General features: G+C 65.4%; 184 protein-coding genes, 2 tRNA genes, 2 pseudogenes and 1 riboswitch (1 of these 189 cut by a window edge). Of the genes and pseudogenes, 84 read left to right on the top strand and 104 right to left on the bottom strand.

Features of this window, described 5'->3' with window-relative positions:
- Nucleotides 1–258 precede the first annotated feature (258 nt).
- Nucleotides 259–429 carry a hypothetical protein gene (locus EV283_RS19420; protein ID WP_242615903.1) on the top strand — a complete coding sequence of 57 codons (171 nt, stop codon included), beginning with the start codon at nt 259–261 and terminating at the stop codon, nt 427–429.
- 403 nt (nt 430–832) lie between these two features.
- On the opposite strand, the gene EV283_RS10415 is transcribed toward EV283_RS19420, so the two are convergent.
- Nucleotides 833–2,530 carry a hypothetical protein gene (locus EV283_RS10415; RefSeq protein ID WP_130325133.1) on the bottom strand — a complete coding sequence of 566 codons (1,698 nt, stop codon included), beginning with the start codon at nt 2,528–2,530 and terminating at the stop codon, nt 833–835.
- Nucleotides 2,531–2,634: 104 nt separating this feature from the next.
- The gene (locus EV283_RS10420) at nt 2,635–4,350 is read right to left on the bottom strand and encodes a molecular chaperone HscC (RefSeq protein ID WP_347400215.1); all 1,716 of its coding nucleotides are present in this window, start codon (nt 4,348–4,350) and stop codon (nt 2,635–2,637) included.
- Nucleotides 4,351–4,508: 158 nt separating this feature from the next.
- On the opposite strand from EV283_RS10420, the gene EV283_RS10425 reads away from it, so the two are divergent.
- The 6 genes from EV283_RS10425 to EV283_RS10450 all read left to right on the top strand — a co-directional run bounded on the left by EV283_RS10425 (nt 4,509) and on the right by EV283_RS10450 (nt 10,474).
- Nucleotides 4,509–4,727: a hypothetical protein gene (locus EV283_RS10425; protein ID WP_130325137.1), complete on the top strand. Its 219-nt coding sequence runs from the start codon at nt 4,509–4,511 to the stop codon at nt 4,725–4,727.
- 84 nt (nt 4,728–4,811) lie between these two features.
- Entirely contained in the window at nt 4,812–5,390 is a 579-nt protein-coding gene (locus tag EV283_RS10430) for a hypothetical protein (protein ID WP_130325139.1), read from the top strand.
- A gap of 60 nt (nt 5,391–5,450) precedes the next feature.
- Complete coding sequence (locus EV283_RS10435) at nt 5,451–6,008, top strand: GDSL-type esterase/lipase family protein (protein WP_130325141.1); 558 nt, start codon at nt 5,451–5,453, stop codon at nt 6,006–6,008.
- Between the two features lie 265 nt (nt 6,009–6,273).
- Entirely contained in the window at nt 6,274–8,748 is a 2,475-nt protein-coding gene (locus EV283_RS10440; protein WP_130325144.1) for a TonB-dependent receptor, read from the top strand.
- Between the two features lie 34 nt (nt 8,749–8,782).
- Nucleotides 8,783–9,730, top strand: coding sequence for a Na+/H+ antiporter NhaA (locus EV283_RS10445; protein WP_130325146.1), 948 nt, complete (start codon nt 8,783–8,785; stop codon nt 9,728–9,730).
- Between the two features lie 195 nt (nt 9,731–9,925).
- Nucleotides 9,926–10,474, top strand: coding sequence for a DUF4142 domain-containing protein (locus tag EV283_RS10450; protein ID WP_130325148.1), 549 nt, complete (start codon nt 9,926–9,928; stop codon nt 10,472–10,474).
- Between the two features lie 16 nt (nt 10,475–10,490).
- On the opposite strand, the gene EV283_RS19145 is transcribed toward EV283_RS10450, so the two are convergent.
- From EV283_RS19145 to EV283_RS10475, 6 genes are all read right to left on the bottom strand, one after another.
- Entirely contained in the window at nt 10,491–10,640 is a 150-nt protein-coding gene (locus EV283_RS19145) for a hypothetical protein (protein WP_165391751.1), read from the bottom strand.
- Nucleotides 10,641–11,102: 462 nt separating this feature from the next.
- Nucleotides 11,103–11,702: a DNA-3-methyladenine glycosylase I gene (locus EV283_RS10455; protein WP_130325150.1), complete on the bottom strand. Its 600-nt coding sequence runs from the start codon at nt 11,700–11,702 to the stop codon at nt 11,103–11,105.
- Nucleotides 11,703–12,089: 387 nt separating this feature from the next.
- Complete coding sequence (locus EV283_RS10460) at nt 12,090–12,344, bottom strand: hypothetical protein (RefSeq protein ID WP_130325152.1); 255 nt, start codon at nt 12,342–12,344, stop codon at nt 12,090–12,092.
- A 381-nt stretch (nt 12,345–12,725) separates the two neighbouring features.
- Entirely contained in the window at nt 12,726–14,879 is a 2,154-nt protein-coding gene (locus EV283_RS10465) for a xanthine dehydrogenase family protein molybdopterin-binding subunit (protein ID WP_130325154.1), read from the bottom strand.
- Nucleotides 14,876–15,895: a xanthine dehydrogenase family protein subunit M gene (locus EV283_RS10470; RefSeq protein ID WP_130325156.1), complete on the bottom strand. Its 1,020-nt coding sequence runs from the start codon at nt 15,893–15,895 to the stop codon at nt 14,876–14,878. The genes EV283_RS10465 and EV283_RS10470 overlap by 4 nt, the downstream gene beginning before the upstream one ends.
- The gene (locus EV283_RS10475) at nt 15,895–16,506 is read right to left on the bottom strand and encodes a (2Fe-2S)-binding protein (RefSeq protein ID WP_242615904.1); all 612 of its coding nucleotides are present in this window, start codon (nt 16,504–16,506) and stop codon (nt 15,895–15,897) included. The genes EV283_RS10470 and EV283_RS10475 overlap by 1 nt, the downstream gene beginning before the upstream one ends.
- 716 nt (nt 16,507–17,222) lie before the next feature.
- Between EV283_RS10475 and EV283_RS10480 the strand changes: the two genes are divergently transcribed.
- Nucleotides 17,223–18,236, top strand: coding sequence for an acetamidase/formamidase family protein (locus tag EV283_RS10480; RefSeq protein ID WP_130325158.1), 1,014 nt, complete (start codon nt 17,223–17,225; stop codon nt 18,234–18,236).
- A 63-nt stretch (nt 18,237–18,299) separates the two neighbouring features.
- Here the strand turns inward: EV283_RS10480 and EV283_RS10485 are convergent, their stop codons facing one another.
- The 6 genes and pseudogenes from EV283_RS10485 to EV283_RS19560 all read right to left on the bottom strand — a co-directional run.
- Nucleotides 18,300–19,655, bottom strand: a complete 1,356-nt coding sequence (locus EV283_RS10485; RefSeq protein WP_130325160.1) for a serine hydrolase — start codon at nt 19,653–19,655, stop codon at nt 18,300–18,302.
- 169 nt (nt 19,656–19,824) lie between these two features.
- Nucleotides 19,825–20,658 carry an SDR family NAD(P)-dependent oxidoreductase gene (locus tag EV283_RS10490; protein WP_130325162.1) on the bottom strand — a complete coding sequence of 278 codons (834 nt, stop codon included), beginning with the start codon at nt 20,656–20,658 and terminating at the stop codon, nt 19,825–19,827.
- The gene (locus EV283_RS10495; RefSeq protein WP_130325164.1) at nt 20,655–21,641 is read right to left on the bottom strand and encodes an aldo/keto reductase; all 987 of its coding nucleotides are present in this window, start codon (nt 21,639–21,641) and stop codon (nt 20,655–20,657) included. Before EV283_RS10495 ends, EV283_RS10490 begins: the two co-directional genes overlap by 4 nt.
- A 70-nt stretch (nt 21,642–21,711) precedes the next feature.
- Nucleotides 21,712–22,002 carry a DUF1488 family protein gene (locus EV283_RS10500; RefSeq protein WP_130325166.1) on the bottom strand — a complete coding sequence of 97 codons (291 nt, stop codon included), beginning with the start codon at nt 22,000–22,002 and terminating at the stop codon, nt 21,712–21,714.
- A 3-nt stretch (nt 22,003–22,005) separates the two neighbouring features.
- Nucleotides 22,006–22,290 (bottom strand): hypothetical protein, encoded by a 285-nt coding sequence (locus tag EV283_RS10505; protein WP_130325168.1) that lies wholly within the window; start codon nt 22,288–22,290, stop codon nt 22,006–22,008.
- Between the two features lie 192 nt (nt 22,291–22,482).
- Nucleotides 22,483–22,614: pseudogene (locus tag EV283_RS19560) on the bottom strand (ArsB/NhaD family transporter); the annotation flags it as partial.
- Between the two features lie 93 nt (nt 22,615–22,707).
- Between EV283_RS19560 and EV283_RS10515 the strand changes: the two are divergent.
- Together EV283_RS10515 and EV283_RS10520 are read left to right on the top strand one after the other, a co-directional pair.
- Nucleotides 22,708–23,676, top strand: coding sequence for a glycoside hydrolase family 43 protein (locus EV283_RS10515; protein ID WP_130326033.1), 969 nt, complete (start codon nt 22,708–22,710; stop codon nt 23,674–23,676).
- 357 nt (nt 23,677–24,033) lie between these two features.
- Entirely contained in the window at nt 24,034–25,260 is a 1,227-nt protein-coding gene (locus EV283_RS10520) for a DUF5690 family protein (RefSeq protein ID WP_130325170.1), read from the top strand.
- A 6-nt stretch (nt 25,261–25,266) separates the two neighbouring features.
- On the opposite strand, the gene EV283_RS10525 is transcribed toward EV283_RS10520, so the two are convergent.
- Nucleotides 25,267–26,025: a DeoR/GlpR family DNA-binding transcription regulator gene (locus EV283_RS10525; RefSeq protein ID WP_242615905.1), complete on the bottom strand. Its 759-nt coding sequence runs from the start codon at nt 26,023–26,025 to the stop codon at nt 25,267–25,269.
- A 164-nt stretch (nt 26,026–26,189) separates the two neighbouring features.
- Here EV283_RS10525 and EV283_RS10530 point away from each other — a divergent pair, with 164 nt between their 5' ends.
- The 5 genes from EV283_RS10530 (at nt 26,190) to EV283_RS10550 (ending at nt 33,853) form a co-directional block, all read left to right on the top strand.
- Nucleotides 26,190–28,565, top strand: a complete 2,376-nt coding sequence (locus EV283_RS10530) for a TonB-dependent receptor (RefSeq protein WP_165391752.1) — start codon at nt 26,190–26,192, stop codon at nt 28,563–28,565.
- A gap of 62 nt (nt 28,566–28,627) precedes the next feature.
- Complete coding sequence (locus EV283_RS10535) at nt 28,628–30,727, top strand: phospholipase C, phosphocholine-specific (RefSeq protein ID WP_130325174.1); 2,100 nt, start codon at nt 28,628–28,630, stop codon at nt 30,725–30,727.
- Between the two features lie 248 nt (nt 30,728–30,975).
- Nucleotides 30,976–32,502, top strand: a complete 1,527-nt coding sequence (locus EV283_RS10540; RefSeq protein WP_130325176.1) for a serine/threonine-protein kinase — start codon at nt 30,976–30,978, stop codon at nt 32,500–32,502.
- A 42-nt stretch (nt 32,503–32,544) separates the two neighbouring features.
- On the top strand, nt 32,545–33,006 hold the full coding sequence (locus tag EV283_RS10545; RefSeq protein WP_130325179.1) for a hypothetical protein: 462 nt from the start codon (nt 32,545–32,547) through the stop codon (nt 33,004–33,006).
- A 76-nt stretch (nt 33,007–33,082) separates the two neighbouring features.
- A complete protein-coding gene (locus EV283_RS10550) occupies nt 33,083–33,853 on the top strand; it encodes a glucosaminidase domain-containing protein (protein ID WP_165391753.1) in 771 nt (256 codons plus the stop codon).
- A gap of 1 nt (nt 33,854) precedes the next feature.
- Here the strand turns inward: EV283_RS10550 and EV283_RS10555 are convergent, their stop codons facing one another.
- Nucleotides 33,855–34,343 carry a hypothetical protein gene (locus EV283_RS10555; protein ID WP_130325183.1) on the bottom strand — a complete coding sequence of 163 codons (489 nt, stop codon included), beginning with the start codon at nt 34,341–34,343 and terminating at the stop codon, nt 33,855–33,857.
- 284 nt (nt 34,344–34,627) lie between these two features.
- On the opposite strand from EV283_RS10555, the gene EV283_RS10560 reads away from it, so the two are divergent.
- Nucleotides 34,628–35,986: a hypothetical protein gene (locus EV283_RS10560; protein WP_130325185.1), complete on the top strand. Its 1,359-nt coding sequence runs from the start codon at nt 34,628–34,630 to the stop codon at nt 35,984–35,986.
- 221 nt (nt 35,987–36,207) lie between these two features.
- Here EV283_RS10560 and EV283_RS10565 read toward each other — a convergent pair whose 3' ends face one another.
- Nucleotides 36,208–36,447, bottom strand: a complete 240-nt coding sequence (locus EV283_RS10565; RefSeq protein WP_130325187.1) for a hypothetical protein — start codon at nt 36,445–36,447, stop codon at nt 36,208–36,210.
- Between the two features lie 238 nt (nt 36,448–36,685).
- Here EV283_RS10565 and EV283_RS10570 point away from each other — a divergent pair, with 238 nt between their 5' ends.
- Together EV283_RS10570 and EV283_RS10575 are read left to right on the top strand one after the other, a co-directional pair.
- A complete protein-coding gene (locus tag EV283_RS10570) occupies nt 36,686–36,961 on the top strand; it encodes a hypothetical protein (protein ID WP_130325189.1) in 276 nt (91 codons plus the stop codon).
- A 203-nt stretch (nt 36,962–37,164) separates the two neighbouring features.
- The gene (locus EV283_RS10575; RefSeq protein WP_207223099.1) at nt 37,165–37,497 is read left to right on the top strand and encodes a hypothetical protein; all 333 of its coding nucleotides are present in this window, start codon (nt 37,165–37,167) and stop codon (nt 37,495–37,497) included.
- A 126-nt stretch (nt 37,498–37,623) separates the two neighbouring features.
- On the opposite strand, the gene EV283_RS10580 is transcribed toward EV283_RS10575, so the two are convergent.
- Nucleotides 37,624–38,268, bottom strand: a complete 645-nt coding sequence (locus EV283_RS10580; RefSeq protein WP_130325193.1) for a TetR/AcrR family transcriptional regulator — start codon at nt 38,266–38,268, stop codon at nt 37,624–37,626.
- 142 nt (nt 38,269–38,410) lie between these two features.
- Between EV283_RS10580 and EV283_RS10585 the strand changes: the two genes are divergently transcribed.
- Together EV283_RS10585 and EV283_RS10590 are read left to right on the top strand one after the other, a co-directional pair.
- Nucleotides 38,411–40,768, top strand: coding sequence for a TonB-dependent receptor (locus EV283_RS10585; protein ID WP_242615906.1), 2,358 nt, complete (start codon nt 38,411–38,413; stop codon nt 40,766–40,768).
- A 114-nt stretch (nt 40,769–40,882) separates the two neighbouring features.
- The gene (locus EV283_RS10590; RefSeq protein WP_242615960.1) at nt 40,883–42,091 is read left to right on the top strand and encodes an MFS transporter; all 1,209 of its coding nucleotides are present in this window, start codon (nt 40,883–40,885) and stop codon (nt 42,089–42,091) included.
- Between the two features lie 267 nt (nt 42,092–42,358).
- On the opposite strand, the gene EV283_RS10595 is transcribed toward EV283_RS10590, so the two are convergent.
- On the bottom strand, nt 42,359–42,907 hold the full coding sequence (locus EV283_RS10595) for a TetR/AcrR family transcriptional regulator (RefSeq protein WP_130325197.1): 549 nt from the start codon (nt 42,905–42,907) through the stop codon (nt 42,359–42,361).
- 57 nt (nt 42,908–42,964) lie between these two features.
- Between EV283_RS10595 and EV283_RS10600 the strand changes: the two genes are divergently transcribed.
- Nucleotides 42,965–43,492 (top strand): DUF4188 domain-containing protein, encoded by a 528-nt coding sequence (locus tag EV283_RS10600; protein ID WP_130325199.1) that lies wholly within the window; start codon nt 42,965–42,967, stop codon nt 43,490–43,492.
- A 90-nt stretch (nt 43,493–43,582) separates the two neighbouring features.
- Here EV283_RS10600 and EV283_RS10605 read toward each other — a convergent pair whose 3' ends face one another.
- A complete protein-coding gene (locus EV283_RS10605) occupies nt 43,583–44,317 on the bottom strand; it encodes a hypothetical protein (protein ID WP_130325201.1) in 735 nt (244 codons plus the stop codon).
- 11 nt (nt 44,318–44,328) lie between these two features.
- On the opposite strand from EV283_RS10605, the gene EV283_RS10610 reads away from it, so the two are divergent.
- The 5 genes from EV283_RS10610 to EV283_RS19150 all read left to right on the top strand — a co-directional run bounded on the left by EV283_RS10610 (nt 44,329) and on the right by EV283_RS19150 (nt 49,196).
- The gene (locus EV283_RS10610) at nt 44,329–46,521 is read left to right on the top strand and encodes a DUF3857 domain-containing protein (RefSeq protein WP_242615908.1); all 2,193 of its coding nucleotides are present in this window, start codon (nt 44,329–44,331) and stop codon (nt 46,519–46,521) included.
- A gap of 100 nt (nt 46,522–46,621) precedes the next feature.
- Nucleotides 46,622–47,248, top strand: a complete 627-nt coding sequence (locus EV283_RS19425; RefSeq protein WP_242615909.1) for a tetratricopeptide repeat protein — start codon at nt 46,622–46,624, stop codon at nt 47,246–47,248.
- Nucleotides 47,249–47,966: 718 nt separating this feature from the next.
- Complete coding sequence (locus EV283_RS19430; RefSeq protein ID WP_242615910.1) at nt 47,967–48,578, top strand: hypothetical protein; 612 nt, start codon at nt 47,967–47,969, stop codon at nt 48,576–48,578.
- Between the two features lie 112 nt (nt 48,579–48,690).
- Nucleotides 48,691–48,987 (top strand): hypothetical protein, encoded by a 297-nt coding sequence (locus EV283_RS10620; RefSeq protein ID WP_130325203.1) that lies wholly within the window; start codon nt 48,691–48,693, stop codon nt 48,985–48,987.
- A gap of 71 nt (nt 48,988–49,058) precedes the next feature.
- Nucleotides 49,059–49,196, top strand: coding sequence for a hypothetical protein (locus EV283_RS19150; protein WP_165391755.1), 138 nt, complete (start codon nt 49,059–49,061; stop codon nt 49,194–49,196).
- Nucleotides 49,197–49,253: 57 nt separating this feature from the next.
- Here EV283_RS19150 and EV283_RS10625 read toward each other — a convergent pair whose 3' ends face one another.
- On the bottom strand, nt 49,254–49,877 hold the full coding sequence (locus EV283_RS10625) for a TetR/AcrR family transcriptional regulator (RefSeq protein ID WP_130325205.1): 624 nt from the start codon (nt 49,875–49,877) through the stop codon (nt 49,254–49,256).
- 105 nt (nt 49,878–49,982) lie between these two features.
- Between EV283_RS10625 and EV283_RS10630 the strand changes: the two genes are divergently transcribed.
- The 6 genes from EV283_RS10630 (at nt 49,983) to EV283_RS10650 (ending at nt 58,369) form a co-directional block, all read left to right on the top strand.
- Nucleotides 49,983–51,185: an MFS transporter gene (locus tag EV283_RS10630; protein ID WP_242615911.1), complete on the top strand. Its 1,203-nt coding sequence runs from the start codon at nt 49,983–49,985 to the stop codon at nt 51,183–51,185.
- A gap of 67 nt (nt 51,186–51,252) precedes the next feature.
- Nucleotides 51,253–52,266, top strand: coding sequence for an NAD(P)-dependent alcohol dehydrogenase (locus EV283_RS10635; protein ID WP_130325207.1), 1,014 nt, complete (start codon nt 51,253–51,255; stop codon nt 52,264–52,266).
- A gap of 486 nt (nt 52,267–52,752) precedes the next feature.
- Nucleotides 52,753–56,067: a TonB-dependent receptor gene (locus tag EV283_RS10640; RefSeq protein ID WP_130325209.1), complete on the top strand. Its 3,315-nt coding sequence runs from the start codon at nt 52,753–52,755 to the stop codon at nt 56,065–56,067.
- Between the two features lie 21 nt (nt 56,068–56,088).
- A complete protein-coding gene (locus tag EV283_RS10645) occupies nt 56,089–56,877 on the top strand; it encodes a S1/P1 nuclease (RefSeq protein WP_130325211.1) in 789 nt (262 codons plus the stop codon).
- A gap of 778 nt (nt 56,878–57,655) precedes the next feature.
- Entirely contained in the window at nt 57,656–57,877 is a 222-nt protein-coding gene (locus EV283_RS19320) for a hypothetical protein (protein ID WP_207223101.1), read from the top strand.
- A gap of 168 nt (nt 57,878–58,045) precedes the next feature.
- Complete coding sequence (locus EV283_RS10650) at nt 58,046–58,369, top strand: hypothetical protein (protein WP_130325213.1); 324 nt, start codon at nt 58,046–58,048, stop codon at nt 58,367–58,369.
- A gap of 85 nt (nt 58,370–58,454) precedes the next feature.
- Here EV283_RS10650 and EV283_RS10655 read toward each other — a convergent pair whose 3' ends face one another.
- Together EV283_RS10655 and EV283_RS10660 are read right to left on the bottom strand one after the other, a co-directional pair.
- A complete protein-coding gene (locus EV283_RS10655; RefSeq protein ID WP_130326039.1) occupies nt 58,455–61,634 on the bottom strand; it encodes a CusA/CzcA family heavy metal efflux RND transporter in 3,180 nt (1,059 codons plus the stop codon).
- Between the two features lie 14 nt (nt 61,635–61,648).
- Nucleotides 61,649–62,926, bottom strand: a complete 1,278-nt coding sequence (locus EV283_RS10660) for a TolC family protein (RefSeq protein ID WP_130325215.1) — start codon at nt 62,924–62,926, stop codon at nt 61,649–61,651.
- Between the two features lie 134 nt (nt 62,927–63,060).
- On the opposite strand from EV283_RS10660, the gene EV283_RS10665 reads away from it, so the two are divergent.
- The 5 genes from EV283_RS10665 to EV283_RS10685 all read left to right on the top strand — a co-directional run bounded on the left by EV283_RS10665 (nt 63,061) and on the right by EV283_RS10685 (nt 70,640).
- Nucleotides 63,061–63,738, top strand: a complete 678-nt coding sequence (locus tag EV283_RS10665) for a response regulator transcription factor (RefSeq protein WP_130325217.1) — start codon at nt 63,061–63,063, stop codon at nt 63,736–63,738.
- The gene (locus tag EV283_RS10670) at nt 63,725–65,080 is read left to right on the top strand and encodes a HAMP domain-containing sensor histidine kinase (protein ID WP_242615912.1); all 1,356 of its coding nucleotides are present in this window, start codon (nt 63,725–63,727) and stop codon (nt 65,078–65,080) included. The genes EV283_RS10665 and EV283_RS10670 overlap by 14 nt, the downstream gene beginning before the upstream one ends.
- A 118-nt stretch (nt 65,081–65,198) precedes the next feature.
- Nucleotides 65,199–65,855: a DNA starvation/stationary phase protection protein gene (locus EV283_RS10675; protein WP_165391756.1), complete on the top strand. Its 657-nt coding sequence runs from the start codon at nt 65,199–65,201 to the stop codon at nt 65,853–65,855.
- Nucleotides 65,856–66,281: 426 nt separating this feature from the next.
- Nucleotides 66,282–68,627: a GH92 family glycosyl hydrolase gene (locus EV283_RS10680; protein WP_242615913.1), complete on the top strand. Its 2,346-nt coding sequence runs from the start codon at nt 66,282–66,284 to the stop codon at nt 68,625–68,627.
- Nucleotides 68,628–68,699: 72 nt separating this feature from the next.
- Nucleotides 68,700–70,640 (top strand): CocE/NonD family hydrolase, encoded by a 1,941-nt coding sequence (locus EV283_RS10685; protein ID WP_130325223.1) that lies wholly within the window; start codon nt 68,700–68,702, stop codon nt 70,638–70,640.
- A gap of 290 nt (nt 70,641–70,930) precedes the next feature.
- Here the strand turns inward: EV283_RS10685 and EV283_RS10690 are convergent, their stop codons facing one another.
- Nucleotides 70,931–71,317, bottom strand: a complete 387-nt coding sequence (locus tag EV283_RS10690; protein ID WP_130325225.1) for a hypothetical protein — start codon at nt 71,315–71,317, stop codon at nt 70,931–70,933.
- Nucleotides 71,314–73,911 carry a PAS domain-containing sensor histidine kinase gene (locus tag EV283_RS10695; RefSeq protein WP_165391757.1) on the bottom strand — a complete coding sequence of 866 codons (2,598 nt, stop codon included), beginning with the start codon at nt 73,909–73,911 and terminating at the stop codon, nt 71,314–71,316. The genes EV283_RS10690 and EV283_RS10695 overlap by 4 nt, the downstream gene beginning before the upstream one ends.
- 928 nt (nt 73,912–74,839) lie before the next feature.
- Between EV283_RS10695 and EV283_RS10700 the strand changes: the two genes are divergently transcribed.
- On the top strand, nt 74,840–76,750 hold the full coding sequence (locus EV283_RS10700; protein WP_165391758.1) for an EAL domain-containing protein: 1,911 nt from the start codon (nt 74,840–74,842) through the stop codon (nt 76,748–76,750).
- 93 nt (nt 76,751–76,843) lie between these two features.
- Here the strand turns inward: EV283_RS10700 and EV283_RS10705 are convergent, their stop codons facing one another.
- The 3 genes from EV283_RS10705 to EV283_RS10715 form a co-directional block, all read right to left on the bottom strand.
- The gene (locus tag EV283_RS10705; RefSeq protein ID WP_165391759.1) at nt 76,844–78,883 is read right to left on the bottom strand and encodes a TonB-dependent receptor; all 2,040 of its coding nucleotides are present in this window, start codon (nt 78,881–78,883) and stop codon (nt 76,844–76,846) included.
- A gap of 2 nt (nt 78,884–78,885) precedes the next feature.
- A complete protein-coding gene (locus tag EV283_RS10710; protein WP_130325233.1) occupies nt 78,886–79,389 on the bottom strand; it encodes a YfiR/HmsC family protein in 504 nt (167 codons plus the stop codon).
- Nucleotides 79,390–80,025: 636 nt separating this feature from the next.
- Nucleotides 80,026–83,145, bottom strand: coding sequence for a TonB-dependent receptor (locus EV283_RS10715; protein ID WP_242615914.1), 3,120 nt, complete (start codon nt 83,143–83,145; stop codon nt 80,026–80,028).
- A gap of 287 nt (nt 83,146–83,432) precedes the next feature.
- Between EV283_RS10715 and EV283_RS10720 the strand changes: the two genes are divergently transcribed.
- Nucleotides 83,433–83,960 carry a hypothetical protein gene (locus EV283_RS10720; protein WP_242615915.1) on the top strand — a complete coding sequence of 176 codons (528 nt, stop codon included), beginning with the start codon at nt 83,433–83,435 and terminating at the stop codon, nt 83,958–83,960.
- A gap of 93 nt (nt 83,961–84,053) precedes the next feature.
- Here EV283_RS10720 and EV283_RS10725 read toward each other — a convergent pair whose 3' ends face one another.
- The 11 genes from EV283_RS10725 to EV283_RS10770 form a co-directional block, all read right to left on the bottom strand.
- Nucleotides 84,054–84,332, bottom strand: a complete 279-nt coding sequence (locus EV283_RS10725; protein ID WP_130325237.1) for a hypothetical protein — start codon at nt 84,330–84,332, stop codon at nt 84,054–84,056.
- Between the two features lie 237 nt (nt 84,333–84,569).
- Nucleotides 84,570–85,631: a PepSY-associated TM helix domain-containing protein gene (locus EV283_RS10730; RefSeq protein WP_130325239.1), complete on the bottom strand. Its 1,062-nt coding sequence runs from the start codon at nt 85,629–85,631 to the stop codon at nt 84,570–84,572.
- Complete coding sequence (locus EV283_RS10735; RefSeq protein ID WP_130325241.1) at nt 85,631–87,763, bottom strand: TonB-dependent receptor; 2,133 nt, start codon at nt 87,761–87,763, stop codon at nt 85,631–85,633. The genes EV283_RS10730 and EV283_RS10735 overlap by 1 nt, the downstream gene beginning before the upstream one ends.
- Before the next feature lie 481 nt (nt 87,764–88,244).
- Nucleotides 88,245–89,504, bottom strand: a complete 1,260-nt coding sequence (locus EV283_RS19435) for a TonB-dependent receptor (protein ID WP_242615916.1) — start codon at nt 89,502–89,504, stop codon at nt 88,245–88,247.
- A 15-nt stretch (nt 89,505–89,519) separates the two neighbouring features.
- Nucleotides 89,520–91,310, bottom strand: coding sequence for a TonB-dependent receptor plug domain-containing protein (locus EV283_RS19440; RefSeq protein ID WP_242615917.1), 1,791 nt, complete (start codon nt 91,308–91,310; stop codon nt 89,520–89,522).
- Nucleotides 91,311–91,853: 543 nt separating this feature from the next.
- Nucleotides 91,854–93,911 carry a M13-type metalloendopeptidase gene (locus EV283_RS10745; protein ID WP_130325243.1) on the bottom strand — a complete coding sequence of 686 codons (2,058 nt, stop codon included), beginning with the start codon at nt 93,909–93,911 and terminating at the stop codon, nt 91,854–91,856.
- An 874-nt stretch (nt 93,912–94,785) separates the two neighbouring features.
- Complete coding sequence (gene katG, locus EV283_RS10750; protein ID WP_242615961.1) at nt 94,786–96,972, bottom strand: catalase/peroxidase HPI; 2,187 nt, start codon at nt 96,970–96,972, stop codon at nt 94,786–94,788.
- A 275-nt stretch (nt 96,973–97,247) separates the two neighbouring features.
- The gene (locus tag EV283_RS10755; RefSeq protein WP_130325247.1) at nt 97,248–98,429 is read right to left on the bottom strand and encodes a TonB family protein; all 1,182 of its coding nucleotides are present in this window, start codon (nt 98,427–98,429) and stop codon (nt 97,248–97,250) included.
- Nucleotides 98,430–98,633: 204 nt separating this feature from the next.
- The gene (locus EV283_RS10760) at nt 98,634–99,128 is read right to left on the bottom strand and encodes a nucleoside deaminase (protein WP_130325249.1); all 495 of its coding nucleotides are present in this window, start codon (nt 99,126–99,128) and stop codon (nt 98,634–98,636) included.
- Nucleotides 99,129–99,186: 58 nt separating this feature from the next.
- Nucleotides 99,187–100,647, bottom strand: a complete 1,461-nt coding sequence (locus EV283_RS10765; RefSeq protein ID WP_130325251.1) for an aminotransferase class V-fold PLP-dependent enzyme — start codon at nt 100,645–100,647, stop codon at nt 99,187–99,189.
- 338 nt (nt 100,648–100,985) lie between these two features.
- Nucleotides 100,986–103,274: a TonB-dependent receptor gene (locus EV283_RS10770; protein WP_130325253.1), complete on the bottom strand. Its 2,289-nt coding sequence runs from the start codon at nt 103,272–103,274 to the stop codon at nt 100,986–100,988.
- 169 nt (nt 103,275–103,443) lie between these two features.
- Between EV283_RS10770 and EV283_RS10775 the strand changes: the two genes are divergently transcribed.
- A complete protein-coding gene (locus tag EV283_RS10775) occupies nt 103,444–104,967 on the top strand; it encodes an alkaline phosphatase D family protein (protein ID WP_130325255.1) in 1,524 nt (507 codons plus the stop codon).
- 404 nt (nt 104,968–105,371) lie between these two features.
- On the opposite strand, the gene EV283_RS10780 is transcribed toward EV283_RS10775, so the two are convergent.
- The 13 genes from EV283_RS10780 to EV283_RS10840 all read right to left on the bottom strand — a co-directional run bounded on the left by EV283_RS10780 (nt 105,372) and on the right by EV283_RS10840 (nt 117,832).
- Entirely contained in the window at nt 105,372–105,656 is a 285-nt protein-coding gene (locus tag EV283_RS10780) for an HNH endonuclease (RefSeq protein ID WP_130326045.1), read from the bottom strand.
- A gap of 102 nt (nt 105,657–105,758) precedes the next feature.
- Entirely contained in the window at nt 105,759–106,691 is a 933-nt protein-coding gene (locus EV283_RS10785) for a glycosyltransferase family 2 protein (RefSeq protein ID WP_242615918.1), read from the bottom strand.
- Nucleotides 106,688–107,620, bottom strand: coding sequence for a polysaccharide pyruvyl transferase family protein (locus EV283_RS10790; RefSeq protein WP_130325257.1), 933 nt, complete (start codon nt 107,618–107,620; stop codon nt 106,688–106,690). Before EV283_RS10790 ends, EV283_RS10785 begins: the two co-directional genes overlap by 4 nt.
- A gap of 11 nt (nt 107,621–107,631) precedes the next feature.
- The gene (locus EV283_RS10795; RefSeq protein ID WP_130325259.1) at nt 107,632–108,561 is read right to left on the bottom strand and encodes a galactosyltransferase-related protein; all 930 of its coding nucleotides are present in this window, start codon (nt 108,559–108,561) and stop codon (nt 107,632–107,634) included.
- Nucleotides 108,562–108,613: 52 nt separating this feature from the next.
- Nucleotides 108,614–109,309, bottom strand: coding sequence for a PIG-L family deacetylase (locus EV283_RS10800; RefSeq protein WP_130325261.1), 696 nt, complete (start codon nt 109,307–109,309; stop codon nt 108,614–108,616).
- 7 nt (nt 109,310–109,316) lie between these two features.
- Nucleotides 109,317–110,525 (bottom strand): glycosyltransferase family 4 protein, encoded by a 1,209-nt coding sequence (locus tag EV283_RS10805; RefSeq protein ID WP_130325263.1) that lies wholly within the window; start codon nt 110,523–110,525, stop codon nt 109,317–109,319.
- The gene (locus tag EV283_RS10810) at nt 110,525–111,355 is read right to left on the bottom strand and encodes a sugar phosphate isomerase/epimerase family protein (protein WP_130325265.1); all 831 of its coding nucleotides are present in this window, start codon (nt 111,353–111,355) and stop codon (nt 110,525–110,527) included. The genes EV283_RS10805 and EV283_RS10810 overlap by 1 nt, the downstream gene beginning before the upstream one ends.
- Nucleotides 111,352–112,872, bottom strand: a complete 1,521-nt coding sequence (locus EV283_RS10815) for a YcaO-like family protein (protein ID WP_130325267.1) — start codon at nt 112,870–112,872, stop codon at nt 111,352–111,354. The genes EV283_RS10810 and EV283_RS10815 overlap by 4 nt, the downstream gene beginning before the upstream one ends.
- The gene (locus EV283_RS10820; protein WP_130325269.1) at nt 112,869–113,684 is read right to left on the bottom strand and encodes a hypothetical protein; all 816 of its coding nucleotides are present in this window, start codon (nt 113,682–113,684) and stop codon (nt 112,869–112,871) included. Before EV283_RS10820 ends, EV283_RS10815 begins: the two co-directional genes overlap by 4 nt.
- Nucleotides 113,675–114,670, bottom strand: coding sequence for a Gfo/Idh/MocA family oxidoreductase (locus EV283_RS10825; protein WP_207223103.1), 996 nt, complete (start codon nt 114,668–114,670; stop codon nt 113,675–113,677). Before EV283_RS10825 ends, EV283_RS10820 begins: the two co-directional genes overlap by 10 nt.
- 2 nt (nt 114,671–114,672) lie before the next feature.
- A complete protein-coding gene (locus tag EV283_RS10830; RefSeq protein WP_130325273.1) occupies nt 114,673–115,767 on the bottom strand; it encodes a class I SAM-dependent methyltransferase in 1,095 nt (364 codons plus the stop codon).
- On the bottom strand, nt 115,764–116,657 hold the full coding sequence (locus tag EV283_RS10835) for a hypothetical protein (protein ID WP_130325275.1): 894 nt from the start codon (nt 116,655–116,657) through the stop codon (nt 115,764–115,766). The genes EV283_RS10830 and EV283_RS10835 overlap by 4 nt, the downstream gene beginning before the upstream one ends.
- Nucleotides 116,654–117,832, bottom strand: coding sequence for an inositol-3-phosphate synthase (locus EV283_RS10840; RefSeq protein ID WP_130325277.1), 1,179 nt, complete (start codon nt 117,830–117,832; stop codon nt 116,654–116,656). The genes EV283_RS10835 and EV283_RS10840 overlap by 4 nt, the downstream gene beginning before the upstream one ends.
- 286 nt (nt 117,833–118,118) lie before the next feature.
- On the opposite strand from EV283_RS10840, the pseudogene EV283_RS19565 reads away from it, so the two are divergent.
- The 5 genes and pseudogenes from EV283_RS19565 to EV283_RS10860 form a co-directional block, all read left to right on the top strand.
- Nucleotides 118,119–118,322 (top strand): annotated as a pseudogene (locus tag EV283_RS19565) (tryptophan 7-halogenase); the annotation flags it as partial.
- Complete coding sequence (locus EV283_RS10845) at nt 118,280–118,675, top strand: tryptophan 7-halogenase (protein ID WP_278044222.1); 396 nt, start codon at nt 118,280–118,282, stop codon at nt 118,673–118,675. The pseudogene EV283_RS19565 and the gene EV283_RS10845, both read left to right, overlap by 43 nt.
- Nucleotides 118,676–118,677: 2 nt before the next feature.
- Nucleotides 118,678–120,030 (top strand): hypothetical protein, encoded by a 1,353-nt coding sequence (locus tag EV283_RS10850; RefSeq protein WP_130325279.1) that lies wholly within the window; start codon nt 118,678–118,680, stop codon nt 120,028–120,030.
- 458 nt (nt 120,031–120,488) lie between these two features.
- Entirely contained in the window at nt 120,489–122,795 is a 2,307-nt protein-coding gene (locus EV283_RS19325; RefSeq protein ID WP_207223104.1) for a hypothetical protein, read from the top strand.
- Nucleotides 122,796–122,800: 5 nt separating this feature from the next.
- The gene (locus EV283_RS10860) at nt 122,801–123,103 is read left to right on the top strand and encodes a hypothetical protein (protein WP_130325281.1); all 303 of its coding nucleotides are present in this window, start codon (nt 122,801–122,803) and stop codon (nt 123,101–123,103) included.
- Between the two features lie 490 nt (nt 123,104–123,593).
- Here the strand turns inward: EV283_RS10860 and EV283_RS10865 are convergent, their stop codons facing one another.
- From EV283_RS10865 to EV283_RS10915, 11 genes are all read right to left on the bottom strand, one after another.
- A complete protein-coding gene (locus tag EV283_RS10865; protein ID WP_347400219.1) occupies nt 123,594–124,826 on the bottom strand; it encodes a DUF2252 family protein in 1,233 nt (410 codons plus the stop codon).
- Nucleotides 124,827–124,991: 165 nt separating this feature from the next.
- Nucleotides 124,992–125,867 carry an SDR family oxidoreductase gene (locus tag EV283_RS10870; RefSeq protein WP_130325285.1) on the bottom strand — a complete coding sequence of 292 codons (876 nt, stop codon included), beginning with the start codon at nt 125,865–125,867 and terminating at the stop codon, nt 124,992–124,994.
- A gap of 179 nt (nt 125,868–126,046) precedes the next feature.
- Nucleotides 126,047–126,829 (bottom strand): gamma-glutamyl-gamma-aminobutyrate hydrolase family protein, encoded by a 783-nt coding sequence (locus EV283_RS10875; protein ID WP_207223106.1) that lies wholly within the window; start codon nt 126,827–126,829, stop codon nt 126,047–126,049.
- Nucleotides 126,826–127,779, bottom strand: coding sequence for a serine O-acetyltransferase EpsC (gene epsC, locus EV283_RS10880; protein WP_130325287.1), 954 nt, complete (start codon nt 127,777–127,779; stop codon nt 126,826–126,828). The genes EV283_RS10875 and epsC overlap by 4 nt, the downstream gene beginning before the upstream one ends.
- Complete coding sequence (locus EV283_RS10885) at nt 127,776–128,594, bottom strand: PhnD/SsuA/transferrin family substrate-binding protein (RefSeq protein WP_130325289.1); 819 nt, start codon at nt 128,592–128,594, stop codon at nt 127,776–127,778. The genes epsC and EV283_RS10885 overlap by 4 nt, the downstream gene beginning before the upstream one ends.
- Entirely contained in the window at nt 128,591–129,481 is an 891-nt protein-coding gene (locus tag EV283_RS10890; RefSeq protein ID WP_130325291.1) for a fatty acid desaturase, read from the bottom strand. Before EV283_RS10890 ends, EV283_RS10885 begins: the two co-directional genes overlap by 4 nt.
- Nucleotides 129,482–129,672: 191 nt before the next feature.
- The gene (locus tag EV283_RS10895; protein WP_130325293.1) at nt 129,673–131,091 is read right to left on the bottom strand and encodes a TolC family protein; all 1,419 of its coding nucleotides are present in this window, start codon (nt 131,089–131,091) and stop codon (nt 129,673–129,675) included.
- Nucleotides 131,088–132,179 carry an HlyD family efflux transporter periplasmic adaptor subunit gene (locus EV283_RS10900; protein WP_130325295.1) on the bottom strand — a complete coding sequence of 364 codons (1,092 nt, stop codon included), beginning with the start codon at nt 132,177–132,179 and terminating at the stop codon, nt 131,088–131,090. Before EV283_RS10900 ends, EV283_RS10895 begins: the two co-directional genes overlap by 4 nt.
- Nucleotides 132,169–133,854, bottom strand: a complete 1,686-nt coding sequence (locus tag EV283_RS10905; protein WP_130325297.1) for an ABC transporter ATP-binding protein — start codon at nt 133,852–133,854, stop codon at nt 132,169–132,171. The genes EV283_RS10900 and EV283_RS10905 overlap by 11 nt, the downstream gene beginning before the upstream one ends.
- A gap of 88 nt (nt 133,855–133,942) precedes the next feature.
- Nucleotides 133,943–134,842 (bottom strand): hydrogen peroxide-inducible genes activator, encoded by a 900-nt coding sequence (locus EV283_RS10910; RefSeq protein WP_130325300.1) that lies wholly within the window; start codon nt 134,840–134,842, stop codon nt 133,943–133,945.
- Nucleotides 134,843–134,929: 87 nt separating this feature from the next.
- Complete coding sequence (locus tag EV283_RS10915) at nt 134,930–135,772, bottom strand: LytTR family transcriptional regulator DNA-binding domain-containing protein (RefSeq protein ID WP_130325302.1); 843 nt, start codon at nt 135,770–135,772, stop codon at nt 134,930–134,932.
- A 155-nt stretch (nt 135,773–135,927) separates the two neighbouring features.
- Between EV283_RS10915 and EV283_RS10920 the strand changes: the two genes are divergently transcribed.
- From EV283_RS10920 to EV283_RS10940, 5 genes are all read left to right on the top strand, one after another.
- Nucleotides 135,928–137,355, top strand: coding sequence for a hypothetical protein (locus tag EV283_RS10920; RefSeq protein ID WP_130325304.1), 1,428 nt, complete (start codon nt 135,928–135,930; stop codon nt 137,353–137,355).
- A gap of 84 nt (nt 137,356–137,439) precedes the next feature.
- Nucleotides 137,440–138,171 carry an SDR family oxidoreductase gene (locus EV283_RS10925; protein ID WP_130325306.1) on the top strand — a complete coding sequence of 244 codons (732 nt, stop codon included), beginning with the start codon at nt 137,440–137,442 and terminating at the stop codon, nt 138,169–138,171.
- 731 nt (nt 138,172–138,902) lie between these two features.
- Nucleotides 138,903–140,345, top strand: coding sequence for a carbohydrate porin (locus tag EV283_RS10930; RefSeq protein ID WP_130325308.1), 1,443 nt, complete (start codon nt 138,903–138,905; stop codon nt 140,343–140,345).
- A gap of 282 nt (nt 140,346–140,627) precedes the next feature.
- Nucleotides 140,628–142,001, top strand: a complete 1,374-nt coding sequence (locus tag EV283_RS10935; protein ID WP_130325310.1) for an MFS transporter — start codon at nt 140,628–140,630, stop codon at nt 141,999–142,001.
- Between the two features lie 18 nt (nt 142,002–142,019).
- Nucleotides 142,020–143,426: an FAD-dependent oxidoreductase gene (locus tag EV283_RS10940; RefSeq protein ID WP_165391760.1), complete on the top strand. Its 1,407-nt coding sequence runs from the start codon at nt 142,020–142,022 to the stop codon at nt 143,424–143,426.
- 4 nt (nt 143,427–143,430) lie between these two features.
- On the opposite strand, the gene leuD is transcribed toward EV283_RS10940, so the two are convergent.
- Nucleotides 143,431–144,048 (bottom strand): 3-isopropylmalate dehydratase small subunit, encoded by a 618-nt coding sequence (gene leuD / locus EV283_RS10945; protein WP_130325312.1) that lies wholly within the window; start codon nt 144,046–144,048, stop codon nt 143,431–143,433.
- On the bottom strand, nt 144,048–145,454 hold the full coding sequence (locus tag EV283_RS10950) for a 3-isopropylmalate dehydratase large subunit (RefSeq protein ID WP_130325314.1): 1,407 nt from the start codon (nt 145,452–145,454) through the stop codon (nt 144,048–144,050). The genes leuD and EV283_RS10950 overlap by 1 nt, the downstream gene beginning before the upstream one ends.
- Nucleotides 145,455–145,561: 107 nt before the next feature.
- Between EV283_RS10950 and EV283_RS10955 the strand changes: the two genes are divergently transcribed.
- A complete protein-coding gene (locus tag EV283_RS10955; RefSeq protein ID WP_130325316.1) occupies nt 145,562–146,347 on the top strand; it encodes a GntR family transcriptional regulator in 786 nt (261 codons plus the stop codon).
- A 2-nt stretch (nt 146,348–146,349) separates the two neighbouring features.
- Here EV283_RS10955 and EV283_RS10960 read toward each other — a convergent pair whose 3' ends face one another.
- Nucleotides 146,350–147,531 (bottom strand): CoA transferase, encoded by a 1,182-nt coding sequence (locus EV283_RS10960; protein WP_130325318.1) that lies wholly within the window; start codon nt 147,529–147,531, stop codon nt 146,350–146,352.
- Nucleotides 147,532–147,614: 83 nt separating this feature from the next.
- Here EV283_RS10960 and EV283_RS10965 point away from each other — a divergent pair, with 83 nt between their 5' ends.
- The 4 genes from EV283_RS10965 to EV283_RS10980 are packed head-to-tail and all read left to right on the top strand — an operon-like array spanning nt 147,615 to nt 151,109.
- Nucleotides 147,615–148,577: a hydroxymethylglutaryl-CoA lyase gene (locus tag EV283_RS10965; RefSeq protein WP_130325320.1), complete on the top strand. Its 963-nt coding sequence runs from the start codon at nt 147,615–147,617 to the stop codon at nt 148,575–148,577.
- A complete protein-coding gene (locus EV283_RS10970; RefSeq protein ID WP_207223132.1) occupies nt 148,577–149,260 on the top strand; it encodes an isochorismatase family protein in 684 nt (227 codons plus the stop codon). The genes EV283_RS10965 and EV283_RS10970 overlap by 1 nt, the downstream gene beginning before the upstream one ends.
- Entirely contained in the window at nt 149,260–150,186 is a 927-nt protein-coding gene (locus EV283_RS10975; protein ID WP_130325322.1) for a polysaccharide deacetylase family protein, read from the top strand. The genes EV283_RS10970 and EV283_RS10975 overlap by 1 nt, the downstream gene beginning before the upstream one ends.
- Nucleotides 150,183–151,109, top strand: a complete 927-nt coding sequence (locus EV283_RS10980; RefSeq protein ID WP_130325324.1) for a polysaccharide deacetylase family protein — start codon at nt 150,183–150,185, stop codon at nt 151,107–151,109. The genes EV283_RS10975 and EV283_RS10980 overlap by 4 nt, the downstream gene beginning before the upstream one ends.
- 182 nt (nt 151,110–151,291) lie before the next feature.
- Here EV283_RS10980 and EV283_RS10985 read toward each other — a convergent pair.
- From EV283_RS10985 to EV283_RS11010, 5 genes are all read right to left on the bottom strand, one after another.
- Nucleotides 151,292–151,366, bottom strand: a tRNA-Glu gene (locus tag EV283_RS10985).
- An 83-nt stretch (nt 151,367–151,449) separates the two neighbouring features.
- On the bottom strand, nt 151,450–152,823 hold the full coding sequence (locus tag EV283_RS10990; RefSeq protein WP_130325326.1) for a 3-deoxy-7-phosphoheptulonate synthase class II: 1,374 nt from the start codon (nt 152,821–152,823) through the stop codon (nt 151,450–151,452).
- Nucleotides 152,824–153,216: 393 nt separating this feature from the next.
- Nucleotides 153,217–154,155 (bottom strand): D-2-hydroxyacid dehydrogenase, encoded by a 939-nt coding sequence (locus EV283_RS11000; RefSeq protein ID WP_130325330.1) that lies wholly within the window; start codon nt 154,153–154,155, stop codon nt 153,217–153,219.
- 94 nt (nt 154,156–154,249) lie between these two features.
- Complete coding sequence (locus EV283_RS11005) at nt 154,250–157,840, bottom strand: M1 family aminopeptidase (protein ID WP_130325332.1); 3,591 nt, start codon at nt 157,838–157,840, stop codon at nt 154,250–154,252.
- Nucleotides 157,840–158,748 carry an ABC transporter ATP-binding protein gene (locus EV283_RS11010; protein ID WP_130325334.1) on the bottom strand — a complete coding sequence of 303 codons (909 nt, stop codon included), beginning with the start codon at nt 158,746–158,748 and terminating at the stop codon, nt 157,840–157,842. Before EV283_RS11010 ends, EV283_RS11005 begins: the two co-directional genes overlap by 1 nt.
- Before the next feature lie 279 nt (nt 158,749–159,027).
- Here EV283_RS11010 and EV283_RS11015 point away from each other — a divergent pair, with 279 nt between their 5' ends.
- Nucleotides 159,028–161,277 carry an ATP-binding protein gene (locus EV283_RS11015; protein WP_130325336.1) on the top strand — a complete coding sequence of 750 codons (2,250 nt, stop codon included), beginning with the start codon at nt 159,028–159,030 and terminating at the stop codon, nt 161,275–161,277.
- Here EV283_RS11015 and EV283_RS11020 read toward each other — a convergent pair.
- The 3 genes from EV283_RS11020 to EV283_RS11030 all read right to left on the bottom strand — a co-directional run bounded on the left by EV283_RS11020 (nt 161,202) and on the right by EV283_RS11030 (nt 167,474).
- A complete protein-coding gene (locus EV283_RS11020) occupies nt 161,202–162,596 on the bottom strand; it encodes an AarF/ABC1/UbiB kinase family protein (protein WP_130325338.1) in 1,395 nt (464 codons plus the stop codon). The two genes, EV283_RS11015 and EV283_RS11020, sit on opposite strands and share 76 nt — an antisense overlap.
- Before the next feature lie 82 nt (nt 162,597–162,678).
- Nucleotides 162,679–165,798, bottom strand: coding sequence for a PAS domain-containing protein (locus tag EV283_RS11025; RefSeq protein WP_130325340.1), 3,120 nt, complete (start codon nt 165,796–165,798; stop codon nt 162,679–162,681).
- 122 nt (nt 165,799–165,920) lie between these two features.
- Nucleotides 165,921–167,474, bottom strand: coding sequence for an aldehyde dehydrogenase (NADP(+)) (locus tag EV283_RS11030; protein WP_130325342.1), 1,554 nt, complete (start codon nt 167,472–167,474; stop codon nt 165,921–165,923).
- 173 nt (nt 167,475–167,647) lie between these two features.
- On the opposite strand from EV283_RS11030, the gene EV283_RS11035 reads away from it, so the two are divergent.
- Complete coding sequence (locus EV283_RS11035) at nt 167,648–168,448, top strand: transglutaminase-like domain-containing protein (RefSeq protein WP_130325344.1); 801 nt, start codon at nt 167,648–167,650, stop codon at nt 168,446–168,448.
- Nucleotides 168,449–168,473: 25 nt separating this feature from the next.
- On the opposite strand, the gene EV283_RS11040 is transcribed toward EV283_RS11035, so the two are convergent.
- From EV283_RS11040 to EV283_RS11050, 3 genes are all read right to left on the bottom strand, one after another.
- On the bottom strand, nt 168,474–168,695 hold the full coding sequence (locus EV283_RS11040; protein ID WP_130325346.1) for a hypothetical protein: 222 nt from the start codon (nt 168,693–168,695) through the stop codon (nt 168,474–168,476).
- Between the two features lie 97 nt (nt 168,696–168,792).
- The gene (locus EV283_RS11045) at nt 168,793–169,275 is read right to left on the bottom strand and encodes a peptide-methionine (S)-S-oxide reductase (protein ID WP_207223108.1); all 483 of its coding nucleotides are present in this window, start codon (nt 169,273–169,275) and stop codon (nt 168,793–168,795) included.
- A gap of 82 nt (nt 169,276–169,357) precedes the next feature.
- Complete coding sequence (locus tag EV283_RS11050) at nt 169,358–169,921, bottom strand: GNAT family N-acetyltransferase (RefSeq protein ID WP_130325350.1); 564 nt, start codon at nt 169,919–169,921, stop codon at nt 169,358–169,360.
- 171 nt (nt 169,922–170,092) lie between these two features.
- Here EV283_RS11050 and EV283_RS11055 point away from each other — a divergent pair, with 171 nt between their 5' ends.
- Entirely contained in the window at nt 170,093–170,851 is a 759-nt protein-coding gene (locus EV283_RS11055; protein WP_056414604.1) for a FadR/GntR family transcriptional regulator, read from the top strand.
- Nucleotides 170,852–170,860: 9 nt separating this feature from the next.
- Here EV283_RS11055 and EV283_RS11060 read toward each other — a convergent pair whose 3' ends face one another.
- From EV283_RS11060 to EV283_RS11080, 5 genes are all read right to left on the bottom strand, one after another.
- A complete protein-coding gene (locus EV283_RS11060; protein ID WP_130326057.1) occupies nt 170,861–172,414 on the bottom strand; it encodes an alpha-L-fucosidase in 1,554 nt (517 codons plus the stop codon).
- An 80-nt stretch (nt 172,415–172,494) separates the two neighbouring features.
- Nucleotides 172,495–173,283, bottom strand: coding sequence for an SGNH/GDSL hydrolase family protein (locus tag EV283_RS11065; protein WP_130325352.1), 789 nt, complete (start codon nt 173,281–173,283; stop codon nt 172,495–172,497).
- A gap of 8 nt (nt 173,284–173,291) precedes the next feature.
- On the bottom strand, nt 173,292–175,607 hold the full coding sequence (locus tag EV283_RS11070; RefSeq protein ID WP_242615919.1) for a glycoside hydrolase family 31 protein: 2,316 nt from the start codon (nt 175,605–175,607) through the stop codon (nt 173,292–173,294).
- Nucleotides 175,608–175,905: 298 nt separating this feature from the next.
- Nucleotides 175,906–177,981, bottom strand: a complete 2,076-nt coding sequence (locus EV283_RS11075) for a beta-galactosidase (protein ID WP_242615920.1) — start codon at nt 177,979–177,981, stop codon at nt 175,906–175,908.
- A gap of 25 nt (nt 177,982–178,006) precedes the next feature.
- Entirely contained in the window at nt 178,007–179,563 is a 1,557-nt protein-coding gene (locus EV283_RS11080) for an alpha-L-fucosidase (protein WP_242615921.1), read from the bottom strand.
- Between the two features lie 395 nt (nt 179,564–179,958).
- Here EV283_RS11080 and EV283_RS11085 point away from each other — a divergent pair, with 395 nt between their 5' ends.
- The 3 genes from EV283_RS11085 (at nt 179,959) to mqo (ending at nt 186,664) form a co-directional block, all read left to right on the top strand.
- A complete protein-coding gene (locus tag EV283_RS11085; RefSeq protein ID WP_130325358.1) occupies nt 179,959–182,775 on the top strand; it encodes a TonB-dependent receptor in 2,817 nt (938 codons plus the stop codon).
- Between the two features lie 132 nt (nt 182,776–182,907).
- A complete protein-coding gene (locus EV283_RS11090; RefSeq protein WP_130326061.1) occupies nt 182,908–184,560 on the top strand; it encodes a DUF5597 domain-containing protein in 1,653 nt (550 codons plus the stop codon).
- Between the two features lie 376 nt (nt 184,561–184,936).
- Nucleotides 184,937–186,664 (top strand): malate dehydrogenase (quinone), encoded by a 1,728-nt coding sequence (gene mqo, locus EV283_RS11095; RefSeq protein WP_207223109.1) that lies wholly within the window; start codon nt 184,937–184,939, stop codon nt 186,662–186,664.
- 139 nt (nt 186,665–186,803) lie between these two features.
- On the opposite strand, the gene EV283_RS11100 is transcribed toward mqo, so the two are convergent.
- The 6 genes from EV283_RS11100 to EV283_RS11120 form a co-directional block, all read right to left on the bottom strand.
- A complete protein-coding gene (locus tag EV283_RS11100) occupies nt 186,804–187,682 on the bottom strand; it encodes a hypothetical protein (protein WP_130325360.1) in 879 nt (292 codons plus the stop codon).
- A gap of 37 nt (nt 187,683–187,719) precedes the next feature.
- Complete coding sequence (locus tag EV283_RS19330; RefSeq protein ID WP_056414623.1) at nt 187,720–187,944, bottom strand: hypothetical protein; 225 nt, start codon at nt 187,942–187,944, stop codon at nt 187,720–187,722.
- The gene (locus EV283_RS11110; protein ID WP_165391761.1) at nt 187,941–189,413 is read right to left on the bottom strand and encodes a PAS domain S-box protein; all 1,473 of its coding nucleotides are present in this window, start codon (nt 189,411–189,413) and stop codon (nt 187,941–187,943) included. The genes EV283_RS19330 and EV283_RS11110 overlap by 4 nt, the downstream gene beginning before the upstream one ends.
- Nucleotides 189,414–189,465: 52 nt before the next feature.
- On the bottom strand, nt 189,466–189,831 hold the full coding sequence (locus EV283_RS11115; RefSeq protein ID WP_130325364.1) for a CsbD family protein: 366 nt from the start codon (nt 189,829–189,831) through the stop codon (nt 189,466–189,468).
- Nucleotides 189,832–189,995: 164 nt separating this feature from the next.
- Nucleotides 189,996–190,166, bottom strand: a complete 171-nt coding sequence (locus EV283_RS19155; protein ID WP_165391762.1) for a hypothetical protein — start codon at nt 190,164–190,166, stop codon at nt 189,996–189,998.
- A gap of 109 nt (nt 190,167–190,275) precedes the next feature.
- Nucleotides 190,276–190,352 (bottom strand) — tRNA-Arg (locus tag EV283_RS11120).
- 60 nt (nt 190,353–190,412) lie between these two features.
- Here EV283_RS11120 and EV283_RS11125 point away from each other — a divergent pair.
- Nucleotides 190,413–191,168 carry a queuosine precursor transporter gene (locus tag EV283_RS11125; protein WP_130325366.1) on the top strand — a complete coding sequence of 252 codons (756 nt, stop codon included), beginning with the start codon at nt 190,413–190,415 and terminating at the stop codon, nt 191,166–191,168.
- Nucleotides 191,169–191,258: 90 nt separating this feature from the next.
- On the opposite strand, the gene purQ is transcribed toward EV283_RS11125, so the two are convergent.
- Genes purQ through purC form a run of 3 tightly spaced genes read right to left on the bottom strand, consistent with a single transcriptional unit; the run spans nt 191,259 to nt 192,934 of the window.
- Nucleotides 191,259–191,927: a phosphoribosylformylglycinamidine synthase subunit PurQ gene (purQ, locus tag EV283_RS11130; RefSeq protein ID WP_130325368.1), complete on the bottom strand. Its 669-nt coding sequence runs from the start codon at nt 191,925–191,927 to the stop codon at nt 191,259–191,261.
- Nucleotides 191,924–192,154 carry a phosphoribosylformylglycinamidine synthase subunit PurS gene (gene purS, locus EV283_RS11135; protein WP_031439802.1) on the bottom strand — a complete coding sequence of 77 codons (231 nt, stop codon included), beginning with the start codon at nt 192,152–192,154 and terminating at the stop codon, nt 191,924–191,926. The genes purQ and purS overlap by 4 nt, the downstream gene beginning before the upstream one ends.
- Nucleotides 192,155–192,934: a phosphoribosylaminoimidazolesuccinocarboxamide synthase gene (purC, locus tag EV283_RS11140; RefSeq protein WP_055876188.1), complete on the bottom strand. Its 780-nt coding sequence runs from the start codon at nt 192,932–192,934 to the stop codon at nt 192,155–192,157.
- 244 nt (nt 192,935–193,178) lie between these two features.
- Between purC and EV283_RS11145 the strand changes: the two genes are divergently transcribed.
- From EV283_RS11145 to EV283_RS11185, 9 genes are all read left to right on the top strand, one after another.
- A complete protein-coding gene (locus EV283_RS11145; RefSeq protein ID WP_130325370.1) occupies nt 193,179–194,585 on the top strand; it encodes an L-serine ammonia-lyase in 1,407 nt (468 codons plus the stop codon).
- An 11-nt stretch (nt 194,586–194,596) separates the two neighbouring features.
- Nucleotides 194,597–196,618 (top strand): M3 family metallopeptidase, encoded by a 2,022-nt coding sequence (locus EV283_RS11150; protein WP_130325372.1) that lies wholly within the window; start codon nt 194,597–194,599, stop codon nt 196,616–196,618.
- Nucleotides 196,618–197,679: a PLP-dependent cysteine synthase family protein gene (locus EV283_RS11155; protein ID WP_207223111.1), complete on the top strand. Its 1,062-nt coding sequence runs from the start codon at nt 196,618–196,620 to the stop codon at nt 197,677–197,679. The genes EV283_RS11150 and EV283_RS11155 overlap by 1 nt, the downstream gene beginning before the upstream one ends.
- Nucleotides 197,680–197,686: 7 nt before the next feature.
- Nucleotides 197,687–201,229, top strand: a complete 3,543-nt coding sequence (locus EV283_RS11160; protein WP_130325376.1) for a hydantoinase B/oxoprolinase family protein — start codon at nt 197,687–197,689, stop codon at nt 201,227–201,229.
- Nucleotides 201,226–202,209: a DUF2891 domain-containing protein gene (locus EV283_RS11165; protein WP_130325378.1), complete on the top strand. Its 984-nt coding sequence runs from the start codon at nt 201,226–201,228 to the stop codon at nt 202,207–202,209. The genes EV283_RS11160 and EV283_RS11165 overlap by 4 nt, the downstream gene beginning before the upstream one ends.
- A gap of 283 nt (nt 202,210–202,492) precedes the next feature.
- Entirely contained in the window at nt 202,493–202,948 is a 456-nt protein-coding gene (locus EV283_RS11170) for a DUF4126 family protein (protein WP_207223114.1), read from the top strand.
- Nucleotides 202,945–204,327 (top strand): FAD-containing oxidoreductase, encoded by a 1,383-nt coding sequence (locus EV283_RS11175; RefSeq protein ID WP_130325380.1) that lies wholly within the window; start codon nt 202,945–202,947, stop codon nt 204,325–204,327. The genes EV283_RS11170 and EV283_RS11175 overlap by 4 nt, the downstream gene beginning before the upstream one ends.
- The gene (locus EV283_RS11180; RefSeq protein WP_130325382.1) at nt 204,324–205,982 is read left to right on the top strand and encodes an FAD-dependent oxidoreductase; all 1,659 of its coding nucleotides are present in this window, start codon (nt 204,324–204,326) and stop codon (nt 205,980–205,982) included. The genes EV283_RS11175 and EV283_RS11180 overlap by 4 nt, the downstream gene beginning before the upstream one ends.
- A 133-nt stretch (nt 205,983–206,115) precedes the next feature.
- Nucleotides 206,116–206,781 carry a peptidylprolyl isomerase gene (locus EV283_RS11185; protein WP_130325384.1) on the top strand — a complete coding sequence of 222 codons (666 nt, stop codon included), beginning with the start codon at nt 206,116–206,118 and terminating at the stop codon, nt 206,779–206,781.
- A gap of 24 nt (nt 206,782–206,805) precedes the next feature.
- Here the strand turns inward: EV283_RS11185 and EV283_RS11190 are convergent, their stop codons facing one another.
- Nucleotides 206,806–208,422, bottom strand: a complete 1,617-nt coding sequence (locus tag EV283_RS11190; protein WP_130325386.1) for an NAD(P)/FAD-dependent oxidoreductase — start codon at nt 208,420–208,422, stop codon at nt 206,806–206,808.
- Nucleotides 208,423–208,476: 54 nt separating this feature from the next.
- Between EV283_RS11190 and cobO the strand changes: the two genes are divergently transcribed.
- The 5 genes from cobO (at nt 208,477) to cobS (ending at nt 212,331) form a co-directional block, all read left to right on the top strand.
- Nucleotides 208,477–209,082, top strand: a complete 606-nt coding sequence (gene cobO, locus EV283_RS11195) for a cob(I)yrinic acid a,c-diamide adenosyltransferase (protein ID WP_130325388.1) — start codon at nt 208,477–208,479, stop codon at nt 209,080–209,082.
- A gap of 178 nt (nt 209,083–209,260) precedes the next feature.
- A riboswitch (cobalamin riboswitch) is annotated at nt 209,261–209,455 on the top strand.
- Nucleotides 209,456–209,631: 176 nt separating this feature from the next.
- Complete coding sequence (locus tag EV283_RS11200) at nt 209,632–210,039, top strand: DUF1636 domain-containing protein (protein ID WP_130325390.1); 408 nt, start codon at nt 209,632–209,634, stop codon at nt 210,037–210,039.
- On the top strand, nt 210,036–211,049 hold the full coding sequence (gene cobT / locus EV283_RS11205; protein ID WP_130325392.1) for a nicotinate-nucleotide--dimethylbenzimidazole phosphoribosyltransferase: 1,014 nt from the start codon (nt 210,036–210,038) through the stop codon (nt 211,047–211,049). Before EV283_RS11200 ends, cobT begins: the two co-directional genes overlap by 4 nt.
- Complete coding sequence (locus EV283_RS11210; RefSeq protein ID WP_130325394.1) at nt 211,046–211,615, top strand: histidine phosphatase family protein; 570 nt, start codon at nt 211,046–211,048, stop codon at nt 211,613–211,615. The genes cobT and EV283_RS11210 overlap by 4 nt, the downstream gene beginning before the upstream one ends.
- On the top strand, nt 211,612–212,331 hold the full coding sequence (gene cobS / locus EV283_RS11215) for an adenosylcobinamide-GDP ribazoletransferase (RefSeq protein ID WP_130325396.1): 720 nt from the start codon (nt 211,612–211,614) through the stop codon (nt 212,329–212,331). Before EV283_RS11210 ends, cobS begins: the two co-directional genes overlap by 4 nt.
- On the opposite strand, the gene EV283_RS11220 is transcribed toward cobS, so the two are convergent.
- The 3 genes from EV283_RS11220 to EV283_RS11230 are packed head-to-tail and all read right to left on the bottom strand — an operon-like array spanning nt 212,296 to nt 215,655.
- Nucleotides 212,296–213,765, bottom strand: a complete 1,470-nt coding sequence (locus EV283_RS11220; RefSeq protein WP_130325398.1) for a cobyric acid synthase — start codon at nt 213,763–213,765, stop codon at nt 212,296–212,298. The two genes, cobS and EV283_RS11220, sit on opposite strands and share 36 nt — an antisense overlap.
- The gene (gene cbiB / locus EV283_RS11225; protein WP_130325401.1) at nt 213,753–214,688 is read right to left on the bottom strand and encodes an adenosylcobinamide-phosphate synthase CbiB; all 936 of its coding nucleotides are present in this window, start codon (nt 214,686–214,688) and stop codon (nt 213,753–213,755) included. Before cbiB ends, EV283_RS11220 begins: the two co-directional genes overlap by 13 nt.
- Nucleotides 214,681–215,655, bottom strand: a complete 975-nt coding sequence (locus EV283_RS11230; RefSeq protein ID WP_130325403.1) for an aminotransferase class I/II-fold pyridoxal phosphate-dependent enzyme — start codon at nt 215,653–215,655, stop codon at nt 214,681–214,683. The genes cbiB and EV283_RS11230 overlap by 8 nt, the downstream gene beginning before the upstream one ends.
- A gap of 72 nt (nt 215,656–215,727) precedes the next feature.
- On the opposite strand from EV283_RS11230, the gene cobU reads away from it, so the two are divergent.
- From cobU to EV283_RS11245, 3 genes are all read left to right on the top strand, one after another.
- On the top strand, nt 215,728–216,285 hold the full coding sequence (cobU, locus tag EV283_RS11235; protein ID WP_130325405.1) for a bifunctional adenosylcobinamide kinase/adenosylcobinamide-phosphate guanylyltransferase: 558 nt from the start codon (nt 215,728–215,730) through the stop codon (nt 216,283–216,285).
- A gap of 136 nt (nt 216,286–216,421) precedes the next feature.
- The gene (locus EV283_RS11240; protein WP_130325407.1) at nt 216,422–216,607 is read left to right on the top strand and encodes a hypothetical protein; all 186 of its coding nucleotides are present in this window, start codon (nt 216,422–216,424) and stop codon (nt 216,605–216,607) included.
- 377 nt (nt 216,608–216,984) lie between these two features.
- The gene (locus EV283_RS11245) at nt 216,985–217,635 is read left to right on the top strand and encodes a Crp/Fnr family transcriptional regulator (protein ID WP_242615922.1); all 651 of its coding nucleotides are present in this window, start codon (nt 216,985–216,987) and stop codon (nt 217,633–217,635) included.
- Between the two features lie 4 nt (nt 217,636–217,639).
- On the opposite strand, the gene EV283_RS11250 is transcribed toward EV283_RS11245, so the two are convergent.
- From EV283_RS11250 to EV283_RS11280, 7 genes are all read right to left on the bottom strand, one after another.
- Nucleotides 217,640–217,858, bottom strand: a complete 219-nt coding sequence (locus EV283_RS11250; protein WP_056414686.1) for a hypothetical protein — start codon at nt 217,856–217,858, stop codon at nt 217,640–217,642.
- Nucleotides 217,859–218,286: 428 nt separating this feature from the next.
- Nucleotides 218,287–218,541 carry a hypothetical protein gene (locus EV283_RS11255; protein ID WP_130325411.1) on the bottom strand — a complete coding sequence of 85 codons (255 nt, stop codon included), beginning with the start codon at nt 218,539–218,541 and terminating at the stop codon, nt 218,287–218,289.
- 160 nt (nt 218,542–218,701) lie between these two features.
- Nucleotides 218,702–219,955, bottom strand: a complete 1,254-nt coding sequence (locus EV283_RS11260) for an N-succinylarginine dihydrolase (protein ID WP_130325413.1) — start codon at nt 219,953–219,955, stop codon at nt 218,702–218,704.
- Nucleotides 219,952–220,974, bottom strand: a complete 1,023-nt coding sequence (locus tag EV283_RS11265) for an arginine N-succinyltransferase (RefSeq protein WP_130325415.1) — start codon at nt 220,972–220,974, stop codon at nt 219,952–219,954. The genes EV283_RS11260 and EV283_RS11265 overlap by 4 nt, the downstream gene beginning before the upstream one ends.
- Nucleotides 220,971–222,176 carry a hydrolase gene (locus EV283_RS11270; protein WP_130325417.1) on the bottom strand — a complete coding sequence of 402 codons (1,206 nt, stop codon included), beginning with the start codon at nt 222,174–222,176 and terminating at the stop codon, nt 220,971–220,973. The genes EV283_RS11265 and EV283_RS11270 overlap by 4 nt, the downstream gene beginning before the upstream one ends.
- Before the next feature lie 40 nt (nt 222,177–222,216).
- On the bottom strand, nt 222,217–223,131 hold the full coding sequence (locus EV283_RS11275; protein ID WP_347400216.1) for a DUF481 domain-containing protein: 915 nt from the start codon (nt 223,129–223,131) through the stop codon (nt 222,217–222,219).
- Between the two features lie 39 nt (nt 223,132–223,170).
- Nucleotides 223,171–223,665 (bottom strand): RNA pyrophosphohydrolase, encoded by a 495-nt coding sequence (locus EV283_RS11280; protein ID WP_130325419.1) that lies wholly within the window; start codon nt 223,663–223,665, stop codon nt 223,171–223,173.
- 58 nt (nt 223,666–223,723) lie between these two features.
- Between EV283_RS11280 and EV283_RS11285 the strand changes: the two genes are divergently transcribed.
- The 3 genes from EV283_RS11285 to EV283_RS11295 all read left to right on the top strand — a co-directional run bounded on the left by EV283_RS11285 (nt 223,724) and on the right by EV283_RS11295 (nt 227,465).
- Nucleotides 223,724–224,665, top strand: a complete 942-nt coding sequence (locus EV283_RS11285; RefSeq protein WP_130325421.1) for a histone deacetylase — start codon at nt 223,724–223,726, stop codon at nt 224,663–224,665.
- Nucleotides 224,662–226,023: a deoxyribodipyrimidine photo-lyase gene (locus EV283_RS11290; RefSeq protein WP_130325423.1), complete on the top strand. Its 1,362-nt coding sequence runs from the start codon at nt 224,662–224,664 to the stop codon at nt 226,021–226,023. The genes EV283_RS11285 and EV283_RS11290 overlap by 4 nt, the downstream gene beginning before the upstream one ends.
- Before the next feature lie 197 nt (nt 226,024–226,220).
- Nucleotides 226,221–227,465: a cyclopropane-fatty-acyl-phospholipid synthase family protein gene (locus EV283_RS11295; protein ID WP_130325425.1), complete on the top strand. Its 1,245-nt coding sequence runs from the start codon at nt 226,221–226,223 to the stop codon at nt 227,463–227,465.
- 122 nt (nt 227,466–227,587) lie between these two features.
- On the opposite strand, the gene EV283_RS11300 is transcribed toward EV283_RS11295, so the two are convergent.
- Together EV283_RS11300 and purF are read right to left on the bottom strand one after the other, a co-directional pair.
- Nucleotides 227,588–228,298, bottom strand: coding sequence for an SDR family NAD(P)-dependent oxidoreductase (locus EV283_RS11300; RefSeq protein ID WP_120300197.1), 711 nt, complete (start codon nt 228,296–228,298; stop codon nt 227,588–227,590).
- 16 nt (nt 228,299–228,314) lie between these two features.
- Nucleotides 228,315–229,772 (bottom strand): amidophosphoribosyltransferase, encoded by a 1,458-nt coding sequence (purF, locus tag EV283_RS11305; RefSeq protein WP_055876120.1) that lies wholly within the window; start codon nt 229,770–229,772, stop codon nt 228,315–228,317.
- A gap of 133 nt (nt 229,773–229,905) precedes the next feature.
- On the opposite strand from purF, the gene hisI reads away from it, so the two are divergent.
- Together hisI and EV283_RS11315 are read left to right on the top strand one after the other, a co-directional pair.
- A complete protein-coding gene (hisI, locus tag EV283_RS11310) occupies nt 229,906–230,268 on the top strand; it encodes a phosphoribosyl-AMP cyclohydrolase (protein ID WP_056414880.1) in 363 nt (120 codons plus the stop codon).
- Nucleotides 230,265–230,686: the 5' portion of a hypothetical protein gene (locus EV283_RS11315; RefSeq protein WP_242615923.1), read on the top strand. 64 nt of this gene lie beyond the right edge of the window; the window shows 422 of its 486 coding nt (coding positions 1–422); it begins with the start codon at nt 230,265–230,267; the stop codon falls past the right edge of the window. The genes hisI and EV283_RS11315 overlap by 4 nt, the downstream gene beginning before the upstream one ends.

Consider the following 230,686-nt stretch of genomic DNA (forward strand, 5'->3'; position numbering starts at 1 on the left):
TAGCTCGTCAGGCTCATAACCTGAAGGTCACAGGTTCAAATCCTGTCCCCGCAACCAACCTCATACCACGACAACGCCGCCCTCACGGGCGGCGTCGTCGTTTGGGGTTCGAAGCGGCATGAGATGCCCATGACATGGCGGCATTCGCCAAGCTTCTCCATTACTATGCGACATTCGTGAACCGGTAAGACTTATTGGGTTGGCGTTGATCAGATCGTCGCGGGGCACCGCGCGATTCACGGTTCGATCTATCGCGGTTTGTCGCTGTACATCGATCCGGCCGAGATCGATGGAATCGATGACGATGCCGCAATCCTGCATTTCTCGACGCAACTCACCGGCAGCCACGCCTACCCGGCCGCACCGCATCAGGCCGACACCGTGATCCTCGCGATCGCGATCCGCCGCAGCGGCGATTGGTGGGTTTAGCCTGCGCAAAACGTGATGCTTGCCGATCCGCGTAACGGCTGCGCGTTGCTCCGCGTGTTCTGATTCGCGCATGACTGCCGAGAGGCGAGTGACCTAGCGCCCGAACCGTCTGACCTTTTGGGCAATGTGAGACGGCAACTTTAAAGCCGTTTCGAAGACCGCCACGGGACGAGATTGGCAGTCATCGTGCTGAACGGATGCCCGCTTTGGAACGTGCAAATTGGTCACCGGGGCGGCGGACCGTGGACGGGGAGGGGCCCGCCGCTGTTGCAAGCCCCAGATGTTCGAACGCAGCTACCCCGAACGCCCGCGGACTGTTCCCCGGTGTGGCAAGGAACGTGATCGACAATGCCGTCAGCGTGACGGCAGATGGATGTTTAGGACAAAGGAATTTGCCACCAGTCTAGGAATCTCTGGCGAACAGATCGCGGATGAAGTCGAGCTTGACGGCATCGGGTTTAGACGCCGCCTCATCGATCAGCGCGATGTTGGCGTTGCAGATGGCGGCCGGACTGCCGTGAAAGGCAAGAGCAGCTTTGAAGTCGGTATGCGACAGGTGAGCGCGCGATTCGGCTCCGGCGGCGATCGCGCGGGGAACGCGGAGTTCCGCGGGTTTGGGCCGAGGCCTGACGGGCCCTCCCAACAAGGCACGGCCTGACAGTGTGGCTTGATAATTGGCAAAGCTGCGTGAAGGCGGATCCTTGCCGGTGCCCTTCAGGACATCGACGCATTGGGCCATGCTCCCCTGCGCCACCCAGCGGAGTTGGTTGACATAGGCCCTGGCATGATCGGTGATCAGCTTTGCGTCCGGCCCGCGCAACGCGGACGCGAAGACGCTGTTGACGATCGCGTAGGCGCGCGGGACGAACGCCTCGAAGGAGCGGCCGCTCGCCTTTTCGGCCTGCCAAGCGCCGGCCAACTGGGTGTATGCAGGCGGATTTTTCTGCTTAAGATCGGCCACGGTCACGGTGTCCGCCGTTATCCGATCAAGCACCTGTTGCAGGTCGGACGACATATCGACGAACGATGACTGCAGTATGGGAGGAGAGGACGTGATGGGGGCCGACCCTGACGACACCCGCTTGGTCTTGCTCGCGGGACTGAGCAGCGGGACCAGCAAAAGGATCAAGATATAGGCGATGCCCAAGGCGCGCGCCTTCATGCTGTGCTTGGCGCGGAATAGGAACCAGACAAAGACGTACGGAAACAGGAAGATGCCGATATAGAGCAGCGGATTGGCGCTGTGCTGCTGGCTTTCGCCGATCCCGCGTTGCCAGACGGTCCGCCGCCAGCGTTCGCGCAACCAGCGCGAGACCGGGTTACCACGATGCTGGGCGGCGATGCGTCCGTTCCACCATTCGAGGGTTTCTTGGTTCAGGCCAGGAAGCGCGGTCGGGTGAAACGATTGCAGATAGGCGAGCAGATATTCGACAGCCGCGCCATATCGCCACGCGCGCAACCTGGCCCAGCGCGCGGGTGGTGGCGCGCGCAGTCCGGTGAGCAGGTCCGCATAAAACCCGTTCTGATGCGGCAGCTCGATCTCGAAATATCGGTCCTCGCGGCGCTTGAGGATCCAGTCGAAGATCGGGGGGCGCCGTAGTTCGACACCCTCCGCAGCCCATTTGAAATGCGAAATCGCGACGTCGATCATCGGATCGCTGCGTGGCGTTGCACGGTAAATGAGGTCGGCGACCATCGCCTCGACCCTTTGGGCATGATCGATCGCCACCATTGCGGGGTCGGTCAGCACACGCCGGGTCGTCTCGACGATATCGTCCGCAGATACCGCAAGGGCAGGGTCGAACAGCAGCGCGTGCAGGCGGTCGATCTGCGCGGTATCGGGCAGGACGGACGGCATGATGGCGGGCGAGGGCGTGGGGGAGTCCGCCGGATAGCCCGGCTCGACGCGTTCGTCCGCCGTCGCTGCCGGTGTCTGCTCGGACCGCGGCGGATCGGAACTGGGCGGATCAATCGAAACAAACGACGTCGTAAACGCCAGCTCGTTGAACGCACCGCCGCGCACCCAATCCATTGCGGAGTCCCGCGCCGCGCGCAGCGCGATGAAGGCTGCCGGGTCGACCTCGGGATCGATCGCCTTCAATCGCGCGCCGTATGCGCGACGAATCGCGGTCTGGTCATCGGTCGGATCAATGCCAAGGATCGACCATACCGACGATGCTGTGCCGTGCCAGCCACGATCGTCTGTCACAGGTAGCGTTCGCCTTCGAGTTCGTCGAGTTGGTCGCTTACGACCTTGACCGCATCGGCGATAATCCGCGGATCCTGCGAGCTTAGCGCCCCTTCGAAATGACCGATCAGCTGGCCGATCAGATCGCGCTTGGGACCGAGGAACGATTCGTAGCAGCGCTCGGCCCGGCTGAGCAGCGCCTGGTTGACCTGCTGCTCGCGCGGATGGACCTTCAGCCCCGCCAGCATGGTGCGCCGCGCCGCCAGTTCCTCCTCGGTGATCGGATCCTGTTCGTCGCGGATCACTAGCTGTTCGCGCACGCCCGTCTCGGGGACGAGCACGTCGACTTCCAGCAAGCCGCTGACGTCATAGGTGAAGCGGCAATCGATGATGACCTCGCCGGCCGGGCGCGGAGGTACCGGCAGCGATACCGACCCCAGATGGACGTTGGCGCTAACCTGGCGGGACTCGCCTTGGAAAATCCCGAATTCGACCTTGCTCTGGTTGGGCGAAGCCGTCTGGAAGCGGTGGACGCGGCTGGTCGGGAGAACGGTATTGCGGTCGATGATCGGCGCGAAGATGCCGTGGTGCACCGCTCCGGTCGCGGTGCGTTCGGAGACGTCGACGCCCAGCGTGTAGGGGCAGACGTCGGTCAGCCGGACTTCGGTCAGGTCGGCATCGCGTGCCTTCAGACCGGCCTGAACCGCGGCGCCCAGCGCGACCGCATGGTCGGGGTGGACGGCGGTGTTGGGGAAGCGCGAGAACATCCGGGTCACCGTCCGGCGCACGATCGGCATTCGCGTCGCGCCGCCGACCAGCACGATCTCGCTCATCTGGTCCGCCCGGATGTTGCTGTCGCGCATCGCGCGCAACACGGGATCGCGTAGCCGGTCGAGCAACGGCCCTGCGGCCTGTTCGAAATCCGCCGCGGTGATCTCGGTCTGATATTCGGTGTCGTTCCACAGGATCGAGAAGGATGCGCTGTCATGGTCGCTGAGCGTCCGCCGCGTGCGCTCCGCCGCGGCGCGCATGGCTTCGCGAAGTTGAACGTTATTCTGGTAATGCGGCAGCGAGAGGCGCGTACGCGCCAACGCCATCATTACCTCGTTGAAATCCTCGCCGCCAAGTTGGTTGTCGCCGGCCGAGGCGCGCACTTCGATGATGCCATCGAAGATCTCGACGATCGACACGTCGAAGGTGCCGCCGCCCAGATCGAACACCAGAAACGGTTCGCGGTCGGAACGATCGATGATGCCGTAGGACAAGGCAGCGGCAGTCGGTTCGTTGATGAGGCGCTCGACCGTCAATCCCGCAAGCTGTCCGGCGCGGCGCGTTGCCTTGCGCTGGCGATCGTTGAAATAGGCAGGGACGGTAATGACCGCGCCGTCGACGGGCTCGCCAAGTTCGCGTTCGGCATCGCGCTTCAGCTCCGCCAGGACGAGCGAGGACAGGTCCTCTGGCGTGAAGCGCGTCGTGCCGAGCATGACCTGCCTCTGCGTGCCCATCAGCCGCTTAAAGGTAGTCGCGGTCAGCGCCGGATGCGAATGCTGCCGGTCGCGCGCCGCCATGCCGACGAGGATGGTGCCGTCGTCGGTCATGCTGACCGCGGACGGGGTCAGGAAATCGCCGAGCGCATTGGGGATCAGCTGTGGCGCGCCGTCGCGCCAATATGCCACGGCACTGTTCGTAGTCCCCAGGTCTATGCCAACAATCACGCCGCCCCCGCTTTGCATTCCGCCAATCACATCGGCCAGCCTGATCTCCTAAAGCGGGTTAGTCACGAAAGAAAAGAACTTTGCCGACCAGTCCAAGGCATGGCGCAGCTTTCGGGCGCAGGCGGACGTTGTCGGAAGCGTCGCCTAGATTGCGGCACGAATAACAGGAGACAATCATGCGGTTCGTTCAGATCGAGATGCTGCCTGCAGGCAAGGCGCTAGTAGATATCGACAAGCTGACGCACGCGGTACCTGAGGGCGAGGGCACGCGACTGTTCCTCGGGGCGCAGCACATCGACGTGCCGCATTCGCTGGCCGAACTCGAGAATGTCTTGGCCGGTCGTGAGCGGACTGACGATGGCGAGAGCAGTCGAGCAGGGTTTGGCGTCCGGTAGGCGCGCAGCCGGGTAATGGCACCGGTACGGGATCGACGATCGGTGCCAACTTTTATCTCTGCGTACAGTGCGGTATCGAGGGGCATGGCTCGTGCGGAAAAGCTGAAGGTCTACAGGACAGCCGCTGGCTTCAACGATGCATATGTTGCGGCGCCCAGTCAGAAGGCCGCGTTGGCGGCATGGGGAAGCGACAAAGACCTGTTCGCGCGCGGCATCGCAGAGCTTGTAACAGACCCTGCATTGACCGCGGAGCCATTGGCGTCGCCAGGCGTCGTTGTGAAGCATTCCCGCGGCACGACCGTCGAACAAATCAAGGCCATGCCGGACCCCGAACCGCGGCAAGCGCTGCGAAGCGGCACAGGTCGCCCCGCAGCTTCCAAACCGCCGCAGAAATCGAAGCCTGCACCAAAACCTGTACCGAAACCGAAGCCCAGTAGCGCCGAACTCGAGGCTGCGGAGAATGCGCTCGCAACGCTGACGGCCGATTACGACCGCATCATGAAGGCCTTAGCGGATCGGGAGGCAAAACTGGCGCGTGAGCGACGGGACCTCGAAAAGCAGCAGCGCGACAGCGTTGGTGCGGCAGAGGCGGCCGTTAATAAGGCGCGTGATGCCTATGACGGGGCATTGCGACACTGGCGAAAGGCGAAAACGAACACCTAGGTCTTCGCGTTCGATGCCTATCTTACATTCCGTCAACGACGTCCTACTTCGCGACGTTCAATGATAGAATTCCCGCTTATCCTCGCTATCGGCGACAGTCTGGTTGCTGGCTACGGCTTGCCGGTCGACGACAGCTTTCCCGCGCAGCTGCAGGTGTCGTTGCAGTACCGATATCCTGGCGCATCAGTCATCAACGCGGGGATTTCGGGTGACACCAGCGCTGACGTCCTCCGACGCCTCCCACGGCTGCTGTCCAGCCTTGACCGCCGTCCGGCGCTCGCGATCGTCCAAGTAGGCCCGAACGACGTCCTGCAGCAGGCGCCGCCGGCTCGTACACGCGCACAGATAGAGCAGATCCTGCTACATTTGAGCGACTGCGGCATTCCGGTGTTGCTGACGACCGTTGAATCGCCGGCGTTCATACGTGATCGAGCTGCCGCTTACCTGGGTATCCATGCGGAGGTCGCTGCCGAACACGGCGCGACCGTTTGGCCGTTCTTCCCGCCGGGTGTGTTAGGGCATTCTGCCATGGTGCTGGCCGATCGGGTGCATCCGAACTCGAAAGCGATACGTGCGGTGGTGGCGGCAATCGGGCCGGTTGTGGAGCGGATGCTGTAGCACCGGGCGTTAGGTCAAAGCTGCGAGATCCTCGCGCCTCTAAGCAGCAAGAGCCAGCAGCGCTATGACCGGACTGGAATGGGCAAGAGCGGTTTGCATGGTCGCGAATGTCGGATGGAGGAGCAGCGCACGCTTGCGTGCGGCCTATCGCGCCGCATCATTCCAAGCACATAGGGCCGTAGTTTTTGTTCGTTGATCCAGCGCGCTGTCGGGACAACCGGGGGGCATGATCGCCAAAGAGCGATGCACCTAAGGGATCCGTTACATGATCATCTATCGTACCGCGTTGGCTCTCGCCGTCTCGACCATCACGCTAGCCTACTCAAACGTCGCCTATGCGCAGGAGACGCCCGCACCGACGGGCTCCGTCACGGATCCTGCTCCGGTGCCGGCATCGGCTGACGATCAGGACGACATCATCGTCACCGGCACTCGTGCGGTCGGCCGGTCGCGGCTCGACAGCGCGTCGCCGGTCGACGTGCTGAGTGGTGCCAGCCTGCAGCGCCAAGGTACGACCGAACTGGCCACGGCGCTGTCGGCGATCGCGCCCTCGATCGATTTCCCGCGTCCTGCGGCGACCGACGGCACCGATGCGATCCGCCCGGCAACGCTTCGTGGCCTCTCGCCTGACCAGACGCTGGTCCTGATCAACGGCATCCGCGGACATACCTCGTCGCTGCTCAACACAAACGGCAGCGTGGGGCGCGGCTCGGCGGCAGTCGATCTCAACACGGTGCCGACCGTGGCGCTCGACCGGATCGAAGTGCTGCGTGACGGTGCCTCGGCGCAATACGGTTCCGACGCGATCGCTGGCGTCGTCAATTTACGCCTGCGCGAGGCGCGTTCGGGCGGCGGTGCGCAGGTCACCTACGGCTTTTACGACACGCAGGTCGATACCGCGAACAACAGCCGCCACGTCACCGGAGAGAACGCCGTTACCGCGTCCATATGGCAGGGCATCGGCTTTGGTAGCGACGGCTTCCTCACCGTGTCGGGCGAGTACACGAAGCGCCAACCGACCAACCGCGCCGACATCGACACGCGCGTCATCCCCAACCGCGTAACCGGCCGTTACGGCGATCCGGCGGTCGAGCAATATACCGGCTTCGTCAACGCAGGCACCTCGCTGACCGACAGCATCAGCCTATACGCGTTTGGCGGCTATCAGGACCGCGACAGCCGTAGCGCCGCCTTCCCGCGGATCGCGCCGCCAGCGACCACGCCGGCCAACCTTGCGACGCTGGCGACGCTTGATCGCGCTGGCTATCGCGACGGCTTCCGGCCGGTCATCAACACCAAGTCGAAGGACATCAATTCCGCGGTCGGCCTGCGTGGTGAATTGGGCGGATTCAACGTCGACCTATCGCTCAGCTATGGCCGCAACCGGATCGACTATCGCACGCTGGACTCGGCGAACTACGCCTTTGGCAGAGCAACCCCGCACACGTTCGACGACGGTGCGACGATCTACGACCAATATGTCGCTGGGCTCGACGTCTCGCGGAAGTTCGACGTCTTCCAGTCGCTGAACGTCGCGTTTGGCGTCGAGGGGCGCCGCGAGGGGTACAAGATCGTCCCGGGGGAACTGGCCTCCTATGGCTATCCGACGGCGGGCACGGTGACGGGCATTCCCGCAGGCACCACCGCCGCGCCGGGTGCGCAGGGGTTCGGCGGCTTCTCGCCCGCCAACGCGACCGAGCGGAGCCGCCGAAACGGCAGCATCTATCTCGATCTCGAGGCGCAGGTGACGGACAAGCTGCTCGTCGGCCTCGCCGGCCGAGCCGAAGATTATTCCGATTTCGGCAGTACCGCGACGGGCAAGGCCTCGCTGCGCTACGACTTCGCACCCTGGTTCGCACTCCGCGCGACCGCCTCGACAGGCTTCCGCGCACCATCGTTGCAGCAGCAATATTTCACCCAGACCGCCTCGGTCGTTACCAACGGCGTGCCCATTCTGACCGGTACCTTCCCGTCGGTCGACCCCGTTGCGAGGGCGCTCGGTGGTGTGCCGCTTGAGCCCGAGAAGTCGACTAATCTATCAGTCGGCACGGTGATCCGTGCTGGTGGCTTCGACCTGACGATCGACGCTTATCGCATCCACATCCGCGACCAGATCGGCCTGTCGGAGAATATCGCCGCGACGTTCAGTCCGGCCGTGAAGGCGCTGCTCGATCCGTTCAACGTGTCGGCGGCGCGCTTCTTCCTCAACGGGCTCGCGTCGACGACCAAGGGCATCGACGCGGTCGCGCACTACCGGCTGGCGGCAGAGAGCGTTGGCAATTTCGACTTTACGGTCGCGGGCAACATCAACGACGTGAACGTGACGCGAATTCCGGTCACGACATCGACGCTTAATCCCGCGCCGACGCTGTTCGCGCGTAGCCGCATTCTGACGCTCGAGGACGGGACGCCTGGCACGAAGGTGACCGGTACGATTGACTGGTCACTCGACCACGTCGGAGCCCTGGCACGCGTCACCTATTATGGTGACGTCAACCAGCCCGGCACGCTCGTCGGCGCCGACGTGCACACCGGCAAGCACGCGATCACCGATCTCGAACTGCGCTACACCGCCCCCAAGAGCGCGCAGATCGGGCTTGGCGTCAGCAATGTGTTTGACGTCTATCCGGATCGTACGATCGCGGCAAACAACAGCACGGGCGTGCTGGGTTATCCTTCCTACTCGCCATTCGGCTTCAACGGCCGCTACCTCTACGCCCGCGTCGGTCTGAACTGGTAAGCGGGGGCTAACATGATTGTACCGTTGGTCGTTTATGGTTGGGCAGCGACAATTAGATACGACCAACGGTAGAAAAGCCGTTCAATTCATCAAGGTTGCCCATGTCTTTGACACCACGATTATCCGGCAAGGTTGCTGCGGCATTCTGGTGATCGCCGTCGCCTATACCGATGCACTCGACGTGACCGCCTTGATCGTCGCCATCGTAGCTTATGCCGCCATGTTCGGCGCGCTCAAGTTGCGGCTGGTATCGCCCATTCCTTACGTTCTGCTGGGGCTTATCGTGTGGGGTGGGACCTATGTCTCCGGCATTCACGCGACTATCGCGGGGGTCATGCTGGGACTGCTGTCGCCGACGCGGTCGCGATTGTCCGAGCATCGTTTCGCCGACCGCGTTCAGGAACCAATCGATCGGTTCCAGGCGGCCGTGCAGGACGCGCGGCAGGCGGACGACGGTGATGCAGATGCCGAAGAGGCCGAGCGCAGGACACAAAGGCAGCTCGGCTATCTCCAGGAAATGACGCAGGCGACCGACGAACCTGCCGAGCGTCTGGTACAGATGCTCAACCCCTGGGTGTCCTACGTGGTCCTGCCGCTATTTGCCCTCTCGGCCGTCCGCATTCACTTCTCCGCAGATTTGATCACCGACGCTGCCGGCTCTTTGCTCGGATTGGGAGTGTTTGCCGGACTCGCGTTCGGAAAGCCGTTGGGATTCCTTTCGGCGACGTGGCTTGCGGTGACGTTGCGACTTGCGGAACTGCCTGATGCGGTGTCGTGGCGGATGGTTCTCGGGATCGGTGCGCTATCAGGCATTGGCTTCACGATTTCTCTGTTCATCGCCAACCTGGCCTTCCCGGACGTCCAACGTACCGAAATGGCATCCCTTGCCGTTCTTATCGCGTCGGTCGTGTCGGCCGGGTTCGGCTATGCCGCCCTGCTGTGGGCGTCTGGTTCGCCTGACGATCAACCGAGCCACGTCTAACGACCTTTTCGGCCCGCCGTATGGTGCTCAGATATGGACCCGGTTAGCCTAAAAAGGTTGGCAAAGCCCCCCAATATGCCAGCGAATATGAACGACACATCACGCTCATTGACTTGCATCATGTCGATATCCGCAGGATTTATGAGGCCCAAATCTAGCTCGGTCGTTGTAGAACCAATTGCTAGGAGTAAAGTAATGAATATCAAACACATCGCTATGGTGCTTGCCGCGACAGTCAGCACGACCGTATTTGCACAAACGCCGCCGCCACCACCGCCACCCGAGGCGAAGACATCCGCCATGCCCTATGTCATGGCTGCGGGAATGAGCGATCTTTACGAGATCAACTCGAGCCAGGTTGCGCTGCAAAAATCACAGACGCCTGCTGTCCGCAAGTTTGCGACGATGTTGATCAAGCATCATCAACAGACGACTGCAGCGACCGTCAAGGCGGCGACCAAGGCCGGTCTGACGCCGACGCCGCCCGTTCTTGATGCCGGCGCAACTGCGTCGATCAACGAACTTCAGACCGCATCCGCGGCGGATTTTGACCGTCTCTACCTCGGTCAGCAGATCCCGGCGCATCAGGCAGCGCTGGACCTTCATCAAAGCTATTCGACGGGCGGAGATCAGGCGCCGTTGCGCATGTCAGCAAAGGCTGCGGTGCCTATCGTGAAACAGCATCTGAATGCTGCTATGAAGATGAATGCCGGTAAGCCGACTGCGAAGATGTCAGGCATGTAAGAGCGGCGGAGCGCCGTCATCGGCGCTCCGTCTCCGACAGCTTTTCTGCAGCCCCGCGCTGCCAGGTGATTGCGCCCACTTGCTGACCTTCAACCTTGCGGCGCACGAGGATCTCGGGAACACGGTCGAGTGAGCCGCCCTGAATGACGCGGCCATCATCATCCATGACAACGGGACCCTGTCCTACGAGCACGCGCCGACTTCACGAGTCACGACAAATGCCTCAGATTGGGAGAACAACGCCCAGCCTGCCGATAGACGTCGTGCCTCATATGTATTCGTGGAACCACCTCGCTTAATGCTGCTTGCACGCGCAGGCGGACGCTGTTGAACGTCCGCAACCCTTACCCACCACGATGCTGATCAGATGCCAAGATCGGTCGTCGAAGAGATAAACAAGCGCCTGAAGTCGGGAGGCGGGGAAGGGGGTAATGTGACCGCTTGCGGGTCTTGTCAGCGCCGTGCCGCCGGGGAGTTTCGGAGGAAGCGCGACGCTGGTTACCGAGGCATCGATAAAACAAAGCTCAAGGCTAGCATCGTCGCGACGATCGTTCAGCCAGGATAACGAACAGCCGTGGTCCGTGCGAACACCGCATGAGGGCGGCCGCAGACCCCGGCGGTATCTCGCTTACGGTTCGGCTCGACGGAAACAGCACGTCTCGTGGTCGTTCACAAGACCGCAGGCCTGCATCCAGGCGTAGACGATGACTGGGCCGACGAACTTGAATCCGCGCTGCTTGAGCGCTGCGGATAGGGCTTCGGAAGCAGGCGAGCGGGTCAGCGCCTTGGCACCGTCGCCGACCACGGGCGTATCACCAACGAAACTCCAGGCAAAGCTGCCGAAATCCTCGCCGGCGTCGCCCATCGCGAGATAGGCGCGGGCATTGCCGATCGTCGCCGCGATCTTGGCGCGTGAGCGGACGATACCAGCGTTGCCGAGCATCGTCGCAATGTCCGGCTCGCCGAACCGAGCGACGATGTTAGGATCGAATCCAGCGAACGCAGCCCGGAATGCGTCGCGTTTGCGAAGGATCGTGATCCAGGCGAGCCCGGCCTGAAACCCGTCGAGCATCAGCTTTTCCCAGAGCGCGCGCGGATCGCGTTCGGGCACGCCCCATTCGGCGTCGTGATACGCGGCAAGCAACGGATCACCCTGCGCCCATCGGCAGCGAGATAGGTCGGCACGAGTTAGGGCAGGGGCTGCCCGGTCTTTGCTGTCGATCTGCATGCTGGCACCGACGATGCGCGCTCTGGGCTCGCATGTCGATACCGTTAGGCATCGTCGACGCCGAGCAGGTCTCGATGACGTTCAGCCGTCCAGCGTTGCCCCCGTCGAAGCGGACTGATTATCCTTGCCCTTAAAGTCGTCCGGGCAGCGGATCGGACACCAAGCGTCGCCCCCCAATCGGATGAACGAAAGGCCGAAGTTGCGGCGTGAGCTGATTGTCGATCCGGCGCGGAAAGGAATGGAGCACTCAACGGCAGGATGGCGGATCGATCAGCCTGAGATGCTGGCCGTCACCATCGACGGTGTCGCGTATGACTGAAAGCATGGCGTATCGCAGCGGCGTGCTGGTGCGGGTCATCGGTTGACGATCACCGTGTTTATCAGGCCTTACGGAACAGACAGCGGTCCTGGCAACTGTCGAGGGAACCATGTCAGAAGGGCGTCCGACAACGCAGTAGCGACAACAGAGGGGGTGCCCGTTCGTGTGCCGCTAGCGCGCACCGTGGTCGCCTGCCCTGTCCATACGACGTGATTATCGCGGCGCAGCGACACGGTCACTTCGAGACGGGTCACGATCAGACCGTGCAGCTGATCCTTCCCCGAAGGCAAGGTCAGCGACAGGCCGCCAAGCCCGGCCGCCATGGCCGGCCGATCCGACCGGTCGTTGCCCGACCGGACGACGCCGCGCTGAGTCTGGGATACCTCAACCCTTGCGACGTAAAGGCTGTGGTTTGCGTCGGGGAGGGGCAGGAAAGGTGTTCGAAGGAGCGTTCGCTGAACGGCGTCCGTGAAGGTTTTCGTGATAGCGGGAGACGTGGTCGGACTATCGCCAGCCACGATCGCTATCGTGCCGGGCCTGACCGCGGTGGTGGCAACCGGCGATTGCACGACGGCTGCTGCCGCAGCGAGAGAGAGTAAGTACATCAAACAGGTTCCGATGATTTAAAAGGCTGTCCGATGTCGCCCGACACGTCGGAGGTATGCGATCTCTCGTCTCGGCTCCGGCATGCCGCCTTGGCTTGATTACAGAAGATCTTCGATCCTGAACGGCATCTCGCGCAGCCGCTTGCCCGTCGCATGATGAATGGCATTGGCGATGGCGCCCGCACAGCCCGTCATGGCGACTTCACCGAGCCCCTTTGCGCCAAGGGCGTTGATGAGAGGATCTGGCCGATCGATGAAGCCGACGTCGATTGACCCGATATCGGCATTCACTGGGACGACATAGTCGGCAAGATCGTTGTTCAGCCAGCCGCCAAAGCGCGGATCCACCTCGGTCGCCTCGCGAAGCGCAGCACCAATGCCCCAGATCACGCCGCCCCGAACCTGGCTTTCGGCCGTGCGTGGCGAGATCACCCGTCCACAATCGGCAATGCTGACGACCCGTGGCACGCGGACGCGTCGCGTACCGGGTTCGACATGAACTTCAACGAAGTGGGCAATGTAGCTGTAGGTCGTAAAGGTCGAGTAATCCGGCCCGACCAACGCCATGCCGCCCTTGCGCAGCGTCGCCAGATCCGTCGGCCCCTGGTCGACCGCAACATGCTCGACCTCGACCTGGAGCGAGGGACGCCGAACGGTAGCCAGCTGCCGGTGGAGGTTCCCCGCCACCTGACGCCCGGCCAGTAGCGCGGCCATGGCAGCATTCAACTTTGCGGCCGCCTCGGCCGCTGCGGGCACGACGCTGGCGGTGCCCCAGGATCCCGCCGTCGTATGCTGTGGCGCTACGCTGGTGTCGCCGATCGCGATCTCCAGTTTCAAAGGATCGATCGCGAGTTCGCGTACGAGAACCTGCTCGATGGTCGAGCGGATCCCCTGGCCCATTTCATGTCCGGCAGCTGCAAACCGGGTCGTACCGTCGGCATTCACGCGGAGCGTCACGATGTTGGGATGGGCAGAGCCCGGATAGGCACCCGATGCTACGCCCCAGCCGACCTGCGTGCCGTCAGGCAGCGTCATCGAGCCTGGCTGGAGACTGCGCCGTTCCCAACCAAACCGGCGTGCGCCCTCCGTCAGGCATTCCGACAGATAGCAGGACGAGAGTTTATGGCCGTGAATTGGATCGGTCGTCGCGCGGTGGCGTAGTCGAAAGGCGACCGGATCGACGCCGAGCTTGAGGGCAAGTTCGTCCACCGCGCTCTCGAACGCGAAGCACGATGGATGCGGCGTTGGCGACCGCATATAGCCTGGCGCCTGCGTATCGATCCGCAGGTTAGCGGCGGTCCCGTCGTAATTCTCGATCCCGTACAGCATGGGCACGGACTCATGGTAGTCGGGCGGGAACTGGCCTTCGCGCGATTGCTGTTGATCGGCGTCGTAGCGCACCGCGATCATCGTGCCGCTGGCATCCGCACCGATCTCGATTCTGTGACGGTTTTTTGGCCGAAAGGTCGCGTTATGGAAAATCTGCCCGCGTGGCAGGACGAGTTTGACCGGTCGGCCGAGCAGCATTGCGGCGCGGGCGACGAGGGCGGTCTGGCGCTGTGCCCCACCACGCTGGCCGAAGCCCCCGCCGATCTGTGGGCTCTTTACCGTCACCTGCTCGGGCGTAAGGCGCATGTTGCGCATGACAGCACCCTTTGTGTTGCTGCTGCTCTGTGTGCTTTCGTAGATGGTGAGTTGCCCGTTCTCCCATATTGCCGTGGTCGACAGCATCTCGATCGGGTTATGGTGCTGTGGCGGTGAGACATAGTCCGCCTTGTGCCGGGTGACCGCGCGCGCCATCGCCCGCATCGCATCGCCCGCCGTAACCGGCTTGACGGCTTCGCGCACCATCCCCGGCTGGTCGATCAGCGAGGTGAACGCGGGGGCGACGGTGTAGAGCGGACGGATGGCCTCGGCGCCCTCGATCGCAGCCTCGAGTGTCTCGGCGACGACGAGCGCAACCGGCTGCCCGCGATAGGCAATGTCCGTCGTCAGCGTCGCAGGCGGGGGCGGTGCGCCAGGGGTCGCAGGCGGGGGCGGTAGAAAGTCGCTCGAAGTCAGCACGCGGACAACGCCCGGCACCTGCATCGCCGCGTCGATCGACAGCGCGGCAACGCGCCCCTTCGCGATGGTTGCCGGAACCTGCATGGCATACAACAGTCCGGCGACCTGATGGTCGGCGCCATAGCGCGCGGCACCCATCACCTTCTCGCGGGCATCGGCACGGGGACGGTTGGGGAAGGGGGCGGTCATGACCGGTTCCTAGCTGCGGCAATTGTCAGGGCATCGGCAACGGTCCGTGCGCCGAGTTCGATCTTGAAGCCGTTATGCTGACCCGCCTTGGCATCGGCGAAGGCGGCGTGTCCTGCCGCCAGTGCGGTCGCCGGGGTCAGGGGCTTACCCGCCAGCAGCGCTTCTGCCGCGGTCGCCCGCCATGGCTTGGTCGCCACCCCGCCAAGTCCGATCCGGGCGCGCGTCACGGTGTCACCGTCCATGTCCAACGCGACGGCGGCCGAGGCGATAGCGAAGGCATAGCTCTCGCGGTCACGGATTTTGTGATATGTCGAATGCCGGCCTGCCTTCGTCTTTGGTACGACGATAGCCGTGATCATCTCGCCTGGCTGCAAGGTGAACTCAAGGTTCGGCGTGCTGCCCGGTAGGCGATAGAGTTCGGCAATCGGGATGGCGCGGCTACCGCCGGCGCCTAGCACCTCGACATACGCATCGAGCGCGACGAGCGCGACGGGCCAGTCACCTGGCGAGACGGCGGTGCACGACGAACTCTGGCCGAGCACAGCCTGGCCGCGGTCGAGCCCGCCGATCGCCGCGCAGCCCGAACCCGGTTCGCGCTTGTTGCAAGGGTAGGTGTTGCCGACCGACGTTCCGCCCGCACCGTTTCGGAAATAGAGGCAGCGGGTCCGCTGAAGCAGGTTGCCGCCGACTGTCGCCATATTGCGCAACTGTTGCGAGGCAGCCTTCCACAACGCCTCGGCAAGTATGGGATAATCACGCAGCACGACCTTGTCGGTCGCGACGGCGCTCATCGGCGCGAGGGCCTCGAAGCGCAGCCGCTCGCCGTTCGTCTCGATCGCGTCGAGCCCTCGGATCGTCGTGACGTCGATGAGATGCTGGGGCTTCTCGATGTCGAGCTTCATCAGGTCGTAGAGCGAGGTGCCGCCTGCGATATAATGCGCTCCAGCGCCCGCCGCCATAAAGGCTCGGACTGCCGCGGCGGCGCTTTCGGGTCGTGCATAGGTGAAGGGACGCATCAGACCTTCTCCCTTCCCGCAACCTGCTCGATCGCCGCGACGATGCCGACATAGGCGCCGCAGCGGCAGATGTTGCCGCTCATATATTCGCGAATGCGGTCCTTCGATGTGGCGTTGCCTTCGCGCACGCACGCCACCGCCGCCATGATCTGTCCGGGTGTGCAATAGCCGCATTGCAGGGCGTCGTGATCGATGAAGGCCTGCTGCATCGGATGCAGCGTCTCGCCATCGGCAAGCCCTTCGATCGTCGTCACTGCACGTCCGTCGACCTTGGCCGCTAGCGTAAGGCAGGACGCGACACGCCGACCGTCGACGTGAACGGTACACGCGCCACACTGGCCGTGGTCGCAGCCCTTCTTGGCGCCGGTCAGGTGAAATTGCTCCCGCAACAGGTCGAGCAGCGATGTCCGCACATCGATCTCGACCGGTACCACCTTGCCGTTGACCGTCGTCCGGATCGCCATCCGGACGCCCACAGGCTTGGCGAGCGGTGCTGCGATCGCCGGATCGCTCTCGGAGATAACGCTCGACGCTGTCAGCGCGGCGGTACTACCGAGCGCTGTGCGCCGCGTCAGCGGTACGCCCAGCAAGTGCTCCATATCAGGCATCATAAGACCTCCGGACGAGCACTTGCCGTCCCAGGCATTCGTAACGGAAACAGACGCTTAGCTAAAGCGCTTAGTTCGGCCAATAAGCGGTTGCTATCTTCGAAGCGCGCAGACACCGCGACGTTGAAATCGGCATGGGTCCCTGATCGGCAAGCGGAGCCTCTACTCGGTCAGCTAGCATCCCGTACAAGGCCTGAAGCCCTTCACATCGTGGGCTTGCCCAGGTGTCAGGATCAAACATTGCGGTCTTCCTTGGGTATCGCAGCGCGCGTGCAGCTGGACAGTAAGTCCGCCTCGCCAGCGAACGAGCCCCTCGAATCCCTGCCCCTTTAAGTCCGGCGGCGCAACGATACGCCCGGTTCCCGTGTTTCCAGGGGCTGCGTTGGCACCGGGTACGGACGTAAGAGTGGGCATGGCGCAGGAGGCGGCGGCTGACCTGAAGCGCGGTCCCGGATAATGTGGCGGGCTACGCTGGCGTCCCGAGGGCTCGTGCCAGTCGCTGACGCAATATGTGGCCGGCCTGCGGACGCGGTTTGCTGCGGCTGAACCCTTGTGTGCGTGCCACTATTGGGCACTGTCTCGCCAAGATCGGCAAGCCCGATTAAGGTTTTGGACGCTACGAATGCATTGAGCCTGCATTGACGCCGCAACTCGCATTTATGGCGAGGCGAGCGAGACGTGCGCCGAAGGCTGCTTTCTGGCTTATTGAGAGGATGACGATGCGCCACCTGATCCTTGCTGCTCTAGTTGCCATCGCCGCGCCCGCGAGCGCGGCAACCTATGAATTGAAGGCGACGCCACAGACGGTCGCCTGGGGGCATTACGATGCAACCGATAAGCCAGTGCTCACGATCCGGTCGGGCGACACGGTGGTGATCCATACGCTGCTGACCAACAGTCCGGCGGGTCTGGAAAAGGCTGGCGTCGCGCCCGCGCAGATCGAACCGGCGCTGCGGGCCGTCTATGACGGCGTACCGGCCAGCGCACGCGGCCCCGGCGGCCATATCCTGACCGGACCGATCGCGATCGCAGGCGCGGAACCCGGCGACATGCTGGAGGTGCGCATCCGCAAGGTCGATCTGGCGATACCCTATGCCTATAACGCGTTCCGCTATGGGGCGGGGTTCCTGACCGACGACTTCCCGTATGCGCGCATGAAGATCGTGCCGCTGGATGCCAAGCGCATGGTTGGCCTGTTCGCGCCCGGGGTCGAAGTGCCGCTGGCGCCGTTCTTCGGCAGCATGGGTGTCGCGCCGCCACCGGCGTTCGGCCGCTACGACAGCGCGCCGCCGACGATCAACGGCGGCAACATGGACGACAAGGCGCTCGTCGCCGGGACGACCTTGTTCCTGCCCGTCTATGCCCCCGGCGCGCTGTTCCAGGTTGGCGACGGTCATGCCGCGCAGGGCAATGGCGAGGTCGATATCACCGCGCTGGAAACCTCGTTGACGGGCACGTTCGAGTTCGTGTTGCACAAGAAGGCGGCGCTCCCCTATCCGCGTGCCGAGACGCCCAAGGCCTATATCGCGATGGGCTTCGACGACGATCTCAGCCATGCGACCCGCAAGGCACTGCGCAACATGATCGATTTTCTCGTCGCGGAAAAAGGCATGACTCGCGACGATGCCTATATGCTGATCAGCGTCGCGGGCGACGTCGAAATCACCGAGCTCGTCGACCGCAACAAGGGCGTCCACGTCGTCCTGCCCAAGGCGCTGTTCACGAAGCGCTAGACGGCGTGGCTTTCAGTCGTCGATCAGTCCGCGGCCCATGCACCTAGCCGACGTACTGAGATGCTATGGCAATAGCGCGGCAACGTCCGCAGCGAAGCGAGCGATGTCGAACCGCGCGGTGCCGGGATCCTCGCCGCGCCTGACGATCACGAGCTGCCGAGAGGGGATCACCATAACATACTGGCCTCGGTTACCTTGCGCGGCGAAGCTGCCCTCGGGCAAACCCTGCTTGAGACCGAACAGCCACATCGTCGCGCCATAGCCCGGTCCGCTTGCCGGCTGCGGTCCGCTTGGCGTGGTCACGGTGCGCATCCAGCCGGCCGGCAACAGGCGCTTGCCCTGCCAGACGCCGTCCTGCGACCAGAACAGCCCCAGTCTCGCCAAGTCGCGCGCGGTCGACCAGACCTGACTCGAGAGGATGTAGTTGCCGTGCCAGTCCGTCTCGGCGACGGTATGGGACATCCCGAGCGGGCCGAACAGGTTGCCCGGCAATGCGCGGTACCGGGCCTCGCCGATCGCGTGTCGTGTGGCATAGACTGCGAGCAGGATATCGGTGTTGGCGTAGCGGAAGCGTGTGCCGGGCAACGCCTCCAAGGGCCATGACACCGCCTGTTCGTCCACCGTAGTGCCGCCGAAGTAGATAGCATCGGTGCGGTTGCCGGCGGTATCGCTATGCAGGCCGGATGCCATGCGGAGAAGATTGTCGAGCGTGATGGCCTGACGTGGATCGCCGGCCTTCCACTGTGGCACGGCGGCGGGCGCCTGTACCGCGCCTGGATTGGCAAGGCCGATGAGCGTGCCAGCGATCGACTTGCCGACCGACCAGGTCCGATTGGACACGAACGGCCCGAAGCCGCTGCCGTAACGTTCGGCCAGAACTTCGCCGTTTTTCACGACGATCACGCCTACCGTCTTGGTGTCGGCGCCGTAGCCGGCCCCGAACGCCTTGCCGACGACGCCAGCCAGCGTGGGCGACGGGCGCGGCGCGATGCCGGCATCGCCCTGCGGCCAGCGACGAGGATCCGCGGTTGTCATCGACGGCGCCGCTGTCGACTTGCGGCCGGTTGGTGCCGCGCTGCCGATCGGCAGCGTCACGCAGCCCCGCCCGCTGGTCCATACCGCGCATCTCGGCGGTAGCTGGGGGTCGAATGCTACAGAAACGGAATGAAGACTCTGGTCGACGTTCGCCGTCAACGTCGGCACAATCCGCTCATATTCGGGGTAGATGCCGGCCAGTTCGTCAGAATCGATCTGTGCCGGCGTGCGTCCTGCGTTGAAGATGCCGGAGCAGTAGAGCGCCGCCTTGTAACCGGCTGCCACCGCGCGTTGATAGGTGCCTGCCGAGGGCTGAGCGACGATCTGGGCCTTGGCCGGCGCTGACGCGAGGAGGGCGAGGCCGGCCGCTTTGAGTATCCGCATGCCCCATCATTCCATCACGCAACCAGATCGGCAATCCGTTTCTCCGATCAGCAGCGCTGGGAAAGCGCCGCCGTCATACGTTTCATCGATACCGGGTCGGATCTAAATCTCACCCGGTGGAGACCGGTACGGCAGCATTAAGTGGCCGCACAGGTCTCCCGGCGAGCAATCATTTTTGCATGAACTGCGCAAAGGCGTCGCGCCAGTCGGGGTGCCAGCGAGACAGCGCTGGACGGTTCTCGATCAGGTCTCCGGCTGCCCAGGCTATACGCCTGGCATCCTGTTCGGCCGTCGTCTCGTTGTCCGGGCACAGGATGTAGAAGTCGCCCGCTGCCAGCCGGTCCATCATCAGCGCGACAACCTGTTCAGGCGTCCATGCAGCGGGTGGCTTTTCCGTCGGTCGCCCGGCCGTCATGCCGGTCCAGGTGAAGCCAGGCACCAGCAGATGCGCGCTGACCCTGCTTCCGGTTCGTTCGCGCACGCTGTGGGCCAAGCCTTCGGTGAGGGCTTTCACCCCGGCCTTGCTGACATTGTAGGCGGTGTTGCCGGGCGGCTGGGTGATGCCCTGTTTGGAGCCGGTGTTGATGATCAGGGCAGGGGCTTCGCCGTCGACCATCGCCGGGACGAACGCCTGAACGCCGTGGATCACCCCCATCAGGTTGACGCCGAGCACCTCGTCCCACTGCGCTGGGTCGGCGAACGCGTCACCGCCCGCGCCGATGCCGGCGTTGTTCATCAGCACGGAGACAGGACCGTGACGGTCCGCCAAGTCCTTTGCCAGCGCGGCCATCGCGGCACGATCCGCGACGTCGGCGGACATTGCAACCGCGCCGTCCAAGCCGGCAGCGGCTTGCTCAAGCGTCTGGCCCGGGCGATCGACGAGCACGACCCGCATTCCTGCGTCGGCAAAGGCGCGGGCAGCGGCAAGTCCGATGCCTCCGGCGGCGCCGGTGACGACGGCAAGCTTTCCCGGCGCGATGGCTGCGAAAGACGGCACGCTCACGTGTCGATGCTCGCCATCGAGGCGTCTGGATAGCGTGTCCCTTGCGCCGCGCCGGGCGGCAGGATGTCATCAATGCGGGCCAGATCGGCGTCGCTCAGTTCGACGTCGAGCGCGCCCAAATTTTCTTCGAGATACTTGCGCCGCTTGGTGCCTGGGATCGGCACGATATCCTCGCCCTGGCGGAGGACCCATGCGAGCGCCAGTTGCGCCGGTGTGCACCCCTTGTCCGCCGCCATCACGCCGATCGCTGCGACGAGGTCGAGATTCTTCTGGAACGCCTCGCCTTGAAAGCGGGGATGGTTGCGGCGCGTGTCACCTGCGTCGAGATCGTCGGGTGTCTTGAACTGGCCGGTGAGGAACCCGCGGCCAAGCGGGCTGTACGGTACGAAGCCGATCCCCAGTTCACGCACCGTCGGCAGGATCTGGTCCTCGACGTCGCGGCTCCACAGCGAATATTCGGTCTGCAATGCAGTGATGGGGTGCACGGCATGCGCACGGCGGATCGTCGCGGGGGCAGCCTCGGACAGCCCCAGATACTTTACCTTACCTGCGCTCACAAGATCGGCCATGGCACCGACCGTCTCTTCGATCGGCACCTCGGGGTCGACGCGATGCTGGTAGTAGAGGTCGATGAAATCGAGTCCGGTCCGCTTCAAGCTCGCGTCGCAGGCCGCCCGCACATAGTCGGGGCGGCCGTTGACTCCCTTGAAGCTACCATCCGGCCCACGGACATTCCCGAATTTCGTTGCAACGATGATCCAGTCGCGCCGCTCGCGGACAACCCGGCCGACTAGTTCCTCATTGGCGCCGACGCCGTACATGTCGGCGGTGTCGAGGAACGTCACGCCAAGGTCTAGCGCACGGTTGATCGTCGCAATCGACTCCGTCTCGTCGCGGCCACCATAGAAGTCGGACATGCCCATGCAGCCAAGGCCCAGCGCGGAGACTTCGAGACCTTGTCGGCCGAGTTTGCGGGTTTTCATCAGATCGGTCCTTGTTGGCTGGCGAGACGGTTGGCGGTTGAACGGTTGCGCTTTGCGGGATCGCGAAGGCTCATGGTGAGACGTCGGCGGCCGTCAGCAGGATAGGGGGCTCTCCCCCCAGTCGACTGACGAACTCTCGCCGTGCGATCCGGTGTATGTCGGATTCGAATTCCACATAGGTCTCGATCGCGGTGTCGCTGTCGATGCCATCGAAGTCCGGGCTGATGAACTCCGCCAACGCCTCGCTCGTGATCAGGAACTCGACCATGCCAAGGTCCGTGTGGCCAAGGAACAGCACACCATGCCGCTCGGCCAGCCACTCATACTCGCCGAGTTCGAAGCGAACGCTCGCAGACGCCATGCCTCAGCCCTCGTCGTTCGCGCTGGGGAGCCGCTCGGCCAATGTTGCGATACCATCACCGGCCAGTGTCGCATGCGCAGCCCCATCGATTTGCACGGGCCGCTCCGGGGTGAGCACGGCAGCGTCGCGATGCGCGGGATCAAGCGTCATCCACGCACGGACCGCGCCTTCCAGGCTCGTCACCTCGGCGACATCCTCGTCCCCACGCGGGACGTTCTCCAGCGCAGCACTCATCCGCCAGTCGATCTCCGGCGTCTTCGCCTCGTCGCCCCAAGTTGCTTCCGTCATGCTGAAACCTCAAAATGGCCGGCCGTGCCGACGTCCTGATGGCTCAAGCGCGCACCTTCAAAGGCTGGTTCCGCCCAATTGCGCATTTCGGCAGGACGGTTCACCTCCAAAGCGGGCTGAGGCTACACGGTAACCAACCATGAGCTATGAAACAGACCATCGCAGCCGAACGCGCGCCATCGCTGCGTATGGAGCCGCGACGACGTGCAACAGGACCGCGCCGTCATTGGCGAACAGCGCCGACACGGCTGCGCCGAGGAGGACGATCAGGACGAACAGGCGTCTACCGTGCCCGCCGCCCCAGCGGTCCGGGTGACGAGAGCTCAGAACCGTGCTTTAATCCGGGTGTACATCAAACGGAGATCTTGTTTGCGCTACGCGATGAGCAGATTGGCAGGCGCGCTTTGCGTGGCCGGCATGGGGGCCGCTGGCTTTTGCCAGACAGGCTCGGTCGTGCCAAACGCCGTGCCGAGATCGAATCCGATTATCCGCGACAAGTTCACCGCGGATCCCGCGCCGCTGGTCGTCGGCGACCGGTTGTATCTGTATGTCGGACATGACGAAGCGCAACGGGACGAAATGTTCAACATGCGAGAATGGCTCGTTTATTCGACCACGGACATGACGCATTGGCAGGATCATGGGCCGATCTTGAAGGTCGGTGACTTCCGTTGGGCCAAGCAGGATGCCTGGGCATCACAGACGATCGCGAAGAACGGGAAATACTGGTTTTATGCCGCGGTGGAGCATGATGCGACACATCCGGGAAAGGCGATCGCAGTGGCGGTGGCGGACACGCCGACCGGGCCGTTCGTTGATGCAAAGGGCGCAGCGCTCATTACCAACCAAATGACCCCTAAGGGTACGCATAGTTGGGAGGATATCGATCCGACCGTTTATACAGACGAGACCGGCACGACTTGGATCGCGTGGGGCAACCGGCAGGCGTATATCGCGAAGCTGAACGCCAATATGATCGAGCTCGACGGTCCGATCACTGAGATTACGCCACCAAATTTCGAGGAAGGACCTTGGCTGCACAAGCGCGGCGCCCTCTGGTATCTCACATACGCCTCGCTCGATCGATCGAAGCACCGGGACGAACGCGTGTCCTATGCGACGGCGACCAGCCCGCGCGGGCCGTGGAAATACCACGGCGAGCTGACGGGATCCGGCAAGTACAGCTTTACTATCCATCCCGGCATCGTCGATTTCAAGGGACAGTCCTACTTGTTTCTACACAATGCCACGCTCGCGATTGGCGATATGAGTGGGGCAATTGGTCGGCGTGCGGTGACCGTGGAACGGTTGTTCTACAATCCGGATGGAACAATGCGGCCCGTGATTCAGACCCAGGCAGGTATTTCGGTGCCGGCGCCACGCTGAACGACCTCGACCTATTGAAGAGCCTGAACGACGGGAGAGCGTCGGTCGGGAGGTAGCTTTGATTTCTCGACTTCCGGAAGCAGTTCCTCTGCGCTCCTTGGAAGTCGGAAGCAGGGGAAAGGGCGCGAATGGCTGACTATGGGTCGGCCCGCCCGCAAAAAGCATATCTCAAGTTGCGCCTACAATGTTTAGTGGGTTCGTATTACGAAGCCGGTGACGCTCGTAAGTGACGCCGAGTGTGCTCTTGAGTTCTGTAAATCGCCGTAACGGTGTCACGGCGGTGCAACCTACTTGGTATAGCGATTGCCGGTGAACTCGTGGTCCCCGCCGTCGACAAAATTCCTCCCGCCTAGGGCCATGACGATCATGCCGGGCGTCGCTGCGTTCTGCGTGTATTTCGCAATGTACGGGTTTCGCAAGCCGATCGCCGCGGCGGGGTTTGACGGCGTGCCGGCGATGTTTGCCGGGATCGACTATAAGACGACGCTGATCCTGTCACAGGCGGTTGGCTATGCGCTGTCGAAGATGATCGGGGTGCATGTCGTCTCGGTCCATCGACCCGAGCATCGCACTCGCCTGATCCTGTCGTTGATCGGTGCGGCGTGGGTGGCGCTGCTGCTGCTCGCGCTGTTGCCCGCCCGGTTTGGCCCGCTGGCGATGCTGTTGAACGGCTTGCCGCTCGGGATGATCTGGGGGCTGGTGTTCAGTTATCTGGAGGGACGGCGCAATTCGGAGGTGCTCGCGTCTATCCTGACCGCGAGCTTCATCCTGTCGTCGGGCGTAACGCGGTCGATCGGTAGCCTGTTGCTCGAGCACGGCGTCAGCGCGTTCTGGACGCCGATGCTGACCGGGCTGATCTTCACGCCGCTGCTGTTGGCGGGCATGGCGGCGCTTGCGCGGTCCCCGCCGCCGGATCTTGCGGACGCGAAAGCGAGAGGCGTTCGCGGTCCGATGGATGCCGCGGCGCGGCGTGCCTATCTGCGGCGCCATTGGGTACCGGTGACGGCCTTGGTCGCGGGCTATACGATGCTGGCGGCACTCCGTGACCTGCGCGACAATTTCGCACCTGAACTCTGGATCGCGCTTCATCATCGGGCGACGCCCGCGCTGTATGCCGCGACCGAGGTGCCGGTCACGGTGATCGTATTGCTTGGCCTAGCCATGCTGGGGCTGGTGCGCTGCAACCGGTATGCGGTGGCCACGATCCATGTCGTCATCATGGCGGGAGCCGCGATCCTTGCCGGATCGATGCTGGCGTTGCGCGCAGGGGCGATCGGCCCGGTGACGGGCATGATCCTGACCGGCGTCGGTATCTACCTCGCCTACGCCCCGTTCAGCGCGATCCTGTTCGACCGTATCATGGCCGCGAGTCCGTCGCCGGGTACAGCCGGATTCCTAATATATCTGGCGGACGCGTTCGGCTATTCGGGCAGCATCGGACTTTTGCTCATGCGGAGTACGACCGCTCCCGGGCGGGACTGGCTCGGGTTGTTCCTCGATGCAGGCGTGCTGACGGGCGCCGCGTTGCTGGTGCTGACCTTCGTCTCGGCACTCTGGTTCGTCCGCCACCCACCAACACGGTGAGGGTGCTCAGGCGATATGGAGCCGCACGCCGGCGCGCGTCGCGGCGTCGGCGATCATGGACGGCGCCGGCAGGTCGGTAACGAGATCGTGGACCTGCGCGAAGTCGGCGACATGGACGGTGCCGGCGCGGTCGAACTTCTCCGCATCGGCGACGACGATCACGCGGCGGGCGCCGTCGAGCAGCGCGCGCTTGTACGCCGCTTCGTCCGGTTCGAAATCCATGAAGCCCCGCTTCGCCTCGATCGCGCCCATCGACAGGATCGTCGCGTCGGGCGAGAAGCAGCGCGAATAGCGGATCGCCTCGGCGTCGAACGTCGCGCGGTAATCGACGTTGACCGCGCCGCCCGCCAGAAAGACGCGGATTCCGTCGCGACCGAGCATGTCGCCCGCAACCTCCAGATTGTTGGTGACGATCGTCAGTCGCCGCCGATCAGTCAGCGCGCGTGCGACCCAGCAGGAGGTGGTGCCCGAATCGATCAGCACAGTCATGCCGTCCTCGATCAGCCTGGCGGCACGGCGCGCAACCGCCTGCTTCGCGTCCGCCTGGGCCTGCATTCGCAGCCGGTACGGCGCCTCCAAGCGATTGTCGGGAAGCTTGACCCCGCCATGCACCTTGTACGCGCGGCCGCTCGCCTCGAGCTGGCGCACGTCGCGCCGGATCGTCTCTTCCGATACCGCGAAGTGATCGGCGAGCATCGTGATCGAACACGAGCCGCGCGCTTCGAGTAACGCGACCAGACTGGCGATACGTTCCGACTGCGTCACTAAAGCTTCTCCTGTCGCGCCTGTCTCTCCGCATCTCCCGCGCCGCACAAGTCACAAAAATACCACGCAAACCCACATAATGTCACATGCATGTCACGCGGCGCTTGCAAGGGCATCGGCACGGGATGCCCGACCAAACTCGTACCGCGGCAGGGGAAGACGACATGACCAAGTGGCTGACGGGCGCTGCGATCCTCGCGATCGTGGCATCGACGAATGTACAAGCGCAGACGACGGAAGCGCCAACCGCGATGCCGCCCGCGGCGCCGACCAGCGAGGCGGAACCGCCGCGCAGTGATGAAATCGTCGTGACGGGGCAATCCACGGCATTTGCCAACACGCGCGTGACCGCGCCGATGATCGAGCGCCAGTCCGCACTCGCCAGCGTCAACGACGTCATCAACGAACTGCCGGGCGTGTTCGTTGGCGAGGGCGATGCGTTCGGTTCGTCCGACTGGGTGACGTCGATCAGCATCCGCGGCTTCAACAGCGGCGGCGGCGGAGGCCAGCAGATCGGCTCGACGATCGACGGCCTGCCCAATGGCGGGTCGGGTTATGGCGGCGGATCGCGTGCCAACCGGTATATCGACGTGCTCGACCTGAAGACCGTCAACGTGTCGCAAGGGACCGCCGACATCTCGTCGCGCTCGAACGAGGCGCTCGGCGCGACGCTGGATTACGTGACCTCCGATCCGACCGCGGACAGCCGTTTGCGCTTCACGGCAGCGGGCGGTGATTTCGGTGCGCGCAAATTCTACGTGCGCGGCGATACCGGCACGATCGCACCGGATACGACCGCCTATGTCAGCGCGTCGACCTCGCGGGTTCGCGACTGGATCGGCGGATCGGGCAAAACACGGCGAGATCACCTCGACGCCAAGGTGTTGAGCCGCGTCGGTACGGTCGATCTGACCGGCTTTGTCTCGTACGACGACGCCGACGAGTCCGAGTTTGGATCGGTCTCGCCCGCCCAGTTCGCGAACGACCCGAACTACGATGCCTATACCGACAGCTGGACCGGCTTGCCGTATATCGACCAGGCCTATCGCTCGACGTCGCGTGCGCTGCGGAAAAACCTGTTCGGGTATCTGAAGGCGCGTACCGAAGTTGGCGAAGTGAAGTTGCAGGTGGCTGGCTATTATCACCGGATGCGTGGCCGCGGCGATTTCGCGCCGCCGTATCTGGTCGACGTCCGCGACGACGGCACCGGCAATCCCGAGAGCGAATATGTCGGCGGTCCGACGGTGCGCGACAGCGACGCGCTCGGCAAGATCTACTTCGTCACGCCGACCGGTGCGGCGGCGACGATGACCGCCGGCTGCGTCGGCACCAGCGGGGTGCCCGCGGAATATTCGCCGGCCTGCTACGCGCCCAACGCGACGCCGGTGATGTCGTACCGCCACACACACTACAAGAACGACCGCATGGGCTTCACCAGCGACGTCGACTGGCAGCATGATTTCGGCGTGGTGCAGAACCAGTTCCGCGCCGGCTTCTGGTTCGAGCACAGTCGCGCCAACCAGCTTCGCGACTGGCACAAGGTGACCAACGCACGGGTCGGGCCCGCCTATGACGGCACGCCCTATTACGTCCAGTTCAGCACCGACTACGGGCTCGACGAGGTGATGTATTACGCCGAGGACGCGGTGACCTATGGTCCGCTCACCGCCCGGCTCGGCGTCAAGCAGTTCTTCCTCGACCAGAGCCGGACGGAACTGCTCGGCGACCGGAGCGCGACGTCGATCCAGTCGCATTCCGATCCGCTGATCAATGCGGGCCTCACCTATGCGGCGCCGTTGCCCGGCATGGAGCTGTTCGCCGGCTATTCGCAGAACTTCGCGGCGATCGGCAACGGCCCGCTCGGCCAGCCGCCCGAGACGATCCGCAACCTGCGTCCCGAAACCGCGAACAACATCGAGATCGGCGCACGCTACAATACCGGGCGCATCCAGGCGTCGCTCACCGGCTATGACATCAAGTTCAAGAACCAGATCGTCTCGATCTCGTCGAACCTCGTCACCGGGATCGATTATCTCGAGCAGCAGGACAGCGTCTATCTGAACGTCGGCGGGGTGAAGAGCCGGGGCATCGAGGCGGCGCTGGCCTATCGCGTGCTGCCGCCGCTGACGCTGTCGGGCAGCTTCACCTACAATCACGCGACCTATATCGGCACCGGCAACGCCGCGCAGGACGCCGATGTCGGCGTGACGCCGGGCCAGCAGGTGATCAATTCGCCGCGCACGATGTGGGTAGTCTCGGCGGACTATAAGAAGTCGATCTTCAAGGCTGGCATTGCCACCAAGTTCGTCGGCGACCGCAACATCGATACGCAGGGCAAAGCGCAGGCCGGCAGCTTCACGCTGGTCAGCGGCTATGTCGGCGCGGATCTGGGCGCGGTGAGTGAGCAGTTGAAGGGTGTGTCGTTCACGGTGCAGGCGACCAACCTGACCGACGAACGCTATCTGTCGAGCGCGGATGGCGGATCGGCGTTCCTCGGCACGCCGCGGACGGTGACCGCGTCGCTGTCGCTCGACTTCTGATCCGATATGGGCATGGTTCGCGGGCGTTTGCGGACCATGCTCTTTACCTGTGGGTTGCCCCGATGACCGATGTCTCTCGCCGTACTTTGCTCGGTGCCGGCCTTACCGGGGCGGCGCTGTCCGCGTTTCCGGCCGCGATCGCGCGGGCGGCGGCGATCGCGCCCGACGTGAAGGCGGGCTCGATCATGGATGTCGAGCACGTCGTCATCCTGATGCAGGAAAATCGCGGCTTCGATCATTATTTCGGGTCGCTGCGCGGCGTGCGCGGGTTCGCCGACCGGTTGCCGATCCCCGTGCCCGCGGACTCCGATGCGGCAAAGCCGGCACCGGTCTGGTATCAGCGCGACCGGATGGCGCCCGGCGGCGCGCGCACCGTATTACCGTTCCATCTCGCGACGCGGACGAATTTCGATCTGATGCGGATGGAGGGAACGCCGCATAGCTGGCCCGATGCGCAGCGCGGCTGGGACGAGGGACGGATGGCGTATTGGCCCGAAGCCAAGAGCCAGCGCGCGATGGGGCATTACCGGCGCGAAGACATCCCGTTCCAATTCGCGCTCGCCGAGGCGTTCACGGTCTGCGACGCGTATCATTGCTCGGTCCAGACCGGCACCAACACCAACCGCCTGTTCCTCTGGAGCGGGACCAACGATCCCGGCGGCACGATGGGTGGCCCCGCGATCGGCAATTCGCACGACAGCTTCCCCGAGGACGGCGGCAATGCCGAACCCTACCGCTGGACGACGGTGGTCGAGCGGTTGCAGGCCAAGGGCGTCGACTGGCGAATCTACCAGGACATGGCGGACAATTTCACCGACAACCCGCTGGTCGGCTTCGCCACCTTCCGCGACGCACACAAGGACAGCGGTGATCCGGCGTTGCGCGACCGCGCGTTGACGACGCGCGGGCTCGACGCGATGCGCGCCGACGTGCTCGGCGGACGATTGCCGCAAGTGTCGTACGTCATCGCCACCGCGAAAGGCTCCGAACATCCCGGGCCGTCGAGCCCCGCGCAGGGTGCCGCCTATACCGCCGAGGTGCTCGACGCGCTGACTGCGGACCCCAAAGTCTGGGCGCGGACCGCGTTGCTGGTCATGTTCGACGAGAATGACGGCTTCTTCGATCACGTCCCACCGCCCGCGCCGCCGTCGCACGCGGCCGACGGTACGGTCCTCGGCGGATCGACAGTCGATCTCGAGGGCAGCTATCACCTCCACCCGAGCAAGGGCGACGCGGCGCTCGATCTCCCCGCCTATCGCGGCCGGGCTTATGGCCTGGGCCCGCGCGTGCCGATGTACGTCGTCTCGCCGTGGAGCCGGGGCGGTTTGGTCAATTCGCAGGTGTTCGATCACACATCGGTGATCCGCTTCCTCGAACGCCGGTTCGACTTCCACGAGCCGAACATCGCGCCGTGGCGTCGAGCAGTCTGCGGGGACCTGACCTCGGCGTTCGATTTCACCGCCGCGGATCCCACGCCGTTCGCCGCCATGCCCGATCCGCGCGCCGATGCCGCACGCGCCGCCACGATTTCCAAGCAGGTCAGCCCGAAGGCGCCGGTAGATATGTCTCTTCCTTGGCAAGAACCCGGCATCCGCCGCGCTCGCCCGCTGCCCTATGCCTTGACCGTCAGCGAGGCGATCGGCGATGGCGCGATCCAGCTTCGGTTCGCTGTCGATGGCACACAGGCAGCAGTCTTCCACGTCTACGACCGAACCGATCTGACCCAGGCGCCACGCCGCTTCACGGTCGAACCCGGACGGGCACTGGACGGGCGCTGGGCGTTCGACGGCGAGGGGCGCTACGACCTATGGGTGCTCGGCCCGAACGGCTTTCACCGTCATTTCATGGGACATCGTGACGACCCGGCACCGTTATCCGGCCTCGTCTGGCGCGCGACCGACACCGCGATGACGTTGCACCTTCCCAACGGTCACCGCACCCATAAGCTGGTCGCGCATGCCGAACGCGTGGGCGCGAAGCCCGCGGTGACGCCGCTGGCCGAAGCGAAGAGTAGCTGGCCGCTGAGCAACAGCTATGGCTGGTACGACATCACGGTCGTTGCCGGGACGGTCCCGAAGTATCTGCGCCGGGTAGCAGGGCGGATCGACGCACCCGGCCGGATGACGTGCAGCGATCCGTTCGTCACCGCTCGGCCGGTCTAGCTTTCCTCCGTTATTATCGACTGAAATTTGCAGTTTGGATTTACGAGCGAGATAGCGCCTAAACAACTGTGGCAGAAAGTTTAGCCGATCGTTGCCATCACCTTAATGAATGCCAGCAGTTGGGCCGCGCAGAATTGAATGCCAATGTCCAGATTTGGGCCCTCAGGGCATCACCGCTCAACGAACTCGCCTTCCGCGCAATCGAGACGGCCGGACCGCGGATCGTTCGAGCGGAAGCGGCCGAATAGATGGACACCGGCATTCGCGATCCGCATGAGAGCTCGCCGGCGATCGCGACAGCGTTCGGGTTAAGCGCGGGCACCATCCTGAACGGCATCTACCGGATCGACCGGTTCCTGACGCGTGGCGGCATGGGCGACGTCTATCTCGGCAGCAATGTCGAGACCGAAGAACTGGTGGCGATCAAGGTCATGTTGCCGCGGCTCGCCGAAGACCCGAAGATCCTGTCGCTGTTCCGCAGCGAGGCGCGACTGCTGATCCGCGTCGCCCACCCGGCAGTCGCTCAGTACCGCGTGTTCGCGCGCGATGCGACGCTCGGCGTGCATTATCTCGTCACCGACTTCATCGACGGCGACGCGCTGTCCGCGCGCTTGCACGGCGCGGTTCCGGGGCCTGACGAAGTCGCGCGATTGATCCGGCGGTTGGCGGGCGGACTGCGGGTCACGCACGAGCTCGGCGCCGTCCACCGCGACATGTCGCCCGACAACATCCTGCTCCCCGGGGGGCGGATCGACGAGGCCAAGATCATTGATTTCGGCATCGCAAAATATGTCGAGCCCGATGATCGGACCGTCGTGATCGAGGGGTTCGCCGGCAAACTTGGGTATGTCGCCCCCGAACAGTTCGGCCTTTACGGCAACCGCATCGGTCCGTGGACCGATATCTACAGCACCGCGCTCGTCCTGCTCGCCTTCGCGCGGTCCGAACCGATCGACATGGGACGGACCATGTCCGAGGCTATGGAGCGCCGATCGAGCGTGCCCGATCTGTCTGCGCTGCCCGATAGTCTGCGTTCGCTGTTCCGCGCCATGTTGCAGCCGGACCCGGCCGAGCGTCCCGCGTCGCTGGATGCGGTAGTCGGAGCGCTCGATAGCGCATCGATCGTCCGCGCCGCGAAACCTGCCGAGTCGCCCGCCGCTCAACCTGCCACCCGGCTGGCCGCGCCGTCGGCCAAGCCGTCAGCCGGCCCGACGGTCGCGCCGCCCGCCACGCCGAAACGCGCAGGCAGCCCTAAGTTCAGGCCGGCTAGATCGGTCGACAAGAGACTAGTCGTCGCGCTCGTCACGCTCATCGTCGCGTCGCTGCTGGTATGGATCGCGTGGCCCGGTACGCGCTCGCAGCCGTTTCGAGGCAAGCCGGCACCTGCCATTCCCGCATCACGGCCTGCGATTGCGTCGGTTCGATCGATGTCGCCCGCAACCCCCTCTGCAACACCGCCGCAATCCTCCTCACCGGTTGCGCAATCCCCGCCAGTCGGCAGCGCGCTTCCGCCCTTGTCGATCGTTGCGTCTACCAACGCCGACCGGCGTCGGGGAACCGCGCTGTGCCGGAGGAACGGCGGCACGGCGACCACCGCCACGATCGACGGCATGGTCCACGCGCGTACGGCAACGCTGGTGTTTGTATCGCCGTCGGGCAAGCCGCGGACAATCGTTTCGGGCAGCGCGGAGCATTGGGCACGGTCCGCGGATCGGCGTGGGACGGTTCGACAGAATGGTGCGGGACGATACCGCATACGGTTTTGCGCGAACTAACCGGGGAACGCGGCTCTGGCGGTTCTCGATGGCGCGCCCTCGTTGCCGGTATTGCCGGCGGCGTCGGCGGGAGCCAGCATCGAACGCTACCGCAACCTTGCCGTTCGGAAGAACTGGCCCGTGATCGTGTCCTGGATCGTCCTTCCAGCGACTGCCCAAACACGAACCGGTCGGGGATTACCAAGCACGTCCTCGACGCCGATCGCCGACGGTTACCCGGTGCAGGGGACGACCTCAGTCGGAACAGAAGCATCTTCGGTTTCCACGCCGACCAAGGCATCCGCCTTTTGTCGCCGCTACAAAGAGGGGCGCTGGCAGGATGTCGGGGTACGCAGCCGCGACGCCTGCATTTCCGCCGCGCTCAAGCGTGGGTTCTCGGGCTATGCACAATACGGCTTTACGCTGCTGCGGCGTTATGACGGTCACGTCGAAACCAAGGTAAACGGGCAGTGGACGCGTCTCGACGCTCGGACCGACGGCCGTCCGGCGGCATCGTCGCGGTAGACGGAATATGTCGGGCTATCCTCATGTCACGATCGGTGGAGCAGTCGGCCGGGGCGGCGCCAATCGGTCGACGGATGTGCGCGCGATCCAGCAACTGCTCAACATCCGGCGATCCGCCTGGTCGTCGCGACCGTTGCGCGTGGACGGGATGTGCGGGACCCAAACGCTTCGTGCGATCGCCGAGGCGCAGCACCGCCTCGTCGGTCGACCGAGCTCCGATGGACGCATCGACCTGAATGGCCCCACCTTGCGATTGCTCAACGCCATGCGGCCCGTGCCGCGCGCCGCACCCCGCGCTACCTCGACGCCGCCGCCGGTATTACCGCGTGCTGTCCGACCACCCACGCCGCGACCGGTAGCGCACACCGTACCGGCCCGTCGCGCTGGCCGCGAGCCCCCCATCGAGGTGATCGATGCAGCCCGGCAGTCGGAACAGCGATGGCACGTTCCCGCCTTGATCAGCATTGCCCAGTGGATACTCGAAAGCGGCGAGGGCCGGCATATGCCGCCCGGCTCGAACAACCCGTTCGGGATCAAGGCGGCGGCGGGGCAGCCGTCGGTCACGGTGCGCACGCGCGAGGAGACGCGCAGCGGACGATCCTTCCACATCCGCGCGCCCTTCCGAAAGTTCGCGACGCTGGCCGACGCGTTCGAAGCGCACGGCCGGCTGCTCGCCACGCACCGGGCCTATGGTGAAGCGCGCCGCCATGCCGATGATCCGGACGCCTATGCCGACGCACTGACCGGGCGCTACGCTACCGACACCCACTACGGAACGTTGCTCAAGACGATCATGCGCAGTCGGGACTTGTACCGCTACAACGCGCCGGCAGCAGTCTCGCGATAGCCTATTTCAGCATGGAGAAACATGCGCTCATCCGGGCAGCGATCGACTGATACTGGTTGGCCGTCTTCGGGTATCGCAACTGGAAGATTGCCAACTGGTCGCCGCGTTGCAGCACCTTGCCGTAGAATATCGTTCCGGCTCTATCGGCACCCGACACGACGCGCCAATTGCCACGTCCCGCAGCATAGGTCGTTCGACCTCCTCGACCGGCAAGATCAGCGGCGATCTCCTTTGCGGTAGCGTCGATCCCGGCGTTCAGCACGTCGTTGCGGCCGAAAACGATGAGCTTCCCACCGTCCGCGCCACGAAATACACGGCCGTCACCGTTTGGCGCTTCTGCCTGCGCCTTCAACACCGCCGGGTAGCAGATTTGGAATCGATACCGATCGTTTACGTAGCGACCCCATGTATGTTCGGCGTTGGCGGTGCCAGCGTTGAAACCTGCCGCCAAACCAAATGCTAGTATCACAGATCGTATATCGAGTTTCATTGGAATACTATCCCGCTTTTAGCGCAAAGCTATAGTCCCTTGGCAATGAAAAATAGGCGCACTCGACCCGATTTAGTAGCGTTGTCATTGGAGCACTAGGATTAGAAAGTGATAACGGCGCGATCGACGTCGGCAGCGCCGATCGACGCGCCGGCCGAATATGTCATTCGTAGCGTAATACGGCCCATCTGAAATCCGGCTGAAGCGTACCGAAAGCCATTGCCGTCTTCGTCAACCCGGGCGCGACGATCCCGTCGCCACCGTCCAGGGGAGGAGATGGGATCGTGCCAGCTGGCCCGACGCGCGAAAAAATCAAATTGTACACGCACACGCTTGGCGGCGCCCTGCGTGGAGCGGGTAAGCGCGAGTTCGACGATCGCTTCGACGCAATCCCACTGGTTGTCATCGCCGAGGTGCCGAGCCGCGTCGCCGCCGACCTCAACAAGCACGGGCAACTCTACCAGCACTTGGTGCCCCAAGTGTCGAAGACAATGCAGGCCATCATTCGAGACAAGATCGCGCCGAAAATAAATCCGTCCTGGCCTGTGGACGATATCCTGCGGGCAAGTGTCAGCAAGATCTGGGCAGATAATCGCTCGGGTGTCGAAAAAGCGATCGAAGCACAGATCGCCCAGCACTACAGCACTCTTGGCGAGTGGCATGCCCTCCGCAAGCACACCGCGATAGACGGCGCCATCGTCACCGTCACGCTCTCACTCAGCGCCGCGGCGTTCGGCCTCTCCGGTTTCACCATGGGGGTGAGCGGCGCGGCGGCGATCATCGGGCTGGTGCGCGGCATCATCGACGGGATGGAGAAGCTCGTACAATGCTGGAAGACGGTCGACGAATGGGGCGTCCGCATCGACAAAGACGTGAGAGCGCTCGATCGGGCCTATGATCAGGGGCTGGGCGCTGGGCGAGCCACCCAGATCGGGGGCGGCGTTCTTCGGAGCAGTGGCTTGGGCAAGGCCGCGACGCTCGTCAGCGGTCGCGATTTGACGCCGTCGATCGCATCGATCGAGGGCAACATCGTCGTGTATCGCGGCAAGGTCGCCCATCTTTACGCGTTCCTCGATCGGATGACGATGCGGCTGGTGGAACTGCTCGATCAGCAGCAGGTGCAGGACAACGAGCGCGTGACCCGAAGCATCACGGCGCTACTCGAGGGACCCGGCACGGCGCGTGGACGTCTTGTCGGCTTTCGGGGGCGTTACACGATCCCCGTCGGCATCGCGATGTGCGCGGCGCGCACGAAGACGGCCGAGACGTATACGACGAAGCTGCACGATCTGAGCGCACGTGACGGCCGCGCCAGGCGTGTCGCAATGGCAGTACAGGCAGCGGAGGTAACGACCAACGCAGGGTTTACCGCGATAAACTACCCCGCGATCTTCAACGGGGCCGGTGGCGGGTCCGCGGCAGCGACCTTCGCGGTGGATGGCGAAGGATCGGCGGTTACCGCTGCGGCGTTCGGAATGCTTAACGATGCGATCGGGACGCTGAAGGATGCGTTCGGGATCGTGAAAGGCGCGCTTCCGGACGATCCCGGCACCGCGGCGAGGGAACGCGAGGTGCGGTTGGAATTCGCGGCGTTGCCGGGCGCGCCCCCGCGCGCCGCGCCCGCGCGCCGACACTCGGCCTGAAATCGATATGCGAGAGCCAGACGCTTTGGCTCGATCATCAACCGCAGCGGGTGTGGCATCCATCGCGTCCGCGTCGGACGGCGCGATCAATCGCGAACGCGTGACGCTGGCCACACGCTGCGCCACGATCCTCTCGACCATCAGCCGCGACTGTTCCTGTTCCAGCTCCTTTGTGTTGACCGCGATTTTCACCCGTGCCCACGCACGTGATCGATCGCGTCTCAGTCCATTCGCAGGACGATCCGATCGAGCTCCACCTGATCGCCGGTCGCCCGAAGCGCGCCGATCGCGGAAGAGTGAGCATACTGGCGGACCAGACCCTCAGTGCTGCCCGAGATGTACGCGATCTTGGCCACGTCATCGCGAATGACAGCAGGGCCCTTGGGTCGCAGAGTGACGCCGTACTCGACAAAGAACGTCCGGGGCGCCGGATCCAGCACAAGACCGGACTTGAGTGTCACCTCAACCGGACGATACGCCGTTTGTCGCGGTCTCGGTGTATGTCGGTCGTGCTTGTCGGTCCCTAAACTTGATAGCGAACGTCGGCGAAGAAGGCCGAAACTTTTTCGAAAAGATCAGTTTTGAGAACGGCGGCGAACTGCGAGGAAGGGATGCTTGCGGCATCACTTCCCCGCTGCATGAATGAATGGCCGAAGTTGGGAGGCTGAGAACCGCTCTCCGCTCAAGGGCGGAGAGGCGATGCTGCGCCGCCTCTTTGCCGGCCGTACCGCGCCTGAGGTTGATGACACTTTGATGAAAACGGACGCCTCAGAGGCAGGCCGCGCGGCGCTGGCAGCCACGCACCGCCGCCTGCAACCACTTGCTGTTCCGCAGGCCATCCGCTTTCGACGGCCCAATGGGTTCGGGTTCGATGAGTTTACGCTCGTCTATCCCGATCGCACCCTTCTCGTCGGAATCATGCTCGACTCAGACGGCAATTTTATTGACCTTATCGGTCCTCATCCTAGCAAGTAAGTAAGCTGTGCCTTTTCTCTAAAACTGAAGCGATGATTGGGAATTTGGGGTTTGGATTGCGAACGACGTCGACCACTGCGTTTGCTCCGCCAGCCTTGTTGTTGCCCAAATAATGTGGAAATCAAAACGACACGGTCGCCATCGGAAAAGCCGATAAGCATTGCCGTGGCAGGAGATGAAGCTGTGCTCGTACGGAATGCTTCATGATAATGAGTGCAGCTGTGGCTGCCTTTTTTGCATCGCCTGGTGCTCAGACTACCATCACGCCGCGGATGGCCGAATTTGATCTGGAAAAGGTTCATCATAAAGAAGCGACTTGCGCAGACCGCAGCCCGGCCGATGAGATCATCGTTTGCGCTCCCAAGAACATGAACATCTGGATTTCTGACGCGGATAAGGCAAAATTTGCACCGAAGCCGCTACGCGGTGAGTTCACCGGACCGCTTAACGCAGAAACAAAGCTCCATGTCATTCAAAGCCAAAACCCTGCGGCTGTAACACCCGCTGCGGCGGTAACCTTAAAGTGGCGATTCTAGCCCTTTTGGTCCCTCAACTTTACGTGAACGAACGACCGGTTTGGCTGTGCTGGGAAGGGGCCGTAAGCGTCCGCTTTTGCGTCCTTCCTTCCTACCTACATCGTCAATTTATGCTTGCGAAAATGTTCAGTCGTCAACGCTGCGCAAGATGCCATCTCTCAACATTGTTGCGACGACCTTCGCGATATCATCTGGCGTCTCGTCTTCGCTCCATACGGCATAGCGAAGTCCCAGGAATACGTTCATCCCCATAATCGCCCAACCATGGATCTCGCTGACGTCGCCTGTAATTTCGCCGCGTTCGGCGGCCTTGCGAAGGCGGCCTGTGATACGGTCTGCCGTAGTCGCGTAATGAAGGCGAAAACTTTCGGAATCGACGAATTCCGATTCGTCGATGATGCGGTAGATCTCCTTGTGCTGGCGGACGAAGGTGATGAACTCGCGAAGCCCCGCCTGTTCGGCCGCAACCTGGTCGGGCGCGGACAGGATCGCCGGGGCGACATGATCGCGCACCTGGTCCGACATGTCGCGGACGAGCGCGCGGAACACCGCGTCCTTCGAATCGAAATAGGTGTAGAAACTTCCGAGCGCGACCCCGGCGCGGCGCGTGATGTCGCTGATCGATGCCTGGTGAAACCCGTTATCGCCGAATTCGATCGCGGCGGCGTCGAGGATCGCGCGCATCGTCCGGCGCCCTCGCTCGGTGCGCGGTACCTTGCCTTCGCCGATGACAGCCGGGTCTGACCGCGTCGTCTCGTGCGCCTTCGCCATACTGTCTGCCTTGATACACAAGTTGAATACTGGTTCAGGTTTCAGTATAGACTGAAACCAAGGCGCACAACCCGGATCATACCGGGCGCATCACGCGGGCGCCGCAGGAGGGGATGACACCGTGGCACAGCCGAAATCCGTGATGATCATGTTGAACGCCGGGGTCGCACTCGCCGCTTTGCTTGGCGGATCCGCGTCCGCGCAGACTCAGTCCGCCGCCAGCGCTGCCGAGACCACGCCGACCACGCAGGCAGGGCCCGCCGCCGACGAGGCCGGGATCGACGGCGATATCGTCGTCACCGCGCGCCGCCGCGAGGAGAGGCTGCTCGACGTGCCGATCGCGATCACCGCGTTCACCGGCGCGCAGCTCGAGGCGTCGGGTGCGCTCGACGTCACCGATCTTGCCGCTGTCACGCCGAACGTCACGCTCGAGACGTCGCGTGGCACCAATTCGACGCTGACCGCCTTCATCCGCGGCGTCGGCCAGCAGGATCCCGTCGCCGGGTTCGAGGCCGGCGTCGGCATCTATCTCGACGACGTCTATCTCAACCGCCCGCAGGCCGCGGTGCTCGACATTTACGATGTCGAGCGGATCGAGGTGCTGCGCGGGCCGCAGGGGACGCTCTATGGTCGCAACACGATCGGCGGCGCGGTGAAGTACGTGACCCGCCGGATCGGCTCGGACCCGACGCTGAGTATCCGCGGGAGCTATGGCAGCTATGACCAGGCGGACGGAGTCATCAGCGCGAGCACGCCGATCGGCAATACGGGGTTCAGGATCGGCGCCGCGGTCGCGCGGCTGAGCCGAGGCGGGTTCGGCACCAACCTCACCACGGGGCAGGACAATTACAACAAGGATTTCTGGGGCGCACGCGGCACGCTGCAATATGAGGCGGGCGACAGCGCGTTCTTTCGCCTGTCGGGGGATTATACCAAGGACAACAGCAATCCGCGCGGCGGGCATCGGCTGATCCCGGGGCTTGTTTCGGGGACGCCGGTGCTGTCCGACGTGTTCGACAGCCGCGGGGGACTGGTCGCGCCGAAGCAGTCTGTCGAGGCCTATGGGGGCTCGCTCTTAGCCGAACTCAAGCCGGCCGCGTATCTGACGCTGCGCAGCATCACCGGCTATCGCAAGGACGACAGCGCGACGCCGATAGACTTCGACGCGCTGCCCGCGGTCGATGTCGACGTTCCCGCCTTCTACAATAACGAACAATTCAGCCAGGAGGTGCAGCTGCTGGTCGATGCCGGGCCGTTCAACATGCTGGCGGGGCTCTATTATCTCGATGCCAAGGCGCGCACCGTGTTCGACGTGCGGTTGCCGGGGACGGTGACCGCGCTGACCTTCGGCGATGTGCGGACCAATACGGTCGCGGTCTTCGGCGATGCCACGCTCGACGTGACGTCGATGCTCAGCGTGTCGGTCGGCGGCCGCTATACCTGGGACGATCGCATGTCGCAGGTACAGCGCAACGTGTATCTGGGCGCGTCGCCCTTCTTCGGCGGCTCGACCGCGCCGATCGCACGGCAGACCGATTTCCGCGGGACGGCGAGCTTTGCGAAGTTCACGCCGCGCGCGTCCGTCAGCTTCAAGCCCGATGCGAACAACACGCTGTATGCGAGCTGGTCAAAGGGGTTCAAGGGCGGCGGGTTCGACCCTCGCGGCGTCGGCACCGCGGCGCCCGACCTCAACGGCAACGGCATCACCGGTGCCGGCGGCGACCGGCAGGATATCTACAACTTCCTGTCGTTCGGGCCCGAGAGCGTCGAGAGCTATGAGGCGGGATACAAGGCGTCGCTGTTCGACCGCCGGCTGACGCTCGCGGTGGCGGGTTTCCATTCAAAATATACCGATGTGCAGGTGCCCGGATCGGTCGGGGCAACCGTCGGCGGGATCCAGACCTTCATCGGGATCACGACCAATGCAGGCCGCGCGCGGATAAACGGTATCGAAGGCGAGGCCAATCTGACCGTCGCGGAGGGGATCGCGGGTACCGGCGACCGCGTCAACCTGTCGGGGACGATCGGCTATCTCGATGCCAAATACACGCGCTTCATCGATTCCCGCGGGATCAATGTCGCCGCCAACCGCAGGTTCCAGAACACGCCCGACCTGACCGCAAGCGGGACGCTCGCCTATCATGTCCCCGTCGGCGCCGCGGGCGCGATCGATGCGAGCACGACATTGTCCTACCGCAGCGATTCGCAGCAGTTCGAACTGCGGACGCCGCTGCTCGACCAGTCGGCCTATGCGCTGCTCGATGCGAACCTCGTCTATACGATCGACGCGCGCTTCTCGATCGGGGTGCACGGGAAGAACCTGACCAACAAGCGCTATGTCGTGTCCGGCTATAATTTCCTGCTGCAGAACCCTGATACCGGCGATTATCTGCGAACGGCAGCAGGTGCATTGCGGCCCTCGCTCGGCAGCGACGGCGTGCTGACCGCTTATTATGGCAACCCACGTCAGGTTTTTGCGACGCTCACCGCGAAATTCTGATGGAGCGCAACGGGGGGGCGGGTGATCGCCCCCCCGTTGCTGGAGTAATGTATGACGAGTCCTATCCCGGCGGCCCCCCGCGAGGGCCGTCGCTACCGCGTGACGGCGCTCATCATGCTGTTGCTGGTCTACACGTTCAACTTCGTCGATCGGCAGATCCTCGGCATCCTCGCGCCGACGATCAAGACGGATCTGGCGCTGACCGATACGCAACTGGGCCTGCTGGGCGGGCTGGCGTTCGCGTTGCTGTATTCGACGCTGGCGATCCCGCTCGCGTGGCTCGCCGACCGGACCAGCCGGACCTGGGTAATCACGATCTCGCTCGCTGTGTGGAGCGCGTTCACCGCGCTGTGCGGTGTGGCCGGCAATTTTGCGCAGCTGTTCGCGTTCCGGGTCGGCGTGGGGGTAGGCGAGGCGGGGGGCGTCGCGCCATCCTATGCCGTGATCGCAGACACGTTTCCGCCCCACCGGCGTGCGCGTGCGCTGGCAGTGTACTCGCTCGGAATTCCACTGGGGTCGGCCGCGGGGGTCATGCTTGGCGGCTATATCGCGACGTCGATCGACTGGCGGACCGCGTTCGTCGCGGTCGGTGTCTCGGGGCTGGTGCTCGCGCCGGTGTTTCGGCTGTGCGTGCGCGAGCCGGTCCGCGGGTCCGATGCGTGCGACCGCGAACCCGTCCGCCGCGTGTTCGGCATCCTCGCGCGCAAGCCAAGCTTCTGGCTGCTCGCGTTCGGCGCCTCGGCGAGTTCGATGCTGGGCTATGGCCTGGCCTTCTGGCTTCCGTCGCTGATGCAGCGGAGCTTCGGGCTCGACCTGATCGAGACCGCGCAGTTCTATGGCGGCGTGCTGTTGCTGGGGGGTGTTGCGGGCGTCCTTCTTGGTGGCGTGCTCGGCGACCGGCTGGGCGCGCGCGATCGGCGGATGTACGCGCGCGTCCCCGCGATCGCGTTCGTCATCGCGGTGCCCCTGTTCGCCGCAGGGATCCTGTCGTCCTCGGTGACGGCGGCGTTCGTCTTCTTCCTCGTGCCCCAGGCGCTCGCCTATGTCTGGCTCGCACCCGTCATCACGGCGATTCAGCATCTGGTACCGCGCCATATGCGCGCCACCGCATCGGCGACATTTCTGCTCGTCAACAATCTCGTCGGACTGGGCGGTGGCAGCTTTGCCCTCGGCGCACTCTCGGACGGACTTTCCGCGCATTATGGTGACGAGGCTTTGCGCTATGCGATGCTCATGGGGCTTGTGCTGTATCTGGTGGCCGCGTTGCTGATGTGGATGGCGTCGACACCGCTTCGTCAGAATTGGGTCGATCAGCCGAATTAGGACGCCAACACCGACAGCCGTGTTGCTCCAGCCGGGACTGTTTAGGCGTGTGCTTGAATAATGCCGGTATCGGATATGAAGCTCTGATAGCTTCCAGGGCGAACCGTCGCTTGGAACAGGGACGAGAACGGCGGTGCCACTCGACACCTGCCACCGCCCAGTTCGGAACGGCCGCTCTAACATTCAAACGATTTCAAGCTGAGACGGAAGCTGAAAAATGGCAGGTTTTGGGAATTGCTGAAGGCCGGATGAAGGTCCGGAATTGGGTCAAGTAGATCTCGAACTAGCTAAGCCCGCCACGACGAGCGACAGCGCGGCGTGTTCGAGACGCGCTCCCCCGACAGGTAATCCACCATCGAGCGCTAGCGTGGCCATACCGTGCACGGCCGACCAACACGCGAGTGTCGCCGCGTCTGAATCAGCTGGCGCGAGCTCACGAACCCGCCGCACCATGACACCATACGCATTGTCTTCGACGGGGGGCGGTCCGCCGTCATGGCCGGAGAACATTAGGCGAAACAGTGCAGGACGTGCGCGGGCGAAGGCAAGATATGCTTCTCCCTGTGCAACCAGCGCGGAGCGCGCGTCCGACTGCGCATCGGCAGCGAGCAGCGCGGTTCGTAGGTCGTCGAAGCCGGACATCGCAACCGCTGCCAGTAGCGCTGCCTTGTCACGGAAGTGACGGTAGGGTGCCATTGCGGAAACGCCAGCATCGCGCGCGACTGCGCGTAGGCCGACGTCCTCGCCTCGCTCAAGCGCGGACAACGCAGCGGCAAGGAGTCGCGCTGGCAGTTCGACAAAGTTATCATCACACATGTTTACATTGTACACCGACAATCTATGTATACGCTGTACACAGCATGGAGCCCGGCAATGCAAGCGCCTTTAAACCGCCAATCGGTCGATCTCTCCGCCTATCCCAATCTTGTCATGATCATGCTGGGGTTCCGGGTTAAGGGATGGCGTGGCCTGCTCGCGATGCGCCGTATTGGGCCGGGACTGAAACAGATAGCGCGTGACAAGCCTGACGGTCTGCTCGCGCACGAGGGCATGCTGTTCAGCCTGACGCACTTCGGCTTCCGCCAGTATTGGCAAGACATGGACACTCTCGAACGGTTTACCCGCGGCGAGCCGCATGCCGATTGGTGGCGTGATATCCGCGAACTGTCAGCGGGAGCAGGATTCTGGCACGAAACCTACCACGCCAAAGGCGGCGTGGAGGCGCTATACGTGGCCATGCCGGAGCCGGTCGGTCTTCAACACTTTGCGCCCGAGCGGCGCCCGGTTGGCCCCTTCATGGCGGCCCGCGCTAGAGTGCAGGGAGGTACAACTGCAGTCGTCTGGGATAAGCTGACGGCGTCGACGAGCGTCGGCCCCTCCAAGTACCCAGCGCCCGACTGAGATGAACAAGTATCGGAAATTGGATCATCCGGTCGACGATTCGAGGCTCCACTTCGCGGCAATCATCGCCTGTGAAAGATCGCCGTAGGTTCACCCTTCGGCGCGGGCGGCGATCGCCGAAAGACAATCCTGATCTTCGCGTCCCGGGCGGCCCGGCCCGGTCATGTTGGGTTTCATATTGAGGTCGAACAATTTGAACAGACCATGGCGATCGGCACGGCAATCGATCCGGATCGCGGAGCGGGCGTCGACGAGCGCGGCCGCGGAGACGCAGTTGTCGATCATCGCCACGATGGCCGGATCGAGCAGTCCCTCAGGGCGGATTGCTGTGCTGTTGGCGGTGACCGGAACGTCGCCGTTGTACGGTGCTACTCCGTCGCGCTGATTGAACCGGTACACGGGCGGCAGGGCCCAGTGCGTCGGTGCCCGCGAACCGTCCGGGCGCGGGGATGCGGGCGGCATGAGGGTGACGGTCACCTCGTCACCACCGAGAAATTCTTCCACCATCAGGATGTCGCCCAAGGTGGCAGTCGCGATCAACGCAGTCGCCGCGTCACGCAAGGCACCCGAGCTCTCGACTAGGGTCACGCCCTGGTTGCCACCGCCGCGCACCGGCTTGACGATCATCGGAAAGGACATGCCGCGGGACGCGCACGCGTCCTCGGCTAGCGCGCAGGCACGCCACAACCATTGGGTTGGCTGGTCGCTTGTTGGGCCAGACCTGATCCTCCACTGCCGGCTTTGTGTCTGTTTACGGCCGTGCGCGCGCGTCTCGCCGAATGTCGGCGGATCGCCTAGAGGCACCCATAAGGAAACATACGCCATACACTGAAATCTTGCTCGCCGCAGCGCCGGGCGGTCGTTCGGCGCTCAGTTTTGCTGAAAGCACCAAAACAACGTTGTTTGTGTCATTCCACTGGTTACACTGGCGTGACTTGGGGGAGACGATGATGCGTTGGTGGCCAACGGCGGCGACATGCGCGCTGGCCACGGGGGTGGCACACGCCAAGGAGGTGGTGCTGTACCAGCCCGTGCCGGACTGGGTGAAGCCGGCGCCCGCGATCACGCCGGCGCAACTGACCCAGTCGGCGCCGATCATCGTCATCCTCGATACACAACAGCGGCTGAAGGACGGGCAGGTCTGGCGCTATGTCGATGCCGCCACGCGCGTTGCTTCACCCGAACTGCTGAGCCAGGCGGGCACGATCAGCGTGCCGTGGCAGCCCTCGCAGGGCGACATGATCGTCCACCGTCTGGAAATCGTCCGCGGCGGCGAACGCATCGACCTGCTCGCTGGCGGCAAACGTTTCACCGTCATCCGGCGCGAACAGAATCTGGAACAGCGCGAGCTCAACGGGCAGCTTACCGCGACCATTCCAGTCGAAGGGCTGCGGCTGGGCGATGTCGTGCACACCATTATTTCCATCACCAACACCGACGCAGCGTTGAAGGGACATGTGCAGGCGTACGCACCGATGCCCGCCGCGCCGTTCCGCGCCAGCTTCTTGCGCACGCGCCTGCTGTGGCCGGTGGCGGACGCGGTCCAGTGGAAGACGTATGCGACCGGCGCTAAACCGGTCGTAACCACGACGGGCGGCTTCCGCGAACTGGTGGTGGAGGGCGCGATCCCTAAACAGCCAGAACTGCCCGGCGACGCGCCGTTCCGTTTTCAGCGGCCACCCATCATTGAGGCAACAAGCTTTGCCGACTGGGCGGCCGTCTCCAGAACGATGGCGCCGCTTTTTGCAACGGCGGGCTTGATCGCGCCTAGTAGCCCACTGGCTGCGGAAGTAACCCGAATTAAGTCCACCGAGGCCGATCCGGTTAAACGTGCTGCCTTGGCGCTCGACCTCGTCCAGGACAAGGTGCGCTACCTGTACAACGGCATGGAAGGCGGCAACTACACGCCACAGGCGCCGTCGCAGACCTGGTCGCTGCGCTACGGCGACTGCAAGGCCAAGGCGCTGCTTCTGCTCGCGTTGCTGCATGCGCTGGACATCGAGGCGGAGGCGGTGGTTGCGCCGATGCAGGCGGGGGACGTGGTCGAAGGGCGGCTACCATCGGCAGGTACGTTCGACCACGTCTTGGTGAAGGCCAAGGCCGGTGGCGAGACGCTGTGGCTTGACGGTACCGTGACGGGCACCAAGCTGGCCGACATCCGCGACACGCCTGCGATCCGCACGGTGCTGCCGCTACGCACCGGCGGCGCGGCTCTGGAGACGGTGCCGTTCCGTGCGCCCGCACGCCCGACCGCCGAAGTAACGATTGATCTCGACCAGCGCGCCGGGGTTACCATGCCGACGCTGGCTAGCGTGACGATGAAGCTGCGCGGGCCAGGGGCGGCGATGATTGGCCTTGCCGCAACGCAGGCCACCCCCGACCAGCAACGCGACATGATTCAGGAAATGGTCGGCAAAGTAGTCGGCGAGTTGCGGCTGACGCAGCAGGCGGTGGCGTATGACGAGGCCAGCGGCGTCGCCACGTTGACGGGGATGGGAATCGTCTCGACGGGGTGGCAGCACGATCGCAGTCGCAAACGGCTGTCGCTCGACCGCGCGATTGGAGACGTCACGTTCGAGCCCGATCGTGTGCGGCCTGCTTGGCGCGACATCCCCGTCGCGCTCGGCGCGCCCGACCGCATCCGCTACCGCGTGACCGTGCATCTGCCGCGCGGCGGAAAGGGGTTCGAGCTCGTCGGCGACCGGGAGCTGGCGGAGGTTATTGCGGGCCGGCAGCTAACGCGCAGCGTCACGCTGACGGGCGACCGGGTCGTGCTCGATGACGAGGTCTCGACCGTCCAGCCAGAAGTGGCGGCGACCGCGATCCCGGCAACGCGCGCGCGGCTCGTGCTGGCGCGTGGACGCAAGCTGGAAGCGGTCGGTCCCGCCGATCTGTTGTCGCATGCCACCGAAGCGGTCGAAGCCAAGCGCAGCGGCGCGCTCGAGCCGCTGCTCGCCGCCTATGGCAAAGCGATCGCCAACGATCCGGAGGACAAGGACGTCTATCTCCAACCGCGCGCGCTTATATGACGGCGTCTACGATTATGCTGGCGCCATCCCCGACCTGACTAAGGCACTGGAAATTGAACCGGCTGCCGACGTGTATGTCTGGCGAGCCCATAACTACAAGATGACCGGCGCCGCGGCCCGGCAGCTCGCCGACCTGGAACGGGCAATCGAGCTCGACCCATCATCGGCAGGCGCGCTAGAACAGCTGGCAATATACCGGCTCGACCACGGGCAGAAAGATGCTGCGTTGGCGATGGTGGAAGAGCGCATACAGGCTGGCGGCAAGGAAGCGTCGGGCTACATGATAACGAAGGCAGAACTGCTGGGCCGCAGCGGCGCTAAGGACGCAGCGCTCGCGACAAGCGATGCCGCGATCACCGCCGATCCAGCCAATGCGGCGCTGCTAAACATGCGCTGCTGGCTGAAGGGCACCCTGGAGGTACAGATCGACAGCGCACTGGCGGATTGCACGCGATCGATCGAGCTCAACGGCGACCGCGCGGCTGCGCTCGACAGCCGCGCTATGGTGTACTTCCGCCAGGGCAGGCTCAATGAGGCAATGGCCGATCTGAACAGCGTGCTGGCGAATTCGCCCGATCTCGCGGCAAGCCTGTACTTGCGCGGGGTAATCTTAGGGCAGCAGGGCAAAACTGCCGAAGCGCGCGACGCACTGGCCTCGGCTCGGCTGATCTCGCCGCTGATCGATCAAGATTACGGCCGATGGGGGATAAAACCCACCGTGCGATGATCGTGCGAGCACAGCAGGGCAGTCGCCGATATCCGGGCTGGCCTAGCCGCAAATGTCCGAAAAGGGCGGAAGCGGAATGTGCGGAATGGATGAATTGCGGACGGGCTGTATTCGGGGGGATAGCTGGCGATAGCGGGCATTCATGGCGCCGCCTTTCCCGAAAAGGATGAGGGAACGCGAATACCAAACTCCGCCGGACGTATGTCTTGCGGCGACGGCGCTGCTGGTGACCGCCTGGGAATTTGCGTATCAGCAGGGCTGACGCTGCGTCAGACCAGCACTGGTCGTTCGCGCAGGCGAGAGGGGGTTTTCGTGACAGCCCAGACCGGCCATGGCGTCGATCGCCGACATATCGCCGTAACCATGGCATTCGCCATCATCGTTGCACTGGCTGGAATGGCGATACGAACCCCATTGGCTACCGCCCATCCACTTGTGGCGCTGATCGTGTTCCTTTGGGTGGTAGCGGATACGCTGATGCTGTCGCTGGTCGCCCGATCATCAGGAAAAGCCGGAGTGGAGTGCCGTTCTGGGCGTGCTGCCCGGCGCGAGCTTCACCACTTGGCTGGGATTGCCGTCGGCAATGCGAGGCATGCTGTTGGAAACGCCGATCTTGGCGCTGACGATGGGAGCCGTTGTTCTGGGTCATGGCGCCGGGGCCACAGCACGAGCGAGTCGGGCGGTGAACCGGGAGGGCGTCGATTGGAGGGAGCGGTGGGTGTCCGCCGCATCGGAAATCTTTCCGCCAGTGCTTGTTCGATTGGCCGTGGCGGAGATTACGGTGATCCACATGGCGTTGTTCCGCTGGGGCGGACCGGCCGACGTGCCAGCGAATGCTCGTGCCTTCGCCTATCACAGGCACCTGACGCCGATGTGCGTGACGCTACTGATCCTGGCGGCGATCGAGATCGCGGCATACCATCTGCTGGTCGGACACTGGAACCGCACCGCCACGGTCATCATGTTCATCTTGAGCGACGTGGGGTTCGTGTATCTGGTCGGTCTTATCAAGTCCTTCCGATTCAGGCCTGTGCTGCTGACGCCCGAGGGCGTCCGCGTGCGGGCCGGCTTCCTGATCGACCGGTTCGTTCCGCTGGACGCGATCGTCGCGGTCGAAGGCGGCTTTACCGGGGAAGAGGTACGCGATCCGGCGACTCTCAATGCGGCACTGCTTGCCTGGCCCAACCTCATGCTGCGGTTGGATCGCCCTCTGCATCGTCGCTCGCTCCTGAAGAAACGACGCCCGTTCGTTCGTGTCGCGTTGCGCCTCGACGATCCGGTGCCATTTATTCGGCTTCTTGCCTGGCGGTTGGGTCGGCGCGCCAGCTAGGCAGCCTTCGCGTCGGGATGATCGATTGGCGAAGGTCGCCTTATGTGCCCACTTGGCCAGCGCCATGCTTACCGTCTTGTGAAGGACGCGGATGCCTAGGGTCGATCACCGCATGGCAACGGCTGATGATGCTTCAGCGATCGGCGCGGTGCACGTCGCGTCATGGCGTGAAACCTATGCTGGCCTGCTCCCGCAAGACATGCTGGACGGTTTGTCGGCCGAAGGCCGGGCCGCGATGTGGGCTACCGTTCTGGACGCCCCCACCAGCTACAATGGAACGCGGGTCTACGTCGCGGAGAGAGCGGGGGAGATCCTAGGCTTCGGCGCGTGTGGCGGCCAGCATGATGCTGCGATGCGCGAGCGCGACTTCGCCGGTGAGATCGGCGCGATCTACATTCTTCGCGCGTAACAAGGTGTCGGTGTGGGGCGCGGTCTCATGAACCTGATGGCACGCGACCTGACGGCGCGAGCCTTTGGGTGTTGCGCGAGAATGTGGGCGCGTATCGCTTCTATGAGGGGTTGGGCGGCACGATCATCGGCGAGAAAGAAGCGGCGGAAGGCAACACGACCCTTCACGAAATCGCATATGGTTGGCCGGACCTCACACAATTAATCTGACCGAAACGCCTTTCGTCCACTGGCCGGGGCGACTGGCTATAGGTCTCTTCGACAGCGTCAGCAGCGATCGCCAGTTCCCGGCAGTATCGCATCCCACGCAGCCATCGCATGTCCGATCGCGCCACGCAGCGTCTCTGCCGAGACGCCGTCTCGCGCCTGGATCGAGATGCCCAGCACCAGCCCGTCGTACAGCGCCGTGAGCCCCGCGACGTCCGTGGTGGGATCGAGATCCCCGGCGCTGACCCCGGCGGCGATGCACCGCTGCAACGCCTGCCGGGTGATCTCCCGGCCAGCACGGGTCAGCGCGCGGGTCGGCGCACCGGCCTCGGACGAGATAGTGGCCGACAACGTCACCATGCAGCCCTTTGGATGGGCCGGGTCTGTCTGCACCGCTACCGATGCCATCAAAGCCTGTTCGAGTCGCGCGCGAGGCGTAAGCGTCTCATCGTCGAGCGCGCCGACGATGCCGCCATGCTTGTCGAGATAGCGCGCCAGCGTTTCGCGGTAGAGCGCTTCCTTCGATCCGAACGCCGCGTAGAAACTCGCCGACGAGATGTCGCCCATCGCGTGGCGCAAGACCGACAGGGACGCGCCCTCATACCCATGCTCCCAGAACAGGTGCATCGCGCTGTCCAGCGCTGCCTCCCGGTCGAAACCACGCGGTCGTCCGCTCCGTGCCATAAGTCTCCGCTCCTGGAGTTGTGGACTAAGCGATCCATTATTCGTTGACAAGGCGCACCGCGTGGTCGAACGCACTGGATCAGTCGATCCAGAAGTGAGCGTAGCGTGAGCCCCAGACCAAGCCAGACCGATGACGGCGCGAGCGAGACGCTGCCGATCTCCGCGCTGCTGGCGCTGGCGATGACCGGTTTTACGGCCATCCTCACCGAAACGCTTCCAGCGGGGCTGTTGCCGCATATGGCAGCGGGACTTGGCGTATCGGAGTCGCTCGCGGGGCAGACGATCACGGTCTATGCGGTCGGATCGCTGCTCGCGGCGATCCCGCTGACGCTGTACACGCAAGGGTGGCGCCGCAAGCCGACGTTGCTCGTCGCGATTATCGGCTTCCTGATCTTCAACTGCGTGACGGCCGTGTCCACCTCCTACGCGCTGACGCTCGTCGCGCGGTTCATGGGTGGGGTCGCGGCGGGGCTGGGGTGGGGCATCATCGCGGGCTATGCCAGGCGGATGGTCGTTGCGCCGTTGCGTGGCAAGGCGCTCGCGCTCGCGATGGTCGGTACGCCCCTGGCGCTGTCGATCGGCGTTCCCTTGGGGGCGATGCTCGGTACGACGCTTGGCTGGCGCATGGCGTTCGGGCTGATGGCCATCACCACCCTCATCCTGATCGGCTGGGTGTTGTGGCGCGTGCCGGACTTTGCCGGTCAGCCTGCTGAGCAGCGGCTATCGATCGGCAGAGTGTTTCGCACGCCGGGCGTTCGCACCGTGCTTGTCACGCTGTTCGCGTGGATCACGGGCCACAACATCCTCTACACCTACATCGCCCCGGTCGCCGCCTTGTCTGGCGCGGGGCAAAGGCTGGATCTGCTGCTGCTCGGGTTCGGACTTGCCGCGCTGGTCGGGATCTGGGTGACGGGCGTGCTGATCGATCGCGCGCTGCGTCCGCTCGTGCTGGTCAGCCTCGCGATGTTTGCAGTGGTGTCGCTGGCCTTCGGGGTGTTCGCGACCGTCCCGCAGATGACGATCGTCGCGACGATCCTGTGGGGGCTCTCGTTTGGCGGCGCGGCGACGCAACTGTCGACCGCGCTCGCCGATGCGGCAGGCGAGGGTGTTGATCTCGCAAATGCGATGCTCACGACGGTCTGGAACGGGGCCATCGCGACGGGCGGAATCGTCGGCGGGGTGATCCTCGACCACGCAGGGGCGGGACCGCTCGCCTGGGCGGTACTGGCGCCGACGCTGCTCGCGCTGGCGCTCGCAGCCGGCGCGCGCCGCCATGCCTTCAAGCCCGGTCCCCGTGCCTTCGAATAACGTGCCTTCGAATAACGTGCCTTCGAATAATGCGCCCGTCGCGCGCGCTCACCAGGAGAGAATTCCGATGAAAGCCTTTCACATCGGTCCCCAGAACGGCATCGGCGGACTGATTGCGACGACCCGGCCCGCGCCGGTCGCCGGTCCCGGCGAAGCGTTGGTAGCCCCACGTCTCGTCGGCCTGATCAGTCGCGACGTTCAGATGCTGCGCGGCACCTACGGCGCCCGGCAGCCCGAGACCCGCATTCCGATGTCCGAAGGCGTCGGCGAGGTCGTGGCGATCGGTGCGGGCGTGACCGAAGTCGTGGTCGGCGACCGCGTCGTCTGCGGCCATTTCGCGACCTGGCTGGACGGTCCGTTCCGGTCGGACGTCTTCGCGCACGACATCGGCATCACGCATGACGGCTGGCTGGCCGAGCGCGTCGTTCTCCCCGCGGCGGCGCTGATCCGGGTGCCCGACGCGCTGGCCGATGCGGATGTCGCCGGGCTTGCCTCCGCCGGCCTGACGGCCTGGAATGCGCTCGTCGAAGTCTGTCGGGTCGAGGCTGGCGACACCGTGCTCTGCCTCGGCACCGGCAGCGTGGCACTTGCTGCACTCAAGATTGCGAAGGCGCACGGGGCGCGCGTGGCGATCACGTCGTCGCAGGATGCCAAGCTTGAGACCGCGCGTACCCTCGGCGCGGACATCACGGTCAATTATCGGACGTCACCGGATTGGGCGGCCGAGGTGATCGCGCAGACCGGGGGCAAGGGCGCCGACATCGTGATCGAAACCGGCGGCGTCGACACGCTGGGGCACTCGATCGCAGCGGCGGCGAGCAACGCGCGGATCATCGTCATCGGCGTTGCGCCGGGCGAGGGGCCGGCGATCCCCGACTATCTCTCGCTCATCACGAAGAACGTGACGATCCGCGGGATCGCGAACGGCAGCCGAGCGATGTTCGTCGACCTGCTCGACGCGATGGTCGTGAACCGGATGACGACCGTCGTCGACCGGACGTTCGCCTTCGACGACGCACCGGACGCCGTCCGCTATTTCCACGCGGCGGGCCATCTCGGCGAGGTGATGATCGCGTTCTGATTGGACGAATGCGCCGGGTTTAAAACCGCGCTCAACACGTCGCTTGAAACGCCCGTTAAGCCAGAAACTGCAGCTGGATGCGAACAGGTTCGACATCGTGACGTGCACGCTTGATGGATACTACTTCATCGAGGCTGCGCTTCAGACCGAATTCGTGCCGTCGGGGCGGGGGCTGCTCCAGATATTCGGCCGAATTACGTAGGATACGGATACTTATGCAGCGTTCGGTGAAGCGACCACAGCCGTTACGCTTCGTCTCACGCTTGTGCTGGGTGGTCGCTATACCAAGGAAGTGAAGAGCCTGGAGCCTAACCAGCAAATCGAACCCAGTTCTCCAGCTCGAGGCTGCCCTTCGTCATCCGGAAACTCGCGTCTGCAAAATATCTCAATACGCGGCGAACGACAGGATCCGTAACAGTACTGACATGATCACTGCCCATAGGGTCCTTCGCTAGGCCGAAACGGCACGCGCCCCAGGGAGATTTCATGAGACTCACCGCCATAGGCGCCAGTGTTCTGGCGCTTACCGTCGCTTGCGTTCAGCCCGCGTTCGCGCAGGAAACGACCTCCGCCGTCCGTGGTCGCGTCACCGACGCAGGCGGCCAGCCCGTCGCGAACGCGTCGGTCACGATCGTGCACATGCCGTCGGGCACGCAGGTCAGCCAATCGACCGACACGACGGGCAATTTCAACGCCTCGGGGCTTCGCGCCGGCGGTCCGTTCCGAGTGACCGTGGATGCACCGTCCTACGACAGCAAGGCCGTCGAAGGCGTGCAGACCGCCGCTGGCAGCACCGTCACGCTGAACGTCGCGCTCGATCCGCAGATCGGCAACGACATCGTCGTTACCGCTAACGCCAAGCGTAACGGTCTCGCCATCGCCGGGCAGACCAGCCTGAACGCGGATGCGATCCAGGGCATCGCCTCGGTCAATCGCGACCTGCGCGACCTGCTGCGCCGCGACCCGCTCACCAGCCTTGATCCCAACCCCCGCGGTCGGGCGATCTCGATCGGTGGCGCCAGCCCGCGCGGCAATCGCTTCACGATCGACGGCGTCGCGATCGGCGATGATTTCGGCCTCAACGCAGGCGGACTGCCGTCGGCGCGCGGGATCGTGTCGCTCGACGCGATCGATCAGCTCAACGTCAAGGCGGTCCCGGTCGACATTTCGGAGGGCGATCTCCAAGGCGGATCGGTCAACATCATCCTGAAGTCGGGCAGCAACCAGTTCCATGGCAGCAGCTTCGGGATCTTCGGGGACGATTCGCTGCAGGGCAAAAAGACCTACGACAATGTCCGCTCGGACGGGGCGATCGTCCCGGCGGCGGCGGGCCGGCTGACCCCGGTGCCCAGCTTTCGCGATTACGGCGGCAACCTGTCCGGCCCGATCATCAAGGACACACTGTTCTTCGCCGTCTCCTATGAGCAGCTGAAGGAAAGCCAGGTCAGCGCGCGCGGCTTGACGGGCGAGGGCGCGAGCACCGAGATCCCGTTCGTCACCCGCGCCAACGTCGACCGCGTCCGCAGCATCCTGAACAGCCGCTACGGCTTCGATCCGCTCGACATCGCCAAGACGTTGCCGGAAAAGGACAAGAAGGCGTCGGCAAAGCTCGACTGGAACATCAGCGACCGGCACCGGCTCGCGCTGACGTACATCTATCACAAGAACGAGGTGCCGCGCGATGTCGGCTTCAGCGAGACGGGCTCGAACCCGTCGGTCGGGCTGCAATCCAACTTCTATCTGCTCGGCGAGACCACCAATGCCTATGCCGCCCAGCTGAATTCCAACTGGAGTGACAATTTCTCGACAGAGCTGCGCGTCACGCGCCGCGATTACGAGCGGACGCAGAACCCCTATGGCGGCAGCGATTTCCCTGAGTTCGAGGTCTGCCTCGACGCCGTGTCGCGCGGCAGCGGGCTGAACTGCCTCGCCCCGACCGGCGCCAACCCCAATGGCCGCGTCCTGCTCGGCCCCGATCAGTTCCGCCAGTCCAACTATCTCAGCATCCGGAACAGCGGCGTATCGTGGTCGGGCCAATATTCGGGCGGCGGCCATGTCATAAAGCTTCTGGCAGAGGGGCAGCAGGTCAAGATCAACAACCTGTTCGTCGCCGCGACCAAGGGGAAATATTACTTCGATTCGATCGCCGATCTCGAGGCGGGGCGCGCGAACCAGCTGACATATGCCAATGCGCTGTCGGGCGATCCGGCGGACGCGGCCGCGCGCTTCAACTACATGTCCTATACGTTCGGCGTGCAGGACAGCTGGTCGGTATCGCCCGATATCACGGTGACCGGCGGGCTGCGCTACGACTGGGTCGATGCCGATCGACCGCAGCTCAACGCCCGGTTCCTCGCGGCGTACGGCTTCACCAATGCCGCGATGCCGACCGGCGGCGTGCTCCAACCACGGCTGGGCTTGACCTGGGATGCGAAGCCCAATCTGCGCGTGTCGGCCGGCGCCGGTCTGTTCGGTGGCGGTACGCCCGACGTCTGGTTCTCGAACTCGTTCTCGAACGACGGCGTGCGCCAGAACAGCCTGTTGTTCCAGCGCAACGGCACCAGCTTCGTCGATGCCACCCAGACCGGGGCCGCGGCCAACATCGCCCCGTCGCTGGGATCGGCGGCGCTCGACAATGTCACCGGCAAGGGCATTCCGAGCGTCGTGGACCAGTATCTGGCAGGGGCCGGGGCCCCGGCGGCGGCATCGGTCGGGGCGCTCGACCCCGATCTGAAACTGGCGTCAACCTGGAAGGCCAATGTCGCACTCAACTGGTCGGGTAGCCTGCCGTTCGGCCCTGGCTGGATCGCGGACGATTGGGAATTCAACCTCAGCGCGCTCGCCAGCGAAGTGAATAACGGCTTCGTCGCGACCGACGTCCGGACCACCCAGACCGGCGTGCTTCCCGATGGCCGCCCCCGCTACAACCCCACGGTCGGCGCGAATTGGGACATCGTGCTGCGCAACACCGGCCAGGGCAGTTCGCGTGTCCTCGGCGTCGGGCTCGGCAAGCGGATCGGTGGGTTGTCGCTCGGGGCGAACTACATCTATTCGGACGTAAAGGATGTCGGCTCGTTCACCGGCTATACGCCGACCGAGTTGCTGGGCGTCACCACCGCCGACCCGAACCGAGGCACGCTGGGCCGGTCGAGCTTCGAGACGCGGCACAACGGCAAGGTGCAGATCGGCTATCGCGCCGACCTGTTCGGCGACAACGAGTTCCGGATCGACCTGTTCGGCGAATTCCGCAGCGGGCGCCCGTACAGCTACACCTTTACCGACGCCAGCAACGGCCGGTCGCAGGTGTTCGGCACGGTCGGCGGCAACGGGCGGCATCTGTTCTACGTCCCCGATTTCGACCAGGCGGCGATCATCAACGCGGCGGGCCGTCCGCAGGTTGGCGTGGTCGAATTCGCCGACCAGGCGACGCTCGACGCGCTGCGTTCCAGCGTCGACGGCAGCAAGTTGCGCAAATATTACGGCGCGATCGCGCCGCGCAATCTGGGTACGTCGCCGGGCTTCTCGAAACTGGATCTCCACGTGTCGCAGGAGATCCCGTTCTTCTTCGGCAAGGCGAAGGTCTTCACCGATGTCGAGAATGTGCTGAACCTGCTCAACCGCAACTGGAACACGTACAAGGTCTTCTCGGACTCGGTCAGCATCGCCAACGTGTCGTGCGTCGCCGCGGCGGGCAATCCATGCGCCCGCTATCTCTACTCCAACGCGAGCCGCCAGACCGCCACGACCTATCAGAGCGCTTCGCTCTGGCAGATGCGGGTCGGCCTCCGCTTCGACTTCTGATCGACGGACGGGGATTACACTATGGGTTTCATCAGGGCCTTTCTCGCCGGTGCGCTGGCGCTGGGATCGACATCTGCGATGGCGTGGGGCCCGACCGGGCACCGTGTCAGCGGCGCGATCGCGGACCGCTTCATCTGCGGCAATACCCGGCTCGAGATCCGCGATCTCCTCGGCGTCGAGACGCTCGCCGACGCCGCCAACTGGGCGGACTATATGCGGATGCAGTCCGATCCCTATTGGAGCAAGACGACCTTCAACTGGCATTTCGTCACGATACCCGACGGCAAGACCTATACGCAGGCCGGCGTCCCCCCGCAGGGCGACGCGGTGTCGGCGCTCGCCAAGTTCCGCGCGGTCGTCCGCGACCGCAAGGCACCGCTTGCCGCGCGCCGCGACGCGCTACGGATGATCGTCCATATCGCGGGCGACCTCGGCCAGCCGCTGCATTCGGGCAATGCTCGCGACCGCGGTGGCAATGACGAGATCGTGACGCTGCGCGGCGAACAGACCAACCTGCATACGATCTGGGATTCGACGCTGATCGACAGCGAGCAGATGTCCTACACCGAATGGACCGACTATCTGCTCGCGCGCATCACCACCGAACAGGCGATCGCCTGGTCGACCCCCGATCCCGTGGCGTGGGTCGACGAAGCGCGCGCTCTTCATCCGCGGGTCTATCCCAAGTCAAAGACGATCGATGGCGACTATCTCTACGCCGCCCGGCCGCTGCTGCATCAGCAGATGACGAAATCGGGATTGCATCTGGCGGCGTATCTGAACGATCTTTTCGGGCATTGTAGCAGGTAAGGCGATGCCGATGGGCTTACGTCGGCTGTCGTCCTCGAACTCCGCCAATTCTGAAACTGGATTTTGGGGAAAAGCGGCAGCCCCGTAACGTCGGCTATTGCTACCCGCCTTCCCGAACGCTGCCGTTCCGCTCCCGCAATCATCAGATCTCGTAGTTACTGGTGTTTGAACTTCCAGCTTCGCCCTTAGGCAGACGCGTCATTAATTAAGAACGACCGGTTTTGGATCAAGCTCCGTGGGCCACGGCACAAGTTCGCGTTCGTTGATGGACTGAACATCCAAGGCGTCGCCGTTCTGCGGGAGCCCATAGGAAAACCTCGGCCGATCACCGGGCTCCAACCTCAATCGAAATACAGAGTGGAACACCGTGCGAATTGACGATTGTGTGCTGGCTGATAATCATCTCTGGAATGTCTGCTATCTGCCCCGACCATTCAATAGCGGCCGGTCCGCTTCCCCCCCCCCCCCATTCACGACATCCATGACGGACGATCATTCGCCAAGCCCAGTCAGCGCGGGGATGAACGAGTGTTCGAAGTTGGGGACCGAGTAAGGCGGCGCGAGTGTCCGGGTTTAGGTCGTCTTGCCTCTGACCTAGGCGGCGGGTGGGCACGGTCCGTACAAAGTATCGATTTGCGCGGCGTTCTCCCTAAGCGACCCGAGTTTCGCCTTCGCGCGCAAAGCAACAGTGACTGCATCAGAGTTCGCCAGCGGTAACGGCACGCGCTTGCCGCGGTTGCAGGTCCATTGCGTACCGTATCGCTGTCGATCGGATAACTTGAACTGGACGCGGTCCGTCGAATGGGACACGGCAAGGCGCGATCTGATCCAGAACCTTGAGCGAGTTACTGAAGACATGGGCCACGCCAGGAACGTCGAACTGGCAAAAGATCTATCTCACGCCATCGCCGCGGACAGGGAGCTGATCGCACCGAGCGCCTTGTTGCAACGTGCTCGGGTCTGGTTGCCGACGATCGATGCAAGAGCCGGGAATGCCTGATGGCGTCGGCAATGGCGAAGCGGCCACGAACATGTCCGGGTCGAAGCGCCTGGGCTTGCCCAGGTGGTGGACCCCCGTCAGGCGATACGGACCGTACTGGATGCAGCATCGTCGCGGGCCAACTGCCGCCCGCTGCTGCAATAGCTCGGCCTGAACAGGGAGACACGGATGGGAATCGTCCTCATCGTCGCAGCGCTCGCGTCGCAGCCCGGACCTATGACGGTTGTTCCAAACGTCGTGGATTTCGACCTTGCGAAGGTGCACCCCAGAGAACCAACGTGCTTGGACCGAGGGCAGTCGGACGAGATCATCGTGTGCGCGCCAAAGGGGATGGACATCTGGCTGGGCGACGTAAGCGGATTTGCCGCCAAGCCACTCAATGCGGAATTCAAAGGGCCGCTAAACGCGGAGACGACCGTTCACGTCATTCAGCAAAAGAGCTCTGTAGCGACGACCCCGGCAGCGGCTGTGACTTTCAAATGGCGTTTCTAGTATTCCTTCGGTCGCGATAGAATTCCGTGTTCCATCGATACAAACTGAAACGCGATTGTCGTCAGAAACTGTAGAACGATCATGGCTATGGCGCCGGACGGTCGGGTTCGGACAAGCTCCCCGACCTTTCGTCGCGAACGAGCCAGCGGTACAGGCTGGGTAGCAGTACCAACGTCAGCAGCGTCGAGGTGACGATGCCGCCGATGACGACGGTTGCGAGCGGGCGCTGTACCTCGGCGCCTGCGCCGCTCGCGATCGCCATCGGCACGAAGCCGATCGATGCGACGAGCGCCGTCGAGAGTACGGGACGCAGGCGATCGCGCGCGCCTTCGCGGACCGCGTCGTCGACCGGGCGCGGATCGCCGTCGCGACCGTCGCGCAGCGCGTTGATGTGATCGACCAGCACCAGCCCGTTGAGCATCGCGATCCCCGACAGCGCGATAAAGCCGATTGCCGCGGTGATCGAGAAAGGCATGCCGCGCAGCCACAGCGCCAGCACGCCGCCGGTCACCGCGAACGGGATGCCGGTATAGACGATCGCCGCCTCCTTCACGCTGCCGAGCGCGGCGTAGACCAGCAGGAAGATCAGGACGAGCGCGGCAGGCACGACGATCGACAGGCGCTTCTGCGCGGCCTCGAGCTGGTGGAACTGGCCGCCGAACTCGATCCGGTAACCCGGTGGCAGCTTGACCTGACCTTCCACCGCAGCGCGCGCCTTGGCGACATAGCCTGCCAGATCGCTGGTGTTGAGCGTCACCATCAGCGCGGCGCGGCGCTTGCCGCCGTCGTGCAGGATCGGCTCGACCTTCGGCGCCACGCGCAGCCGGGCGACGCGCGACAGCGGCACCATGCCATAGTCGCCGACTCGCAACGGCAGCGCGAGGATCGCGGCGGGATCCGCGCGCAGGCTTTCGGGCATGCGAACGACGATCATGTGGCGCGCCTCGCCCTCGGGGATGAAGCCGACTTCGGCGCCGACGATCGCATCGGTGATCGCGCTGTTCACTTCGGCGGTGCCGAGGCCCAGGCGCAGCATCGCGGCGTGATCGAGTTCGACGACGATGCTCTTTGGGCGACCCGCGGTTTCGAACTCGACATGCTCGGTGCCGGGTTGCTTGTCGAGGATCGCCTTGGCCTGCTTGGCGGCACGTTCGAGGACGTCGTAATCCTCGCCGAAGATCTTTACCGACACGTCGGCGCGCACGCCCTCGAGCATCTCGTTGAAACGCATCTCGATCGGCTGCGCGAATTCGAAGCCCTGGCCCTTGTAGACCTGTCGCCCGATCTTCTCGATCCCGGTAACCAGTTCCGCCTTGGTCTTGGGCTTGCCGTCGCCGGTCGGCCAGTCCTTCTCGGGGGCGTAGAAGATGTAGAGGTCGTTCTCGTTGGGCGGCATCGGATCGGTCGCGACCTCGCTGGTGCCGATCCGCGAGAAGGTGTGGCTGACCTGCGGGAATTGTGCGCGGATGCGGCGTTCGGTTTCCTGCTCGATCGCCAGGCTGCGTTCGAGCGACGTGCCGACCGGGCGATAGACCATCGCGGTGATCGCCCCCTCGTCGAGCTGCGGCGTGAACTGCGACCCGAGCGTCCTGAACACGCCGAACGTCACCGCCAGCATGACCAGCGCGCCGAGCACGAGCAGCCTGGGATGCGCGAGCGCCCGGTCGAGCGTCGGCGCATAGCCGCGCTCGGCGAGCCCGATCAGGCCCTTGTGACGGCTGTCGTCCTTGTCACTGGCGGGCGCGCGCAACAGCCAGGCGGACAGCGCGGGCACGACGGTGAACGTCCAGACGAGGCCGGCGAAGATCGCCAGCATAACCGCCTGCGCCATCGGCTGGAACAGCTTACCCTCGACCCCGCCGAGGCTGAGCACGGGGACATAGACGAGCGCGATGATCGCGATCCCGAACATCGTCGGGCGCGCGACCATCCGCGCGGCGTCCGCCACCGTGTCGCGGCGTTCGTTGGCGGTGAGGTCGTCACCCTTCGCGCGACGGCGTTCGGCGAGCAGTCTCAGGCTGTTCTCGACCACCACGATCGCGCCGTCGACGATCAGCCCGAAGTCGAGCGCGCCCAGACTCATCAGGTTTCCCGACACGCCGATCGCATGCATCCCCGACACGGTGACGAGGAAGGCGAGCGGGATGACGAGCGTGACGATCAGCGCCGCGCGCCAGTTGCCCATCACCAGCAGCAGCACGAGCGCGATGAGCAGCGCGCCTTCACCCAGATTATGCTCGATGGTCGAGATCGTCCGGTCGACCAGCTCGGCGCGGCTATATTGCGGATGGATCACCATGCCCTTTGGCAACGCCGGCTGGATATCGGGGAGCGCGTCCGCCGCGCGCAGCGCAACCTCGCGGCTGTTCTGCCCGACCAGCATCATCACGGTGCCGAGCACGGTCTCGCGCCCGTTCTGCGTCGCAGCCCCCTGGCGCGGCGCGGCGCCGATGACGACGTCGGCCAGATCGCGGACCTGGAGCGGCAGGATTCCACCGGCAAACTTGACCGGGATCGCGCCGATATCGGTCGCGCTCGTCACGCGGCCGTTGGTGAGCACGGTAAAGCGTTCGGCGCCGCGCGCGATGATGCCGCCGCCCGCATTCGCGACGTTCTTGCCGACCGCCTGCGCAAGTTCGGCCGCGGTCACGCCGTGCATCGTCAGCCGCCGCGGATCGGGCTGGACGACGAACTGCTGTTCGAGACCGCCATTGGTGTTGACGTCGGCGACGCCGGTGACCACGCGCAGCATCGGGCGGACGGTATATTCCTGCGCCTCGTACAGCTCCATCAGCTGGCGTTGCGGGTCCATGCCCGCGGGTGGCCGCTTCCATTCGAGCGTGTAGTAATAGATTTCGCCGAGCCCCGTCGTGATCGGCGCGAGCTGGGGCGAGGCGCCCGTCGGCAACTGGTCGCGCACCGCGTTCAACCGCTCGGTCACGAGCTGGCGCGCGCGCATCTGGTCGGTGCCGTCCTTGTACAGCAACGTGACCTGGCTGAGCCCGGTCTTGGTCAGCGAGCGGGTCTCGTCGAGCCCCGGCTGGCCCGCCATCGCGCGCTCGATCGGCAGCGTCGCGAGCCGCTCGATCTCCTCGGGCGCGAGGGCCGGGACCATCGTGTTGACCTGCACCTGCACCCCGGTGATGTCGGGGATCGCGTCGATCTGCAGGCTGGCGAACGACCACAGGCCGACCGCGGCGACCAGCGCGGTCACCACCGCGATCACCAGCCGGCGCCGCGTGACGAAATCGAGCAGACCGCCCATGGCCGAACGCGCGCTCATCGGGCGAGCGCGGTGCCGCCGTTGAGCGCACGCAGTTGGAGCAGCGCCTCGAGCGCCTCGCGCCGCGTATCGAGCAGCGCGTTGGTCGCATCGATATAGGATTGCTGCATCTGCATGTAGATCGCGAGCGGGATCGCCCCCAGCTGGAAGTTGCGATTGGCCTCCTCTGCAGTGTCGGCAAAGCTGCGCGGCGTAGTGCCATCCCATTTGCCGAGCGCGGATCGCTTGGCCTCGTACTGCGCCGCCTGATCGAACACGTCGCGCGCGACGCGCCGTTCGGCGTTGATGAGGGTCGCGTTGGCCTGCGCCTGTCGCCCCTGTTCGACCGCGACCTCGCCCGCCTGCCGGTTCCAGAGCGGGATCGTCGTCGAGAGGCGGACGCCGTAGTTCGTCTCGCGGATGTCCGAGCGCGCGCGATCATAATAGGGCCCGACGCCGACGATCGGGAGCCGCGCCTTGCGCGCGAGGTCGGCGCGCAGGCCCTGCTGTTCGAACTGCACGCGCAGCGCCTTCAGCTCGAAATTGTTCGCGGTTGCGTTGGCTGCCAGCGTCGTGCCAGACGGGAGATCGGGGAGCGACATGTCGGGGCGGACGATCCGCAGCCGCGCGGCGAACGGCGCACCGCGCAACTGGTTGAGTTCGTACAGCGCCGAGTTCGCCTCGGCATCCGCGATCGCGGCGGCGCGCTCCGCGCTGATCGCGCCGGCCTGGAGCGAGGCGGCCTCCAGCCGGGGGGCGGGGCCCGCGGGATCGCGTGAGACGATGACGCGCGCGAGCGTCCGCATCCGCGTCGCGACCTCGCGCGCGACACCCGCCTTCTCGTCGGCGGCGAACAGCGCATAGCCGAGCGTGCGCGCGCGCGCCGCCAGCGTCGCGTCGAACTGCTGGAGCCCCATCTTCGCGAGATCGACCTGTCGCTCGGCGATCGCGCGGCGTAGCGCGATGCGGCCGCCAAATTCGATCGGCTGGACGACCGAGACGGCATAGGTCAGCCCGTCGCCGAGCGGCATGCCGGTCGTGCGATCGTCGGCACGGCGCTGGCCGAATTCGACGACGGTCTCGGGATCGGCCCAGCGCCCGGCGGCGGATCGCTCGACGCCGGCGGTCTCGATCTGCCGCTGGTAGAATTGCCGCTCGGGATTGTTGGCGATGACGTCCTGCGCGAGCCGGTCGAGCGAGATCGCCGTCCCCGCCTGGGCTTGCGCCGACGTCTGCGCATGCGCAGCGGTCGGCATGACGGCACCGACCATCAGCGCGAGGGCAACAATCCGCATTTCCGTGCTTCTCCAAGGGGATAACCGTGATGCGCGGGTAGCCGCTGGGCCGCGGGCCCGTCGATTAAATCCGCGTTCAGACTCTGAACTGCAATTCAATTGACGGCGTGCCGCCCAGGCTGCGAACAGGGTTCGTGACGCATATCCTGCTCATCGAGGACGACGCCGGCACCGCGCACGAGATCATGCTCGAGCTGTGCGCGAACGGTTATGCGGTGACTCACCATGGCTTGGCGGGCGATGGCTTCGCCGCGGCGCAGGACGATGGCGTCGACCTGCTGATCGTCGACCGGCAGCTTCCCGATGGCGAGGGGCTCGACCTGATCGCGCGGCTGCGGGCCGAGGGCCGGCGGACCCCCGCGCTCGTCCTCAGCGCGCTCGGTAGCCTCGACGACCGGGTCCGGGGACTGCGCGCGGGCGGCGACGATTATCTGCCCAAGCCGTTCGCACTGGTCGAGCTGGTGGCGCGCGTCGAGGCGCTGCTGCGCCGGCCGAACGAGACGCGTGACACGCGGCTGATCGTTGGCCCGCTCGACCTAGACCTGCTGGCGGGGACCGCGACGCGATCGGGCCGGGCGCTCGACCTGCTGCCACGCGAACTGAAGCTGCTCGACTATCTGGTCCGCCGTCCCGACCGGATCATCACGCGGTCGATGCTGCTGCGCGATGTCTGGGGCTATACATTCGAACCCAACAGCAACGTCGTCGACGTGCATATGGGTCGCCTGCGTCGCAAGGTCGACGGCGAGGGCGAACCGCAACTGATCCGCAACGTGCGTGGGCAAGGCTATGTCTTCGATGTCCCGCTCTAACCCGCGCGCGCGTGCGACGTGGCGATGGGGCGGGGCGATCGCGGCGTTGCTGATCGTCCAGTCGCTGGTCGTCGCCGGACTGTTCTGGGCTCTCGCGAACGGCAGCCATCGACGCATGGCCGAACGCGGCTTCGTGCGCGATTGCCGCGATCTGGCGGCGATCGCGGCGCCCGCGCGGCCGGCGGGCGTGCGCGTCATGCTGGAGCGCGACATCCACCGCGATCGCTTTCTCGCGCTGTTCGCCGCGGACGGCGCGCTGATCGAGGGGAATATCGCCCGGCTGCCGCTGGCAGGGATCACCGCGCACGGATCGGTGGTCGCCGAGGTCGTGACGACCGAACTGCCGGGCAAGACGCGCGACACCGCGCGGCTCGTCATCTGCGCGATGCCCGACGGGTCGCAGCTGGTGACGGGCGTCGATCTCGACGATGCGGAGGAAGCGTTGCGCGTGGTCGAGCGGTCGCTGGCGATCGCGTTGATCCCCGCAATCCTGCTCGCGATCGGGTTCGGGCTCGCGGCCGGGCGGCGCGCTGCGCGGCAGGTCGATGCGGTCCGCACGCTGACCGCGCGGATCGTCGCGGGCGATCTGGCGGAGCGGCTGCCCGTCGGGCGCGACCCCGATAGCTTCGGGCTGTTGTGCGCGCACATCAACGCGATGCTCGACCGGCTGCAGATGCTCGTGACCGAGGTCCGCGGAGTCGGCGACGATATCGCGCACCAATTGCGCACGCCGCTCACCCGCCTGCGCGCGCGCGTCGAGCGCGGGCTGCGCGAGGCCGATACGCGCGCGGGGTTCGAGGCGGTGGCCGATGCGGCGCTCGCCGAGATCGATACGCTGCTGGGGATCGTCGCCGCGCTCCTGCGGATCCGCGAACTCGAGGATCATGCGCGCCGTAGCCGCTTCGCCGCGGTGGATCTCGCGCGGCTTGTCGAGGATGCGTGCGAGCTGCACCGCCCGACCGCGGAGGATCGCGGGATCGACCTGACATGCGAGATCGCCCCTGTCGCGCCGGTCGAGGGCGATGCCAGCCTGTTGATGGAAGCGGTGTCGAACCTGATCGACAATGCGATGAAGTTCGGACCTGCGCATGGCCGTGTCGTTCTGTCGCTGGGGCAGGCGGGGGATGGCGTCGTCATCACGGTTACCGACGACGGCCCCGGTGTGCCGCTCGCCGAGCGGTCGCTCGTCATGCAGCGTTTCTATCGCGGTCGGCAGGATTGCGAAGGGGCAGGGCTCGGCCTCAGTCTGGTCAAGGCGATCGCCGATCTGCACGGTTTTGTGGTGCGGTTCGCTGACCATGGCAGCGCGGTATCGCTGGTCGCTCGGGCGCGCGCAGACTGAACCCGAATTTAGACAACCAGGTCGATCATCGCACGTTCAATTCGTGACGAAACGATGCGTGAGGAGATGGGGAATTCGTCCTGCATCCGGCGCCGTTCCTCGCTCGAAAGGACGATCAATGCGTTACATGTATCTGGCCACGGCTTCGCTTCTGCTCGCCTCCCCGGTCGTCGCCCAGACTCAGCCACAGACCGGCCCGTTCCCGCTCAACAGCGTCACCGACCGGGTCCATTCAGGCCCACAGGGCGGCGATCTGCGCGCCTCGACGCAGGCCTTGCAGCAGGCGCTCACCGAATTGCAGCAGCTCCAGCTGCAGACCAAGCAGGCGCACTGGAACGTCTCGGGGGCGTTGTACTACCCACTCCACGAACTACTTCAGGATCATTACGAAGGCGTCGCCAAATATGCCGATGAGGTCGCCGAACGTTTGCAGGGCGTCGGGGTCTCATCGGACGGGCGCGCCAACACGATCATCCGGACCAGCCGCATTCCCGAATTTCCAGGCGGCTTTGTCGACGACGCGCAGGTGATCCCATGGTTTGCCAAGTATTACCGTGTCACCAGCGACGAGCTTGCACAGGGCATCAAGGCGACCAACGACACTGATCCGACGACGTCGAACTTGCTGCAGGAGGTGCAGCACGCGATCGACAAATATCAGTGGCAGATGCGCGCCATGATTCAGTCGACTCCGACGGATCCCAATTCGGGTGCCGAGTTGAACAATGGCCGCCCGATCGCGCCCGCCGGCAATCCGAGCGCGCCTGTAAACTGACGCACGACGCAGGTTGTCAACCGGTGTGCGGCAGTCCCTTATGGATGCATCATGCCGGTTGGCGGTCCGACGCGAAGCCGACTGACGGAAGGCTGCACGTCAAAAACGTAGTGCAAGGTCGATACGGCCACCGCCGCAGTCCGCCCACCGTGTCAGCCAAACGCGGTCATCGCGCGACGTGATCAGGTCGCCGCTCGCACCCCCGACCGCCTGAAAATGCTCGGGGGTGCCAATCGGTATGGATTGTCAGAGCTCCGCTTTTGGACGAGCCTAGTACCGCGTGTTCGGACAGCGAGGGTTTGCGCGACATGGTTTATCTGGCACCCGACATGGTCCTGCGATCATCGGCACATGACGACGCCTTCTTCCATCCAGTGACCTCGTCCACATTAGCCGATCCTATTTTCCTCTGACCGGGTGACCTCCATGTCTATCTTCACGCGATCGTACCTCATGGGTGTAGTGGTCACCACAATTCTTGCCGGACCTGTCTTCGCGCAGGAGGAGGCAAAACCGAGTGAGGCGGTCGATCCGTTCATCGGCACCGGCGGCGAAGGCCACACCTTCCCGGGCGCGGTCGCGCCGTTCGGCATGGTCCAGTTGTCGCCGGATACCGACACCTCGTGCGTCATCCGCACCTGCTACGGCCATGCCGCCGGCTATCGCTACGACGATCCGACGATCGAGGGGTTCAGCCACACGCATTTTTCGGGCGCGGGACATTCCGATCTCGGTGACATTCTCGTCATGCCTGTATCGGGCGACACCGTGCCGATGGACCCCGGCACGCCTGTGGCGCCCGGCTATCGCTCGCGCTTTTCGCACGCCACCGAAGTCGCCAAGCCCGGCTATTATGCCGTCACGCTCGACGCTTCTGGCGTACGCGCGGAAATGACCGCCGGCACCCGGATCGGCGTGCATCGCTACGGCTTCCCCAGGGGCAAGGCCGCGCATCTCGTCGTCGATCTCCGGTCGTCGCTCTATAATTACCCCGGCAAGATCCTGTGGTCGGGGCTGCACCTGCGCAACGATGGCGTGCTCACCGGCTTCCGCGAGACGCGCGGCTGGGCGCCCGGCCGCAAGCTTTATTTCGCGATGCGGTTCTCTGCCCCATTGGTCGGCCACGCATTGGTCAACCGCGAGAAGGAGATTCCGTACAAGGGGTTCCAAGGCCCAGGCCGCGGCAGCGATGCGCTGGCGGAAAAGCTCGGCCAGGCCTTGGAAGCGCGACTCGATTTCGGCCCGCTCGATGTACCGCTCGAAGTAAAGGTCGGGATCTCCGGCGTCGACGAAGCCGGCGCGCTCACCAATCTCGACAGCGAGCCCGGCGGCTTTGACGCTGTCCGCGCCAAGACGCAGGCCGACTGGGATACCGCACTCGGCGCGGTCAAGTTCGAAGCCGAAGCCCCGATGCGCCGCATCTTCGCGACCGCGCTTTACCACAGCCTGCTCGCCCCCAGCGTTTGGAGCGACAGCGACGGGCGCTACCGCGGCCCCGACGACCAGGTGCATCAGGCCGATGGCTTTACGGTTCGATCCACCTTTTCTCTCTGGGACACGTTCCGCGCCGAACACCCGCTGCTGACACTGATCCAGCCGGAGAAGACCAACACCGACATCGTCCGCTCGTTGATCGCCAGCCAGCAGCACGGCCCCGACGGCATCCTGCCGGTATGGCAATTTGCCGGGCGAGAGACGTGGACGATGATCGGTTATCATGCTGTCCCCGTCATCGCCGATGCGTATATGAAGGGGATAGGCAGCTTCGACGCGGACGCCGCGTTGCAGGCGATGGTCGCGAGCGCCGACCATGCCTCCTATGGTGGGCTCGGCGAATATATCCAGCGCGGCTACGTCCCGATCGACAAGGAGCCGGAGGCTGCATCGAAGACCGTCGAATATGCCTATGACGACTGGACGATCGCGCGAATGGCGCGGCGGATGGGTAAGACCGCGATCGCCGAACGGTTCGAGAAGCGCGCAGGCAACTGGCGGAACAGCTTCGACGCAAAGTCCGGATGGCTCCGCGCAAGGCTTGCGAACGGAACCTTCCGTACGCCGTTCGATCCGACCGCCATCAACTATGGCTCCGACTATACGGAGGGCAATGCGTGGCAATATAGCTGGTTCGTACCGCAGGATCAGGCCGGCTTGTTCCGGCTGCTCGGCGGCGACGCGAAGACCGTGAAAAAGCTCGATGCGATGTTCGACTTCGACAATTCGAAGGTCGATTACAGTCATGCGGAGGATATTGCCGGGCTGATCGGCCAGTATATCCACGGCAACGAACCGAGCCACCACGTCGCCTATCTCTACAGTTACGCCGGCGCACCGTGGCGGACACAGGAACGGCTCGGCCAGATCGTGCGGAGCCAATATGCCGCCAAGCCGGAGGGGCTCAGCGGCAACGACGATCTCGGCCAGATGTCCGCATGGCTCGTCTTCACCGCGCTCGGCTTCTACCCGGTCGCGCCGGGATCGAACGAATATGTCATCGGCCGTCCGTTCCTGTCGCAGGCGACGCTCGCGCTGCCCGGCGGCAAGCAGTTCGCGATCCGGACGGATAATCTGTCGGACGCCAACCCCTATATCAAATCGGTGACCCTCAACGGAACGCCCCTCACCCGCAGTTATCTGCGCGACGACGAGATCCGCCGCGGCGGCGAACTCCGCTTCGTGATGGCCGCGAAACCGAACAAGCTCTGGGGCAAAGCCGTGAAGGCCCGGCCGTTCTCGTCCTCTACCGCGCCATCGATCATGCCGCGCAACTAAAGCCTGTCAGGCCGATTGCCCCCGCGCCCTGGTTGCGCCTAGCTTTGCCCCACGCTTCCGGAGCCCTTCGCCATGTCCGTCAAATTCGTCCTCCTCGCCTCGATCGCCCTCGCAACTCCCGCAATCGCGCAGGACAGGACCGCACCTGTCGGCGGCGACATCCCCGCCAAGTTCGTGCCGCCGACCGCCGCGCAGGACTACGTGAAGCGCGAAGCGATGATCCCGATGCGCGACGGGACCAAGCTCTACACCGTCATCGTCTATCCTAAGGGCGCAGCGAACGCGCCGATCGTCCTGACCCGCACGCCCTACAACGCAAAGGGGCGTGCGAACCGTTCTGACAGCGCGAGCATCCTCGCCACGCTGCCGCTTGCCGACGAGATGTTCGTCAAGGCGGGGTATATCCGGGTCTACCAGGACATTCGCGGCAAATACGGGTCGGAGGGCGAGTACGTCGTCACACGCCCCGTCATCGGCCCGCTCAATCCGACCAAGGTCGATCACGTCACCGACGCGTACGACACGATCGACTGGCTGGTGAACAAGGCGAATCTGCCGGAAAGCAACGGCCGCGTCGGCATGATCGGCTCGTCATACGAAGGCTTCACGGTCGCGATGGCGCTGCTCAATCCACACCCCGCGCTGAAGGTCGCCGCGCCCGAGAGCCCGATGATCGACGGCTGGATGGGCGACGACTGGTTCCACTACGGCGCCTTCCGCCTCGCCAACATCGCGTGGCTTGGCAGCCAGACCGGCTACAAGGGCGCGGGCAAGGCGCCACCCACCGGCGGCTATGACGATTACGACAATTTTCGCGAGGTTGGCTCGGCCGGCGACTGGGCGAAGAAGTCCGGCTACGACCAGCTACCCTATTGGCAGCGAATGGTGTCGCATCCCGCCTATGACGGCTTTTGGCAGGGCCAAGCGCTCGACAAGCTGCTCGCCGCCAACCCGTCGAACGTGCCGACGATCTGGGAACAGGGCCTGTGGGACCAGGAGGACATGTACGGCGCGATCACCGCGTGGGAGGCGCTGAAAGGCGCCCAAGGAAAGTCGGGGGCCAAGCTCGGCAACAACCACCTCGTCATGGGGCCGTGGCGCCACAGCCAGATCAACCGCGAGGGTCGCAGCCTCGGGCCGTTCCAGTGGAATGGCGATACCGCACAGCAATTCCGCGAAGACATGCTGCTCCCCTATTTCAATCAGTATCTGAAGGACGGCCCGGCGGTCACGCTGCCCGCCGCCGCGATCTACAACACCGGCGAGAATCATTGGGACAAGTTCGCGACGTGGCCGCTTGCGTGCGAGACGGGATGCACTTCGCCGTTGAAGCCGATCTACCTGCAGGGCGGAGGCGCGCTGGGGTTCGACAAGGCGACGACCGGCGGCGACAGCTATGTCTCCGACCCGTCGAAGCCCGTGCCGCATCTGCCACGTCCGGTGAACTTCGGTGACGGCCGCTGGGGCGATTGGCTCGTCAGCGACCAGCGCGGCGTCGATGGCCGTCCCGACGTGATGACCTACACCACCGAGGCGCTGACCACACCGGTGCGCGTGTCGGGAGCGCCGATCGCCGACATCTTTGCGAAGACGACCGGCACCGACGGCGATTTCGTCGTCAAGGTGATCGACGTCTACCCGGCCGAGAACGCGAGCGATCCGAAGATGGGGGGCTATCAACTGCCGATCAGCCTCGACATCTTCCGCGGCCGCTATCGCCAGAGCTTCGCCAAGCCGACGGCAATCCCGGCGGGTAAGGTGCAGGAATACAAGTTCCGCCTGCCGACCGTGAACCACGTGTTCCAGCCGGGCCACAAGATCATGATCCAGGTCCAGTCGAGCCTGTTCCCGCTCTACGATCGCAACCCGCAGACGTTCGTGCCGAACATTTTCCTCGCCAAGAAGGCGGACTATAAGGCGGCGACCGTTACGATCGTTCGCGGCGGAACAACGGCGAGCGCGGTCTGGCTTCCGGTGGTGCCGCTGGATCAGGCCGACGCGCTGGCGAAATAACCGCGACACTTGAACCTTCGCTACAACAGCGCCGTCGCCTTATGAATTTCGCCGCGACGGCGCAGCTGGGCACTAAACTTACCGCCCGGGCGGCCAATTATTTTACGACCTTGCCTCAGGTCCGTAGACACTTCGCGCGTAGCGATTTTCAGGCGACGAAGCTGGTACGGTGCGCAATGACCAGGATCCCCAACGGAGACGACCGGTCGCAACTTCTGACCGTAACCCGACGGCATTGATGATAAACCCTTTAAGACGATCGACAAATACAGGTTTACCTTCAAAATCCGTCAATCGCGGCGCATGAATATCCAGTACCCGCCCGCGCTGGCAGATTGGATTCGCACCGTCAGCTCCCGGTCGCGATCTTCAAAGTCGCCGACGTGATTGAACTCCAAGTCGAGTGTTCCTGATGCACGAGCACGCTCGACCCGACCGCGAAACTCAGGATTGTCCATGCAGGGTGCGATCTTGCTGAAGAAGTCCAAGCCAAGGCGGTCGTGGTCGCCGGAGCCTGACAGGCGACGCTCCGCCGCACTATAATATTCGACCCTGCCGTCGTCGCCGATCCGGATTGCGCCATAGGGCAACGCATCGACGGTTTCGCTCGGTAGCGCTTCTATCGCCAGCGCCAGATGGGGTTCGTCGAAGTCCGGCAGTTCGGAGGCTTTACTCATGAACGTTTCTCCACCGCTTCGCACTCGATGACCACGGCACCGACGATATGATCGACCGCAACGCCGTTCGATGAGTAGGGCAGCAACAGTCGCTCGAACGTTTCCCGATACCCGTCGCCGACGTTGATCCGGGCATATTCATAGGACGGTTTTCCCGTTAGCGCGCAACGACGATAGGCAGCTTCCTGCGCCGCGATGCTATCATTGCCACTGACCGGCATCTCGGTGGCAGTGAGGCCGTGCGGTACAGCGTTGCGTAAGGTTTCGCCCACCAGTGTGAATGTGAACTGGATCGGCACCTTGCCTAAGTCGATCTGGGCAATCACGACCCGGTGTGGCTCGCTACACGCATTGATCGTAAAGGTATCGAGCATCGGAACGATCGGGCTGGAACGGACGGCACGCCAGTGCTTGAGCAAGGACCGGGTGCAATCAGACTTCAAGCGTAACGCCAGCCGATCTAGCCGCTCGGCATCCGACGCGCGGTGGTCTCGCGCAATGAGAATACGGCGCAGCGCATAGTGCAGGACGGCCGGATTGAAGGGTTTCTGCACGACCGCCTCGCCATTGAGAGCGGCGTCGTTGGCGATTCCCGTCATAAACAGGCAGGGGATGTCTGATCCCAACGCGCGAACCTGCGCGACCAGATCGTTACCAGTCATGTCCGGCATGTCGACGTCGGTAACGAGCACATCGATTGCTCGCGTCCGTAACAAGGCCAGCGCCGCCTCTGCGTCCGCTGCCACGATCACATCGAAGCCGGCGTCAGACAGTCCTTCTGCGACGATGGCGCGGAACTCGGCGTCATCATCGACCAGCAGGACCGTCTCGAAAGCGCGCCCGGTCGCGTTGCAATCGATCTCGTCGCTGCAGGCGACAGAATTGGACGTTTCGAGATCAACCGCGCGTGGCAGGTAGATCGAGAAACTGGTTCCGTGGCCGGGGCGGCTTTCGATACGCAGAGCTCCACCCGATCTTTCCACGAAGCGCTGCACCATCGCGAGGCCCAGCCCGGTCCCCTTGCCGCGCGCTTTGGTGGTGAAGAACGGCTCGGTAATCCGCTGTAAAGTATCGCTGGCCATACCGGGCCCGTCGTCGGCCACAACGATCCTGATCGCGTCTCGCCCGACCAATTCGAGCGGATGATCCGCCGAAGTCGGAGCGGAATTGCTGAGCGCGATATGCACGTGACCACCGCCATTCATCGCGTCGCTGGCATTGTTGGCAAGGTTGAGCAGCGCGGATTGCAATTGCGTAGGGTCTGCAAGCACAGGCCAAAGCTCGTCATCGCAGTCTATCGCGAGCGCGACGTTGCCGCGCATGCCATGCCGAACAAGGTCCGAAATCTCACCGATCGTTCCGGCGAGATCAACGTGCTGCGCGACCACATCCTCCTGCCGCGCAAAGGCCAGAAGTTGCCGTACAAGCGCAGCGCCCCTCTCGGCGGCGCGTTGCCCCATCGTTGCAATCTGATGAATGCGCGGGTCGTCATTGCGGTTCTGGATAATAGTGAATCCGCCGATCACCGCGCCAAGAATGTTATTGAAATCGTGGGCTATGCCGGACGTGAGCTGACCAACCGCTTCTAGCTTTTGGCTCTGCAGTTGCGCAGCCTGTACCGCCTCGCGCCGGGCGATCTCGGCCGTAAGACGTTCATTGGCGTGGTTCAGTGCCGCAGTACAAGCACGAACACGACGCTCGAGGTCAGTATTCAGGTCGCGCAATTCGGCCTCGCGACCAGCCAAGGCCCGCGTCCAGTTCTCCCTCTCGGTGTGATCATAGAAATAGCACACGATGCCGTACCGCTCGTCCGGCAGTGTCACACGCTCGATTCGCCAATCATACGCTTCGCGCGCTTCTAAATCCGCGCGTTGTTCAGACGTCGTTGCTGCTTCATAAGGCATGCCGCTCTCGAGCGTCCGTCGGAAGTGAGCGACCGCTTCGCTAGCGAGGGGCTCGGGCCAGATAGCATGAAGAATGTCGGCGAAATCGCGTCCCACCAGCGGATGGACATTTTCAAACAGTCTCTGGGCGCCACGGCTGACCACACGCAGCCTGAAGTCCGCATCGACCAGGTAGACACCAAAGAGACTGTTCGCGATCAGTGTTTCGAACGTCTCGATCTGGCGCCGAAGCCGGCCTTGTTCCGCTTTGCCGTGCGTAATGTCGCGCATAACGGATACGAAACCGGTGACTTCGCCCTGCTCATCACGTGTCGCAAATGTAGAGCGCTGGACGGCAATAATATCATCGGTTTTGAGGTTGGCGAGCTGCATCTCGCCCTCCCACACGCCGTTCCGCCTCGCGGTCGGCACGACGACGTCGTCGACGAGGTGCCGTTGCTGCGGAACGACGTAATCGGTCAACCGCATCGGAAAAATGTCCGCACCTTCGATGCCGATCAGGCGTCGGCCGGCTGGGTTGAGATAGGCGAGGCGGCCGCCAGCATCGCAAAGGCCGATCAGGTCACCGGTATATTCCGCCATCTGGATGAGCGCGGCGTTTCCCTTTGGAATCGCGTGTAAAGAATCGTCGCGGCGCCCCTTGGCGAGAGGCTCAACGGTTTGACCGTAATTATCGTTTGCATCTTCCATAAATGGCCCCTGCCACCAGGATCGATCCGGATACGCAACAATAACCATATTTCAACGATCGCACCATATCGGTTTTAGTCTGCACCAGAAACTGAGATATTCACGAGCTGCTGTCGGGTGGTCATAAATAGGGCAGGGCGCCTTCCGAATTGTTGGCGGTCCGGCAGCGGTTCAAGGATCTCGATACAGCGATCCCGGCGAAGACAGCCGGCTTACTCGCATCACTGACGCCGATACCATCGGTAAACGGATCGCTGCGGTCGACGTCCGGATGACAATCAACCCGCCTGTCAGCGCCCCGCCCGATGGCGAAACTGCGTTGCCAAACTCATCTGGCAGGCAGAGCAGGCGAACGTGAGGATAGAAGCGACGAATGCCGCGTACGAAGCCAAGGGCATCCTGAAGGCGAGGGGGGCGGCGCTGTCATGCGGTCTCGCAAACGTGGTGAAGCGAGATACTGGCGGCGGATGAGTCCGCCGAGGGTGGATGACTACGCGGTGTCTGTTCCTGCGCTACGGTATCGAAGGTGAAGCGGACGGTCGGCATTTCGGTGGAATTGATCGAAAGCGGGGCACATACCGCCCATGCGCAGCCGCAAAGGCTGGCATATTCCAGCCACAGATTATCTTTGACCCAAAAGGGTTTGTTAGGTTTGTCAGTGGCATGTGGCCTAGACATGCTCAATCGACGGACCATTCGAGGCGCGGCCTTACGCATCGGTCGGCGGACCTCGCACTTTGCTCGACGCGCAAAGGTTCAGGGTCCCCGATCCACGTTTAACGAAGGTCGGACACAGTGCCTCGACGGATTCGCGGAATCCGGCGACGCGTTGGTTGGCGCAGATAGTGCGCCCGAAGTCGCACCGACGTCGCTGCGGCCTCGGTACATCGCTGGTCCCAAGGCTGTCATCGTATTACTCGTGCTAGCCGTGACGCTGTGCCTGGGCACGCTCATCTACGTTCAACACGCCAACAGCCTCATCGTCGACAACGACATGCAGACTGCGGTCAAGTTGAGCGAGATCGCCGCACGCTTCGATCACGAAGATGGGAATCTATACCGCCTGCTGGTGGATGCGTCGGCGAACGGCCGCGCCGCTGACAGTAACACGCGCCTGGCCGATATCCGCCACAGGATCAATCAGATCAGCGTCGACCTCGCTGGGCAGCGAGACGTGCTCGACCCTGAAGACAGCTATCGTGCTACTCGGGCCGTCGCCGAGCTTGGCAAATATGATGACGCGGTTGGCGTGGTATCGTCGATGCTCGAGGTCGACTTTACCGCCAGCGTCACCATGCTGCGCCCGTTTCGCTCCAATGCCGATCGCGTATTGGCCGAGGTCAAGGCGATTGCGGCGTCAGGCATTGCCGATGCTCACCATCACGCCGAGGACGCTGCCTGGCGGACACGGTGGCTTGTCGCCCTGGTCACGGCTGCGGTACTGGTCGTGGCCGGCCTATCCTATGCTTGGCTGGCATTGGCAGCCGAACGCGGTTTGCAGCTGCGGGAGGAGATCCAGCGCCGGAGCGTTGCGGAGCAGGAGGCGCTGTTACTCGCGCGCACCGATGCGCTGACCGGGCTCATCAACCGTCGGGAGTTCGGTAACGCGCTCGAGCTTGCCATAGACGCTGCAACGACTGCTGGCAGCGGATTATCGATCGTGCTGATCGATCTTGACGGCTTCAAGGACGCCAATGACACGCATGGCCATGCTGCCGGTGACACGGTCCTTATGGCGGTTGCGCACCGGCTGCATAGCATCTGTGGGGATCACGGCATAATTGCGCGCCTGGGTGGGGACGAGTTCGCCATCCTCGTGCCGGACGAGAAGGACATGAACGGTGGCATGGCCTTGGCCCGTCAGGCGAGTAACGTGCTGCATCAACCGCTTTCCTGGCGCAGCAACATGATCACGGTCGGTGCCAGCATCGGCGTCTCCCACTTTCCCGAAGACGGGGCCGCTGCCGGCGAGCTACTGCATGCCGCCGACATCGCGATGTACGAGGCCAAGCGCGACAGCAAGGGCGGCGTCTGCCTGTTCTCCCCATCGATGGAAGCCGCGCGGTCTGAGCGGCGTCGCATGGAGCAGGATCTGCGCACGGGTATCGCCCTTGATGAAGTCAAACCCTTCTACCAGCCGATCGTTCGCTTCTCCGATGGCGGCCTTTGCGGCTTTGAGATCCTGGCGCGTTGGCAGCACCCTCGTCTGGGGCTGCTCACGCCCGATGCCTTCATCCGGCTTGCCGATAGTACCGGTCAGATTACGGCGATGACCCATTCGATCCTGAGGCAGGCGTGTATCGATGCCCGGCATATCCCTGCTCACCTGCGGCTGGCGTTGAACATCTCACCGACCCAGTTCGAAGAGCCGGGTCTGGCCGAGACACTGATCGCCATCATCCTCGCCGAAGGTGTGTCGCCAGCGCGGTTCGAGATCGAGATCACCGAGGATGCGGTGATGGACGACATCGTCGCGGCCGAACGCGTTCTGGCAACCTTCCGCAACAGCGGGATGACCGTGGCACTCGACGACTTCGGCACCGGCTATTCCAGTCTATCCAACCTGCGGCGCCTCAGGTTCGACAAGATCAAGATCGATCAGAGCTTCGTCAAATCGCTCACCGAGAGCGTCGAGAGTGAGAAGCTGGTCGACGCGATCATCTCGCTGGCGCTCAGCTTCGGCATGAAGGTGACAGCCGAGGGCATCGAAGACGCCGCGGCCGCCGAGATGCTCTTGCGAAAAGGATGCACGCAGGGGCAGGGCTACTTTTTTGGCAAGCCGGCGTCGTTTGGTGAGGTAGCTTCCCTGCTCAGCCTGCCTTGCGAGGTCGCGGCATAACTCTCTCGGACCCGCTATGAGGCCCAACCGGATCTGAGGATCAGGCCCGGATGAGTTGGTAGCTCGCGACCTCGAACCGTCGTTGACCCTGCCCTAGAATGCGAGGCGTAGGCCACCGCGCACGCGTCGATCCGCGGGGATAGGGGATACCGCCGCGCCGTTGGCCAGGGACAGGTTCTCGCCGGCCACAAACGCTTCGAGCGCAGGAGTCAGGCGGAAGCCAATGCGAGCATCGAGAGCAAGCGCATCATCTACATGGTAGAGGAGAAGCTGCGGGGTCGAGGAGAACGCAAATTGGCGGGTCGCCGACGTGTAGCGCGCTACGCCGGCAATCGACAGCCTCCCGGCGTCATAGCCCAATGTGAGATTGGCCTTGCGAACCGGTGTCGTTGATCTGGGCGACAGAGCATAGGGGATGGGAAGCGTAAGCGCCGTCAACTGCTCGTCGGTGTGCGTCCAGGTGTAATTGCTACGCCATGTAAGACTCCCGATCGCGCCGGAGGCGGACAGCTCGGTTCCATAGGTGGTGTAATTTCCCGTAGCCCGAAACCGGGCAACCAGCGAGGGTTGCGGCGACAGGAACAGCTCGGTCTGCAGACCATCGCCTGGTGAGGCAATGGCGTTCTCGGTCCTTGTGACAAAGGCGGTGGCCTCGAGGCGGGTGGCGCCAAGCGCATGGCTATAGCTCATCTCACCGCTCCACATGAGCACGGGCGAGAGGCGTGGGGAGCCTGCAACGAAGACCGGAATCGGCGACGGTGTGGCGATCGGCAGGCGGCTTCCGAATGTTGCGAGCGAAGGCAGCTGGTATCCGCGGCCGCCGTTGATGCGCAGCAGGCCCTGCTTGCCGGTATGAACGAGCAACGCGGCATTGAAACTGAACCGGCTGAAGGCGCGGTCGAAATCACGGGGATCGTCATAGGCGGGCTGGGCAATCATACCCGACTGATGGAGCCAGAGCTGGTCGAGCCGCCCGGCAACGGTCAGCGAGACACGATCATCCGGATGCAGGTCGAGCATCGCGTTGCCCGATACGACGTCATAGGCGATGCGCTCGGCAAACTGGAACGCGGAGACCAAACGATTGTTGCGGTACTCCACCCCCAGCCGCAGCATGTTAGCGCTGTCCAAGCTCACCAACGTGGATGCCTGCGTGACGATGATCCTGTTCTTGAGCACAAGCGCTTCGTTGGCGTTCGCGATCGTGCCGGCACCATATTCGGCGTTAAGCCAGTTGATGTAGCCGTTCAGCGTGACGCCACCCCAGCTCGTGTCCCGCGCGACCGAGCCATGGACGTTGCTGCTGCGATAGTGCTGGTTGGACAGCAGCTGGCTTGGCAGATACTCGACTTGCCTGTTGACGGCATGACCACCGCCGATAACAGCCTCCAGTCCGTCGAATGTGCCGGTAACATCACCCGAAATCTGGTCGCTGGCGACATCAAAGACGCTGAGGGGCTGCGCAAGCCTCGACGAGACGTTGCGCTCGTCCTCGCGCGCATGAGCGCCGGCCACGCGAAGTCCGATCATCGGCGTGATGGGCAACGTCAGCGATCCCGCCAGCTTGCCGATTCCGTGGTTGCCCAGTTCCGCCGTTGCGGCTGCCGACGGAGCATCCCCGACACGCCGGGTGATAATGTTGACGACGCCGCTGGCAGCGTTGAACCCGAACAGGGCATTGGCAGGGCCACGGACCAGCTCGATCTGCTGAATCTCCTCCAGCTGGACGCCGAGCAGGTTCCAGTCGGTCATTCCGTAATGATCGAGATAGACCTGACGGCCGTCGACCAGAACGAGCAGCCGCGCATTGTATGTCTGCACGCCGCCGCGAACGGCAACATCGCTCTGACCCGCAGTCCAGCGGTTCACATCGACGCCGGCATAGGTCTTGAGTAACCCGGGGACATCACGCGCAGGCGAGCGGGCGATATCGGTCCGCGTGATGACGACAGTCGATGCGGGCAATTCGGAGGCACGTTGCGGCTTCCCGGTGACACTGGTCGTGACCGGCTCCCCGACCGTCTCCTGTAACGCCTGATAGTCGACGGCCTGTGCGAGCGCCGTCGCAGGGCATAGTGCAACGCCAGTCAGCAGAAGCAGACGCAGGCTCGCGCACGGAACAGATACGCGCATTGTCAGATTTCCTTGACCAGCATGAGGAATGCCGATCCGAAGCGGATATTGGCGGCTCGGGCCGCGGCCCGGTTGACGGTGATCTGGACCTTGGGCGAGGCGGTGACGCCAACCACGCAACGGCCGGTTTGCACGCATGCGCGGTCCGAGGATATGGTCAGGACCGATGCCCGGTTTGCAGCTATGGCAATGCTGCCCTGTTCCGTGCGCAGGCCTGCGGTCACAAATGCTACCCGGTATCCCGACAGCGAGCCCATCGTCGAGACCGGCACGCGATGGGCCCGGACGACGCTGCGTCCGACAGATAACCCTGACCCTATTGCTCGCTCGATCGATGCGGCCTCCGCTTCAGAAGCCGCGTCGCCAGGGTCATAGACGATGGCGACCGTAATCAGTCCTGTGGGACTTGGCTGAACGAACGATACGACACGCACCGCGATCGGTACGTTGAGTTCTGCAGCGAGCGGCGCGGCGCAACCCAGCGCAATAGGGCCGACCGCCAACATCCAAGGCTTTAACAAGATAGTCCCCCGCGCGTCCGCTCCAGCGGTTCGCAGAGGTGCATGACACCGAGACGTCTACGCCAGGTTAATTCCGCATGTTTTGCGGCTGTTACGCGACGTCATGGCTCCCTTGGCACGTCAACCGGCGTAAATGGCCGTTCGTCCAGACTCTGTTGCACGGCAGCCACGCGTCCCTAACGCTGCCGTTCAGCCGCTTGGACTTCGATCTCTGAAGATGCCGTTGGTTCAGAAGCGTTGGTCCCATGGGTTGTGCAACAGCGGGCCCTCCATTTGGCATACAAAGCGGCTGCGCTGAGGTTCGCTGGATCAGGATTTTAATCCATCTGCATTCAACTCGACGAGACCATAGCGACCCATCTGCTCGGGCACGAACCGTCCGTCGGCTGGCCAAGTGTCGTAGTACCCAGCCTTCCGCCTCAACGACGGTCGGCTCCCTCTGCCGGCAGCGGGCGCGGCGTTCCGTCCAAAGCCAGTATAATCCAGTCTACTGATCGGTACCGCGGCATGAGCAGCCTCTCTCCACGATCACGGGCGGAGTCCCTCCCGGCTTTTTTCAAATAAAAAAAAGGGCGGCAGGTCGATGACCCGCCGCCCCAGATATCAGTCCCGAAGGTTCGATTACATGTCGATAGTCAGGCCGACGAACAGGTAACGGCCGATCGCCTCGTAGATGCCTGGATAGGTGTTGCCATTGCCGAGCGAACCGATCGGCGACGCCGTGGCGCTCAGGATCGGCGGCGTCTTGTCGAGGATGTTGTTCACGCCCATGCGGTAGGTGAACTTGTCGGCGACCCGCACCGTGGCGGCCAGATCAAAATAGTTCTGTGCCTTCACGCGGGCATCGTTGGCGAAGAACGAACCGGCCAGATCGCTGTCGCTGCTGGTGCGCTCGAACTTCGTTGCCGACAGGTACCGCCAGTTGCCGGACAGACCGATACCGTTCGGCGTCGTCAGCGATACACGAGCCTGATGACGCCACTTGGACATCGGATAGAGGCACTGCGCGCCGTACAGGCCTGCGCAATCGAACTTCGCACCAACCTTGTCCGACGTGAACTTGTCGACATAGGTGCCGTTGAACGACAGCCCGATCGTGCCGATGCTGTCCGACCGATAGGTGTAGCCCGCCGACGTTTCGATGCCCTGCGTCGTCAGCGATCCCGCGTTGACGTTGGTATCGACGATGTAGCCAGCATTACCCTGCCACAACGTGCCACTGGCGTCGCGTTTGATGGCGCTGCAGAATTGCTGGTCGGCGGTCTGGAGGCACTGCGCGATGATCGTGTCCGCGCCGATGACGCCGATGCGGTCCTTGAGCTTGATGCGGAAGCCATCGACCGACAGGTTGAAGCCCGGCAGGAACGACGGACGCAGGATCACGCCGGCGGTGAACGTATCGGCCTTTTCGGGACGAAGGTTCGGGTTGCCGCCCAGCAGGCCGTTATACTGCTCGGACGGGTTGGCCGCGATTAGGCCGAAACGGTTCGCCGGCACGCCGGTCAGCGCGCACTGCGCCGCGGTGTTGCCGTTGACCAGACCGTTGACTGCGGCGCCGGCGCACGGGTCCGTCGCACCGTCTAGCTGGACCGACTGCTGTGCGAACAATTCCTGCGTGTTCGGTGCACGCACCGCACGGTTGTAGCCACCACGGAAGCGGATGTCCGAAATCGGCGCCCAGACCAGTTCGCCCTTGTACGAGCTTGCCGACCCGGCGGTGCTGTAGCTCGAATAGCGATAGCCACCGTTGACGGTCAGCTCATTGAAGAACGGACGATCGCTGACGAGCGGCACCTGGATTTCGCCGAACGCTTCCTTGACGTTGTAGCTGCCGCGGATCGGCAGTGTCGCGCCGCCCTGGCCGGCCAGATCGCCGCTCAGGAACGCGTTGTCGACCTCGAGGCTCAGCGATTCCTTGCGATACTCACCACCGACGTTCAGCGCGATGCCTTCGTTCGCGAACGGCGACTGAACGCCGTATTCGCCGCCCTTGAAGGTGAACGATGCGTTGAGGACCGTCTCCTTGTTCTCACCCGACTGGAAGCCCGGCGTCTGGACATAGTTCAGCGCTGCTGGGGAGATGCCGGCGGATCCGAAGATGTTCAGCGGAACGCAGTTCGGGTCGGTACCGTCGACGACCGACCGGCAGACCGCCTGGCCGTTCGTCGCCGAACCCGGGCGCGTATCGGTGATGGCATCGAGCGCGCGCGTCGTACGCGACACCGAGAATTCGTTGCGATACACCTGGTTGAATACGGTGCTGCCGAACTGGCCGTATGCCTCGTACGAGATACCCTTGTCGAGCGTGCCGCTCGCACCGGCAACGAAGCGGTATTGCGTGTGGCGGAGATCGGCCTGGCGACCGCCACCTTCGACGTTGCGGCGGCCGATGCGGACATTGGCCTGCTGGTACTGCGAACCGTCCGGGTTGGTCAGGTTGATGACGTTGCCGTTCGCGTCCCGCACCAGGTTGGTGTCACGGAAGAAGGTAGCCTTCTGCGCGGCCGACAGGAACGGGTTGTTGCTGTTCAGGACCGAGGTGTTGTTGAAGTCGCCCGACGGTGCGATCTGCGCCACCGAACGGTCGTCCATGAACATGAAATCGGCGTAGGGCTTGAACGCGTCGCTGACTTCGTACTTTGCGAGGAAGCCTGCGGTATAGCGCTTATCCGGACGCTGATAATAGTTCAGCGGGTTGGCGTTATACAGCGTCGTACCAGGCACGAGCTGGCCTGCGGAATCGAGCGTATAGCCGGTTGGCGGCCCGCCCTCGACGGCGTCGTTGAGCGAGAAGTTTGCCGGGAACGCGGTTGCGGATCCGCCGCAGACATAGTCGTTGCCGACATTGCCCGTCGGTGCGTTGAGGCCGCACGCGCTGTAGTCGCGCGAGCCCTGCAGGATCGCACCGATCTTGCGGTAGCCGCCATAGCCGACGATGTGGCCGCGGCCGTCGCTGGTGCCGACGCCAACCTTGAAGTTGATGTCGAACTGCGTCCCGTCGAACGACTGACCGGTCGGTGCCGAATTGCCGGCGGTGGTGTTCAGCGCCTTGAAGCGGTCGCTGCGGTTGTTGTGGTTGTAGATGCCGCCCGATGCATCGACACTGAAGCCCTCGTAATCGGTGTCGAGCACGAAGTTGACGACGCCGCCGATCGCATCCGAACCGTAAACCGACCCTGCGCCGCCGGTCAGGACGTCGACGCGCTTGATCAGCGACGCCGGGATCATGTTGACGTCGGCAGCCGCGCTCGCGGTGCTGCTCGACGACGGGTTGCCCGGCATCAGGCGGCGGCCGTTGATCAGCACCAGCGTGCGCGATTCACCCAGATTGCGCAGGTTGACCGTCGCCGTGCCGGTCGAGCCGTTCGATACCGACGAGTTCTGCGCGGCGAAGGCCGATGGCAGGCTGTTCAGAACGTCTTCGATGCGCGTCGCGCCGCGCAGCTTGATCTCCGCCGCGTTGACGACGGTCACCGGGCTGGCCGACGTCAGGTTCGGGTTCGAGATACGCGAACCGGTAACGACGATGTCGCCGCCGCCGGTCGTCCCGGCTGCAGCATGATCCTCGCTCGGCGTGTTGGAGATCGCGGGCGTCGTGGCGGCTGCGCCGTCATCGCTCGCCGTGCCCTGAGGCGCGGGGGCGGGGGCCGGGGCGGGCGCCGTTGCGGTCTGGGCAAAGGCCGGCAACGCGCCAACCGCGCCTGCCATCATCGTCGACGCCAGCAGGCAATCTCGAAACATGTGGTTACGCATAGTTCTAATTGGTCCCTTTTCGGTATCGGCGGATTGTCGCGCAACACGATCTATTATGTGGTCGGATGACCCCGTTGGCGTCGATTTTTACAAACCGGACGTGCCTTGTCCAAAACAAAGTTATAAATTGGTCACAGCTCGTCGCATTACGTCAGCATTGTTACCCAATGGCAACAGTCCGGGAGGGATCGCAGTGCCGACCGTGTTGAGGGGCGATTGCCGCACGCCGTATGGCGGCGTATCGCTCGCCCCCGAGGCAAGTTTAAGGGAGTGATATGCGGGTCGTGATGATGCCGACATTGACCGGTTTGATCGGGACCGCGGCAATCGCAGCAACGACGACCGCTGCCACACCGCGCAATACAGAGCGGGCGCCTTTACTGACGGCGGTTACGCAGTGTCGCGCCGTTGCAGACGCTGCTGCCCGACTCGCATGCTTCGATAAATCGGTAGCGGCACTGGATACAGCCGAGGCCAACATGGCCGTGGTCGTCATCGATCGGCAACAGGTGGACGAAACACGCCGCAACCTGTTTGGCGTCGCGCTTCCCGACACGGGGCTGTTCGGCAGCGGCAACGATCTGTCACAGATCGAGACGACACTGACGCGTGCCTCTGTGGATGACTCCGGCCGCTGGAGCTTCGTTCTCGCAAACGGCACACGGTGGACGCAGACCGACGACTATATAATCGCGCGGCCGCCCCGGGCGAACGACAAAGTGCTCATAAAGCGCGCCGCGCTTGGTAGCTTTCGATTGAGTGTCGGCGGGCAACCCGGCGTAAAGGCCAAGCGGCAAATTTAGCGCGTCAGCATTGCCAGATAATGATGGCTCTAGAGCGCCGAGGATCCGCCGACCGGTTTGGCGCAGTCCTGCGGGACCTTCAAAAACGGGCGATCACGGTTCGTTGTTCTTGATTTCTATGATTTCGTTGTTCGAAAGTCCTGCGCCTTCGTCGTGCAAGAAGTTCAAAAGGTCGCCAACGTCTTTCGGTCCAAACTGCAGGTCGAGGTCATTCATACGAATGGTAATCGCTTTTCGTCTATCGGCGGACAAACCGGCAACGAGTTCAACGCAATCCTCTAGTGTTCCCTGTCCTATGACGTCTGCGGTCACGTCGCCCGACGCATCGACGAGGTGAATCGTCGCCGGCTCGCTCAAGGGGTATGTCGTCATCGCGCGTCCTTCCAGTCGGTGTTCCTAGGAGAACGCACTGGCGTTCATATCGGGCACACTGACACGCGCCGCCCCGATCTCCTGCAACCCGGCAGTCGCTTGGCCGCCAAGTCAAAATCGAACGTGAACAGGCGGGGGTCTTATGGTGGCCAAGGGACCAGAATGTCGCCTTATGAGTATCAAGCTTCGTAACGAACCGGTCATTCGCGCATCAGACATTATGACGAACGTCCTGCTTCAGATGCGTTTCCGCTTCCGCCGATTGCTCTGGCCAATGTTCCATTTCGTCCGCCAGAAGCCGTATACCGCCAGGCTACCAAGCAGCGTCAGTACGATGCCCGACACGGTCATGGCGAGTTTCCACGCAATGCCGCCGGTCTTGGCAGCGTGCACGGGGTAAAGTTTCTCGCGGATCGATGCCGCCGTTCCCCGGGTCGCCGGATCGTCATAAGCCACGATCCTCAGCGTAGCCGGATCGGCGTACACGAACGTCCGTCCGTTCGGTGTCCATTCGAACGATTGGCGGAGGCGCAGCACGATGGGCGTGCCGGGCTTGCGCGGCATCTGCAGGCGGCGAAGTTCGGCACCAGGAAACATCGCGGCCGCCGCGGTGAAAAGCGGCTTCAAGTCATGCGCGGATGGCGTAACCCGGACGCTGTCGACTTTGGGTGGGTGCGACCGTGTTTCGGCAAGCAAGGGCCCGCCCAGCGCGGGAAAAACCATCAGAACGCCCGTCACCAGCGACACGAGCAGCAACGGCGCCGTCACGACGCCCATGTCTCGGTGGTGATGGACGATGGCGCCGGGCTTCATCGTCGCGGGCCATAGCCGCAGGCGGAAGCGGCTGCGCATCCGCCACCACAGGATTAATCCGGTAATGAGGAAGAACAGGCCCGTCAGCCCGGCAACCCCTGTCATCGTCTCGCCGGCATCGCCGATCAGAAGGTGATGATGGAGATCGAACACCCACAATTCCGGTCGCTGCCATGCCGAGGACCAGCGTTCGACCGTCTCGCCGGCCTGACTGACATAGGCACCGCTGCCGTCTGCGAAGAGGACCTGATGCACGCCCAGACCGTCGCCTGCGAAGGTGATGCGGTCGATCGGGGACGGCGCTTGCGATACTGCGTCGACCGCCCGGGCCAGCGATCCCGGATCGGGCCGGACTGTATCGCCGGCGTGCGCAACGAAGGTCACCTGGTTCCGCCATACGAGCAGCGTACCGGTGAGACCCAGTACCGCCAGCAGCAGGCCGCCGATCGCGCCGATCCAGCGATGCAGCAGGGACAGGATGCGCATCAAAAGCCGGCCTGCCAGCTCAACGTGAAGTTGCGACCACGCCCGGTATAGAAGCGCGCATTGTCGGTCGGACCCTGCGTATCGCTATAGTAAGTGACGTAGTCGGTATTGCCGAGATTCTGCACGCTCAACATCACCCGGCCGACCGGGAGTTCATAGGCGACATACGCGTCGAACAGCCGATAGCCGACGAAGTCGTTGGCGATCGGCTGTCCCTGGAAGCGGCGGGACAAATAATAGCGTCCCTGTACCCGTGCACTCAGGCGTCCGCGGGTATAATCCAGGTTGAGGTTCAGACGATCCGGCGAGATGTTGGCGCCGTCCAGATCGGCATCGAAAATGCCATCGGCATTGGTGTCGGTGCGCCCGCTCAGATGACTGAATCCAGTGCCAACCTTGAGACCGGGCAGCGGGGTGCGAACAGCGAGGTTCAGTTCCAGACCCTCGATGTCGATCGGCTGGCGTGCAACGTTGAAGAACCCGTCGCTGCTGCGGACGAGCACCTGCCCCAGATCGCTCGACGACCAATAATAGGTCACGCTGGCGTCCAGCGGCCCTTGTTTCACTTCGACGCCGATCTCGCGGTTGTTCGAGATCACCGGGGTCAGATCGAGAAAGTCGCTGATCCGGACGTTCGGCTGGCTGATACCGCGCAGGACACGCCCAATGTCGGCGATCGTGTAACCCTCGGCATAGCTGCCATAGGCGCGGATACCCTTGACCGGCTCCAGCACGACACCGCCGTTCCACAATGCGCGGTCGAAGGACGGCTTGCCGCCAATGACGGCCCGCGCGCTGGCACTCGCAAGCGTCGTATAGTCAGGGATATCGAGCTGTACGGTCTCGTAGCGGACCCCGCCTGCGACCCTGACGACACCATCGAACAGTTTGAGATTGGCCTGGCCGAACGGCGCGAGGCTGCGAAAATCGGTTTGCGGAACCCAATTACGGCCGGTCTGCACCAGATCCTGCTTGGTGCGGTCGATCAACGCGTCGAACCCGGCAGTCAGCGTCAGTGCCTTGAGCCCCGGCACCGTGCGTTCATAGCTGATCTTGCCGCCGAGCTTGCGCGAGACGTTGCGCGACTGGTCGAACACCGTGCCAACCGGAGCGATCCTCGCATCCTGAAACGTCGCGAGGACACCACCGGCGAACGTGTCGCTGGTCCGGTTGTAAAAGCCCTGAAGCGTGAACGCCCCGCCAAGCACATTGCCGTCCGTCAGCGATGCCGACACCATCTCGGCCAGGCCCGTGGAGGGTTGGCCCGGCGTTTCGCCTCGCCGGCTGGTGGCGGGGATGCCCAGAGCCCGGTCGCCGTCGACCGCGACATAGTGATTGTTGCCCTCCAGCTTGAAGCGGTTGGCGATCACCTCGAACCGGGCGGTGTCGGACAGATCGACGCCGACCCGGCCAAAGAAGGCCAGGCTGTCCGTATCCTGAATTTCGCTCTGGTTCCCGTCGAGGCCGATGCGCCGCCTACGGCCATCGACGAAGACGCCGCGCCGCTCGAACGCGACACCGCCGGTCGCATCGAACCGGCCGCTGCGCATGCTGACGAGGCCGGCGATCTTCCCGCCGAGCGACGACCCTGCGAAATCGTCGCCGCTGTTACCCTGAAGCAGCGTGCGTCCGCTCCAGCCGTTTTGCTTCGGCGCGCTCGCGGTGACCTGATTGACGACGCCGCCGGTCGCACCGATGCCCTGTAAGGCGTTGGAGCCGTAGATCACCTCGACGCGGTCGATGAAGAAGGGATCGATGGTATAGCCGTCGCGTGCGCCGTCCCGGATCGGCGTGCTCTGCGGAATGCCGTTGATCGCATAGAGCGGCGAGCGACCGCGCAGCGTTTCGCCGAAGCCGGTAATCTTTTCGCGTGTGGGCGAGAAGGCCGGCAGCAGCGCCGAGATCGCATCGACGACCGAGCCGGAAACTGCGACCTGGCGCGACAGCGTCTCGCGGTCGATCACGTCCACGGTCAGGGGCAGCGCGCTGGCGGGCAGGTTCGTGCGTGCAGCCGTTACGACGATATCCTCCCGCCGGGCGTCGTCCGCGCGATCGCCAGCGTGTATCTCCTGTGCCCTCGCGATACCTGTCGACAGGACACTTGCGGCGATCATGCCGAATGCGATCTTCATTCTATTTCCCTTCGTGAAGGCGATAGAAGCAGACCTCTTTAATTGCAATCAGTTCTCATTAGCATGTGTATTTTGGGTTGCTAGGCTCGGTGATTTGAGATGGGGCATAGGCGATGCGGCCAAGTTCCATACGGAAAACTACCGGCCAGACGTGGTCGTGGCGTGCAGTCATGTGCGTCAGAGATGGCTATGGCCGGGGGGTTATCGCTCCGCGTTCCGCGGCGCGACGCAGTGTGGATCGTTGCCAAGGACCGCGTCACATCCGTGCCGCCGCTTCCGACGCCGCCGCCTCCGCGCACATGTGAACAGGCGACGTCAATCTCTTACGCGTACCTCGGCTTGAGCGCGGTCTCATACACCAGGGGGGGTGACGACTGCGGGCTGGGCTTTATCCCGGTTCGCCTGCACCAACCATCCAAAGCCATTGGTACGAAAAAGGGCCCGCCGCCGCCGGCGAGCCCTGTAATCCTTGCGTCGTGCTTTAGAACCGCATGGTGGCGCCCACCGCGACGTTACGACCGAGCGAGTCGTAGCGCGCGGGGACCGTGTTGCTCCGGGCGAGGCTGATGTCGTATGAATTCGCGAGGATCGGCGGGGTCTTGTCGAGCAAATTGTTGGCGATGAACCGCAGCGAGAAGTCCTTGGCGATCGCGAACGACAGCGCCAGGTCGAAATAGCTGGCGGGCGCGATGTGGTAGAAGGTCGTGCGTGCCCGCTCCGGCGTGCCGCCGATCGCTTCGTCGCCCGAATTGTCCGCGCTGGTCAGCGAGCCGACATAGCGCCAGTTGAACGACGCGCTGACGATGCCGTCGCCGGTGGTGTAGGTCGTCCGCAGGCCGTGCGACCATTTCGGCAGCAACTGGCTGCATCCGTTCCCGTAATAGCCGACGCAGTTGCGCTTGGGCTGGAGCGGCGAATCCTGGCTGCCCGCGAATGTCGTCAGCGACCCGTTGAAGTTCCAGTCGACCTTGCCCGCGCCGCCGAGCGCGAGCGTATATTGCGCCTGGAAATCGATCCCGCGGGAAATCGACTTGTAATAGTTGGTCGTGCCCTGGCGGATGAAGCCGCTGGTCGGGTTGCTGCTGGCCGGTGCATAGAGGATACCGGTGCCCGGCTGGCGGACGATGCCCGAGCAGAAGAACGGATCGCCGTTCGAGCGCTGGCAGCCATCGGTGTAGTAGGTATAATCGTTATACCCCAGCGAGTTGTCGATCCTGATCTGATAGCGATCGACCGAGAACACCAGACCGCGAACGAAGCTCGGCTTCACCACCAGGCCGTAGGTCAAGGTGTAGGCGGTCTCCGGGTCCGCGGTGTATCCACCCGACTGGACGGTGCACTGGTTGCCGTCGCCCTGATTACACAGCAGCGTGGGGCTGCCGTACAGCGCGTCCGACAGCCCGGTCGCACGGCAGACGTCGCGCGACGCAACGGGCGTGCCATAGCTGATGGCGCCGGTGGTCGGATTGGTCGTGACGGTCGGCGCGCAGAAATCATTCTGCGAGCCGCCTTGCAGGCCATAGCTGATGTTCCGCGCCTGGCCGATCTCGATCACCGTCGGTGCGCGCTGCGCCTTGTTGTACGACCCGCGGAACGTCAGATCGCTGACGGGTGCGTAGATGCCTTCAATCTTCCAGGTGTTGAAGGTCTTGGGATTGCTGCTGTATTTCGACACGCGGTAGCCACCGTTCGCCTGCAACAGATGTGCGAAGGGTCGATCCTCGATCAGCGGCGCCTGCACCTCGATGTTCGATTCTCAGATACTCTGCGAGATGTCGAGGTCGTTGCCGCCGTTCAGGTCGCGGTAGAAGGTGTCGGCGGTCGACGTGTAGTTGTCGTGACGATATTCGGCGCCGAGCGCGATCGCCACGCCCTGGGTGGCGAGCGGGGAGGTGACGCCGTATTTGCCGAGATCACCGGTCACCGAGATCAGCCCGTCCCAAAGCGTCCCCACGCCCTTGGTGCTGCCGCCGGGTGCGGTGAACAGCCAGCTCGCCAGCGGCTGGCCGGGGGTGTTGGCGGTGAAGGCGTTGAACGGCACGCAGCCCGCGACGCCGCTGGCGCAGGTCGCCACGCCGTTGACGTTGACGACGTCGAGTGACTGGTTGATTCGGTTGTAATCGGGGAGGTTACCGTAATTTACGACCTGCTGGTTGCGGGCGTAGACTCCGCCGACGTCCCAGGTCCAGATATCGTCGACCTTGCCGCGGAAGCCACCGGTCGCGCGAACGCCGCTGTTGATATAGGTATCGGGAATATCGGCGAGATCGTTGAAGCGATAACGAAGCTCGATCGGTGCCTTCGTGTTCGTCCCCGCCGCACCGCCACAGATCGCGGTCGCCTGCGACCCCGACAGATACGGATTGTTGCAGTTCACCTGATAGGGCTGGTCGCCATAGACGGTGTAGCTGTAGATTCGTGCCGGATAGACGTTCTCGGACTTGTCGCGGAACCAGATGCCCGATCCGTAGACTTCGATATCGGAGGTCAGATCCGCGCTGACGAAGCCGCCCGCGTTCCACCGCTCCGACCCGCGCTGATAGGAATAGCCGTCATACGGGTTGGCCGCGTTGCCCGCTCCCACGCCGTAGGGCACGAAGGCGCGCGTACCGTTTGGATCGTTGACGTAGGTGGCCCCGTTGTTCGCGCCCGAACGCGGCGAGACGTAGCCGCTGCGCGAATAGGTCGAGAGCGAGCAGGAGAGCGGGCCGTCCTTGCCCGTCTGGATCAGCTGGCATGCCGAGGTGGATCGCGCGTCATAGTCGACCGCATCGGTGTGGCGATAGTTGACGAAAGCCGACACGCGCAGCTTGCCGTCGAACAGCTTCTTGCCCGCGGTCACGGTGATGTCGGCGCGGCCGCCGTCGTTGCTGAAACCGCGCGGGCTGCCGAAACTGTTCGCGCGCGCCAGCGACGAGACGATCGTGTCCTTGTTATCGTGGTTGTAGAAATTATAGTTGCCGTCGATCTGCAGCCCTTCGAAATCCTTCTTCAGGATGAAGTTGACCACGCCCGCGACCGCATCAGACCCATAGACTGACGAGGCGCCACCGGTCAGCACGTCGACGCGTTCGAGCAGCGACGGCGGTATGATCCCGACATCCGCGCCGTTCTGCGTGCCGATGCGCTTGCCATCGATCAAGGTCAGCGTGCGCTCGAAGCCCAGGCTGCGCAGCTTGATACGCTGACGACCGTCCGAATCCTGATAATTCTGCTGCGCGTCCGGCGCGATCTGCGGCAGGCGGTTGAGTACGTCCTCGATGTTGGTCGGTGCCTGCGCACGGATGTCCTGCGCGGTCACCGACGTGATCGGTGCGGCCGACGTCATGTTCGGGCGCTGGATGCGGGATCCGGTCACGACGACCGTGTCGTCCGATGCGGGTGCAGGATCGGGTGCGGCAAGCGCAGTCGCAGCGTTCGCCCCGACCTTGGCCTGTGCGGGTGTCTGAGCGGGATCCGCTGCGATATCCTGCGCCATTGCCGGGACCGCGCAGAACAAGAGCGACCCCGCAAGAGCGATACGCGACACCGTCTGGTCGAAGATCATATACTCGCCCCTTATCCGGCTGCGCCCTGACGCTTTGACCGACAGATTTCTTTGATTTGATGCATTGGTCAATACCCAAACAATACCTATCCAATGCATTCATGTTGAATTGTTGCGTAATGACATTCTAAACTGGCACTACGGCGGATAGGTTTAGATGGATCGCTGGCGACGCGGTCGATGCGGTCGACGCGGAAGTCGGGTTACGGTCCCGCAGTGCCGAGACTGACAAGTGAGCGTCGGGCGGGGGCTGGCCAATGAGCGTCTGGTCACGGCTCGCCGAACGAACGGCAGCTTACCGTCGATCGCCGCCGGTAGGCGCGCGGGGTGCTAACGACGCTCGCGATGCTGGGCCGGACCTCAACAATGGTCACCGCGGCGCTGCATAAGTGTTTGAAGTTGCGAGGCGGGGAGGGGGCGGGAATGACCGGTTAACGGTCTTCCAAGCGGATCGGCTGCGCCAGGGCGACCGGGCGAAATATGTCGCCCAAATCTTGAAATACGCATTTGTCGTCCGCCAGACGTATCTGGCGGACGACAGTGTTACCAGATTCGCACCCGGTCGGCCGGTGCGAGATACTGCTTCTGGCTAGGGTCGATCTTCCACGCGGCGTACCAGGCGTCGACGTTGCGCAACGGGTTCACCGCACGGATCTGGCCCGGCGAGTGCGGGTCGCTGACCAGCTGCTGGCGGAGCGCTTCGTTGCGGAACAGCGTCCGCCAGACCTGGCCCCAACCCAGGAAAAAGCGCTGATCGCCGGTAAAGCCACCGATCACCGGCGCGGGCTTGCCGCCGAGCGAGGTGTGATAGGCGTCGAGCGAGATCAGCACCCCGCCGAGGTCGCCGATATTCTCACCCATCGAGGCGCGGCCATTGATGTGAAGGCCGGGCAGCCCGTCGAAACTATACGCCTCATACTGGCCGCCGAGCCGTGCCGCCTGCGCCTCGAACTTGGTCGCGTCCTCGGCAGTCCACCAGTCGCGCAGGATACCGCGGCCGTCCGACTTCCGGCCCTGGTCGTCGAAGCCGTGGCTGATCTCATGGCCGATCACACCACCGATGCCGCCATAGTTCACGGCGTCGTCTGCCTTCGGATCGAAGAATGGCGGCTGCAAGATTGCTGCGGGAAAGACGATCTCGTTCTTGACCGAGTTGTAATAGGCGTTGACCGTCTGCGGGGTCATCCCCCACTCGGCCTTGTCGACCGGAATGCCGATCCGTGCTCGCCGGTAATTCCATTCGAAGCGTTGCGCGGCTTCGGCATTGCCGACGAGGTCGCCCGGCTTGATCTGGAGCGCGGCATAGTCGCGCCACTTGTCCGGATAACCGATCTTGACGTTGAAGCCCTGAAGCTTGTCGAGCGCCTGCTCCTTCGTGGCCGCGCCCATCCACGTCAGGTTGCTGATCCGCCCCGCCAACGCAACGCGCAGGTTGCCGACGAGCTGGTCCATCTTTGCCTTGGACGCGGGCGGAAAATAGAGCGCGACATAGTCTCGACCAATACCCTCGCCGACGCCGTTCTCGGCGAACGCAACTGCGCGCTTCCAACGTTCGCGCTGCTGCGGCTGCCCGTTCAGGAATTTCGAGCGAAACTCGAACTGCGCGTCGACGAAACGCTTCGACAGGAGTGGTGCGACATCGTCCGTGATGCGGAACGCCTCCCACGCCTTCAGCATCGCCAAGTCGCTCTCGGCGAATACCTTGGCGATGCCCGGGAAGGCGGTGTTCTGCGCGACAATCGCGCGGTCGGCAGCGTCGACGCCCGCCGCCTTGAAGAACGTCGCCCAGGGAAAGCCGGGCGCTTGGCGCGCCAGCTGCGCCGGCGTCGTCGGGTTGTAGGTCTTGTCGCGGTCGCGACTTTGCGCGCGCGTCCAGTGGACCTGGGCGAGTTTGGTCTCCATCGCCACGACGTTGCCCGCCGCGGTCTCGGCGTCCGGCCAACCCGCGAGGGTCAGCATCTGCGTCACATATTGCCGATACCGCGCAACCTGCGGGGCGAATTTGGGGTCGAGATAAAGGTCACGATCGCCGAGGCCCAGGCCGGACTGGCGCAGGTATAGCGCGTACACGTCCGGCTGCTTGGCGTCGTCGTTGACGCCCGGCGCGAAGAAGCTGGCGCCGAAACCGCCGAGCGAGCGCCCCATGAATCCCGCGATCTCGTCCTTCGACTTTGCGGCCTTAAGCGGCGCGAGGCGCTGGGCCAGCGGTGCCGCGTCGAGCTTCTCTGCGGTCGCGGTGTCCATAAAGCCCGCGTAGAGGATCGCGGCCTTCATCCGGTCGGGGTGCGCCGTGTCGGAGGCGCTGTAGCGGCCGATCAGGCCGCGCAGTCGCTGCTCGGAGATGTCGCGCAGCACCGCGAAGGCGCCGTAGGACGATCGATCCCGCGGAATCTGCGTGCGGTCCGCCCAGGCACCGTTGACGAAGCGGAACCAGTCGTCGCCGGGCTTCACGCTGCGATCCATCCCCGTCTGGTCGAAGCCCCAGCTGCCGTAGCTGGTCGCCGCGGTGTCATTCACCGGCGTTGCCGCGGTCGACTGCGGAGCCTGGCCGGCGACCGAACTCCCGATCGCGACGGCACCGAGCAGGGCAACGAGCGGCATATGCTTCAAAACCAACCATTTTCTCCGATCAAGGTCACTGCATCTTACCTTTATGATGGCTTCGCGCTAGCGGAAAAAACGCTCCGTGAATTGGTCAGTCAAAGATGCTGTCAAACGCACCTGAATGACCAACTGGACCGGGGCAATGCGATGATGACGCGCCGGATTGCTGTCGATCGCAACCTCCCGCTGAACGGGCTGGCCGCAACCTTCGTTAGGCACAGATCGCCGAACTCGGACGTCTGGGTTTTGACTGGGGTTCGATCGGGGAGGGGTGCCTGACGGCAATGAACAATGGCTAGGTTTACAGGAGATAGTCCATTTTGGCGCCGGAGCCCGAACCACGCTCCCCGCGGGTTGGACGTTGATCTACACTGCGCGCGTACGCTCGACGTAGATTGCGGACGGTCGGCGCGCCCTATGCCGTCGCCAAGCACGTCATCGGCAGTCCGACGAAACCAGCCGCGTTCGACTAGGCTGAAATATGCGCGTCAACCCGACCGCGCCGGAAACTGGGTCTGTGGTAGCAACATCAGGTCCGCGGCAGCCACTATCTGGTCACCGCCTTGCGTCATTTGCGATTGAAGGGGACGCGTCGCGCACGGAACGTCATTGAATGGCTCAAGTTGAAGAGTGCAGGCAGGACTGCAGGTTTTGCTTCTGAGGCATCCACCCCGCCGCGGAGGCTCGTATATTGCTCGTATAGAAATGAACGGAATCAACCAGCATGCGAGCAGTACAGCTTCGTATGCGCTGGCGAACCAGGCAACGAAATAAGCTGCGTCTATTCTGACGACGAAGCCGGTGGCGGATAAGCCACAGTCGGTCTGGACCTTGTCCAGACCGACGCAGCCTATCCGCCCGCCGACCTAGCTTACGTCGCCTGGTTGGACGATACGGGCTTGGCCGTAACGTCGAAACGGTCAGCGTTCATGACCTTGACCCACGCCCGGACGAAGTCGCGAACGAACTTCTGCTCGTGACCGTTCTCGGCATAGACTTCGGCCGTTGCGCGCAGCTGCGAGTTGGAGCCGAAGATCAGGTCGGTACGGGTCGCCTGCCACTTCTTCTCGCGACCGCCACGATCGTAGCCGATGAACTTCTCGTCGCTCGACGTGTCGACCAGATCCCAGAACGTGTCGTTGTCGAGCAGGTTGACGAAGAAGTCGTTGGTCAGCTGCCCCGGACGCTCGGTGAGTACGCCGTCGGGCGCGTCGCCGAAGTTTGCGCCGAGTACGCGCAGGCCACCAACCAGCACGGTCATCTCCGGCGCGGACAGCCCGAGCAGCGAAGCCTTGTCGAGCAGCAGCTCCTCGGTCTTCACCGGGTGACGCGTCTTCAGGTAGTTGCGGAACCCGTCGGCCTGCGGCTCCATCCACACGAAGCTCTCGACATCGGTCCAGTCCTGCGTTGCGTCACCGCGTCCGCCGAGGAACGGCACCGATACGTCGTGGCCGGCATCGCGTGCCGCCTTCTCGACCGCCGCCGAACCCGCCAGCACGATCGCGTCGGCCAGCGACATATCGCCGCGCAGTTCGTTCAGCTTGGCCAGTACGAGGCTCAGCTGCTCGGGCTCGTTGACCGGCCAGTCCTTCTGCGGGGCGAGCGCGATACGCGCACCGTTCGCACCACCGCGGTGATCCGACCGGCGATAGCTTGACGCCGACGCCCAGGCGGTCTTGACCAGCTGGCCGATCGTCAGCCCGCTCGACAGAACGGCGTCCTTGAACGCGGCGACAGCTGCGTCCGACGGCGCGGTGCCTTCGGGAACCGGATCCTGCCAGATGAGCGTCTCTTCCGGAACCTCAGGCCCGAGGTAGCGAACGCGTGGCCCCATGTCGCGGTGCGTCAGCTTGAACCAGGCGCGCGCGAACGCGTCGTCGAGTGCCGACTGATCGTCGCGGAAGCGAAGTGCGATCTCGCGGAACTCGGGGTCCACCTTCAACGCCATGTCCGCCGTCGTCATCATCGTCGGCACGCGCTTATTGGGGTCGCGTGCGTCGGGTGCCATGTCCTCCGGCTCCGGATTGACCGGCTGCCACTGCTTTGCGCCGGCCGGGCTTTCGGTCAGCTCATACTCATATTTGAACAGCAGGCGCAGATAGTCGCCGGTCCACTTGGTCGGGTTGTTCGACCACGCGCCCTCGATGCCCGAGGTCGTGATATGACCCTGGCCAATCTCCTCGCTGTCGGTCAGCCAGCCAAGGCCCTGCATGTGCACGGCTTCCGACGACGGGCTCTTGAAATGCGGCGCCGGCTTCGCGCCGTGCGACTTGCCGAAAGCGTGGCCGCCCGCGGTCAGCGCGACGGTTTCCTCCGAGTTCATCGCCATCCGCTGGAAGGTCGCCTTCATGTCGCGTGCGGACTTGAGCGCGTCAGGCTCACCGCCCGGGCCCTCGGGATTGACGTAGATGAGACCCATCTGGATCGCAGCGAGCGGCCCTTCGAGCTCGGGCATGTCCTCGCTGATGCGAGTCTGCGCGCCCTCGTTGACCCAGAGTTCCTCTGCGCCCCAGAACGTATCGCCCTCGGACGCGAACACGTCCTTGCGGCCGCCGGCGAAGCCGAACACGGGTCCACCCATGCTCTCGATCGCGACGTTGCCGGCGAGGATGAACAGGTCGGCCCAGCTGATGTTCTTGCCGTACTTCTGCTTGAGCGGCCACAACAGGCGACGCGCCTTGTCGAGGTTGCCGTTGTCCGGCCACGAGTTGAGCGGCTCGAAGCGCTGCTGACCCGACGACGACCCGCCACGACCATCGGTCACCCGGTAGGTGCCGGCGGCGTGCCACGCCATACGGATCATGAACGGGCCGTAATGACCATAGTCAGCCGGCCACCAGGCCTTGCTGTCGGTCATCAGCGCGGTCAGGTCTGCCTTGAGCGCGGCATAGTCGAGCTGCTGGAACGCCTCGGCATAGTCATATTCGTCGCCCATCGGGTCGGGGGAGACGCCGTGCTGGTGCAGCATGTCGATCGGTAGCGCATCGGGCCACCAATCCTTGTTCGTACGACCCAGCAGCGATCGGGCCTTAACCTCGCCGCCACCCTGCGGACCCATGGGGCAACCGCTGCTCTTGGGCTGTTCGTAATCGGCCATCTTGGCGTCCTCTCTCAATGGGCATTACCGTCTTGCCATGAGGATGCAGGATTTAGAGGATATTTGTCCAATCGATTATTCGGGAATGACCGATCATATCCGTCGATCACAGAAGGCGGGTGAGCGAGCGACGGTATGTCGCCGACGTCCGCCACGGTGGCGGGGGAAATGCTACTCGGGCATGGAACTAGGTGACGGCGTGTTACGACAGGTGAGGGCGTAACCTCTAGATTTCGCTAGTATAACGGCGATGGAGCCTCCTCCGCTGGCAAAGGCCTGCCTGGCGTCCCCATGACGTACCGCACGCGGTCCATGCAGCCGCTTGCGCCGGTCTCGGACGGGTTGCGGCTAAGCCCCATGAACATGGTCTTCGCCGCTTCGCCAAAGTCGCTGGTCGGCTCGGCGTCAAGCACCTTTACGTTCCCTAGCGCACCCCAGGGCGCAATGTCATAGGAGACGATTGCCCATCCCTCGATCCCGCGACGGCGATAGTCGTTCGGGTAGATCAACCGCGGCGCGCGCGTCCACTCGCCGAGCGTCTGGCACGCTGCAGGCTGGGCCGGCATGCTCTCGCGGGCCGGCGGCTCGGGCGCGGCCATTGGATCGGCGATTTTCCAATAAGGGTAGAGGCAGCCGCGCCGCGCGCCCTTTCCAAACCGGGACTGTTCCACCGCCTGCCGCGAAGCGGCGTCCAGTAGGGGTGATCGCGAACCAGCCAAGCTACGGACGCGCACCGGCTTGCCGTCGGCGTCGATGTCGTATCCGACCATGCTCCAAAGCGGCTGCCCTGGCTTGCCTGCGATCGTAGTGAAATCGGGAAAAGCGCGATTGAGCAGCGCCGGTGTCGGGTCGAAGCATGTCGTGTCGGTGGGACGGATGCGCCGCCACAGCGCCTCGGGAGCGCGGGCCCCAGTCGGGAACACGGTGTAGGCCATCGCGATCTCCGCAGGGACTTCATCCAGCGGCACCTGGTCCGGCGTGAAGGCGATGGAGCAGTCGTTGCGGATCATGCCCGTCGCAAAGCGCGCGGCTGCCAGCGCAGGCAGCAGGTCGCCAGTGCTTTGCCCGAAGCGTTGCTCCTCGCGCGCAATGCCGAGCGGCCGTCCGGTCGTGTCGATACGGAAGATGACGCGCACTGGCGCTTGCTTCATCCCGCCCCAGCTCAGCGTAGGGAGCGGGTTGGGCGCCTGTGTCACCACGACCGGTTGCTCACCGCACATAGCCGATCCCGCGCGCCATATCGTCATCGTTGATTGCGCCGCACCCGGCCCGGCGGCGTGTATCCCGGGATAGTCGGGCGTCTGCGATTGCATTACAGGTGGCGGTGACGGCGGAACTGATGGCTTGATGCCCTGCGCCCCGGCGACGACCGATCCGGCGATCCCCAACGGCACCCACGACCACCGCGTGACGCTCATACCAACCCTCCTGTCGCCGACGCCTGACAGTACAGGTCGTATGCAGCAGCGATACTGCCATGCGTTTGGGCGACCGGCAACGTGCCGTCGATCATTGGCCGGTCGATACGGCGTTCATCGCCGCACGCTGACCCTGCTCTTACACCAGAAGATGCGGCCGAATTTAGGAACGGCGGCCCGTTGCCGTGACGGCGTGCTGCCGCCTTAGAGGTTGGCCTGGTCTTCCTCGCTCAGGTCGGCATCAGGGCCGTAATAGAGCTCCGCACAGGTCTCGCGCAGGCAGCCGCCCTCGATCTCGATGTCGTCGCGATAGGCGTCCCCGATGAACCCGAGCGTATCGACGTGCTTGGCCTCGAAATACATCGGATGCACGTCATTGCGGCCGGCGCCGTAGACAACGCGGCCAACCTTCGACCAGATCGACGCCATCGTGCACATGCCGCACGGCTGGAGCGTCGAGTATAGCGTAGCCCCGCGGAGCTCGAGTTCGCCGGTTTGCTCGCACGCGCGACGGATCGCCATCATTTCGGCATGCGCAGTCGCGTCGGGCAGCTCCTTGGTCTGGTTGCGTTCGGCGGCGATCACCTTGCCGTCCAGCACGATGACGCATCCGAGTGGCGAGGTTGAAGGATCGCACCCTTTCGAGCGCGCGACGTTGATCGCCATCTGCATCCAATGTTCGTCGGTCTGGGTCTGCATTACGTTTCTACCTGGCTGAAGTTGTCGTAAGATCTGGGGAGCCGAAGTGGTTCCTCCGTCAGCCACGCACTACTCTGAGAGTCGCCTCCGTCGGGTCGACCGGATCCATGACGAAAGCGCCGGTATCACGGTTCGCGACAAGCCATGCGACATGCGCCGCGGTGATGCGCTGGCCCGGCACCAGCCGAGGGACACCGGGCGGCGCGGGGGCGATCATCTCCGCCGCGATCCGCCCTGCCGAGGCCTCGTATGCGACCATCTCTGCGGGACCGAACAGCGCTGTAGGCCCGGACATCGCCATGTCGACGGACAGGGTGCCGATCCCGGGCACAGGCGAGATCGCCGGCAGGATGGAGGGATCGGACGCGAGCTGCTTTACCAGATCCTGCAAGCCGCGGACGAGCGTGCGGAGGTCGGACCTGGTCGTACCCAGCGACAGAACCGCGAGAATATGCCGGGCGTCCGACAGCCCCATGCTGATCCGGTGATGCTTGTAGAGCCAGTCGTCGACGGCATATCCCGATACGCCCAGCGCCGAGACGTCGATCAGGACCTTGGTGACATCCAGATCACCGTCCGGTGGCAGATCGCCATGACCGAACACGCGTAGCGGCGCGATACCCGCAATCTTCTTGCGCACCCGTTCCGCAAGCTTGATGACGCCAGCCCACATCTGCTCACCGTTCAGCGCATGGTCGCGCCGAGTCGCATCGAGCGTGGCAAGGATCGGCACCGACGGGCTGGTGGTCTCGAAAAGTTCATAGGCCATCCAGAGACGCTGGCGATCGACCAGGTTGCCCTTGGCGACGATCACCGAACCTTGAGCGAGCGCTCCCATCGTTTTGTGTGCGCTGTAGACGGCGATGTCCGCCCCCTTGGTAAGCGGGTCGTCCGGCAGACCTTCGCAGAACGCGAACGCTCCGCCCCAGGCGGCGTCGACGATGAGGGGAATGCCGTGATCGTGACAAACAGAAGCAAGCGCCGCTATGTCACTCGTGACGCCATAATAAGTGGGGCTGACGACGATGAACGCCTTGGCAGTCGGATGCGCCGCCAGCGCCGTGCTGAGCGCCTGAGGCTCGACACCATGCTCGATGTCCCATGCTTCGTCGATCTGTACGGGCACGATGACGGCATCAAGCCCCGTTGCTAGCGCATAGGTGCGCTCGGCTTTATGAGCGTTTGCGGCGATCAATATGGTGTCGCCCGGCCCGGCGACGGACGCCATTGCGGTGTGAAGGCTTTGCGTGGACCCGCCGGTTACGAACCGGCAGAAATCGGCATTCCACGCCTCTGCCGCAATCTCGTGCGCCCGTTGAAGCGCCAGCTTGCCCTCGGTACGATCGTCGAGCCCCTTGGGAGTAAGCACGTCCGCTTGGAACACGCGCTTGCCGAGCAGTGCCTTCATCCCGCTGGGAATGACCGAGCCCTGATTGTGGCCGGGTGCGCCGAAGCCCACCACCGGCCTCTTTTCAATAGCTGCCAGTGCATCCGCCAACGGCGCGCTCTTCTGATCCATGCCCATCCCTCTCCTCATCGAGTGGGCTAAACGCACGGCCACCTGAAAGCCTCATGAGGCGCGTTAATCTTCTTTACTAAACAAGCAGTTATATGTTGGCAGCGGCCTCGAGCCTGTTCGCCAACCCCGCGTGAATTTCAGCGTTTGCCGGATGCGGCAACACCGTCATCGCGATACTAGCCGGACGTTGGAGCGGCCATATCGCTCGGTTGACACGCTTCCGAGGCCGCGGAGCGAATTGGCACGACAGAGGGGCAAAATGCCCAACCCGTATTGATCGGAAAGGAAGGCATTTCACAGTAACGGCACCGATCGAGCGGCGGCCGATGCCGTTTGCATCAGAAACGTCGGCGGATCGTGCCGAACACCTGCCGCGGCGATCCCGCTTGCAGCGTGTTGTTGAGCGAGGCCGCGGTGTTGAAGAACTGGCCCGAGCCGAGCGCAGCGATGTATTTCTCGTTGGTCAGGTTCACCGCGTTGACCTGAATCTCGACGCCGGCCAGCGCGCTGCTCGCCGGGAAGCGATAGCCGACTGCGGCGTCGAACAGCGCATAGCCCTTGACCGTCACGTCGCCGGTATAGGTGACGTTGCGCCGCGAGGTGTAGGCGCCCGCGACGTTGCCGAAGAACATGCCGTCATCGTAATTGATCTCGCCCTTGGCGAGGTGCGCGGGGGTGTCGACGGTGCGGACGCCCTTGGTAGGCACGAATGAAGCGCCGTTGACGGTGTCGTCGTCATAGGTGCTGTCGTTGTACGAATAGGAGGCGATCAGCGAGAGCGGGCGGGTAACTTGATAGGTCGCGCCGATCTCAACGCCGCGGCTGGTCACGCTGCCGACGTTCTGCAGGATGCTCGGGTTGCCAAGGATGTTCGCGCCACTGAACGCCGCGAGCAGCCGGTTCTTGAACTTGACGTCGTAGCCCGCGATCACGCCGCGCAAGCCGCCAAGATCGAACCGCCAGCCCGCCTCGACCGTGCGCGAGGTTTCGGGCTTGAGCGTATCGCGGATCGCCTCGAAGCCCGCCTGCGTCGTGCCGAAAGGTCCGCGGAACGAACTGATATAGGCGCGCATGTTTTCGGCATAATTGGCGAAAAACTCTTGCCGTCCGAGTCTGTAGGTCGCGCCGACCTGAGGCTGGAACCAGTCCTTTGCCGCGATCCTGCCGTTGATGAACGGCGTGCCGAACGTCGTCGTGATGCCGTTGGACACGCGCGTTCCCTTGAAGCCGCCGGCGATCGTCAGCGCGTCGAGGATCTTCCAGCTGTCGCTGACGAAATACTGGTTGGTGACGGTGGTGAGGTCGGTCAGGAAGTCGCTGCGGAACGGATTGGCGAGGAAGTCGGTGACGTCGGGGCGGTTCGTCAGGCTGGCGGCATAATAATTGCGGTCGGTGCTGGCGCGATTGTCCTCGTGCCAATAGCCGAACTGCAGCGTGTGATCGCCCAGCCGCGCGGTCGCGTTGGCGATGCCACCGTCGCGCTTGATGCCATATTCGGTGGTGCGAACCGACAGCGCGAAGCCATCGGGCGAGAATACCGCCGGGGTGTAGATGCCGCCGCTGCCCTTGTCGTAATGGTGGTAGTAGGTTGCGGTCGTATCGAGCCAGTCCGCGATCGGCATGTCGAGCGTCAGGGCACCGAGCCAATCGCGACGCACGCCGCCGCTGTCGTAATAGGTATCGTTTACGTTGGTGTACGGCGTCGGGAACACGACACCCGCGGTCGGGAAGGGCAGTGCCCGATTGGCGGCGCGCGCGGTCTGGTTCGCACTCACCTGGGACAGCCGGATGGCGGTCGCATAGTCCGGCCGCAGGAAGTCGAGCCCGTAACCGATCCGGTCCAGCGTTGCCGGCGACAGATCGGCGTAGTTGCGCTCCTTGTGGAGCGAGTAGTTGAGCCAGCCGGTCAGCGTCGCGTCGCCAAGCGTCTGGACGATCTTGCCGTTCACCTTTGTATCAGACTGGTTGCCATACCCCTTCCACTTGCTCGCGTCGTGGACCACGCCGGAGACCGACAGCAGCGTGCCCGTCGACAGCTTCCCACTGTCGAGCCGACCGTAAAGGTGCACAGTGTCGTACATGCCGTAGGTCAGCGCCACCTCGCCGCCCATCACCTGCGACGGCGCGCGAGAGACGAACTCGAGGTTGCCACCCAGATTGCTTGTCGAAGCGATACCGAGCGAGCCGGCGCCCTGCGACACGTCGACGCGCGCGATATTCTCGGCGGCGATCGCACGGCTGATGTGCAGGCCGTTGTGCCCGTTGTAGAACATGTCGCCAAGGGGGACGCCGTCGAGCGTATAGCCCATCTGGCTCTGGTTGAAGCCACGCACCGACAGGCGCGTGCCGAGCTCGTAGCTGCCAAACGGGTCGGAACTCTGGAGCGCGACGCCGGGCAGGCGGGCGACGGCCTTCAGCGGCGAGCTGCCCGGTGGAAGGATTTCGATCGCCTTGCGGGAGACGGTCTGTTCCTGGCGGACTTTCCCTGTGCCGTAGACGACGATCTCACCGTTCGTGTCCGGTGCGTCCTGCGTGGGCGCGGCGTCGGGCGACGTTTGGGCAAGGGCAGGGCTGGCGACAGCCAGCATCGCGCTTGCCGAGGCAAGCAAAAGCGTTTTCGAAATCACTGGGGTTCCCGCCTGGTGAGACTGTGGAGCGTCACCGCTCAAGCAGTGATCGTTGCCGCCCGACTAGGTTCGATTGAGGACGCTTTCATTACGACGACGCTACGGAATTGTGACGTTCGGGCCGATTGTCACGAACCGGTCACGTGCCGCCGATAGCGCGGTGGCCATCATGGCCGGTTCGGATATCTTTTGGCATCGTCGCGCGCTCATCGGCGCGATGGCGTCGCTTGCGGTGCTGCCGACGATCGGAATCGATGCCGGTGCGCGGGCTTACACTGATCCGTTCGCACTCGGTGTCGCTAGTGGTGATCCTAGCGCCGACGGCTTCGTGCTGTGGACACGGCTCGTCGGCGCGCAGCTCGAGCCGTTGCAGGCAGCGGCCGTCATGGTACGGTACGAGATCGCAACCGATGCCGCGTTTCGCAGGATCGTGCGGACCGGGAGGGGCCTGGCGCACCCCGAACGGGCGCATGCAGTGCATGTCGAGATCGTCGGGCTGCCCGCCGGGCGTCCCTATTGGTACCGTTTCCATGCGCTCGGTGCGACGAGCCCGGTCGGTCGCGCGGTGACGGTGCCACGGATTGCGGACCGGTTGCGGCTTGCGGCGACGTCATGCCAGCACTGGGAGCAGGCGCAGTTTGGCGTCTACCGCGATATCGTCGCGGCCGAGCCAGACATGATCCTGCAACTTGGCGATTACATCTACGAACAAAGCTATCCCGACGTCCCGCGCGTCCGCGCTTTCGGCGCGCCTGAGCCGCGCGACCTCGAGGGCTACCGACGCCGCCATGGGCTCTACAAGACGGATCCAGATTTGCAGGCGGCCCATCGCGCATGTCCGTGGGTGGTGACGTGGGACGATCACGAGGTGCTGAACGATTATGCCGGGCTTGCCAATCGCGAGGGCCTGCCGCCAGCACTGTTCGCGTCCCGGCGTGCCGCGGCGTCCCAGGCCTATTTCGAGCATATGCCGATCCGCCCGAGCCTGTGGCGCGGACGGCGTGAGGCTCAACTGTATCGTGCTGTCGACTGGGCGGAGCTCGCGTCGCTCTCGGTGCTGGATACGCGCCAATATCGCAGCGCGCCGCCCTGCGCTGCGCCGAACGTTGCGCGCAATGTAAGGCTTGATGCCTGTGCGGACGCCGCGGCGCCGTTTCGCACGATCATGGGCGATACGCAGGAACGCTGGCTATCCAACCGGCTGGGGGGTGAGACGCGTCCTTGGACGCTTGTCGCGCAACAGGTCTTTTTCGCGCCGCTGTGGCTCGACGGCGCGCACCGGTCGACGTTCAGCGATCAATGGGATGGCTATGCCGCCAACCGAGACCGAGTGCTGCGCGAAATGACGCGCCCAGCCGTACAGAATCCGATCGTCCTGAGTGGCGACGTGCACTCCTTCTGGGTCAATGATCTCGATGGTCCGAGCGGTTCGGCGATCGGCAGCGAGATTGTCACCTCGGCGCTCGCCGCCGCGTCGCCGCCAGCGGGTCGGTTTGGCGAGGTCGAACGCAATAATCCGCATATACGCTTTCACGATGTCGAGCAGGCAGGCTGGGTGAAGCTGGATATCGACCGCTCCGCGCTACGAGTCGAGATGCGGATGATCGCCGATCGCGGGGCCGCTCGCAGCGCCGCACGATCGTTAGCCACGTTTGTGACGCAGTCGGGCTCAAGAAGGATGGAACGGGACTAGTCTACGCCAGGACGATGGTCGGATGACCAACGCTCGATGACGAGAACTTCGAACGCGAGCGGCAATGTCCGGGTTTGAGTCGACCATTTCAGCCGCAATGGGCGAGCTCGATCTTGGCTCAGCCATGAGGGAATTCACGTCTAGGTTCAGGACCCATCGATGTAAGAGGCGCGATCTGACTCAGGCTCGGTGAGGAAAGTCGGTATAACCGACCAGCGTTTGCTGACGGACCAGACGATGGCAAGCCTGCGACCATAAGTGCATCTGCTCGAGACCATGGCAAACCGTGAGGTAAAAGGTTGTAAGCCAGGGGGACGAACGGCGGCCATCGTAAAACCGGAAAGGCAGCTTTGGAGCGATCGTCTACGGGACGCTGACGTTTGCAGGTGGAGCGCGGCAGGCCGCTACCCCGCGCGGCGGGTCGGCGCGTGAAAATCCGCAGGCTTGTCTGCGATCCAGCGCAGGAAGCGACCGATATCCGGCCGTGCCTTCAAAACCGCGACGTCCGCGAATGTCGTGGCCAGCTCCTGGTTGGAGACGCTGGCATGGATGATGCGGTGACAGATCGGATGGACTGGCATGACCTCCGTACCACCGCGGCTCTTCGGTATCCGGTGATGCCATTCGACTTTTTTACCGAGGGGGCGCTCGCACAGTCCGCACCGCCCGATGTCCTCGGCGGCCGTCATCCGAGCCTCTGCCTCGACCAGACCCGCTATCCGTTTCACCCGTCCGCCCATCGACGGAATATGGTGGATTGCAATAGAATAACCAGCGGCATCAGAGCCTTGTCAGGCGCCCCACGACATAATTCGCCGCAGCTTCGATCGTATCGCGATCCACCAGAAATAAGTGAAGCCGCGGGACTTGTGGCGCAGGCGGAACCAGTAGAATCGCCTGATGCCGGCATGCGTGGTCACCGGCCGCGTCAGGTCGAAGCGTACTGCCAGAATGTCGTCCACGATGGCACGAAGCGCGCGCCGGTCGGAGAAGAGATATTTGGCGTACAGCGCACCGTCGCCAAAGCTGTAGCCCGCCAGCAACCGGGTCTCATCGTCAACATCGCGACGCCCGTGGTGATGGTCGACGACCATCCGCGGGTCATAGAGCACCGCAACGCCAAGGCCTGCCGCACGAAACAGAAAATCCGTATCTTCGGCCGCTATGAATGGCGCACCGGCGCCGAACCGTTCGTCGAAGCATCCCGTCAATCGTCGGACATCCGCGGTGAACGCCAGATTTGCCCCCATGACGAAACCACCCGGAAACCCTTGCGAGGGCGCGACCATCGGGTGATCTTCGAGCTTGATGGTGACGGGGAGATCGGCAGGGTTGCCCAGCAGGATCCGGCCGCCAATGATCGCCGGTCTGCTGACCCTTTCGAACGCGTCGCAGAGCGCTGAGAAATAGTTTTCATGTAGGACGCAATCGTCATCGGTCATGGCCACGATGCGTCCTGTGCAGCGCGCTAGCCCCGTATTGCGGGCCCGGGCCAGCCCTGGATGCGGCTCGTGGACGAGATGGACGGAGAAAGGCTGCATCGCCTGCCATTGCGCCAATCGCCGCGGGGTATCGTCGATCGAGCCATTGTCCACCAGGACGATTTCCACGGCGAGGTGGTCGGCATAGGCTGCCGCCCGCTCCACGGACTCGAGCGTCGACGCTAGCGAGCTTGCCCGATTTCGCGTGCAGACGAGGAGACTGACGTCGATCGCCTGCGTCACGTTGCGCCGATGCGCTGCTTGGCCAGGACCAGGGCCTGTTCGCTCGTCGTCGCCCTCGTCACGATCGCATCTGGCCCGGCCCAAGCGTCCAGATATGCTGCGATCTTGCCGTATTCGTTGTCGAGCACGACGTGGGGGATACCAAGCAGGTCCGCGATGATGTGGCCGTGCAGCCGATCCGTCACGACGACCCGGCCCTGCGAGAGCAGCCGCAGCCCCCGGTCGACGCGGGCGACGGCTTGCGCCTCACGCGCCGTCGCGCTGCTCCCGAGCGGCAGATCGGCATCATCCTCGAGCCAGTCGACGACGGTCGCTCCATCCTCCGACGGTACCGCATAGCCCTGCCGTTCGTCATCGGTGCGCATCAGCATCAGCACGTCGCCCTGCGGCGCGCCACGCAGTTGTTCGCCCAAAGCATAGGCCGAGTCCGGTGCGAGGTGCGACGAGCATGACAAATGCTGGCGCGCGAAGTCCAGGCTGCGGGCATCACGGACGTAGAGGACGAAGTCCGGATGGTCGGCGACGAGCCTGGCGAAGCGATCGACCTGCGCCGGCACGCGAAAATGGATCGACTGGGGGAGCTGTACGACGGTTCGGTCGCGCACCGTCGCGAGGATATCCTCGCGGAACAGCTGGTGATGCGGCCAGATGTCGCCAAGGTTTCCGCCGCCATGCAGGAACAGGACGCCGTCGGGGCAGGCATCGCGAAAGGCATCGAGGTCGAAATCGTGCCAGGTCGAGACGTAGCACGGATCGCGTCCCGTTATCTGCCGCAGCAAAGCGAGTTCGCCAAGCCAGATCGCGCTGTCGCCGACATTCGCATGGTCTGGAAAGTCTACCAGCGCGTAGCGTGACCCGATCGCGACATGCGTTCGATAGAATGCGGCGAGAATGGCGCGCTGCTCGCCCAGATGCTTGGGGGCCGTCATGCACACGATCCTCATTCGGCCGCCGCGGCTTTCTCGGTGGCCGCGAGCCGGTCTTCGAGCAAGCGGATGACGGTCGCGGTATTGGCATAGGGCTGGTGGCTCTGCTGCCCGGTCAGCGCAAGATCGGCGGCGTCAGGCCGGCGCAGGATGCGGATCGGCCGCCCCGGCGTCATGTCGATCAGGTCCATGAGGCGGAAGGCGTGCAGCCAGTGACCCATCGTCCGATAGCCCCATTTTGTCTCGAACAGCTCGGCGTTGCGCACGACGCTGTCGAGATGGTGGACCGGCGGCATGTGGTGGGGGTGGTATTGGTGATAGGCCAGCGCACCCTTGACCCAGGCGATCGGGATGCCCGCCTCGTCGATCGCCTTGCCGAAATCGGTATCCTCGCCGCCATAGCCGACATAGCGTTCGTCGAAACCGCCTAGCCCGAGGAATGTCGCGCGCCGCATCGCAAAGCTCAGCGACCAGAAGCAGCGATAGTCGGTGCAAATCTCGATACCCTGGGGCGGGGGGCCGCGGCGGTCGGAATGCTTGACCGCGATCTCGGCGAACCGGTCATACGACCAGTCGCCGGCGGTCGCACCGCCCGGCAGATACAGCACCTCGCCCATCAGCAACCCGTCGAACCCGGCGAGGAACCCGGCATAGTCCGCGACCAGAGTCGGCGTCGGGATGCAATCCATGTCGAGGAAGACGATGACCTCGCCGGTCGCGACGCGGGTGGCGGCGTTGCGCGCCGCCGCAAGGGGGAGCGCATCGGCGACGATCTGGATCTGGCGGATCGGGAACGGCGCGTCGGGGAGCACGTAGAGCTCATCCTGCATGACCGCGACGATCAGCTCGGTCGGCATTAGCGTCTGGCGCGTCAGGCCAAGCACGACATTGACGAGATGGTCGGGGCGCCCCTTGCCCAGGGTTACGACGGAAACTTCGGTCATGGCGATAGCTCTGCTTGGAATTGGGGGACGCGCGGCGACGGGCGACGGTCGATCAGTGCGCGTGAAGCGGGTAGAACCGTTCCTCGAAGATCCGTTCGGTCCGCGCGGACATCGCCTCTACGCCGCCGAACTGGAAGCCGAGTTGCGACCCGTATGCGGCGCAGGCGGCGATACGCCGCGCACGCGTTTGGGGCGTGAGCTGTTCGATCACCGCGGGCATGGCGGCAACGCGGTCTTCGCGGTCGGCATAAGGCCAGTCTTCCCATAACAACACGGTAAGATCGGCATAGGATCGCCGTATCGCGTCCAGAACGACATGATGGTCGACATGGTTGCCGAGGCACAACGGCCCCAGCACAATATCCGGCTTTTCCGCCGCAAAAAGCTCGACCAGTGCCGCCGCGAGATCGTCGACGATCCGGTCGTCGGGCAGGCGTGCCGCGAACAACATCTTTGCCGAGGTGTAACCGCGGTGGGGCGCCTCCAGGAACGGCAAATGGATCGCGCGCGAACCCAGTGCCCGGCACGCAGCAAGATCCTCGCCACGGCGCAGCGCCATATAGTCGATATCGGCGCCCAGCCCCTTGTCGAGCTGGCAGGCGAGCGCGAACCCGGTTGGCTGCGCAACGTTGCCGGTGAAGCACGTCGCGACGGTAACGTCCCAGCCCTGGTCGAATCGCGACGCCAGCAGCCCGCCTGCGGAGAAGGCCGCGTCGTCCAGATGCGGCGATATCGCGAGCAGCCTCATCGATCGCTCACAACAGATGTGGTTCGCTGCGGAAGCGGCAGGGGGTCATCGGCAGGGTCGGATCGAAGCCGGTTTGCGGATGGCCCCTCAGGTCGCGGTAGAGGCCGGCGATCTGCTGCCCGACCGCGTCCCAGCTATAGACCCGGCGGCATTCTTCCAGCGCCGCGGTCGCCAGACGCGTGCGCAGGCTGGTATCGGTGATGATGCGAGTCAGCGACGCCGCGAGCGCAGGCACATCGCCGGGATCGGTCAGCAGGCCGTTCTCGACGTCGCGGACGCAGTCGACGACGCCGACGGCGTGGCACGAGACGACCGCGAGCCCGCACGCCATCGCTTCGACGATGGTGTTCGAGAACCCCTCGGCATAGGTCGGCGAAACGAATACGTCATGCGCGCGGTAGAGTTCGGGGACCGCGTCATAGTCGGCATAGCCGCTGAACGTCACGCGTTCGGTGAGCGCCAGCTCTGTCGCAAGCGCCTGGGCGGGGTCGACGTCGGGACCGATGCCGGAGATGGTCGCGTGCCAGGCCCCGCCTACGTCCGGTAGCGCGCGGAGGAAGTCGAGCACACCTTTGCGACGATCGACGCGGCCGTGATAGAGCAGGCGGACCGGACCTTCGGGCGCGGTCGTCGATGCCGGCGTGAAATGGTCGGTGTCGACCGCCCCCGGCACGATCGTGAACCTGTCGAGCGCGGTGCCGAGCCGGTCGTGGACTTCGCCTGCGAAACTGGCGCCACCGATCAGCAGCGCGCCGGCATGGTCGAGCACGCGCACCATCGCGAGCCGGTGCGTCTCGCAGCACGAGCCGACCCAATGCCCGTCGCCGCCCTGGATCGACACGACGCAGGGTAGACCGAGACGCTGGGCGGCAATCATCGTCGCCCAGCCGGTCGGATAGCCATATTGCGCGTGGAGCAGGTCGAACGGATGGAGCGAATGCTCGCGCGTAATCGCCTCGACCATCGCATCGATATCGCGTTCGAAGTCGCCGCCGTCCTGTTCGCCGAGCGCCTCGAGGCCGACGACGCGCACGCCCGGCACCAGGGGCGGGGGGCCGCCGCCATAGACGCGGGCGCGTGCGGGATCGCCGTAATATTGGCTGATCATCGTCACGTCGTGGCCCGCGGCGAGGAGCTGCCGCAACAGGTTGATCGCGTAGATCGACATCCCCGATATCGCCGGGAAAAACCGGCGCGAGACGAAGCAGATCCGCATCAGGACAGCGCCGCGCGCAGATAGGCGATCGACTCCGGAATGGCCTGATGCGCGCGCGGACTCTCGCGCGACAACTCGACGCAAACCAGCTTGTCGAAGCCGATCGACTCCAGCGCGGCAAGGATGGCGGGAATGTCCATGTCGCCTTGCCCAAACGGCAGATGCGTATGATCGCCGCGACGCATGTCCTCGACCGCGACGGTACCGAGGCAGTCGGCATAGGCGCGCACCGCGGCGTCGGGGGCGATGTCCTGCGTGACGAGGCAATGGCCGGTGTCGAGCGCGAGACGCAGGTTCGGATGGCGGCGCGCGAGCCGCGCATAGTCTTCCACCGTCTCGATCAGCATGCCGGGTTCTGGCTCGAGGCTGACCGGAATGCCGGTCCGTGCCGCATGCTCGACGACCTTGCCGAGCCCCGAGTCGAGCCAGTCGAGCGCATCGTGCCGGGCGACACCGGGTTTCGGCACACCCGCCCAGAACGACACGGTCTCGGCATTCAGGATCGCGGCGACCTCGAGCGCGCGGGCGAGGAACGCGACCCGCCGCTCACGCCCTGCGGGGTCCGCCGTGACGAGCGTCGGTTCATGCTTGTCGCGCGGGTCGAGCAGATAGCGTGCGCCGGTCTCGATCACCGATCCCAGCCCCAGCGACCGGAGCAGCGCGCCGACGCGCTCCGCCTCGCGCGACCAATCGTCGGCAAAGGGATCGAGGTGGTGATGGTCCAGCGTCAGCGCGACGCCGTCATAGCCCGCGTCCGCGATCAGGTGCAGCGCGTCGTCCAACCGGTGGTTGGCCGCCCCGTTGGTGTTGTAGGCGTATCGCAGCGTCATCGTGTCGCCTCCGTCTCGAGGCTCTGTTCGGACCAGGCGACGTGATGCGCCTCGGGTTCGCGGTAGAGCGGATAGAGCGGGCCGACGATCTCATCCGCCAGCGCGGTATCGAAGAAGGGCTGGCCGCCCAGCCGTGCGATTGCTTCGTCCGTCAGGCGGACGGGCCGGCGCGTCGCGGTCGCCTCGCCGCCGAAGCTGATGAGCGGGCTGTCGAGCGCGACCAGCTTGGCGACGTTGCGTTCGCCGATCCGGTAATAGCTCATCGTCTCGACTTCCATGCCCGGCACGATCACCTTGACGACCGCGACGCTGGAATCCGCGGGGGACATGTCGACGTAGAGAATGTCGAACCCGGCCGTCTCGACCGCCTCCCGCGCCAATTGGCCGCGCGCGCGGGCATAGGGGACGTCGGCACGGGGCAGCTCGGCAAAGGCATGGCGGCTGCGCTCGGCGAGCATCGTCCCGGCAAGCCAGTCGCGCAGGGTCGCGGCGTCGACGTCGGTCCAGCGCTGCATTTCCGTGAATGCGCGGCTGTCGCTCGATTTCGCCGCGCCGCCGGCCTGCGCCATGAACCGGTCGATATAGCCGCGCGGCGCGATTGTCTCGGCAAGCGCCATCGGGCCGTGCGCGAACGCCTTGCGCGCGCGGCTGGCGGCGTATTCGGCGATCGCCTTGGCCAGCGCCTGCACCGCGTCGGGATGCGCCGCCTCGCCGCACGCCGTCGCCATGATCGGCACCGCGGGCTCGCGCGCATCGACACCGACGCAATAGACGTTGGCGAGCCCGAACTCGTCGGTCGCGAATTTGGGGATCACGCGGACGTCGGCGGCCGCGAACCGGTTTATCAGGTCGCCGATCTCGGCGGGCAGGCATTCGGGCAGGTCGATCGCGACGCCGCGGTCGAGCGCGCGGAACAGCAACCCGTTGCCGTCGCGCTGAAGAATCTCGCACAGACCGTGGCCGATCGCCCAGTCGAGGTCCGGCCCCGCGCCCATCCCGTTGGAAATGATCGTTGTGAACGGCACGTAGCCAGGGGCCAGTTCCTTCGCGGAATAAGCGGCGAGGTCGATCGGCACGAGGACGCTCGAGCCGTCCGCCCACCGCCTGGCCTCGACCCAGTCGAGCGACGTCTCGCGGCCGACCGGGGACCCAGCGGGCAGGCACAGCGTCAGCGGATCGGCGATCCCGCGTTCGCCGCGTTCGCGAACGAGGTCGGCATAGCTGCCATGCGTCTTGCCGCGCGCGGACAAGGTCAGCGTCGGCCAGACCATCTCGGCGATCTCGCCCAACGCGCCGAGGATCGCGGCCTCGTCGGTCGCACCATAGCCGACGCCGTAGGGCATGATGCCGTCGAGGTCGGTGGTTTCGGGGAACAATGCGACCACCCAGACCGGGATGCCGACACGGTCGATGCCGTCGATCGGAAACGCGACGATGTCGCCTGCGGGAAACGCGTCGAGATACAGATGGCAGGCCGCGTTCAACTGTTCGGGCAGGCCGGTGATCGTGCGGGTCATAGCGGGATCCTCTTCACGCCCGGCGCACGGGCCAGCGCCTCGTCGAGCACGGCGACGGCGACATCGCGGCCGACTTCGGGGGCATATTCGAACGGAGTCAGGACGGCATCGAACGCCAGCGGCGCGATCACCGCGCGGTAATGGCGGATCTCTCCGTGCGTCAGCGGGATGTCTTTGTGGAACGCCTTGTGGCTCGAGATTGCGTGGCTGACCCCCGCTTCATCCTGGTCGATCTTGAACATGTCGCCGCAGAACAGGCGCTTGCCGACCGCGTCATGAAGTGCCGCCTGACCTTCGTAATGGCCGCCGACGTGATGCAGCGTATAGCCCGGCGCGATCTCCAGGACGTCGTCATAGGGCGTCGTGACCCGGAACGCCTTGGTCATGCCGAGGTCGTCCTTGTGGATCGCCAGCATCTCCGGGTTGCAGTCGCGCTGGAGTTGGAACAGCGCTCCATAGCCATGCGCGTGACTGGCGGCGAGATAGCGGATGCCGCCAAGCCGCGCGATCTGGTCGAGCATTGCGGGCGAATAATAGGGGGCGGCCTCGAAGGCGATATTGCCGCCCTCACGCACGATCAGCCAGCCGGTACCGCCGAGCCCGAGATGCGGCGTGGTCGTGAACGCCCAGAGATCGTCGGCAACCTGACGCCAGCTGCCGTCATGGCTTGCCGCAACGTCCTGCTCCGGAAGGAAGCGCCAGCCGTCCTCGGGCAGGTCGTTGCGCGTGTCGTTGCAGACCGGGCAATCGGCGGGCGCGAAGTGTCGCTGCCAGAAGCCGCAATGGGCGCAGGCATACCAGTTCAAAGGCACGATCGCGCCTCGCTATAGGCGGCGTCGAATAGGCGCATCAGCGACAGGTCCCGGTCAATGGAGAAATCATGCGCGTCGCCGCGGACGGCGGCGGCGAACGCGGCGGCCTGCGCGGCAAAGGGCGACAGCGCGGCGTCGAAGGGCAGGGCGGTCTCGTCCCCGGTGCGCGCGCAACGCCGGATCACGGTGCCGCCCTCGGTCTGGCCCATCGTGTCGGTCGCGACCAGCAAGCCGTCCTCGCCGAGGATCTCGAGCCGACGGCGCGGCAGCACCTCAGGGCAGTTATAGGCGACATGGCTCTGGACCAGGATGCCGCCTGCGGTGCGCCCCGACAGGATGCCGCCATCGTCGACCGGATAGTCGTGAATACGCCGTTGCAGGTCGATGTGCAGGCGCGCGAGCGGTTCGTCGACGAGCATTGCCGCCAGATCGAGGCCGTGCAGCGCAAGGTCGATGACCGCGCCGCCGCCGGCTGCGGCCGGATCGGCGCGCCAGTTGCATCCGCCATCGCCAGCGGTCGGCGACCAGCTTGGATCCACCCAACACGCGTAGACGATGCGCACCGCGATCGGTCGGCCGATCACCCCGTCGCGGATCGCCTGCGCCATCGCGCGGTGCGCGGGGTGATGGCGCTGGTCGAACGCGGTGCCGTAGAGATGTCCCGCGACGGCTGATCCGATGGCCTCGGCATCGTCCAGCGTCGCGGCGATCGGCTTCTCGCAGAGCACCGGAACGCCCGCTGCGACCGCCGCGCGGACCGGGTCGGCATGGAGGTTGTTGGGCGTGGCGACGTAGATGCAGTCGAGCTCGGCATCGGCCAGCATCACCTCGGCGGTATCGTAGGCGAGGATACCGCCCGACATCGCGCTGGCCTGCGCCATCGGCGAGGGGTCGGCGATGGCGACCACGGTTCCGCCCGATGCCGCGATCCCCGGCGCCATATAGTCGCGCGCGACCCAGCCGAAGCCGACGATGCCCCAGCGCATGCTCACCACCGTGCCGGCAGGTCGAGGACGCGTCGGTTCCGCGCTGCATCGCCGGTATCCGACAGCCATGTGGCCGCTGCGCCATATTCCGCGCGGTAGCGATCGGAGGGCCAACGCGGCGTGTCGGCATCGAGCAACGGGTTGGGTACCAGAACCGCATCGCTGACCGGCATCGCCAGCCCACCGGTCAGCGACCGGGGCGCACCGCCGTCCGGTTCGACGATCGACCAGGCCTCGATTGCGGGATCGTCGGACCACCGGGTCGGGGCGGGTACATCCCCCGCCAGCAACGCGCGCCGCAACTCGCGCTCGTCATAGACGCTGGCATCGGGGAACAAGGCTGCCCAATCGGCGCCGGCACGTGCGGGTCCCAGCGCTCCGCCCGCGACGGCGGCGTTGTGGATATGGCTGACGGCGAGCACGCCGCCGGGCGCGACGGCCTCGCGCAACAGGTCGGCGATACGGGGCTGATCGGGCAGGAAATAAAAGGCGTCGTGACACGCGACCAGGTCGAAGCGCTGCGCCGCGACCGGCCACTGCGCCGCGGCGTCGAACACGACATAGTCCGCGGCGGGCGCCACCCAATGCTTGGCGAGCCAGCATTTCGAGAACACGACGTCCGCGCCGACGCACGCGACGCCGCGCGCCGACAGTTCGCGGAGATAATGCCCGATCCCGCAGGCGAGCTCGAACGCGGTGTCGGGTTGCCGCCAGTGCGCCTCGACCAGCGCGAGGCCGGCGAGATAGGTCGGGTCGCTCCAGCGATGCGCGAAATAATCGGCCACCGGTCCCATCCGGAGCAACGCCATTGCCGCGCGCAGCGACAGCGTGTCGCGCTCGCGCACCAGCTGCTTCAGCTCGCCGAGATCGGTCGCGGGGCCGGTCCACCACGCATCCTGGTCGGTCAGCAACGCGACGAGCGCATCGTCGGGGCAGCCCGCATCGAGATGGTCGAGCGCCACCGCCACCAGACCTTCGCTGTCGGTCCGCAGATACGGGATGCCGTCGACCACCGGCCAGCGCTCGCCGGGGGCGGCGAACGAATGCGGCGTATCCGCGATCAGCGGCCGTCCGGAAAGCGGCGAGCGATAGGTCACAACAGACCGACGTCGCTCAGCACGCGGTCGTGGAACGTCTTGACCGGTCCGGCATGGACGAGCTCATAGGTGTGAAGGACGCTGTCCATCGTTGCCGACGCGGCGCGGAGATGCTGTTCGATCTCCAGCACCCGATCGAGCACATCGGCGGCATGGAACGCGCGGGCCGCCGGGGTGGCATCGCCGGCGATCGGCGCGATCGCCGCGCGGACCTGTGCCGCGACCGCCGGGTCGAGCATCGCCATCGCCTGTTCGCGCGCGGCATCGATCACGCGGTCGAGCAGGTCGCCGAGCAGCACCTCGCCGGTAAACCCCGCATCGGGCATCGCGGCATTGTGGAAGTGATGCGCCATCGACGCGAGAAACACCTCCGCCGGATCCGCGCCATAGCCGGGCGCCGCGAGCACGCCGTACACCGCGACGATCAGGCAATGCTCGGCATGGTTTTCGGCGGGCTGGAGCAGCAGGCGCGGTCGCCCCGGACAGGTGACGCCCGCGCGCGGCTGGGTCGCGAGCTGCGGCACGAACCGCGGCACCGGCCCGGCCGCCGGCGCCCCGTCCGGCAGCGCATTACGCAGCTCGGCGGCGAGCGCCGGGTCGAGCAGCACCGCCACCTCGTCGAACGCACGTTCGAGCACGACGCGCGCTTCCGCGTCCGACAGCCCAAGCTCGGCCAGCGTCGCACGGTCGAGATCGCCCAGCCGCGCCGCGGCGAGCGCGGCAGCGACGGTGCGCCGCATGACGGCCGCCGGTACCTCGCCCGCCGCCAGCGCCGCCCAGCCGCGCGCGAACAACCGCTCCGCAATCGACCCGTCGCGCTCCGCCGAGCGGATCCGCTTCAGGTCGCCGAGTTCGCGCAACAGCGGCAGATACGCTGCGTCAAACGTCACCGGCGGTCGAGCCAGGTGTCGAGGATAAGCTGCTGCTCGCCGAACGCGTGGATCGGCTCGCCGCCATCGGCGGTCTGCGGCATCTTGAAGAAGATCCCCATCTGGTCCTGCACGCCGCCGTCGCCGCGCGTCTGCGCGAGTGCTAGGCAGCGCGCGATCTCGATCGCAAGCGGCGCGGCGAGCACCGAATCCTTGCACAGGAAGTTCAGCTTCAGCTGCATCTTTTGGCCCAGGAAGCCGGTCAGGTCGATATTGTCCCACGCTTCCTTATTGTCGCCGCGCGGCTTGTAATAATGGATCATGATGATGTGATCCTCGACCGGATAGCCGAGAATCTGGTCGAGCACCGACTTCTTGGTGTCGACCTTCGACGCGAGGCTCTTGGGATCGTCGAGCGCGAGGCCGTCCGAATTGCCCAGGATGTTGGTCGAGAACCAGCCGTCGACATGCAGCGCGCGATCACGCAACGCTGGCGCGATCACGGTCTTCAGCAACGTCTGCCCGGTCTTGCCGTCCTTGCCGGCGATCGGCACGCCGCGCTGGCTGGCCAGCTCGGCAAGGGGGGCGACGTCGGCGGCGACCGACGGCGTGAAATTGGCATAGGGCGTGTCGCTGGCGATCGCGGCATAGGCGTAGAGCATCGCCGGGCTGATCGCCGCGTCGTCGCTGTCGAGACCGCGCTCGAACCCCTCGACGCTGGTCAGCGCGTCCGCAGCCAGATCGGCCTTGCGCTCGGTCGAGGCGAGATTGATCATCACCACCCGGTCGAGATTCTGCTCGCTCTTGAAGCGTGCGAGATCGTCCTGGATGTGCTTGACCGCGGCACGGTGCCCGGGCGCGGCGATCTTGTTGGCGCCGTCGATGTTCGCGCAGAAATCGGTCGATCCGACGGCGGGCCAGGGCCGCATGTCCGACAGGCTTGCAGCCCCATTGGCAAGATCGCTCTCGGTGAGCACGCCGTGCTTGAGCGCAGCGGTCGCGAGGTCGTCATGGCTGAGGTCCCAGCCGCCGAAATGCAGGTCGCGGTATGCCGCCATGCCCTCGACGTCGCGGCTGGCGAGCGGCAAGCCCGACAGGTCGTTCGACCCCGCGCGTATCATCGCGATCCCCGCCGCCGCGGTAGTGGCCACCGCGCCATTCAGTCCGATCACTGCGATCCCGACCCGTTCGCCCATAACTACGTCCTCTCAAAACAGAGGGCGGGGCTAGCCAACCGATTAACAAAGTCCACCGATCTATGTGAAAATGCCGGTTAAACTGCTCTGGGAATTACATATGTTTCCGATTTTCGGGTATGGCGTCAGCATTCGGACATGCAAGCCATCTCGTCATGGCGCGAAAAATCGTATCGGTCGTCGGATCGCCCGCTTCTCGTGCATAGCGTCAGGTTAGCGGAGCCGGCCCACCAAATTGGAGGCGCATCATGCGATCGCCTGCCCGCCCTCATATACTTGGCGATGTGTGGACTTGGGTACGTCGCTAAGGGCACTAAAGCAGCCGTTCCAATCCTGTCGCGACGCGCTGTTCTGCACCCGCGCAATCACCGCGCAACGCCCCTATGCGCGGCCGGACGAGCCGATTGCTTCGTACACCAGCTCGACCGCGAAGGACTCTGGCTGGATCTGGGATATCGGGCTCGATCGCCGGCGTGGTATCGGTCACATCTATTCGTCGGATCACAGCGACGACGAAGCGGCCGAGCGCGTGTTGCGCGGGTATCTGGCCGCGGGGGCGACAAGGCCGACGTTCGTCATTTCAAGTTCGATGCGGGCTATTGCGAGGTCAACTGGTACAAGCACTGCGTCGCGATTGGGCTGTCCCGCGGGTTCTTCGAGCCGCTCGAGGCGACCGCGATCGCGGGGCTCGGCAAGCCGACGTCGCGGACCACGCACGGCGGAGTCTCGTTCGTCGCGATCGACCCGACAAGCGGCCGAGCTGGCGAGGGCTTGCAGCGGATCTGGGCTGGCATGGCCGATCCCGGCGCCACCGCGCTCTACCGTTCGGACGATGTTGGGTAGACATGGCACGTTGCGGAAGGTCCGACGTTGTTCGCCGGCAAGGGCGTGCGACCGGTGCGGAAGGCGCGTTTCTCGGGGTCGCGGTCTCGCGGGGTCAGACCGGCACCGTCGCGGTCAGCACGGTTGATCGCTACCGCCACGGCGACTCGGTGTGGATCAGCCACGACGATGGCCGCAGCTGGGATGATCTTGGTGCGCGCAGCCGGCGCGACGTTTCGGCGAGTCCGTTCCTGCTGCATGAAGGCAAGGGCGCCGATTTCGGCCATTGGATCTCGGGGCTCGCGATCGATCCGTTCGATCCCGCGCGGATCGCCTATACGACCGGGGCGACGCTCTACGCCACCCGCGACGCGACCCGCACCGGCGCGATCGACTGGTCGCCCTGGGTCCGCGGGATCGAGCAGACCGCGATTATCACTTTGGTCTCGCCGACCGGCGGCGCGCCGCTGATTTCGGGCTTCGGCGACCTTGCCGGCTTCGTCCACGACGATCTCGACCGCTCGCCGCAACCGAGTTTCGTCAATCCCTATATGTCGAATACCAACACGCTCGATTATGCCGGGTTGGCGCCGAACGTGATCGTGCGCAGCGGCAGCCTGTATCTCGACCGACCGCGCGATGGCTCGCTGGGGCGATCGGACGATGGCGGCCGGACCTGGACGATGCTGAAAGTGCCGCCGATGGGCGCCCCGGCGCGCCGCGAGGATCTGAACGGCGATTGGCCGATCACCGTCTCCGCGGACGGCACGACGATCATAGTGGCGACGCCGGTTCCACACGTTTCGCGCGACGGCGGCCTTCACTGGTCGGTGATACGCGGTTTGCGGGGAAAGACCCGCGCCGTGGCTGACAAGCGTGATCCGCTTACCTTTTACGCCGTCGACGTTGGCCAGGGTACATTACTCGTATCTCGAGACGCCGGAATAAGCTTCGCACCGGTAGCTGGCCGCGGCTTGCCTGCGGATCTTGCGCCGGCCGGCAGGCAGGGCCGCGAAGCGCAGAGTTCACTTCTGGCTGATCCTGATCGTGCGGGAGCCTTGTGGCTGCAGGCCGGCACGCGGCTGTTTTACAGTTCCGACGGAGGGGGTACCTTCGCATCGGCCACGGATCGGCTCCAAGTTGAACTCTTCGGTCTCGGCCGAAACGGCGTGTTTGCTGTCGGCACGTTCGGCGGCATTAGGGGCGTGTGGCGCTCAATGGACACGGGGCGATCTTGGGTGCGTATCGACGACGACGCGCATCGCTGGGGCGGGCGCTACCGCGTCGTCTCAGGCGATCCCCGGCGCGAAGGTCGTGTCTATCTTGGCACGGACGGACGTGGCGTGTTCTATGGCGATCCCGCGAAGCGGCGGTGATTTGGTTGTTTCGTCTTCCAATGTGAGATCAGCGTAACAATTGGCCTCGCCATGTTGGCTAGCGATAGAATATATAAGAGATAAGGGCATATATCCGATGTTCGTATTGCGCGGATCGAGGCGCGCAAGATTGTCATATTGCGCGCTACCGGTCAGGAATGTGTTCCACCATCTTGGATATAGTATCTAAGCTGCGATATTCGGTAGTGATGATGACGCTTTTCTATGCTGCAAATGCGAATGAAATTGATAATCGTCGATTATGGTTTATATTGTGACGTTTATCATTCAAAATGGACCAGCAAACTAGCCTATATTTTCATAATGCAATGGTACGTAATCAGGCATAGCTCATTGAGAGTCGTATCTAGAATGTTTGTAACAGACTTTGCCGTTATCGCGTATTGTGGCTTATTCCATCGGAGTGCGAGCGTTCACCTAAATCTTAGGAGATCATCATGGCCGGCGACATTGGAATTCGTGAAAAGATCATCATCCTGCCGCGCGAAAATGCTGTCGGCATACTCGCATCCGAACTGACACGGTCGCTATCGCGGAGCGGCGGGCGGATAATGCATCAATATGGCGACCGGGTGTTGCTCGCTGAGGTGCAGCCAGGCGGCGAGGCGAGCTTGGCGTTCGAAGGGCTCGAGATGCCACTCTCGTTGGGTTCCGACGAACTGCCGGAGGACTTGACCGAAACCGAACGGCTCGGGATCGAAGCGTTCGCGTTGCGGCAATCGCCCGAATATAGCGATGCCAAGGCGCAACGTCCGCGACAGGGAGAAAGCTGGGACGGCTCGGATGGTGGCAAGCCGCTCATGTGCGGCGATGTCGGCCTGCCTCCCGGTGAGCAGGGTTTAGCCGCCGGTGCGCCGGCGCTCAGCACGCGACTGACAGGCCGGGTCGCGGTCGGCATCGTGATCGTCAACGGGCCGACCGCGGCGCTGCAGTTCACCGCTGCCGAGCGGACCAAAGTGGTCGCAGAGGTGCAGAACGGCCTTGGCTGGTTGGGCGCGCAGAACGATGCGGGTGCAGTCTCGTTCCTCTATGAAGTTCAGAACGTCGCGATCTCTGAAACGCCGCTCACCGGATCCCCGACCGCGGATCAGATGGAGAGCCGGTTTCGCGATCCCGCAATGGCAAAGATCGGCTATGCCGCCGGCCTCGGCAACGTCACGCAGTATGCAAATGATCTGCGGACCAAGCTGAAGACAGATTGGGCGTATATCGTCTTCTTTACCAAATACCCGGTCGGCCACTTCGCCTATGCATCGATCGGCGGGCCGCGGATCATCATGGACTATGCCAATGACGGATGGGGTCCCGATAACATCGACCGCGTTTTCACGCACGAAACTGGCCACATCTTCGGTGCACCCGACGAATATGCGTCGAGCGGATGCACATGCGGCGGATCATGGGGCTATTTCGGCAAACCCAACAGCAATTGCGAGAATTGCGCGCCGGGCGGCGGCGTCAAATGCCTGATGAAGGGCAATGATTGGGAGATGTGTTCGGTCACGCCCTATCATCTCGGCTTCCCGCTCGCCGAACAACGCTATTCGGGCGTATTCCGCGGCGGAAGCGGCAAGCACGCTTTGTGGATCAATGGGAGCTACGACAGCTTCGTTGTCAAGTGGCAGGAATGGGCGGGGCAGGGGCTTCGGCTAGCGGACCTTGATATCGTGCAGGTCGGCAATGAGCGCCGCTATAACGGCGTCTGGACCGCTGGCACCGAAGCCTATGGGTTATGGCTCAATGCCGACTGGAACGCGTTTGTCGCCAAATGGCAGGAATGGTCGAAGCAGAACCTGCGGCTGGTCTCGATGGACGTCGTCCGTTCCGGGACGCAAAATCTGTATTCGGGTGTCTTCCGTGGCGGTACCGACGCCTATGGCCTCTGGGGCAATGCGACCTGGGAGAGCTTCGTCGCCAAATGGCAGGAATGGTCGAAGCAAAACCTGCGCCTGGTCGATCTGGTGATCACCAATTTCGGCAATGAGCGCCGCTATTCCGGCGTGTTTCGTGGCGGCACGGACGGCTATGGTCTCTGGGTCAACGCCGATTGGCCCGGGTTCCAGGCCAAATGGCAGGAATGGTCGAAGGCCAATCTTCGCTTGGTGGATCTGGAGATCAACACGGTCGGCGGCAAACGGCTCTATTCGGGCGTGTTTCGCGGCGGCTCGGACGGCTACGGTCTATGGGTCAATGCGAACTGGCCGAACTTCAAGGCAAAGTGGGACGAATGGAGCGCACAGGGGTTGCGCCTGATCGATCTCGAGGTGACCGATCCGGCGAACACCGGCAACGCGCCAGTGCCGACAATATCGGCGGCGGCGGCGCTTGGCGTCGAGGCTGACGAAAACGGTGGCGACGGCTATGGCGGGATCTTCAATGTCGGTGGCAATGACGGCTTAACCGCCGCCGATCTCGATACCGGCGCGATGGTACCCGGTAGCGCGGCGACCCCGGCACCGTCGTCCGGTAGCGGAGGCGAGAGCGGGTTTGGCGGCATGTTCGGTGGAACACCCCCGTCCTCGACTGCCGCCTCGGCATGGCCATCGTCCGAGAGCGGAATCTCGTCATCGCCTGCTAGCAGCGGCGACGGGTTCGGCGGGATCGGGGGAGGTTCTGTCGCGGGTTCCACGACGGATACTGGTGGCGGGCAGGACGGTTTCGGCGGCCTGGGAGGTGAAGGCGGCGAGCCCGGCGCGCGCGCCACGGCAGACCTCGACGTTGGTGGCTATGGCGGGTTAGAGTAAGCGCCATGGACGCGCTCGTCATCCTGTTGAACGGCAAGACGCTGCCGTTGATCGAATCGCTGGCACCTGTGCGCCAGCAATATGGCGAGCGCGTCCTCATCGTTTCAGCCGAATATGCCGATACGCTTCGAACAATCGCCGACGTGGTGGTGACCCTACCGGGCAACGCCCTGGCAGAACCGCCGCCCAATCCGAGCGATATCGAGCGACTGGGCGTGGACGCGTGGAACGCGCGCACGTCGTCCGAGAATAAGCCGCGGACGGGTGATGGACTTGCTTGGGACGCGTCGGGGTTCGACGCCCCCTGACGCCAGGTCAAACTCGCTACATATTCTAGAATCACCGGGCCGTATCAGCGATCCTAAGCATTTGGGATGGGTGGGTGCGGCTCAGCGTGTTGCTCTCGATGCGTGTGCCGCCACAGCGTGACGAGGCCGACTATGATGCCAACTCCCAAGCCGGCTGCCCTGTGTTTCCTGCGGCAATTGGTCGTCTGTGCTGTATACTGTTCGGGCGCTGTTTAAATGGCGACACCGAAACGATCTGCTTACCCCCCCCCCGCGAGCGTCATTGGCATCTAACGTCGCAAGACATTCGACGCATTCCTAAATCGCTGATCGGCGCGCAATCGCTAGAGACGTGCAGGCTGCGAGAGTGCGCTTCAGCCAACGGTCCACGCAGATCGCGTTGGCAGACGTGTGACTCGCGTGCACCGACAAGTGACGCTCGAGGGTTCCTACGCGCACCGTATCCCTATAAATCGAGCGCGCCGTTCTCGTCGAGAAATGCCCAGTCGGATCACGCCTTCATCGCGTATTGGCGGCAGTGATCCAGATACCCCGCCTCGTGGCTGCCCGCCAGCGACACGACGCTCTCCCATAACCAGTTCGGTGCATCGATCGCACCCCGGCGATCGGCGTCGAGAACGCGAGCCCAGTCGTGACGCGTATCGGCATCCATCTGGCGCGCATGGGCCTTGCCGACGACGAAGGCGAGATAGCGCGCGGCCTTCACGGCCTGTCCGGCGCTGAACTGTTCGACCTCGAGCTTCAGGTCCTGCGGTGACAGTTCGCGGACGAACAGCGACCGATCAAGTGCCCGTGCGGCGACCATGCGGCTGCCAAGATGCGGCGAGAGAGCGCGTGCCGCCTCGACCACCCGAACGGCTTGGTCCTTCGGCATCTTCGCACCCTTGGCCGCAGGGGCGATCGGTGTCGTCGCCTCCTTCAAGTCGATCAGCGCATAGTCCGATCTTCCTTTGGCATTCTTCAGTCCGACCAACGCGGCAAAGCGAAGCAGCCCGAGCGAACTGCACCCCTTCATCCAATAGGCCGCATCTGCCAGGCGGACCGTTCGATCGCGGTCCTTTTCGTCAAGCGAAAGAACCAGGGCTGCGATCTCGGCCTCGGTGACCAGTGCCGCCAATGCATCGCGTTCGAAGCGTTCCAGCGGCCAGAATTTGTCGCCAAGCGGGATCATCGGTTCGCGGGTCGCAAAGCGTTCCTTGGCAAGGTGCCGCCACCGCCGTCCAATTGCGCGGCGCTTCACGCTGCGGACTGCGTCCGGCTCCGGCCCGGTATCGCCATTGGCGGGATCGGCCATCGCGCTTGCGTAGCCGGTGACCATCTCTTCGATCATGTGCGCGGTCGTCACGCCGGGCAGGTCGGATCCTCGCGCGGCGGTTGCGAGCGACAGGCCGAGACGGATCAGGTCGTGCGCCGGGTTGCCGATCACGGCCTGGTCAAGATCGCGAATCTGGATCGCAATCCGTCCGCCCCCATCGTTGATCGGGCCCAGATTGCCGAGATGGCAGTCGCCGCAGATCCAGATCGCCGGTCCTTGCGGAACGCGGCGCGAGGCGGGCGACGCTTCGAGCCATTCGTAGAACTTGGCCGTATTGCCCCGGACATAGGCGTGCGTCGAGCGTGCCATCTTGAGTTGTCGCTTGGCGGCAAGGATGGCGGGCCTCTCGGCAAGCGTAGGTTTCGTCATGTCCGTCCTTTGTGCCGCGGTGGAGCGGCCGCCCCGCAGGATGAGCCTGTTTGCAGGGCGCGTAAGCTGAACGTCCGTTCATCATGCTGGTTCAGCGCGCGTGCTGGCGATGGGCGGTATTTGTGACTGATCTGCGTTGGTACGATACCGACCGGGTACGCGCAGGCGCTGTCGGGGGTGTATGTCCCGACAGCGCTTGCTTGATCAGTTGATCGGCACACCGCCGGTCACGGCGATCACCGCGCCGGTCATGTAGCTGCCTTCGCGTGATGCCAGCAGAACATAGGCGGGCGCGAGTTCCGCAGGCTGTCCGGCGCGGCCGACCGGCGTATCCTGGCCGAGCGTCTCAAGCTCTTCCGTCGATTTCGCTATCGGCTGGATCGGCGTCCAGATCGGGCCGGGGGCAACGGCGTTGACGCGGATGCCCTTATCGATGAGCAAGTTGGACAGCCCGACCGTCAGGCTGGAGATCGCGCCCTTAGTTGCTGCGTAGACGATCATGCTCTTCGCCGCGACCTTGGCCTGCTCGCTGGTGGTGTTCACGATCGCGGACCCGGGCTTCATGTGCGGCGCCGCTGCCTTGGCGAGACGGAGCATCGCGAACACGTTGGCGGCAAACGCATCCTGCATCTCGTCGTCGTCGATGCTGTCCAGATCTTCGTTCATGGTCTGCGCCGCGGCGTTGTTGACCAGTATGTCGAGGCCGCCAAGCTCGGCCACGGTGCGCTCGACCAGCGCGAGGCAGTGATCCCGGTCGCGAATGTCGCCAGGCAACAGCACGCAGCGTTGCCCCGCTTTCTCCACCCAGACCCGCGTATCCTCCGCATCCGCCTGCTCGACCGCAAGGTAGCAGATCGCGACGTCCGCGCCCTCCCGCGCGTACGCGATCGCGACGGCCTTGCCGATGCCCGAGTCCCCGCCGGTGATCAGCGCGACCTTGCCCTTGAGCAGGCCCTTGCCGACATAGCTTTCCTCTCCGTGATCCGGCTTGGTCTTCATCTGTGCGACGAGGCCGGGGGACGGTTGCTGCGGCTCGCCGGGAAAGCTTGTCGGTTGGCTGGTACGTGGGTCGCTGGTCATCGGATCTATCCTGCAGTGCTGGTCGCTGACCGAACGGTTCGAGGACGTTTAAGTGCCGCTGGCCCGCGATCGACATGTGGCTCGACGAAGGATTTAGACAAAGCGATACTTCCGCACGCGGTACGCGCGCTCCGAACGGATTGCCGCCCTACTTCTGTCGGGTGCGATACCGTCTGGCCTTACGATCGGGTCGAACCTCGCAGCGACCGGCCGATGAGCGAGAAGAAGGCGCGGCTGGCGTCGCTGACCGCGACATCCCACTCGGGATGCCATTGGACGGCGATAACGTCACCGCCGCAAGGCCGCGCAGAGAATGCCTCGATCAGGCCGTCGTCGGTCGCAACTGCCTCGACGCGGAGACCCGCGCCAAGTCGGTCGATGCCTTGGCGATGCACCGATGTTACCGTGACGTTCGACCGTGCCATCGCCGTTTCGAGCAGCCCGCCGGTCTGCAAGGCGACGTCGTGGACGTGATCGAACAACGATTCATACGCGGTCGCATCGTGGGTCTCGCGGTGGTGGCCCGCTTCGGTATCGGCCAGCGTTCCACCGAACAGAACGTTGAGCTCCTGCAGTCCGCGACAGATGCCGAAGACGGGTCGGCCCGCCTCGATCATCCGCGCGGCGAGATCGAACGCCACGGTGTCGCGGTCGAGATCGAGCGTATCGTCCGCCGCATCGACACCGCCATAGCGATCGCCGGCCACATTCGATCGTGATCCTGTGAGCAGCAGTCCGTCCAAGCGCATAGCGAGCGATCGGGCGTCCAGCGCGTCCGCGACCGCTGGTACCAACAAGATGGTCGCATCTGCAAACTGTACCAACGGATCGATGAAACGGGTAGCTACCGCCTGGATCGGACGATCGGCGACCTCGTTGCAGCACACCACACCGACCACCGGTCGCGGGGGGCCGGTCTCGCGGTGGCCAGCATCGCGACGGCAGGGAAAGACGCGCGTCATGTCGAACGCCCGCGCAACGTTTCGTGCAACTGGATGGCGGCGTCTCCCTTGAGGATCACCGCGGTCGGCTGCGCCACGACGCTGCCGGGCGGTACGTTCTCCAGCAGCCAGACATTGCCGCCGATCGTCGCGCCGTGACCGATCGTCACCCGCCCGAGGATGGTGGCACCGGCATAGATCACGACATCGTCCTCGACGATCGGATGACGCGCCAGTCGCTCGCGCACCGACATGTCCGTCACGCCGAGCGGGCTGCGCGCGCCGAGCGTTACATGCTGGTAGATCTGGACGCGGTCGCCGATGATCGCGGTCTCGCCGATTACCACGCCGGTGCCGTGGTCGATGAAGACGCTTCGTCCGATCGTTGCGCCGGGATGGATGTCGATGCCGGTGCGGGTGTTGGCGAGTTCCGACACGATCCGCGCGACGATCGGCGCGCCCAGATTGTACAGCGCATGCGCGATGCGGTGGTGGAGCATCGCGACGATGCCGGGGTAGCAGATCAGGACCTCGTCGGCGCTGCGTGCCGCCGGATCGCCGAGAAAGGCGGCGCGGACATCGGCGTCGACCAGGTCGCGGATCGGCCCCAGTTCGCTGACGAATAGACGGATGATCATTGCCGACTGGTTGGGATCGAACGCCTGCGCCGACTCCTCCTGCCAATAGGCGAGCTCGCTTTCCACCTGTTGCTGCAAGATCGTCAGTGCGCGGCGCAACGCCGCGCCGACAAAGGCGTCTTCGCCGCTATTATCCCCTGCATAGCCACCGAGCCGTCCGGGAAACAGCGCAATGACGAGATCGCCGATCGCCGCCTCGACCGCGATGCGCGACGGAAAGTGCGCGACGCTGTGGCGTCCGCCATCCTCCCGTCGCCATGCGGCGCGTGCGGCGCGCAGGTCGGCAATGGTGTCGTCGAGATCCAGCACGGGCTCAGATGGTTGGGCAGTCATCGCAGCTCCGGATAGCCGTAGCGGATCGCCGTCTGTTCCAGCGCTTGGATCGGCGCCAGCACGTCGGCGTCCGCGGTGACGATACCCGCTAGCCCAAGCAACGCGCGATCCTCCGCGAGGTACGGATCGGTGATGATCTGCCGCAAGGCGAGGCGGAGCGTGGCGACCGTCTCGGTGCTCATGGCCGCCGAGGTTACGAACGGGAGCGTCGGAGAGACGGGGCTGCGCGCGACGATCTTGAGCGGAGCAGTCAGATCGGGTTCGTGCCGCATCAGCGTCGCATAGGTGACGGCGTCGATCGCGGCGAGATCCGCATCCCCCGCGGCGATCGCAGCAACGCTGGTGCGGTGCGATCCGGTCTGCACGACGCGGGCGAAGAAGACGCTCGTCTCGGCGATCGGTGCCAGCGTCGCGCGGAACAGGTTCATGCCCGTGTTCGACCGCGGATCGTTGATCGCGGCCCGGCTGTCGCGATAGTCACCTAGCGATCCGCGGCCATCATTCGCACGCGCCACGAGCACGCTGGCGTGCGTCGCGTCGCCACGCCGCGATCCCTGCATGTCGTAGATCGGCAAGGCGATCACTTGCAGATCAAGCGTAGCGTCGGCGATCAGCGGATAGCCGCACGCCTGCCCGAAAAGCAGGTTCGGATCCCGCCATATATCATGGACATGGCGTACCCGGTCCAGAGCATCGGGCACGCCTGGGATCCCGCGGGCGCGCAGGATCCGCGCGATCGCGGACCAGATACGATCGTTGGCGGGCTGCTGCGCCGGATAATCGTACATCCCGAGCGATGCGACCAGGCGGGTCATGCGGACTGCGCCCGGGCATTGGGATGGACGATGTCGTCATGCGATCGAAACGCGAAACGCCGGATGATCTCTCCATAACCGCGATAGACGGGCGCGCCTTGCACCACGAACCGGTCACGGTGACGACGGTGATAGGCGGGCAGGCGATACCAGGCGAGCCGCGGACGTTCATGGTGTGCGGCATGAAGATTGTTGTTGAGGTACAGCACCGCGAACAGTCCGCCGCGCTCGACGATCGCCGCGCGTCCGGGGCTCGTCAGGTCGGCGCGATGCTCGGCATAGGATCGCAGCATCGTCAACGCGGTGCCCGGATAGACGAAGGCGAGCGCATAGGTGGCAAGGCTCAGCCCGACATGGTCAAGCCACCACAGCAGTGCCGCGACGCCGATCAGATGCGGCACCCAGTCCCGTGCGACGGCAGCGGGGTCGCGCACGGCACGGCGCGTCTCGGCGACAAGGAATCGTCCGATCGACAATGCGGGGCCGAAGATCATCTGGCCGATCACGCTCGACTGCAGCGAAGCGCCGAGTGCGCCGGTTCGGGATAGGCGGTAGCGGGATTCGGGATCGTGCCGGGGATCGGTGATGACCTTGGCGCCGTGATGCGCAAGATGGCTGCGACGATATAGCCGATAGGGCAACCAAAGCGACAAGGGAGCAAAGCCGATCGCGCCATCGACCCAGGTGATGCCTGTCGGATGGCCGTGAATCGTCTCGTGCTGCAGCGATCCCTGCCACGCGACCAACCATCCGCCCAGGACGATCAGCAGGGGACGCGGAACCTGCGCATGAAGCGCGGTAAGCGCGATCCAGCCGGCGTAGATCAGGATCGCGAGCATGAGCGTTGGCCACTCGATGTCGGGCATCCTCGTCCCGAAATTGCGCATATCCAGCTCCTTTGCTTCCCTTAACATCCCCGTGATCGATGGGAATAGACAGCAAGCAAAGCTGCAATGCTCGGATAGGTTTGCTTCGTCGAGGGTGCACGCCCACCGATCTCGTCGATAAACCGCATTCCCTCGTCCGCCGTCTGCATCGGTCCGCCGCGATCGGCTGCCGCCCGTTCGTATAACGGCGATCATCGCACGAGCCGCAGCGCCTTCCGATCGGCGGTAGCAGCGGCGAGTTCGGCACGCGCGGACGCGATCCGCGCCTGCGCTTCGATGAGGCGGACGCGGGCATCCGTGGCGGTTTCTTCGCGCTGGTTGACGAGAAAGAAGTCGGCGGATCCGAGCTCGAAGCGACGGCGCTCGGCGGCGGCGAGACGGTCGCCGAGTTGACGTTCCTCATCCGCGATCGCGGCGAGCCGCTCCGCGGCACCGACTGCGATGACGATACCCTGGACCTCGACGGTGATCTGGTCGCGCAGAAAGCGGCTGCGCTGGCCCAGCGCGTCGATCTCGGCGCGCGCCTCGGCGACGCGGCCCTTGGCGGCGCGGTTCTGCAGCGGCACGCTGAACCGGAAACCGATCGCGGCCTCGAGCGGCGTCCGGTTGGGGCCACCCAGGCCGACCGCCCCGACATCCTTGCCGACCTCGCCGCGCAGGTCGAGCCGCGGCGACAGGTCGTTCTCCGCCAAAGCCAGTCGCGACGTCGCCTGCTCGATCCGCGCGAGCACCGCGCGATAGTCGGGGCGTTCGACCGGCCCCGCCCGCGTCGCTGCGACGGATAAAGCGGCGAGCGCGCCGGCATCCGCCGGCATGCGATCGTCCGACACCGTCACGGGCGCACCCGCCTCGTCGCGCAGATAGAGCGACAGTGCATTGGCGGCACCGGCGACATCCTGCTCGGCCCGCACCGTCAGCGCGCGACGCCGGACGAGGTTCTGGTCGTTCTCGACGAGCAGAATCTCGGGGCGTGCGCCGAGCGTCACCAGCCGGCCGATCGCGCTGCGACGCCGCTCCGCCATCTGCAACAGGTCGCGATAGGCGCGCAGCCGCAGACCCGCCGCGACCCAGGCCTGATAGGCGTCGACCGCGCGCCGCTGCACGCCGACCGCGACCATCTCCGCCTCGAACCGCGCGACGTCGATCTCGGTGCCGGCGATCGTCCGCCGTGTGCGGCGCTCGTCGATCACCCGGTCGCGCAGCAGCGCGAACAGCGCGCCGACCTTCGCCTCGCCAAGCTTGTTGGTATAGGCCTGGTCCTCATAGACCGGGAACGTGCCGCGCGACGCGCGATAGCCACCATAGACATAGCCGCCATTCCCGGTGAGCGGTCGCGTCGCGCGTCCCTCGACCACGGTGCCGTCGTAATAGCCCGCGACGCGCAACTTCGAATCGACGTCGAACACAGTGTCGAACGCGCCCTCCGCGGATAGCGCGCGGCCATCCGCCTGCCGCACCTTGGCGAGCGCCTCGACGATCTGCGGCGCGGACCGCGCGGACGAACGCAGCACCTCGTCGAGCGTCAGCGGCGTGCTTTGCGCGGACGCGGCGGCGGGTGCCAGCAGGACGAGCAGGAAAGCGACGCCAAGAAGAGGGGGGACCCGCGTCATTTCTTGGCGTCCCCGTCCTTGCCGGTTTCGTCCGCGCTGGCCTTTGTCGGCGGTTTGGGCTGCGCCTTGGCCGATGCCGCGCCGCGCTGGCCGAATTCGAGCGGGAAGTCGTTGAGCTGGCGCCACAGTTCGTAGCCGACCAGGACGGTTTCGCCCTGCACCCAGCCGCGCACCTTGCCGCCCGGGCGGACGAAGGTGGCGGTCGGCCAGCCCGGCTTGCCCGGCCGCGGTTCGACCAGGATGCGGAAGGTGCCGTCGGGGGCGGCATTGGGGTCGATCATCCGGACGCGCGCGTCGAACATGCCTTGTGCGACCGACGGCCAGCCGCTGAACTGGATCGCAGGCCAGCCCTCGAACTCGAGCCGCACCGGGCGACCGGGGCGGATCAGCGGCATGTCGCGGCCGTCGACGTACAGCTCGACCGCGCGCTCGACGCGTTCGGGCGCGATCACCGCGAGCACTGTGCCCGGAGACACCAGCGCGCTGCCGCTCGCGGCATTGAGTTGCTGGACGCGGCCGTCGCGCGGCGCACGTACCAGCTGGGCCGACTGGCGGTTGAGCTGGATATCGATCCGGTTCAGTTTCGCGCGCGCCTCGGCGAGCTTGGCACCCGCGTCGGCGACCTTGATCTGCGTCTGTTCGTAATCGCGGCGGGCGGCGAGCCCCTCGGCGAGCAACTGCCCGGTGCGCGCGACGTCGATTCCGGCGACGGCGCGACTCTGCTGGATCGCGGCGATCTCCGCCTGCACCTGCGCGCGCTCGGCCCCCAGCCGTGAGAGCAGATCGGGGTCGAGATCGACGACGCGTGCGATCGGATCGCCGCGCGCGACGTGCTGGCCGTCCTGGACGTACCAGCGCTCGACCTTGCCCGGCACCAGCGCGGTGACCTGCTGCTGCCGATCGCCGGGATCGAGGGCGACCACTTGTCCCGTGCCGTTGGCGGTCTGCACCCAGGGGACCAGCACCATGATCGCCGCGGCGATCGCGATGCCCAGCACGAGCATCCACGCCACCGCCGATGCCACCCGTGGTGCCCGCATCGCGGCAAGTGTTTGGAAATGCGCGAGGCGATCGGGCTTATACGGCATTGCCGGCTCCCTGCTGGGTCGCGGCGACCAGCGCCGCACAACTGTCGAAGCGGCGTTGCCGATCGGGTTCGAGATGGAACCACCCGTCGAGCACGATATCCTCGGGGCGGCCGGTGCACAGCAGGACCGTCGTACCCGCTGCCTTGAGCTGGCGCAGCACCTCGGCGAGGCGGCTGGTCGGGATCAGATCGTAGAGCTGCGACAGCATCAGCACGTGCGGGCGCACCAGCAGCGCATTGGCCAGCTTCAGCGCCATGACCTCGCCGATCGACAGCGGATAGCCAGAGGCAGCCAGCGGCGTGTCGAGGCCGTGCGGCAAGCCGGCGACGCGGTCGCGCAGGCCGACCGTCTCGAGCGCGTCGAGCATCACCGCGGAGGTCGACGCGGCTGCGGCAAGCGTCAGATATTCGCGGATCGTGACCTCGACGATGCTCGGCCGGTCGAGCACCATTACCTCGGACCGCAGCAGACACATGTCGAACGTCGCCATGTCCGCGCCGCCGACCAGGACCAGCCCGCGTTCGGGCACGACATGGCGCTTGAGCACCATCGCCAGCAGCCGCTCGGCCCCGCCGTCCGCGCGCGTGACCAGCTGTTCGCCCGCACTGAGCGCAAAATCGAAGCGCGCGCCCTCGGTCACGACGCGGTCGAGCTGCACCGCGCCGTCGCCAGGGGACTGTCCCGCGGCGGCGACTGCGCTCTCCTGCGGGATCGCGTAGAGCAGCGACAATTCCTCCGCGCTCGCCACCAGATCGTAGAGCGTATCGAGATACCAGCCGAGCTGCGACACGCCGTAGAAGACGCCGCTCAGGATCAGCTCGGCCGCGACCAGCTGTCCGATCGACAGTTCACCGCTGAGGATCAAATTGCCGCCCAGCGCCAGCAGCGCCGCGCTGGCAAAGGCGTAGAGCAGCAGGAAGGCGACCGTCTGCGTGAAGCTGTAGCGGAAATAGCGGCGGTGGCAATCGACATAGGTGGCGGTGACGGCTTCCGACCGGTCCATCGCGAAATCGAAATGGCGGCTCGATTTGTAGAAGCCGTTCGACCCGCCGACGCTTTCCAGCCAGCGCGCGGCCTCGTGCTTGGCGTGGCTCAGCGCGACCGCCGACCGGATCGAGCCGCGCGACCAGATCAGCCAGATCACAAGGATGACGAGCAGGAGGAGCGCGTTGAAGGCGAGGAAGAAGGGATGGTAGAAGCTGGTGACGATCAGCCCCACCGCCGATTGCAGGATGATCGTGAACGCGCCGATGACGAGGCTCGGCACTGCCTTCTGCACGACGACGAGGTCGAAATAGCGATTGAACAGGTCGCCGCGATTCCGGTCGGCGAAGAACGGGTTCTGCGCGTGCACCGCGCGGACGGTGATCTCGGCGACGATGCGCGCGAACAGCCGGCGTTCGAACAGCGCCATCATCCAGAACCGCATGGCACTCAGCCCCGCGACCACCAGCAACAGCCCGAGCAAGAGGCCCGCCAGCGTCCATAACGGGGCTGGCATCGCGGTGTTGGCGACGCTGTTGATCAGCAGCTGAACCGAGATCGGCGTGGCGAGCGACAGCAGGCTGATCGCGACGCCGTAGACCATCGTGAGGCGGACATAGGGCATGTCGGGCCCGACGATCTCCGCCAGCCACCCGGCCGCTGAACGCCATCCGATATGTTCGCCTGCCATGTGCCCCTCGCGTCTGATCCGGGGCGAGTATTTCCTATCGGTTATATTGGAGCAACACAGTGCGGCTTATGATTTGGATAGGAATCTCCTATGCGGAGACGGCACGTAGCAGGCCCGCGATCAGGCCGTAGGCGGGTGCGCGGCCGGCGCCCTGTCGCCACAGCAACCCTATGTCCCTGTAATAGCGGCTGCCTTTGATCGGACGCTTGACGACGTCGTCGCCTTCGCGAACTTCCTGCCGGACGTAGAGTTCGGGCAACAGGGCAAGCCCCATCCCCATGCCCGCCATCTGGCGGATCGCATCGAGGCTGGTCCCTTCATAGTCGCGCATCACGCTGGCGCCGACATCGACCGCGATCGCCGCGACCTGTTCGGCGAGTCGATATTCGGGCTGCAGCGTCAACAGGCTGGTACCGCGCAGATCGGATGGCGCGATGATCGCTTTCGCGACCAGCGGATGATCGGACGCCATCGCGACATAGAGCGGTTCGCGAAAGAGCCGCTCGCTGTGAAACCCGCCGCCCGTCACGGGCAACTGCGCCAGGATCAGATCGTGGACGCCCGTGGCGAGCCCGGACGCGAGTGCGGGCGGCAGGCCTTCGCGGACATGGACTCGCAGCGTCGGGTGCTCGCGGTGCAGGCGCGCGACGAGGGCCGGCAACAGATAGGCGCCGAGCGTCGGCGATACGCCGAGCCGGATCGTACCGATCAAGGGATCGGCCGATGTCGCCCTGAAATCCTCGAGATCGACGACGTCGAGAAGGATGCGGCGTGCCCGCTCGAGCAAGTCGCGGCCCAGCGGGGTCAGGATCGCTGGGCCACCCCGTTCGAACAACGCTGCGCCGACGATGGTTTCCAGCGCGCGGATCTGTTGCGAGAGCGACGGCTGAGAAACCCCCATCCGCTCGGCGGCGCGCGTGAAGCTGCCGGCTTCGGCCAGCGCGACGAAATAGCTGAGGTGACGAATCGTGGTTTTGGGGAAAGACATGACCCACGCTATCCCGAAAAGGCGCTTCTACGCATCAGCCGACGGCTCAACCGAGCGAACGCGCCGGCCATGACAGGCTCGGTCGGGTCAAGGCCCGACGAGTTCGCCCCCGATCACGCCTTTCGCGCGCGCTTCCAGCACGCGATTGCGCGCGACCGGTACGACGAGACCGTTCGTCAGCCGGAGGCGCCAGTTGCGGCCGTCGCGTTCCGAGGCGGCGACCGCGGCGAGCGCTACCCACCAGCCGCGATGGACCTGGAGGCCGTCACGGCCGTGACGCGCGATCGCCTCTTGCAAGGGCATCAACTCCAACGTCGAGCCGCAAGCCCGGTGCAACCGGACGTAATGATCCTCCATCTGTAAGCATAACAGCGGCCCCATGGTGGAGGTGCTGGCCGCCGACACGATGTCCGGCGCGACGATCCGCCCCACATTCCGCCGCGTTCCCCGTCCTCGCTCAACGACGAGCCAAAGAATGACGACGCAGACGGCAATGCCGAGCGTTTGGACGTACCAATCGGCCGGGCTCAGCACGCGCGTCTGCGACGGCCATAGCCAGCGCGCTTCGAGCGCCGACACCACCGCCAGCGGCACAGCGAGAATGACGATCGCACCGCCGAGCGCGTACAATGCCGGAAAACCATGGCGGATGCCGACCGTGACGAGCCACGGTCCGGCCGAACCGAACAGCACCGCGCCGACCGTCGTCATCGCGATCCAGTGCAGCGCCAAGACCAGCGGGCTGCCGTTCATATAGCTGCCGAACGGCCCAATCAGGCCAAGTAGCAGGCCGATAAGGACCGCAAAGCCAACGACTCGCGCCCACCAGAGCGGCCCACCGAGTTCGCCGTGCCAGCCATCGATCCGCATGTCGGCACTCTGCCGACGCCCGATCGTCGCGGCAACCCGCCTGACGCTTCGCGTACCCATTCGCCCACTCACGCAATCGGGGTGGAACGCCCGGAAGATGCCCGGATAGACGTCGGCTCCCTTTTCAGGAGCTGTCGATGGCCAGCATTTTCCCACTGCATATCGGGCAACCGGACGCGTTCACTGGACAATGGGGCGCAAGGCTCGTCGTCGCCTTGGTCGCCGGCCTGTTGCTGGCCGCGAGCTATGCGCTCGAGCCATTATGGTGGGCGGCCTGGCTGGTTCCGGCGTCCCTGCTGGTCGCCGCGGCGCGGGATTGTCGCTGGAGATGGATCACCTCCATCATCGCATCGACGGCGGTGATGGCGAACTTGGCCTCTTACTATATCGAGCTGAACGGCGTCTCCGGCACCGCAATGATCCTGCTGCTGCGGATCGCATCGCTGACCCTTGCCCTGCGGACAGCCGAGGCGGCGGCGCGCGGGTTGTCCTTGGCGCTGGCGATGCTGGTCCTCCCGATGACGTTTGCCGCGCTTGAGCAGGTCACGATGATCGTCTCTCCCCACGGCGCTGCAGGTAGCCTCGCCTACAGCCAGATGACCATGCCGGGGCTTGTCCAGGTTGCTGCGTTGGGCGGCGTTCCGGCCGTCGTATTTCTCATTCTCCTGCCGGGGTCGCTGGCGGGCTTATGGATGACGCGCGATTGGACCTCTGCGCAGCGTCTGGCGGCGATCGCGGTGATGGCGGCGGTGATGCTGGCCGTCGGGCTGTTCTCGATCGGTCGGATGCGGACGACGGCCAATACCGTGGCGACGACCCTCATCGCGACCAACCAGTTTTCTGGCATCCCGCGCGCGTGGGAGCCCGTGTGGCGCGTCTACGGCCCTGCCGTGCGAAGCGCAGCCACTCGGGGTGGTTTGGTGGTGCTGCCCGAGAAGATCGCGTTGCTGGATAGAAAGGCTACGGAGGCCGCGGCGCAGCAGGTCTCCGCAGCGGCACGCGCGACCGGGGCAACGATCGTCCTCGGCCTGGAGGTTCGAGACGACTCGTTCCACAACCGAGCGCTGGTAAGCGCGCCCGACGGCTCGCTGTCCTGGTACGACAAGCAGCGTGTGGTGCCGGGCTTCGAGGCGCGCGATGTGCCGGGCACGACGCCGCTGCGCACCACGGTCGCTGCCACTGCGCTGGGCATCGCCATCTGCAAGGACATGCATATCCCGTCGATCGGCCGGGAATATGCCGGCAACGTCCGCGCGATGGCTGTCCCGGCTTGGGATTTCGGGCGGGACGGATGGATGGGCGCGCGGATGACCGCGATGCGCGCGGTCGAAAACGGCTATGCGATCGCGCGGTCGTCACGCGACGGTTTGCTTGGCGTCTATGACGACAGTGGGCGTGTCCGCGGAGAGCGGCTAACGCTTGGCGGGGTGACGATCGTGCGCGCGCAAATGCCGGTGGGGCGGGGGCAAACGCTGTACGGTCGGGTCGGAGATGTCTTCGGCTGGACCTGCGTGATCGGCGTCTTGTTCACGCTGGTCGCAACGGCACGCGACGGACGCGGACGTTTTGGTCTGCGCTTCCCGGGCTCCCGTCGGGCGGTAGCGGGTGACGGTGAACCGTCGGTTGAAGCACAAACTTTGTGATGGCGTACGCCCCAAGGAAAATGGCTCCTTCTCAAGGGGAAAGCGTTCTCAGGCGCTGGGACATACTCGCAAGGACGATCGGCGATGAAGATGCAGGACCTGACCGGCAAGGTCGCGGTGATAACCGGTGCCTCAAGCGGTATCGGCGAGGCCACCGCGCGGCTGCTCGTCGCGGAAGGCGTACGCGTGGTGCTCGTGGCGCGGCGTCGCGACCGGATAGCTGCGCTGGCCGCGGAGCTTGGTGACGCAGCATTGGCGTTGACCGCCGATGTCGGCAACGCTGCGGCGGTCGCGGATGTGTTCGGCGAGGTCGAGCGTCGTTTTGGCGGGCTCGACTTGTTGTTCAACAATGCCGGTCTTGGCGTCAACGCGCGGTTCGAAGCCAGCGACCCCGCCGACTGGAAGCGGATGATAGACGTCAATCTCTACGGCGTCCTCCATTGCACGCAGGCGGCGATCCCGCTGATGCGCGGGCGACCGGGTGCAATGATCTCGTCGGTGTCCAGCGTCGGTGGACGCTACGGGACCGAATCCTGGTCGGTGTACAGCGCGACGAAGTTCGCGGTGATCGGCTTTCACGACGCGCTGCGCAAGGAACTGGGCGGCGAGGGGATCCGTGTCTCGGTGATCGAACCCGGTGCCGTGTGGACCGAGTTCGGCCAGAACGTCAGCGACGCGATGCGCGATCGCCGCGAGAGCCTGGACGCGTTGACGTCCGAAGACGTCGCGCAGGCACTGGTCTATGCCTTCGCGCAGCCGCCCCGCGTGCTTGTCGAGGAGATCCTGATCCGCCCGGTCAAGCAGCTCGCGCCCTAAGCTATTCCAGTACACCGCGTCATGGCCGTGCGCCTCGAGCGCATCGGTCCAATCGATCCGTACTATAGGCGTCGGCGCACCGTTCGAGTCGCACGGCGCCGTCGATGTCATCATGCGCTTGGACGGTCTTCGCCGCGACGGAACGCTGCTGTTCGAGCATATTTCCCGGCCGAGGCCGTCCGCTCCGTGCGATGCTGGCCACTGCGCGCGGGGGTGTTACGGGTACTTCAGCTCGTTTATCAAATTCTCGACGATGTACCCCCGTGCATTCGGAGCCGCCGGCTGCGGGCCGATGCGTGCGCCACAAGGCCGAGCTGCCAGCACTGGCTGGGTTCCGGCCCCTATCGCCGCCAGCGCGCCTCCGGTCTCCGGTTGCGCCCGTCCCGTCCGCGATGCCTCAAACGCTCAAGGGCTCGTCGAATCCGGCCCGCCCCTTGAATTGTTATATACATAGTACATAAAGCTTGACACGCAGTCGCTGCTTATAGATTGGCGTCCGAGGGAACCATAGGGACTGGGCAGTTTCGACAAACGGTAATTCTCGATTCGTTGGGTAAGTGCCAACAAAAGTGCATTTCGATTAAATACGAATGAAGCACTTTTCCGGATAGGAACCGGCGAGACACGAGGTTGCTTGCGATATGCAGCATGCAAATTGTGCGTAATCGACGGCTTGTGTCTCAACAACAATAAATACCCGCCTCAACGGCGGCTCAAGCAGGAGCAGGATTATGTCACGCGTACTTTCGCGCGCGCTTTGTCGCGCCGCCACGCTTTCCGCCGGTCTTGCGGGCGTTACCGTCCTGGCCGCGTCTGCCGTCGCGCAGCAAGCCCCGGTCGGCGATGGCGCGGAGGGGCAGCGCGAGCCGGCGGTTCCGGTTGCGGGCAATGCCGCGGGAGCGTCGGTCGAGCCGTCCGAGGCACCGCTGGCCGTCGCATCCGATGCCGAGGACGACGCGGCCAAGTACCGACGCTTCGATGCGCTCGCCGAACCGGGCCTGACCACGAGCGTCCCTGGCTCCGCGGACTCGCTGCTGCGCGATGCGGGTGGTGTCCGCAGCATGCTCGCCGAGCATGATATCGGCATCCAGGCGCGTCTGAGCATGGTCGGCCTCTACAACCCGCTCGACACGGGCCAACCCTATGCGCCGCAACGCTATAATGGCCAGCGTCCGACGCTGCAGTATCAGGCGACCAACATCGTCACCACGATCGGCCTCGACAAGTTCGGGCTCGCCGATGCGAAACTGATCCTCGGCTATAATTCGCAGATCACGACCTTCCGGCCGAACGGACAGAACACGGTCGGTTTCAGGAACATCGCGCTTTACCAGAGCTTTGCCGACAATAAGATCGAGCTGAAGCTCGGTATCATGCCCAATTATTACGAGTGGGTTGGCTTCTTCGTGGGCGGCAGCCCTGTGCTGGCATCGGGGCTTACCGGCCTGATCCCGATCCAGGCCGGGCTCAGCGCCGATCCTGCCGCGACGCCCGCCGTGAACCTGACGTTCCACGCCAAGCGGGGCGGCTATCTGAAGCTGGGTGTGCAACGCAGCACGGCGCCGGCGGGGACGCCGTACGAACTCGACCATAACGGCCCCAATGTCGCGTTCAAGATGAAGGACGCAGGGCCGCTGTACATCGGGGAGGTTGGCGTCAAGCGACCCGCTTCGAAGGATGGCAAGCAGATCTGGGTCCGTGCCGGCGCGCTCTACAATGATTCGAACTATACGCGCTTCGACGGGCAGGGCACCGCGGCGAACAAAACGGTGTACGGCGCGGCGGATTTCCAGCTGACCCAGCCGGACCGGGCGCAACCGTCGCATGGCGTCTACGCCGGTGCTAGCGTGTTCTGGGCGCCTAGCAACGTCAACAGCATGACGCAGTTCTATGAAGGGCGGGTCTATCACCTCGGACCGTTCGCCGCGCGCCCGCTCGACTCGGTCGCGCTGCGGGTCGGCTATACCAAATACTCCGACGACGCGCAGACTGCGAACGCCGCGCAGGAGATCTACGCCAACGATCATCAGTTTTCGGTGACCGGCAGCTACACCTTCCACGCCACCCACGGTCTCTACCTGACGCCGGGAGTCGCCTATATCAAGAATCCCTCGTTCATCGGCCGGTTCAAGGACGCGCTGAACCTGTCGGGGACCATCTACGTCCTGCTCTGATGACGGCGTCCATTTGTTATATGGATAGTACATTACTGATTGACACGGCGTCGCGGCGGCATAGGATGCCGCCATATCCCGCCGGGCAGCACCGCGCATTCCATCGGAAGTAGCGCCACCTTCGCCGACGATTGCCAGCCTCGGCAGGGAGGCTTGGCGCCGTGTCGCACGCCCACCGACCCCAGGTCCAAATGCAAAAGGCATTGGACACGCAAGGAGAGAGCCGATGCCGATCGCTTATGCAAGACGCCGGTCCCCAGCCGACGCCGTGATGGTCGCGCAGTGAGCGGGGCCGTCCCCGTCGGTGACGCCGACGAGGCCATCACGGCCGGCGTTGCCGACGAGGCCATCGCGCTCGGCGAACGGTTGCGATCGCAGCGCTGGACCGGACTCCAGATCCTGGTGGTCGCGATCTGCGCGGCGATCAACGCGCTGGACGGGATGGACCTGCTCATCATGTCCTATGTCGCGCCGTCGATGGCGGCGGACTGGAACATCGGCCTCGCGACGCTGGGCGTCGTGTTCAGCGCCGGACTGTTCGGGATGATGGTCGGCTGCGTCGTGGTTGCGCCATTCGCGGACACCTGGGGCCGCCGGCCGGTCGTGTTGCTGGCGTTGACGGTCATGACGATCGGGGCGCTCGGTTGTGGGTTTGCGCCCGATCTCGTCACCTTTTCGATCCTCCGCGCGCTGACCGGGATCGGCATCGGCACGTTGCTGGCCAGCGTCGCGGCGCTCGTCAGCGAATACGCGCCTGCGGGGCGTCGCTCGCTCGCCATGGGCATATTTCAGGCGGGGTATCCGATCGGTGCGGTCGGGACCGGGCTTGTCGCGCTCTACACGATCCCGGCCTTCGGTTGGCAGGCGACGCTGATCGGGGCAGGGGTCATTAGCGCCGCGCTTCTGCCGGCCGTCTGGGCATTGCTCCCGGAATCGGTGACGTTCCTCGAGACGCGGCAGCCCGCCGGCGCGCTCGCGCAAGCCAACGACCTGCGCCGCCGGATGGGGTGGCCGGAACTGGCCGCGCTTCCGCCACTGGCCGAAAAGGGCTCGCTGCCACGGCCACGCGATCTGCTCGCGCCCGACCTCTGGCGCGCGACCGTCACGCTGTGGATGGCGACCTTCCTGAGCTTTGCGGTCCTGTATTTCGTGACCAGCTGGATCCCCAAGCTCGCGGTCGAGAGCGGGCTCAGCCAGTCCAAGGCACTCTGGGCAGGCAGCATCTTCAACATGGGCGGCGCGATCGGCGGCTTGCTGATCGGGTGGCTCGCGATGCGCAACTCGATCGGCCGGTTGATCGCGATCTTCTTCGCGATCTGCGCGGTGTTGATGATGATCTTCGCGCAAAGCCTGCCGCTGACGCTGATCCTGCTCACCGCCTTCGCGCTCGGACTGACGTTGCAGGGCGGGTTTACCGGCTTCTACTCGCTGTCGGCGCAGCTCTATCCGGCGAAGATCCGCGGTGCAGGGATCGGCTGGGCTGTCGGGATCGGCCGCGGTGGCGCGATCATCGGCCCGATCGCGGGAGGCGCGCTGCTGGCGGCGAAGCAGCCGCTATGGGTGACGTTCGCCTGTTTCGCGGTGCCGCTGGTGCTCTCCGGCGTGCTTGCCGCGGTCGCGGCCCGGCTCGGCCGCCTCTCCGTATCCGACCGCTGAACCGAAAAGGACTCTGTCATGACGGACACAATGGTGCTGAACGGAGCGGGGGTCGCCTTCGAAATTGCGTTTCCCGCGATCGTCATCGGCGCGGGCGCGACCGGGCTGACCGCCGCGCTCGCGCTGCGCGACAAGGGGGTCGAGGTCCTCGTGCTCGAGCGCGATTCGACGCCCCTGGAGTCCACGGCGATGTCGACCGGGCTGATCCCCGCCGCGGGCACGCCCGAACAGCGCGCAGCCGGGATCGACGACGACCCGGCGCTGTTCGCCGCGGATCTCATGCGCAAGACCAAGGGCGGTACCGATGGGGACATCGCGTTGCGTCTCGCCGAGCAGTCCGCCGACACGATCGCGTGGATGCGCGATGTCCACGGCGTGCCGCTCGATCTGGTCGACGGCTTCCTGTACCCCGGGCACAGCGCGCGGCGGATGTACGGCACGCCGCGTCGCTCGGGCAGCGAACTGATGGGCGCGCTCGAGGCCGCCGCCGAACGTGCGGGCGCGACGCTGCTGACCGACGCGACTGTCGAGGCGCTGCACGCCGACGGCGACCGGGTCACCGGCATCCGTATCCGACGGCCCGATGGCACGGCGGAGGATATCGGCTGTGACGCGCTGATCCTCGCCTGTTCGGGGTTCGGCGGCAATAGCGACATGGTCGAGCGGTTCATCCCCGAAATGGCGGGCGCGGTGTTCTACGGGCATTTCGGCAACAAGGGCGATGCGATCGCCTGGGGCGAGGCGCTGGGCGCCGCGACCGGCGACATGCACGGCTATCAGGGGCATGGCGGGCTCGCGGTCGGGCACGGCGTGCCCATTCTCTGGCCGCTGATCATGGAAGGCGGCTTCCAGGTGAGCCTCGCCGGCGACCGCTTCTCGAACGAGGCGGCGGGCTATTCGGAACAGGCGGCAAAGGTCAACGCGCAGCCTGGCGGGGTCGCGTGGTCGATCTTCGACGCGCGGCTGCATGTGTTGATGCTCCAGTTCGACGACTATCGCGACGCGCTGTCCGCTGGCGCAGTGATCGAGGCAGAGGATCTCGACGCGCTTGCCGACGCGACCGAGCTCCCTCGCGACGCGCTCGCTAGGACCGCAGCGCAGGTGGCGCAGATGGTCGCTGACGAGGCCGAAGACCCGTTCGGACGCGACTTTACCGGCAAGCCTGTGCTCGCACCGCCCTATCGTGCCGCCAAGGTCACTGGCGCGCTGTTCCACACGCAAGGCGGCCTGGTCGTCGACCGCGACGCGCGCGTGCTGCGCGCGGACGGGTCGCCGCTGCCGAACCTGTATGCGGGCGGCGGTGCGGCGCGGGGCGTCTCGGGGGCGGGTGCGGACGGCTATATGGCGGGTAACGGATTGCTCACCGCAACCACCTTTGGCAAGCTGGCGGGGCGCGCCGCGGCCGAGGCGATCGGCCGGGCTTGAGCGATCAGGCGGCCGCCCCGGGGTAGATCCAAGGGCGGCGCCTGCGGTCGTCCGCCAGGAACGCGTCGATCTCCGCCCGACGCAGCAGCGTCAGCGCGATCGCGTCCAGCCCCTCGAGCAGCATGTGCCGGGCTTCCTCCCCGATCTCGAAGCTCCAGGTCGTGCCCGAGGCTGCGCGGATCTCGCACGCGACGAGATCGATCGTCATCGGGCCCGGCGCATCGTCCGCAAGCTGAGCGACGACGTCCGCTGGCTGCACCACCGGCACGATCCCGTTGCGGACGCAATTGCCCTGGAAGATCGGATTGAACGACGGGGCGACGACCGCGCGGAAGCCATATTCCGCGAGCGCCCAGGCGGCGTGCTCGCGGCTCGAGCCGCAGCCGAAATTGGTCCCCGACAGGAGAAACTGCGCGTCGCGATACGCGGGCTGATTGAGGATGAAGCCCGGGTCCGGCTCGCGCCCGCCAATCTTGGTATAGCGCCACCCCGCAAACAGCCCATCCTCGAGTCCGGTCTTGCCGACGCTCTTGATCTCGCGCGACGGGATGATCGCGTCGGTATCGACATTGTCGCGCAGCAACGGGGCGGCGACGGCGGTGCAGGTGGTGAAGGGTGTCATTAGCTTGGCTCACCTTGCGCTGGGCTGACGATCCGTCCGGCGATCGCAGAGGCTGCGACGGTTTCGGGCGAGGCGAGGTGGGTCCGCGTACCGGGGCCCTGGCGGCTCTCGAAATTGCGGTTGGTCGAACTGATCACGCGCTCCTGCGGTCCGAAGCTCTCGCCCCCCGCATAGAAGCACATCGAACATCCCGCCTCGCGCCATTCGAAGCCGGCATCGAGGAAAACCTGGTCAAGCCCCTCGGCTTCCGCCGCGATGCGGACCTGGCTGGAGCCGGGCACGCAGATAGCGCGGACATGCGGGGCGACGTGTTTCCCGCGCAGGATCTCCGCCACGCGGCGCAGGTCCGAGACTCGGCTGTTGGTGCAGGAGCCGATGAACGCCGCGTCGATCGTCAACCCGACGATCTCCTGCTCGGGCTTCAACCCCATATAGTCGAGCGCCCGCACAACCGCCTCGGCTGTATCGCGGGGGGAGTCGCCGGTCCTGGGCACCGGCGCGCCCAGCCGCATCGCGTGCTGCGGGCTGGTTCCCCAGGTGATCATCGGCGCGACGTCGGACGCATCCATCGACCATTCGCGATCGAAACAGGCGTCGTCGTCGCTGGAAAGGTCGCGGCCGGCCTCTACCGCTTGCGTCCACAACTCGCCCTGCGGGCTGAACGGGCGTCCTTCCAGATAGGCGAAGGTCGTGTCGTCGGGCGCGATGATCGCGGTAAACGCGCCAAGCTCGGTCGCCATGTTGCACAGGGTCAGCCGCTGATCGACATCGAGCGCGGCAATCGCCGTCCCCGCATATTCGACCACCAGGCCGCGCGACCCCGCGGCGCCGATCTGCTCGAGAATGTAGAGCGCAAGATCCTTTGCGGTGACGCCCCGCGACAACTGTCCCGACACGGTAATCCGCATCGTCCCCGGCTTCTGGATCCGCAGCGTTCCCGTAGCGAGCGCATGCTCCGCCTCGCTCGATCCGATTCCCCACGCCAGCCCCCCGAGCGCGCCCTGCGAGCAGGTGTGGCTATCGGGGCAGACCAACGTGCTGCCCGGCTGGATGATACCCTGTTCGGGCGAGATGATGTGGACGATGCCTTGTCGCGGATCGCCGATGTCGAACATCGTGATGCCCGCCTTCTTCGCCGCCTCGCGGGTCGCGACGATAAAGTTCTTGCCGGTGGGCATCAGCGTCTCGTCGGTGCGACCCGGTCGCGTGTCGACGACATGGTCCATCGTCGCGAAGGCGCGTTCGGGTGCCAGCACGCTGTATCCCGCACTCTCCAGGCTCTGCAACGCGACGCCGCCGGTCCGCTCGTGGAGAAGCACGCGATCGATCGCGATCAACGCCGCGCCATCGCCCAGGTCGGCGATCCGGTGCGCCTCCCATATCTTGTCGAACAGGGTCTTTGCCATCCGGCTCATGTACCAGACAGAACGATCATTTGCTATAGCATTATAACAAATAAACGTCTTGAGTTTTAATGCTGTGCCGACTTTCGGGGCTGCGCTAAGGTCGCGCCATGGCAAGAGGCAAGGACGGTTCGGGCGTGGCAGTTGTACCGGTTCAACGCGCGGATGCCGTCCCGCTCTATCACCAGATATTCCTGGCCTTGCGCGATGATATCCTGCGTGGCCGGCTGGCGTTCGGGGCGTCGGTGCCGACCGAGCATGAACTCGGCGCGCAGCACGGCGTCTCGCGGATCACGGCGCGGCGCGCGTTGCACGAGCTGGCGCTTCACAAGCTGGTCGAACGCCGCCGCCGGACCGGTACGCGCGTGGTCTACCAGGCCTCCACCGTGCCGATCGAGGCGAATGTCGACCAGGCGATCGAGTCCCTCATGGCGTTCGGGCGCAACACGCCGGTCAAGGTCGTCGACCTCGCCAAGGAACCGGCGCCCGCGGACATTGCAGACATTCTGGAACGGCAGGCGGAGACGATCGTGTATCGCGCGCGACGCATCCGCCATACCGGTCACGAGCCGCTCGGCCTGGTGACGAGCTGGATGCCCGCCGATCTTGGCGTCAAGCTCACCAAGCGGTCGCTCACCGCCAACCCCATCCTGAAGCATCTCGCCGACGCGGGCGTCGTGATCGCGGGGGGGCGGCAGACCGTTTCCGCGCAGCATGCCGGCGCCGACACCGCCGCGCTGCTCGGGATCGAGCCGCGCGACGCAATGCTGCGAATCGAGCGAGTCATTCTCGACGACGGGGGCAGGCCGGTGCTGTTCACGATCGCGGACTATCGGGCCGATCGCTACCGGATCAGCCTCGATCTCCAGAGCGGCACGCGGCCTGCTATCGGTTGACATCAGGCCAGCGCGGCCGCGATCCTGTCCTCGCTGAGTCCCGCCTCGCGCAACAGTTCGGCGCCGTGCTCGCCGGGGGTCGGCAGTCCGAGCCGACGCGGCATGCGGCTGCCGTCCATTTCGATCGGAAGCCCGGGCAGGCGGGTCTGCGTTCCGTCTTCGAGCGTGAGGTCGACGAGCCCACCGCCCGCGCCGAGATGCTGATCGTCGAACAGGTCGGACGGCGTCGCAATCGGCGCAAACGGCAAGCCGAGCCGCTCGAGTAGCGCAACGGCCTCCGCGCGGCTCATCGCGCGGAAACAGTCGCGGACGGTCGGCAGGATCCTCTCGCGGGCCTCGACCCGCTGGTTATTCGTGGCCAGCGTCGCGTCCGCGAGAAACGCGTCCAGTCCGAACGCTTCGCAAAACGCGACCCATTGCCCGTCGCTGACGACGCCGACGAACACCTGCTCGTCGGGCAGGCGCGTCTCGAACACGTCGTAGATCGCCCAGGCGGAGATCCGGTCGGGCATTGGTCGCGGTGCCTTCCCGGTGACCGCTTCCTGCGCCATGTGCTGTCCGACCAGAAAGGCCGTCGTCTCGAACAGCGCGCACTTCACGTCGCCGCCGCGCCCGGTACGATGCCGGCGCTCGAGCGCGGCGAGGATCCCGATGACGCCGAACATCCCGCCGGTGATATCGACCACCGATGCGCCCGCGCGCAGCGGCCGGCCTGGCGGGCCGGTCATATAGGCAAGCCCGCCCATCATCTGCGTAACCTCGTCGAGCGCGGTCCGGTTCTCATACGGGCCGGTCAGGAAGCCCTTGGCCGAACAGTAGATCAGCCGGGGATGGCGCTCCGCGAAATCATCGGGTCCGAGCCCTAGCCGGACCAGCGTGCCCGGCCGGAAATTCTCGATCAATATGTCCGCGCCTTCGACCAGCGCGATGGCGGCCGCCTTGCCGACTTCGCTCTTGAGATCGAGGCAGATGCTGCGCTTGTTGCGGTTGAACATCGGGAAATATCCCGCGCCCGAGCCGAGCAGATGCCGGGTCTGGTCACCCCCCTTGGGCTCGACCTTGATCACGTCGGCACCAAGATCGGCCAGGATCAGGCCGACCGACGGCCCCATCACCATATGCGTGAACTCGATCACCCGGATACCGCTCAGCGGCAACGCCTCGTCGATCATGTCATCTCCCATTCCAAATCCGTGCAACCTTACCCATGCTCGACAGGTTCTCTCAATTGTTATAGGTATAAGACATAAAAGCCAAGGTGAGTCGAATGGCATCGCAGATACTGATCAGTGAGGTAGGCCCGCGGGATGGCCTGCAAAATCTCGACCGGGTGCTGCCGACGGCAGTCAAGAAGGCGTGGATCACGGCCGAGGCAGCCGCCGGCGTGACCGAGATCGAGGTCGGGAGCTTCGTCCCGGCAAAGCTGCTCCCCCAGCTTGCGGACACCGCGGAGATCGTCGCCTTTGCACGAACAATCCCGGGCCTCACGGTCGCGGTGCTGGTACCCAATGCCAAGGGCGCGGCGGCCGCGATCGCGGCGGGCGCGCACAAGATCACCTTGCCGCTGTCCGTTTCCGAAACGCACAGCCTCGCCAATCTTCGCCGGACGCACGAGCAGGTGCTCGCCGAGGCACGCGCCATTGCGGACTTGATCGCGGCGCTGCCGGTCGAACAGCGCCCGCATTTCGAGGGGAGCTTGTCGACGGTCTTCGGCTGCACGCTCGAAGGCGCGATCTCGGATGCGCAGGTCCTGCGGCTGGCCGAGGCGCTGATGCAGGCCGGCTGTGACGAGATCGGGCTCGCGGACACAACCGGCTATGCGGATCCCGCAGGCGTGCGGCACATGGTCCGGATGGTGCGCGATGTCGCAGGCGCCGCCGCGGTGACCGGCATCCACCTCCACAACACGCGCGGGCTCGGGCTCGCCAATGTGTTGGCCGGGCTCGATGCCGGCCTGAGGACCTTCGACTCGTCGCTGGGCGGGCTGGGCGGCTGTCCGTTCGCGCCCGGTGCGAGCGGGAATATCGTCACCGAGGACCTCGTGTTCATGCTCGAGGCGATGGGCCTGGATACCGGAATCGATATCCCCAAGCTCCTGGCGACCCGAGCGATACTGGCGGAAGCTCTGCCCGACGAGCCGCTCTACGGCTTCGTACCCGATGCAGGGCTCCCGCTCGGGTTCGCGCCGGCGATAGCGCGGCCGCAGCACGAATTGGAGATGGCATCATGATCGACATCCTCGGCACCCGCATGGTTGCGGACGACCGCACCGCCCGACAGATCTTCGAGGAGGTGATGTCCAACCCCGCCCGCGCGAAATTCGGGTTTGGCGAGCGGCTTGCGATCGTCAACGTCGATATCCAGAACGCCTATACCCGGCTCGACGAGTTCAAGACCGCCTATGAGACGGACCCGCGCCAGATCGACCATGTGAACACGATCAGCCGGCTCGCGCGCGAGCGTGGCATGCCGGTGATCTGGACCCGCGTCGGCTATCACGGCACCGCGGCGGACGCGGGGGTCTGGGGCACGCGCAGCGACACGCCCGACAGCCTGCAGAACATCACCTACGGGTCGCGCCGCCATGCGTTCGACGATCGCTGTGAGATCGATGCGGCGGTCGACCTGGTCTATGACAAGCGCATGCCATCGGCCTTTTTCGAGACGCCGCTGCAGAGCCTATTGGTCTGGCACAAGGTCGATACGGTCGTGATCACCGGCGGCTCGACCTCGGGCTGCGTCCGCGCCACCGCGGTGGATTCGCTCAGCCGCGGCTATCGCACGATCGTCCCGCTCGAGACGTGTGCGGACAAGCATGAGAGCTACCACTTCGCCAATCTGACCGACCTTCAGCTCAAATATGCCGATGTCGAGCCGGTCCAGACCGTGGTCGACTGGCTGGAGGCACGCTGATGCGTGAAGGCGAAGCCGATCCCGGCCTGTATGATTTCCGCCCCTATCGCGACCGCACGCCGATCCGCTGGCCGGATGGCAAGTCGATCGCGGTGTGGGTGTCGCCCAATCTCGAATATTACGAGATCGACCCGCCCGCCAACCCGCACCGCAAGAGCTGGACCAAGCCGCATCCCGACGTCGTCGGCTATGCGCACCGCGACTATGCCAATCGCGTCGGCCACTGGCGGATGGCGGAGGTGATGAGCAAGCACGGATTCCCCGGCTCGGTCTCGCTGTCGGTTGCGCTGTGCCAGCATATCCCGGAGGTCGTCGCGGATGCGAATGCGCGCGGCTGGGAGTTCTTCAGCCACGGCATCTACAATACGCGCTACTCCTACGGGATGGACGAGGCGCAGGAACGCGCGATCATCGAGGATTCGATCCGCACCGTCCGCGAGGCGACCGGGCAGACGATCCGCGGCTGGCTCGCGCCGGCGCTGACGCACACGCCGCGCACGTTGGATCTGATCGCCGAATATGGCCTCACCTACACCTGCGACCTGTACCATGACGACCAGCCAGGGCCGGTGCATGTGAAGTCCGGCAAGCTCATTTCGATGCCCTACAGCCTCGAGGTGAACGACCATTATGGCTTCTTCATCTACAATATGAGCCCGCGCGACTATGCCGACGCGCTGATCCGGCAATATGACCGGCTGGCGGCGGAGGGCGAGACGTCCGGCACCGTGATGTGCATTCCGCTTCACGCCTATCTGATCGGGCAGCCGCATCGGATTGGCCCCTTCGAGGAGGTGCTGCGTCACATCGCCGCGGACGGGCGGGCATGGATCACGCGCAGCGGCGATATCGCCGATCATTTCCTGGCCAATGGGTATGACTCGGCCGCCGCCGATGCCGCCCGCTTCGCGGAGAACGGCCGATGAGTCTCGACACGAACTATCTCGTCTACGATCGGCGCCGTCGCGGCATGGACCATGATCTGTACCCCTGGTCCAACCTGTTCGAACGCCAACCGATCGCCTGGGAGGGCGATACGGTGGTCGCCGTGCCGATCATCGTCTCGCTCGAATGGTTTCCGATCCAGCCGTCCGCGACGCCGTTCCTCGCGCCCGGGCACATGCAGACCGCCTATCCGGACTATCGCCACTATACCGCGCGGGAATATGGCACGCGGGTGGGCTTCTACAGGCTGCTCGACGCCTTTGCTGCGGTCGGCGCAAAGGTCACCGTCGCTGCCAATGCCGCGATCGCCGAGCGCTATCCGTCGATCATTCGCGACATCGTTGCCGCCGGGCACGAGATCGCCGCGCACTCGACCGACATGAACGGCACGATCGCGTCCGGCCTGGATGAGGACGCCGAACGTAGTCTCATCGCGCGCTCCCTAGATGGCCTTGAGAAGGTAGCCGGAACGCGCCCCCGCGGCTGGCTTTCGATCGCACGGTCGCAAAGCTGGAATACACCGCGGCTGCTGGTCGAGGCGGGGCTCGACTATATGCTGGACTGGGTGAATGACGACCTTCCGTACCGCGTCGCGACGCCGTCCGGCACGATCCTCAACATCCCGCTGAACCATGAACTGTCCGACCGACAGATCGTGACCGTCCAGCAGCAATCGGCGGAGAGCTTCCGCACCCAGCTGGAAGATGCCTGCATGTGGCTGGAAAGCGAGGCGGCGTGGTTCGGCGGACGCATGCTGCCGATCCACCTGACCCCGTACGTCATGGGCCTTCCCTATCGGATCGGCGCCTTGGAAGCGTTGCTCGGCACGTTGCGCGACCGGCCTGGCATAGCCTTTCTGCCAGCATGCGACATCGAGCGGCAGGTCGCCTCGCAAATCGCATAGGGTCTAGTTCCGGGATCTAGCAACTGCCGACCATGATGCGCGCAGGGGGACCCATGGACGTCACACTGTGGCTAACGTCTGGATCTGCGCCGGACAGCCCCCCGCGACGTGCGCATTGAACAACCCACCGCTCAGGTCGACTTTCTAGCCAGGCGTGCCGCCAACAATGTCCGTTGAAACGCTGGTGACCCCTACGAGAATCGAACTCGTGCTTACGCCGTGAGAGGGCGTCGTCCTAACCGCTAGACGAAGGGGCCGTTAGCAGATGCGGGCGTCTACGGAACGTGGCGGCGGTCGTCAACCCAGTTGCCACATATTCCTTCGGCGCCCGCCATTTTTCTCAAGCGGCGACCTTCTTGCGCTCGGCCATTTCCTCGTTGAGCATCTCGGCGAGCAGGAAGGCGAGCTCGAGGCTCTGGCCGGCGTTGAGGCGCGGGTCGCAGTGCGTGTGGTAGCGATCCGCGAGCGATTGCTCGGTCACGTCGACCGCGCCGCCGGTGCATTCGGTCACGTTCTGCCCGGTCATCTCGGCATGGATGCCGCCGGCGTGCGTACCCTCGGCGCGGTGGACCGCGAAGAAGCCGCGCACCTCGGCGAGAATCCGGTCAAAGGGCCGCGTCTTGTAGCCGTTGGCGGCCTTGACGACGTTGCCGTGCATCGGATCGCAGCTCCAGACCACCGGATGGCCCTCGCGCGTGACGGCGCGGACCAGGCGGGGCAGGTTCGCCTCGATCTTGTCATAGCCATAGCGCGTGATCAGCGTCATCCGGCCGGGGATGCGCGCAGGGTTCAGCGTGTCGAGCATCCGCAACAAGGCGTCTGGTTCTAGGCTCGGGCCGCACTTGATACCGATCGGGTTGCCGATGCCGCGCAGATATTCGACATGCGAAGATCCTTCGAAGCGCGTGCGATCGCCGATCCACAGGAAATGCGCGCTGGTGTCGTACCAGTCGCCAGTCAGCGAATCCTGCCGGGTCAGCGCCTGCTCGTACTGGAGCAGCAGCGCCTCGTGGCTGGTGTAGAAATGCGTCTGCGCGAGCTGCGGCACGGTCTCGGGATCTATCCCGCACGCGGCCATGAACTCGAGCGCCTCGCCGATCCGGTCCGCGGTCTCGGCATATTTCTTCGACCAGGGGCTGCGGCCCATGAAGTCGTGCGTCCAGCGATGGACCTGGTGGAGGTTTGCATACCCTCCTTGCGCGAACGCGCGCAGCAGGTTCAGCGTAGCGGCCGACTGCGAATAGGCGCGGATCATGCGCTGCGGATCGGGCGCGCGCGCCTCGGCGGTGAAGGCGATGTCGTTGACGTTGTCGCCGCGGTACGACGGCAACTCGACGCCGCCGATCGTCTCGGTATCGGTCGAGCGCGGCTTGGCGAACTGGCCCGCCATTCGACCGAGCTTCACGACCGGTAGCTTCGACGCGTACGTCAGCACGACCGCCATCTGCAGAATGACGCGGAACGTGTCGCGTATGTTGTTCGCGCTATGCTCGGCGAACGATTCTGCGCAATCGCCGCCCTGTAGCAGGAACGCCTTGCCTGCCGCGACCTCGGCGAGGCTCGCGGTCAGGTTTCGCGCTTCGCCGGCGAAGACGAGCGGTGGAAAGCTGGCAAGCTGGTCGGTCGCTGCGGTCAGCGAGGCGGCGTCGGTATAGGTGGGGAGCTGTCGTGCTTCGTATCGTGTCCAGCTGTCAGGGGCCCAGTTCGCGGCCATATCATGTCGTCCGATTGGTGAATTGTGCGGCTATCCATGCTCGGAAATGCGTTTTTGCGCAATGAAGTAAAGCTTGCGCCGTTTAAGTCATTGCTGCCCCGTCTCGCCAATTTGGCGACGATCTGTTGCAAAAACCCGATCCGGTGCTCGTCTAGGGTCGTCGTTGACGACGATTAATGTGGCATATACGCTTACCCTCCGGCATTAAGCGGAGATGAACATGCCCCTACGTCTCATCATCGCGTTCTCGATAATTGCCACCGTCGTCGCAATTGCCGTGCCCGTTCTGATCGTTCGCACGCGTCGTCGCCGGGCCGACAATCTACGTCGTCGCGGCGTGAAGAGCTATAACCGCACGCGACAGGTTACACCGGCTGCCGCGCCGTCGAACCGTCAATAGCCTTCGCGCAGATCCGCCACGTTCTTCATCGGCGCACCCGCGAGGAACGCGTCGAGGTTCTCGAGGAACAGCGCAGCGCCGCGTTTGAACATCGTCATCTGGCTTCGGCCGGACATGTGCATCGTCACGATCGTATTGGGCGCGGTCCACAAGGGGTGCCCGGCGGGCAGGGGCTCCGGATGCGTGGGGTCTAGGAACGCGCCGGCGATCGTTCCAGCCGCCAGCGCCGCGCATAACGCGTCGTCGTCGATCATGTCCCCGCGCGCGATATTGATCAGCCAGGCCGATGGCTTCATCTGCGCTAGTTCGTCGGATCCGATCATCGCTGCCGTTGCACCGGTCGACGGCGCGGCAAGGATCACCCAGTCGAACGTGCCGAGCTGGTCGCGCCAGGCGTCCGCGGTGATCGTGCCGTCGCGGCCGGTCCGCGTGACTCCCGTGACATCGACGCCGAACGCCCCCAGCCGATCCCCGATCATCCGGCCGATCGTGCCATAGCCGATGACCAGCGCCTTCGTCCCGTCGAGTTCAATCTTGCCGGGGGCATCCTTCAGCCACGCCTGCCGGTCATAGGCGCGCAGTACCGTATCGAACCGCTTGGCCGCGACCAGCACGCCCATCACCGCATATTCCGCCACCGTGATCGCGTTGATCCCCGCGCCATTGGTCAGCGTGACGCCCCTGGCGCTGAGCAGGTCGAGCGGGAAAGCGTCGAGCCCTGCATAGATCGTCGAGACCCAGGCCAGTCGCGGGCCCGCCGCACGGAGCGCCTCGGCGACGAGCTCGGTCGGCTGCATGTCCACCCAGGCAATGTCCGCATCGGCGATCATCGCCTTTGCGTCGGCGGGCGTCGCGAACCACGCGGTATCGAGCGTATCGGGCAGATGGGGCTCGAGAAGCGGACGGGCGGCAAGTGGCAGGACGGCTTTCATCCGCCCAGCATCGCGACCGTGCTTAGACTGTCAAGCGCAACGCCTTCGCCCCGTGCGGCCAAGACCCGCCACACACCGCCGCCGATCGCCGGCGTCATTGCCCGCTGACCGCCACGACATTGTCGTCGCCGTTCCTGTCGACATACAGGTTATACGGATCGATGCCGGCAAAGGCCGGCTTACGGCGCGAGACGATCCGGATCGTCTGTTCGCCCGACCGGATCGCCCGCCGATCCTTCGAAATGACGTCCTTCGCGGCAAAGCTGCCGAGCCCCGGCCGCTGGTCGAACAGGCCGACGTCGATCGTGTCAGAGAGGAGCGCCGGCGTCTCGGCACCCGCGCCGTTCGCATAGGCCTTCGCGGCCTGGATCGTCAGCACGGTCTCGTAGCTGCCATCCGGGCGCTTGTGCGTGACGGCGGCGGTGGTCTTGAGATCGTAGACGGTGATCCGGTCGAGCAGGTCGACGACTAGCTGCCGTTCCGCCGGCGTGCGCGCCAGCGACAGGAAGCCGTCGACCAGATCGAGCGAGCGCGGATAGGGTTTGCCCTTGAAACGATAGCGCGCGAGCAGCCTGCGCAGCATCGCGTTGACGCGCGCCTCGCCCAGCCGATCCTGGAGCAGGTACATCACCAGCGAACCCTTGCGATAATGGATATAGCCCTGGCTCTCGACGCGATCGAGCGGGACTTCCTCGATCACCTCGCTGCCGCGGCCACGCAGATAGCTGTCGAGCTCGTACTTCAGGAAGCGGCGGATCTTGTCGTCGCCATATTGGTGCTTCATCACCATCAGGGCCGAATATTGCGCCATCGTCTCGACCAGCATCGATCCGCCCTGCATGTCGGCGGAGACGAGTTGATGCCCCCAATATTGATGGCCCAGCTCATGCGCTGTGACGTAGCTGAGATAGTCGATCTTGGCGGTGTCGCGGTTGTCGGCGATGAACCCGATCCGTTCGGAGTAGGGGATCGTGCCCGCGAACGCCTGCGCGTAGCTCGCATAGCCGGGATATTCGAGGATCCGGGCATAATCGAACTGATAGGGCCCAAAATTGGCGCGGTAATAGCGGAGCGACCGCTGCATCGCGTCGAGCATCCGATCGACGTTGAACGCGTGCTGCGGGTCATAGAAGACGCGTAGCGCCGTGCCGTCGACGCGCCGGCCTTTCTGCGCATAGGCAGCGGACTGCACCGAGAAGAAGGCGAGGATCGGTGCGGTCGAGACGTACCGGGCGGTACGGCGACCACCCGCAACGCTGTCCGACACTAGCCGGCCGGGCGCGACCGGGACCTGGCCCGCAACCGTCGAGACGGTGATGTCCGAGCGAACCCATGATGCATTAGCGAGCAAGTTGCGGTCCTGCGCGGTGCGGTCTTCGAGCTTGGCGGTGCGGAGCTCGGGCACCAGGCCGTATTTGCGCCGTTTAGAACGATCCTCCAGCAGGCCATCCTTGCTCATCCCGATCTGCGGCGAGAATTCGCGATTCTCCAGAAAGGTGCCGTTGCTGACGACGCGCGTGTCGTCGCCATTGGCGACGAGGCCGCGCTGCCAGCGGGTGGCGTGGAACGTCAGCGTGCCGCGTCCACCGGGAGCAAGCGGGGTCGCGAACCGGTAGATGCGGTATTGCAGGTCGACGTCCTCCATCACCGGCTTCGCGCCGGGAATAACGACCGTACCCAGCCGCGTCTTGTCGTCGAGCAGGCGCACGTGGAGATCGCGCACCGACGCGCCGGTATCGTTGACGAACGCATAAACACCGTCCGCCTCCAGCCGACGCTGATCGGGGTAGAGCGCGACGGTCAGCCGGATGTCGGTGACCGAAGGCTGCTTCACGCCGACATAGCGCAGATACTTCTTCTCATAAACGGCCAGGCGCGCCTCGCCGTCCTGTTTGGTGCGATAGACGTTGAGGACGTCCATCTGGTAATAGAGGAAACCACCGGTCGCGACGGCCACCAGCAGCGCTGCCGCGAACACCACGCCGGGCGCCCCGAGTAGGCGGCGCGGCACCTGCGCAACGCGTACGCGCAGCCGCGTCTCGGTTCCGCGTCGCCAGAGCAGATGCGCCAGCACGCACAGCCCCAGCGCGATCGCCCCCCAATAGAGCCGCAGCCACCATCCCCGCGCGCCACCGATCTGCGCGCCGTTCATGTCCGACAGCGTCACCGTCCCGGCGCTGCCATATTGATACAGCGGATGTTCGAAGCCGATACTGGTCAGCGTGATCGTGCTGACGAGGTAGACGACCATGATCGCCCACCCGACATATTTGTTCGGGCTCAGCGCCTGGACGAAGACCGCCAGCACCGCGAGGATCACCGCATCGACGGTCATCGGCAGCACCCACCACAGCGCATACTGGCCGAGCGCGAGATCGGTCTGGCCGCGCGCGAGCTGCACCGCGCAGGCCGTTGCCACCGCCACCACCGAGGTCGCGAACAGCACCCCGGTGATCGCGAGGACCTTCGGCGCGAGATACGCCCAGTTGGGCAGCGGCGTTGCGTCGACGATTTCGTGCATCCCGCGTTCGCGGTCGCGCCAGACGAGTTCGCCCGCATAATAGATCGCGATGATCACCGGAATGATCCCGAACGCGCCCTCCAGCGTGCCGATCAGCGCGAAGGTCAGCGGGCGGATCGCGGTGCCGTACATCTCGTTGGTGGCGAGCAGCCCGGCAAGCGTGTTGAAGACGCCGATCAGCATCAGCACGAGGAACGCCGGGCTGCGAAATACCAGCGTCATCTCGAACCGGCAGCGTTCGCGAAGGCGGGTCCAGGCGGCGGCGGCGGGGCGGGCGGCGGGCAGGCGGTCGACCAGCACTGGCGCGGTGGCCGCGAGCTTCTCGGTAGTCCGGCGTTGCTTGCGCAGCGCGCGTTTCGAGACTCGGCGCTCCGCGAACGAGAAGCGCGCATAGGCGATGCCGATCGCGACGAAGCCGATCGCGATCGCGAACAGCCGGTTCCAGACGAGGACGCCTGCGAAGCGCGGCAGTCCGGCATTGGCCTCGCTCGCGGTGAAGTAGCGGGTCGTGGTGCCGAACGCGCCGAGCCCGAACGGCTCGAAATAGCTGCCGACCGTCCGCCATTCGGGCTTCGCCCGCAGCGCCACGTTCATCGCGAGATAAAGCGCGAGGAAGACGATGACGCCGAGATAGCTGTACATCATCGACCGCGTCATCGTCGCCACCGCGAAGAAGATCGCCGAGGTCATGAACACGCTCGGCATCGCCAGCAGGAAATAGGCATAGGCATAGTCGCCAAGCCGGTTCGGCCCGAGCTTCTCGGCATCGACCCACGGCATCAGCGATCCCAGCCATATCGCCAGCGGAATGGCGGCGAAGGCGAGCGCGGCCGCCCCGAACGCGCCCAGGAACCGCGCGGTTAGATAGTCGAACTTGCTGACCCGGGTGGAGCGCACCATCGGCCCGAACCCGCTCTCGTCGTCGCGGACGATCACGTTGGCGACGAACGCGGTCGTCACGAACATGAAGAAGAGCGACATGATCAGATGGACCTGCGCGATCGCGACCGGCGCGTTCTTGTGGATGTTCGCGCCGCTGCCGATCTGGATCTGCTCGATCGTCATCGATCCGAAGCTGAGCAGGAAGAACAGGATCGCGACGGTCCAGAAGACCGGGTTGCGCAACTGATAGCGCAGCTCGAAGCGAGCGATCTGACCGAACATCAGGCGGCTGCGAACTGGCTGGCGGTCGCTACCGATACGCGTCGCGACCGCGACAACGTTGAGAAATACACGTCCTCCAGCCCGCCATGCGCGGCGGTGAAGCCGTCGCCGGGGTCCTCGGGCGACAGGATGTGGATGATCGTCCGGCCAGCGAACAGCCGCGTCGAGATCACCTCATGATGGAGCTTCGCCGCGTCGAGTTCGTCGCGGCCGATCGTCTTAGCCCACACATGGCCGCGGGTCCTCTGGATCAGGTCGAGCGGCGCGCCCTCGAGCTGGATCCGCCCCGCCGCCAGCACCGCCATCCGCGGGCACAGGTCAGCGACGTCCTCGACAATATGCGTCGACAGGATCACCACGACGTTCTCGCCGATCTCGGCGAGCAGGTTGAGGAAGCGGTTGCGCTCCTCGGGATCCAGCCCGGCCGTCGGTTCGTCGACGATGATCAGCCCGGGATTGCCGATCAGCGCCTGCGCGATCCCGAAACGCTGGCGCATGCCGCCCGAAAAGCCTGCAATCGCCTTTTTGCGGACGGTCCACAGGTTGGTCTGGTTGAGCAAGGTCTCGACCGTCTCCTTGCGTTCGCGCGCGGAGGCGATGCCCTTCAGCACGGCCATGTGATCGAGCATGTCGTAGGCGGAGACGCGTGGATACACGCCGAAATCCTGCGGCAGATAGCCGAGCGTCTCGCGCAACGCCTCCGGGTTGGCGATCACGTCGATGTCGCCGAACCGGATCGTGCCCGAGGTCGGGGTCTGCAGTGTCGCCACCGTCCGCATCAGCGTCGACTTGCCCGCGCCGTTGGGCCCGAGCAGCCCGAACATGCCGGTGGGGATGCTGAGCGTCACGTCGTCCAGCGCGCGCGTGCCATTGGCATAGACGTGCGTGACATTCACCAGATCGAGCATGCAAGAACCCCCGTTCGTTTCGAAGCTGCAACGTACCGAGTGTATTGTCGATGTAAAGCACGCAGTTCAGTGCCCGCCGGATCGCAATCTGCCGCCCGCGAGGAACAGAATGGCCGAACCGTCAGCGTGTCGGGGCCGACTACGTATCTTGTTGAAATGCCACGGGCTTGTAATGTGCCGATCGTATCGCGTTGGTGCGGCGTTCGTTCGCGACTATGATGCAGCCAGTTGCGCGCCTCGGCCTTGGGCGAGGTCGGGTCTTCTGTTTATCGCGACGATATGGGAAAAGGTAGGACGGTGGCGGGGGCGTTTGCATTCTTGGGGAGCGGCGTCAGTCTTGCGGCACTGATCGGCGCAACCGACTGGTCCTCGACCCTACTTGGTCCGGTCGAGGCGTGGCCGCACCCGCTCAAGACCGCGACCGCGATCATCCTGCGCGCGCCGGTGCCGATGGCGCTGCTCTGGGGCACCGATGGCGTGATGCTCTACAACGACGCGTTCGCGGCGGTGATCGGCGCGCGGCATCCCGGCTCGCTCGGCGGTAAGGTCGCGGATGTGTGGCCCGAGGCCCGCGCGTTCAACGAGCATGTGTTGCGTGTCTGTCTCGCAGGCGAGACGCTGTCGTTTGCGCGGCAGGACATGACGGAGTATTTCCCGAAACGGGACGAGCCGGTCTTTCTCGACCTGAACTATTCGCCCGTGCTCGACGAGCGCGGCGTCGCGGGCGGTGTGCTGGCGGTCATCGTCGAGACGACCGACGCGGTCCTCGCCGAGCGCGGCCTGAGAGGCGAAACGCACACGCTCGAGACGCTCAACCTCACCGGCGCGGCACTGGCCGCCGAGCTCGAGCTCGAACCGCTGATCCAGAGGGTGACCGATGCGGGCGTGAAGCTGACCGGCGCGCAGTTCGGTGCATATTTCCACAATTTGATGGATGAGACGGGTGAGAAGCTCCATCTGTTCACGCTGACGGGTGCGGAGCGCGCGGCGTTCGAGAAGCTCGGCCGGCCGCGTGCGACCGCGGTGTTCGGCCCGACCTTCCGTAACGAGGGGGTAATCCGCTCCGACGACATCCTCGCCGACCCGCGCTATGGGCGCAGCGCGCCGCATTACGGCATGCCGAAGGGCCATCTCCCGGTGCGCAGCTATCTGTCGGTACCAGTGACGTCGCGGTCGGGCACGGTGCTGGGCGGGTTGCTGTTCGGCCATTCGGACATCGCGCGGTTCACCGAACGGCATGAGCGGTTGCTCGTTGGCGTCGCGGCGCAGGCGGCGATCGCGATCGATAATGCTAGACTGTTCAAGGCAGCCCAGGACATCAACGACACGCTCGAACAACGCGTCGCCGAGCGCACGCTCGAGCTGACCGAGGCGCATGATGCGCTGCGCCAGGCGCAGAAGATGGAGACGCTGGGCCAGCTCACCGGCGGCATCGCGCATGACTTCAACAACCTGCTGACGGTGATCCGCGGCTCGACCGATTTGCTCAAGCGACCGGGGCTGAGCGAGGATCGGCGAACGCGCTACATCACCGCGATCGCGGATACTGCCGACCGCGCCACCAAGCTGACGAACCAGTTGCTGGCGTTTGCCCGGCGGTCGTCGCTGACGCCGACCGTGCTCGATGCGCGGACGATCGTGCGCGGGATGACCGACATGATCGTGACGCTGTCGGGGGCGTTCATCGACGTATCGATGCGGCTGCCCGACGAGGCGTGCCTCGTGAATGCCGATGCCAGCCAGCTCGAGACCGCGATCGTCAACCTGGCGGTCAACGCGCGCGATGCGATGCGCCAGCGGGGGAGCCTGACGATCGACGTCGACACCGCGCAGCGGATCCCGGCGGTACGCGGTCACGCGGCGCGGACCGGCGATTTCGTTAGGATCGCGATCCGCGATACCGGAACCGGGATCGATCCTGCGCATATCGAGCATATCTTCGAACCGTTCTTCACGTCGAAGGCGGTCGGCCACGGTACCGGGCTGGGGCTGTCGCAGGTGTTCGGCTTCGTCAAGCAATCGGGTGGCGAGGTGATCGTCGACAGCGTCCCCGGCGAGGGCGCGGTGTTCGCACTGTATCTGCCGCGCGAACGCGATGCCGGTGCAACGACGCTCGATCCGGTGCTGGCCGCCTGTCCCGACCAGGGGCCGCTGCATATCCTGGTGGTAGAGGACAATCCCGATGTCGGCGCGTTCGCGATCTCCGCGCTCGCTGATCTGGGGCACGCGATCGTGTTCGCGCGCGATGCCGAGGAGGCGCTCGACCTACTCGAGGGCCATGCGGTGGGCTTCGACGTGGTCTTTTCGGACGTGATGATGCCGGGCATGACCGGGATCGAACTCGGGCGCGAAATCCGCCGGCGCTATCCCGGGACCGCGATCCTGCTGACCAGCGGCTATAGCGAGGTCATCTCGCGCGAAGGAGCGCACGGGTTCGACCTGTTGCGGAAACCCTATTCGATGGGCGAACTCGCCGCCGCGCTCCGCACCGCGACCGCGACTTCCGCCTCGGCCGGCTCTGCGCAATAGGCGGCGACCATCGACCGGATGTCGACGCGCGCTTTCAGGCGCGCGGCCAGCAGCGCGGTGCCGCTGATCTTGCGCTGGACGAACAGCGTGTCGATCGGCGGGAGGTGCCACGTCTCGCGGTCGCGCGCGATCTCAGTGCCCTGTTCGCGCAACACGCCGACGAACGCGCGGTCGCCGAAATCGAACGGCCCGGGCTTGGCGAGTTCCCCCAGGATCACATCGATCATCCGGTCGACCAGCGCCCGATGCCGCTCGACCGCCGCCTCGCCGAGGAAGCCGGCGGCGACCGCAGCCTCGCGCACCGCATCGCGGTCCCCCGCCAGCGCTGCGGCAAGCAGGCGGCGATAGCCTTCGCCGGTTTCGGCGGGGAGGGGGCGGGCCGCGCCGAAATCGAGCAGGACGAGGCGTTGGGTGTCGGGCTGCCAGCGGTAATTGGCGAAGTTCGGGTCGGTTTGCATTAGTCGCCATTCAAACAACTCGCGCAAAACCAGCGACACGAGATCGTGCATGACGCGGTCGCGCGCCTCTTGCGGCGCGGTTTCGAGCGATTCGACGGGAACGCCGGTAACGAAGCTCATCGCGAGCACGCGCGGCGTCGTCAGCTTCGACACCAGCGAAGGCACGACGAACGCGCTCTCGCCGTCCAGCAATGCGCCATAGCGCTCGAGCATCGTCGCTTCGCGCAGATAGTCCGCCTCCTCGTGCAACTGGCGCTTCGCCTCGCCCAGCAACGGCGCGATATCGAGCGACTTGGGCATCAACCCGGACACGCGCAGCAACGTCGCGACATTGTCGACATCGGCGTCGATGCTGTCCTTCACGCCGGGATACTGGACCTTGATCGCAAGTTCGGCACCGCCTGGAAGGCGGGCGCGGTGGACCTGACCGATCGAGGCGGCGGCGACCGGATGCGCCTGGAAATGCGCGAACCGGCGGCGCCAGTCCTTGCCCCATTCGGCGGCAAGCACGCGATCGAGTTGCTGCGGCGGCATGTGGTGCGCATTGTTGCGCAGCTTGGCGAGGATCGTAGCGAGTTCGGGCGGGAGCATGTCGCCCGCATCCATCGAGATCATCTGGCCGAGCTTCATCGCTGCGCCGCGCAGGTGCGAGAGCTGGTCGGCGACACGCGTGGCGTTGGCGGGGGTCAGCAGCAGGTCGCCCATGCTCGGCCGTTCGCCGCTGGCCAGCCGCCGCGCGCCCTCGGCGACGACGCCGCCGGCAACCCCGCCGGCAAGCCGCCCGAACACGCCCAGTCGCGCGAGGCGCCCACTGGGGATGGCACGCCCTGCACTGGCCTTGGCACCACGGTCTTCGGTCACGTCGCATCCTTCATCGGCCGCGAAGCGCAACCCTGATGCGGGATATGGGGCGCTGTCTCAGGCGATCAATCTGCGCCGGTCGTCAATCTACTTTGGTGACCCGGTCTGCGGTGTCCGCGACGAGCGGATCCGCGAGCGTGGTCTCGCCCAGCGACGCCAGCACCGCTGCCGCCAGCGCATCGAGGCCATAAGGCTTTTCGAGCATGATCGCATCGGTCTCGTCCGCGACCGAGGCCGTATCGCCCGTGGCGAAGACGATGCCGACCCCAGGGCGCAGCGCGCGCGCCGTCCGTGCAAAGTCCGGACCGGACACGCCCGGCAGGTTCACATCGGTCACCAAAGCGTCGATCGGGACCGTCTGGAGCGCGGTCATCGCGTCCTCGGCGCTTGCCGCGTCGACCACGACGAACCCGCTGCCCTGGAGCATCTCGGCGGTGTTGGCGCGGATCATCGCGTCGTCCTCGACCAGCAACACCGTGCGGCGGGCAGGGGTGTCGAGCCGGCGGTCGGCGTCGATCCGGGCGTCGCGTGCCGCCTTGGCGGCGGGATTGCCCGAACGCTGGCGGTTGGCAAGCACCTGGCGGAACTTCCGCGCCAGTGCCTCGCGCGTGTACGGCTTCGACAAGAGGTCGAGCCCGGCGTCGAGCTTGCCGCCATGCACGATCGAGTTCTCGGTATAGCCGGAGGTGAACAGCACCGCGAGGTCGGGCAGGCGTTCCTTGGCCTTGCGCGCGAGTTCGGGGCTTTTCAGCGTGCCGGGCATCACGACGTCGGTGAACAGCAGGTCGATCGGCATGCCGCTTTCGATGACGTTGAGCGCGCTCGCGGCGTCGACTGCCTTGAGCACGCTGTAGCCGAGATCGGTGAGCAGTTCGACGACGGTGCTGCGCACCTCGTCATCGTCCTCGACCACCAGCACGGTCTCGGTACCGCCCGAGATCGGGCTGGCATCCGCGACGACCTCGACATCCTCGGTCTCCATCGCGCGCGGCAGATACAGCTTGATCGTGGTGCCTTCGCCGACTTCGGAATAAATTTTCACATGGCCGCCGGACTGTTTGACGAAGCCATAGACCATCGACAGGCCCAGTCCCGAGCCCTTGCCCTCGCTCTTGGTCGAGAAGAACGGTTCGAAGACCTTCTCGATGATCTCGGGACTCATGCCGGTGCCCGTGTCGGACACCGCCAGCATGACATATTGGCCGGGCTCGACCTCGTCATGCGTGCGTGCATAGGTGTCGTCGAGATGCGCGTTGCCGAGCTCGATCGTCAGCTTGCCCTGGCCGTCCATCGCGTCGCGCGCGTTGATCGCCAGGTTGAGCAGCGCGTTCTCGATCTGCGCGGGGTCGATAAAGGTGTTCCACAGGCCGCCGCCGACCATCGTCTCGATCTCGACGCCTTCGCCGATCGCGCGACGCAGCATGTCGTCCATCCCGCGGACGAACCGGGTGACGTTGACGACCTTCGGCTCGAGCGCCTGGCGACGCCCGAAGGCGAGCAGCTGGGCGGCGAGCTTCGATCCGCGGGTGACGCCTGCCATCGCGTTGGCGACCCAGCGTTCGGCGCGCTCGTTACCCGCGAGGTTCTTGCCGAGCAGCTGCAGGTTGCCCGACACGACCTGGAGCAGGTTGTTGAAATCATGCGCGACGCCGCCGGTCAGCTTGCCGACCGTCTCCATCTTCTGTGCCTGGGCGAGCTTGGCCTCGGCCTGGCGACGCTCGTCGATCTCACGGATGACTCGCGCCTCGAGCGTCTCGTTGAGCTGGCGCAGCTGGTCCTCGGCGCGTTCGCGGTGGCGGACTTGGCGCGCGAGCGCCTCGGCCTGGTCGCGCAGCGCGGCTTCGGCGGCGCGCTGGTGCGTGATGTCGGTGTGGACGCCGACCCACTCGATCACCTCGCCCGCAGCGTCGAGCATCGGCAGCCCGCGCACTGCGAACGTGCGCCACGTGCCGCAATGGCGGCGGACTCGGTGTTCGAACACGAACATCGACTTGGCAAGCACCGCGCTGGTCCACGCCTTGATCGTCGCCGCGACGTCGTCGGGGTGGATCGCGTCGGCCCAGCCGAAATTCTGATACGCGTCGATCGACTGCCCGGTGAGCGCCGCCCAGCCGGGCTGCTCGCCGATCATCCGGCCGTCGGGACTGTTGGTCCAGAGTACGCCGTGGACCGCGTCCATCGCGGTGCGGAACCGGCCGTTGCTGATCCCAAGCTCGGCCTCGCGCTGGGCCCGGTCCTCGACGTCGATGCCGAGCACGTAGAGGCCCGGGATTGATCCATCGGCGGCGACATGCGGCACATAGCGGAACTCGGCGCGGCGCGGGCGACCGTCGCGGTGCGGGAACACGGTCTGCGCGACGAAGCTCTCGCCCGCCAAAGCCCGATCGAACGATGCGCGGCGATCCTCGTAGACGGCCTCGCCAAGCACATCGCGGACGGGCTTGCCGATCATCGCGTCGGCGGCGACGCCCAGCCAGTTCTCATATTGCGCATTGGCGAGCCGGTAGACATGGTCGGAATCGATGTACGAGATCAGCATCGGCACCGCGTCGGTGACCCGGCGCAGTTCGGCCGAGGTGGCGGCAAGGCGGCGCTCGACTTCGACCCGGCCGCTATTATCGACCATCGTGCACAGCACGCCGCCGACGCTCCCGCCCGCGCAGTAGATGGGGGTGTAAAACAGGTCGAGCGTCAGCGTCTCGGGGCCGTCGGGCCGCTGGAACAGGATCGGCTGGTCGCGATAGGCCACGGTCTCGCCGCGCCGGCTCGCGTCGAGGACGGTGCGGTTCCAGTCCCACACGTCGGGGAACGCGGTCGCGACTGGGCTGCCCAGCGCGGCGGGGTGACGGTCGCCGGCCACCGCGCGATAGCTGTCATTGTACAGCATGACGTGATCGGGGCCCCACATCACGACCTTGGCCACCGGCGAATTGATGATGTTGGCGAGCGTCACGCGGAGCTCGGCGGGCCATGTCTCGATCGCGCCGAGCGAGGTCGCGCTCCAGTCGCGCTGGCGGATCAGCATGCCGCATTCGCCGCCACCGATCAGCGCCTCGACGGGCGTGCGCGGCACACGCATCTGTTCGAGCGCGGTGCGGATGATCGCGGTCGCATCGCCATGGCCTTGCGCGGCGAGATCGTCGATCTGGCGGCCGAGATCGGCTGGCAGGGAAATGGTGCGCGACGAGCCTGGGGTTGTCATGTTCGACTAGTGGGTTTGCCGCGCACGCGTGTCAATGAATACGAACGGTGGAATACGAACGGTGGAATGCGAACGGTGGCGGGAGGCGGTCACTCGACCGCTCCCACCACCGCGCCGCGCGATCACCCCTCGGTGCGCGGCAGGCCGAGCGGGTTGCCGTGCTTGACCGCCTTGGGCAGCAACGCGTCGGGCAGGTCCTGGTAGCAGACCGGGCGCAGGAACCGCTCGATTGCCGCAGTGCCGACCGAGGTCGTGCGCGGATCCGAGGTGGCGGGGAAGGGGCCGCCATGCACCATCGCCGGTGCGACCTCGACGCCCGTCGGCCAGCCGTTCGCGAGAATGCGGCCAGCCTTGCGCTCGAGTACCGGCAGCAGCGCCGCCGCGTCGGCATGATCGCCCTCGTCGATCTGCAGCGTGATCGTCAGCTGGCCTTCGATCGTCTCGAGCACGCGGCGAACCTCGGCGAGGTCGGCGCAGCGGATGATGATCGACGCCGCGCCGAAGACTTCGTGCGACAGCGCCGGGTCGGCGACGAACGCCTTGCCGGTCGTCGAAAACAGCGCCGCACGGCCGCGGTTCGCGCCCTCCGCGTCGGTGCCACGCGCGAGCGTCTTGACCGAGTCATGGCCGGCGAGCGCGGCGACGCCCTGCTCGTAGCTGGCATGGATGCCGGGGGTCAGCATCACCTGCGGTGCGGCCTCGCCCAGCGCAGCCGCCGCCGCCTGGACGAAGGTGTCGAGGTCGGGGCCGTCGACCGCGACGACGATGCCGGGGTTGGTGCAGAACTGCCCCGATCCCATCGTCAGCGATCCGACATACGCCTTGCCGAGCGCTTCGCCGCGCGCCGCCAGCGCCGCGGGGAACAGAATGACCGGGTTAATGCTGCTCATCTCGGCATAGACCGGGATCGGCTCGGGCCGCGCCGCGGCGAGCGCGACCAGCGCGAGGCCACCGCTGCGCGATCCGGTGAAGCCGACAGCCTTGATCCGCGGATCGTTGACGAGCGCGGCACCGAGTTCGTTGGCGGGGCCCTGGACGAGCGAGAAGACGCCTTCGGGCAGGCCGCACTTGGCGACCGCGGCCTGGATCGCCTTGCCGACCATGACCGACGTACCGGGATGTGCGGGGTGGCCCTTGACCACGACGGGGCAGCCGGCGGCCAGTGCGGAGGCGGTGTCGCCGCCTGCGACCGAGAATGCGAGCGGGAAGTTCGACGCACCGAACACCGCGACCGGACCGACCGCGATGCGACGCTGGCGCAGGTCGGACCGCGGCGCAGGCTTGCGATCGGGCTGCGCGTGATCGATCACGACCGACGCCCATGTCCCCTGGCGCAGATGCTTGGCGAACAGGCGAAGCTGGCCGGTGGTGCGACCGCGTTCACCCTCGAGCCGTGGCTGCGGCAGGCCGCTCTCCTGCATCGCCCGCGCGACGAGCGGCGCGTGGATCGCCTCGATCTCGTCGGCGATCGTCTCGAGGAACACCGCGCGCGCCTCGGGGTCGGTCTCACGGAAGGTGTCGAACGCGGCGTCGGCGAGCGTGCACGCGTCGGCAATGTCGTCCTGGCTCGATACCGCGAAGGCGGGCTCGATCTTCGCGTCGGTCGATGGGTCGATCGCCAGGAAGGTAACGTCGCTGCTTACGGCGCGTGCGCCGATCGGGAAGGTGCCGTCCATGTCAGTTCTCCAGGTCAAACGGTGCAGGCCGTATCGTCGCGACTGCGTTGGCCAGCGTTGCGCATGCACTATTGGTGGGAGCGGTAACACGCAAGCGCAAGGTCGGGATGTTTCGCTTGCGGCGGCCCGGCGCAAGGCGTTGCGGAAGATCGCGGCGCTCCCATCTTGGCGGGATGCATGATGATCTCATCCACCTTGGCCTAATCGACGACGCCGACGTCGTTCTCGACGAGGCCGCACTCGCCCTGGCGCTGCCCGATCATCCTCAGGCGAACCGCGAGGCGTTTCAGGGCGTCTTCCAGGCGATCGCCGACCGGCTGGAAGCGGCCGGCAGCGAGGGGCTCGACGCGCGGTCGCAGGCCGAATTGCTCGCGATCGTCATCGGCGACGAGTTCGGCTTCGTCGGCGATTCCGCGACCTATGACGATCCCGCCAACACCGACATGATCCGAGTCATCGAGCGTCGCCGCGGACTGCCGGTCAGCCTGTCGATCCTGTATGTCGCGGCGGCGCGGCGGCTGGGCTGGACGGCGAACATCCTCGACGTGCCGGGGCATGTGCTCGTGCTGGTCGGCGAAGAGGCGGTTCCGGTGATGATCGACCCGTTTCGCGGCGGCGAGCCGGTCGATCGCGACCAGCTCGTCGCGCTGCTCCACGCGGTGGATCCCGGCCGGGTCGCGGCGGCAAACCATGTCGCGACGATGCCGAACCGCGCGATCCTCCTGCGCCTGCTGATGAACGCGGCGACACGCGCCGAAGCGGCGGGGGACGGCCGACGCGCGCTCATTCTCTATCACCGCATGACACTCGTCGCGCCCGACTCGGGCCATGCCTGGTGGGAACGCGCGCGTCTCGAACTGACCAGCGGCGACATCGGCGCCGCGCGCGGGAGCCTCAGCGCGATGCTGGAGATCACGCGCGAGCCCGAGCTTCGCGCGAAGGTCTCCGGCATATTGGCGTCGTTGCACGCGTAAGCCGGGGACGGCCCCGGCCTGACCTTCAGCCGGGAATACCCCAGTTCGCCTCCTCGCCGGCGGCCTTGGCGGTGCGCACCAGATGCTCGACATAATTCTGGAAGACCGGCACGGTGAAGGTGACGAGCGTCGGTTCGCCGTTGGGCTCCTTGAAGGTCAGCACGACAAAGCGGCCGCCTTCCTCGTCGAGGACGAGGCCAGCTTCCATTGCGCCCGGCCCGCTGGGGGTGATGATCGTTGCGGTCATTGTTCGTCTCTTGCGTTGCCGGTGTGTCGTGGCGGCTATGCCGTACATCTTCCTTCGGCGTCTACGGCCTCGCGCCTGCCCCCGGACGATATGAGAGTCAGGGCAGCGCGATGTCGGCGAAGTGCTGCCGGATATATGCCAGCTTGGGGTCGATATAGCGGCGGCAGAACGGCCTGCCGGGGTCGGTCTGGTAGTAATTGCGGTAGCGTTCGTCGGACTCGCGGAACCCGACGAACGCGAGCACCGCGGTCCTGGCTGGCTCGCCCGTGTCGCTGGCGAACCGCGCGATCGTGCGCGCGGCTTCGTCGTGCTGCTGATCGTCAAAGACATACACCGCGCTGCGATACCGCCCTCCCGGCGAATAGATGCCGCTCGCCGAATGCGTCCGGAGGTGGACCTCCGCCAAAATGCCGAGCTGTATGATCGCGGGATCGAAGGTCACGATTACGCCTTCCGCCCAGGCCTCCCACGGCGGCTCGGACTGGAGGAACCCCTGATCGACCTGAACGACGCCGCGCAACGCTTGGAAGACCCCCTCCGTGCACCAGTGGCAGCCGCCGCCAAAGCCGATCTTCTCCACTGTCACCTCTCCGCGCCGGTCCCGTCGCACCGGCTCGTAGTGACGCCGTCGCAGGGCGCAACCGTCGACGGAGCGGCAGGCGTTACCTCGACAGGGTCATCCGCAGGATCATTGAGGCTGAATCGCCGGGGCATGGTGCGGCAATCCAGCCGCGTTCGCGTTCCAGTTCGATCGCCTGATGGTTGTCGCGGCTCTCGATCGATTCGAGCGTCGTGATCCCCCTGGCGCGCGCAAATGCGGCGACATGATCGAGCATGCTCCAGCTGATGCCGCGACGCTTGAAATCGCTGCGGATCGCCAGTGCGACTTCCGCGCGCACGAGGTTTTCGTCCGCCGCCAGCATCGCGGTCGCGACGATCGCGTTGGTCGCTGGATCGAAGGCGAGGAAATTCTCGGTACGCTGGTGATCGACCGTGACGAGCGCGCGGAGCTGCTCGCGGCCAACCGTGTGGATCGCGCTGAGGAAGCGAAACCGCAGATCCTCGACGTCGACATGTTCGAAGAACGTGCCGAGCGCAGCCTCGTCGGCGGGGCAGGCGGGGCGAACGTGGAAGACATAGCCCGTCCGCGTCGCGATATCCGCGCTCCACGACACGACCGGGAGTGTTGCTCCGGCGTCTGCGCGCTCGCTGACGAGTTCGACCATCGTGATGTCCTTTGCGATTGGCCACCGCGATCGGCGGCGCACGCCGTACCTACCCGCAAGGCGACCGCCGCCGCAGCGTCGGGAAACACGTAGCGTCCCCCGCGACCGCGTCACCCGGACGATATGGAAAGGACCACTTGTCGCCACCCCGATTTTGGGCGACCAAGCCGCATGATCGAACCCAAGCCTACCAAGGTCCGCACGGCATTGGGCCGCAACCTCACCTACGGAATGCTCGATACGGTGGGCCGTGCGATCGTCACCGGCCATTATGACGGAAAACGCTTTCCGACAGAGGCGGAACTGGCGACCGAGCACGGCGTCAGCCGGTCGGTCACGCGCGAGGCCGTCAAGATGCTGACCGCGAAGGGGTTGCTGTCCGCGCGTCCACGGCAGGGCACGATCATCCAGCCGAACACCGCCTGGAACCTGTTCGACACCGATGTGCTGCGCTGGCTGCTCGAACGCCAGTTCACGCTGCCGCTGCTGCGCAGCTTCAACGAGCTTCGCCTCGCGGTCGAGCCGATGGCGGCGCAGCTTGCGGCGATGCACGCGACGTCGGCGGGCGTCGCGATGATCGCGGCAGGCTATGCGCGGATGGAGGCGGCCGAGCGCGGCGATGACGATGCGCTCGATGCTGATATTGCGTTCCACGTCGCGATCCTGCGCGCGTGCGACAATCCTTTCTTCGCGCAGTTCGAGGATCTGGTGTCGACCGCCTTGCGCACCTCGATCCGGTTCACCAACCGCTTCAAGGGCCGCAGCGCCAGCCTGCCCGCGCACAAGGCCGTGCTCGAGGCGATCGCCGCGCGCGACGCAGGTTCCGCCAGCGCGACGATCCGGTCGATCATCGAGGACGTCATGATCCTCATCCGCCAGGCCGAGAGCGAAGGCGCGGTGGTCGATCGCGGGGCAGCCGTGCTCGGCTGACGCGAACGCCTATACCAGCCCGCGCCCTTCGATCTTGAGGACGGGGACGAACCCGCCGCCAGGGTTCGCGGGCATCGTCAGGTGCAACCCGCGCGCATCCCGGCGGTGCGCGATCGTCGCACCGCCGAGCAATGTCACGCGCTCGACGGCACCCTCGGCAAAGCGGTGGCGGCCCAGCGCCTCGATCGTGACCTCGCCTTGTGGCCAGCCCAGGAACAGGGCGTAGAGCGCGCCCTTGTTGGTGGTGAACCGCACGTCGCGCGGCGTGAACACCCCTAACGACTGCTCGTTCTGCATGCCCGCCTGTAGCTTGGTCGGGCCCTCGCCATAGATCCGCCACGGCCGCGAGCCGAAGATCGCCGCGTCGTTGACCGCGATCCAGCGGCTCATGCCATCAAGGATCTTCTCCTCCTCGCCGTCGATCGAGCCGTCGCCCGGTTGCGGGATCGACAGGAGCAAATTGCCGTTCTTCGACACCACGTCGGCAAGCCGCTGGATCACCTGTTCGGCAGTCTTGTAGCTTTTGTCGGTCAGGCGCGCGACATTGTAGAACCAGTCGCCGATGCACGTGTCGGTCTGCCACGGCTCGTCCCACAGATGGTCGGTGAAGCCGCGCTCGACGTCCTGCACCAGCCCGAAGCGCGCATAGGGCTTCAATTGCTTGGCGGTCAGCACGACGTCGATCGTGCCGTGCCACGCGATCGATCGGTTGTAATAGTCCGCCGCCGCCTGCAACCCGATCGGCCCGAACGGCAGTTCGTAGTCGTCGAAATAGCAGAAGTCGGGTTTGTATGTGTCGATCAGGTCGGTCTGGCGGAGCAGCCATTTGGCGGCATAGCCCGGATCGTTCGGCGGCGGCGTTTCGATCCATTGGCCGTCGTTCGCCTCATGCCAGGCGGCCATCGCCGCGATCGTGTCGATCCCGTTGGGCAGAACCGCGTGCGCGCCGGTATAAAGCTGTTGCGGGTCGAGCCCGTCCCACCATTTTCCGCGGCCGTCGGCGGCGCGCAGCGTGAAGGCGTCGTAGCGTTGCCCCTTCAACGGCCCGATCGGGTCATAGCCATAAGCGGTCTGATACCAGTGCCAGCTGTGCGCGGCATGGTTCGACACGCCGAACTTCAGCCCGGCCTGCCGCGCCGCCTTCGCCCAGGTCCCAACCACGTCGCGTTTAGGCCCGACGCGCAGCGAGTTCCACGCGTGATAGCGACTGTCGTAGCAGTCCAGATTGTCGTGATGGTTGGCGAGCGAGACGAAATATTTCGCGCCCGCCTTGGCATAGCGCGCGATCAGCGCATCGGGATCCCAGCGGTCCGCGGTCCAGCGGTTCATCACCTCCATCATCCCCGACCAGGTCGGATGGCCATAGGTTTTGAGGTGGTGGTCGTACGCGGGGTGCCCCTGCAGGTACATCAGGCGGCCGTACCAGTCGCCCTGCTCGGGCACCGATTGCGGCCCCCAATGCGACCACAGCCCGAGCTTCGCATCGCGAAACCAGTCGGGGTAGCGATAGTGATTGACCAGCGACTGCCAGGTCGGTTGCACCGGACCACGCGCCAACCCCATCGGGCTCTGCGCCAGCGCGTGCGTCGCGGGACCGAGTGCTGCGATCCCTGCTAGCACCGACCGGCGGCTGAGATCGACGCTCACTTGGCCCCGGATACCCGGCGGATCGCGGCGAGCGCGAGCGGCCGCATCACCGCATAGCCGGCGGGCGTCGGGTGGACGCCGTCACTCGCCAGCCCCGGCTTCATCGCGCCCTGGGGCGTGGCGAGCGCGGTGTAATAGTCGACATAGGTAAAGCCGTTCTTCGCAGCATAGGTTTTCAACCAGCCGTTCAACGCGCGGATCTGCGGCACCGGCTGCTTGTCCTTGCTCCACGGGAAGGCGGCGGCTGGCGGGATCGAGGCGATGATCACCTTGATACCGTTTGCGCGCGCGAGGTCGGCCATGCTGGCGATGTTGCCCTGGACGATCTCCATCGTCGAGGCGCCGGTGTTGCCCGCAATGTCGTTGGTGCCCGCCATGATCTGCACCGCGCGCGGCTTGAGCGCGATCACGTCCTCGCGGAACCGCACCAGCATCTGCGGCGTGGTCTGGCCGCTGATCCCGCGATCGACGACGCCGCCGGTGAACAGCGCGGCATCTGCGCCGATCCAGTTGTCGGTGATCGAATCCCCCATGAAGACCATGCGGACGGGCGTGCGCGACGCCTTCAGCTGATCGTTCTGCGCGCGGTACCGGCACAGCTGACCATAGTCGCGCGTCATCATGTGCCGCTTCCAAGCCTCCCACCCCGCGCCGTCGGTCGGCGCGGGGTGCGCGGGGCAGGGGTCCGCGACGATCCCGACTGGGTCGCCGGCATAGGGATCGCCGGGCGACACGGTCTGCGCGATCGCGGGCACCGCAGCCAGCGAGAGTGCGACGACCAACATGCCCCGCTTCACTTGGCACCCACGATCTGGACCAGCGATGCGGCATTCTGGCCGGTCGGCAGCTTGCCCGACGCGGTGAGCCGTGCGGTCTTGTCGTCCCAGCGCAGCATGGCCTTGCGACCGCCCTTGGTCTGGTACGCGTTGGTCACGCCGTCATCGTCGTACAGCGCGAAGCTGGCATCGGCGCCGGGATAGATGCGGATGCTCTCCAGCGCCTGCGCCGTCGCGGTACTCGGCACCTGGACGCCCATCGGGATGATCGACCCGGCGCGTACGAACAGTGGAATCTTGTCGATCGGCGCGTTCGCGGTGACGGTCTGGCCGCCGGTGAACCGCTGGTTGGTCCAGTAGTCATACCAGTCGGCACCCGCGGGCAGATAGACCTGGCGGCTGGTCCTGCCCTGTTCGGTGACGGGCGCGACCAGGAAGGCGGGGCCGAACATATATTCGTCGCCCATGTCGGCGACCGCGGGATCGTTCGGGAAATCCATGAACAGCGCGCGCATCATCGGCGCGTTGCTCTCGTAGGTCTGGCGCCCGAGCGAATAGATGTAGGGCATCAGCGTGTAGCGGAGCTTCAGGAAGGTCGCGAGGATCGGCTCGGCCGCGGCGCCATATTCCCAGATTGCGGTGGCAGGGCGCTGGCCGTGGATCCGCAACGTCGGCGTGAACACGCTATAGGCGAACCAGCGCGTGAACAGCTCTGGGTAATCCGCATAGTCGGGTGCCATCGCCTTTGCGCCTGCCGGATCGACCAGCACAGGACGGGTCGCCTTCGGCCCGCTCGGCCATTGCCAGCCGCCGATGTCGCTGCCCCAATAGGCCATGCCGCTTGCGGTGAAGCCAAGCCCGGCGGGCACCTGGCGATGCAGCGCCTCCCAGGTCGACTTGATGTCCGACGACCAGAACAGCCCGCCATTGCGCTGTGCGCCCAGATAGGCGGCGCGCGACAGGATCAGGTTGCGCATCGTGGGGCGGTCCTTCGCCGACCCCTCCGCCACGCCCGTCGTGTGGAGCAGCGGGAAGACGTTGTGATAGCGGTCGCCCGAGCCGATCGAATAGAAGCTGCCGTCGGGAACCAGGTCGGGCTCGGTCTCATCCAGCCAGAACCAGTCGAAGCCCTGGCTGGCGATGTTGTCGCGGATCCGCTCCCAGAACCAGTGGCGCGCATCGGGGTTGGTGCTGTCGATCAACGCGCCGGCCCGGTCGGAACGGATCGGCAGCCCGTCGACGACGTTGCCGTCCTTGTCCTTCAGGAACCAGCCCTTGGTCGACAGCAGGTCGAAATAGCGCGATTCCTTCTCGAAGCGCGGCCAGACGCTGATGATCGAATGCATCCCCATCGACTTGAGCGTGTCGTTCATGCCCTTGGGGTCGGGGAAATAGGTACGGTCGATGTCGAGTTGACCCATGCGCGACCAGTAGAACCAGTCGAGCACCATGATGTCGAGCGGCAGGCCGCGGCTGCGATAGCCGTCGGCGATGCCGAGCAGTTCCTTCTGCGTCTCGTACCGCGCCTTGCTCTGGATAAGCCCGAACGCAGCCTTTGGCGGCAGCGGCGTCGTCCCGGTCAGCGTGGCATAGCCGGCATAGATCTCGTCGGTCGTGGCGCCCGTGATCACGAAGAACGACACCCGCTCGCCGACCTCGGACTGCCAGTGCGTCGAACTGTGCAGACCGGGGGAGACGATCGTCGCGGACGGATTGTCCCAGACGATGCCATAGCCCTTGTTGGTGACCATGAACGGCACGCAGACCGTCTCGCCCGCGGGCGCATCGTAATTGTGGCGGCAGTCGATCGTGCGGCCGCGCAGGTCGAGCTTGCCCTCCTGGTTCTGGCCCAGCCCGTAATAATGCTCGTCGGCGGGCGAGGCGAAGCTTGCGCCGACCCGGAACGTCTTCTCGCCGTTGACGGTGTGCGGGGCCATTTCCCAGCCGGTCATCTGCGTCAGCATCGTGCCGTCGGGCTTGCGGATCGTCACCGAGACCGGCGGCAGCGATGGTGCGAAATAGCGCTCCATCTGCGACGGCGCCTTGGGCCAGGGCTTCGCATCGACCGACAGTGACAGCGCGCTGGAGGCGAACACGTCGGCGCTATTCGTGGTCTGATGCGTCCAGCCGGCAGCGTTGGGCTTGGCGTTGGGGCCATCGCCAGGGGGCGCGTCGACCTGACCGCGATCGGTCGCGATCGTCACGCGGACGATGTTGGGCGCATAGGCCTCGACCGAGACCAGGCTGCCGTTGCGATCGACCGTCGCGATTGGCGCGGCGATCGCGGCCGTCCCCAGCGTCGCGAGCGAGGCCCCGATCGCCAAGCGTGCCACCAGTCGCGACGACCATCCTACGCGCGTCGTGTGGAGAGATGGCTCGGACGATGGCGTGAGCGCACGCGCTGGGGAAATGTACATCGAAATCCTCTCCATGGGCCTGTGCCCTTTGGGTAGCGCTATCATAGCACGAGTGAAATTTTGTCGGATAATTGCAGAAACGGGATGCAGATCAACCAGATTTCTCGTCGACGGCCGGATGCCTATGATCAGGCGTTCCGACTCTGCCCGGCCAGCCACCGAAGATCCCGGACGACGGGGGCTGCGTGTGCCGGGCAGGGGCGGTCGACCGGCCTTACCGCAGGAGCGCCACCCCGTAGGGCGCAAGATCGAGCGAGCCGGTCTGCGTCTTGCCCGTCAGCGTATCCTGCTTCTGGCCGGCGAGCGCGACGCGCACGGGCGCGTTGCTGGTGTTGACGTACAACGTGCGCCCCTCGACGACCCGGGCGACCACGCCCGGCGGCGTGACGGGGCCGCGCTCGATCCCGAGTTCGGCATAAAGCGACCGGACCAGCGGATCGAGAAAGGCGGGCTGCGCGGCAGTGGCGAGATAGATCGCCCGACCCTTGCCGAAGCGGTTGACGGTGATCGCAGGGCTCGGCCGGGGGGTGTTGGTAAACATCGCCAACGGTTTGGCCGTGCTGGGTTCGAGCACTTCGTAATAGGGATCGCTGCCGGTTTGCTCCTTGCCCTCGAACGTCACCTTCAGCGGCTGTTCGGCACGGTAGAACTCGTTCGTCCGCACGCCGAACACATCGGTCAGTCGGCCGGGCAGCGGCGTCTCGAACCACTTGCCCGTCTCGTCCACCTTGGCGGAATAGCCGGTCATGATGACCGTACCGCCGTTCGAGACATAGCGCCGCACCGCGTCCGCGGTTTCCTTGTCGATCATGTACGCGCTCGGCAGGATGACGAGCTTGTAGCGATCGATCGGGTCGTGGCCGATGTCGATCACGGCGGTATCGATGTTGTCTACGAACAGCGGTTCGAGCGCGGCCTTCGCCTGGTCGGGATAGCTGGTCTTGAAATATTCCTGCATCGTGTTGGGCCCGGGCGGGGGCGAGGTCAGCCAGTTGGTCTGGAACGAATAGGCGATCGCGACCTCGGGCTTGCGGTAACGGGGGAAGCCCATCGTCTTCAGCTTGGCGAACTCGCTCGCGATCTGGCCGAACTCGCCGACCTTCCACGACGCGCGGCCGTCATGGTCGACCAAGCCGAACAGCCCCTGTTCCTCGCCGCCGCTATGCGAGTTGAACGTCCAGGCGAGGAAGGTCTGCGCGTAATAGATCAGCCCGAAATAGGCCCACATCCGCGACCGGCCCGGCGTCCCGTAATAGCCGCCACCGCCGGCGGTGAACTCGTTCAGCCACATCGGCGTGTCGTGCGCGGCGCGGTTTCGCGAGACGTCCAGCGCCGCGCCGAGCGGCTCGCCCGGATAGAAGCCCTGTCCGCCATAGGTCGAGACCTTGTCCCACGACCGCAGATAGTCGAACCCCTTGGTCCATGCGTCGGGCCAGAAATTGGATGCGACGGGCAGGTTGGGGGCATGCTCCTTGCGGACAGCCTCAAGCTCGGTGAGCGCGCCGATCGTATCGTCCGACCAGAAACGGCGAAGGTCGAGATTGCGCTCGTTCGGTCCGGGTCCGTTGCCATAGGGCAGGTCGACCTCGTCCCAGCTGTTGATCCGGCGCGACCAGCGCTGCGTCGCCCAGGCGGTATTGAGCGCCGCGATCGTCCCGTATTTCTTCTGCAGCCAGCCGACGAAGCGTTGCCGGTCCGCCGGCGAATACGACATCTGGCCGTTGCCGATCTCGTTGGTGTAGCCGATCGCGATCACCGCAGGATTATGCGCGTAGCGCTTGAGCATCTGCTCGGCGAGCCGCCGGACGAGCCGGCGATAGTCGGGATCGCTAATATTGTCCCAATAGCGGGTCGCCGCGTTGCGCCGGACGCCGTCCTGCGTGACGAGGTCGACGCCGGGATAGCGTTTGTGCAGCCAGGTCGGCGCGGGCTGACCGGGAATGTCGAGCAGCACCTTGATCCCCGCGGCGTGCATCTGGTCGAGGATCGCGTCGAACCATTCAAACGTGAAATGCCCGTCCTGCGGCTCGAACGAATCCCAAGACAGATCGCCCATCCGGACCATGGTGAACCCGGCCGCCTTCATGATCGCGATATCCTGGCGGATCTGTTCGGGCGACCGGTCGATCGGCTGATAACAGGCGCCGACGAACAGATCGCCGCGGCCCGGCCAGTCGGGATGCCCGGCGGCACTTTGTGCGATCGCCGGACCGATGCCGGCCAGCGGTACCGACAGCGTCGCCGCGGCGAGCAGGGCAAACCGCAGCCCGCGGATAATCGAATGCGTCAAAAAGCCTCTCCAAGCCTATACTATGTCAGGCGAACGCGATCGCGAACGCGCTTGCGTGACGCGTCGGCAGGACCGCCGGCAGATCGATGACCAGCGCCTGTCCGGTCTGACGAAACGCGATCCCGCCGGGCCGGCCAAGCAGGCGGACCGAACGGACGCGGCGGCGTTCGTGCGGATTGGGCTGGGCCAGCGACGTGATCACCGTCTGCCCCTGCGGCATGCCGAGCGTGATCGCATACAGCGTGTCACCCTTGGTCGTGAACCGGATGTCGCGTGGCGTGTAGCTGGTCTTTTCCGCAAACGCCCCCGCGGCGGCGGTGGTGGGTCCTTCGCCATAGATGGTCCAGGGGCGGGTACCGTGGATGGCCTCGCCGTTGGCGGCCATCCATGGCGCCAGATCGCTCAGCAACCGATCGGACTCTGCCGGCAGGCTGCCATCGGCGTGCATCACGACGTTCAGCAACAGGTTGCCGTTCTTGCTGACGACATCGGCCAGCATCGCGACCACCTCGTCGGTGGTCTTGTACGTGCCGTTCCGGTCGAAGAACCAGTCGCCGTTCGAAGTGTCGGTCTGCCAGGGATGCGGATTGATCCCCTTGAGGACCCCGCGCTCGACGTCCTGCACCGCCCAGTCCGTGCTGAACGCGCCCGAGCCCGTATCCTTGCAGTTATAGACGGCCTCCAGCTTGCCGTTGCGCGCCATGCTGCTGTTGTAGAAATGCGCGAGGAGCGAGCGGCCGACCGCGCCGAACGGCAGGCCGCCGTCCGAATAGAGCAGGTCGGGCTGGTAACTGTCGATCAGGTCGCGGATCCGGTCGAACCACAGCGCGTGATAGGTCGGGTTGGTCGTGTACCAGCTCGCCGGCGTGTTGAGGAACGGCTCGTCGCGGTTGCTGTGGTAGAGATCGGCATAGCGCGGATCGGCGCCGTCATATGCGACTCCCAGCTTTGGCCAGAACTGATCGTAGAGATGATTGGGATACCACCAGGAATAGCTCGCGCCGAGATGTTCGGACACGCCGAAGCGAAGTCCGCGGCGGACCGCCGCCGCCTTCCACGCGCCGACGATGTCGCGCTTCGGTCCCATCGCGACGGCGTTCCAGCGCTGATGCTTCGACCGCCAAAGGTCGAAATTATCGTGATGGACGCCCATCGACACGAGGTAGCGTGCGCCCGCGGCGGCATAGCGCGCGGCGAGCGCATCAGGATCGAAGTTTTCCGCGCGCCACAGCGGGATGATGTCCTTGTACCCCGATGTCGACGGGTGGCCGTAGGTTTTGAGGTGATGATCGTAATGCGGGTGCCCGGGCACGTACATGAAGCGCGCATACCAGTCGCCCTGGCCAGGAACCGCCTGCGGTCCCCAATGCGCCCAGATCCCGAACTTGGCGTCGCGAAACCAGTCCGGCGCGCGGTAGCCGGCAAGCGACTGCGCGGTGGACTCGAACCGACCGGGTGTGATCGCCCGGTCGAACAGCGCTGGCGGTCGTCCCTGGGTCGATGCGGCGGCACGCGACCGTGCGCCGACGCCAAGTGCTGCACCCAACGGTGCCCCTAGCAGCTCGCGTTTGCTGAACGTCACCAAGATCCTCTCCCCAGATACGGTGGGCCGCGCTGCGTCATCGTCAGTCGGACGTATAAGCAGCACATACTATGGCTGATGAACAAGTCCTACAAATGAAAATTGCCGGTATGGTGTGTGATGCGCTCGAACGATCTGCCCCTTGTCTCGCAACCATCATTTTGAGGCGGTTACCGGAGCATATAGCTGCCTGACTGCAACTGCCCCTGAGATTCTAGTGAGACATATTTATCATCAATTCTCATTTTTTGTCCGCGTAAACGCAATTAGCATATAATTTGTCGAGATCATTCGCTAGGCGCCGCGGTCGATACGGTAGCGGCGCCGCCGCACACGATATCCAAGAGTGAACCGCAGGCGGCCCGCAAGGCCCAGACCTGCCGGAGGAGAGTGTGATGAAGCGTTCCAAGATTCGCATCGGCAGCATCCAGGGCCTCAGCACGACCGTGTCGCTGCTGGCGCTGGTGATGGTGGGTTCGGTAGCCCAGGCGCAGACTGCGGCGCCCCAGGAGGACGCCCCCGCCACCACCGCCCCCTCAAACGCGCAACAGGCCAGCGGCACTGTCGCGCCGAGCGCCGATCCGGGCCAGGTCGCCGATACCGCACCCGCTGCCGACGCAGCCGCACCCGGCGATATCGTCGTCACCGGCGTCCGCGCGAGCCTTCAGTCCGCGCAGAACATCAAGCGGAATTCGGTGCAGATCGTCGATTCGATCGTCGCCGAGGACATCGGCAAGCTGCCCGACCGCAACATCGCCGAGGCTCTGCAGCGCATCTCGGGTATCCAGATCCAGCGCAATTTCGGCGAAGGCAGTTCGGTCGCGATCCGCGGGCTGACGCAGGTCCGGACCGAATTGAACGGGCGCGACATCTTCACTGCCAACAATTCGAGCAACGCGCTGAGCCTGGAGGACGTCCCCTCCGAGCTGCTCGCCGGGATCGATGTCTACAAGAACCCGTCGGCGGACCTGATCGAGGGGCAGCTCAGCGGCACGATCAACTTCCGCACGCGCAAGCCGTTCGACTTTGACGGCTTCAAGGTCTCGGGTGCGGCGACGAACACCTATTACGACCTCGTCAAGAAGAGCAAGCCATCGGCGTCGTTGCTGGTCAGCGATCGCTGGGACACCGGCATTGGCGAGATCGGCATCCTCGCAAGCGCCTCGTATCAAAAGACCAGTTTCCGTCAGGACACGATCTCGACCGAGCCGTTCTACACGCTCGACCCGAGCAACGCCAACGACGCCGCGACGCTGGCCGCGCTTGGGCGTAATGGCCAGACCACCACGCTGCCGCACGGCACCGGCATCGGCGAAGTGTTCGGCGACCGTCGTCGTCTCGGTATCGACGTGTCGCTGCAGTGGCGGCCAACCGACACGCTGGAATTCACCGGCGAGGTGTTCCGCAACGATTACAAGCTGCGATCCTATGGCTACAGCTATTTCGCGTACACCAGCGGCGCGTCGATCACGCCGCAGCCGGGGGCGGTGTTCACCTATGCGCCGAACGGCGATTTCCAGAGCGGGACGTTCACCGACGTTCCGATCGGCAACAACACCTCGATCGGATCGCGCCATTCGGTCACGACCGATTACTCGCTCAACGGCAAATGGAAGCCGACCGCAAACCTGACGATCACCGGCGATCTCCAATATGTCGATTCCAAGACCGACAACCTGAATTCCATCGTCGGCTTGAGCGGCGTCGCCACCACGCTGACCCAGGATATCTCGGGTGAAGTCCCCGCGTTCCAGATCACGTCCGCCAACGGCCTGGCGAACCCGGCGACGTACAGCAAGGGCTTCTACCTCGATAACCTCAACAACTCGAAGGGCACCGACAAGGTCGGCCGCCTCGACGGCGAATATCGGTTCGACGGGGGGATCCTCAGCTCGATCAAGGCCGGGTTCCGGTTCGCGGATCGTCGCAACCGGACTAGCGATACCGGCTATCGCTATACCGGGCTGACGGGGGCAGCGACCAACCTGCGCTATGTCGATCTCAGCGGCTTCTTCCGCGGGCAGGCGGATCTCTTCGGCGACATCCAGGCGTTCTCGCTGCCGACGGTCCTCAGCTACGACGACACGCGCCAGTCGCTCGGCATCACCTCGACGCCCGGCTACGTGCCGAGCGGCACCAACACGCAGGCGCAAAAGACCTATTCCGGCTATGCCGCGGCCGTCTTCAAGGCGGACGACCTGCCGGTACCGATCGACGGCAACCTCGGCGTGCGCGTGGTCCAGAGCAAGGTCGCGGTATCGGGCTTCTATCAGCAGGTGGACCTGATCACCGCACCCGACGGGACGCAGTCGACCGCCGCGCCCACCTTTACCGAGGTGAACGAGGCAAATACCTACACGTCGGTGCTGCCGAGCCTCAACGTGCGCGGCCGCCTGACTGACCGGCTCCAGCTGCGGTTCGCCGCGTCGAAGAACATCTCGCGGCCGGACTTCAACCAGCTCAACCCGAGCCTGACGATCACCGAGCCGGGCACCGCGCAGATCGACCAGCAGCATGTCACGTCGACCGGCAATCCGTATCTGAAGCCGATGAAGTCGACGAATTTCGACGCCTCTCTCGAATGGTATTTCGCCAAGAGCGGATCGCTGACGGTCGCCGGATTCTACAAGGATATCTCCAACTATATCCAGACGGTCATTACGCCGCGTAACGTCACCTTCACCGATGGCGTGACCGCGACCTACGACGTCACCACCTACAACAACGCCAGCAAGGCGAAGGTGAAGGGCGCGGAAGTCGCGTATCAGCAGTTCTTCGATTTCCTCCCCGGCGCGCTGGGTGGCCTGGGTGTCCAGGCAAACTTCACCTATGTCGATTCGCAGGCGCCGAGCCCGGCGAGCGACGGTCCGGTGACGCAATTGTCGCTGGAGGGGCTCTCCAAGTATAACTATAATTTGATCGGCATCTACGAGCGTGGCCTGATCTCGGCCCGCGTGGCGTATAACTGGCGCAGCGAGTTCCTCGTGACGACCTCGGCAAACGGCACAGGCAACCTGCCGCAGTTCCAGAAGGCGTCGGGGCAGCTTGACGCATCGATCACCGCGAACATCACGCCGCATCTGTCGCTGACGCTGAACGGGACCAACCTGACCAACACGGTGCGGTCGACCTATTACGGTATCACCAGCCGCCCACGCGACCTGATCATGAGCGACCGCCAGATCAGCGGGGTTGCCCGCATCACCTTCTGATGGCTGTAGGCTATCGATGCGCGCATCGGCGGCGGGTCTGCATTCGCACGGGTCAGAACACCGTCCGCACCGACTGGTAAGGGGGGCTGCGAAGACGTTGCTTCCGCAATGAAGGAATGAACCATGGTTCGCATGAAGAAGATGGTCGCCGGGATGGCCCTGTCCGTGTCGCTGATCGCGGGCATGGCATCCGCACAAACGTCGACCGAGGTTCCGCGGATCGTCTCCAAGGGCGGCCGGCATGCGCTGATGGTCGATGGTTCGCCGTTTTTGATGCTTGGGGCGCAGGTCAACAATAGCAGCAACTATCCGTCCGCGTTGGCGCAGGTTTGGCCGGTCCTGGACCGGATTCATGCGAATACGGTCGAGATTCCGATCGCGTGGCAGCAGGTCGAGCCGGTCGAGGGGCGGTTCGACATGACGTTCCTGCAGACGCTGCTCGAGCAGGCGCGGGTGCATGACAAGCGGGTCGTGCTGCTGTGGTTCGGGACGTGGAAGAACACCGCGCCTGGCTATACCCCCGACTGGTTCAAGGCCGACAATCGCCGGTTCCCGCGGATGAAGCTGAAGGACGGCACCGACCATTACGTCCATTCGCCGATGTTCCGCGCGACGCTGGAGGCGGACAAGCGCGCGTTCGTCGAGGTCATGAAATACCTCAAGGCGCATGATCTGCAGAACACGGTGATCATGGTACAGCCCGAGAACGAGGTCGGCAGCTATCGCTCGCCGCGCGACTATGGCGCGCAGGCCGAGGCGGTGTTCGCCAAGCCCGTGCCCGCCGAGCTTGCCCGCGCGCTGAAGAAGCCGGGCGGAAGCTGGACGCAGATGTTCGGGAAGCAGGCGGATCGTGCGTTCAATACGTGGCACACCGCGCGCTTCGTCGACGAGATCGCCGCGGCCGGCAAGGCGATCAAGCCCCTGCCGATGTACGTCAACGCATCGCTCGCGGGGCCGTCGAACGTGCCCGATCCGACCGGGGTCGCAAGCGGCGGGCCGCAGCAGGACGTGCTCGACATCTGGAAGGCGGCCGCGCCCGCGCTCGATTTCCAGGCACCCGACATTTACGACCGCGATGCGGGCCATGTCGCGCTGTACCTGGATGCGTATGCCCGGCCCGACAATGCGCTGATGGTGCCCGAGATCGGCAACGCGAAGGAGTTTGCGCGGTTCTTCTACGCAGCGATCGGGCGCGGCGCGATCGGCTATGCGCCGTTCGGCATGGATGACACGGGGTATTTCAACTACCCGCTCGGGGCGAAGGCGCTGGACGACGAGACGCTCGATTCGATCGGGCTGAAATATGCGGCGCTGTCGACGATGGGGCGCGACTGGGCGAAGATCGCGTACGAGCATCCGACCTGGGGCGCGGTCAAGCCGGACGACGTCGCGGGGCAGGGGGCGCCCGCCCAGTCGACGCCCGCCCAGTCGACCACGATGGGCAACTGGACGATCGCCACGAGCTATGGCGAATGGCAGTTCGGGCAGAAGGACTGGACGTGGATCAAGTCCGAGCCGCCCGTATGGGCGAAGGAGCCGGTCGGCGGCGTCGCGGTCGCGCATCTGTCACCGAACGAATTCCTGCTGGTCGGCGATCATGTCCGGCTGACCTTCGGAACGGCGAAGGATGGCCCGAAAAACGGCTCGGTCTTCCGCGTCGAGGAGGGACGGATGGCCGACGGACGCTGGGTGATGAGCCGCATCTGGAATGGCGACCAGACCGATTACGGGATCACGCTGGTCACGCCGACCGTCCTGAAGGTGACCATGGGCACGTATAAATAACGGCGTCAAATAGCAGCGCAGCCGGGCGATCGGGGGGCGACCTTTACTCGGGCGGGGCGGTCGCCAACCGCCCCCGGATGACCTGCGACGATCGCCGTCGCGGGGCGCAAACTTGCGCGACGCGGTCAGGGATGCCATATCCGGCACGGATAGTCGCCGCTTATCCAAGACATGGCGACACCCAAAAATCCCGAATGACGGATTAGGCGAGGACTCGGAGCAGCAATCGTGCTCGGTCGACAGCATCCTGGTGTCGGGTCCGTTCGCCTGCGCTCCTGACGATAATCCGGTGATGGATCATCGCCTTTTCGCCGCTCGCCGGCGGACTGTTTGCGAGGCCAGACCGCAACGAGAAGGTAGGACGGTGGCGCGCGACATGAACGACAGTAAGATTGGTGCCGAGACGGGCATGACCTCCACGACCGCGGCAAAGGCCGGTGGCGTGACCCGGCGGAACCTGCTCGGCTCCGCGATCGGCGCAGGCGTGGTGGGTGGCGCATCGATGCTGCCGATGGCGCAGGCCGATGCCGCGACGACCGAGCGCAACGTCGACGTGCTGCTGGTCGGCGGCGGCATCATGAGCGCGACGCTCGCGGTGCTGCTGCACCAGCTCGAGCCGAGCTGGACGATCGAACTGGTCGAGCGGCTCGACAAGGTCGCCGAGGAAAGCTCGAACGGCTGGAACAACGCGGGCACCGGTCATTCGGCGCTGTGCGAACTCAACTATACGCCGGTGAACAGCGCCGACGGGCTCGTCGAGATCAAGAAGGCGATCGAGATCAACGAGCAGTTCCAGGTCACGCGCCAGTTCCTGAGCCATCAGGTCAAGGCGGGGATGCTCGCCAACCCGCGGTCGTTCATCAATTCGACGCCGCATATGAACCTGGTCTGGGGGGACGAAAACGTCGCATTCCTGCGCAAGCGCCATGCCGCGCTGCAGGCGAGCCCGTTGTTCTCGGGCATGGAATTCTCGACCGACCCGGCGCAGATCACGCAGTGGGTTCCACTGATGATGCAGGGTCGCGACCCCAAGATGAAGCTTGCCGCGACGCGCTCGCCGCTGGGCACCGACTGCAACTGGGGTGAAGTCACCCGCCAGTATATCGCGACGATGGCCAAGCAGCCCGGTTTCAAACTGACGACGGGGCATGAGGTGCGGTCGCTGGAGCGGAGCCCCGACAAGCGCTGGCGGGTGACCGCGCGCGACATGAAGAGCGACGAGAAGCAGATCATCAACGCGCGCTTCGTGTTCGCCGGCGCAGGCGGCGGCGCGTTGCCGATCCTGCAGAAGTCGGGGATCCCCGAAGCCGATGATTATGCGGGCTTCCCGGTCGGCGGTTCGTTCCTGGTCACCGACAAGCCCTCGGTCGCCACGGCGCATCTCGCCAAGGTTTACGGCAAGGCGGCGGTCGGATCGCCGCCGATGTCGGTGCCGCATCTCGACACGCGCTATCTGGACGGCAAGCAGGCGCTGCTGTTCGGGCCGTTCGCGACCTTCTCGACCAAGTTCCTGAAGGAAGGCTCGTATTTCGATCTGCCGGCGTCGGTGACGCTCGACAATTTCCGGCCGATGATCGCGGTCGGCTGGGACGATTTCGACCTGGTCGAATATCTGGCCGGGCAGCTGATCATGTCCGACGCGGACCGGATGACGGCGCTGCGTGAGTATTTCCCCGGCGCCAAGGATGGCGACTGGCGGTTGTGGCAGGCTGGCCAGCGCGTGCAGATCATCAAGCGCGATCCGAAGAAGGGTGGCGTGCTGAAGCTGGGGACCGAGATCGTCGCGTCGAAGGACGGCTCGATCGCCGCGCTGCTCGGCGCGTCGCCGGGCGCATCGACCGCGCCGTCCATCATGCTCGACCTGCTGAAGAAGGTGTTCGCGAACCATCTCGCGACGCCGGCGTGGCAGGCGAAGATCCGCGAGATCGTGCCGAGCTATGGCACGTTGCTCAACGACAATCCGGAGGCGATCGCGCAGACCTGGGCATCGACCGCCGAGACGTTGCAGCTGACGGTGCCGTCGCCTGCGGTGCAGGTGTCCACGCAGCCGAAGCCGGCGGCGACGCGGGTGAAGGTGGATCGCAGCCCCGACCTGGCGCTGTAGGCTGCAAGCTTCCGCCGCCTGGTAACGGCGCGGTGCACGCGTTTGAGACAGGTGTAAAAAAAAGGGCTCTGCCGGTCGAACCGGCAGAGCCCTTTTTCGTGACGGTCGCGGCTGTCGGACAGCCGCGACACGTTTTGTCTTAGACGCGGCGGCGCGTTGCTGCGCTTGCACCGAAGGCAGCGGCGGCGGCGCCGATGATCAGTGCGATCACGAGCGTGAACGACGTACCGGCAGCGGCACCAGCGGCCTTGTCGGTGGCGGTCTTCGCGGTCGCCACGGCGTTGTTCTTCGTCTGGACGAAGCGAGCCTTGGCGCGCGTTACCTGGGCCTGTGCTTCCGGACGGCTGATCTGGCGCTGTGCGGCGACGATGTCGACGATGCGGCTCTCAGCCTGTGCGCCGTCCTGGCCGCCCTTTGCGAGCGCGGGCAGTTCCTGCGCGATTTCCTTCTGCGCCTGCTCGGGCGTCATCTGCGCCGGATTGGACGGTGCGGTCGCCAGATACTGGGCAGCCTCGTCGCGCACGTCGGTCACGTCGACCCCGGCAACGTCGGCAACCTTGGGGGCTGCGGCGCCGATGCCGGTCCCTGCGGCGGATGCGACCGAACCGACGGTACGGAAGGCGCCGCCGATGATGCCGCCGACTGCCGAGGTCAGCAGATAGAGCGTCAGGATCAGCGTCACGCCCCACACGACGAGGCCGTGGACGAGGCCGTCGAAGCGGTCATGCACGCCCGCGACGCGTGCCGCTGCGTAGCCGCCGGCGCCGAGAGCGATCACGGTGGTGATCAGCCAGTAGATGCCTGCGCCGATACCGAAGCCGGCTGCGCCGGGCGTGGTGCCCTCGACCGGGTCGACGAGGCTGAGGCCGATGCCGGTGCCCAGGATGCCGAGCACGAGCTGGACGGCGATCGCGATCACGACGCCGGCAAAGATCGCGCCCCACGAGACGCGGGTGACGGTCTTTGCAAAGCGCGCGTCGTCGGCCGGCACGTAGCCGGGGGTTACGTTGGTGGTCATAGTTCCTCCTGTTGGTACGGTAGGTAGTCGAACGGCGTCAGTCTGCGCCGTCCTTGCGCCCGACATCGTCCGCGGCCGGACCCGGTTCCGGGGCGCGTGCGGGGTCGGAATTCGTGTTGGCGGCGGCGGCGGAGTCGCGCGCGCCGGCCTTGCTCTCGCTCGCGCCACGCTGCTCGACGAGCACGTCGCCGATCAGCTTGCCGATCGCTTCCTGCACGGAGCCCTTCGCTTCGCGGGCGCGGCCGTCGGTCTTGCGCGTCATGCGGCGATCTCCCTGTTCGGCGTGCCGATGACGACCGAGTCACCATCGAAGCCGCGCGCGCGCGCCCAGGCCGCGGCGGCGTTGCGGCGGTTCACGCCAATCTTCGAGTAGATCCGCGCGACATGGTTGCGCACCGTGTTGGCGGATACGTCGAGCGTCCGCGCGATCGACTTGTCGTCGAGACCGCGGCAGATCAGCGCGAGCACCTCGCGTTCGCGTTGCGTGAGTTCGCCGAGCCCGACGCCGGTCGGTTCGGACTGCGGCGTGCGGATCCGCGCGAGCTTTTCCATGATCGACCGGCTGAGCCAGCTCGTGTCCTGCATCACCGCCTCGATCGCGTTGACGAGCTCGCGCTCGGACGTCTTGCGCGTCGTGATGTCGCGCATCGCCCAAAGGACGCACGCATCGTTGCCGAGCGTGATCGGTTCGGTCGACACGATGCAGTCGAGCACGCCGCCATCCTTCAGCCTGATCCGGACCTCGCGGTCGCGGATCGGGTGGCCGGCTTCGATCTCTTCCTCGAGATCGTGACGCAGGGCGGCGGTTTCCCACAGGTCGATGTCGCCCAGTGGCCGGTCGGTGATTTCCGCCGCGGCATAGCCGGTGAGATCGGTGAACGCCTCGTTGACGTCGCACAGGCGGTGGCCGTCGAGCGTGCCGATCGCGAGCGCGACGGGCGCGAGCGAGAAGGTGCGCATGAAGCGTTCCTCGCTATGTCGCAGCGCAGTCTCGGCCTTGCGACGCGGTTCGAGGTCGGCGAAGGTGAACAACATGCAGGGCTGCTCGCCCATGTCGATCGGCTGGCCAGCGAGGATGACGAGCTTGGTCGTGCCGTCGGGCAGCGCAAGCTCGGCCTCCATCTGCGGGATGGTTTTACCCTCGGCGAGGCGATCCTTGGCGAGCTTGCGCTGTTCCGCGTGGTCTAGCACGTCGATGTCGTACAGCGTCCGTGCAAGGATCGCGTCGCGATCGTGACCGGTCATGGCGACGAACCCTTGGTTCACCTTCACGAAGCGCAGGTCGCACAGCCGGCAGATGACTGCGGGCGCGGGGTTGGCGTTGAACGATTGTTCGAACCGATCCTCGGCCTCGAACTGGGCAGAGACGTCCTGGATGATCATCACCAGGCATTCGGGTTCGTCCTTGTCGTCGGTGAGGACGAGGCTGCGGACCTGATGAACCCAGCGCGGCTGGTCCTCGCCCTTGACTGCAACCTCGACGACGACCTCGGAGAAGGCCTCGCCGGTCATGACGCGCTCGATCGGATAATCGGCGGAATCAAGCCGGTGGTTGTTGCGGTATCGCAGCTGGAACCGGTCGCGATACTCGTCGACTGTCTCGCCGAGGTCCTCGATCGAGTCGACGCCATGCATGCCCAGGGCGGCCTTGTTCGCCCACAGGATGCTCTGATCGGGATCGATCAGGATGACGCCTTCGTCGAGCCCGGCGATGATCTGACGCAGGTGCATCAAATCAGCCGAGTCTCGCAGCGATTTCAGGGCGGTCCGCGTCGCCAAGGGATTAGTCGCGCGACCCGTGGACGAGCCAGGCGAGGCCGTAGCCGATCGCGGCGGCACCGAGCGCCCAGAGCAGGGGGGCATCCTTGGCGGAGTCCTGCGCGGTCTTCGCGCCGCGGCGTGCCGCGTCGGCGGTACGCTCGGCGACGTCACGTGCGTCCTGGCTGACCTTGTCGGCGAGTTCGGGGGCGCCGTCGACGAGATCCTCGACCGCCGACTTGGCGCGACCGTACAGGTTCTGCGCGCCGCCTGCGACCTGATCCACGACGCCGTCGACCTGCCAGTCGCGGCTGCCGACGACGTCGCCCGCGCCCTTTTCGACCTTGCCGCCGACGTAGCGTGCGCCGCCCTGGAATTCGTCCTTGTTCATGGTCGTCACCTTCGCTGGAGTTCTCGCATCGGAGAGCGCTTGAGGGTTGGTGTGCCCGTCAGAACGCCCGCATGCCTATGTCCGATCTGGACGCATAAACCCCATCAAGGCTGCTAGGTTCCTGGTATTTATAACGAAATTCCTGAGCGGAATGTACCAGAATGCTACTGTGCGCGTGTATGGTACATTCTGGCGAAACGCAGATGCAGCGTCCGGGTGCTCGAATCGATGGCGACCTCGGCGCGCTCCTCGTGCCAGCGCGCGCGGGTCGCGAAATAGCGCTTGTCCTCGTCCCGCTCCGAAGCCTGCGGCCAGGCCGTTTCTGCGTTTGTCATGCATCGCCCTCTGGTTAATGGCGCTGTGCATAAGACGGACGCGGGGCGCGCGCGTGATCGAGAAAGACCAGCTGGCGCGGTAGAATCTGCAGCGGCGGGGTGCGGCGATTGGCGCGCCCGGAGGGGTTCGAACCCCCGACCGAGGAGGTAGAAGCTCCTTGCTCTATCCAGCTGAGCTACGGGCGCGCGCTGCGGCGAGGACTAGCGCGGATTGTGCGGGCTTGGAACCTCGATCATAACGCACGGATGAAAATCGGAACGGATCAGCGTCAGGGGCTCGAACCGGTCACCGCGAGTGCGGTGCGCGCAGAGCAGTTTCGCTATTTCGACTTCGTGATGGCGGCGTTCGTCACGATCCTGCTGCTGTCGAACGTGATCGGCGCGGGCAAGCGCGCGGTGATCGACCTGCCGTTCATCGGCGTGTGGCCGTTCGGTGCGGGGATCCTGTTCTTTCCGGTCAGCTATGTGATCGGCGACATCCTGACCGAGGTATATGGCTATGCACGCGCGCGACGCTGCATCTGGGCGGGGTTCGGCGCGATGCTGTTCATGGTGTTCATGTCCGCGGTCGTCGTCGCGTTGCCGCCCGACCAGGGCTGGACGGGCCAGGCAGCATATGAGTCCGTGTTCGGGCAGGTCCCGCGGATCGTCCTCGCGTCGATCTGCGCGTTCTGGGTGGGCGAGTTCGCCAACAGCTTCGTGCTGGCGCGGATGAAGATCTGGACCAGGGGCCGCATGCTGTGGACGCGGACGATCGGCAGCACGGTGGTGGGGCAGGCGTTCGACAGCCTGATCTTCTATCCGCTCGCCTTTTACGGCGCGCCCGACTGGCCGGTCGATGCGATGCTGATGGTGATGGTCAGCCAGTTCCTGCTGAAGGTGTCGTGGGAGGTGCTGCTGACGCCGCTGACCTATCTGGTCGTGGGGTGGCTCAAGCGCGCCGAGGGCGTCGACGTGTATGACGAGGGGACGGACTTCTCGCCGTTCCGGACGCGGGTTTGAGCCCCGGTCATCCCAGCGAAGGCTGGGATCCAGAGCCAAGGGCCATTGCGCTCTTGGCCCTGGATCCTGGGTCGAGCCCAGGATGACGATTTAGGCGCTGACGGCTTCCATCAGGCCTTCGAACAGGCGCCGGCCATCCGTGCCGCCGTGCGCGGCTTCGATGCGGCGTTCGGGGTGGGGCATCATGCCGAGCACGTTGCCCTTGTCGTTGAGCAGGCCGGCGATGTTGCGCGCGGAACCGTTGACGCTCTCGGCATAGCGGAACGCGACGCGGCCTTCGCCTTCGAGGCGGTCGAGCGTCTCGGTGTCGGCGAAATAATTGCCGTCGTGATGCGCGACCGGGAAGGACACGCGTTCGCCCGCCTTGTAGCCCGAGGTGAAGGTCGAACTCGATGTCTCGACGGTCAGCGCGACGTCGCGGCAGACGAAGTTGAGACCCTCGTTACGCATCAGCGCGCCGGGGAGAAGCCCTGCTTCGGTCAGGACCTGGAACCCGTTGCAGATGCCGAGCACGGGCAGGCCCTTGCCCGCCTGCTCGACGACCGCGCGCATGATCGGCGAGCGTGCGGCGATCGCGCCCGAGCGCAGGTAATCGCCGTAGGAGAAACCACCGGGCACCGCGACCAGTCCGACATCCGCGGGCAGATCGGCGTCGCCGTGCCAGACCATGAGCGGTTTGACGCCGGTCACCGCCTCCAGCGCGACGGCGATGTCACGGTCGCAGTTGGAGCCGGGGAACACAATGACCGCGGTCTTCATGCCTTCTCGACCCGGTAGTTCTCGATCACCGTGTTGGCGAGGAGCTTGCGGCACATGCCGTCGATCGTCGCGTCGTCGGTATCGTCGGCGACCTCCAACTCGATCAGCTTGCCCTGGCGGACGTCCTGCACGCCGTCGAAGCCGAGGCTGCCGAGCGCGTGATGGATCGCCCGGCCTTGCGGATCGAGCACGCCGGGCTTGAGAGTCACGAAAACCTTCAGTTTCATTTACTTGCCCCGGTTCTTGCGATGCTTTTCGAGGTCGAGGACCGAATTGTCGCCACCTTCTGGCAACAGGCCAAGACGGCGCGCAACCTCCTGATAGGCCTCGACTTCACCGCCGAGATCACGACGGAAGCGGTCCTTGTCCATCTTCTCGTTGGTTTCCATGTCCCACAGACGGCAGCCATCGGGGCTGATCTCGTCGGCGAGGATGATGCGGCCAAAGTCGTTGTCGAAGATGCGGCCGAATTCGAGCTTGAAGTCGACCAGGCGGATGCCGACGCCGGCGAACAGCCCGCACAGGAAATCGTTCACGCGGATCGCGAGGTCGGCGATGTCGTGCATCTCCTCCTGGCTCGCCCAGCCGAACGCGGCGATATGTTCGTCGGAGATCATCGGATCGCCGAGCGCATCGTCCTTATAGTAATATTCGATGATCGTGCGGGGCAGCTTGGTGCCCTCCTCGATCCCGAGACGCGTCGAGATCGAGCCCGCGGCGACGTTGCGCACGACGACCTCGATCGGGACGATCTCGACCTGGCGGATCAACTGCTCGCGCATGTTGAGCCGGCGGATGAAGTGCGTCGGCACGCCGATATGATCGAGCAGCGTGAAGATGTGCTCGGAAATCCGGTTGTTGAGCACGCCCTTGCCGTTGATCGTGCCCTTCTTCTGGGCATTGAACGCGGTCGCGTCGTCCTTGAAATACTGGATCAGCGTGCCGGGCTCGGGACCCTCGTAGAGGATCTTGGCCTTGCCTTCGTAGATCTGGCGGCGGCGAGCCATGCGCGGTCCCCTGAAAATCAAGCGGTGAAAATCGAGCGGCCCCAGCCTACGCGACATGCGTCGCGAAGCCGAGGCCGGAATAGGCCGCGCCTATAGGCGAAGGGTGCGGGGGGTGCAATCGGATCGGTGCGGTCCGTGAAACGCGCGCGCCAACCCGCGTGGTGCAGGGCCGGACAGCGTTCCACGTCGATGCGGTCGACGTCCGCGCTTTCCAGCGTCCGGTCAAGGCGATAGGGGCCGATGCATGGAGCCACTCATTCGCGATCGCCAAGACGAGCAGACCCGCGCACGCCCGGATTGCCACCAGGCGATCTCGATCCTCGATCTCTTCACGATCGGTATCGGGCCGTCGAGTTCGCACACGGTCGGCCCGATGCGCGCGGCGTGGCTGTTCGCGGACCTGGTCGCGGACGATGCGCCCGTCGCGGTGCGAGTCGATCTTTACGGGTCGCTCGCGCTGACCGGGCGGGGGCATGCGACCGATAGCGCGGTGATGCTGGGGCTCAGCGGTGCGCAGCCCGAGACGATCGATCCCGACCTGATCCCGGTAAGGCTGGCGGCGATCCGGTCGAGCGGGCGGCTGATGCTCGCCGAGCGGGTCGAGATCGGCTTCGAGGAAAGCCAGCATCTGCTGTTCCATGCGCAGACCTTCCTGCCGGGGCATCCCAATGCGGTGACGTTTACCGCGACGTTCGGCGACGGGCGCAGCGTCGAGCGGACCTATTTCTCGATCGGCGGCGGTGCGATCGTCGAGGCGGGGTCGGGGCCGGTCAAGGCTAACATCCTGTTGCCGCGGCCGTTCTCGTCGGGGGCGGAGCTGCTTGCGACGGGCGAGGCCACCGGCATGACGATCGCCGAGATCGTCCGCGAGAACGAGATCGCGTGGCGGCCCGACAGCGAGACCGACGCATTCCTCGACGCGGTGCGCGTCGCGATGTTCGCGTCGATCGATCGTGGGTGTCGGCAGGGGGGTATCCTCCCGGGCGGCCTCAAGGTGCCGCGGCGGGCGAAGGCGCTGTTCGAGGGGTTGCAGGCGCGCGATACCGCGGCGGATCCCTCCGCGGTGTTCGAATGGGTGAGCCTGTACGCGCTGGCGGTGAACGAGGAGAATGCCGCAGGCGGCCGTGTCGTGACCGCGCCGACCAATGGCGCAGCGGGCGTGCTGCCCGCGGTGCTGCGCTTCTACGAGACGTTCACCAAGGACCCGACGCCCAAGGGCGCGCATGATTTCCTGCTGACCGCAGCGGCGATCGGGTTTCTCTACAAGAAGCGCGCGTCGATCTCGGCGGCCGAGATGGGGTGCCAGGGTGAGGTCGGCGTGGCGTGCTCGATGGCGGCGGGGGCGCTGGTCGCGGCGCTCGGCGGGACCAACGAACAGATCGAGAATGCGGCCGAGATCGGCATGGAGCACAACCTCGGCCTCACCTGCGATCCGATCGGCGGGCTGGTCCAGATCCCGTGCATCGAGCGCAACACGATGGGCGCGATCAAGGCGATCAACGCGGCGTATCTGGCGCTGCGCGGGGACGGTCGCCATATCGTCAGCCTCGATGCGGTGATTGAGACGATGCGCCAGACCGGTGAGGACATGCGCTCGCAATATAAGGAGACGTCGCTTGGTGGCCTGGCCGTCAACGTCGTCGAATGCTGAAGGAAATTCCAATGAACCCGCTTCTCGATACGCTGTCGCTGCCACGCTTCGCCGACCTTGCCCCCGACCAGATCGCCCCTGCGCTCGACGAGGCCATCGCGCGGCACGAGGCGATGGTCGAGGCGCTGACGAACGCGCGGCCGCCCGATTTCGCGGGCGCCTGGCTGCCCTATGAGCGCGCGAATACCGAGATCGGCGCAATCTGGTCGGCGGTGTCGCATCTGCACGGCGTGGCGGACACGCCCGAGCTGCGCGCGGCCTATTCGGAGGGGCAGAAGCGGCTCGTCGAGAATGACATGAAGGTGGGGCAGAATCGCGATCTGTACGAGGTGTTCGTCGCGCTCAGCGTCTCGCCCGCGTTCGCGAGCCTGCCGGATGCGGACCGCGTCGCGGTCGAGCATGCAATCCGCGATTTCACGCTGTCGGGCGTCGCGCTTGAGCCCGAGGCACGCGATCGGTTCAGCGCGATTTCGGTCGAGCTGTCGGGCCTGTCGAACGAGTTCGGCAGCGCGGTGCTCGATGCGACCGACGCGTGGTCCGAACTGGTGACCGACGAGGCGGATCTTGCCGGGATTTCGGACGCGGACAAGGCGATGTTCGCGGAGGCCGCCAAGGCGAAGGGGCAGGCGGGCTGGCTGGTCACGCTGCAACAGCCGAGCGTCAACGCGGTGCTCACCTTTGCCGAGAACCGGAACTTGCGCGCGCGGATGTACCGCGCGTTCGCGACGCGCGCGTCGGACCAGGGGCCGAACGCGGGCGAGTTCGACAACAGCGCCCGGATCGCGCGCATCCTCGAGCTGCGGCATGAGGGCGCGAAGCTGCTCGGGTTCGCGGACCCGGTCGCATGGTCGCTCGAAACCAAGATGGCCCCCAACGGCGCCGAGGTGATCGCGTTCCTGCGCGACCTCGCGCGGCGCGCGAAGCCCGCGGCGGAGCGCGATCTTGCCGAGCTCAAGGCGTTTGCCGCCGAGCAGCTCGGGATCGCCGATTTCGAGCCCTGGGATGCGGGGTTCGTCTCGAACCGGCTGCGGCAGGATCGCTATGCGGTCGATGCGCAGGTGGTGAAGGCGTATTTCCCCGTCGAACGCGTGATGGAGGGCTGGCAGACGCTGATGGAGCGGCTGTTCGGCATCAGGCTCGTCGAGCGCGACGATGTGTCGCTGTACCACGACGATGCGCGGTTCTTCGACGTGGTGGACGAGAGCGGGGCGGTGTTCGCCGGGCTCTATCTCGACCTCCACGCGCGCACCGGCAAGCGCGGCGGCGCGTGGATGGCGCAGGCGCGGCCGCGGCTGCAGGACGGCAACACGATCGCGGTACCGGTCGCGTATCTCGTCTGCAACTTCGCGCCGGATGGCGGCGAGACGCCGTCGCTGCTCAGCCATAACGACGTGACGACGCTGCTCCATGAGACCGGCCACTGCATCCATTTGCTCTTCACCAAGGTGAACCGGCCGAGCATCGCGGGCACCAACGGCTTCGAATGGGATGCGATCGAGCTGCCGAGCCAGCTGATGGAGGATTTCGCCTGGGACAAGGATGTGCTGACCGGCATGTCGGGGCATTACAAGACGGGTGAGACGCTTCCGGCCGATCTGTTCGAGCGGATGGTGAAGGCGCGGCATTTCCAGGCGGGGATGTTCATCCTGCGCCAGGTCGAATTCGCGCTGTTCGACCTGTTGCTCCATCTCGGCACGATGGGCAGCGATCCGATCGAGGTGATCGAGGCGGTGCGCGACGAGGTCGCGGTGATCCGCCCGCCCGCCTGGCACCGCTTCCCGCACGCGTTCAGCCACATTTTCGCTGGCGGCTATGCGTCGGGATACTACAGCTATCTCTATGCTGAGTTGCTCGCCGCCGACGGGTTCGAGGCGTTTGCCGAGGCGGGGCTCGTCGATCGCGCGACCGGCGACCGGTTCCGCGAGGAAGTGCTCGCGCGCGGCGCGACGCGGCCCGCGGCGGACAGCTTCCGCGCGTTCCGCGGGCGCGACCCCGAGCCGACCGCGATGCTGATCCGGCACGGGCTCCAATAATGCCGAAGCGCGTCGACCGGCGCTGGTTGTCGGACGCGGTGCGGCGGATCGAGGCGGACTATAACCGGTCCGCCGACACGCATCTGATCCGCGTCGATCTGCCGCGATATCCCGGCATCGTCCTGTACCTGAAGGACGAGAGTTCGCACCCGACCGGCAGCCTCAAGCACCGGCTCGCGCGGTCGCTGTTCCTGTACGCGCTGTGCAACGAGTGGATCGGACCCGAGACGACAGTGATCGAATCCTCGTCGGGCTCGACCGCGGTGTCGGAGGCGTATTTCGCCAGGATGCTGGGCCTGCGCTTCATCGCGGTGGTGCCCGCGACGACCGCGGCGCCGAAGCTCGACGCGATCCGCTTCCACGGCGGCGAGATCCACATGGTCGACGATCCGCGCACCGTCTACGCGGTCTCGCACCGCCTCGCCGCGGAGACCGGCGGGCATTACCTCGACCAGTTCACCTATGCCGAGCGCGCGACCGACTGGCGCGGCAACAACAACATCGCCGAGAGCATCTTCGCACAGATGGGCGAGGAGGAGCATCCGTGCCCGTCCTGGATCGTCTGCGGCGCAGGCACCGGGGGGACGTCGGCGACGATCGGGCGGTTCATCCGCTATTGCCGGCACGACACGCGGTTGTGCGTCGCGGACCCGGTGCATTCGGTGTTCCACAAGCATTTCGAGGATCGTTCGGTCACCGCGCTGCCCGAGGGGTGCGCGTCGCGGATCGAGGGGATCGGGCGGCCGCGCGTCGAGCCGAGCTTCGTCCCCTCGGTGATTGACCGGATGATCGCGGTCGAGGATGCCGACAGCATCGGTGCGATGCGCGCGCTGTCGGACCGGCTCGGGCGGCGGGTCGGCGGGTCTACCGGCACCAACCTGTGGGCGTGTGCGCAGCTGATCGCGGAAATGGCGGCCGCGGGCGAGACGGGGAGCATCGTCACGTTGCTGTGCGACGGCGGCGACCGCTATGGCTGCACCTATTACGACAATGCGTGGCTCGACGAGCGTCAGGTGGCGTGGACCGATGCCGCCGCACGGATGACCGCTTTTCTGGGCTGATAAACCGATGACCGCATGGCAGTTCTGGATCGATCGCGGCGGCACGTTCACCGACGTCGTCGCGCGGCAACCGGACGGGCGGATCGTCACTGCCAAGCTGCTGTCCGAAGATCCCGAACGCTATGACGATGCGGCGGTGGAGGCGATCCGGCGGTTGACCGATGGCGCCGACGTGCCCCTCGAATTGCGGATCGGGACGACGGTCGCGACCAATGCGCTGCTCGAGCGCAAGGGCGAGCCGACCGTCCTCGCAATCACGCGCGGCTTCGGCGATGCGCTGCTGATCGGGCACCAGGAACGGTCCGATATCTTCGCGCGCGACGTGAACCGCCCGCCGCCGCTGTTCGCGCACGTCGTCGAGATCGACGAGCGGGTCGGGGCGGAGGGCGATGTGCTCCGTCCGCTCGATGCGGACGCGGCTCGAGCGGGATTGCAGGCGGCGTTCGATAGCGGGCTGCGCGCCATCGCGATCGTCCTCATGCACGGGTATCGCTTCACCGCGCACGAGGAAGCGCTCGCCGAGATCGCCGCAGAGATCGGCTTCACGCAGGTCTCGGTCAGCCACCGCGTTGCGCCGCTGATCAAGCTCATCGGGCGCGGCGACACGACCGTCGTCGATGCGTATCTGTCGCCGGTCGTCGATCGCTATGTCGCGGGGCTCAGCGCGGCGCTGGGGCAGGGCGCGCTGTTCATGCAGTCTTCGGGCGGGCTGGTCGACGGCGCGGGCTTTCGCGGGAAGGACGCGATCCTGTCGGGGCCCGCGGGCGGCATCGTCGGCATGGCCGCGACCGCGCGCGAGGCCGGGTTCGACCACGTCATCGGCTTCGACATGGGTGGCACCTCGACCGACGTGTCGCACTATGCCGGCACCTATGAGCGCGACACCGAGACGCTGATCGCGGGCGCCCGCATCCGCGCGCCGATGCTGCGGATCCATACGGTGGCGGCGGGCGGCGGCTCGATCTGCCGCTTCGACGGGGAAAGGCTGATCGTCGGTCCGGAGAGCGCGGGCGCGGTGCCGGGGCCCGCCTGCTATCGCCGCGGCGGGCCGCTGACGGTGACCGACTGCAATGTGATGCTGGGCAAGGTGCGCCCCGAATTCTTCCCCGCGCTGTTCGGACCAACAGGCAACGCCCCGCTCGATGCGGACGCGGTGGCCGCGCGGTTCGCGGAACTGCCGCTCGATCTGCAGGTCGCGGCGGAAGGGTTCGTTGCGGTCGCGGTCGCGAACATGGCGAACGCGATCCGCACGATCTCTGTCGCGCGTGGGCATGACGTGACGCGCTACACGCTGGCGTGCTTCGGCGGGGCCGGGGGGCAGCATGCGTGCCTCGTTGCCGATGCGCTGGCGATGGACCGGGTGATGATCCACCCGCTGGCCGGGGTGCTGTCGGCATACGGCATGGGGCTCGCCGACCGCCGCGTCCTGCGCGAGGCGACGTCTGGTGCGGCGTTTGCGGACTATGCCGCGATCACGCAGGCGCTGGACGGTCTGGCAGACGCGGCGCGCGACGCGCTGATGGCGCAGGGCGTTCCGGCGGACGACGTGCGGATCGAGCGCCGCGTGCATCTGCGCCGCGGCCAGACCGATCACACGATCGAGCTCGATCTCGACGACCCCGCCGCGATGATCGCCGCGTTCGATGCCGCGCACGTCGCGCAGTTCGGGTTCGCCAGCGACGCGCCGCTGATCGCCGACCGGATCGTTGCAGAAGCTATCGCCGAGAGCCCGCCGATCGACGCAGCGCTGGTCACGTTCCCGGACGCACCGGCGGCCCCTCTGGCGACCGCGCCCGTCTACATGGCGGGCGCGTGGCACGACACGCCGGTGCTGGCGCGCGAAGGCCTCCCCGTCGGGCACGGCGTCGACGGCCCCGCGCTGATCCTCGACAGCGTCTCGACCACCATCGTCGAGCCCAGCTGGCGCGCGCGCGTCGATCCGATCGGCACCCTCATCCTCGACCGTATCGCCCCCCGTGTCGGCGCGAGCGTCGGCACCGAATCCGATCCAGTCCGCCTCGCGATCTTCGCCGGGCTGTTCATGAGCATCGCCGAGGAGATGGGCGCCGCGCTCCAGCGCTCCGCCGCCTCGGTCAACATCCGCGAACGGCTCGACTTCAGCTGCGCGCTGTTCGACGCGCAGGGCAACCTCGTCGCCAACGCGCCGCATATCCCGGTCCATCTCGGCTCGATGGGCGAGAGCATCCGCACGATCATCGACGCGCGCGGCGGCGGCGCGGACGGGCGTGGTATCCGTCGCGGCGACGCCTACGCGCTCAACGCGCCCTATCGCGGCGGCACGCATCTGCCCGACATCACCGTCATCATGCCGGTGTTCGCGGATGACGGCGACGCGCCCGCGTTCTTCGTCGCCGCGCGCGGCCATCACGCAGACGTCGGCGGCATAACCCCCGGATCGATGCCGCCCGAAAGCCGCTCGGTCGAGGAAGAAGGCGTGCTGCTCGACGACGTGCTGGTGGTCGACGAAGGGCGCTTCCTCGAAAGCGAACTCCGCGCCGTGTTTGCGTCTGGCACGTATCCCGCCCGCAACATCGACCAGAACATCGCCGACCTGTCCGCCCAACTCGCCGCCTGCACGCGCGGCGCGACAGGGCTCGCGCGGCTGGCCGACGAATACGGCACCGACGTCGTCGCGGCGTATATGGAGCATGTCCAGGCCAATGCCGACGCCGCCGTCCGCCGTCTGATCGTGACGCTCGATGACGGCGACTTCGCGTACGAGATGGATGACGGCGCGGTCGTCCGCGTGGCCGTCCGCGTCGATCGCGCGGCCGCGACGATGGAGGTCGACTTCGCCGGCACCAGCGACCAGCGCCCGAGCAACTTCAACGCCCCCGTCTCGATCGTCCGCGCCGCGGTGCTCTACGTCGTCCGCGCGCTGATCGACCAGGCGGTACCGCTCAACGACGGTTGCCTGCGTGGTGTCACGATCCGCGTCCCCGAGGGCTCGATGCTCAACCCGCGCTATCCCGCTGCGGTCGTCGCCGGCAATGTCGAGACGAGCCAGGTCGTCACCGACGCGCTGTTCGGCGCGCTCGGCGCGATGGCGGCGAGCCAGGGGACGATGAACAACTTCACCTTCGGCAACGACGCGCACCAATATTACGAGACGATCGCGGGCGGTGCAGGCGCGGGCCCCGGCTTCGACGGCGCGGCGGTGATCCAGACGCACATGACCAACAGCCGGCTGACCGACCCCGAGATCTTCGAGACGCGCTTCCCCGTGCTGCTCGAGGAATTCTCGATCCGGCGGGGCTCGGGCGGGGCGGGCCAGCACCATGGCGGCGATGGCGGGACGCGCCGCGTGCGGTTCCTCGGCGACATGACCGCCTGCATTCTCGCCAATCGCCGCCGCCTGGCGCCGTTCGGGATGGCGGGCGGCGAGAGCGGCGGGCTCGGCTCGGCGAGCGTCGCGCGGGCGGATGGCAGTGTGGAGCCGCTCGGCTCGACGGCCCGCGTCGACATGCACGCGGGCGACGTATTCGTGATCGAGACGCCCGGCGGCGGCGGGTTTGGGAGAGTCGAATGACGCACGCACTGGACCAGGCGACCGCAGGGCGGTTTGCCGCGCTGACGCTGGGGCATCTCACGCGAGAGTGGCCGTACAAGCTCGACCAGACGCTGGGCGGGCCGGACGATCTTGCATTGCCGAAGACGCTGCATCCGATCTTCCACGGCAGCTATGACTGGCATAGCTGCGTGCATGGCTGGTGGCAGGTAATGCGGCTGGCCCGGCTGTTTCCTGCCATGCCCGAGGCGGCCGCGGTCGAGGCGCTGGCGGACTGTATGCTAGTGGCGGAGCGCGCGGCGGGCGAGCTCGCCTATCTGGCGCGGCCGACGACGGGGAGCTTCGAGCGGCCTTATGGGTGGGGCTGGCTGCTGGCGCTGCACGACGAACTGGCGTTACGACCCGATCGGCCTTGGGCGGCGGCGATCGAGCCGCTCGCGCGTGCATTCGCGGCGCGGTTCGCGGACTATCTCCCCAAGCTCGTCTATCCGGTCCGGAGCGGCAAGCATGACTGTACCGCGTTCGCGCTGGTCCATGCCCTGCGCTGGGCGCGGACGCACGACACCGCGCTGGCGACGCTGATCGAGGCGCGCGCGCGCGACTGGTTCGGGGCGGATCGGGATTGCCGGCCATGGGAGCCGAGCGGCGAGGATTTCCTGTCGGCGACCTTGTGCGAGGCGGTGCTGATGCGCGACGTGCTGGGGGCTTCGTTCGAGGAGTGGTTGAGCGCGTTCCTGCCGGACCCGTGCGGGGCGGCGACGACGTGCCTGCAGGCGCCAGCGCTCGTCAGCGATCGGTCGGACGGCCGGCTTGCGCATCTCGACGGCGTGAACCTGTCGCGCGCCTGGGGGTGGCGATCGATCGCCGAGGCTTTGCCCGACCCGGCGCGGGTGCGCAGCATCGCCGACGCGCACCTCGCCGCGGCGCTGCCGCATCTTGCCGATGATTATATGGGCGAACACTGGCTGGCGACGTTCGCCCTGCTCGCGCTGGACGCCTGATAGCGTCGTGATCGGCGCTAGATGATTCGGTCGGCGTCGTGACAATTCATTACGTACCCGAAATGGATCGATCATCTGTGCGGACGTTGCCGGCCGTTCCGGAGTAGCGGCTACCAGGCCGGAGGTCAGGTTTGTGCCGCCGTCGCAACCACTTCGGTGCATGGGTCTTCTGCCTTTGCCCTCGGCACGGGCGGGTACGACGCCGATGCTGGACCCGATCGCTGATTGACCGGCTGGAGCGGGCGTGAAAGCGTCGGGTTGTGTGAAATTGCAGGAGACGCCCGTGCTGGTTCTCGCTCTGATCATCGGCTTTGTCGCGGGATTGCGGGCGATGATGGCTCCGGCGGCGATCGCTTGGGCCGCATCGACCGGCCTGGTGCCGTTGCAAGGATCGGGGCTGGCCTTTCTCGGGTGGCGGTTCACGCCCTGGGTGTTCACGATCCTGGCGGCCGGCGAACTCGTCGGCGACCAGCTGCCCTCGACGCCGAGCCGGATGACCCCCGCACCGTTCATCGCGCGGATCGTCACGGGTGGCGTGTCGGGCGCAGCGGTCGGCTATGCGACGGGCTCGCCGATCCTCGGGCTGGTGCTGGGCGTGATCGGCGCGATCCTCGGGACGGTGGGCGGCGCGCGATTGCGAGCCTTGCTCGCGGCGACGTTCGGCAGCGATCGGCCTGCCGCGCTGGTCGAGGATGCGCTGGCGATCGGGCTCAGCGTGATGGTGGTCGCATCGCTATGATAAAGCGGTTCGATGCGATCATCGTCGGCGCCGGGCAGGCGGGGCCACCGCTCGCCGGGCGATTGACCGCGGCGGGGATGACGGTCGCGCTGATCGAGCGCAAGCTGGTCGGCGGGACGTGCGTCAATACGGGGTGCATGCCGACCAAGACGCTCGTCGCCAGCGCCTATGCCGCGCACCTCGCCCGGCGCGCCGCGGAGTTCGGCGTGCGGACCGGCGATGTCGGGATCGACATGCGCGCGGTGGCGGCGCGCGCGCGGACCGTCGTGAGCGACGCGCGCGAGGGCAACGAGGCATGGCTGGCGGGCATGACCGGGCTGACGCTGCTGCGCGGCCATGCGCGCTTCACGGGGCCGACGACGATCGCGGTCGATAACGAGATCCTGACCGCGCCGCGCATCTTCCTCAACGTCGGCGGACGCGCGAGCGTGCCCGACATGCCGGGCGTCGGCGACGTGCCGCATCTCGACAATACCGACATGGTGGCGCTCGAGGCGGTGCCCGCGCATCTCGTCGTCGTCGGCGGAAGCTATGTGGGGCTCGAATTCGCGCAGATGTATCGGCGGTTCGGCGCGGCGGTGACGGTCGTCGAACGCGGCGAACGGCTGATCGCGCACGAGGACGCGGACGTGTCGGACGCGGTGCGCGACATCCTCGAAGACGAGGGCATCGCGATACGGACGGGCGCGAACTGCATCGCCTTCGCGCGGCACGAGGACGGCGTCGCGGTGTCGGTCGATTGCGATGCGGGCGAGCCGGTGGTGATCGGCAGCCATGTGCTGCTCGCGGTCGGTCGGCGGCCAAATACGGACGATCTCGGACTGGAGCATGCAGGGATCGCGACCGATGCGAAGGGCTATGTGATCGTCGACGATTTGTTGCAGACCAACGTCCCGGCGATCTGGGCGCTTGGTGATTGCAACGGGCGCAGCGCGTTCACGCACACCGCGTATAACGACTATGAGATCGTCGCGGCGAACCTGCTCGATGGCGACGACCGGACGCTGAGCCAGCGGCTGGTCGGCTATGCGCTCTATACCGATCCGCCGCTGGGCCGGATCGGGATGACCCAGGCGCAGGCCGAGGCGTCCGGGCGACCGATCCTGGTCTCGTCGAGGCCGATGACGCGGGTCGGGCGGGCGGTGGAAAGGGGCGAGACCAAGGGGTTCATCAAGATCGTTGCGGACGCCGAGACGCAGCGAATCCTGGGCGCGGCAATCCTTGGTGTGGGGGGCGACGAGGCGATTCACGGGATCCTCGACATGATGAACGCCGACCAGGGCGTGGCGGCGCTGCGCTGGGCGGTGCCGATCCACCCGACGGTTTCCGAACTGATCCCGACGGTCTTGCTCGGGCTCGAGCCGGTGGTGCGGACATGAGCCCGACCGGATCACGCGACCACCAGATGTTCCCGGTCCTCGACCCCGATCAGCGCGAGACCGCGAAACGGTTTGCGAGCGGCCCGGCGCGGACCTTTGCGCCTGGTGAGCCGGTCTATGCGATCGGCGAGCAGGGCGCGCCCGCTTGGCTGGTGCTGGCAGGGTCGATCAAGGTCAGGCGTCGCGATGGTCTCAACCACGACGCGCCGATCACCGCGCACGGGGTCGGCCAGTTCACCGGGGAGGTGAACCAGCTCGCGGGTCGGCCATCGATCGCGGCGGGCAGGGCGGGCCCCGACGGGTGCACCGCGTTGCCGTTCGACCCCGCGCATCTGCGGGCGCTGATGGTGGGATCGGCCGATGTCGGCGAAATCGTGATGCGCGCGCTGATCCTGCGCCGCGTGGGGCTGATCGAGGATGGCGGCGCCGGGACGGTGATCGTCGGCGTGCCGGGCAGCCCCGACATCGTCCGGTTGCAGGGGTTCCTGACCCGGTCGGGCTATCCCAACATCGTTCTCGACGCCGCGTCGGACGAGGAGGGTCGGGCGCTGATCGAGCGGATCGGCGTGCTGCGCAGCGACCTGCCGGTCGTTGTCTGTCCGAATGGGACGATCCTGAAACGGCCATCCGATGTCGAGGTCGCGGCCTGTCTTGGCATCACGCCCGACCTTGATCCGGCGGTGGTGTACGACGTCGCGATCGTGGGTGCGGGACCGGCGGGACTGGCGGCGGCGGTGTATGCGGCATCGGAGGGGCTGTCGGCGATCGTGCTCGACGAGCGCGCGATCGGCGGCCAGGCGGGCGCATCGGCGCGTATCGAAAATTACCTGGGCTTCCCGACCGGGATATCGGGGCAGGCGCTGGCGGGGCGCGCGTTCAACCAGGCGCTGAAGTTCGGGGCGGAGATCGCGGTGCCGCTGGAAGTGGCGCGGCTGGTCTGCGATGACCAGGTCGACGACGACGAGCCGCTGGTGCTTGCGCTGCCGGGTGATCGACAGGTGCGATCGCGGACGGTGATCGTCGCCTCGGGCGCGCGCTATCGCCGGCCCGATATCCCCGACCTCGCGCGTTTCGAGGGGGCGGGCGTTTCTTATTGGGCATCGCCGATCGAGGCGCGGTTGTGCGAGGGCGAGGAGATCGCGCTGGTCGGCGGCGGCAATTCAGCGGGACAGGCGGTGGCGTTCCTGGCGCCGCGCGTGAAGCATCTGCACCTCGTCGTCCGGCGCGACCTTGCCGCGACGATGTCCAGATACCTGATCGACCGGATTGCCGCGCTGCCCAACGTGACGCTGCATGTCGGAGTTGAAATCGTCGGGCTGGAAGGTGACCGCGCGACCGGGCTGACCGCGGCGATATTCCGCAACCAGCGCGACGGGGGCACGCTCCGCTGCGCGATCCGGCACCTGTTCCTGTTCATCGACGCCGATCCCAATGCGGGCTGGCTGCACGGCTGTGTCGAGACCGACGAGAAGGGGTTCATCGTCACCGGCAAGGCGGCGCTGACGCTGCAGACGAGCCGCGCGCGCGTCTTCGCGATCGGCGACGTGCGGGCGGGCTCGACCAAGCGCGTCGCCGCGGCGGTGGGCGAGGGCGCAGCTGTGGTCGCACAAGTCCATGTCGCGCTCGCCGACGCCGCCGAACGCTCGGCGTCCTGAATAGGATAGCGGGAAGCGGCGTTCGGGAGAATCAAACTGGCGCATACCGACCGCCTGCGCGATCACGCTCGCTTGCGTCGTCCTACCCCGACCGCTAGCCGAGCCCGATCGGTAAAAGCGTGAGTATTCGACGATGCGGCATGTGATGATGGGGCTGTTGGCCGTTGCGACGCTCGCCACGGCGGGGTCGGCGCAGCGGGCCAACCGCGCAGGGCTTGGCCTTGTTCGGGTCCGCTTCGTCACGTCGGAGGGCCCGATCGTGCTGGCACTCGACGCACGCCGCGCGCCCAAGACGACCGAGAATTTCCTCGAATATGTCGATGACGGGCGGTTCGACGGAACCGACTTTTATCGCGCGAGCCGGCAGAAGTCGGCGCCGAAGCTCGGGTTCGTCCAGGGCGGGATCCGTACCGACGCGCGGCGGATCCTGCCGCCGTTTCCGCTCGAGACAACCGCGAAGACCGGGATCAAGCATCTCGACGGGACGATATCGATGGCGCGCGGCATGACGCCGGCGTCGGCGGGCGGCAATTTCTTCATTACCGTGGGCCCCGCGCCGGCGATGGACGCGCGGCCGGGCTATCCCGGCTATGCGGCCTTCGGGCACGTCGTCGCGGGGATGGACGTGATCAAGCGTATCCTCGCCAAGCCGACCGGTGGCGGGATGGATGCGTTCAAGGATCAGATGATCCTCAAGCGCGTAGCGCTGGTCAGCGCGCGGCGGCTCGACGGCGTGGCAAAGCCGACCGGACTGCCGCGCGCGTGGCTGATCAAGACGGGTCCCGATCGGAAGAAGTGAAGTCCGAGGGCCTGCTCGTGGCGATCAGGCCGTCAGGCTGAGTGCGACCGCCTCCGCGACCTTGATCCCGTCAACCGCCGCCGAGAGGATGCCGCCCGCATAGCCGGCACCTTCGCCCGCCGGGAACAGCCCGGCGGTGTTGAGGCTGACGAAATTGTCGCCGCGCGTGATCCGGACGGGCGACGAGGTGCGCGTCTCGACCCCCGTCAGCACCGCGTCGGGATGATCATAGCCGGGGATCTCGCGGCCGAACGCGGGCAACGCCTCGCGCAACGCGGTGATCGCGAAGTCGGGCAGGCATTCGGCCAGGTCGGTCATGTGGACGCCCGGCTTGTACGACGGGATCACCGCGCCGAGCGCGGTCGAGGGACGGCCCGCGAGCAGATCGCCGATGCGTTGCGCGGGCGCCTTGTAGTTCGAGCCGCCCGCGACATAGGCGCGCGATTCCCAGTGGCGCTGCAGTGCGATTCCCGCGAGCGGGTGGCCGGGATAGTCGCGCGCGGGATCGATGCCGATCACGATCCCGGAGTTCGCGTTGCGTTCGTTGCGCGAATATTGGCTCATGCCGTTGGTGGCGACGCGGCCCTCCTCGGAGGTCGCGGCGACGACGGTGCCGCCGGGGCACATGCAGAAGCTGTAGACGGTGCGGTCGTTCCTGCAGTGATGCGACAGGCTGTACGCCGCGGCACCGAGATCGGGGTGGCCAGCACAGGGGCCGAAGCGGGCTTCGTCGATCCACGATTGCGGATGCTCGATGCGGACGCCGATCGAGAACGGTTTGGCCTCGACATGGACGCCCGTGGCGTGAAGCATCTCGAACGTGTCGCGCGCGCTGTGGCCGACCGCGAAGACGACATGGTTGGCTTCGAGATAGTCGCCGGTGCTGAGGTGGAGGCCGCGGAGCTGGCGGGCGGCGGCCTCCTCGACGACATCGAGGCCGTCGACGCGGGTCGAGAAGCGGTATTCGCCGCCGAGCGCCTCGATCGTCTCGCGCATGCTCTCGACCATCGTCACGAGGCGGAACGTGCCGATATGCGGGTGTGCTTCGGTGAGGATTTCGGGCGGCGCGCCGGCTTTGACGAACTCGGTCAGGACCTTGCGGCCGAGATGGCGCGGGTCCTTGATCTGGCTCCATAGCTTGCCGTCGGAGAAGGTGCCCGCGCCGCCTTCGCCGAACTGGACGTTGGATTCCGGGTTGAGGACGCTCTTGCGCCAGAGGCCCCAGGTGTCCTTGGTACGCTCGCGGACGACCTTGCCACGGTCGAGGATGATCGGTCGGAACCCCATCTGCGCGAGGATCAGGCCTGCGAAGAGGCCACACGGGCCCGCGCCGACGACCACCGGGCGTGGGCCGGTATAGCTCGGGCCGCCCTTGGTGACGAAGCGATAGCCGGTGTCGGGGGTGCGCTGGACGTGGCGGTCCTTGCGGAAGCGGGTGAGGACGGTGTCCTCGTTCTTCAGCGTGACGTCGACCGAATAGACGAGCTGGATGTCCATCTTGTCGCGTGCGTCGTGCGCCCGCCGCGCGATCGTGTAGCGGATCAGGTCGCGCGGCGTCACGCGCAGCCGGTCGCGGATCGCGGCGGGGAGCGCCTCGTCGGCGTGGTTGAGCGGCAGCTTGAGGTCGGTGATACGGAGCATGAGGCACGCTCTAGCGCCGCGCGGCGCGATCCGCCATCGGGAGCGGGAGAGGACATGATCATGCGGACCGATGACGAGCAGAATGCCAAGAGCGCCAAGCGCAAGGAGGTCCATGACCGGATCGTTGCGACCAAGTCGATCGAGAAGGGGCTGATCATCGTCCACACCGGCAAGGGCAAGGGCAAGTCGACCGCTGCGTTCGGGATGGCGGTGCGGATGATCGGGCACGGGCGGAAAGTCGGCGTCGTCCAGTTCGTCAAGGGCGCGATGGCGACCGGCGAAAAGGCGGTCTTCGACGCGTTCCCCGCGCTGTGCGAATTCAAGCCGATGGGCGAGGGGTTCACCTGGGACACGCAGGACCGCGCGCGAGACATCGCGGTCGCACGCGAGGCGTGGGACGAGGTGAAGCGGATGATCGCCGATCCGTCCTATGCGATGGTGGTCGCCGACGAGCTCAACATCGTGCTGCGCTATGACTATCTGCCGGTCGACGAGGTTCTCGCGGCGTTGGCTGGGAAGCCTGAGATGACGCATGTCGTTATCACCGGGCGGAACGCGCCCGAGGCGTTGATCGAGGTAGCGGATCTGGTGACCGACATGACTCAGGTGAAGCATCCGTTCCGGTCGGGTGTGAAGGCGCAGCTGGGGGTGGAGTTCTAGGGGCGCGCGCCACATCCAACGTCCCTCCGTCATCCTGACGAAAGTCAGGATCCAGAGCCAAGGAGGGTAGCGCTCGTTACCCTGGATCCTGACTTTCGTCAGGATGACGGGAGGGGGGGGCTGCTGGCGCGTGTCCTACGGATGCTGCGCTGTCTTGCGTCACCCTCGTCGCCCGCGTATCGCTCGACCTGCGACAGGTTCCCCCGACGCTAGCGCCGAGGGGGATGAAAATGGGAACGGGAAACACCCGGCTGCCCCTGCAACTGTACGCGGCGAGCCACCGTGCCTCATGCCATTGGGATCGTCCCGAGAAGGCGGCGCGGACGGCGTTGACCCGCGAGCCAGGAGACCTGCCCGTCGCGGTCGTCTTTCGTCCGGCCAGGGTGCGCCGAACGGACGGGTAACACCCCGAGCGACGACATCGCTTCGCGTCGCGCGGAGGCTGGAGGCGTGCGCCCTCGGCCCTCGCGCGGGGCGGGATCGACTGTCCGAAGGGGTAACCATGCCTGCATTTTATCGTTTTTCGTATCCGCACGCCCAGGCTTCCGCATGTTGAAGCCGGTCGATGACGGCGTCGCGGTCGTCGCGTGCACCACCTGCCGCCATTCCGCCGATGCGCGCGACGATGCCGAGGGGCAGCGCGGCGGGGCGCGGCTCGCCAGCGCGCTGAAGGCGGTGCAGGCGAGCGATCCCGCTTATGCCGACGTCGCGGTGCAGGAGATGCCGTGCCTGTTCGCATGCCAGGATTTCTGCACGATCCACCTGCGCGCGCCCGCCAAGGTCGGCTATGTGCTCGGCCGGTTCGAGCCGACCGAGGACGCGGCGCGCGCGATCCTCGATTACGCCAAGCTCTATGGCGAGAGCGCGTTCGGGCAGGTGCCGTTCAAGCAATGGCCGCAGGGCGTGAAGGGGCATTTCATCACGCGCACCCCGCCCGCCGGGTTCGTCGTCGAATGACGGCGTTCGCGACGCCCGCCGCGTTTCTGGCGGCCTTGCGCGGGTTGCCGCAGCCCGACGCGGCCGCACGATCCGCGGCGGTCGCGCGGCAAGCCGAGTTGACCAAGCCACCAAAGTCGCTCGGGCGGCTGGAGGACATCGCGGTTTTCATGGCGGGCTGGCAGGGCAACCCGCTGCCCCGGCTCGATCGCGGCAGTGCGGTCGTGTTCGCGGGTAATCACGGCGTCGTAGCGCGCGGCGTGAGTGCGTTCCCGGCATCTGTCACTGCGCAGATGGTCGCCAATTTCGAGGCCGGTGGGGCCGCGATCAACGCGCTGTCGCGCGCCGCGGGCCTCGACCTCAAGATCGTATCGCTCGATCTCGATCGGCCGACCGCGGATTTCACACAGGCACCGGCGATGACGGAGGAGGAATGCCTGGACGCGATCAACGCGGGCGCAGCGGCAGTCGCGGATGCGCCGAACCTGATCGTGCTGGGCGAGATGGGGATCGGCAATACGACGAGCGCGGCGGCACTGTGTCTGGCGAGCTTCGGTGGATCGGCACGCGACTGGGTTGGGCCGGGCACCGGGGTCGATAGCGACGGCATTGCGCGCAAGATCGCGGTCGTCGAGGCCGGGTTCGCGCTGCACCGCGATGCGCTGACCACGCCGTTCGAGATTCTGCGGCGGCTTGGCGGTCTCGAACTGGCGGGAATCGCGGGTGCGGTGGTTGCGGCGCGGTTGGCGGGCGTCCCGGTGATGCTCGACGGGTTCATCTGTTGCGCGGCGGTCGCACCGCTGGCGGCCGCGTGCCCCGACATCGTCGCACACTGCCTCGCGGGGCATGTCTCGGCCGAGTCGGGGCACGCCGCTCTGCTGGCGCGGATCGAACTCGATCCGTTGCTGTCGCTCGGGATGCGGCTGGGCGAGGCGAGCGGCGCGGCGACGGCGACGTTGCTCGTGCGGGCGGCGCTGGCCGCGCATGCCGAGATGGCGACGTTCGCCGAGGCGGGCGTCTCGGCGGCGTGAGCGCGTCCATGCTGTATCTGATGCGGCATGGTGCGCCCGCGGTGGCGGGGCGGTTGCTCGGGCGGACCGACGATCCGGCGACCGAGGCGGGGATCGCCGCCTGCGCCGCGCGGGCCGCCGGGCTCGACGTCGCGCGGATCGAGGCGTCCGACCTGATTCGCGCGCGGGCGTGTGCGGACGCGATCGGTCGTCCGCGCGGTTTGCCGGTTATGGTGGAGCCACGCTGGCGCGAGCTCGATTTCGGCGCGTGGGACGGGTTGGCCCCGGCGGCGATCGATCCCGCTGCGCTGGGCGCCTTTTATGACGATCCGGACGCCGCGCCGCCGCCGGGGGGCGAACGCTGGTCCGCGCTGCACGATCGTGTCGGGGCCGTGCTGGCGGCGATGCCACCGGTCTCGACGCTGGTCGTGACGCATGGCGGCGCGATCCGGGCGGCACTTGCGGACTTGTGTGGGTTCGATGCTCGGCAGATCTGGGCGTTCGACCTGCCCTATGCCGCGCTGGTGTCGCTGCGCGTGTGGCCGGGACCGACGCGGACCGTGCAAATCGTCGGGCTGGCGACATGACGCGGTTGATCGTCGCGTTCGGTTTCCTGACACGGTTGCCGATGCCGCGCGTCGCGGTCGGGGCGGACGATTTCGCCGCGGCGATCCGGGTTTATCCGTTGGTCGGGCTCGCGATCGGCGTGTTTGTCGCGTTGGCAGGCTGGATCGGCGCGCAGGTCGACCCGTGGACCGGCGCGTGTGCCGCGCTGCTGGCCTGGATCGCGGTGACGGGGGCGCTGCATCTCGACGGGCTCGCCGATCTGGCGGACGGGCTCGGCGCGGCGCATGGCGATCGGACGCGGCTGCTCGCGGTGATGGCCGATCCGCATATCGGCAGCTTCGGCGTCGTCGCGATTGCGGGCCAGATGATCGCCAAGCTCGTGCTGCTGCACGCCGCGGGGCGGGCGGGCTGGTGGGCACTGATCCTCGTACCGTTCGCGGCACGGATGGGGCCGCTCGCCTGGGCGAGGCTGTTGCCGCCAGTGCGTCCCGGTGGTCTTGGCGCGGCGGTGGCCGGCGCGGTGCGCAACCGCGACCTGCTGGGATGGGGGCTGGTGCTCGCGCTCGCGGCGGTGGCGGTGCCCGCGCTCGTCGTGCTGCCGTTGCTCGTGCTCGGCGTTGCTGCATGGTTGCGGCGGACGCTGGGCGGCGTGACTGGCGATGCGCATGGCGCCGGGATCGAGATCGTCGAGACCGGGCTGCTAGCCGCGATCGCGGTGGCCGGCGCGCTCGCTTAACGCCAGCATCGCATCGAGATCGACGTGACGTTCGAGCTTGGCCGCGATCGCATCGAGCGCGGCGTCGATCGACGCGCCGTGATCGGGGCCGCTTGCCGCGACGCCGAGCCGCGCCAGCCACGCCGCGCGTTGCTCGGCGAGCGCGAGCAGGCCGTGGACATAGCTTCCCGACACTAGCCCGTCCGCACTCGTCGCGCCTTCCGCACTGCCATCGGCGCGGTGGCCGACGGGGCGGGCGGTCGCCGGGCCGGTCGTCATGCCCATGTGCATCTCATAGCCGTCAAAGGCCGCGCCTCGGGCTTGGCCGGAGACCCGGTCGAGCGTCTTGCGGCCGGCGAGGGTGGTCTCGACGTCGAGCAGGCCGAGCCCCTCGACACGGCATGCGGGGCCCTCGATCCCGTCGGGGTCGGCGATGCTGCGGCCGAGCATCTGGTAGCCGCCGCAGAGCCCCAGCACCGGCTTGCCGCGGCGGTGGTGCGCGCGGATGTCGATGTCCCAGCCTTGCGCGCGGACGAAGGCGAGGTCGGGAATCGTCGCCTTCGATCCGGCGAGCACGATCATGTCGGCGTCGGGGATCGGCGTGCCGGGCGGTACCATCACCAGCGCGACGCCGGGTTCCAGCCGGAGCGGGTCGAGGTCGTCGAAATTGGCGATCCGCGGCGTGATCGGGCAGGCGATCGTGACCTGGCGGTGCGCATTGGCGGCGGGGCGTTCGAGGATCACCGCATCCTCGCTGGGAAGCCGCACTGCGTCGGCCAGCCACGGCACGACACCGTAGCCGCGCCATCCGCTCCGCGCCTCGATCGCGCGATAGCCGTCGTCGAACAGCGCGGGATCGCCACGGAACTTGTTGATCAGGAAGCCGTGGATCATCGCAGCATCGGCGGGGTCGATCACCGCGCGCGTGCCGACGACCGCTGCGATGACGCCGCCGCGATCGATATCGCCGACCAGGATCACGGGGACGTCGGTGGCGCGCGCGAAGCCCATATTGGCGATGTCGCCCGCGCGCAGGTTGATTTCCGCCGGACTGCCCGCGCCTTCGACGACGACGAGGTCGCAGCCGGCGGACAGCCGTTCGAAACTGTCGAGTACGTCTGCCAGCAACCCGTCGCGCCCCTCGCGCCAGCGCGCGGCGGCGAGCGTGCCGCGTACCTGGCCGCGGACGATGAGCTGCGACGTACGATCGCCCTGCGGCTTGAGCAGGACCGGGTTCATGTCGACGCTGGGCGCGACGCGACACGCGATCGCCTGGGTCGCCTGCGCGCGGCCGATCTCGCCTCCGTCGGCGGTGACGGCGGCGTTGTTCGACATGTTCTGCGGCTTGAACGGGCGCACCGACAGGCCGCGATTGGCGAACGCGCGGCACAGACCCGCGACGAGCACCGACTTGCCGACGTCCGAGCCGGTCCCCTGGAGCATCAGAGCACGCATGCGGTTCCTCCGGCGATGACGATCAACAACACACACGCGCGTCGATAGACGACCAGCGCCGCGCGAAGATCGGCTGCGGTGGCGTCGGTGCGGCCATCGCCGATATAGGGTTTGGCGAGCGTTACCCCGTCATAGGCGATCGGCCCTGCAAGCCGCAGGTCGAGCGCGCCGGCCATCGCCGCTTCGGGCCATCCGGCGTTGGGCGAGGCGTGGTTGCCCGCGTCGCGCAGCATCGTCCGCCAGCCGCCACCGACGAGGCAGAGCAGCACGCCGCTCAGCCGCGCGGGGAGGAGATTGGCGATGTCGTCGGTCCGCGCCGCCGCCCAGCCGAACGCGCGCCAGCGATCCTCGCGGTGCCCGATCAGGCTGTCCGCGGTGTTGATCGCCTTGTACGCCCACAGCCCGGGCAGCCCGGCGGCGAGCAGCCAGAACAGCGGCGCGACGACGCCGTCACATACGCTCTCGGCCAGGCTCTCGATCGCCGCGCGCGCGACGCCGGACTCGTCGAGCTGCGCGACGTCCCGCCCGACGATCATCCCGACTCGCGTCCGTGCGAGCGCGAGATCCCCCGCGTCGAGCGCGTTGGCGACGGGCGTGACATGATCGTGCAGGCTGCGCAGGGCGAGGCCGGGCGCAGCGACAAGGCCGATCGCGATCCAGGCGGCCGATCCGAACAGGCTGCGAAGAACCGCGTCGAGCACGAACGCGACGCCGACCGCGATACCGACGAGCAGCAGCATCGTCAGCACTCCCATCGCCCGGCGCGCCGCGAACGACCACCGCGGATCGTTCCAGCGCGTGTCGGCGGCGCCGATCAGTCGCGCGAACCCGCCAACCGGGTGCCCGATCCGGGCATAGAGTGCGGCAGGCCAGCCGATCGCGGCGTCGATCATCAGCGCGACCACCGCGACCGGCTCAGCCATGCGCGAGCGCCCGGTCCAGCCGCTCGAACGCGGTGTCGTCGCGCGGCAGGCCCATGCGCAGCCAGCGTGGCGCATGATCGAACGCGCGCGTCAGGATCCCGGCATGCGCCAGCCGGTCGAACAGCGCGGTCGCATCGTCGGTCTCGACCAGCCGGAACAATGGGCAGGCGCCACGTGCGTTGAGTCCGTGCCGCGCCAGCATCGCATCGAGCCGCGCTGCCCGGTCGATGCTGGCGAGGCGGGTCGCCTCAAGCCAGCGGGTATCGCGGTATGCCGCCAATCCATAGGCCACCGCGCAGGCCGAGACTGGCCAGCTTCCCAACCGCTCGCGAACAGCGGCCACCTGCGCCGGCGGGGCGATCATGAAACCGAGCCGGACGCCCGGCAGGCCGAACGTCTTGCCGAACGAGCGGAAGACGATGACGCGGTCGGATACTCGGAGATACGGGACGACACTGTGCGCGGGATGCAGATCGACAAAGGCCTCGTCGACGACCAGCCACGCACCTGCGCGTGCGATGGCGAGCAGCCGCTCGGGTGGGTCGAGCAGGCCGTCCGGATTGTTCGGGTTGGCGAGCAAGAGCGTGCCGTCCTCGATCGTGTCGATCGCCGACCGGGGGACCGTTACGGTGTCGGCGAAGACGGCTGCGTGCGTCGCATAGCTCGGCGTCACGACACGCCGAGGGTGCGGCAGATCGAGACTGGCCAGCAGGCGGAGTCCGATCTCGCTGCCCGGCAACGCGACGACCCGCGCGGGCTCGGTTCCGAAGACCGCCGCCGCCGCGGCTTCGAGCGCGGCGATGGCGGCGGGCGAGGGCAGCGATGTGAGATCGACGGACGGCAACGGATCGGACCGCCACGCGACGGGATTGATCCCGGTCGACAGGTCAAGCCATGGGGTGGGCGCATCCGGGTACAGGGTGGCGGCGAGATCGATCCTCCCGCCATGCACGCGCAACCCGGTCATTTCACCCTTTCGCTTGATCTTGCGCCGCTCATCGTCATTCCGGGCGCGCGCTGCAAGTGCGAAGGAGAGACCATGCCGTCTGTGAAAACCAGCCCGTCGTTTGGGAAGAGCCTGTTCGTGCTCGGCGGCGCGCGCTCGGGCAAGAGCTGTCATGCGCAGGCGGTCGCTGAGGCCGCCGCCGCGACCTCTGCGGGGCCACTGGTCTATATCGCCACCGCACAGGCGTTCGACGAGGAGATGCGCGACCGGATCGTGCGGCACCAGGATGATCGCGACACGCGGTGGCAGACCGTCGAGGCGCCCATCGATCTCGCCGCCGCGTTGCGCGCCGTGGATGGCGCGGACACGGTCGTGCTCGTCGACTGCCTCACCTTGTGGCTTTCCAACCTGATCCTCGGCGAGGCCGATATCGAGCGAGAAGTCGACGACCTGCTGGCGACGCTCGCCGGCCTCGAGGTACGGATCATTCTCGTCTCGAACGAGGTCGGCCTCGGCATCGTCCCCGACAACGCGCTCGCGCGCCAGTTTCGCGACGCCGCAGGGCGGCTGCATCAACGGCTCGCCGCGCAGGTCGATTCGGTTGATGGGGTGATGGCGGGCCTCGTCCAACACTGGAAGCGGCCGGCTTGAGCGGAACCGCAGGCGTCGACGGCGTGGCGCGGTCCGATCCTATTTGCCACCTTGCCTGCGGCCATCGGGACTGATTAACCGCAGTCGAGCGCATCGATCTGGTCAAGTTGACGACGGTGCGTCAAGGGAGGTTAGAATGCACAGCGGACCGCAGGCAATCGCTCGTCTGAAATCCATGGTCTTCCTCATCGAGGAGGCCTTGCGTATCGCAGATGAGGGCGACAATCCGCTGTTCGGCGCCAAGCTGAGCGACTGTATCGATTGTCTTCAGACCGCGCTCGATGACATTATCGGCACGTCGTCGGTCAAACCGCAACATTGACACTGCGGAAGGAAAATTGCTTTCATTTCAAACGTAATTGCGGACATGGCCGGTCTTGCTTTACGCTACGGCAGTCGCTGAAATAGGTTGAGTAGGGTCCGAAATACTACTTATTAACTTAAGTATATCTGCCTAGCGGATCAAATGTTACGGTCGACGTTCCGGGAATATGTTATCGCGACCTACCGGCAGCCGATCAATGGGCGCTGACGGCTGGGAGAGATAGGTGATTTCGCTCAGGCTTCTCCGGGGAAACGCGTTTGAACGTTAGTCTGACGGACCACGCTGCCGTGGTTTCCCCTTTGGGCCCCCTCGCTTTGATGGTGCGGAAACTCGAAACGCATGCGGCCCTCAGCGAGGATGATCGCCGTGCATTGATGGCGTTGCCGTATACATTGCGCGTTTACGAACCGTCATCCTACCTCGTGCGCGAGGGTGACGCGCCCGAGCAATGCGCCGTGCTGCTGTCGGGCTTCGCGTATCGCCAGAAGCAGACCGGATCGGGGATGCGGCAGATCGTGTCGTTGCACATCCCCGGTGAGCCGCTCGACTTCCAGCACCTGTTCCTGGACGTCGCGGACCATAACGTACAGACGCTGACTCGCGCCGAGGTCGCGACGATCTCGCGCGTGGCGCTGCGTGAGCTCGCCCGGTCGCGGGCGTCGATCGGCCATGCGATCTTCGTCAACACGCTGGTCGAGGCATCGATCTTCCGCGAGTGGATCCTCAATATCGGGCGGCGCGATGCACGGTCGCGGCTGGCGCATTTCCTGTGCGAATTCGCGATCCGGCTCGACATGCAGGGGGTGGTCAACGCCAGCGGGTATGAGTTGCCGATGAGCCAGGAACAGCTGGGCGATGCGCTGGGGCTCACGGCGGTGCACGTCAACCGGACGATCAAGTCGCTCGAAGCGGATGGGTTCATCTCGCGCAATCGCCGTCGGATCAGCTTTCCGCGCTGGGAGGCACTGCGCGAGCTGGCCGATTTTTCGAGCCGCTATCTGCATCTCATGCAACAGGCATCGTGACGGGTTACCGATTGCGCGCGTGATCCACCGAATCGATGATGCGCCCGCCCGCCATGAACACCGCGATCGGGCAGGCGGCAAACAGCATCCAGCCCCCATAACCTGGATATTGCTGGAGATAGTGCATGCCGCGCTCCACCGCGCCAAGGCCGAGACCGTAGATGACGAGGAAGGCCTCGAACTTGGTCTTGATGATGAAGAGGCGGCTGAAGCGGGTCCACATGATCGGGTCGCAGCAAGAAGGATGCCAGTGGCTGAAATTGGCCATTCCTGCCTGCGAAACATGGTTAAGTGTCAATTAACCCGACAAGGACGGCGGCCGCATGCCTGCCGGGCGGATGCAGGATAGTACACAAACGGGACTCCGTTGTGAGTTTGTGATCTAGTTAGAGCCAAAATGGATGTTATTTATCCGGGACGAGTCGGACGTACCGGAGGAATGATGAGCGGGTTGGTTGTCATGGTTGCGGCCGGAGCGGCAAGCGTTGGGGTTGCTGGCTTCTTTGCGAACCGGTCAGTTCAGCAAAAGCGGCGGCTTGCACGACGCCTCGAAAGGCGCCGCGAGCGCGAAGAGGCCTGGGCGGCGATGCAGCGACGCAAGGCTGGCCCTACGACTTAGCGTCGCCATCGAGGCGATTCCGATAAGCGCGGTCAGGCCGTGTCGGTCGTGATCCGATCCCGCCGCAGGTCGCGTATCTCCTGCGACGTGATCGGCCGATCACGGCCAGCACATTTGATCAATGCGGCTTCAGCCTCTTCGTCGTCGAGCTTGCCGAATGCCTCGATCATCTGTTCGAGCGATCCGGCAGCGAGCTTTTCATCAACCGGCGCCACGTCGTCGTCGGTTGCGCCCGTCCGCAAGAGCTCTGCGGGCATATTCCACATGGTTTTCAGCACGATCTTCAACTCCGGCCCCCCGGTATCGTGCCGCCGTGCAGGACGCGATCGTCGCAGTCTAGGCGACCGTGCGCCACAATGCGTTGGCCTCACGCAGAGACGCGGCCAACTGCATTTCCTCGCGGGTGGCCGCTATGCGACAGGCATAGCTGCAGAAGGCCCGCGATCGTCATGTCGCGATGAGTTCAACGAGATCGACCGCTGTCAGGAGCGTGGCGCGGGCGGTTTCGATCCGGGCGATCAGGGCGGGATCGCCGATCGACGCGGGGTCGATCGTCTGTGGCCAGCATGCCTCGACGATCGACGCGATCCGGTCGAGCCGGGCGTTGTCGACGAGAAAGCGCGGATCGACCGTCGCGGGATCCGCGACGACGCGCAGGCGGAGGCAGGCGGGGCCGCCGCCATTGCTCATCGATTCGCGGACATCGACGACGTGCAGATGCCGGATCGGCCCGTTGCCCGCGACATGGTCCTGCAGCCACGACCAGACCGCGACATTGGCGCGCGCTTCCTCGGGAAGCACCAGCGCCATCCCGTCGTCGAGCGACACGAGTTGCGCGTTGAACAGATAGGAGGCGATCGCATCGGCCACGCTGACTCGGGCGGCCGGGACTTCGACGATCTCGACTTCGGGCATCAGGCGGCGGAGATCCGCATAGACCTGGTCCTTGTCGGCAAAGGCGAGTTCGTGCGCGAACAGGACGCGTTCGTTGGCGACCGCGACCACGTCATTATGGAACGCACCCGCGGCGATGGCGGCGGCGGATTGCTGGACGAACAGCGTCCGCACGGGGGCAAGCCCATGCGCGCGCGCGATCGCCTCGCTGGCGTCACGGTGCTGGCGGGCGGGAAACGGGCCGCCGGGCAGACCGTAGACGAAGATTTCGATGCCGGGCGCATCATGGCCTGAACACAACCGCATATGGTTCGCCGCGCCCTCGTCGCCGAACGGTGCGGGGATGGGCGGGTGGACGGCGAAGGCGGGGTGCCCGAACGCGGTTCGCAGCTGTGCCAGCGTGCCGTGCGGCTCATGGCTGCGATGCGGCATCGTCACGAGGTTGGCGACCGTCAGGTGGCAGCGGCCATCGCGCGTGTCGGGGGCAGGGGACACGGTCGCTGCGTTCGCCGCCCACATCGCGGATGCCGAGAGCGCGCGCGCCTGAAGGTGCGGGGCCGCGCTGTCATAACTCGTCGACAGCGTTTCGAGCCAGCGATGATCCGGCCGCGCGAGCGGGTAGAAGATGCCTTGGGTCAGGCCCAGGTCGAGGTTTGCGCGCATCTTGGCGATGCCCTGGAGTGCGGCGGCGCGCGGCCGCGCGACCTGCCCGGCGTGGCGGGTCGCGGCTAGGTTGCCGGGGCTGAGACCGGCGAAATTATGGCTCGGACCGATCAGTCCGTCGAAGTTGATCTCGACCATCGTCATATCCGTGGCACGTGCGTCACATGGTCGTCGCTGGCAACGCCGAGCGCCTGCGCGGCGTCCCGCGACAATGCGATACCGCCGTCCAGCGCGCGGATCCGGCCGAACGTCGCGCGGAACGCCGCGAGGGTGCCGGTCGCGACGAGCGCGTCCTTGCCGCCGTCGCCATCCGCGTCGATCTCAACGACACGGTCGTTGCGTGCCTCGGCGATCGAGCGGACCTGGTCGGTCCGCGCGGTCATCGTCGGGCCGCCGTCGAAGATGTCGACGTAATTCTCGAACGCAAAGCCCTCGTTCTCGAGCATCCGCATCGCCGCGCGACCCGAGGGATGCGGGAGGCCGATCGCGGCACGCGCGGTTTCGGTCAGCATCGCGGTATAAATCGGATGCTTGGGCATCAGGTCGGCGATGAACTGGTGACCGTTGATCGCGTTGAACTGATCCGCGTCCTGGAAATTCATCCCGAAGAAGCGTCCGGCAAGACCGTCCCAGAAGGGCGATCCGCCGGCCTCGTCGATCACGCCGCGCAGTTCGGCGAGGATGCGGTCGGCGAAGCGTGCACGGTGCATCTTGATGAACAGATAGCGGCTGCGCGCGAGCAGCAGGCCGAGGCCGCCGGCGCGCTCGCCGGGGTGGAGGAACAGCCCGCCGACCTCGCTCGCGCCTTCGAGATCGGTGGCGAGCGATAGCATGTCCGCGCGGAAGGTGCGGTTCAGCTCGCGGCTGTGCTGGGTCAGCTGGCCGATCCGGTAGCTGTAGAACGGATAGCTCTGGCCGACCTGCGTGAAGATCTGGCAGGTGCCGCGAACCTCCTGCGTCTCGACGTTTTCGAGGATCAGCACGAACAGCTCATCCTGAACCGGGCCGTCGGTGCGCGCGAAGGCGGCGTGGCTGCGTTCGAGCTTGGCGGTCAGCGCGCGGCGATCGGGCGGCAGGTTGGTGAAGCCACCGCCGGTGAGCTTGGCCATCTCGTAGAGGTGCTGGAGGTCGGCGTCGACCGCGGCCCGGATCCTGAAGCTCACAAGCGGCCCTCCGCGATACGCAATATGGTGACGGCCGACAGCGCGGCGCGCTCGGGCAGGCTGTCGGGGATCATGAATTCGTCGGTCGAATGGATCGCGCCGCCACGGACCCCCATCGTGTCGACGACGGGCACGCCGGCGGCGGCGATGTTGTTGCCGTCGCATACGCCGCCGGTCGCCTTCCAGGCGATGTCGAGGCCGAGATCGCCGCCGGATGCTTTCACCAGAGCGAACAGGCGCGCTGCGCCCGCGTCGATCGGCTTGGGTGGCCGGTTGAAGCGGCCATGGACCTCGATCCGGACGTCATGCGCCACGGCGACCGCCGCGACGACGGAATCGATATGCGCTTGCGCGCGCGCGATCTCGTCGAGCGTGGCGGGGCGGAAGTTGATGCGGAGGATGGCGAGGTCGGGAACGACGTTGTTGGGACCGCCGCCTTCGATCCGCGCGGGGTTCACGGCGAGCGTCGGACCGCGGACCTTCGACAGCTGCACCGCAATATCGGCAGCGGCGACGATCGCGTTGCGGCCGTCGTCAGGATTGCGGCCTGCATGCGCACTTCGACCGTGGACGATGATCGAGAAATTGCCGGTGCCGCCGCGCGCGCCAGCGAGCGTTCCGTCCGAAAGCGCGGGTTCGTAGGTGAGCGCCGCAACCTTGCCCTGCGCAGCGCGGGCGAGCAGCGGTGCGGAGGAGAAGGAGCCGGTTTCCTCGTCCGAATTGATCACGACGTCATACCCGATCCGCGCCGCGAGCGGGCTTGCCTCGACCGCACGCAGCGCTGCGAGCATCACCGACAGGCCGCCCTTCATGTCGGCGACGCCGGGGCCGTTGAGGTTGCCGTCGTCCTGCCAGCGGAGCGACTGGAACGGGTGGTCGACCGGATAGACCGTGTCCATGTGCCCGGTAAACAGCATCCGTACCGGCGCGTCCGGGCGAACGACGAGATGGAGATGCTTGCCGTGCTCGATCGGGGATACGACGCCGTCCGATCCGACGCTGTCCACCGGCTCAGGATCGACCAGCGTGATCTTGCCCGGCAGGCTTGCGAACGCATCGCCCAATAGCCCGGCCATCGTCGCGAGCCCGGTCAGGTTGCGTGTCCCGCTGTTGACCGCGGCCCAGGCCTCGACCTCGGCCAGCATCGGTGCCGCGTGCGCCTTGTCGACGGCATCGCGTTCGATCGTGGATAGTCCCCTCATCGCGCAACCCTAGCGAGGATGCGCGCGCGAGGGAACCGGGTCAGAAGCTGTACACGAGCGACGCGCGGCTGGTGGTGTCGGTCGAGACCGACCCGACCGGCGGTTCGCTTTCATACTGGACGCTATACGACAACGCGGCGGAGAGCGGCCCGATCAGCTTGGCGTTGAGCGAGGTCGTTCCGCTGAGCGTGCTGTTGTAGCGTTGGACATAGGCGGACGCGACCTGGCTGACCGACAGCCCGCTGAGAATGCGAACGCTGAAGTTCGCAGTCCCGCGCGCGGCCAGGCTACTCTGCACGGTATCGTCGGTGAATTCCGTGTGCCGATAGGCCGGCCCCAGCTCAAGATCGAGCTTGGTGCCGGCGGTCTTCAGCACGCTGTAGCCTGCCCCGACCGAGGTCGAGTAGCGGTTGTAATAGCCGAGGAACCGGTCGCTTTCATATTGCGCGACGCCGTAGACATAGGCGCGGTCGTCGATCTTGTAATTGGGTTCGTACGAGGCGAGGTAATGCTCGCGCGTCGTGACGTTGAGGTTCGACTGGTAGTCCGCCTGCGCATGGAATTTCTGGCGCCAGCGAAGACCTTCGCGGTTGAGATCGAGCACCGCGGTGCCGCCGGCGGTGTCGGAGTTGCCGGTCGTCAGATATCCGCCGATTTCCGCCTTGCCGCTCCAGAGATCGAGGAAGCTGGCCTGGCGGATGACCTGCGTGCGCTGTTCGGCGCGGTCGGCCTTCCACTTCTCCGCGATCGCGAGCACCGCGTCGCCGCTCAGCGGATCGGCGGCGCGCGCGTATTTGGCGATGGTGTTGACGTCCGCTTCGTTCCCCGCCTCGAGTGCGGCGTCGAGCATCGCCCGGATCGTCTCGGGGATCATCACCGATTGCGGATCGGGCGCATTCGCCAGCAACAGCGGAGCCGCGACGAGGAGGGGGAGGAGAAGCGATAAGCGGCGCACCAGGGTTCCGTAACGGCAGCGTTGCGGCTTGGGAACTGCTCAACGGGGCGGGGTTGCGCCGAGATGTGGCGCGAAGGCGGCGAGTACCTGTTCGTAGAGCGCCTTCTTGAACGGCACGATCAGCCGGGGGAGGTCGGCCGGATCGCTCCAGCGCCACGCGCGGAACTCCTCATGCTCGGTGGCGATGTCGATATCGGCGTCGGTGCCGAGGAACCGGTACAGGAACCAGCGCTGCGTCTGCCCGCGCCATTTGCCCTTCCAGACCTTGCCTAGCAGTTCGGGGGGCAGATCGTAGACGAAAGTGCCGGGGGCCTCCGCGATCAGCTCGACCTTGTCGGGCATCACGCCGGTTTCCTCGCCGAGCTCGCGCAGCGCGGCGGCTTCGGCGTCCTCGCCCGGATCGATCCCGCCCTGAGGCATCTGCCACGCCTCAAGCGACGAATCGTTGCGCTGGCCGACAAAGACCTTGCCCTCGGCGTTGACCAGCATGATCCCGGCGCAGGGACGATAGGGAAGGGACTTTGGGTCGGACACGAAACTCTCCGGAACACAGGTGCTTGGGCTGCGGGCAGCGGTCTCCTACCTACGGAGCATGATCCATGTCGTCCACCATCCCGACTATGTCACCCCGGCCCCTGCGCGGTCGACCTATCGCTGGAACAAGAACGGGCTGATCCGCGACCTGCTGCTCGAGCGCGGCGAGGCCGTGACGTGGCACCGCGCCGAACAGACGCCGACCGCGTGGCTGGAGGCGGTGCATGACGAGGATTATGTCGCCGAGGTGCTCGAAGCACGCGTGCCCAGGGAGAAGGAGCGGCGGATCGGGTTTCCGGTGACGGCGGCGGTGGCGTCGCGCGCGGCGATCGTGCCGCACGGCACGTGGCTGGCGGCGTGCCTCGCGCTCGAGCACGGGTTTGCGGCGAACACCGCGGGCGGGAGCCATCATGCGCTCGCGAATACCGGGGCAGGGTTTTGCGTGTTCAACGATCTCGCGGTCGCGGCGGCGCGGTTGATCGACGAGCGCCGCGTGGCGCGCGTGCTGATCGTCGATTGCGACGTGCATCAGGGCGACGGGACCGCGGCGCTGCTGGCGGGGCGGCCCGAGATCGCGACCTACTCGATCCATGCGGAGAAGAATTTCCCGGTGCGCAAGGCGCGCTCGACGGTCGACGTCCCGTTGGCGGACGGGATCGACGATGCGGCATATCTGGCGACGCTGGAGGTGACGTTGGTGCCGTTGCTCGACGAGTTCCGGCCGGCGTTGATCCTCTATCAGGCGGGAGTCGATCCGTTTGCCGGCGATCGGCTGGGGCGGTTGTCGTTGACGCTGGACGGGTTGATGCGCAGGGAGCGGCTCGTCGCCGGGCTGGCGATCGCGCGCGGCGTGCCGATCGCGAGCACGGTCGGCGGCGGCTATGGCGAGGATGCGCTCGCGATCGCCGAGCGCCACGTCGCGGCAATCATGACGCTGGGCGAAACTTTTGCCGCGGCGGCTGACGCTGGATCGCGGATTGCTGCGTTGGGCGCAGGATGACGACACCTTCCCTCCTCTGGCTGCGCCAGGACCTCCGCCTTCACGACCAGCCCGCGTTGATTGCCGCTGCGCATGCGGGGCCGGTAATCCCGGTCTATGTGCTCGATGATGATGCGCCGGGGGACTGGGCGATGGGCGGAGCACAGCGGTGGTGGCTGCATCATACGCTTGAGGCGTTTGGCGAGTCGCTGGAGAAAAAGCACTCGCGCCTGATCCTGCGGCGCGGCGACGCGGTCGAGGTGCTGACGGCGCTGATGGAGGAAACAGGGGCCGAGCGTATCCACGCGATCCGGCATTACGAGCCGTGGTGGCGCAAGGCCGAAGCGGCGCTGGGCGATCGGCTATGCCTGCACGACGGCAATCACCTGGCGCGGATCGAGGATGTCACGACCGGCTCGGGCGGGCAGTTCAAGGTGTATTCGTCGTTCTGGAAGGCGCTCAACCAGATGATGCCGCCCGGTGACCCTGAGCCCGTGCCGCGGACGATCCCGGCGCCGGCGCACTGGCCAAAGAGTGAAAAGCTTGCCGACTGGGACCTGTTGCCGACCAAGCCGGATTGGTCGGCCGGGTTCGACGACTGGACGCCGGGCGAGGCGCAGGCGCTCAAGAATGCGAAGGCGATGGCGCCGATCGTCGAGGCCTACGACATCGATCGCAACATGCCGTCGATCGAGGGGACCTCGCGCCTGTCGCCGCATCTGCATTTCGGCGAAATCTCGGCACGAACGGTGTGGCATGCGGTCGACGGGCACGGCGATGCGACGACCTTCCGCAAGGAACTGGCGTGGCGCGATTTCACCGATGGCGTTGTGCTGACGATGCCTGATTACGGCAAGACCAATGGGCGGCCGAAATTCGATGCCCTGCCGTGGCGGACCGGGAAGGCGGCGGAGGCCGATCTAAAGGCCTGGCAGACGGGCAGGACGGGCTATCCGATCGTCGATGCCGGGATGCGCCAGCTGTGGGCGACCGGGTGGATGCACAACCGCGTCCGGATGATCACCGCGAGCTTTCTGGTGAAGCATCTGCTGATCGACTGGCGCGCGGGGGAGCGCTGGTTCTGGGATTGCCTGGTCGATGCGGATTACGGGAATAATTCGGTGAACTGGCAATGGGTCGCCGGGACCGGAGTGGATTCGAATATGTTCGGGCGGATCATGGCGCCGTTGTCGCAGTCGGAGAAGTTCGATGCGGGCGACTATATCCGGCAATGGGTGCCCGAACTGGCGAAGGTGTCGGGCGAGGCGATCCATGATCCGGACGAGGCCGGGTGTCGACCGTGCGACTATCCGGCGAAGATCGTCGGGCACCGCGAAGGCCGCGAGCGCGCACTTGAGGCGGGGCGGCACGCGCGTTGATCGACTGCTAAACGCCCTTCCGTCATCCTGACGAAAGTCAGGACGCAGAGCCAAGGACGTCAGCCCCCGTTTCCCTGGGTCCTGACTTTCGTCAGGATGACGATTGGGGGGGGGGCGGTCGTCGATCGACCTCCATCATCGGCTGTTTGACGCCGGCCTCTTTCCTCGCTCGCGCCCGTGTTGCATGAAGCGCCGCGATGACTGCCGTTCCCGCTTTCGACGATTGTCCTGCCGCGCAGGTGTCCCCGGTGGCGCGCCTCGTCGCGCCGGTCTTTCACCGGTTGCTCGACCGGATCGACGCGAGGCTCGCGAGCGGCGGGATCGACGCGCGACTGCCCGATGGCACGCGTCGGCTGATCGGCGGCCGCGCGCCCGGGCCGCTGCCGGTGGTGATCGTGCACCGGTGGCGCGCGCTGGTGCGGCTCGCGACGGCGGGGTCGGTCGGCTGGTACGAGGGCTGGGCCGCCGGCGACTGGTCGAGCCCCGATCCGGTGCCGCTATTCGACCTGTTCATGCGCAACCGGCATACGCTCGGGAGCTCCGCGCGGTCGGGCGGCGTGGTGCGGCTGGCGGCGCGCGCCTGGCACCGGATGCGGCGCAACGATCCGACCGGCTCGCGCCGGAACATCGCGGCGCATTACGACCTCGGCAATGATTTCTACGAGACGTGGCTCGATCCCAGCCTGACCTATTCGAGCGCGATCTTCGCCGAACCGATCGACGATGCCGAGCCGCACGAGGCCGCGCAGGCGACCAAGCTGCGCGCGATCCTCGACCGGACGGGCGCACGGGCCGGCGATACGATCCTGGAGATCGGCTGCGGCTGGGGATCGTTCGCGGAGATGGCGGCGCGCGCAGGGGTTGGCGTGCATGCGCTGACGCTGTCGACCGAGCAAAAGCGGCAGGTCGACGACCGGATCGCGGCGGCGGGGCTCGACGGCGTTCGCGTCGCGCTGACCGACTATCGCCACGTTACCGGGACGTACGACGCGGTCGCGAGCATCGAGATGGTCGAGGCGGTTGGCGAGGAATATTGGCCGGTCTATCTCGACGCGATCGCGCGTGCGTTGAAGCCGGGGGGGCGCGCCGCGCTGCAATATATCTCGATCGACGATGCGATCTTCGACTCCTATTTGCGCAGCGTCGATTTCATCCAGCGCTATGTCTTTCCGGGCGGGATGCTGCTGTCCGAGCCGCGGTTCCGCGCTCTGGCGGAGGCGCGGGGGTTGGTATGGGAGGACCGGCGCGGGTTCGGGCTGCACTATGCCGAGACGCTGCGGCGGTGGCGGGTGGCGTTCGACGCCGCGGTTGCCGAGGGACGGTTGCCGGCGCGGTTCGACGCGCGGTTCGTGGCGTTGTGGCGCTACTATCTGATGTATTGCGAGGGCGGGTTCCTCGGTGGCGGGATCGATGTCGCGCAGGTCACTTTGGTGAAGCGGTAGCGTTTGCCGTTTGCAGGCCATCATCCCCGCAAAGGCGGGGATGCGGATTGGCGAACCTTGGCGATTGAACGGAGACGCTAGCCAGTATGGGTTCCCGCCTCCGCGGGAATGACGGAGGGGGCTTAAGCGACCCGCTCGAAGTGGCCGGGCTCGAAACCTTCGATTGCCAGCGCCACGATCCGGTCTGCCACGACCGTCGGCTCCTTGACCGAGTTCGGATCTTCACCCGGATACGCGCGCGCGCGCATCTTGGTGCGCGTGGCGCCCGGGTCGACGATCGCGGTACGGATCGCGCTGATCTCGGCCATCTCGTCGCCATAGGCGCCTAGCAGGGTCTCGAACGCGGCTTTCGAGGCGCCGTAGAGGCCCCAGTAGGCGCGTGGCTTGCGGCCTACGCTGGACGTTACGCCGATGACCCTGGCCGACTTGGCCTTTTTCAACATCGGATCGAACGCCGCGATCAGCGCGGCCTGCGCGCTGACGTTGAGCGTCAGGACCTGCGCCATTTCCTTGGGATCGATCGCCGGGACCGATGACAGCGAGCCGAGCATGCCGGCATTCAGGACCAGAATGTCGAGCGCATCCCATCTGTCGCCGATCGCCGTTGCGAGACGTGCGATCGCTTCGCTTTCCGCCAGATCCAGCGGGGCGATAGTAGCCGAGCCGCCGGCCGCGTGGATCGTCGCCTCGACCTCTTCGAGGCCGCCGGGCGTGCGCGCGGTCAGGACGACGTGCGCGCCCTTTGCCGCGAGCGCGATCGCGGTCGCGGCGCCTATACCGCGGCTGGCACCGGTGACCAGCGCCAGCCGGCCTTCGAGAGGCTTGTCCGTCATTATCACTCCGGAAGTATCAGATGACGCGTTCGGCGAGCATCGCGAACTGGTCGACTTCGGCGCCCTCGTCATGATCGGTCAGCGTGGTCGGGTAATCGCCCGTGAAGCATGCATCGCAATATTTGGGGCGGACATCCGCGCGCTTCGCCTCGCCGAGCGCCTTGTAGAGGCCGTCGATCGAGATGAAGTTGAGGCTGTCGGCGTGGATGAAGCCGGTCATCCCGCCGAGATCGAGCTTGGCCGCGAGCAGCTTCTCGCGTTCGGGCGTGTCGACGCCGTAGAAGCACGAATGCCGCGTCGGCGGGCTGGCGATCCGCATATGGACTTCGGCGGCACCCGCCTCGCGCATCATCTCGACGATCTTGAGCGACGTCGTACCGCGGACGATCGAGTCGTCGACGAGGATGACGCGCTTGCCCTTGATCAGCGCGCGGTTGGCGTTGTGCTTGAGCTTCACGCCAAGATGGCGAACCTTGTCGCCCGGCGAAATGAAGGTGCGGCCGACATAATGCGAGCGGATGATGCCGAGCTCGAACGGGATGCCCGATTGCTGCGCATAACCGATCGCCGCAGGCGTTCCCGAATCGGGGACCGGGATGACCAGGTCAGCCTCGACCGGCGATTCGATCGCGAGCTGCGCACCGATCGCCTTGCGCACCGAATAGATCGAGTGATCGCCGACGATCGAATCGGGCCGCGAGAAATACACCCATTCGAAGATGCAGGGCCGTGCCGCCATCGGCGCGAACGGGCGGATCGAGCGGATCTCCGCGCCCTGGACGATGACCAGCTCGCCCGGCTCGATCGCGCGGACGAAGGTGGCGCCGACGACGTCGAGCGCGACTGTCTCGGACGCGAAGATCACCGCGTCGCCGAGCTTGCCCATGACGAGCGGACGGATGCCGAGCGGATCGCGGCAGGCGATCATGCCCTCCGGCGTCATCACGATCAGCGAATACGCACCCTCGATCTGCTTGAGCGCATCGATGAAGCGATCGAGCAGCGTGCGGTAGTTCGACGTCGCGACGAGGTGGATGATCGTCTCGGTATCGCTGGTCGACTGGAAGATCGAACCGCGGCGGACGAGCTCGCGACGCAGCCGCATCGCGTTGGAAATATTGCCGTTATGCGCGATCGCGAAACCGCCGGTCGACAGCTCGGCATAAAGCGGCTGGACGTTGCGCAACGCGGTCTCGCCGGTCGTCGAATAGCGGACATGGCCGCAGGCAACGGTGCCGGGGAGCGCGCGGATCACGTCGTCGCGATCGAAATTGCCCGCGACATGCCCCATTGCGCGGTGCGTGTGGAAATTGGCCCCGTCGAAGGTGGTTATCCCGGCAGCTTCCTGCCCACGATGTTGCAAAGCGTGCAGGCCGAGCGCGACGAGCGCGGCCGCCCCCTCGGTGGCCGAGACGCCAAACACCCCGCACTCTTCGCGAAGTTTGTCGTCGTCATAAGGGTTTGTCGTCAGCATGCCGGATCTCACGTCGTGCGGAGGCTGCCCTATACGAGCGCTTCCCGCGTTTGTCGCCTGTTTGTAATAAGCGTGCGCGGATCGTTTCGCGCGGAACGGTCGCATCGGCGCCGGTTTCGGGTATATTCGCGCCATGACACACAGCCGCGACACGGGCCTCACGCTCGATCCCAAATTCGATTCCGCCGGGCTTTTGACCGCGGTCGTCACCGATCGCGTATCGGGCGACGTGCTCATGGTCGCGCATATGAACGCCGAGGCACTGGCGGAGACGCAGGCGACCGGCGAGGCGCACTTCTGGTCGCGGAGCCGGGAAACGCTCTGGAAGAAGGGCGAGACGTCGGGGAACGTGCTGCGCGTCGCCGAGTTGCGGATCGATTGCGACCAGGACGCGGTGTGGGTGATCGCGGATGCGGCGGGTCCGGCCTGCCATACCGGCGAGCGCACCTGCTTCTTCCGGCGGATCGAGGGCGACAGGCTGGTGCCCGCCGAATGAGGCGTGCGCTGCTGCTCGCCCTTGCACTGGGCGGCTGTGGGACGGAGCCGTCGAACGCGATCGCGGACAGCCCAGGGGCCCGGCTAGAGGCGGCTGCTGAGACGGCGGGGATCGTGCCCGATCCGAACGCGTCGCTACAGGGATCCTGGGCGCGCGATACCGACCGCGTCTGCGTCGTCGGCACCGGCAAGACGAGCCGGGTGGGCGTCAGCGTCGATTATGGCGAGGACCAGACGTGCGCGGCGTCGGGGACCGTCTCGCGGTCGGGCGATGTGCTCAAGCTCGCCTTTGGCGCTTGCACGTTCGACGCGCGGTTCGACGGCGATCGCATCGTGTTTCCCGCCGACGTGCCCGAGGCGTGCGAGTCGCTGTGCACCGGGCGCGCTTCGCTGGCGGCGGTGACCGTCGACCGCTTGAG

It is taken from the genome of Sphingomonas sp. BK036, from assembly GCF_004216825.1.
Taxonomy (GTDB): Bacteria; Pseudomonadota; Alphaproteobacteria; order Sphingomonadales; family Sphingomonadaceae; genus Sphingomonas.

Bases quoted from the DNA above. Each gene is read 5' to 3' on its own strand.
- EV283_RS10840 (WP_130325277.1), bottom strand. From the start codon at position 117,832: ATGGGCGAACGGGTCGGGATCGCAGTGATCGGACTGAATGGCGCGGTG.
- EV283_RS10695 (WP_165391757.1), bottom strand. From the start codon at position 73,911: ATGGAAGATGCAAACGATAATTACGGTCAAACCGTTGAGCCTCTCGCC.
- EV283_RS11285 (WP_130325421.1), top strand. From the start codon at position 223,724: ATGATCCATGTCGTCCACCATCCCGACTATGTCACCCCGGCCCCTGCG.
- EV283_RS11000 (WP_130325330.1), bottom strand. From the start codon at position 154,155: ATGAAAGCCGTCCTGCCACTTGCCGCCCGTCCGCTTCTCGAGCCCCAT.
- EV283_RS10450 (WP_130325148.1), top strand. From the start codon at position 9,926: ATGAATATCAAACACATCGCTATGGTGCTTGCCGCGACAGTCAGCACG.
- EV283_RS10420 (WP_347400215.1), bottom strand. From the start codon at position 4,350: ATGCAAAGCGGGGGCGGCGTGATTGTTGGCATAGACCTGGGGACTACG.
- EV283_RS10710 (WP_130325233.1), bottom strand. From the start codon at position 79,389: ATGTTGGCGGTCGGCCCTATTGCGCTGGGTTGCGCCGCGCCGCTCGCT.
- EV283_RS10960 (WP_130325318.1), bottom strand. From the start codon at position 147,531: ATGGGAGATGACATGATCGACGAGGCGTTGCCGCTGAGCGGTATCCGG.
- EV283_RS10825 (WP_207223103.1), bottom strand. From the start codon at position 114,670: ATGCGCTGGGGCATCGTCGGCTTCGGCTGGGTCGCGCGCGACTATATG.
- EV283_RS10430 (WP_130325139.1), top strand. From the start codon at position 4,812: ATGGCTCGTGCGGAAAAGCTGAAGGTCTACAGGACAGCCGCTGGCTTC.
- EV283_RS10950 (WP_130325314.1), bottom strand. From the start codon at position 145,454: ATGGCAAAGACCCTGTTCGACAAGATATGGGAGGCGCACCGGATCGCC.
- EV283_RS19440 (WP_242615917.1), bottom strand. From the start codon at position 91,310: ATGATCTTCGACCAGACGGTGTCGCGTATCGCTCTTGCGGGGTCGCTC.
- EV283_RS11090 (WP_130326061.1), top strand. From the start codon at position 182,908: ATGAAGAAGATGGTCGCCGGGATGGCCCTGTCCGTGTCGCTGATCGCG.
- EV283_RS10965 (WP_130325320.1), top strand. From the start codon at position 147,615: ATGGCATCGCAGATACTGATCAGTGAGGTAGGCCCGCGGGATGGCCTG.
- EV283_RS11155 (WP_207223111.1), top strand. From the start codon at position 196,618: ATGCCGAAGCGCGTCGACCGGCGCTGGTTGTCGGACGCGGTGCGGCGG.
- EV283_RS11245 (WP_242615922.1), top strand. From the start codon at position 216,985: ATGGCGTTGCCGTATACATTGCGCGTTTACGAACCGTCATCCTACCTC.
- EV283_RS10730 (WP_130325239.1), bottom strand. From the start codon at position 85,631: ATGCGCATCCTGTCCCTGCTGCATCGCTGGATCGGCGCGATCGGCGGC.
- EV283_RS11085 (WP_130325358.1), top strand. From the start codon at position 179,959: ATGAAGCGTTCCAAGATTCGCATCGGCAGCATCCAGGGCCTCAGCACG.
- purS (WP_031439802.1), bottom strand. From the start codon at position 192,154: ATGAAACTGAAGGTTTTCGTGACTCTCAAGCCCGGCGTGCTCGATCCG.
- EV283_RS11295 (WP_130325425.1), top strand. From the start codon at position 226,221: ATGACTGCCGTTCCCGCTTTCGACGATTGTCCTGCCGCGCAGGTGTCC.
- EV283_RS10905 (WP_130325297.1), bottom strand. From the start codon at position 133,854: ATGGCAGGCGAACATATCGGATGGCGTTCAGCGGCCGGGTGGCTGGCG.
- EV283_RS11270 (WP_130325417.1), bottom strand. From the start codon at position 222,176: ATGAGGGGACTATCCACGATCGAACGCGATGCCGTCGACAAGGCGCAC.
- EV283_RS10895 (WP_130325293.1), bottom strand. From the start codon at position 131,091: ATGACGCGGGTCCCCCCTCTTCTTGGCGTCGCTTTCCTGCTCGTCCTG.
- EV283_RS10715 (WP_242615914.1), bottom strand. From the start codon at position 83,145: ATGTTTCGAGATTGCCTGCTGGCGTCGACGATGATGGCAGGCGCGGTT.
- EV283_RS10570 (WP_130325189.1), top strand. From the start codon at position 36,686: ATGCTGCGCCGCCTCTTTGCCGGCCGTACCGCGCCTGAGGTTGATGAC.
- EV283_RS10660 (WP_130325215.1), bottom strand. From the start codon at position 62,926: ATGCGGATTGTTGCCCTCGCGCTGATGGTCGGTGCCGTCATGCCGACC.
- cobU (WP_130325405.1), top strand. From the start codon at position 215,728: ATGCCGTCTGTGAAAACCAGCCCGTCGTTTGGGAAGAGCCTGTTCGTG.
- EV283_RS11260 (WP_130325413.1), bottom strand. From the start codon at position 219,955: ATGACGATGGTCGAGATCAACTTCGACGGACTGATCGGTCCGAGCCAT.
- EV283_RS10925 (WP_130325306.1), top strand. From the start codon at position 137,440: ATGAAGATGCAGGACCTGACCGGCAAGGTCGCGGTGATAACCGGTGCC.
- katG (WP_242615961.1), bottom strand. From the start codon at position 96,972: ATGGGTCCGCAGGGTGGCGGCGAGGTTAAGGCCCGATCGCTGCTGGGT.
- EV283_RS10455 (WP_130325150.1), bottom strand. From the start codon at position 11,702: ATGCAGATCGACAGCAAAGACCGGGCAGCCCCTGCCCTAACTCGTGCC.
- EV283_RS10425 (WP_130325137.1), top strand. From the start codon at position 4,509: ATGCGGTTCGTTCAGATCGAGATGCTGCCTGCAGGCAAGGCGCTAGTA.
- EV283_RS11185 (WP_130325384.1), top strand. From the start codon at position 206,116: ATGCGGCATGTGATGATGGGGCTGTTGGCCGTTGCGACGCTCGCCACG.
- epsC (WP_130325287.1), bottom strand. From the start codon at position 127,779: ATGACTGCCCAACCATCTGAGCCCGTGCTGGATCTCGACGACACCATT.
- EV283_RS10735 (WP_130325241.1), bottom strand. From the start codon at position 87,763: ATGAAGATCGCATTCGGCATGATCGCCGCAAGTGTCCTGTCGACAGGT.
- EV283_RS10930 (WP_130325308.1), top strand. From the start codon at position 138,903: ATGTCACGCGTACTTTCGCGCGCGCTTTGTCGCGCCGCCACGCTTTCC.
- EV283_RS11050 (WP_130325350.1), bottom strand. From the start codon at position 169,921: ATGGTCGAACTCGTCAGCGAGCGCGCAGACGCCGGAGCAACACTCCCG.
- EV283_RS10535 (WP_130325174.1), top strand. From the start codon at position 28,628: ATGACCGATGTCTCTCGCCGTACTTTGCTCGGTGCCGGCCTTACCGGG.
- EV283_RS10670 (WP_242615912.1), top strand. From the start codon at position 63,725: ATGTCCCGCTCTAACCCGCGCGCGCGTGCGACGTGGCGATGGGGCGGG.
- EV283_RS10685 (WP_130325223.1), top strand. From the start codon at position 68,700: ATGTCCGTCAAATTCGTCCTCCTCGCCTCGATCGCCCTCGCAACTCCC.
- EV283_RS10440 (WP_130325144.1), top strand. From the start codon at position 6,274: ATGATCATCTATCGTACCGCGTTGGCTCTCGCCGTCTCGACCATCACG.
- EV283_RS10800 (WP_130325261.1), bottom strand. From the start codon at position 109,309: ATGAGGCTGCTCGCGATATCGCCGCATCTGGACGACGCGGCCTTCTCC.
- EV283_RS10755 (WP_130325247.1), bottom strand. From the start codon at position 98,429: ATGAGCGTCACGCGGTGGTCGTGGGTGCCGTTGGGGATCGCCGGATCG.
- EV283_RS10745 (WP_130325243.1), bottom strand. From the start codon at position 93,911: ATGCCGCTCGTTGCCCTGCTCGGTGCCGTCGCGATCGGGAGTTCGGTC.
- EV283_RS10810 (WP_130325265.1), bottom strand. From the start codon at position 111,355: ATGACGCTGCGATACGCCTACAACACCAACGGGGCGGCCAACCACCGG.
- EV283_RS10955 (WP_130325316.1), top strand. From the start codon at position 145,562: ATGGCAAGAGGCAAGGACGGTTCGGGCGTGGCAGTTGTACCGGTTCAA.
- EV283_RS10580 (WP_130325193.1), bottom strand. From the start codon at position 38,268: ATGGCGAAGGCGCACGAGACGACGCGGTCAGACCCGGCTGTCATCGGC.
- EV283_RS11035 (WP_130325344.1), top strand. From the start codon at position 167,648: ATGCATGATGATCTCATCCACCTTGGCCTAATCGACGACGCCGACGTC.
- EV283_RS11110 (WP_165391761.1), bottom strand. From the start codon at position 189,413: ATGCACCTGCGTCAGATCATCGCCGGGCTCGACGAAGGCGTCATCCTG.
- EV283_RS10605 (WP_130325201.1), bottom strand. From the start codon at position 44,317: ATGGCGTATGTTTCCTTATGGGTGCCTCTAGGCGATCCGCCGACATTC.
- EV283_RS10650 (WP_130325213.1), top strand. From the start codon at position 58,046: ATGGGAATCGTCCTCATCGTCGCAGCGCTCGCGTCGCAGCCCGGACCT.
- EV283_RS10480 (WP_130325158.1), top strand. From the start codon at position 17,223: ATGCGCCACCTGATCCTTGCTGCTCTAGTTGCCATCGCCGCGCCCGCG.
- EV283_RS11180 (WP_130325382.1), top strand. From the start codon at position 204,324: ATGAGCCCGACCGGATCACGCGACCACCAGATGTTCCCGGTCCTCGAC.
- EV283_RS10910 (WP_130325300.1), bottom strand. From the start codon at position 134,842: ATGTCTTTCCCCAAAACCACGATTCGTCACCTCAGCTATTTCGTCGCG.
- EV283_RS10640 (WP_130325209.1), top strand. From the start codon at position 52,753: ATGAGACTCACCGCCATAGGCGCCAGTGTTCTGGCGCTTACCGTCGCT.
- EV283_RS10625 (WP_130325205.1), bottom strand. From the start codon at position 49,877: ATGGCACGGAGCGGACGACCGCGTGGTTTCGACCGGGAGGCAGCGCTG.
- cbiB (WP_130325401.1), bottom strand. From the start codon at position 214,688: ATGGCTGAGCCGGTCGCGGTGGTCGCGCTGATGATCGACGCCGCGATC.
- EV283_RS10990 (WP_130325326.1), bottom strand. From the start codon at position 152,823: ATGGCCGCGAACTGGGCCCCTGACAGCTGGACACGATACGAAGCACGA.
- cobO (WP_130325388.1), top strand. From the start codon at position 208,477: ATGATCATGCGGACCGATGACGAGCAGAATGCCAAGAGCGCCAAGCGC.
- EV283_RS10795 (WP_130325259.1), bottom strand. From the start codon at position 108,561: ATGACCGAAGTTTCCGTCGTAACCCTGGGCAAGGGGCGCCCCGACCAT.
- EV283_RS19425 (WP_242615909.1), top strand. From the start codon at position 46,622: ATGACCGGCGCCGCGGCCCGGCAGCTCGCCGACCTGGAACGGGCAATC.
- EV283_RS10445 (WP_130325146.1), top strand. From the start codon at position 8,783: ATGGTTGGGCAGCGACAATTAGATACGACCAACGGTAGAAAAGCCGTT.
- EV283_RS10620 (WP_130325203.1), top strand. From the start codon at position 48,691: ATGGCAACGGCTGATGATGCTTCAGCGATCGGCGCGGTGCACGTCGCG.
- EV283_RS11025 (WP_130325340.1), bottom strand. From the start codon at position 165,798: ATGACAACCCCAGGCTCGTCGCGCACCATTTCCCTGCCAGCCGATCTC.
- EV283_RS10790 (WP_130325257.1), bottom strand. From the start codon at position 107,620: ATGACGGCCCCCAAGCATCTGGGCGAGCAGCGCGCCATTCTCGCCGCA.
- EV283_RS10595 (WP_130325197.1), bottom strand. From the start codon at position 42,907: ATGTGTGATGATAACTTTGTCGAACTGCCAGCGCGACTCCTTGCCGCT.
- EV283_RS10515 (WP_130326033.1), top strand. From the start codon at position 22,708: ATGGGGGCCGCTGGCTTTTGCCAGACAGGCTCGGTCGTGCCAAACGCC.
- EV283_RS10690 (WP_130325225.1), bottom strand. From the start codon at position 71,317: ATGAGTAAAGCCTCCGAACTGCCGGACTTCGACGAACCCCATCTGGCG.
- EV283_RS10470 (WP_130325156.1), bottom strand. From the start codon at position 15,895: ATGCGTCCCTTCACCTATGCACGACCCGAAAGCGCCGCCGCGGCAGTC.
- purF (WP_055876120.1), bottom strand. From the start codon at position 229,772: ATGCTGACGACAAACCCTTATGACGACGACAAACTTCGCGAAGAGTGC.
- EV283_RS11100 (WP_130325360.1), bottom strand. From the start codon at position 187,682: ATGACCACCAACGTAACCCCCGGCTACGTGCCGGCCGACGACGCGCGC.
- EV283_RS11175 (WP_130325380.1), top strand. From the start codon at position 202,945: ATGATAAAGCGGTTCGATGCGATCATCGTCGGCGCCGGGCAGGCGGGG.
- EV283_RS19155 (WP_165391762.1), bottom strand. From the start codon at position 190,166: ATGACAAACGCAGAAACGGCCTGGCCGCAGGCTTCGGAGCGGGACGAG.
- EV283_RS11150 (WP_130325372.1), top strand. From the start codon at position 194,597: ATGAACCCGCTTCTCGATACGCTGTCGCTGCCACGCTTCGCCGACCTT.
- EV283_RS10675 (WP_165391756.1), top strand. From the start codon at position 65,199: ATGCGTTACATGTATCTGGCCACGGCTTCGCTTCTGCTCGCCTCCCCG.
- EV283_RS11005 (WP_130325332.1), bottom strand. From the start codon at position 157,840: ATGTTCGGTCAGATCGCTCGCTTCGAGCTGCGCTATCAGTTGCGCAAC.
- EV283_RS10900 (WP_130325295.1), bottom strand. From the start codon at position 132,179: ATGCCGTATAAGCCCGATCGCCTCGCGCATTTCCAAACACTTGCCGCG.
- EV283_RS10980 (WP_130325324.1), top strand. From the start codon at position 150,183: ATGAGTCTCGACACGAACTATCTCGTCTACGATCGGCGCCGTCGCGGC.
- EV283_RS11220 (WP_130325398.1), bottom strand. From the start codon at position 213,765: ATGCGTGCTCTGATGCTCCAGGGGACCGGCTCGGACGTCGGCAAGTCG.
- EV283_RS10585 (WP_242615906.1), top strand. From the start codon at position 38,411: ATGATCATGTTGAACGCCGGGGTCGCACTCGCCGCTTTGCTTGGCGGA.
- EV283_RS19330 (WP_056414623.1), bottom strand. From the start codon at position 187,944: ATGACGCGCAAGACCGACGGCCGCGCCCGCGAAGCGAAGGGCTCCGTG.
- EV283_RS10885 (WP_130325289.1), bottom strand. From the start codon at position 128,594: ATGACCCGCCTGGTCGCATCGCTCGGGATGTACGATTATCCGGCGCAG.
- EV283_RS10530 (WP_165391752.1), top strand. From the start codon at position 26,190: ATGACCAAGTGGCTGACGGGCGCTGCGATCCTCGCGATCGTGGCATCG.
- EV283_RS10590 (WP_242615960.1), top strand. From the start codon at position 40,883: ATGCTGTTGCTGGTCTACACGTTCAACTTCGTCGATCGGCAGATCCTC.
- EV283_RS11145 (WP_130325370.1), top strand. From the start codon at position 193,179: ATGGAGCCACTCATTCGCGATCGCCAAGACGAGCAGACCCGCGCACGC.
- cobS (WP_130325396.1), top strand. From the start codon at position 211,612: ATGACGCGGTTGATCGTCGCGTTCGGTTTCCTGACACGGTTGCCGATG.
- EV283_RS10465 (WP_130325154.1), bottom strand. From the start codon at position 14,879: ATGACCGCCCCCTTCCCCAACCGTCCCCGTGCCGATGCCCGCGAGAAG.
- EV283_RS11030 (WP_130325342.1), bottom strand. From the start codon at position 167,474: ATGGACGGCACCTTCCCGATCGGCGCACGCGCCGTAAGCAGCGACGTT.
- EV283_RS10475 (WP_242615904.1), bottom strand. From the start codon at position 16,506: ATGATGCCTGATATGGAGCACTTGCTGGGCGTACCGCTGACGCGGCGC.
- EV283_RS11055 (WP_056414604.1), top strand. From the start codon at position 170,093: ATGATCGAACCCAAGCCTACCAAGGTCCGCACGGCATTGGGCCGCAAC.
- purC (WP_055876188.1), bottom strand. From the start codon at position 192,934: ATGGCTCGCCGCCGCCAGATCTACGAAGGCAAGGCCAAGATCCTCTAC.
- EV283_RS10680 (WP_242615913.1), top strand. From the start codon at position 66,282: ATGTCTATCTTCACGCGATCGTACCTCATGGGTGTAGTGGTCACCACA.
- EV283_RS10940 (WP_165391760.1), top strand. From the start codon at position 142,020: ATGACGGACACAATGGTGCTGAACGGAGCGGGGGTCGCCTTCGAAATT.
- EV283_RS10495 (WP_130325164.1), bottom strand. From the start codon at position 21,641: ATGAAAACCCGCAAACTCGGCCGACAAGGTCTCGAAGTCTCCGCGCTG.
- EV283_RS10765 (WP_130325251.1), bottom strand. From the start codon at position 100,647: ATGGATCAGAAGAGCGCGCCGTTGGCGGATGCACTGGCAGCTATTGAA.
- hisI (WP_056414880.1), top strand. From the start codon at position 229,906: ATGACACACAGCCGCGACACGGGCCTCACGCTCGATCCCAAATTCGAT.
- EV283_RS11040 (WP_130325346.1), bottom strand. From the start codon at position 168,695: ATGACCGCAACGATCATCACCCCCAGCGGGCCGGGCGCAATGGAAGCT.
- EV283_RS11230 (WP_130325403.1), bottom strand. From the start codon at position 215,655: ATGACCGGGTTGCGCGTGCATGGCGGGAGGATCGATCTCGCCGCCACC.
- EV283_RS19325 (WP_207223104.1), top strand. From the start codon at position 120,489: ATGGCCGGCGACATTGGAATTCGTGAAAAGATCATCATCCTGCCGCGC.
- leuD (WP_130325312.1), bottom strand. From the start codon at position 144,048: ATGACACCCTTCACCACCTGCACCGCCGTCGCCGCCCCGTTGCTGCGC.
- EV283_RS10725 (WP_130325237.1), bottom strand. From the start codon at position 84,332: ATGACGACATACCCCTTGAGCGAGCCGGCGACGATTCACCTCGTCGAT.
- purQ (WP_130325368.1), bottom strand. From the start codon at position 191,927: ATGAAGACCGCGGTCATTGTGTTCCCCGGCTCCAACTGCGACCGTGAC.
- EV283_RS10460 (WP_130325152.1), bottom strand. From the start codon at position 12,344: ATGGCGGCCGGGCTTGGCGGCCTGTCGCTGACCTTGCCTTCGGGGAAG.
- EV283_RS11200 (WP_130325390.1), top strand. From the start codon at position 209,632: ATGTTGAAGCCGGTCGATGACGGCGTCGCGGTCGTCGCGTGCACCACC.
- EV283_RS10815 (WP_130325267.1), bottom strand. From the start codon at position 112,872: ATGACCCGCACGATCACCGGCCTGCCCGAACAGTTGAACGCGGCCTGC.
- EV283_RS11190 (WP_130325386.1), bottom strand. From the start codon at position 208,422: ATGCTCCGTATCACCGACCTCAAGCTGCCGCTCAACCACGCCGACGAG.
- EV283_RS11160 (WP_130325376.1), top strand. From the start codon at position 197,687: ATGACCGCATGGCAGTTCTGGATCGATCGCGGCGGCACGTTCACCGAC.
- EV283_RS10720 (WP_242615915.1), top strand. From the start codon at position 83,433: ATGCGGGTCGTGATGATGCCGACATTGACCGGTTTGATCGGGACCGCG.
- EV283_RS11125 (WP_130325366.1), top strand. From the start codon at position 190,413: ATGAAAATCGGAACGGATCAGCGTCAGGGGCTCGAACCGGTCACCGCG.
- EV283_RS11240 (WP_130325407.1), top strand. From the start codon at position 216,422: ATGCACAGCGGACCGCAGGCAATCGCTCGTCTGAAATCCATGGTCTTC.
- EV283_RS11010 (WP_130325334.1), bottom strand. From the start codon at position 158,748: ATGCTCGATCTGGTGAATGTCACGCACGTCTATGCCAATGGCACGCGC.
- cobT (WP_130325392.1), top strand. From the start codon at position 210,036: ATGACGGCGTTCGCGACGCCCGCCGCGTTTCTGGCGGCCTTGCGCGGG.
- EV283_RS10760 (WP_130325249.1), bottom strand. From the start codon at position 99,128: ATGCAGACCCAGACCGACGAACATTGGATGCAGATGGCGATCAACGTC.
- EV283_RS10555 (WP_130325183.1), bottom strand. From the start codon at position 34,343: ATGAAACTCGATATACGATCTGTGATACTAGCATTTGGTTTGGCGGCA.
- EV283_RS10915 (WP_130325302.1), bottom strand. From the start codon at position 135,772: ATGGGTACGCGAAGCGTCAGGCGGGTTGCCGCGACGATCGGGCGTCGG.
- EV283_RS10575 (WP_207223099.1), top strand. From the start codon at position 37,165: ATGATAATGAGTGCAGCTGTGGCTGCCTTTTTTGCATCGCCTGGTGCT.
- EV283_RS10780 (WP_130326045.1), bottom strand. From the start codon at position 105,656: ATGACGGCCGCCGAGGACATCGGGCGGTGCGGACTGTGCGAGCGCCCC.
- EV283_RS11060 (WP_130326057.1), bottom strand. From the start codon at position 172,414: ATGGGGTTGGCGCGTGGTCCGGTGCAACCGACCTGGCAGTCGCTGGTC.
- EV283_RS10500 (WP_130325166.1), bottom strand. From the start codon at position 22,002: ATGGCGTCTGCGAGCGTTCGCTTCGAACTCGGCGAGTATGAGTGGCTG.
- EV283_RS10850 (WP_130325279.1), top strand. From the start codon at position 118,678: ATGGCACGTTGCGGAAGGTCCGACGTTGTTCGCCGGCAAGGGCGTGCG.
- EV283_RS10875 (WP_207223106.1), bottom strand. From the start codon at position 126,829: ATGACGCGCGTCTTTCCCTGCCGTCGCGATGCTGGCCACCGCGAGACC.
- EV283_RS10975 (WP_130325322.1), top strand. From the start codon at position 149,260: ATGCGTGAAGGCGAAGCCGATCCCGGCCTGTATGATTTCCGCCCCTAT.
- EV283_RS11300 (WP_120300197.1), bottom strand. From the start codon at position 228,298: ATGACGGACAAGCCTCTCGAAGGCCGGCTGGCGCTGGTCACCGGTGCC.
- EV283_RS11290 (WP_130325423.1), top strand. From the start codon at position 224,662: ATGACGACACCTTCCCTCCTCTGGCTGCGCCAGGACCTCCGCCTTCAC.
- EV283_RS10890 (WP_130325291.1), bottom strand. From the start codon at position 129,481: ATGCGCAATTTCGGGACGAGGATGCCCGACATCGAGTGGCCAACGCTC.
- EV283_RS11115 (WP_130325364.1), bottom strand. From the start codon at position 189,831: ATGAACAAGGACGAATTCCAGGGCGGCGCACGCTACGTCGGCGGCAAG.
- EV283_RS10485 (WP_130325160.1), bottom strand. From the start codon at position 19,655: ATGCGGATACTCAAAGCGGCCGGCCTCGCCCTCCTCGCGTCAGCGCCG.
- mqo (WP_207223109.1), top strand. From the start codon at position 184,937: ATGAACGACAGTAAGATTGGTGCCGAGACGGGCATGACCTCCACGACC.
- EV283_RS10645 (WP_130325211.1), top strand. From the start codon at position 56,089: ATGGGTTTCATCAGGGCCTTTCTCGCCGGTGCGCTGGCGCTGGGATCG.
- EV283_RS10655 (WP_130326039.1), bottom strand. From the start codon at position 61,634: ATGGGCGGTCTGCTCGATTTCGTCACGCGGCGCCGGCTGGTGATCGCG.
- EV283_RS10435 (WP_130325141.1), top strand. From the start codon at position 5,451: ATGATAGAATTCCCGCTTATCCTCGCTATCGGCGACAGTCTGGTTGCT.
- EV283_RS11165 (WP_130325378.1), top strand. From the start codon at position 201,226: ATGACGCACGCACTGGACCAGGCGACCGCAGGGCGGTTTGCCGCGCTG.
- EV283_RS10775 (WP_130325255.1), top strand. From the start codon at position 103,444: ATGGCCGGTTCGGATATCTTTTGGCATCGTCGCGCGCTCATCGGCGCG.
- EV283_RS10860 (WP_130325281.1), top strand. From the start codon at position 122,801: ATGGACGCGCTCGTCATCCTGTTGAACGGCAAGACGCTGCCGTTGATC.
- EV283_RS10520 (WP_130325170.1), top strand. From the start codon at position 24,034: ATGACGATCATGCCGGGCGTCGCTGCGTTCTGCGTGTATTTCGCAATG.
- EV283_RS11065 (WP_130325352.1), bottom strand. From the start codon at position 173,283: ATGTTGGTCGTCGCACTCTCGCTGGCTGCGGTGCCCGCGATCGCGCAG.
- EV283_RS10540 (WP_130325176.1), top strand. From the start codon at position 30,976: ATGGACACCGGCATTCGCGATCCGCATGAGAGCTCGCCGGCGATCGCG.
- EV283_RS10805 (WP_130325263.1), bottom strand. From the start codon at position 110,525: ATGCGGATCTGCTTCGTCTCGCGCCGGTTTTTCCCGGCGATATCGGGG.
- EV283_RS11250 (WP_056414686.1), bottom strand. From the start codon at position 217,858: ATGTGGACCCGCTTCAGCCGCCTCTTCATCATCAAGACCAAGTTCGAG.
- EV283_RS10505 (WP_130325168.1), bottom strand. From the start codon at position 22,290: ATGACGGAAGCAACTTGGGGCGACGAGGCGAAGACGCCGGAGATCGAC.
- EV283_RS19145 (WP_165391751.1), bottom strand. From the start codon at position 10,640: ATGGATGATGATGGCCGCGTCATTCAGGGCGGCTCACTCGACCGTGTT.
- EV283_RS10635 (WP_130325207.1), top strand. From the start codon at position 51,253: ATGAAAGCCTTTCACATCGGTCCCCAGAACGGCATCGGCGGACTGATT.
- EV283_RS11015 (WP_130325336.1), top strand. From the start codon at position 159,028: ATGGGAAAAGGTAGGACGGTGGCGGGGGCGTTTGCATTCTTGGGGAGC.
- EV283_RS10705 (WP_165391759.1), bottom strand. From the start codon at position 78,883: ATGCGCGTATCTGTTCCGTGCGCGAGCCTGCGTCTGCTTCTGCTGACT.
- EV283_RS10600 (WP_130325199.1), top strand. From the start codon at position 42,965: ATGCAAGCGCCTTTAAACCGCCAATCGGTCGATCTCTCCGCCTATCCC.
- EV283_RS10870 (WP_130325285.1), bottom strand. From the start codon at position 125,867: ATGACCAGCGACCCACGTACCAGCCAACCGACAAGCTTTCCCGGCGAG.